Origin of the sequence: Tardiphaga robiniae, from assembly GCF_013359755.1 — a bacterium.
GTDB lineage: Bacteria > Pseudomonadota > Alphaproteobacteria > Rhizobiales > Xanthobacteraceae > Tardiphaga > Tardiphaga robiniae.
Map to the genome: position 1 here is coordinate 111513 of NZ_JABMCJ010000085.1, position 226183 is coordinate 337695.

214 protein-coding genes and 2 tRNA genes (2 of these 216 only partly in view) are annotated in these 226183 nt (G+C 61.7%); 120 read left to right on the top strand and 96 right to left on the bottom strand.

Annotated elements, in window-relative coordinates:
• Positions 1-451, top strand: partial view of a complex I subunit 5 family protein gene (locus HP556_RS16115; protein ID WP_246297765.1) — the 3' portion only. It extends 1073 nt beyond the left edge of the window; the window shows 451 of its 1524 coding nt (coding positions 1074-1524); its start codon lies beyond the left edge, outside the window; its stop codon occupies positions 449-451.
• A 131-nt stretch (positions 452-582) separates the two neighbouring features.
• A complete protein-coding gene (locus tag HP556_RS16120) occupies positions 583-2079 on the top strand; it encodes a proton-conducting transporter transmembrane domain-containing protein (RefSeq protein ID WP_175367733.1) in 1497 nt (498 codons plus the stop codon).
• Positions 2080-2120: 41 nt separating this feature from the next.
• Here HP556_RS16120 and HP556_RS16125 read toward each other — a convergent pair whose 3' ends face one another.
• Positions 2121-2654 (bottom strand): tellurite resistance TerB family protein, encoded by a 534-nt coding sequence (locus tag HP556_RS16125; protein ID WP_246297768.1) that lies wholly within the window; start codon positions 2652-2654, stop codon positions 2121-2123.
• A 244-nt stretch (positions 2655-2898) separates the two neighbouring features.
• On the opposite strand from HP556_RS16125, the gene HP556_RS16130 reads away from it, so the two are divergent.
• Positions 2899-3474, top strand: a complete 576-nt coding sequence (locus HP556_RS16130) for a DUF992 domain-containing protein (protein ID WP_338117579.1) — start codon at positions 2899-2901, stop codon at positions 3472-3474.
• 25 nt (positions 3475-3499) lie between these two features.
• On the opposite strand, the gene HP556_RS16135 is transcribed toward HP556_RS16130, so the two are convergent.
• Together HP556_RS16135 and HP556_RS16140 are read right to left on the bottom strand one after the other, a co-directional pair.
• The gene (locus tag HP556_RS16135) at positions 3500-4942 is read right to left on the bottom strand and encodes an alpha/beta hydrolase (RefSeq protein ID WP_175367734.1); all 1443 of its coding nucleotides are present in this window, start codon (positions 4940-4942) and stop codon (positions 3500-3502) included.
• Positions 4943-5149: 207 nt separating this feature from the next.
• Positions 5150-5431, bottom strand: a complete 282-nt coding sequence (locus tag HP556_RS16140; protein ID WP_175367735.1) for a DUF6894 family protein — start codon at positions 5429-5431, stop codon at positions 5150-5152.
• A gap of 547 nt (positions 5432-5978) precedes the next feature.
• Between HP556_RS16140 and HP556_RS16150 the strand changes: the two genes are divergently transcribed.
• A complete protein-coding gene (locus tag HP556_RS16150; RefSeq protein WP_089263548.1) occupies positions 5979-6197 on the top strand; it encodes a DUF3551 domain-containing protein in 219 nt (72 codons plus the stop codon).
• 870 nt (positions 6198-7067) lie between these two features.
• Here HP556_RS16150 and HP556_RS16155 read toward each other — a convergent pair.
• The 5 genes from HP556_RS16155 to HP556_RS16175 all read right to left on the bottom strand — a co-directional run bounded on the left by HP556_RS16155 (position 7068) and on the right by HP556_RS16175 (position 14515).
• The gene (locus HP556_RS16155) at positions 7068-8786 is read right to left on the bottom strand and encodes a bifunctional protein-serine/threonine kinase/phosphatase (RefSeq protein WP_175367736.1); all 1719 of its coding nucleotides are present in this window, start codon (positions 8784-8786) and stop codon (positions 7068-7070) included.
• Positions 8787-8857: 71 nt separating this feature from the next.
• On the bottom strand, positions 8858-9679 hold the full coding sequence (locus HP556_RS16160; RefSeq protein ID WP_175367737.1) for a formate/nitrite transporter family protein: 822 nt from the start codon (positions 9677-9679) through the stop codon (positions 8858-8860).
• A gap of 48 nt (positions 9680-9727) precedes the next feature.
• Complete coding sequence (gene nirD, locus HP556_RS16165; protein WP_374725601.1) at positions 9728-10072, bottom strand: nitrite reductase small subunit NirD; 345 nt, start codon at positions 10070-10072, stop codon at positions 9728-9730.
• 2 nt (positions 10073-10074) lie between these two features.
• Positions 10075-12552 carry a nitrite reductase large subunit NirB gene (gene nirB / locus HP556_RS16170; RefSeq protein WP_175367738.1) on the bottom strand — a complete coding sequence of 826 codons (2478 nt, stop codon included), beginning with the start codon at positions 12550-12552 and terminating at the stop codon, positions 10075-10077.
• Positions 12553-12964: 412 nt separating this feature from the next.
• The gene (locus HP556_RS16175) at positions 12965-14515 is read right to left on the bottom strand and encodes a methyltransferase domain-containing protein (RefSeq protein WP_175367739.1); all 1551 of its coding nucleotides are present in this window, start codon (positions 14513-14515) and stop codon (positions 12965-12967) included.
• Between the two features lie 234 nt (positions 14516-14749).
• Here HP556_RS16175 and HP556_RS16180 point away from each other — a divergent pair, with 234 nt between their 5' ends.
• The 3 genes from HP556_RS16180 to HP556_RS16190 all read left to right on the top strand — a co-directional run bounded on the left by HP556_RS16180 (position 14750) and on the right by HP556_RS16190 (position 17348).
• The gene (locus HP556_RS16180) at positions 14750-14986 is read left to right on the top strand and encodes a ribbon-helix-helix domain-containing protein (protein ID WP_089265762.1); all 237 of its coding nucleotides are present in this window, start codon (positions 14750-14752) and stop codon (positions 14984-14986) included.
• A 94-nt stretch (positions 14987-15080) separates the two neighbouring features.
• Positions 15081-16337: an aminopeptidase gene (locus HP556_RS16185; RefSeq protein ID WP_175367740.1), complete on the top strand. Its 1257-nt coding sequence runs from the start codon at positions 15081-15083 to the stop codon at positions 16335-16337.
• A gap of 48 nt (positions 16338-16385) precedes the next feature.
• A complete protein-coding gene (locus HP556_RS16190) occupies positions 16386-17348 on the top strand; it encodes a GlxA family transcriptional regulator (RefSeq protein WP_175367741.1) in 963 nt (320 codons plus the stop codon).
• A gap of 3 nt (positions 17349-17351) precedes the next feature.
• On the opposite strand, the gene HP556_RS16195 is transcribed toward HP556_RS16190, so the two are convergent.
• The gene (locus tag HP556_RS16195; protein ID WP_175367742.1) at positions 17352-18014 is read right to left on the bottom strand and encodes a helix-turn-helix domain-containing protein; all 663 of its coding nucleotides are present in this window, start codon (positions 18012-18014) and stop codon (positions 17352-17354) included.
• 134 nt (positions 18015-18148) lie between these two features.
• On the opposite strand from HP556_RS16195, the gene HP556_RS16200 reads away from it, so the two are divergent.
• The 5 genes from HP556_RS16200 to HP556_RS16220 all read left to right on the top strand — a co-directional run bounded on the left by HP556_RS16200 (position 18149) and on the right by HP556_RS16220 (position 23646).
• On the top strand, positions 18149-19042 hold the full coding sequence (locus HP556_RS16200; protein WP_175367743.1) for a class II glutamine amidotransferase: 894 nt from the start codon (positions 18149-18151) through the stop codon (positions 19040-19042).
• Positions 19042-19728: a GltB/FmdC/FwdC-like GXGXG domain-containing protein gene (locus tag HP556_RS16205; RefSeq protein ID WP_175367744.1), complete on the top strand. Its 687-nt coding sequence runs from the start codon at positions 19042-19044 to the stop codon at positions 19726-19728. The genes HP556_RS16200 and HP556_RS16205 overlap by 1 nt, the downstream gene beginning before the upstream one ends.
• Positions 19728-21059 (top strand): FMN-binding glutamate synthase family protein, encoded by a 1332-nt coding sequence (locus HP556_RS16210; RefSeq protein WP_093757228.1) that lies wholly within the window; start codon positions 19728-19730, stop codon positions 21057-21059. The genes HP556_RS16205 and HP556_RS16210 overlap by 1 nt, the downstream gene beginning before the upstream one ends.
• A 39-nt stretch (positions 21060-21098) precedes the next feature.
• Positions 21099-22403: a type III glutamate--ammonia ligase gene (gene glnT, locus HP556_RS16215; protein WP_175367745.1), complete on the top strand. Its 1305-nt coding sequence runs from the start codon at positions 21099-21101 to the stop codon at positions 22401-22403.
• Between the two features lie 91 nt (positions 22404-22494).
• Positions 22495-23646 (top strand): DUF3095 domain-containing protein, encoded by a 1152-nt coding sequence (locus HP556_RS16220; RefSeq protein WP_175367746.1) that lies wholly within the window; start codon positions 22495-22497, stop codon positions 23644-23646.
• A gap of 14 nt (positions 23647-23660) precedes the next feature.
• On the opposite strand, the gene HP556_RS16225 is transcribed toward HP556_RS16220, so the two are convergent.
• Positions 23661-24104 (bottom strand): DUF2147 domain-containing protein, encoded by a 444-nt coding sequence (locus HP556_RS16225; protein ID WP_092145969.1) that lies wholly within the window; start codon positions 24102-24104, stop codon positions 23661-23663.
• 144 nt (positions 24105-24248) lie between these two features.
• Positions 24249-24773, bottom strand: coding sequence for a GNAT family N-acetyltransferase (locus tag HP556_RS16230; RefSeq protein WP_175367747.1), 525 nt, complete (start codon positions 24771-24773; stop codon positions 24249-24251).
• 116 nt (positions 24774-24889) lie between these two features.
• Between HP556_RS16230 and HP556_RS16235 the strand changes: the two genes are divergently transcribed.
• The 11 genes from HP556_RS16235 to HP556_RS16285 all read left to right on the top strand — a co-directional run bounded on the left by HP556_RS16235 (position 24890) and on the right by HP556_RS16285 (position 33586).
• On the top strand, positions 24890-26131 hold the full coding sequence (locus tag HP556_RS16235) for an MFS transporter (RefSeq protein WP_120287214.1): 1242 nt from the start codon (positions 24890-24892) through the stop codon (positions 26129-26131).
• 106 nt (positions 26132-26237) lie between these two features.
• On the top strand, positions 26238-26837 hold the full coding sequence (locus HP556_RS16240) for a superoxide dismutase (protein ID WP_093757222.1): 600 nt from the start codon (positions 26238-26240) through the stop codon (positions 26835-26837).
• Between the two features lie 170 nt (positions 26838-27007).
• Complete coding sequence (crcB, locus tag HP556_RS16245) at positions 27008-27382, top strand: fluoride efflux transporter CrcB (protein WP_089265774.1); 375 nt, start codon at positions 27008-27010, stop codon at positions 27380-27382.
• A gap of 88 nt (positions 27383-27470) precedes the next feature.
• Entirely contained in the window at positions 27471-27689 is a 219-nt protein-coding gene (locus HP556_RS16250) for a hypothetical protein (RefSeq protein ID WP_175367888.1), read from the top strand.
• Positions 27686-28444, top strand: coding sequence for a metal ABC transporter ATP-binding protein (locus tag HP556_RS16255; protein WP_175367748.1), 759 nt, complete (start codon positions 27686-27688; stop codon positions 28442-28444). The genes HP556_RS16250 and HP556_RS16255 overlap by 4 nt, the downstream gene beginning before the upstream one ends.
• 5 nt (positions 28445-28449) lie before the next feature.
• Positions 28450-29319, top strand: coding sequence for a metal ABC transporter permease (locus HP556_RS16260; protein WP_089265777.1), 870 nt, complete (start codon positions 28450-28452; stop codon positions 29317-29319).
• 11 nt (positions 29320-29330) lie between these two features.
• A complete protein-coding gene (locus tag HP556_RS16265) occupies positions 29331-30212 on the top strand; it encodes a metal ABC transporter substrate-binding protein (RefSeq protein ID WP_175367749.1) in 882 nt (293 codons plus the stop codon).
• Positions 30213-30262: 50 nt separating this feature from the next.
• Positions 30263-31306, top strand: a complete 1044-nt coding sequence (locus HP556_RS16270) for a CobW family GTP-binding protein (RefSeq protein WP_068729004.1) — start codon at positions 30263-30265, stop codon at positions 31304-31306.
• The gene (locus HP556_RS16275) at positions 31306-32328 is read left to right on the top strand and encodes a WD40 repeat domain-containing protein (protein ID WP_420878672.1); all 1023 of its coding nucleotides are present in this window, start codon (positions 31306-31308) and stop codon (positions 32326-32328) included. The genes HP556_RS16270 and HP556_RS16275 overlap by 1 nt, the downstream gene beginning before the upstream one ends.
• Before the next feature lie 96 nt (positions 32329-32424).
• Positions 32425-33141, top strand: a complete 717-nt coding sequence (locus HP556_RS16280) for an MgtC/SapB family protein (protein ID WP_175367750.1) — start codon at positions 32425-32427, stop codon at positions 33139-33141.
• Between the two features lie 106 nt (positions 33142-33247).
• Positions 33248-33586, top strand: coding sequence for a superantigen-like protein SSL4 (locus tag HP556_RS16285; protein WP_175367751.1), 339 nt, complete (start codon positions 33248-33250; stop codon positions 33584-33586).
• Here HP556_RS16285 and HP556_RS16290 read toward each other — a convergent pair.
• On the bottom strand, positions 33573-33803 hold the full coding sequence (locus HP556_RS16290) for a hypothetical protein (protein WP_175367752.1): 231 nt from the start codon (positions 33801-33803) through the stop codon (positions 33573-33575). The two genes, HP556_RS16285 and HP556_RS16290, sit on opposite strands and share 14 nt — an antisense overlap.
• Positions 33804-33813: 10 nt before the next feature.
• On the opposite strand from HP556_RS16290, the gene HP556_RS16295 reads away from it, so the two are divergent.
• A complete protein-coding gene (locus HP556_RS16295; RefSeq protein ID WP_175367753.1) occupies positions 33814-34554 on the top strand; it encodes an acetoacetate decarboxylase in 741 nt (246 codons plus the stop codon).
• A gap of 121 nt (positions 34555-34675) precedes the next feature.
• Here HP556_RS16295 and HP556_RS16300 read toward each other — a convergent pair whose 3' ends face one another.
• From HP556_RS16300 to HP556_RS16330, 7 genes are all read right to left on the bottom strand, one after another.
• Entirely contained in the window at positions 34676-35005 is a 330-nt protein-coding gene (locus HP556_RS16300) for a GIY-YIG nuclease family protein (RefSeq protein ID WP_175367754.1), read from the bottom strand.
• 231 nt (positions 35006-35236) lie between these two features.
• Positions 35237-36682 carry a homospermidine synthase gene (locus tag HP556_RS16305; protein WP_175367755.1) on the bottom strand — a complete coding sequence of 482 codons (1446 nt, stop codon included), beginning with the start codon at positions 36680-36682 and terminating at the stop codon, positions 35237-35239.
• Between the two features lie 128 nt (positions 36683-36810).
• Entirely contained in the window at positions 36811-37215 is a 405-nt protein-coding gene (rnk, locus tag HP556_RS16310; RefSeq protein ID WP_089265783.1) for a nucleoside diphosphate kinase regulator, read from the bottom strand.
• A gap of 271 nt (positions 37216-37486) precedes the next feature.
• Complete coding sequence (locus tag HP556_RS16315) at positions 37487-37873, bottom strand: RidA family protein (protein ID WP_175367756.1); 387 nt, start codon at positions 37871-37873, stop codon at positions 37487-37489.
• Between the two features lie 54 nt (positions 37874-37927).
• On the bottom strand, positions 37928-38524 hold the full coding sequence (locus HP556_RS16320) for a GNAT family N-acetyltransferase (RefSeq protein ID WP_175367757.1): 597 nt from the start codon (positions 38522-38524) through the stop codon (positions 37928-37930).
• Between the two features lie 148 nt (positions 38525-38672).
• Positions 38673-39815 carry a type III PLP-dependent enzyme gene (locus HP556_RS16325; protein ID WP_115032950.1) on the bottom strand — a complete coding sequence of 381 codons (1143 nt, stop codon included), beginning with the start codon at positions 39813-39815 and terminating at the stop codon, positions 38673-38675.
• A gap of 874 nt (positions 39816-40689) precedes the next feature.
• Positions 40690-40941, bottom strand: coding sequence for a hypothetical protein (locus HP556_RS16330; RefSeq protein WP_068728984.1), 252 nt, complete (start codon positions 40939-40941; stop codon positions 40690-40692).
• 131 nt (positions 40942-41072) lie between these two features.
• Between HP556_RS16330 and HP556_RS16335 the strand changes: the two genes are divergently transcribed.
• The 6 genes from HP556_RS16335 (at position 41073) to HP556_RS16360 (ending at position 47897) form a co-directional block, all read left to right on the top strand.
• A complete protein-coding gene (locus tag HP556_RS16335; RefSeq protein WP_175367758.1) occupies positions 41073-43163 on the top strand; it encodes a M3 family metallopeptidase in 2091 nt (696 codons plus the stop codon).
• A 142-nt stretch (positions 43164-43305) separates the two neighbouring features.
• Positions 43306-43953, top strand: coding sequence for a DUF1007 family protein (locus tag HP556_RS16340; RefSeq protein WP_175367759.1), 648 nt, complete (start codon positions 43306-43308; stop codon positions 43951-43953).
• Positions 43953-45110, top strand: a complete 1158-nt coding sequence (locus HP556_RS16345; protein ID WP_175367890.1) for a nickel/cobalt transporter — start codon at positions 43953-43955, stop codon at positions 45108-45110. The genes HP556_RS16340 and HP556_RS16345 overlap by 1 nt, the downstream gene beginning before the upstream one ends.
• A 71-nt stretch (positions 45111-45181) precedes the next feature.
• Positions 45182-46219: a ferrochelatase gene (gene hemH, locus HP556_RS16350; RefSeq protein ID WP_175367760.1), complete on the top strand. Its 1038-nt coding sequence runs from the start codon at positions 45182-45184 to the stop codon at positions 46217-46219.
• 234 nt (positions 46220-46453) lie between these two features.
• Positions 46454-47443, top strand: a complete 990-nt coding sequence (locus tag HP556_RS16355) for an SPFH domain-containing protein (protein WP_175367761.1) — start codon at positions 46454-46456, stop codon at positions 47441-47443.
• A 10-nt stretch (positions 47444-47453) separates the two neighbouring features.
• Complete coding sequence (locus HP556_RS16360; protein ID WP_175367762.1) at positions 47454-47897, top strand: NfeD family protein; 444 nt, start codon at positions 47454-47456, stop codon at positions 47895-47897.
• On the opposite strand, the gene HP556_RS16365 is transcribed toward HP556_RS16360, so the two are convergent.
• Positions 47898-48239 carry a winged helix-turn-helix transcriptional regulator gene (locus HP556_RS16365; protein ID WP_115032956.1) on the bottom strand — a complete coding sequence of 114 codons (342 nt, stop codon included), beginning with the start codon at positions 48237-48239 and terminating at the stop codon, positions 47898-47900.
• Positions 48240-48325: 86 nt separating this feature from the next.
• Between HP556_RS16365 and HP556_RS16370 the strand changes: the two genes are divergently transcribed.
• Entirely contained in the window at positions 48326-48874 is a 549-nt protein-coding gene (locus tag HP556_RS16370) for a carboxymuconolactone decarboxylase family protein (RefSeq protein ID WP_175367763.1), read from the top strand.
• Positions 48875-48880: 6 nt separating this feature from the next.
• On the opposite strand, the gene HP556_RS16375 is transcribed toward HP556_RS16370, so the two are convergent.
• The gene (locus HP556_RS16375; RefSeq protein ID WP_420878675.1) at positions 48881-49858 is read right to left on the bottom strand and encodes a KpsF/GutQ family sugar-phosphate isomerase; all 978 of its coding nucleotides are present in this window, start codon (positions 49856-49858) and stop codon (positions 48881-48883) included.
• Between the two features lie 342 nt (positions 49859-50200).
• Here HP556_RS16375 and HP556_RS16380 point away from each other — a divergent pair, with 342 nt between their 5' ends.
• Positions 50201-51805 carry an outer membrane beta-barrel protein gene (locus HP556_RS16380; RefSeq protein WP_246297770.1) on the top strand — a complete coding sequence of 535 codons (1605 nt, stop codon included), beginning with the start codon at positions 50201-50203 and terminating at the stop codon, positions 51803-51805.
• Positions 51806-51838: 33 nt separating this feature from the next.
• Here HP556_RS16380 and HP556_RS16385 read toward each other — a convergent pair whose 3' ends face one another.
• The gene (locus HP556_RS16385) at positions 51839-52111 is read right to left on the bottom strand and encodes a hypothetical protein (protein WP_089266229.1); all 273 of its coding nucleotides are present in this window, start codon (positions 52109-52111) and stop codon (positions 51839-51841) included.
• A 199-nt stretch (positions 52112-52310) separates the two neighbouring features.
• Here HP556_RS16385 and HP556_RS16390 point away from each other — a divergent pair, with 199 nt between their 5' ends.
• Entirely contained in the window at positions 52311-53807 is a 1497-nt protein-coding gene (locus HP556_RS16390) for a sensor domain-containing diguanylate cyclase (protein WP_175367766.1), read from the top strand.
• Positions 53808-53810: 3 nt separating this feature from the next.
• Here HP556_RS16390 and HP556_RS16395 read toward each other — a convergent pair whose 3' ends face one another.
• The gene (locus HP556_RS16395) at positions 53811-54695 is read right to left on the bottom strand and encodes a UTP--glucose-1-phosphate uridylyltransferase (protein ID WP_068728967.1); all 885 of its coding nucleotides are present in this window, start codon (positions 54693-54695) and stop codon (positions 53811-53813) included.
• A 262-nt stretch (positions 54696-54957) separates the two neighbouring features.
• Between HP556_RS16395 and HP556_RS16400 the strand changes: the two genes are divergently transcribed.
• Positions 54958-56355, top strand: coding sequence for a lytic murein transglycosylase (locus HP556_RS16400; RefSeq protein ID WP_175367767.1), 1398 nt, complete (start codon positions 54958-54960; stop codon positions 56353-56355).
• A 94-nt stretch (positions 56356-56449) separates the two neighbouring features.
• Positions 56450-57415: a Bug family tripartite tricarboxylate transporter substrate binding protein gene (locus tag HP556_RS16405; RefSeq protein ID WP_115032964.1), complete on the top strand. Its 966-nt coding sequence runs from the start codon at positions 56450-56452 to the stop codon at positions 57413-57415.
• A gap of 52 nt (positions 57416-57467) precedes the next feature.
• On the opposite strand, the gene HP556_RS16410 is transcribed toward HP556_RS16405, so the two are convergent.
• On the bottom strand, positions 57468-58355 hold the full coding sequence (locus HP556_RS16410; RefSeq protein WP_175367768.1) for a TauD/TfdA dioxygenase family protein: 888 nt from the start codon (positions 58353-58355) through the stop codon (positions 57468-57470).
• Positions 58356-58472: 117 nt separating this feature from the next.
• Positions 58473-59252 (bottom strand): SDR family NAD(P)-dependent oxidoreductase, encoded by a 780-nt coding sequence (locus HP556_RS16415; RefSeq protein ID WP_175367769.1) that lies wholly within the window; start codon positions 59250-59252, stop codon positions 58473-58475.
• Positions 59253-59359: 107 nt separating this feature from the next.
• Here HP556_RS16415 and HP556_RS16420 point away from each other — a divergent pair, with 107 nt between their 5' ends.
• Together HP556_RS16420 and HP556_RS16425 are read left to right on the top strand one after the other, a co-directional pair.
• Entirely contained in the window at positions 59360-60094 is a 735-nt protein-coding gene (locus HP556_RS16420; RefSeq protein WP_175367770.1) for an SDR family NAD(P)-dependent oxidoreductase, read from the top strand.
• A gap of 82 nt (positions 60095-60176) precedes the next feature.
• Positions 60177-60539, top strand: coding sequence for a CsbD family protein (locus HP556_RS16425; RefSeq protein ID WP_175367771.1), 363 nt, complete (start codon positions 60177-60179; stop codon positions 60537-60539).
• Positions 60540-60696: 157 nt separating this feature from the next.
• Here the strand turns inward: HP556_RS16425 and HP556_RS16430 are convergent, their stop codons facing one another.
• Positions 60697-62397 carry an SGNH/GDSL hydrolase family protein gene (locus HP556_RS16430; protein ID WP_175367772.1) on the bottom strand — a complete coding sequence of 567 codons (1701 nt, stop codon included), beginning with the start codon at positions 62395-62397 and terminating at the stop codon, positions 60697-60699.
• Positions 62398-62628: 231 nt separating this feature from the next.
• Between HP556_RS16430 and HP556_RS16435 the strand changes: the two genes are divergently transcribed.
• Positions 62629-62883, top strand: coding sequence for a PepSY domain-containing protein (locus tag HP556_RS16435; RefSeq protein WP_093757199.1), 255 nt, complete (start codon positions 62629-62631; stop codon positions 62881-62883).
• 15 nt (positions 62884-62898) lie between these two features.
• On the opposite strand, the gene HP556_RS16440 is transcribed toward HP556_RS16435, so the two are convergent.
• The gene (locus tag HP556_RS16440) at positions 62899-63279 is read right to left on the bottom strand and encodes a DUF930 domain-containing protein (protein WP_120287194.1); all 381 of its coding nucleotides are present in this window, start codon (positions 63277-63279) and stop codon (positions 62899-62901) included.
• Between the two features lie 724 nt (positions 63280-64003).
• On the opposite strand from HP556_RS16440, the gene HP556_RS16445 reads away from it, so the two are divergent.
• The gene (locus tag HP556_RS16445; RefSeq protein WP_175367773.1) at positions 64004-64579 is read left to right on the top strand and encodes a P-loop NTPase family protein; all 576 of its coding nucleotides are present in this window, start codon (positions 64004-64006) and stop codon (positions 64577-64579) included.
• Positions 64580-64643: 64 nt separating this feature from the next.
• On the opposite strand, the gene HP556_RS16450 is transcribed toward HP556_RS16445, so the two are convergent.
• Together HP556_RS16450 and gltB are read right to left on the bottom strand one after the other, a co-directional pair.
• Complete coding sequence (locus HP556_RS16450) at positions 64644-66101, bottom strand: glutamate synthase subunit beta (RefSeq protein WP_175367774.1); 1458 nt, start codon at positions 66099-66101, stop codon at positions 64644-64646.
• A 147-nt stretch (positions 66102-66248) separates the two neighbouring features.
• Complete coding sequence (gene gltB / locus HP556_RS16455) at positions 66249-71006, bottom strand: glutamate synthase large subunit (protein ID WP_093757196.1); 4758 nt, start codon at positions 71004-71006, stop codon at positions 66249-66251.
• 547 nt (positions 71007-71553) lie between these two features.
• Between gltB and HP556_RS16460 the strand changes: the two genes are divergently transcribed.
• A complete protein-coding gene (locus HP556_RS16460; RefSeq protein WP_175367775.1) occupies positions 71554-72399 on the top strand; it encodes a hypothetical protein in 846 nt (281 codons plus the stop codon).
• Positions 72400-72498: 99 nt separating this feature from the next.
• Here HP556_RS16460 and HP556_RS16465 read toward each other — a convergent pair whose 3' ends face one another.
• Entirely contained in the window at positions 72499-72975 is a 477-nt protein-coding gene (locus HP556_RS16465) for an Hsp20 family protein (protein ID WP_068730352.1), read from the bottom strand.
• A gap of 199 nt (positions 72976-73174) precedes the next feature.
• Here HP556_RS16465 and HP556_RS16470 point away from each other — a divergent pair, with 199 nt between their 5' ends.
• Together HP556_RS16470 and HP556_RS16475 are read left to right on the top strand one after the other, a co-directional pair.
• The gene (locus HP556_RS16470) at positions 73175-74122 is read left to right on the top strand and encodes an alpha/beta fold hydrolase (protein ID WP_120287188.1); all 948 of its coding nucleotides are present in this window, start codon (positions 73175-73177) and stop codon (positions 74120-74122) included.
• A gap of 12 nt (positions 74123-74134) precedes the next feature.
• The gene (locus HP556_RS16475) at positions 74135-74773 is read left to right on the top strand and encodes a LysE family translocator (protein WP_120287187.1); all 639 of its coding nucleotides are present in this window, start codon (positions 74135-74137) and stop codon (positions 74771-74773) included.
• On the opposite strand, the gene HP556_RS16480 is transcribed toward HP556_RS16475, so the two are convergent.
• Complete coding sequence (locus HP556_RS16480) at positions 74774-75526, bottom strand: sulfite exporter TauE/SafE family protein (protein WP_120288012.1); 753 nt, start codon at positions 75524-75526, stop codon at positions 74774-74776.
• Positions 75527-75620: 94 nt separating this feature from the next.
• Between HP556_RS16480 and HP556_RS16485 the strand changes: the two genes are divergently transcribed.
• Positions 75621-76514, top strand: coding sequence for a LysR substrate-binding domain-containing protein (locus tag HP556_RS16485; protein ID WP_120287186.1), 894 nt, complete (start codon positions 75621-75623; stop codon positions 76512-76514).
• Positions 76515-76524: 10 nt separating this feature from the next.
• On the opposite strand, the gene hisN is transcribed toward HP556_RS16485, so the two are convergent.
• The 3 genes from hisN to HP556_RS16500 form a co-directional block, all read right to left on the bottom strand.
• Entirely contained in the window at positions 76525-77307 is a 783-nt protein-coding gene (gene hisN, locus HP556_RS16490; protein WP_120287185.1) for a histidinol-phosphatase, read from the bottom strand.
• Positions 77308-77926: 619 nt separating this feature from the next.
• Complete coding sequence (locus HP556_RS16495; RefSeq protein WP_175367776.1) at positions 77927-78091, bottom strand: Flp family type IVb pilin; 165 nt, start codon at positions 78089-78091, stop codon at positions 77927-77929.
• Positions 78092-78318: 227 nt separating this feature from the next.
• Positions 78319-79206, bottom strand: a complete 888-nt coding sequence (locus HP556_RS16500) for an N-formylglutamate amidohydrolase (protein ID WP_120287184.1) — start codon at positions 79204-79206, stop codon at positions 78319-78321.
• Positions 79207-79498: 292 nt separating this feature from the next.
• On the opposite strand from HP556_RS16500, the gene cpdR reads away from it, so the two are divergent.
• The 3 genes from cpdR (at position 79499) to HP556_RS16515 (ending at position 81049) form a co-directional block, all read left to right on the top strand.
• A complete protein-coding gene (gene cpdR, locus HP556_RS16505) occupies positions 79499-79858 on the top strand; it encodes a cell cycle two-component system response regulator CpdR (RefSeq protein WP_015669438.1) in 360 nt (119 codons plus the stop codon).
• A 128-nt stretch (positions 79859-79986) separates the two neighbouring features.
• Positions 79987-80061: transfer RNA gene (locus HP556_RS16510), tRNA-Val, on the top strand.
• Between the two features lie 166 nt (positions 80062-80227).
• A complete protein-coding gene (locus tag HP556_RS16515; RefSeq protein WP_089265824.1) occupies positions 80228-81049 on the top strand; it encodes a gamma-glutamyl-gamma-aminobutyrate hydrolase family protein in 822 nt (273 codons plus the stop codon).
• On the opposite strand, the gene HP556_RS16520 is transcribed toward HP556_RS16515, so the two are convergent.
• On the bottom strand, positions 81009-82427 hold the full coding sequence (locus HP556_RS16520; protein WP_175367777.1) for a DHA2 family efflux MFS transporter permease subunit: 1419 nt from the start codon (positions 82425-82427) through the stop codon (positions 81009-81011). The two genes, HP556_RS16515 and HP556_RS16520, sit on opposite strands and share 41 nt — an antisense overlap.
• A gap of 160 nt (positions 82428-82587) precedes the next feature.
• On the opposite strand from HP556_RS16520, the gene HP556_RS16525 reads away from it, so the two are divergent.
• The 10 genes from HP556_RS16525 to HP556_RS16570 all read left to right on the top strand — a co-directional run bounded on the left by HP556_RS16525 (position 82588) and on the right by HP556_RS16570 (position 98687).
• Complete coding sequence (locus HP556_RS16525; protein ID WP_089265826.1) at positions 82588-83505, top strand: amino acid ABC transporter substrate-binding protein; 918 nt, start codon at positions 82588-82590, stop codon at positions 83503-83505.
• Between the two features lie 248 nt (positions 83506-83753).
• The gene (locus tag HP556_RS16530) at positions 83754-84485 is read left to right on the top strand and encodes an amino acid ABC transporter permease (RefSeq protein WP_089265827.1); all 732 of its coding nucleotides are present in this window, start codon (positions 83754-83756) and stop codon (positions 84483-84485) included.
• Between the two features lie 3 nt (positions 84486-84488).
• Complete coding sequence (locus HP556_RS16535) at positions 84489-85181, top strand: amino acid ABC transporter permease (RefSeq protein ID WP_068728918.1); 693 nt, start codon at positions 84489-84491, stop codon at positions 85179-85181.
• A 51-nt stretch (positions 85182-85232) separates the two neighbouring features.
• Positions 85233-85964 (top strand): amino acid ABC transporter ATP-binding protein, encoded by a 732-nt coding sequence (locus tag HP556_RS16540; protein ID WP_089265828.1) that lies wholly within the window; start codon positions 85233-85235, stop codon positions 85962-85964.
• A 317-nt stretch (positions 85965-86281) separates the two neighbouring features.
• Positions 86282-88312, top strand: coding sequence for a methyl-accepting chemotaxis protein (locus HP556_RS16545; protein ID WP_175367778.1), 2031 nt, complete (start codon positions 86282-86284; stop codon positions 88310-88312).
• An 88-nt stretch (positions 88313-88400) separates the two neighbouring features.
• Positions 88401-90404 carry a methyl-accepting chemotaxis protein gene (locus HP556_RS16550; RefSeq protein WP_175367779.1) on the top strand — a complete coding sequence of 668 codons (2004 nt, stop codon included), beginning with the start codon at positions 88401-88403 and terminating at the stop codon, positions 90402-90404.
• Between the two features lie 282 nt (positions 90405-90686).
• Positions 90687-92687, top strand: coding sequence for a methyl-accepting chemotaxis protein (locus HP556_RS16555; protein ID WP_175367780.1), 2001 nt, complete (start codon positions 90687-90689; stop codon positions 92685-92687).
• Between the two features lie 528 nt (positions 92688-93215).
• On the top strand, positions 93216-94976 hold the full coding sequence (locus HP556_RS16560; protein ID WP_175367781.1) for a methyl-accepting chemotaxis protein: 1761 nt from the start codon (positions 93216-93218) through the stop codon (positions 94974-94976).
• 54 nt (positions 94977-95030) lie between these two features.
• Complete coding sequence (locus HP556_RS16565) at positions 95031-96722, top strand: methyl-accepting chemotaxis protein (RefSeq protein ID WP_175367782.1); 1692 nt, start codon at positions 95031-95033, stop codon at positions 96720-96722.
• Between the two features lie 285 nt (positions 96723-97007).
• The gene (locus HP556_RS16570; RefSeq protein WP_175367783.1) at positions 97008-98687 is read left to right on the top strand and encodes a methyl-accepting chemotaxis protein; all 1680 of its coding nucleotides are present in this window, start codon (positions 97008-97010) and stop codon (positions 98685-98687) included.
• A gap of 111 nt (positions 98688-98798) precedes the next feature.
• On the opposite strand, the gene HP556_RS16575 is transcribed toward HP556_RS16570, so the two are convergent.
• Positions 98799-100601, bottom strand: coding sequence for a carbamoyltransferase family protein (locus HP556_RS16575; protein WP_175367784.1), 1803 nt, complete (start codon positions 100599-100601; stop codon positions 98799-98801).
• Positions 100602-100991: 390 nt separating this feature from the next.
• Between HP556_RS16575 and HP556_RS16580 the strand changes: the two genes are divergently transcribed.
• The 5 genes from HP556_RS16580 to hemC all read left to right on the top strand — a co-directional run bounded on the left by HP556_RS16580 (position 100992) and on the right by hemC (position 105655).
• Positions 100992-101306: a hypothetical protein gene (locus tag HP556_RS16580; RefSeq protein ID WP_089265834.1), complete on the top strand. Its 315-nt coding sequence runs from the start codon at positions 100992-100994 to the stop codon at positions 101304-101306.
• A gap of 260 nt (positions 101307-101566) precedes the next feature.
• Positions 101567-102679: an NADH:flavin oxidoreductase/NADH oxidase gene (locus tag HP556_RS16585; RefSeq protein WP_175367785.1), complete on the top strand. Its 1113-nt coding sequence runs from the start codon at positions 101567-101569 to the stop codon at positions 102677-102679.
• A gap of 220 nt (positions 102680-102899) precedes the next feature.
• Positions 102900-103085, top strand: coding sequence for a DUF3311 domain-containing protein (locus tag HP556_RS16590; protein WP_092145849.1), 186 nt, complete (start codon positions 102900-102902; stop codon positions 103083-103085).
• Positions 103075-104562, top strand: coding sequence for a monocarboxylate uptake permease MctP (mctP, locus tag HP556_RS16595; protein WP_175367786.1), 1488 nt, complete (start codon positions 103075-103077; stop codon positions 104560-104562). The genes HP556_RS16590 and mctP overlap by 11 nt, the downstream gene beginning before the upstream one ends.
• Positions 104563-104671: 109 nt before the next feature.
• Positions 104672-105655 (top strand): hydroxymethylbilane synthase, encoded by a 984-nt coding sequence (hemC, locus tag HP556_RS16600; protein ID WP_175367787.1) that lies wholly within the window; start codon positions 104672-104674, stop codon positions 105653-105655.
• Positions 105656-105783: 128 nt separating this feature from the next.
• Here the strand turns inward: hemC and HP556_RS16605 are convergent, their stop codons facing one another.
• A complete protein-coding gene (locus HP556_RS16605; protein ID WP_175367788.1) occupies positions 105784-107883 on the bottom strand; it encodes a S9 family peptidase in 2100 nt (699 codons plus the stop codon).
• Positions 107884-107966: 83 nt separating this feature from the next.
• On the opposite strand from HP556_RS16605, the gene HP556_RS16610 reads away from it, so the two are divergent.
• Both HP556_RS16610 and HP556_RS16615 read left to right on the top strand, forming a co-directional pair.
• Entirely contained in the window at positions 107967-108572 is a 606-nt protein-coding gene (locus tag HP556_RS16610; RefSeq protein ID WP_175367789.1) for a nuclear transport factor 2 family protein, read from the top strand.
• Between the two features lie 149 nt (positions 108573-108721).
• Positions 108722-110260 carry a class I adenylate-forming enzyme family protein gene (locus HP556_RS16615; RefSeq protein ID WP_175367790.1) on the top strand — a complete coding sequence of 513 codons (1539 nt, stop codon included), beginning with the start codon at positions 108722-108724 and terminating at the stop codon, positions 110258-110260.
• Between the two features lie 214 nt (positions 110261-110474).
• Here HP556_RS16615 and HP556_RS16620 read toward each other — a convergent pair whose 3' ends face one another.
• From HP556_RS16620 to HP556_RS16630, 3 genes are all read right to left on the bottom strand, one after another.
• Entirely contained in the window at positions 110475-110702 is a 228-nt protein-coding gene (locus HP556_RS16620) for a SlyX family protein (RefSeq protein WP_089265841.1), read from the bottom strand.
• Complete coding sequence (trhO, locus tag HP556_RS16625) at positions 110695-111492, bottom strand: oxygen-dependent tRNA uridine(34) hydroxylase TrhO (RefSeq protein ID WP_175367791.1); 798 nt, start codon at positions 111490-111492, stop codon at positions 110695-110697. The genes HP556_RS16620 and trhO overlap by 8 nt, the downstream gene beginning before the upstream one ends.
• Positions 111493-111728: 236 nt before the next feature.
• Positions 111729-111944, bottom strand: a complete 216-nt coding sequence (locus HP556_RS16630) for a CsbD family protein (RefSeq protein ID WP_089265843.1) — start codon at positions 111942-111944, stop codon at positions 111729-111731.
• 165 nt (positions 111945-112109) lie between these two features.
• On the opposite strand from HP556_RS16630, the gene HP556_RS16635 reads away from it, so the two are divergent.
• Entirely contained in the window at positions 112110-112646 is a 537-nt protein-coding gene (locus tag HP556_RS16635; protein WP_089266238.1) for a cupin domain-containing protein, read from the top strand.
• A 45-nt stretch (positions 112647-112691) separates the two neighbouring features.
• On the opposite strand, the gene HP556_RS16640 is transcribed toward HP556_RS16635, so the two are convergent.
• The 11 genes from HP556_RS16640 to ygfZ all read right to left on the bottom strand — a co-directional run bounded on the left by HP556_RS16640 (position 112692) and on the right by ygfZ (position 126052).
• Positions 112692-114029 (bottom strand): amidase, encoded by a 1338-nt coding sequence (locus HP556_RS16640; protein ID WP_175367792.1) that lies wholly within the window; start codon positions 114027-114029, stop codon positions 112692-112694.
• 71 nt (positions 114030-114100) lie between these two features.
• The gene (locus HP556_RS16645; protein ID WP_120287165.1) at positions 114101-115069 is read right to left on the bottom strand and encodes an ABC transporter substrate-binding protein; all 969 of its coding nucleotides are present in this window, start codon (positions 115067-115069) and stop codon (positions 114101-114103) included.
• Between the two features lie 31 nt (positions 115070-115100).
• Positions 115101-115958, bottom strand: coding sequence for an ABC transporter permease (locus HP556_RS16650; RefSeq protein ID WP_210269211.1), 858 nt, complete (start codon positions 115956-115958; stop codon positions 115101-115103).
• Positions 115955-116737, bottom strand: coding sequence for an ABC transporter ATP-binding protein (locus tag HP556_RS16655; RefSeq protein ID WP_175367793.1), 783 nt, complete (start codon positions 116735-116737; stop codon positions 115955-115957). The genes HP556_RS16650 and HP556_RS16655 overlap by 4 nt, the downstream gene beginning before the upstream one ends.
• Positions 116738-116934: 197 nt before the next feature.
• Positions 116935-118626 (bottom strand): thiamine pyrophosphate-dependent enzyme, encoded by a 1692-nt coding sequence (locus HP556_RS16660; protein WP_175367794.1) that lies wholly within the window; start codon positions 118624-118626, stop codon positions 116935-116937.
• A 185-nt stretch (positions 118627-118811) separates the two neighbouring features.
• Positions 118812-120320: a flavin-containing monooxygenase gene (locus tag HP556_RS16665; protein WP_175367795.1), complete on the bottom strand. Its 1509-nt coding sequence runs from the start codon at positions 120318-120320 to the stop codon at positions 118812-118814.
• 143 nt (positions 120321-120463) lie between these two features.
• The gene (locus HP556_RS16670) at positions 120464-123154 is read right to left on the bottom strand and encodes a DUF2339 domain-containing protein (RefSeq protein ID WP_175367796.1); all 2691 of its coding nucleotides are present in this window, start codon (positions 123152-123154) and stop codon (positions 120464-120466) included.
• A gap of 137 nt (positions 123155-123291) precedes the next feature.
• Positions 123292-123798, bottom strand: a complete 507-nt coding sequence (locus HP556_RS16675; protein WP_089265850.1) for a tyrosine phosphatase family protein — start codon at positions 123796-123798, stop codon at positions 123292-123294.
• 75 nt (positions 123799-123873) lie between these two features.
• Positions 123874-124500 (bottom strand): YfbR-like 5'-deoxynucleotidase, encoded by a 627-nt coding sequence (locus HP556_RS16680; protein WP_093757166.1) that lies wholly within the window; start codon positions 124498-124500, stop codon positions 123874-123876.
• 27 nt (positions 124501-124527) lie between these two features.
• Entirely contained in the window at positions 124528-125154 is a 627-nt protein-coding gene (locus HP556_RS16685) for a DNA-3-methyladenine glycosylase I (RefSeq protein WP_175367797.1), read from the bottom strand.
• 13 nt (positions 125155-125167) lie between these two features.
• On the bottom strand, positions 125168-126052 hold the full coding sequence (ygfZ, locus tag HP556_RS16690) for a CAF17-like 4Fe-4S cluster assembly/insertion protein YgfZ (protein ID WP_175367798.1): 885 nt from the start codon (positions 126050-126052) through the stop codon (positions 125168-125170).
• Positions 126053-126202: 150 nt separating this feature from the next.
• Here ygfZ and HP556_RS16695 point away from each other — a divergent pair, with 150 nt between their 5' ends.
• The gene (locus tag HP556_RS16695; protein WP_175367799.1) at positions 126203-127537 is read left to right on the top strand and encodes a dihydroorotase; all 1335 of its coding nucleotides are present in this window, start codon (positions 126203-126205) and stop codon (positions 127535-127537) included.
• Between the two features lie 38 nt (positions 127538-127575).
• Here the strand turns inward: HP556_RS16695 and HP556_RS16700 are convergent, their stop codons facing one another.
• Positions 127576-127842 carry a hypothetical protein gene (locus HP556_RS16700; RefSeq protein WP_068730348.1) on the bottom strand — a complete coding sequence of 89 codons (267 nt, stop codon included), beginning with the start codon at positions 127840-127842 and terminating at the stop codon, positions 127576-127578.
• A 186-nt stretch (positions 127843-128028) separates the two neighbouring features.
• Between HP556_RS16700 and HP556_RS16705 the strand changes: the two genes are divergently transcribed.
• Together HP556_RS16705 and HP556_RS16710 are read left to right on the top strand one after the other, a co-directional pair.
• Positions 128029-129315 carry a DUF445 domain-containing protein gene (locus HP556_RS16705; protein ID WP_175367800.1) on the top strand — a complete coding sequence of 429 codons (1287 nt, stop codon included), beginning with the start codon at positions 128029-128031 and terminating at the stop codon, positions 129313-129315.
• A 187-nt stretch (positions 129316-129502) separates the two neighbouring features.
• On the top strand, positions 129503-130273 hold the full coding sequence (locus HP556_RS16710) for an esterase/lipase family protein (RefSeq protein WP_175367801.1): 771 nt from the start codon (positions 129503-129505) through the stop codon (positions 130271-130273).
• Positions 130274-130292: 19 nt separating this feature from the next.
• Here the strand turns inward: HP556_RS16710 and HP556_RS16715 are convergent, their stop codons facing one another.
• On the bottom strand, positions 130293-131516 hold the full coding sequence (locus HP556_RS16715) for an alpha/beta fold hydrolase (RefSeq protein WP_175367802.1): 1224 nt from the start codon (positions 131514-131516) through the stop codon (positions 130293-130295).
• A 345-nt stretch (positions 131517-131861) separates the two neighbouring features.
• Between HP556_RS16715 and HP556_RS16720 the strand changes: the two genes are divergently transcribed.
• The 3 genes from HP556_RS16720 to HP556_RS16730 all read left to right on the top strand — a co-directional run bounded on the left by HP556_RS16720 (position 131862) and on the right by HP556_RS16730 (position 134858).
• Positions 131862-132866 (top strand): TRAP transporter substrate-binding protein, encoded by a 1005-nt coding sequence (locus tag HP556_RS16720; RefSeq protein ID WP_093757160.1) that lies wholly within the window; start codon positions 131862-131864, stop codon positions 132864-132866.
• Between the two features lie 83 nt (positions 132867-132949).
• Entirely contained in the window at positions 132950-133525 is a 576-nt protein-coding gene (locus HP556_RS16725; protein WP_175367803.1) for a TRAP transporter small permease, read from the top strand.
• Between the two features lie 40 nt (positions 133526-133565).
• A complete protein-coding gene (locus tag HP556_RS16730; RefSeq protein WP_175367804.1) occupies positions 133566-134858 on the top strand; it encodes a TRAP transporter large permease in 1293 nt (430 codons plus the stop codon).
• Between the two features lies 1 nt (position 134859).
• Here the strand turns inward: HP556_RS16730 and HP556_RS16735 are convergent, their stop codons facing one another.
• The 3 genes from HP556_RS16735 to HP556_RS16745 form a co-directional block, all read right to left on the bottom strand.
• A complete protein-coding gene (locus HP556_RS16735; RefSeq protein WP_175367805.1) occupies positions 134860-135645 on the bottom strand; it encodes a FadR/GntR family transcriptional regulator in 786 nt (261 codons plus the stop codon).
• A 70-nt stretch (positions 135646-135715) separates the two neighbouring features.
• A complete protein-coding gene (locus HP556_RS16740) occupies positions 135716-136237 on the bottom strand; it encodes a hypothetical protein (protein WP_175367806.1) in 522 nt (173 codons plus the stop codon).
• Positions 136238-136668: 431 nt separating this feature from the next.
• Positions 136669-137166, bottom strand: a complete 498-nt coding sequence (locus HP556_RS16745; RefSeq protein WP_175367807.1) for a YbaK/EbsC family protein — start codon at positions 137164-137166, stop codon at positions 136669-136671.
• Between the two features lie 180 nt (positions 137167-137346).
• Between HP556_RS16745 and HP556_RS16750 the strand changes: the two genes are divergently transcribed.
• Entirely contained in the window at positions 137347-138063 is a 717-nt protein-coding gene (locus tag HP556_RS16750; protein WP_089265863.1) for a glycosyltransferase family 25 protein, read from the top strand.
• On the opposite strand, the gene HP556_RS16755 is transcribed toward HP556_RS16750, so the two are convergent.
• From HP556_RS16755 to HP556_RS16765, 3 genes are all read right to left on the bottom strand, one after another.
• Positions 138023-139300 (bottom strand): O-antigen ligase family protein, encoded by a 1278-nt coding sequence (locus tag HP556_RS16755; RefSeq protein ID WP_175367808.1) that lies wholly within the window; start codon positions 139298-139300, stop codon positions 138023-138025. The genes HP556_RS16750 and HP556_RS16755 overlap by 41 nt on opposite strands.
• A complete protein-coding gene (locus HP556_RS16760; protein WP_089265865.1) occupies positions 139297-140172 on the bottom strand; it encodes an amidohydrolase family protein in 876 nt (291 codons plus the stop codon). The genes HP556_RS16755 and HP556_RS16760 overlap by 4 nt, the downstream gene beginning before the upstream one ends.
• An 89-nt stretch (positions 140173-140261) precedes the next feature.
• Complete coding sequence (locus tag HP556_RS16765; RefSeq protein ID WP_089265866.1) at positions 140262-141032, bottom strand: IclR family transcriptional regulator domain-containing protein; 771 nt, start codon at positions 141030-141032, stop codon at positions 140262-140264.
• A 106-nt stretch (positions 141033-141138) separates the two neighbouring features.
• Here HP556_RS16765 and HP556_RS16770 point away from each other — a divergent pair, with 106 nt between their 5' ends.
• The 6 genes from HP556_RS16770 to HP556_RS16795 all read left to right on the top strand — a co-directional run bounded on the left by HP556_RS16770 (position 141139) and on the right by HP556_RS16795 (position 146758).
• The gene (locus HP556_RS16770; protein ID WP_089265867.1) at positions 141139-141615 is read left to right on the top strand and encodes a MaoC family dehydratase; all 477 of its coding nucleotides are present in this window, start codon (positions 141139-141141) and stop codon (positions 141613-141615) included.
• Positions 141616-141635: 20 nt separating this feature from the next.
• Positions 141636-142076: a MaoC family dehydratase gene (locus tag HP556_RS16775; RefSeq protein WP_068728848.1), complete on the top strand. Its 441-nt coding sequence runs from the start codon at positions 141636-141638 to the stop codon at positions 142074-142076.
• A 63-nt stretch (positions 142077-142139) separates the two neighbouring features.
• The gene (locus HP556_RS16780; protein WP_175367809.1) at positions 142140-143111 is read left to right on the top strand and encodes a Bug family tripartite tricarboxylate transporter substrate binding protein; all 972 of its coding nucleotides are present in this window, start codon (positions 142140-142142) and stop codon (positions 143109-143111) included.
• A 241-nt stretch (positions 143112-143352) separates the two neighbouring features.
• A complete protein-coding gene (gene ykgO, locus HP556_RS16785; protein ID WP_055038661.1) occupies positions 143353-143478 on the top strand; it encodes a type B 50S ribosomal protein L36 in 126 nt (41 codons plus the stop codon).
• A gap of 101 nt (positions 143479-143579) precedes the next feature.
• Positions 143580-144224, top strand: a complete 645-nt coding sequence (locus HP556_RS16790) for a tetratricopeptide repeat protein (protein WP_116663200.1) — start codon at positions 143580-143582, stop codon at positions 144222-144224.
• Between the two features lie 215 nt (positions 144225-144439).
• On the top strand, positions 144440-146758 hold the full coding sequence (locus HP556_RS16795; protein WP_175367810.1) for a mechanosensitive ion channel domain-containing protein: 2319 nt from the start codon (positions 144440-144442) through the stop codon (positions 146756-146758).
• 180 nt (positions 146759-146938) lie between these two features.
• On the opposite strand, the gene HP556_RS16800 is transcribed toward HP556_RS16795, so the two are convergent.
• Positions 146939-147121, bottom strand: a complete 183-nt coding sequence (locus tag HP556_RS16800) for a hypothetical protein (RefSeq protein ID WP_068728843.1) — start codon at positions 147119-147121, stop codon at positions 146939-146941.
• Positions 147122-147382: 261 nt separating this feature from the next.
• Here HP556_RS16800 and HP556_RS16805 point away from each other — a divergent pair, with 261 nt between their 5' ends.
• The 3 genes from HP556_RS16805 to HP556_RS16815 all read left to right on the top strand — a co-directional run bounded on the left by HP556_RS16805 (position 147383) and on the right by HP556_RS16815 (position 149550).
• Positions 147383-148045: a DUF3750 domain-containing protein gene (locus HP556_RS16805; protein ID WP_120288006.1), complete on the top strand. Its 663-nt coding sequence runs from the start codon at positions 147383-147385 to the stop codon at positions 148043-148045.
• Between the two features lie 74 nt (positions 148046-148119).
• The gene (locus tag HP556_RS16810; RefSeq protein ID WP_175367811.1) at positions 148120-149082 is read left to right on the top strand and encodes an alpha/beta fold hydrolase; all 963 of its coding nucleotides are present in this window, start codon (positions 148120-148122) and stop codon (positions 149080-149082) included.
• A gap of 42 nt (positions 149083-149124) precedes the next feature.
• Positions 149125-149550: an OsmC family protein gene (locus HP556_RS16815; protein WP_175367812.1), complete on the top strand. Its 426-nt coding sequence runs from the start codon at positions 149125-149127 to the stop codon at positions 149548-149550.
• 182 nt (positions 149551-149732) lie between these two features.
• Here the strand turns inward: HP556_RS16815 and pyk are convergent, their stop codons facing one another.
• Both pyk and HP556_RS16825 read right to left on the bottom strand, forming a co-directional pair.
• Positions 149733-151166 (bottom strand): pyruvate kinase, encoded by a 1434-nt coding sequence (pyk, locus tag HP556_RS16820; protein WP_089265874.1) that lies wholly within the window; start codon positions 151164-151166, stop codon positions 149733-149735.
• Entirely contained in the window at positions 151163-151771 is a 609-nt protein-coding gene (locus HP556_RS16825; protein WP_175367813.1) for a DUF1036 domain-containing protein, read from the bottom strand. Before HP556_RS16825 ends, pyk begins: the two co-directional genes overlap by 4 nt.
• A gap of 177 nt (positions 151772-151948) precedes the next feature.
• Here HP556_RS16825 and HP556_RS16830 point away from each other — a divergent pair, with 177 nt between their 5' ends.
• Together HP556_RS16830 and HP556_RS16835 are read left to right on the top strand one after the other, a co-directional pair.
• The gene (locus HP556_RS16830; protein ID WP_089265876.1) at positions 151949-152251 is read left to right on the top strand and encodes a DUF1244 domain-containing protein; all 303 of its coding nucleotides are present in this window, start codon (positions 151949-151951) and stop codon (positions 152249-152251) included.
• A 187-nt stretch (positions 152252-152438) separates the two neighbouring features.
• Entirely contained in the window at positions 152439-152714 is a 276-nt protein-coding gene (locus tag HP556_RS16835; protein WP_068728829.1) for a DUF2312 domain-containing protein, read from the top strand.
• Between the two features lie 172 nt (positions 152715-152886).
• On the opposite strand, the gene HP556_RS16840 is transcribed toward HP556_RS16835, so the two are convergent.
• The 5 genes from HP556_RS16840 to HP556_RS16860 form a co-directional block, all read right to left on the bottom strand.
• Positions 152887-154560: a peptidoglycan L,D-endopeptidase MepK gene (locus HP556_RS16840; protein WP_420878673.1), complete on the bottom strand. Its 1674-nt coding sequence runs from the start codon at positions 154558-154560 to the stop codon at positions 152887-152889.
• Positions 154561-154845: 285 nt separating this feature from the next.
• Positions 154846-157035, bottom strand: a complete 2190-nt coding sequence (locus HP556_RS16845; RefSeq protein WP_175367815.1) for a L,D-transpeptidase family protein — start codon at positions 157033-157035, stop codon at positions 154846-154848.
• Positions 157036-157349: 314 nt separating this feature from the next.
• The gene (locus tag HP556_RS16850) at positions 157350-158852 is read right to left on the bottom strand and encodes a sigma-54-dependent transcriptional regulator (protein WP_175367816.1); all 1503 of its coding nucleotides are present in this window, start codon (positions 158850-158852) and stop codon (positions 157350-157352) included.
• Positions 158853-158914: 62 nt separating this feature from the next.
• Positions 158915-159568: a TerC family protein gene (locus HP556_RS16855; RefSeq protein ID WP_175367817.1), complete on the bottom strand. Its 654-nt coding sequence runs from the start codon at positions 159566-159568 to the stop codon at positions 158915-158917.
• Between the two features lie 137 nt (positions 159569-159705).
• Entirely contained in the window at positions 159706-160047 is a 342-nt protein-coding gene (locus tag HP556_RS16860) for a hypothetical protein (protein ID WP_175367818.1), read from the bottom strand.
• A 110-nt stretch (positions 160048-160157) separates the two neighbouring features.
• On the opposite strand from HP556_RS16860, the gene HP556_RS16865 reads away from it, so the two are divergent.
• The 9 genes from HP556_RS16865 to HP556_RS16905 all read left to right on the top strand — a co-directional run bounded on the left by HP556_RS16865 (position 160158) and on the right by HP556_RS16905 (position 166794).
• Positions 160158-160487, top strand: a complete 330-nt coding sequence (locus HP556_RS16865; RefSeq protein ID WP_089265882.1) for a helix-turn-helix domain-containing protein — start codon at positions 160158-160160, stop codon at positions 160485-160487.
• Entirely contained in the window at positions 160484-160921 is a 438-nt protein-coding gene (locus HP556_RS16870; protein WP_089265883.1) for a hypothetical protein, read from the top strand. The genes HP556_RS16865 and HP556_RS16870 overlap by 4 nt, the downstream gene beginning before the upstream one ends.
• 25 nt (positions 160922-160946) lie before the next feature.
• Positions 160947-162857 carry a M3 family oligoendopeptidase gene (locus HP556_RS16875; RefSeq protein WP_175367819.1) on the top strand — a complete coding sequence of 637 codons (1911 nt, stop codon included), beginning with the start codon at positions 160947-160949 and terminating at the stop codon, positions 162855-162857.
• A gap of 73 nt (positions 162858-162930) precedes the next feature.
• On the top strand, positions 162931-163191 hold the full coding sequence (locus tag HP556_RS16880; protein WP_120287136.1) for an AbrB/MazE/SpoVT family DNA-binding domain-containing protein: 261 nt from the start codon (positions 162931-162933) through the stop codon (positions 163189-163191).
• Positions 163188-163580 (top strand): type II toxin-antitoxin system death-on-curing family toxin, encoded by a 393-nt coding sequence (locus HP556_RS16885; protein ID WP_175367820.1) that lies wholly within the window; start codon positions 163188-163190, stop codon positions 163578-163580. The genes HP556_RS16880 and HP556_RS16885 overlap by 4 nt, the downstream gene beginning before the upstream one ends.
• A gap of 108 nt (positions 163581-163688) precedes the next feature.
• Positions 163689-163841, top strand: coding sequence for an aa3-type cytochrome c oxidase subunit IV (locus HP556_RS16890; protein WP_089265886.1), 153 nt, complete (start codon positions 163689-163691; stop codon positions 163839-163841).
• Positions 163842-163923: 82 nt separating this feature from the next.
• A complete protein-coding gene (locus HP556_RS16895) occupies positions 163924-165054 on the top strand; it encodes a Re/Si-specific NAD(P)(+) transhydrogenase subunit alpha (protein WP_120287134.1) in 1131 nt (376 codons plus the stop codon).
• A gap of 11 nt (positions 165055-165065) precedes the next feature.
• Positions 165066-165380, top strand: coding sequence for a proton-translocating transhydrogenase family protein (locus tag HP556_RS16900; RefSeq protein ID WP_089265888.1), 315 nt, complete (start codon positions 165066-165068; stop codon positions 165378-165380).
• Positions 165381-165390: 10 nt separating this feature from the next.
• Positions 165391-166794 carry an NAD(P)(+) transhydrogenase (Re/Si-specific) subunit beta gene (locus HP556_RS16905; RefSeq protein WP_093757128.1) on the top strand — a complete coding sequence of 468 codons (1404 nt, stop codon included), beginning with the start codon at positions 165391-165393 and terminating at the stop codon, positions 166792-166794.
• 62 nt (positions 166795-166856) lie between these two features.
• Here the strand turns inward: HP556_RS16905 and HP556_RS16910 are convergent, their stop codons facing one another.
• Positions 166857-167249 carry a VOC family protein gene (locus HP556_RS16910; protein WP_089265890.1) on the bottom strand — a complete coding sequence of 131 codons (393 nt, stop codon included), beginning with the start codon at positions 167247-167249 and terminating at the stop codon, positions 166857-166859.
• Positions 167250-167421: 172 nt separating this feature from the next.
• Between HP556_RS16910 and HP556_RS16915 the strand changes: the two genes are divergently transcribed.
• The 3 genes from HP556_RS16915 to HP556_RS16925 all read left to right on the top strand — a co-directional run bounded on the left by HP556_RS16915 (position 167422) and on the right by HP556_RS16925 (position 169833).
• The gene (locus HP556_RS16915; protein WP_120288005.1) at positions 167422-168522 is read left to right on the top strand and encodes a calcium:cation antiporter; all 1101 of its coding nucleotides are present in this window, start codon (positions 167422-167424) and stop codon (positions 168520-168522) included.
• A 20-nt stretch (positions 168523-168542) separates the two neighbouring features.
• A complete protein-coding gene (locus HP556_RS16920; RefSeq protein ID WP_068730343.1) occupies positions 168543-168830 on the top strand; it encodes a cupin domain-containing protein in 288 nt (95 codons plus the stop codon).
• A 166-nt stretch (positions 168831-168996) separates the two neighbouring features.
• On the top strand, positions 168997-169833 hold the full coding sequence (locus tag HP556_RS16925; protein WP_338117580.1) for a hypothetical protein: 837 nt from the start codon (positions 168997-168999) through the stop codon (positions 169831-169833).
• Between the two features lie 84 nt (positions 169834-169917).
• Here the strand turns inward: HP556_RS16925 and HP556_RS16930 are convergent, their stop codons facing one another.
• Both HP556_RS16930 and rpsU read right to left on the bottom strand, forming a co-directional pair.
• The gene (locus tag HP556_RS16930) at positions 169918-170577 is read right to left on the bottom strand and encodes a tetratricopeptide repeat protein (RefSeq protein ID WP_175367821.1); all 660 of its coding nucleotides are present in this window, start codon (positions 170575-170577) and stop codon (positions 169918-169920) included.
• 170 nt (positions 170578-170747) lie between these two features.
• Positions 170748-171050, bottom strand: a complete 303-nt coding sequence (rpsU, locus tag HP556_RS16935) for a 30S ribosomal protein S21 (RefSeq protein ID WP_089265892.1) — start codon at positions 171048-171050, stop codon at positions 170748-170750.
• A gap of 283 nt (positions 171051-171333) precedes the next feature.
• Here rpsU and aqpZ point away from each other — a divergent pair, with 283 nt between their 5' ends.
• Positions 171334-172056 (top strand): aquaporin Z, encoded by a 723-nt coding sequence (gene aqpZ, locus HP556_RS16940; RefSeq protein ID WP_093757126.1) that lies wholly within the window; start codon positions 171334-171336, stop codon positions 172054-172056.
• 26 nt (positions 172057-172082) lie between these two features.
• Here the strand turns inward: aqpZ and HP556_RS16945 are convergent, their stop codons facing one another.
• The 3 genes from HP556_RS16945 to HP556_RS30490 are packed head-to-tail and all read right to left on the bottom strand — an operon-like array spanning position 172083 to position 173913.
• On the bottom strand, positions 172083-173168 hold the full coding sequence (locus tag HP556_RS16945) for a 5-(carboxyamino)imidazole ribonucleotide synthase (protein ID WP_309943157.1): 1086 nt from the start codon (positions 173166-173168) through the stop codon (positions 172083-172085).
• An 8-nt stretch (positions 173169-173176) separates the two neighbouring features.
• Complete coding sequence (purE, locus tag HP556_RS16950) at positions 173177-173665, bottom strand: 5-(carboxyamino)imidazole ribonucleotide mutase (RefSeq protein ID WP_068728790.1); 489 nt, start codon at positions 173663-173665, stop codon at positions 173177-173179.
• Complete coding sequence (locus tag HP556_RS30490; RefSeq protein ID WP_338117581.1) at positions 173662-173913, bottom strand: hypothetical protein; 252 nt, start codon at positions 173911-173913, stop codon at positions 173662-173664. Before HP556_RS30490 ends, purE begins: the two co-directional genes overlap by 4 nt.
• Before the next feature lies 1 nt (position 173914).
• On the opposite strand from HP556_RS30490, the gene HP556_RS16955 reads away from it, so the two are divergent.
• Positions 173915-174208 (top strand): hypothetical protein, encoded by a 294-nt coding sequence (locus HP556_RS16955; protein WP_338117582.1) that lies wholly within the window; start codon positions 173915-173917, stop codon positions 174206-174208.
• Between the two features lie 26 nt (positions 174209-174234).
• On the opposite strand, the gene HP556_RS16960 is transcribed toward HP556_RS16955, so the two are convergent.
• Positions 174235-174486 carry a hypothetical protein gene (locus tag HP556_RS16960; protein ID WP_089265896.1) on the bottom strand — a complete coding sequence of 84 codons (252 nt, stop codon included), beginning with the start codon at positions 174484-174486 and terminating at the stop codon, positions 174235-174237.
• A 424-nt stretch (positions 174487-174910) separates the two neighbouring features.
• Entirely contained in the window at positions 174911-175117 is a 207-nt protein-coding gene (locus HP556_RS16965) for a YdcH family protein (RefSeq protein ID WP_068728782.1), read from the bottom strand.
• A 249-nt stretch (positions 175118-175366) separates the two neighbouring features.
• Here HP556_RS16965 and HP556_RS16970 point away from each other — a divergent pair, with 249 nt between their 5' ends.
• A complete protein-coding gene (locus HP556_RS16970) occupies positions 175367-175552 on the top strand; it encodes a YdcH family protein (RefSeq protein ID WP_068728781.1) in 186 nt (61 codons plus the stop codon).
• Between the two features lie 168 nt (positions 175553-175720).
• Here HP556_RS16970 and HP556_RS16975 read toward each other — a convergent pair whose 3' ends face one another.
• Positions 175721-176824, bottom strand: a complete 1104-nt coding sequence (locus HP556_RS16975) for an NAD(P)/FAD-dependent oxidoreductase (protein ID WP_120287130.1) — start codon at positions 176822-176824, stop codon at positions 175721-175723.
• Between the two features lie 190 nt (positions 176825-177014).
• Here HP556_RS16975 and HP556_RS16980 point away from each other — a divergent pair, with 190 nt between their 5' ends.
• The 4 genes from HP556_RS16980 to HP556_RS16995 all read left to right on the top strand — a co-directional run bounded on the left by HP556_RS16980 (position 177015) and on the right by HP556_RS16995 (position 182639).
• On the top strand, positions 177015-179684 hold the full coding sequence (locus HP556_RS16980) for a sensor domain-containing protein (protein ID WP_120287129.1): 2670 nt from the start codon (positions 177015-177017) through the stop codon (positions 179682-179684).
• A 65-nt stretch (positions 179685-179749) separates the two neighbouring features.
• Positions 179750-180916, top strand: a complete 1167-nt coding sequence (locus tag HP556_RS16985) for an ABC transporter ATP-binding protein (RefSeq protein ID WP_175367824.1) — start codon at positions 179750-179752, stop codon at positions 180914-180916.
• Entirely contained in the window at positions 180913-181824 is a 912-nt protein-coding gene (locus tag HP556_RS16990) for an ABC transporter permease (RefSeq protein WP_175367825.1), read from the top strand. The genes HP556_RS16985 and HP556_RS16990 overlap by 4 nt, the downstream gene beginning before the upstream one ends.
• The gene (locus HP556_RS16995; protein WP_175367826.1) at positions 181824-182639 is read left to right on the top strand and encodes an ABC transporter permease; all 816 of its coding nucleotides are present in this window, start codon (positions 181824-181826) and stop codon (positions 182637-182639) included. The genes HP556_RS16990 and HP556_RS16995 overlap by 1 nt, the downstream gene beginning before the upstream one ends.
• A gap of 9 nt (positions 182640-182648) precedes the next feature.
• Here HP556_RS16995 and HP556_RS17000 read toward each other — a convergent pair whose 3' ends face one another.
• A complete protein-coding gene (locus HP556_RS17000) occupies positions 182649-184577 on the bottom strand; it encodes an AsmA family protein (RefSeq protein ID WP_175367827.1) in 1929 nt (642 codons plus the stop codon).
• 265 nt (positions 184578-184842) lie between these two features.
• On the opposite strand from HP556_RS17000, the gene HP556_RS17005 reads away from it, so the two are divergent.
• From HP556_RS17005 to HP556_RS17020, 4 genes are all read left to right on the top strand, one after another.
• Positions 184843-185547 carry a CoA transferase subunit A gene (locus HP556_RS17005; RefSeq protein ID WP_068728766.1) on the top strand — a complete coding sequence of 235 codons (705 nt, stop codon included), beginning with the start codon at positions 184843-184845 and terminating at the stop codon, positions 185545-185547.
• Between the two features lie 28 nt (positions 185548-185575).
• The gene (locus HP556_RS17010) at positions 185576-186226 is read left to right on the top strand and encodes a 3-oxoacid CoA-transferase subunit B (RefSeq protein WP_175367828.1); all 651 of its coding nucleotides are present in this window, start codon (positions 185576-185578) and stop codon (positions 186224-186226) included.
• Between the two features lie 145 nt (positions 186227-186371).
• Entirely contained in the window at positions 186372-187436 is a 1065-nt protein-coding gene (locus HP556_RS17015; protein WP_175367829.1) for an AI-2E family transporter, read from the top strand.
• 15 nt (positions 187437-187451) lie between these two features.
• On the top strand, positions 187452-187724 hold the full coding sequence (locus tag HP556_RS17020) for a colicin immunity domain-containing protein (protein WP_175367830.1): 273 nt from the start codon (positions 187452-187454) through the stop codon (positions 187722-187724).
• Positions 187725-187740: 16 nt separating this feature from the next.
• On the opposite strand, the gene HP556_RS17025 is transcribed toward HP556_RS17020, so the two are convergent.
• From HP556_RS17025 to HP556_RS17035, 3 genes are all read right to left on the bottom strand, one after another.
• The gene (locus tag HP556_RS17025; RefSeq protein ID WP_175367831.1) at positions 187741-189414 is read right to left on the bottom strand and encodes an ABC transporter permease; all 1674 of its coding nucleotides are present in this window, start codon (positions 189412-189414) and stop codon (positions 187741-187743) included.
• Between the two features lie 187 nt (positions 189415-189601).
• Positions 189602-190618 (bottom strand): Fe(3+) ABC transporter substrate-binding protein, encoded by a 1017-nt coding sequence (locus HP556_RS17030; protein WP_175367832.1) that lies wholly within the window; start codon positions 190616-190618, stop codon positions 189602-189604.
• Between the two features lie 166 nt (positions 190619-190784).
• Positions 190785-193085 carry a TonB-dependent receptor gene (locus HP556_RS17035; RefSeq protein WP_175367833.1) on the bottom strand — a complete coding sequence of 767 codons (2301 nt, stop codon included), beginning with the start codon at positions 193083-193085 and terminating at the stop codon, positions 190785-190787.
• Positions 193086-193451: 366 nt separating this feature from the next.
• Between HP556_RS17035 and HP556_RS17040 the strand changes: the two genes are divergently transcribed.
• Positions 193452-194117, top strand: a complete 666-nt coding sequence (locus HP556_RS17040; protein ID WP_175367893.1) for a response regulator transcription factor — start codon at positions 193452-193454, stop codon at positions 194115-194117.
• Entirely contained in the window at positions 194114-195448 is a 1335-nt protein-coding gene (locus tag HP556_RS17045; RefSeq protein WP_175367834.1) for an ATP-binding protein, read from the top strand. Before HP556_RS17040 ends, HP556_RS17045 begins: the two co-directional genes overlap by 4 nt.
• A 5-nt stretch (positions 195449-195453) precedes the next feature.
• Here the strand turns inward: HP556_RS17045 and HP556_RS17050 are convergent, their stop codons facing one another.
• Complete coding sequence (locus tag HP556_RS17050) at positions 195454-196161, bottom strand: Crp/Fnr family transcriptional regulator (RefSeq protein WP_175367835.1); 708 nt, start codon at positions 196159-196161, stop codon at positions 195454-195456.
• Positions 196162-196314: 153 nt separating this feature from the next.
• Between HP556_RS17050 and HP556_RS17055 the strand changes: the two genes are divergently transcribed.
• Complete coding sequence (locus tag HP556_RS17055; RefSeq protein ID WP_175367836.1) at positions 196315-196758, top strand: pseudoazurin; 444 nt, start codon at positions 196315-196317, stop codon at positions 196756-196758.
• 24 nt (positions 196759-196782) lie between these two features.
• A complete protein-coding gene (locus HP556_RS17060) occupies positions 196783-197991 on the top strand; it encodes an NnrS family protein (RefSeq protein ID WP_175367837.1) in 1209 nt (402 codons plus the stop codon).
• A 15-nt stretch (positions 197992-198006) separates the two neighbouring features.
• Here the strand turns inward: HP556_RS17060 and HP556_RS17065 are convergent, their stop codons facing one another.
• Complete coding sequence (locus HP556_RS17065; protein ID WP_175367838.1) at positions 198007-201267, bottom strand: PAS domain-containing protein; 3261 nt, start codon at positions 201265-201267, stop codon at positions 198007-198009.
• Between the two features lie 366 nt (positions 201268-201633).
• Between HP556_RS17065 and HP556_RS17070 the strand changes: the two genes are divergently transcribed.
• The 3 genes from HP556_RS17070 to HP556_RS17080 all read left to right on the top strand — a co-directional run bounded on the left by HP556_RS17070 (position 201634) and on the right by HP556_RS17080 (position 202938).
• On the top strand, positions 201634-202005 hold the full coding sequence (locus HP556_RS17070; protein WP_115033036.1) for a phasin: 372 nt from the start codon (positions 201634-201636) through the stop codon (positions 202003-202005).
• A gap of 270 nt (positions 202006-202275) precedes the next feature.
• A complete protein-coding gene (locus HP556_RS17075) occupies positions 202276-202710 on the top strand; it encodes a phasin (RefSeq protein ID WP_068728746.1) in 435 nt (144 codons plus the stop codon).
• Between the two features lie 151 nt (positions 202711-202861).
• Positions 202862-202938: transfer RNA gene (locus HP556_RS17080), tRNA-His, on the top strand.
• A gap of 14 nt (positions 202939-202952) precedes the next feature.
• Here the strand turns inward: HP556_RS17080 and HP556_RS17085 are convergent.
• Entirely contained in the window at positions 202953-203150 is a 198-nt protein-coding gene (locus HP556_RS17085) for a hypothetical protein (protein WP_175367839.1), read from the bottom strand.
• 51 nt (positions 203151-203201) lie between these two features.
• Here HP556_RS17085 and HP556_RS17090 point away from each other — a divergent pair, with 51 nt between their 5' ends.
• On the top strand, positions 203202-203432 hold the full coding sequence (locus tag HP556_RS17090) for a hypothetical protein (protein ID WP_089266247.1): 231 nt from the start codon (positions 203202-203204) through the stop codon (positions 203430-203432).
• A 20-nt stretch (positions 203433-203452) separates the two neighbouring features.
• Here the strand turns inward: HP556_RS17090 and HP556_RS17095 are convergent, their stop codons facing one another.
• Complete coding sequence (locus tag HP556_RS17095) at positions 203453-204100, bottom strand: SGNH/GDSL hydrolase family protein (RefSeq protein ID WP_175367840.1); 648 nt, start codon at positions 204098-204100, stop codon at positions 203453-203455.
• A 267-nt stretch (positions 204101-204367) separates the two neighbouring features.
• Here HP556_RS17095 and HP556_RS17100 point away from each other — a divergent pair, with 267 nt between their 5' ends.
• The 3 genes from HP556_RS17100 to HP556_RS17110 all read left to right on the top strand — a co-directional run bounded on the left by HP556_RS17100 (position 204368) and on the right by HP556_RS17110 (position 206055).
• Positions 204368-204619, top strand: a complete 252-nt coding sequence (locus HP556_RS17100) for a hypothetical protein (RefSeq protein ID WP_246297775.1) — start codon at positions 204368-204370, stop codon at positions 204617-204619.
• Between the two features lie 174 nt (positions 204620-204793).
• Positions 204794-205165 carry a hypothetical protein gene (locus HP556_RS17105; protein WP_210269213.1) on the top strand — a complete coding sequence of 124 codons (372 nt, stop codon included), beginning with the start codon at positions 204794-204796 and terminating at the stop codon, positions 205163-205165.
• A 209-nt stretch (positions 205166-205374) separates the two neighbouring features.
• Positions 205375-206055, top strand: coding sequence for a ParA family protein (locus tag HP556_RS17110; protein ID WP_068728738.1), 681 nt, complete (start codon positions 205375-205377; stop codon positions 206053-206055).
• Positions 206056-206148: 93 nt separating this feature from the next.
• Here HP556_RS17110 and HP556_RS17115 read toward each other — a convergent pair whose 3' ends face one another.
• Both HP556_RS17115 and HP556_RS17120 read right to left on the bottom strand, forming a co-directional pair.
• Positions 206149-208536 (bottom strand): EAL domain-containing protein, encoded by a 2388-nt coding sequence (locus tag HP556_RS17115; protein ID WP_175367841.1) that lies wholly within the window; start codon positions 208534-208536, stop codon positions 206149-206151.
• Between the two features lie 266 nt (positions 208537-208802).
• Entirely contained in the window at positions 208803-209078 is a 276-nt protein-coding gene (locus tag HP556_RS17120; protein ID WP_089266249.1) for a metal-sensitive transcriptional regulator, read from the bottom strand.
• Here HP556_RS17120 and HP556_RS17125 point away from each other — a divergent pair.
• Positions 209077-211512, top strand: a complete 2436-nt coding sequence (locus tag HP556_RS17125; protein ID WP_175367842.1) for a heavy metal translocating P-type ATPase — start codon at positions 209077-209079, stop codon at positions 211510-211512. The genes HP556_RS17120 and HP556_RS17125 overlap by 2 nt on opposite strands.
• Before the next feature lie 253 nt (positions 211513-211765).
• On the opposite strand, the gene HP556_RS17130 is transcribed toward HP556_RS17125, so the two are convergent.
• The gene (locus tag HP556_RS17130; RefSeq protein WP_089266250.1) at positions 211766-212659 is read right to left on the bottom strand and encodes a LysR family transcriptional regulator; all 894 of its coding nucleotides are present in this window, start codon (positions 212657-212659) and stop codon (positions 211766-211768) included.
• A gap of 32 nt (positions 212660-212691) precedes the next feature.
• Positions 212692-213657: a thioredoxin-disulfide reductase gene (trxB, locus tag HP556_RS17135; RefSeq protein WP_175367843.1), complete on the bottom strand. Its 966-nt coding sequence runs from the start codon at positions 213655-213657 to the stop codon at positions 212692-212694.
• 261 nt (positions 213658-213918) lie between these two features.
• Between trxB and HP556_RS17140 the strand changes: the two genes are divergently transcribed.
• On the top strand, positions 213919-214398 hold the full coding sequence (locus HP556_RS17140; protein ID WP_068730339.1) for an Lrp/AsnC family transcriptional regulator: 480 nt from the start codon (positions 213919-213921) through the stop codon (positions 214396-214398).
• A 144-nt stretch (positions 214399-214542) separates the two neighbouring features.
• On the opposite strand, the gene HP556_RS17145 is transcribed toward HP556_RS17140, so the two are convergent.
• The 4 genes from HP556_RS17145 to HP556_RS17160 form a co-directional block, all read right to left on the bottom strand.
• Positions 214543-214947 carry a DoxX family protein gene (locus HP556_RS17145; RefSeq protein ID WP_093757105.1) on the bottom strand — a complete coding sequence of 135 codons (405 nt, stop codon included), beginning with the start codon at positions 214945-214947 and terminating at the stop codon, positions 214543-214545.
• A gap of 202 nt (positions 214948-215149) precedes the next feature.
• Positions 215150-215626: a transcription elongation factor GreA gene (gene greA, locus HP556_RS17150; protein ID WP_068728727.1), complete on the bottom strand. Its 477-nt coding sequence runs from the start codon at positions 215624-215626 to the stop codon at positions 215150-215152.
• A gap of 197 nt (positions 215627-215823) precedes the next feature.
• Positions 215824-219288 carry a carbamoyl-phosphate synthase large subunit gene (gene carB / locus HP556_RS17155; protein WP_093757104.1) on the bottom strand — a complete coding sequence of 1155 codons (3465 nt, stop codon included), beginning with the start codon at positions 219286-219288 and terminating at the stop codon, positions 215824-215826.
• A 171-nt stretch (positions 219289-219459) separates the two neighbouring features.
• Positions 219460-220632, bottom strand: a complete 1173-nt coding sequence (locus HP556_RS17160) for an MFS transporter (RefSeq protein ID WP_175367844.1) — start codon at positions 220630-220632, stop codon at positions 219460-219462.
• A gap of 115 nt (positions 220633-220747) precedes the next feature.
• On the opposite strand from HP556_RS17160, the gene HP556_RS17165 reads away from it, so the two are divergent.
• Positions 220748-221113: an ArsR/SmtB family transcription factor gene (locus HP556_RS17165; protein ID WP_089265920.1), complete on the top strand. Its 366-nt coding sequence runs from the start codon at positions 220748-220750 to the stop codon at positions 221111-221113.
• A gap of 217 nt (positions 221114-221330) precedes the next feature.
• Here the strand turns inward: HP556_RS17165 and HP556_RS17170 are convergent, their stop codons facing one another.
• Positions 221331-222026: a class I SAM-dependent methyltransferase gene (locus HP556_RS17170; protein ID WP_175367845.1), complete on the bottom strand. Its 696-nt coding sequence runs from the start codon at positions 222024-222026 to the stop codon at positions 221331-221333.
• Positions 222027-222290: 264 nt separating this feature from the next.
• Between HP556_RS17170 and HP556_RS17175 the strand changes: the two genes are divergently transcribed.
• The gene (locus HP556_RS17175) at positions 222291-222782 is read left to right on the top strand and encodes a Dps family protein (RefSeq protein ID WP_089266251.1); all 492 of its coding nucleotides are present in this window, start codon (positions 222291-222293) and stop codon (positions 222780-222782) included.
• A 95-nt stretch (positions 222783-222877) separates the two neighbouring features.
• Here HP556_RS17175 and HP556_RS17180 read toward each other — a convergent pair whose 3' ends face one another.
• The 3 genes from HP556_RS17180 to mhpA form a co-directional block, all read right to left on the bottom strand.
• Positions 222878-223855 (bottom strand): Bug family tripartite tricarboxylate transporter substrate binding protein, encoded by a 978-nt coding sequence (locus HP556_RS17180; RefSeq protein WP_175367846.1) that lies wholly within the window; start codon positions 223853-223855, stop codon positions 222878-222880.
• A gap of 123 nt (positions 223856-223978) precedes the next feature.
• Positions 223979-224827, bottom strand: coding sequence for a fumarylacetoacetate hydrolase family protein (locus HP556_RS17185; protein ID WP_175367847.1), 849 nt, complete (start codon positions 224825-224827; stop codon positions 223979-223981).
• 73 nt (positions 224828-224900) lie between these two features.
• Positions 224901-226183, bottom strand: partial view of a bifunctional 3-(3-hydroxy-phenyl)propionate/3-hydroxycinnamic acid hydroxylase MhpA gene (gene mhpA, locus HP556_RS17190; RefSeq protein WP_338117584.1) — the 3' portion only. It continues 286 nt past the right edge of the window; the window shows 1283 of its 1569 coding nt (coding positions 287-1569); its start codon lies beyond the right edge, outside the window; the stop codon is at positions 224901-224903.

A 226183-nucleotide genomic window follows, 5' to 3' on the forward strand; every position in this document is an offset into this window, starting at 1 on the left:
CAAGGCAGCCATGTTCATGGCTGCCGGACTTGTCTATGCCGCCCTTGGACATGACCAGATCTCGGAGCTTGGCGGGATCGCACGTGCGCTTCCCATGACGATGTTCGCCTTCGGTCTTGGTGGCCTATGCCTGATCGGGTTGCCGCCAACGGGTGGCTTTCTGGCAAAGTGGCTGTTGCTGGAAGCGACGATCGCCACGGAACAATGGTGGTGGGCAATCGTGATCGTCGCAGGAGGGCTGCTCACGAGCGCCTATGTCTTCATCGTGCTGTCGCGGGCGATGGGCCCACCAAGCGCGCCGCTGATACTGCGCGCCGCGGTGCCGAAGTATCAGGAAGTGGCGGCGCTGGGGCTGGCGTTGCTCTCAGTATTGCTGGGGCTCGTGGCGCTCGGTCCGATCGATGTATTGCAAGTTGGTCGTCCGGAGGCACCGATGGCTTGGCTGCGATGATAGAGGCTTATCCCTTGCTGGCTTTCGCGTTGCTCTTTCCGCTCGGGATGCTGCTGGCTTGCCTCTGGCCAATGGCATTACTGCGAATGCCTTCATATCTGGCGTTTGCTCCGATTCCTGCATTTGTGGCCGTGCTCCTTGTCTCCGACGATTCCCCGCTTGTCGTCGGCCCGGCCCGCCTGCATTTGACTTTCGCCCTTGATCTCCCCGGGGCACTGCTACTCGGCGTTGCCGCGCTGCTATGGATCATGGCCGGGGCCTACGCATCACCATATCTGCAGGGCAGGCCGAATCGCGGGCGTTTTGCCGTGTGCTGGCTCACCGCACTGACGGGCTGCATCGGCGTCTTTATCGCTGCCGACATGGTGGGCTTCTATTTGTTTCTGGCCATGCTGACGCTTGGCGCCTGCGGCCTCATCATCCAGCACGAAACGGCCGATGCGTGGCGGGCCGGGGCACTCTATATCGGCCTTGGATTGCTGGCGGAGACACTGCTGCTCATCGCCTTCGTGCTGCTCGCGATGGACATTCCCGGCGATGGGCTGTTGATCGGCGATGCCGCTGCCGCACTGCCGACGTCGCCGCACCGCGACCTGATCATCGGCCTGTTGATCGCAGGCTTTGGCATGAAGGCAGGCCTTGTTCCATTTCACGTCTGGGTGCCACGGGCCTATGCGGCAGCGCCAGCGCCGGCGGCCGCAGTGCTGAGTGGTGCAGCCGTCAAGGCAAGCATCCTCGGAATGATCCGCTTTCTCCCCCTCGATACAGCACTGCCATATGCAGGAACGTTACTCGCAGCCGCCGGCTTGTTCGCGGCGCTCTACGGGGTGGTCATTGGAATGACGCAACGCAGGCCCAAGGTTGTGCTGGCCTATTCCAGCGTCAGCCAGATGGGATTCATCGTGGCCGTCATCGGTATGGGCATGATCGCCGGAGATGGTCGCGCTGCACTGGCGGCGATCTTCTATTCTGCGAACCACGTTCTGGTCAAAGGTGCGCTGTTTCTCTCCGTCGGTGTGATCGCCGCGACCGGTCGCCGATATCTATTGCCAATCCTTCTTCCTGTGGCGATCATCGCAGTCGGTCTCGGCGGTCTCCCGCTGACCGGCGGTGCCCTGGCAAAAATCGTGGTCGACGGACCGCTCGGGGATGGGGCCGCCAATACGGTTGCAACGCTGTCTGCCGTCGGCACGACGCTGCTGATGCTGCAGTTCGTGCGAGGCCTGGTGACGACGGCATCAACGGATTACGAGGCGACCGCTGCGCCGAGCCTGTTCTGGCCATGGCTGTCGACCGCTGCAGCGTCGCTCATCGTACCATGGGCGCTATTTCTCGCGGTCCCCGAAGGAATGTTGCCCAATCCTCTGGCGCCCGAACTGCTGTGGAAGGCCCTGTTTCCAGTTTTGCTGGGCGCCATATTGGCGGTAGTGCTGTGGCGCTGGGTGCGACGGCTGCCCCATATTCCCGAGGGAGACATAGTCGTCGTTCTGGACAGCTGCGTGAAGATCGCTCCGGCCTGGGGCAGGACCATCGAGCAAGCGGAGGGCACGCTTCGCCAATGGCATGTGGCGGGAATTTCACTGCTCGCACTAACGCTGGCTCTCGGAGTGGCGCTGTTGGCCCAGTGAGTATGCCGAAGATCGGCATCTCTAGGATGCACCTGATCGCGTCAGGCTGACATCGCGGCCAAATTCTTTATGCCAGCGACGACGTGCTGTCGAAGTTCGACACGCTGCCGGGACGATACACCCAGAAGGTCTGCCGCACGCCAGATCAGATTCTCTTCAAATTCGTTGACCCGCTGATCCGCGTAGACGGTCTCCCACATCAGTTGAACGATCCGTCGACGTCCATCGTCGTCGAGGAACTCATTGAGTTGCCGGGTAAAGCGATAAAGATCGACCGCGCTACGAGCGACTGCATCTGCATCAACGAGAAGCTGAACCGTAGCCGCGTCATCCAGCCCATAATGCGATCTGAAAATGGCATGCAATCTGACGCGCCTGATATCCGATAGCTCGCTATCGACGGTGGCGACGCGGATGAGCAATGCCGCGGTCACGATGAGAAGCTCTCTCTGCTCGACGTTTTTCCGTTGATTGGCGTCTTCCATCGCACGCGAGATGAACGCCTTGATTGATCCAAACATCACCCGACCATTCTCTTCAGAGACAACGACGACTGCGCTCTTGCGGCCGGCCATCCGGGCCCGCGATATCTGGGAAGTTTCAGGAGCGGTCGCCTGAGCTGAAGATGGCGTTTGTCCATCGGCGCCGCCACTTTCTTACCGAATTTTAAAGTTTCCGGATTCGGCCAAAAGCGAGGCAAAGCAGCCGTAGTTGTGGCGCTCCGGCCTCTGCGCATGGCCTGGAATTTTCCGCGGGGACAGGCGTTGCTGCGCGTACCTGAGTCCAGATCAATGTTCCCCGGCAATCTGGGTACTCATCATGACCTCTTCAGGGTTTTTCCCGATTAACTATTGCGTGCTGACGGCTAGCCTCGTCCGGCAGAAGCCTGGTTATTTTGTCGCGGTTTCGAGAGGGAAGCAGATGTTCAGCATTCGCATATTGACCGTGGCATGCGCCTTCCTGATCCCGCAGATGCTATCCACACCGGCTCACGCGCAACAGCTTTTCCGCGTCGGCGGACTGACATGCAGCACCGGCCCGAGAGTCGGGCTGGTTCTTGGCTCACGCCAGGAGATGCAATGTGTCTTCCTGTCGACCGTGGCTGCGCGGCAATATAGTTACAGGGGCACGATCAGGCGGGTTGGCCTCGATGTTGGCGTAACCCGAGGAGGGACACTGTTCTGGGGTGTCTTTGCGCGCAACAGTAATATCGGCCGCGGCACATTGAGAGGCAGCTATGTCGGGGCAAGCGGAAATGTTGCCATCGGCCTGGGTCTTGGCGCCAATGTCCTGGTCGGCGGATCACGCCGTACGATCACGCTGCAGCCGCTCTCTGTCGAGGGTCAGATTGGACTGAATTTGGCACTGGGCATATCCAATCTCGTTCTTCGATAGTCGGCATTTATCATCGGTCATCGCTTTACCGGGCGGGTTGAGCGGTCTTTGCGGGGGTGAGAATGCTCTCACCGATCCGGCCGACCATATAGGGGAAGAACGGGTTTGATGATGCCCGCATCAGCGAGTCGAGGCTGGCGATCAGTACATTGCGTTCGCCGCGCGGCGCCAGGGTACCGAGGTTCTCGCCAAAATCCTCGGACTTGTCCGGCTCCGCCCCATAGAGAGAATCGCTGACCGGAAATGGCAGCGCCACGTGTGACAGCGAATAGAAGCCCCGTGGATAGTTCAGGCCGAGCGGGCGGGAATGCTCGGCGACAGTGCCGGCCTCGGTCACACGCTCGATCACGTCGTCATTATTGTCGCCGGAATTGGTAATGACGGCGAGGCGGTAGCGTCGCGGCCCGGCGGGTACGATGCGTGCCAGCGCGGTATCGGTGCTGGTGCGGAGCAAGGGGCCGAATCTGGCGGTGCGGTTGACGTCGAACAGAACGAGTTCGCTCCCATTGGCCGGCAGATGGGCATAGAGGTCGGAGACGATGGCCCGCGTGCTGACAGTGAAATCCATCAGCGACTGGAATGTCAGGATAGGTGGAAACCGGTCCAGTCTGCCTTCACCCGCATAGCGCGCGAGTCTCCTTTGCAGAGCCCTGGTCAGAAGATGCGATTGACACGCGCCGTTCACCGGGAATGAATTGTATTTGAAGGGATTGAACTCGGGAACGATGTCGAGCCACGCGGCCTTGGCGAAGGCGGGCAGAATTGCCGGAAATCCCGCGAGGCCGGCAAAGCGTGCAAAACTGGTGATGCCGACCATCGGCGAGATCAGTATCAGGCGGTCGGGTCGCGACAGCTTTTCGTCGTCGATGGCATCCAGCGCATACATGATGGCCAGTGCACCGCCATTGGAAAATCCCACCAGATGCAGCGGCACAGACGAATCCACACGCTTCTTCACTTCCCGCACTGCGAGCCGCGTGGCGGCCATCCAGTCTTCCCACGCGATATCGGTCAGCGCGGCCGGAACCGTGCCATGCGCCGGCAGCCTTGGTACGATCGCCAGGAAGCCTTGATCGCGGTAGAAGCGCGCAATATGGCGCTGGCTGTAGGGGGAATCCGTCAGGCCATGAAGGAGCACGACCGCTCCGATCGGCTTCCCCTTCGGTTCCAGCACAAAGGAGCGGTTGAAATCCTGCACGAAATGCGGGGGATAGACCGGGCTGCCTTCGAAGTACCGATTGGGTGGCACACGTTCTGTCGCATCGAGCTTCTGCGATACCTCGCGCTGGACTTCGTCGAAAAGCTCCGCCTCAGCCGCCATGTATTGCGCCCAGTCGGCAGTATCCAGCTTGCTCGCATGGAGCTCATGCGGAACGTAGGTATGCCATGTCTCGAGTGGCAGGCCTCGCTGCGAATCGTAGATGCGGACAGCGAAGATCGTCATCAGCGCGATGCCGAAAAACGCCATCAGGATCCTTGCAAATCTGAAGATTCTGGCCCGCACGACCGAACCCCGTAAATGACGACGTGGTGCAGGATAGCCCGGAAAATTTGAAGCGCGACGGGAGATATAGGGGAAAGCACCTGAGCGGGTATCGGGCTTTACCCTGATAATCGGCAACTTCTTCGGCGATGTCCCGATCCGCCTATGCGACGGCAGCCATATGCGAAGCCGTCAGTTGGCCCGGCATCTGAATATCCGGTTGCCGTTCTCGTCGAGAACGAACACCAGATGGGCCCTGCAAAGCGCGCCGGCCTTGCTCAATTCCGTAGCAAGGGCGCGCGCCTGCGTGATCGCAAGCTTCGGATTTGAAAGGCGGCTTCCGACCTCATCGGGAAAAACTTTCGGCCCGTCCAGGATATGGAAAAAGTATCGCATCGCGCTCCAATAATTCGGAAGAGCCGCGTGTCCCAGTGAATAATTAGTAAGGCGCTGACACATGCGATGGCGCGTCATGTGCACCGACCAAGGGTTTTCCCCGATAGCCATGGTTCTGGATGTGCATTTCAAATCGGAACGCGTGCGGGGGCCACAGCATCAATTGTCAGGGAGTTACGCATGCGAAGGATCTCAGCCTTGCTCGTTCTACTCGCGCTGTCTGCAGTGGTTCCGCTGGCGGATGCGCTTGCCCAAAGCGCAGCAGGACGCGGCGCAGTGTCCGGTGCCATCATTGGCGGCGCCGTCGGCGGCCGACGCGGTGCGGCTATTGGTGCTGCCACCGGAGCGGCCGTGGGGAGTCACAGGCGGCATTGGCATAACCGGTATTACTGGCGCCATGGTCGTTGCTGGGTCCGCACATCGAGCGGAAGATCCCACCCGGTATCGCATCGCTATTGCAGGTGAGCGATACGATTGCACCGTTGCGGCTGCGATAGCCATTCCAGCGCATCACGATCTTTCGCTGTGATCGCAGGGGTGATTCCGCGGCTCGGATCAGGTCAACACCCGATATCGTGATGCAATCGCGTCATCCATTATTCCGACGATTGAAAAGGAGGATGCGATGCAGAACCTGAAGAAGCGTTTCTTATTGTCCCTGCTTGTTTCCACGATCGTGGCGAGCGCGAGCATGGTATTCGTCACCACGCAGAGCGAAGCCAAGGGGAGGGCGTGGTGCGCCAAATCACAGTCGCGGGGCACCGATTGTAGTTATGACACGATCGACCAATGCCGTGCAGCGGTCAGCGGAACAGGTGCCTCCTGTCGCAAGCGCGTCCGTTAAGGCGCCTTGTTTCGTTTTGAATCGGCAGCCGATTGATGTGCTGACTGGCATAGCCGGATTACAAATGGACGAATGGGCGGGCCGCTGATGGGGGCCGCCCAAACCTCCTACAGCGGCCTGCCGTTTTTCGCCTACTTGAATGCTTGTAGTACAATAAGCCAAGTCGAACTCGCCGCAGCGAAGACCGTGATCATGCCAGCGCGTGGAGTCGTGGTTCTCCGTTCTCCGGCGCAGGCGATGTGCCCCTCGCTCTGACCACACAGAACTAAGAAAATCGGCTGAGCTGCTGTTTCCGATGCCTCCACCGCTTTCCACCACATAAAATGCCATAACGGCCTCACTCGGCGGTTCGCTGGTCAACGTCAGTCTAAAGTCCGACTCCTTCAGCACTTCGGCCCAGGGGAGACTGACAGCGTCAACCACGCCGGGATTGCGTCAACTTGGTCAACCGTGACTTTCGACCTGGCAAACTGGGATAAGTCCGGGCTGCGGCGGCTGCGCGGGTACCCCCGGCTGTCGTTCGCTTCGTCAGCTTTAAGACCGGCACCTACAGCTCCCAGAATCGCCACCAGCGGAGGAATGTCGGGAAATCCCGGGAAGCACTGAGGCTAGACTTTGCTATTATTTCTAGTGGCTTAGGTAAAGCTGGAAGTCTCGGGATAAGCCTAGAAAACTGTGAAATTCATACTCATAACCTGAAGGTCATAGGTTCAAATCCTATCCCCGCAACCAAACATCTAATTGATATTTCAGAAAAAACGAAAAGCCGCCCTCTGGGCGGCTTTTCGTTTTTACGTCGTGGCGACGGATGCCTTTCAGGGAAAGAATGTGAGATTTCCGCAGTGATGCAGGCGCCAACTGGCGATGCCGTTAGCGCCTCGACAGCAATACGATGACAGTTATAGCGAGCAGCAGCGAGAGGCCCTTCCAGACCATGTTCGGATTGCGCTCCAGCAGCGGCACGGTCGGCGGATTGAGAAACTCCGCCTTCGGATTGCGCAGGTCGTAAACATATTCGGAGAGTTCGTCGTAGCGCTTCGCCGGGTCGGCGTGCACGGCCTTACGCAACACGCCGTCGATCCATTCCGGAATATCGCTGGCATTGTTGAGCAGCGATCGATAACGCAGCTTGCGGTGCTGCGCGGCGTTCGTAGCCTTCGCGACCTCCGCTCCGTAAGGCAGCGTCCCGGACAGCATCTGATAGGTGAGGGTCCCAAGCGCATAGAGGTCGGATTGCGATGTGGCGCGCTTGCCGAAAAACAACTCGGGTGCGGTGTATTGCGGCGTGCCGAGAATGTCGCTGTGCTTGCCGGGTGAATCAGCTTCGGCGACGCCGTTGACGCGGGTCGAACCAAAATCGATGATCTTCACCGTGCCCGTCTTGTCGATCATGATATTGTCTGGCCGAATGTCCTGATGGATCATCTCGATCCGATGGAACGCCTGCAAGCCGCGTGCGATCTGCTCGGTGATGCCGCGCACGGTTTCCAAATCCGGCTTCGGATTGTCGAGCATCCACTGCTTCAGCGTCTGGCCTTCGATGAATTCGGCGACGATGTAGAGGTAGTTGCGCTTGCGCGACTGTCGGCACGGCTTTAGCACATGCGGACTGTCGATGCGCCGCGCCACCCATTCCTCGATCATGAACCGCTTGAGATAGACCGGGTCGTCGCGCAGATCGATCGACGGAATTTTGATGACAACCTGTTCGCCGCTCTCCAGATCGATCGCGAGATAGATGTGGCTACGGCTGCTGCCATGAAGTTCGCGCACGATCCTGTAGCCGTCGAACACCGCGCGAGCTTCGAGCAGTGGCGGCAGCGGCAATTGCGGCATCAGAATGTCGCTGGCCTCACCATCCGGCACCGCATCTATCCGCACGATCTGTACGGTGAGGTTGTCCGGGCTGTTCTGTGCATAGGCCTCGTCGACGATCAGCTTCGCGGCAGCGTCGAGATCGCCTGCGTGATCGGCGATCGCCGAAGTGATGAAGCGCGCCCCGACGAAATCATAGACTCCGTCGGTGGCGAGGACGTAGACGTCGCCGGCATCGATCTGCAGCGCCTGATAGTCGATCTCGATTTGCGGGTTCACGCCAAGCGCGCGGGCGAGGTAGCTCTGCTCGGATGAGATCACCACGCGATGGTCGGTGGTGAGTTGCTCGAGCGCGCGGTCTGATACGCGATAGATGCGAGAATCGCCGACATGAAAGATGTGCGCTGCGCGTGCGCGTATCACCATTGCACTCAGCGTACAGACATAGCCGCGATCCTTGTCGTAATGGTAGCGGCCGCGCTGGGTCTGGGATTGCAGCCATGAATTGGTCGCAGCGATGACGCGTTGCGCCGATGTCTTCACCGACCAGGATTCGGATGTGCAGTAATAGTCGGTGAGAAACGATTTGACCGCAGATTCGCTGGCTTCGCCGCTGACCGCGCTGCTGCTGATGCCGTCGGCGATGACGACGGCAATGCCTTTGAGGCTCAACAGCGGCTCGGTCGGAATCAGGGCGCCGTGGAAATCCTGATTGGTGTCTTTGCGGCCCCTGTCCGAATGCTGGCCGATCGAAATCGTCAATTCACGCGGCATGGGTCACACTAATAAAATGACGCCCCAGCTGGAGAAGCCGGGGCGTCGGGTTGCGAGGATTGCGGGTCAGCCTAGCGGGCGAGACTAGCAACGCGCTTCGGAGCTGTCTTGATGTGTGTTGCATACAGCGTTAGGCCGGTGAAGGTAAGGCCGCCAATGAGGTTGCCGAGCACGGTCGGAATCTCGTTCCAGATGATGTAATCCATGATCGTGAACTTGCCGCCGAGCATCAGGCCGGCAGGGAACAGGAACATGTTGACGATCGAATGCTCGAACGTCATCGCGAAGAAGACCATGACCGGCATCCACATCGCGATGACTTTGCCGCTGACGGTTGTTGAGATCATCGCACCGACCACGCCGGTTGAGACCATCCAGTTGCAGAGCATGCCGCGGATGAACAGCGTCAGCATGCCGGCTGCGCCATACTGCGCATAGCCAAGCGTGCGGCCTTCGCCGATATGGCCGATCACCTGACCCACCTTGTCCGGCGGCGTCGAGAAGCCGAAGGTAAACACGATTGACATCATGATGGCCACGATGATCGCGCCCATGAAATTGCCGATGAAGACGAGCCCCCAATTGCGGAGCACGCCGCCGACAGTGACGCCGGGGCGCTTGTCAAGCAATGCCAGAGGCGTCAGCACGAAGACGCCGGTGAGCAGGTCGAAACCCAGCAGATAGAGCATGCAGAAACCGACCGGGAAGAGGATTGCGCCGATAATCGGATAGCCTGTTTGCACCGTGACGGTGACGGCGAACACCGCGGCGAGTGCCAGGATCGCGCCTGCCATGAAGGCGCGGATGATGGTGTCGCGCGTGGACATGAAGATCTTGGATTCGCCGGCATCCACCATCTTGGTCACGAATTCTGAAGGGACGAGATAGGCCATTACTTGAAAACTTTCTTTTGAGCTGGGTTCGGTTGACGTGGCGCGCGCCTATGGGGCGGCGGCGACGCTCATGTTGAGATAGATGCGGCCGTTCTCGAGCTTGACCGGGAAGCTGCGCGCGCAGCCTTTGTCAGCGCCCGAGGCTTCGCCATCATCGAGATTGATGATCCAGTTGTGCAGCGGGCAGGCGACCTTGCGACCGTGCACGATGCCTTCGCTAAGCGGACCCCCCTTGTGCGGGCAGCGATTTTCCAGCGCAAACACCTCGTCGCTGGCGGTGCGGAATACCGCGATCTCGCGCCGCGGAGTCTTCACCGTGCGCGCGCCGCGTTGCGGGATCGCGCGCAGTGGGCCGACGTCGAACCAGAAGTCGTTGGATGGGACCATTGTCATGTTCATTCTGCCGGGACGGCTATAATCGAGTTGAGTGTTGCGAGCGGCGTAAATTCATGCTGTTCGCGGCCGGCGGCGCGTTCGGCCCAGGGATCCCTGCGGACCGCGCGCTGTGATTTTTCGAAGCGCGCCAGCAGCGCGCGGCGGTTGTCGGCATCATCCATGATCGCCGCGCGTACCTTGTCGAGGCCGGCATTTTCGACCCACTTCCAGACGCGCTCGAGATAGCCCGCTTCCTCGCGGTACATCTGCATGAAGGCGGCGATGTACTCGATCGCCTCGTCCTCCGTATCGACATGGCCGAGCAGATCGGTCTGGCGGACATGCAGGCCCGCCGCACCGGCGATGTGGATGTCGTAACCGGACTCGACGCAGATCACGCCGATGTCCTTCACCGTGGATTCCGCGCAGTTGCGCGGGCAGCCCGAAACGCCGAGCTTTACCTTCGCAGGCGCCCATGAGCCGCACATGAAACGTTCGAGCTTGACGCCGAGACCGGTCGAGTCCTGTGTGCCGAAGCGGCACCATTCGGAGCCGACGCAGGTCTTCACCGTGCGCAGGCCCTTGGCATAGGCTGCGCCGGAGACGAGGCCCGCACTGTTGAGCTGCGCCCACACCGCGGGCAGGTCTTCCTTCCGCACGCCCAGCAGATCGATGCGTTGGCCGCCGGTGACTTTCACCGTCGGAATCTTGAAGCGGTCGGCGACGTCGGCGATGGCGCGCAATTCGTCAGGCGTGGTCAGGCCGCCCCACATGCGCGGTACGACGGAGAAGGTGCCGTCTTTCTGGATGTTGGCGTGGACGCGCTCGTTGATGTAGCGCGACTGCGCATCGTCGGCATATTCGCCCGGCCACGCGCAGAGTAGATAATAGTTCAGCGCGGGGCGGCAGGACGGACAGCCGCAGGAGGTTTTCCACGCCAGTTCCTGCATCACGGCCGGAACGGACTTCAACTCCTTCGAGAGGATGAAGCCGCGGACTTCGCTATGGGTGAGGTCAGTGCATTTGCACATCGGCTTGCGGCCGGCGGCGGAGTAGTTGTCGCCAAGCGTGGCCGCGAGCAGCGATTCCACCTTCGCCGTGCACTGGCCGCAGGAAGCCGATGCCTTGGTGCGGGCGCGCACATCGTCGAGGGTGGTGAGGCCGTGTGCGGTGATCGCCTGCGTGATCGCGCCCTTGCAGACGCCGTTGCAGCCGCAGATTTCGGCATCGTCGGACAGCGCTGCGACAGCAGCGACCGGATCGAGGGCAACGCCGCCCTGATAGGCCTGGCCGAGGATCAGCGCGTTGCGCATGGCGCCGATATCGGCGTTCTTTTTGAGGAGGTCGAAATACCACGAGCCGTCGGCCGTATCGCCATAGAGCACCGCGCCGATGATGCGGTCGTCGCGCAAGACGACACGCTTGTAGATGCCGCGGGCAGGATCGCGTAGCACGATCTCATCCTTGACGTCGCCTTCGGCGAAATCGCCGGCCGAGAACAGATCTACGCCGGTGACTTTCAGCTTGGTCGAAGTGGTCGAGCCGATATAGCCGTCCACGGTTTCGCCGGCGAGGGTCGCCGCGAGGGTCTTCGCCATGTCATACAGGGGCGCGACAAGGCCGTAGCACTGGCCGCGATGCTCGACGCACTCGCCGACCGCATAGATGTTGTCGTCGCTGGTCCGCAGATGATCGTCCACGACGATGCCGCGCTTGACGTTGAGGTCGGCTAGCTTGGCGAGTGCGGTGTTCGGGCGGATGCCGACCGCCATCACGACGAGATCGGCCGTCAGGGTCCGACCATCGTCGAGCCGGACTGACTCAACGCATGTGTCACCGAGGATGGCTGCCGTGTTGGCTCCGGTCAGCACCTCGATGCCGCGCGCCTCGATCGCCTTTTGCAACAGATAGGCGGCGTTGGGATCGAGTTGGCGCTCCATCAGTGTTGGCATCAGATGGACGACGGTCGTTGTCATGCCGCGCATGGCGAGGCCGGCTGCAGCCTCGAGGCCGAGCAAACCACCGCCGATGACGACAGCGTGGCCGCCCTTGCCGGCTGCATCGAGCATCAAGTTGACGTCGTCGAGATCGCGATAGGTGACGACGCCGGGCAGTTCCGCGCCGGGTACCGGAATGAGGATCGGCTTCGAGCCGGTTGCGATAATCAGCGTGTCATAAGCTTCGACCGCGCCGGACTGTGTGGTGACGGTTTTCGCAACGCGATCGATCGCGACGACGAGTTCGCCGCGCCTGAGATCAACCTTGTTGGTCGCGTACCACTCATCGGTGTGGATCAGAATGTCGTCATATGCCTTCTCGCCGGAGAGCACCGGCGACAGCATGATGCGGTCGTAATTAACACGCGGCTCCGCGCCGAACACCACCACATCGTAGCGGTCTGGTGCGCGTGCGAACAGCTCGTCCATGACGCGGCCGGCGGCCATGCCGTTGCCGAGGATGACGAGCTTCTGCTTCTTTGCGTTCGGTTGATCGAGCATGTGCAAACCTGTTTGGACCGCTGCCGATCGGAAACAGGAACTCGCTCACCAAGCCCGGTAGGGATGGAGTCACGATGACCGCTTCGCACCTGACAATCAGGAAGCGAGCTGTGTCCCTGCGCTTGAAACCAGCAGCGGTTTCAGCATCCGGCGGACGGCGGTCATCATTGACGTAGATATTATTAGCAAATGGCGTGCCAACGTACCCGTCGTCTAACATTCTGATTTTTCGACTATTTCTAAATGAGCTCGGCTGTCGCAGATCAGTCGTGCCATTAAAACGAGCGGCATTACTGATTTCCTAGGCAGATGATTAAATCTTGTGCGGTGCGCTGCAGGTTCGAGATGGCTCCCGATCTGTGCAGACAACAGGTTCGAAGGCGGACGCGCGCTTGGCGAAGATCTCGTCAATTTATTGGTGGTTTGTTGCGGTAGTGAGCTGGCCTTTCTCGGTGCTCGGCCCGGCACGGCGACGCAGCACGTAAAGCGTACCGAGGGCAGGGCGCCCGGCTTCGAGGCGCAGTTCGGAATTCTCCTTGCACACGATTTCGAAGTTCGTCGTGGCGCAGGCTTCGAAATATCTCTCGCTATGGGCGAACCGGCCTGACGAGAGCAACGTGAAGTCGCCGTGACCCGCGCGCTCGATGCTCGCTGCGAAGAGGCCGCCTGCAGGTAATACGCGCGCAATCAGGCCGATGAGTTCTTCCAGCCGGCCGAGATAGATCAGAAGATCGGCAGCGAAGACGAGATCGAAGCTGCGCGGGCTGTCCGCGAGATAGCTCACGACATCGGCCTTGATAAGGTCGTGATAGGCGTTCCGCCGTGTTGCGATGGCGAGCATCTTCTCCGACAGGTCGATGCCGGTCAGCCGCGCGCCGAACCGCCCGAGTGGCTCTGCAGCCAACCCCGTTCCGCAGCCGAGATCCAGAATGGTCGCAAGTGTCGGTCGGCAGGACGCAACCATATCGGCGAGTTGCTGCGGCACCTTGTAGCCAAGAATGTCCACAAGCTTGCTGTCGAAGCCTGCGGCGAATTCGTCGAAGTGCGCTTCGACATAGGCTGCCGGTGCGCGATCATGTGTCTGTCCACCGACGGCATCCATCAAGTAGCGTTGGACAGGATCGTCCGGCTGGCCTTCCAGTCGCAGGCGTCCGACCGTGGCAGCGGCTTCATTCATGCCATAGGCGCTGAACAACGCGAATGCGGTGCGCAAGACCTCGTCCATTGGTTCCGTCTCTTGTCCGGCAAGCGTCGGGTAGCGGGTGATGGCGCCCTGAATGTCGCCGTCCAGCATCGAGGCAAAGGTACGCGCACGGGCGTAGAGACGTAGTGTGACGCCTTCCAGCGGCACAAAGCCGTTTGCGGTTGCCAGGGCATCGGCGCTCTCGCCAAACCGGCCGGCCATGTAGAAGGCCTGTCCGAGGCAAAGATGCGTGACCGCGTCGATGCCGCCCCAGGATAGTGCACGTTGCAGGTGCACGATCGCCTGCTCGGGACGGTGGGAGCCGAGATACAGCACGCCCAGGCCGAGATGAGCGTCGCCAAGCGAGGCATCGCCGGACAGAGCGCGCAGATAGGCCGCTTCAGCATCATCGATACGCTGCAGCCGGTAGGCGAGGCTCGCATATTGCAGCCATGTCGTCGCGTGGTCCGGATCGATGGCGAGCGCGCGCAACGCACTTGCTTCCGCCAGTTCGTCGCGACCGCTCAATTGATAGTCCGTCGCGAGCTCACGCCAGGCGGTGACGTCCGTCGGCATCAGTGCAAGTGCAGCAAGAAGCGCGTCGATAGCGACGTCATGCTGGCCATGGTTGCGGTTGATCGTTGCAAACTGCCGCAGCACAGAACATGCGTTGTCGGATTGCTCCATCAGCAGCGCGAAGACGGCGTGCTCCTTCATCCAGCGATCGATCTGATCGGCGGCGTGCTGGGCGTCCGGAAGTGCGAGCGTAGTGGAATCCATCGAGTCAGTCAGGAAAGTCGAATCCGAAGTTGTGCACTATGCTGCTTCTGCTCAATGCGCGCCGCGAAAACAAGGTAGCGATTGTGCCGCAGAGGTTGTGTTTCTGATATCAGGTTGCGCGATGCGTAGTCGTCTAAGGTCGCATCATCTGATCTGTTGCCGCGGGTTCCAATCCGTATAAGCTGTCCTGAAAGAAAAACGACCACTGGGCGGAAATGAAATGGAGGAGGCGCGGTGAAATCACCCGTCGTAAAGCGATCGATCGTTGTCGCCGGACACAAGACAAGCGTCAGCCTCGAAGAGGCGTTCTGGACGGCGCTGAAGGAGATCGCCGGCATGCGCCGGATCACGATGTCGCAGCTCGTCGGCGAGATCGACAAGAACCGACAGCAGAATAACCTGTCCTCGGCGATCAGGCTTTACGCGCTGGCCCATTACCAGGCCCTCGTCCCGCAGTCCGGGCTGTCGTAGGCGTCCGGTAAGCCCTGCGGCGGACCGGCTGGCGGCAAGGCGCATCTGCGCCTACATTCGGTCCAGCCACTTCCACATCAGTCAGGGCCTCTGCATGACCGTTCACCAGCGCAATTTGTCCACCCCCATCGATCCCGTGAAGCTCGACCGTCTGGCCGAAGTCGCCGTGAAAGTTGGGCTGCAACTTGCGCCGGGGCAGGATCTGCTGCTGACCGGCCCCGCCGCGGCGCTGCCGCTGGTGCGCAAGATCGCTGAACATGCCTACAAGGCCGGCGCAGGCTTGGTAACGCCGTTTTTCTCCGATGAAGAGATGACGTTGGCGCGCTATCGCTACGGTCACGATGTGAGCTTCGATCGCGCCGCCGGCTGGCTCTATGAGGGCATGGCCAAAGCGCTCGGCAACAACACGGCGCGCCTCGCCATCGTCGGCGACAATCCGATGCTGCTGTCGAACGAAGATCCCGCCAAGGTCTCGCGCGCCAGCAAGGCGAATTCCATCGCTTATCAGCCGGCGCTGCAGAAGATCGCTGGCTTCGACATCAACTGGAATATCATCGCTTATCCCACGCTGTCCTGGGCCAAGCAGGTGTTTCCCGGTGACGAAGACGACGTCGCCGTGCAGAAGCTTGCGGACGCGATCTTCGCGGCGTCGCGCGTCGACAATGCCGATCCCATCGCCGCCTGGGCGAAGCACAATGCTGCGTTGCGTAGCCGCACCGAATGGCTGAACGGCCAGCGCTTCCATGCGCTGCATTTCACCGGGCCGGGCACCGATCTTGTGGTGGGTCTTGCCGACGGCCATGAATGGGAAGGCGGCGCGTCGACCGCCAAGAACGGCATCATCTGCAACGCCAATATCCCAACCGAGGAAGTCTTCACGACGCCGCATGCCGCGCGTGTCAACGGTCATGTCCGATCAACCAAGCCGTTATCTTACCAAGGTACGCTGATCGACGACATCGCGGTGCGCTTCGAGGACGGCAAGATCGTCGAGGCAAAGGCCTCGCGCGGCGAGGAAGTGCTCAACAAGGTGCTCGACACCGACGAAGGCTCGCGTCGGCTCGGTGAAGTGGCGCTGGTGCCGCATTCGTCGCCGATCTCGGCCAGCGGATTGTTGTTCTACAACACGCTGTTCGACGAGAACGCTGCCTGCCATATAGCGCTCGGCCAGTGCTATTCGAAGTGTTTCGTCAATGGCGGCAACCTCACGCCAGAGCAGATCGCGGCGCAGGGCGGCAACAAGAGCTTCATCCATATCGACTGGATGATCGGCTCCGGCGAGATCGACATCGATGGTGTCCACACCGACGGCCGTCGCGTGCCGGTGTTCCGCAAGGGCGAGTGGGCGTAACGCTGCAGCAATGATCTGAACGGGCGCGGAAACTGAGTCTTCAAATCTATGGCCCAGCCCCACCGCGTCGGCTTTCTTCTGATCGACGGCTTCGCGCTGATGTCCTTCGCCTCGGCGATCGAACCGCTGCGCGCCGCCAACGTGCTGGCCGGCAAGAAACTGTATCAGTGGCTGCAGATCTCGACCGGCGCCGACGCGATCTTGGCGTCGAACGGATTGTCGGTGGCGTCCGATCACACCATTGCTGACAGCGTGCGTTACGACACGGTGCTGGTTTGTGCCGGCGGCAATCCCGCTGGTTTCGATGATGCCAAGACGCTGGCGTGGCTACGTCGCCTCGCGCGCTCGGGCTGCGCCATCGGCGGCGTCTCCGGTGGGCCGTTCATTCTGGCCAAGGCCGGCATACTCGATGGCGTTCGCTGCACGATCCATTGGGAGCATCTCGATGCATTCATCGAGGCCTTTCCCGAGATCGAGCCGACGCGTACGCTGTTCGAGATCGATAGCAACCGGCTCACCTGCGCCGGTGGTGTCGCCGCGCTCGACATGATGCATGCCATCATCCGCCGCGATCACGGCCAGGCACTGGCAGCGAAAGTCAGTGACTGGTTTCTGCAAACCGCCGTGCGTCTCGGCGACGACAGCCAGCGCATTTCATTGCGCGAGCGTCTCGGCACCAGCAATCGCGCCGTGCTCTCGGCGATCACCGTGATGGAACGGCGTCTGGCCAGCCCTGCGCCGCGCGACGAGCTGGCAAAAACGGCCGGCGTGTCCGTGCGCCAGCTCGAGCGGCTGTTCACCGCACATCTCGGCGTAACCATTGAGCAGCATTACCTGACCCTGCGCCTCGGGAAAGCTCGTGCACTGCTGCAGCAGACCAGTATGCCGGTGGTCGAGGTCTCGGCCGAATGCGGCTTCGCCAGCGCCAGCCATTTCGCACGGACGTATCGGCGGGCCTTCGATGTGCCACCGTCGCAGGACCGGATGTCGGGGAAGAGCAAGGCGAAGTGAGGCCTAGCTCCGCCGCGGATAAATAATCACAGACAGATACGTCATAGGCGCCTTCACCAGTTCTTCCGGGCCGTGCCGCGCGGCTGCGTCGAAGAACAGCGTGTCGCCGGGCTCCATCAGATAGGTCTGATCGGCGTGGCGATAACGCACCTTGCCGGTCAGCATGTAGATCATCTCGACGCCGGCATGGCGGAAGTTGCTATAGGCCTCGGCATCCTCGTTCAGCGTGATCAGATAGGGCTCGACGCCGAGCTCGCCGTGGATCGACTGGCTAAGCAGTTGATAGTGATGGCCGGACTTGGTGCCGCGTCGCTCGATCTTGACGCCCGTACCGGCTTTCACGAAAGAGCAATCACGCTCTTCCTCGGTCTCGCGAAAGAATCTGGAGATCGGAACGTTGAGCGCCTTTGAGAGTGCATTCAGCGTGCCCAGTGATGCGGAGATGCTGCCGGTCTCGATCTTTGACAGCATGCCGGTCGAGATGCCCGCCGATGTGCTGAGCTCGGCCACCGTCAGCTCCAGCTCCTTGCGGAGCTGCCGCACTTCATTGCCGATCTTGGATTCCAGCGAGCCACCGACTTCCAGCGGCGCGTTCGAACCGGTGCGCAGCTCCTCCAGCTTTGAGCGCGCGGGCGATGATTTCGTTTTCTTCGGTTTCGCTTTCACGATGGCGTTTCCTGCAGCGTTGATTTCCCGACAATAGCAATATTTCTTGTCAGGAAAACTATTTTCTCTGTGGTTGACATGGCGGTTTTGTTTCGGGCAAGGTCCACGCGCATTCAACGAGCGAGACGCGAGCCATGTGCGGCATTGCCGGTCTGTTTCTGAAAGATCAAAAGCTGGCCCCCGAATTAGGCGGGTTGCTCTCCGGCATGCTGGAAGCGCTGAGCGATCGCGGCCCTGACTCTGCAGGCTTTGCTGTTTATGGCGACGGCGATGCCGGACAGATCAAGCTGACGCTGCGTGCCGCGCCGTCGTTTGATTTCGCTGCATTGGTGGCGTCGCTCGGCAAGGTCGCCGGTGCGCCGATTGCATATCAGGTGCACGACACCCACGCTGTCATCAGCATCCCCACCGATCGCGAGGCTGCCGTGGCATCTGCGCTCCTCGGCATGAAAGACGTCGACATGGTTGCACGGGGCCGGCGCATGGCCGTGTTCAAGGAAGTCGGTCTGCCCGCCGACGTGGCGAAGCGTTTCGGCCTGAACGCGATGACCGGCACCCATGCCGTGGGTCATACGCGCATGGCAACTGAGTCCGCCGTGACGACCAATGGCGCGCATCCCTTCACGACAGGTACCGACCAGTGCCTCGTGCATAACGGTTCGCTGTCGAACCACAATGATGTGCGCCGCGAGCTGATTCGCCAGGGCATGACGTTCCGGACGGAAAACGATTCCGAAGTCGCCGCGGGCTATATCTCATCGCAGATGGCCGCCGGTGCTTCGCTGCAGGATGCGATGACGTCGTCGCTGTCCGCGCTCGATGGCTTCTACACATTCGTCATCGGCACCGAGACCGGCTTCGGCGTGCTGCGCGATCCCATTGCCTGCAAGCCAGCCGTGATGGCCGAGACCGATCGCTGGGTCGCCTTCGGCACCGAATATCGTGCGCTGGTCGATCTGCCGGGCATCGATACGGCAAAGGTCTGGGAGCCCGAACCCGCCAAAGTCTATTTGTGGGAGCGTTGCTGATGCCCACGGTCGATCTCGCTTCGTCGCCGCTGCGCGAACTTAACGGCGCTCTGCACAGGCTGACACCCAGCACCAACGAGACACACTGGACCGTCACCAATCCGCGCGGCCAGCACAATATCGCGGTTGGTCTCGATTTCCCGGTCGAGATCGAGATCGACGGCCACGTCGGTTACTACTGCGCCGGCATGAACAAGCAGGCGCGCGTCACCGTGTGCGGCAATGCCGGACAGGGTGTCGCGGAGAACATGATGTCAGGCCGTGTGCATGTCACCGGCGACGCGTCGCAGGCGGCGGGCGCCAGCGGCAATGGTGGCCTGCTGGTGATCGACGGCAACGCGTCCGCGCGTTGCGGCATCTCCATGAAGGGCATCGATATCGTCGTGAAGGGCTCGGTCGGCCATCTCTCCGCCTTCATGGCGCAGGCCGGCAAGCTCGTGGTGCTCGGCGATGCCGGCGAGGCACTCGGCGATTCCATATATGAGGCGCAGCTCTTCGTGCGCGGCTCCGTCGCCAGCCTTGGTGCGGATTGCATCGAGAAGCCGCTCAAGGACGAACACAAGACCGAGTTGAAGCGGCTGCTCGATGAAGCCGGCGTCGAAGGCGTCAGCCCCGACGAGTTCAAGCGCTACGGCTCGGCGCGTAAGCTCTATCACTTCCACATCGATAACGTCGGATCATACTGATGAGCGCGCAAGACCGCTGGATCCATACGCCGCCGCGCAAGTCCGCGACCTTCGATGATGCAGCCATTGCGGAAATTCGCCGTGCGGCCGCGACCGGCATCTATGACATCCGCGGCGCCGGCGCCAAGCGCAAGCTGCCGCATTTCGACGACCTGCTGTTTCTCGGCGCCTCGATCAGCCGCTATCCGCTCGAGGGCTACCGTGAGAAATGCGCCACCGATGTCGTCATCGGCGCGCGTTTCGCCAAGAAGCCGATTCATCTGAAGATTCCGATTACCATCGCCGGCATGAGCTTTGGGGCACTGTCCGGTCCAGCCAAGGAAGCGCTTGGCCGCGGCGCATCGGCGGTCGGCACGTCGACCACCACGGGCGACGGCGGCATGACGCCGGAAGAGCGTGGTCATTCCGATCTGCTGGTCTATCAGGTACTGCCGTCGCGTTACGGCATGAACCCGGATGATCTGCGCAAGGCGGATGCGATCGAGGTTGTGGTCGGGCAAGGTGCCAAGCCCGGCGGCGGCGGCATGCTGCTCGGCCAGAAGATTACAGAGCGCGTTGCCGGCATGCGCCGTTTGCCGGTGGGAATCGATCAGCGCTCGGCGTGCCGGCATCCGGACTGGACCGGGCCCGACGATCTGGAGATCAAGATCCAGGAGCTGCGTGAGATCACCGACTGGCAGATCCCGATCTATGTGAAGGTTGGTGCCTCACGCCCGTATTACGATATCGCGCTCGCGGTGAAATCCGGCGCCGATGCCATCGTGCTCGACGGCATGCAGGGCGGGACGGCTGCGACGCAGGACGTCTTCATCGAGAATGTCGGCCTGCCCACCATGTGTGCGATCCCCCCGGCGGTGAAGGCGCTGCAGGATCTCGGCATGCATCGCAAGGTGCAGCTCATCGTGTCCGGCGGCATCCGTAATGGCGCTGATGTGGCCAAGTGTCTTGCGCTTGGCGCGGATGCGGTGGCGATCGGCACGGCCGCGCTGATCGCGCTCGGCGATAACGATCCGGCGCTGGAAGCCGAATACCAGAAGCTCGGTACCACCGCCGGCGCCTATGATGACTGGCATGAAGGCCGCGATCCCGCGGGCATCACCACGCAGGATCCTTTGCTGGCCGCGCGGCTCGATCCTGTGATCGCCGGCCGCAAGCTCGCAAACTATCTGTCCGTGATGACGCTGGAAGCGCAGACCATCGCACGCGCCTGCGGCAAGAGCCACGTCCACAATCTCGAACCGGAAGATCTGGTGGCACTGACAATGGAGTCGGCAGCCATGGCGAGGGTCCCTCTCGCTGGAACGAACTGGATTCCCGGCAGCAATATCTAACGAGCCGTTATGGCTGGATGATCTTCGGAGCGCGTGTCAATGACGACCTGGACCGAACTAGCCAAACAGCACGACCTCAAATATTTCCTCATTGCCTTTGTCGATCTGTTCGGCGGCATGCGCGCCAAGCTGGTGCCGGCCACGGCCATGGACGGCGTGGCAAAGTCCGGCGCGGGTTTCGCGGGATTTGCAGCCTGGTTCGATATGACGCCGGCCGATCCCGACGTGCTCGTGATGCCGGATATGGATACGCTGACGCTGCTGCCATGGAAGCCCGGCGTCGCCTGGGTTACGGGGGATCTCTATATGGGCGGCAAGTCCGTGGCGCAGAATCCGCGTCAGGTGCTGAAAGGCCTCATTGCGAAGGCGGCGGAGCAGGGTGTCGAACTCAAGACCGGCGTGGAATGCGAGTACTTCCTGATTTCGCCAGACGGTACCGCGATCTCAGATCCTGCCGATCAGCAGGCCAAACCGTGCTACGACCAGCAGGCACTGATGCGGCGCTACGAGATCGTCGCTGAAATCTGCGACGCGATGATCTCGCTCGGCTGGAAGCCCTATCAAAACGACCATGAAGACGCCAACGGCCAGTTCGAGATGAACTGGGAGTTCGATACCGCGCTGAAGACCGCCGATCGCCATGCCTTCTTCAAGTTCATGGTCAAGTCGATCGCCGAGAAACACGGCTACAAGGCGACCTTCATGCCGAAGCCGTTTGCCAATCTCACTGGCAACGGCTGCCACGTCCATGCGTCACTATGGTCGACCAAGGACGGCTCGAACGTGTTCGAGGACGAGAGCGGCGAGTTGGGTCTCTCGAAGACGGCCTATCACTTCATCGGCGGCCTCGTTCATTCGGCCGAAGCGGTTTGCGCTATCACCAATCCCACGGTGAATTCCTACAAGCGCATCAATGCGCCGCGCACGCTCTCCGGCGCGACATGGTCGCCGAACACGGTGACCTACGGCGGCAACAATCGCACGCATATGATCCGCATTCCCGATGCGGGCCGGTTCGAATTCCGTTTGCCCGATGGTGCGGTGAATCCCTATCTGCTGCCGGCGACCTTGCTCGCCGCTGGTCTCGACGGCATGGCCAACAGCCGCGATCCCGGCCCGCGCCTCGACATCAATATGTATACGGAAGGCGCGAAGGTACCGAAGGCAAAGCAGCTGCCGCTGAACCTGCTCGATGCATTGCGGGCGCTCGATGCATCCGACGTGTTGAAGGCGCAGCTCGGCGAGGCCGTGGTCGGATCGTATCTCAAGCTCAAACACAGCGACTGGAATGAGCACTGCCGTCAGCTCACCGAATGGGAGCGGCAGACGACTTTGGATTGCTGATACCGCACGTTCGTCGAAATTGCGTGCTATGAGTTCTGCCTCAGGAGCGTCATTGGGTTGACGCAACGTTGTCGCAGGATCATTTCGCACCATGACGACCGGCGTCAGCGCGTTTTACGACGGCATTTCAATATTTTACGGTTTCGACCGGGTGATGGACCCGGCTTTGTACATGCCGCTGCCGGATGACTGGATCATCGGCGTCGCCGATATCGTGGAATCCACCAAGGCCATCGCCGAACAGCGCTACAAGGCCGTCAACATGGCCGGCGCTGCCGTCATCGCAGCCGTGACCAATGCGCTGGACGGCCGCGAATTCCCGTTCGTGTTCGGCGGCGATGGCGCGAGCTTCGCAGTCTCACCGGACGATCTCGATCGCGCCCGCGGGGCATTGGCGGCGACGGCGACCTGGGTGAAGCACGATCTCGATCTCGTGATGCGGGTGGCCCTGGTGCCGATCAAAGACATCCGCGCGCAGGGGGTGGATGTGCGCGTGGCGCGCTTCGGGCCGTCGAAGAACGTATCCTATGCGATGTTTTCCGGTGGCGGATTGGGCTGGGCAGAGGCCGCGATGAAGCGCGGCGAATTCGCGGTGACGCCGGCACCTGTCGGGACCTATCCCGATCTCTCCGGGCTCTCATGTCGCTTCGAGGAAATTCCATCGGCACATGGTTTGATTCTGTCGGTGTTGGTGACGGCTGCAGCGGGAGCCGACCCATCCGCATTTCGTCGCGTTATCGAAGACATCATCGCACTGGTCGAACGCAGTCCTAATGCGGGCCGTCCCGTGCCTGCCGACGGCCCAGCGCTGAGGTGGCCGCCTGCAGGGCTGGGCTATGAGATTCTGGCCGGCCGAGGAGCGAACTCGCTGGCGCGTTTTCGCATACGGGTGCTCGTGCGAACCCTGTTCGTCTACGTCGTGATGCGCTTCGGCATCAGCGTCGGCGGGTTCGTGCCGAAGACCTATGTGCAGCAACTGGTCGAGAATTCAGATTTCCGCAAATATGACGACAGCCTGCGCATGATTCTGGATTGCACGCCCGATCTCGAACGCGCGCTGGAGCAGCGTCTTGTTGCGGCGGGCTCGGAAGGAACGGTGCGCTATGGTCTGCACCGCCAGGATGCTGCGATGATGACGTGTTTCACACCGTCAGCCATCCGCAGCGATCACGTACATTTCATCGACGGCGCGCGCGGTGGCTATGCCTCGGCGGCCACCGCATTGAAGGCTATGTCAGTTTGAAAGAGATCGCCTGATCAGCGGCCGACGCGGGTCCAGTTTTCGCCACCGCAGAATGCGCCGACGCAGCCTTCGACCTTCAGCGTGTTAGGGCCGACCAGCGCCACGTTGCTGGTATAGATCTTCCCGTCATCGGCATTGTAGATTCGGCCCGACCACGTGTTCGCTCCGGTTGGGCGCATATCGTAGAACAGGTGAATGCCGATCATCGAGCGCTTGGCCAGCGCGGGATCGGGATTCTTGTCGTCGATCGGCGGCTTGCCGGTCTGCGGATCGATCTTGTCACGCAGCGAGACGACGGTGCCGCACAGGATGGTGCCGCATTTGCTGACCCGCACCTGTGCATCGCCGGCCTGGGTCTGCCAGACACCCGTTGCTTCGCCGCCCGATTGGGCTTGCGCAGCGGAGCCTGCGAACACTGCACCCAGCAATGCGATCATAACAGTGAATCTGGCGGCCATGCGTGTCTCCTCGGATCAGGCGGTCTGCATAACAAGAAATGGGATTTGTGCAATGCCGCGGCGATGCGTTTGAGACTACTCAGCGTCTCAAATGATCATGATCGATTCAATTTGACGCAGCTTGCTCAGGTCAACCGATGGCGGTCACCACGGCAGCCCGCACAGGTCCATCTCGCCTTCATGCGGCGCTCGCTTCAGGTAGGACACCAGCGGGGTCATGACATCGAAGCGTACCCGCTCGCCGTGCTGTTCGGCATAGACCTCGCCGGTGAACGGCTTCCAGTTGCGGCGCGTGTAAAAATCCACATTGTGCGGTTCGCAGAACAGCAGCGCAAAATCGGTGGCGCGTTCGTCTTTTAGCGTATGCAATGCTGCGGTCAGGGCCACACTGGCCAGACCACGCCGGCGATAGTCCGGGTGTGTCACCATGCCGCCGATGCCGCCAATCCGCGTCTTGTGGCCTTTCCACATGCCTTCGCGCCGATACAGGCCGACATGGCAGACCGGCTGTCCGTCATCCTCGACGATCACCCGCAATTCGGGATAGGCGAAGATCACGTGTCCCCAGGGCAGTTTCTCGACCGCCTCCCGCGGCCATGCGAGGTCGAACAGCGGTTTGACGCTCGGCCATGAGGCATCGCCAGTCACAATCTCGATTTCGATGCTCATTTCGGTCGCCACCTCTGCGCTTTGTGCAGCCCTTATAGGTCGGTCCGAGGGTAGTAAACCTGTCGAATCCAGTGCTTATCTGAGAATAATATTCTAGGGATCAAGGAAACGTTGGAATGACTGAGGCGGAGCTCTCCAAATACCAGCGCTGGGCGATTTTGGCCGGCGCGGCGACGCTGCTCAGCCTGGCCATGGGCATGCGCCAGAGCTTCGGCCTGTTTCAACCCTCGATTCTGCGCGACACTGCCATCACCACGGCCGATTTCTCCCTGGCCACCGCTTTGCAGAACGTGATCTGGGGCATCTCGCAGCCCTTCATCGGTGCTATCGCCGATCGTTTCGGCACCCGTCACGTGATGATCATCGGCGTTTTGATCTATGCGGCCGGCCTCGTCTTCATGATGGTCGCGACCACGCCGCTGGTTTTCACCCTGGGCGCCGGCCTTTGCGTCGGCCTCGCACTGTCTTGCACGGCGTCGAGCATGACCATGACGGTAGCTTCGCGCAGCGTCTCCGCCGCCAAGCGCAGCGTCACCATGGGCGCGGTGTCGGCTGCAGGTTCGCTCGGTCTCGTCATCGCGTCGCCGCTGGCGCAGACGCTGATCTCGACGGCGGGCTGGCAAGTGGCGCTGATCGGCTTTCTCGGCCTCGCTGCGGTGATGCTCCCCGCTGCGCTGTTTGCTGGCCAGTCTGACAAGATCGAACGCGCACCGGCGGATGAGCTGCAGCAATCTTTGGGAGAAGTGGTGCAGTCCGCACTCGGTCATTCCGGTTATATCGTGCTGGCGTTGTCGTTCTTTGTCTGCGGCCTGCAGCTAGTATTCATCACCACGCATCTGCCGAATTATCTGGCGATCTGCGGCCTCGACGCGTCGCTTGGCGCCACCGCGCTGGCAATAGTCGGTCTGTTCAATGTGTTTGGCTCCTATGCCTTTGGCTGGCTTGGCGGCCGTTATCCGAAGCAGATTTTGCTCGGCGGAATTTACATCGTTCGCTCGTTGGCGCTCGCCACTTATTTCTATTTTCCGGCGACGCCGACCACGACCATGGTCTTCGCAGCCGTGCTGGGGTCGCTCTGGCTCGGCGTGGTCCCGCTGGTGAACGGCCTCGTCGCGCAGCTGTTCGGGTTGCGCTTCATGGCGACACTCACGGGCATCGCCTTCCTCAGCCATCAGGCAGGATCTTTCCTGGGCGCTTGGGGCGGCGGCATGATCTTCTCTCATCTCGGCAATTACGATCGTGCCTGGCAATTCGCCGTCGTGATCGGGATGATCGCCGGATGCTTCCAGATGCTGATGAATGTGAAGCCGCCAGTGCGGCGCGATGCCGTCTCCGCCGCAATGCCGAGCGCGGCCTGATCGCGAAGCGATCGGGGATCGCAAAGATGGGAGTGTCGGAGCCGGGCGGAACCTTCTATAAGGGTTCCCGTTAAGCCAACTCTCCCATTATTGCGGATCTTGACCCATGACCTTCACGCTTCCCAATCTGCCTTACGCCTATGACGCGCTCGCGCCGCATATGTCGAAGGAAACGCTGGAATTCCATCACGATAAGCACCATCAGGCTTACGTGACCAACGGCAATAACCTGCTGAAGGGCACCGAATTCGAAGGCAAATCGCTTGAAGAAATCGTGAAGGGCTCGTTCGGCAAGAATGCCGCGCTCTTCAACAATGCCGGCCAGCACTACAACCATCTCCACTTCTGGAACTGGATGAAGCCGAACGGCGGTGGCGACAAGCTACCCGGCCGTCTGGAGAAGAAGATCACCGAGGATCTCGGCGGTCTCGAGAAGTTCAAGACCGACTTCGCCGCTGCAGGCGTTGGCCAGTTCGGCTCCGGCTGGGCCTGGCTCTCGGTCAAGAACGGCAAGCTGGAAATCTCCAAGACCGCGAACGGCGAAAGCCCGTTGGTCCATGGCGCGACCCCGATCCTCGGCGTCGACGTCTGGGAGCACTCCTACTACATCGACTATCGCAACCGTCGTCCCGACTATCTCAAGGCGTTCGTCGATCATCTCGTGAACTGGGAATATGTCGACGAGCAGTTCGGCAAGGCGGTCTGATCGCTTTCGATCGGCGTTTAATGACGCGCGGGAAGGGCGGTGGCGCAAGCTGCCGCCTTTTTTCGTTGTCGTGACGTTTTCGTGTCTTGGTTGACCTGCTGCGACTTGCCGCCGCAGGCACGCTGCGGCAAAACGGAATGACGTGAGCCACTAAGCGCAGCGGGTATTAGATGAATTATGTTTTGGTTTTTGTCGGCGGCGGCCTTGGCGCCACCTTGCGCCATGTCATCAACATGACCTGCGCTCGCTGCATGGGAGCGGCGTTCCCGTGGGGCACCTTCATCATCAACATCACTGGCTCCACGGTGATGGGCCTGATCGCCGGCTATCTCGCTTACAAGGGTGAGGCCTCGCAGCCCTGGCGCCTGTTCCTGATGACCGGCATCCTCGGCGGCTACACGACGTTTTCGGCCTTTTCACTGGATACGGCAGTGCTCTATGAGCGCGGCGAATTGGGCCTCGCCCTGGCCTATGTGCTGGGGTCGGTGGTGCTGTCGATTGCCGGGCTTTTTGCCGGCCTGGCGCTGGTCCGCCACTTCGCCTGAGCCCTCCCGGGCTTGCGGTATGTTATAATATAACATAAATGACAGTCAGGCGCGTTGCGCCGGATATTCATTGGCCAGGCCCGATTTCATGGCGCATTCCCATTCTCACGGTGATGACCACTCCCATGGTCACGCCGACGGCCACGGTCATACCCACAGCCACAGCCATGGCCCGGCAAGCCCTCATCCGGCCCAGCCCGCGCCCTGGTCGATCCTGCGCATGACGTTGCCCGCACGGCTGGGGGCTGCGCTGGTGGTCTCCGCAGCGCTCTGGGCGGTGGTTCTGCTGGCGATGAGGCCATCATGACGGCACAGCTCGCTTTCCAGAACGTCACACTGGGCTATGACCGGCATCCGGCGGTGCATCACCTCAATGGCGAGATCGCCGCTGGCAGTTTGCTCGCGGTGGTCGGGCCGAACGGCGCCGGCAAATCCACGCTGTTTCGCGGCATCGTCGGCATCCTGAAGCCGCTGACGGGCGCGATCACACTTGGCGGCCTGAAGGCGCGCGACATCGCTTACCTGCCGCAGAGCGTCGATATCGACCGCACATTCCCTATTTCGGTGTTCGACTTCGTCGGCACAGGGCTTTGGCGCACGACCGGGATATTCGGCGGCCTTGGCAAGACCGCGCGTGCGCAAATAGGACAGGCGCTCGCCTCTGTCGGCCTCAATGGTTTCGAGAATCGCAATATCGGCACGCTGTCGGGCGGCCAGATGCAGCGGATGCTGTTTGCGCGGGTGTTGTTGCAGGACGCACGCGTTATCGTGCTCGACGAGCCGTTCAATGCGATCGATACCAAGACGTCGGCGGACCTGATTGCGCTGGTGCGCCACTGGCATGCCGAAAAGCGCACGGTGCTGGCGGCGCTGCACGATATGGAGATGGTGCGCTCGCATTTCCCGGAGACGCTGCTGCTGGCGCGCGGCTCCGTGGCCTGGGGATCGACCCAGCAGGTGCTGACGGCGGATAACCTGCTGGAGGCGCGGCGCATGTGCGAAGCCTTCGACGATGGCGCCGGCACCTGTGTTGTCGATGCCGCACACTCGCGGGCGGCCTGATCGACATGCTCTACGATGCGCTGATCGCGCCTTTCCTCGAATTTGAATTTATGCGCCGCGCATTGGCCGGCGTGGTTGCGCTGGCGCTCGGTGGCGCGCCGATCGGCGTCTTCCTGATGTTGCGGCGGATGAGCCTTGTCGGCGACGCGATGGCGCATGCCATCCTGCCAGGGGCTGCGATCGGCTTCCTGTTTTCCGGGCTCAATCTGTTCGCGATGACGTTTGGTGGCCTGATTGCAGGTTTTTCTGTTGCGCTGCTGGCAGGTCTGGTGTCGCGCGTCACCGTCATCAAGGAAGATGCGTCGCTGGCCGCGTTCTATCTCGTATCACTGGCAGTCGGCGTCACCATCGTTTCGATGCGCGGCACCAATATCGATCTGCTGCATGTGCTGTTTGGCAATATTCTCGCACTCGACGATCAGACACTGCTGGTGATCGCGTTCAACGCGACGATTACGCTGGTGGTGATGGCGGTGATCTATCGCCCGCTGGTCATCGAATGCGTCGATCCGGTGTTTCTGCGCACTGTCTCGCGCGCCGGTGCACCCGCGCATCTGGCGTTTCTGGCGCTGGTCGTCGTTAATCTCGTCAACGGCTTTCATGCGCTCGGTACGCTGCTCGCGGTGGGGCTGATGATCCTGCCGGCGGGCATCGCGCGGTTCTGGTCGCGCGATATCACGGGGATGATGATGATCTCCGTCGCGAGCGCGATGGTCTCCGGTTACTTCGGTCTGGTGCTGTCGTTCCAGACCAAGGTGCCGTCCGGTCCCGCGATCATTCTGGTCGCCGCAGTACTCTACGTATTTTCGGTTTTGTTCGGCAATGTCAGTGGCTTGGTAAGGCAGTTGTTCCCCGGCCGGCATCTTGAGGCGTAGGTGTGTCAGTCATGCGGAAATCCAGCATATTCGTCCTTTCTGCTGTCCTGTCGCTTGTCACGGCGATCGTCCCGGCGCGGGCGCAGGACAAGATCGATGTCGTCGCCAGCTTCTCTATCCTCGGTGACTTCGTGCGCAATGTCGGGGGCGAGCGAGTCGCTGTAACGACCCTGGTCGGCCCGAATGGGGATGCGCATGTCTACACACCGACGCCGCGTGACGCGAAAAAGATCGCCGATGCGAAGCTTGTGGTGGTCAATGGCCTCGGCTTCGAAGGCTGGCTGCCGCGGTTGGTGAAATCATCGGGTGGTAAGGCTGTCATCGTCACCGCAACCCAGGGCATCGCACCGCGCAAGCTCGACTCGCACGAGGATCCGCACGCCTGGCAATCGGTGGGCAATGCCAAGGTCTATGTCGCAAACATTCGCGATGCGCTGGCCAAGGCCGATCCGGCCGGGGCCGACATCTACAAGGCGAACGCCGAGGCCTATCTCGCGAAGCTGACTGCCCTCGACAGTGACGTGAAGGCGGCTGTGGCTTCCATCCCCGCGGCGCACCGCAAGGTGATCTCGACCCATGATGCCTTCGGCTATTTCGCGGCGGCCTATGGTATCGAATTCATCGCGCCGCAGGGCGTTTCGACGGATTCCGAGCCCAGCGCCAAGGATATCGCGGTCATCATCACTCAGCTCAAGATCTCGAAAATTCCGGCGGTTTTTCTGGAAAACATCGCCGATCCCCGGCTGATGCGCCGGATCGCCGCCGAGACCGGGGCAAAAATCGGCGGAACGCTGTATTCGGACAGTCTGACGGCCGAAAACGGCGATGCACCCACTTACATTGATATGGTCAGGCACAATATAAAGGCGCTGACGAGCGCGCTGACCAGTTAGCGCAGGGGCCCCCTGCTGCCGGCGCTGCACAAGACCCCGCCGGAGAGATCATGTCTGAAGCGACTGCCAACAAAATTCCCGTGACCGTGCTGACCGGCTATCTCGGCGCCGGCAAGACCACGCTGTTGAACCGCATCCTGTCGGAAAATCACGGAAAGAAATACGCTGTGATCGTCAACGAATTCGGCGAGATCGGCATCGACAACGATCTCATCATCGGCGCCGATGAAGAAGTGTTCGAGATGAACAACGGCTGCGTCTGCTGCACCGTGCGCGGCGACCTCGTGCGCATTCTCGACGGTCTCATGAAGCGCAAGGGCAAGTTCGACGCGATCATCGTGGAGACCACGGGTCTCGCCGATCCCGCGCCGGTGGCGCAGACCTTCTTCGTCGACGAAGACGTGCAGGCCCATGCACGGCTCGATGCCGTCGTGACCGTGGCCGATGCCAAATGGCTGAGCGACCGCCTTAAGGATGCGCCGGAAGCCAAGAACCAGATCGCCTTCGCCGACGTCATCGTGCTGAACAAGATCGATCTTGTGTCGAAGGCTGAGCTCGCCGAAGTCGAGGCGCGCATTCGCGCCATCAACCCCTATGCGAAGCTGCACAAGACCGAACGCGCGCAGGTGAAGCTGTCCGACGTCCTGGAGCGTGGCGCCTTCGATCTCGATCGTATTCTGGAGATCGAACCGGAATTCCTCAACGCGGACGACGGTCACGATCATCATGACCACGATCACGGCCATCATCACCATCATGATCACGGCCACGGTGGTCTGAAGCACTATCACGACGAGGATATGCACTCGATGTCGCTGCGTACCGACAAGGCGCTCGATGCATCGACCTTCATGCCGTGGCTGCAGGATCTGATGGCCAAGGAGGGCGGCAAGATTTTGCGCTCCAAAGGTATCCTGTCGTTCTCCGGCGACGACGACCGCTACGTGTTTCAGGGCGTGCACATGATGCTCGAAGGCGATCATCAGCGGCCGTGGAAGGACGGCGAGAAGCGCGAAAGCCGTCTTGTCTTTATCGGTCGCGATCTGCCCGAGCAGCTGATCCGCGACGGCTTCGAACGCTGCATCCCCGCCTGATGATGTCCGATTTCAATCCGCTGCAGGAGCAGGAATCCATCGTTTCGGTCACCGACCGCGTGTTGCCGGTGGCCATCGGTGCGTCGGTCACATCAGTGCATTTTCTCGGCGACAAGGCTGCCTTTGTCGGCGCCGAGGAGAAGGTGACGCTGGTCGATCCGGCAGGCGCGATGTCGCCGGTCGAGGTCGCGTTCGGTGGCATCCTGTGCTCGACCTCCGACGGCAAGCGCATCGTGATGGGCTGCGACGACGGCAAGGTCGTCGTGCTCGACCGCGACGGCACAGTCTCGACCTTTGCGACCGACGCCAAGAGGCGCTGGATCGACAGTGTAGCTTTGCATCCCGACGGCGCTGTTGCGTGGTCGGCGGGCAAGACGGCCTTCGTGCAGGCGCCGAAGGGCGAGGTGAAATTCTTCGAGGTGCCATCGACCGTTGGCGGCCTTGCATTCGCGCCCAAAGGGCTGCGGCTTGCGATAGCCCACTACAATGGCGTGACGCTGTGGTTTCCCAACATGGCCGGCAATGCCGAAGTGCTGGAATGGGCCGGTTCGCATCTCGGCGTGACCTTCAGCCCGGACAACAAGTTTCTGGTCACCGCGATGCATGAGCCGGCGCTACATGGCTGGCGTCTCGTCGACGGCAAGCACATGCGCATGACCGGCTATCCCGCACGCGTGCGCTCGATTTCCTGGAGCGCCGGCGGCAAGGGTCTCGCGACCTCGGGCGCCGATACGGTCATCATCTGGCCGTTTGCCAGCAAGGACGGCCCGATGGGCAAGGAGCCGGCGATGCTGGCGCCGCTCAAGGCCAAGGTCACCATGGTGGCCTGTCATCCCAAGCAGGACATTCTGGCCGCCGGTTACAGTGACGGCACTATCCTGATGGTTCGCATGACCGATGGCGCGGAAATTCTGGTGCGGGCCAACAAAGGGCAGCCCGTCAGCGCGCTGGCCTGGAATGCCAAGGGTACGCTGCTGGCTTTTGCCGATCAGGACGGCGACGCCGGGCTGCTGGAGCTGTAGCTCTTTCACCTCCCCTGTGGGGAGAGGGAGTTCACGACGGTTGGTGCGAGGCGGCATTGTCATCCGCCCGTCACTTCCTGTACGCATGCAGGCATCATGCGATTTTTGGCGACATTCCAGACTTACGACTTCCTCGACACGCTGCTCAGCCTGGCCACGGCCTTTGTGCTGGGCACGCTGATCGGTGCGGAGCGACAATATCGCCAGCGCACCGCGGGCCTGCGCACCAATGTGTTGGTGGCGCTCGGGGCGGCCGCTTTCGTCGATCTCGCAATGCAGCTGCACGGTGCCGATGGCGCGGTGCGCGTGATCGCCTATGTCGTCTCCGGCATTGGCTTTCTCGGCGCGGGCGTCATCATGAAGGAAGGCACCAATGTGCGCGGCCTCAATACGGCAGCGACGCTGTGGAGTTCGGCCGCGGTGGGCTCCTGCGCCGGCGCGGACATGATCGCACAGGCTATCGCGCTTACCGTTTTCGTGCTGGCCGGCAATACGCTGCTGCGGCCGCTGGTCAATGCGATCAACCGGGCGCCGCTGGACGCGAAGTCGTCCGAAGTGACCTATTACGTGCGGCTCACGGTCTCCCCCGAGGTGGTGCCCGAGATGCGCGAGCGCCTGCAGGAGGCGCTGGAAGCCGCAAAATATCCGGTCGGCGATGTCGATGTGATCGAGCAGAGCGACACCCAGCAGGAGATCGTGGCCACGCTGGTCTCGACGGCCGTCGATCCCAAGGAGCTGGATGCCGTGGCCGCCCGGCTCGAGGCGTATGCCGGCGTGCGCAACGCCACATGGGACGTCAGCACCAAGGACTAGTCGTCCAGAAGAAGTCCAGGGCGCCATAGGCGATCTGCGACTTTCCGGCTCGGGAACTTTGGCGGCCGGCTCCCGTTGTCACCGCACATTAACTGCGGTGGATGCCATGATCCCGACGACCCAGACGCGCGTGTTCCGGACGTATTTCACGATCGCGATCTTGGCGACCGCAGCAGGATTGGGCGCATCGACGTCGGCAATGGCGCGGCTCACGCTGACGCCACCATCCGCTCGATTTGCCCAGGCGACGCCGCCACTGCAGTCGACGCCTGGTGCCGAAAACAAGCCGTCGGCCCCCGCAGAACCCGCGACCACCGGCCAGCGCCCGCAGGAAACGCCGCCGCAGCCGGCGCGTCCGGATGCAGAAGCACGCGATGCCGGTGCCAAGCCGGCGCTGCCACCAGCGCCGGCTGAGAAGACCGCGCCGCCGATCACCACGAAATAGCGGAGCTTTCGAGGTCGCTGTCAAAGTCCCTCATGGTGAGGAGGCGCATTTGCGCCGTCTCGAACCATGAGGCCGGTTCTCCCAGTGTGCCGCCATCCTTCGAGACGCGCGCGAAGAGCGCGCTCCTCAGGATGAGGCCGGTGTTTGTTGACGCTGCCCGCACAATAGTCTCGCCAGTTTCATCGACCGCCTTCATACTCCCTGCCAACAGTTTCATAGGGGGCACCATGAAGATCGAAGATATCAGGCGTAACGCCTATTCGATGCCGCTGACCAATCCGTCGTTTCCGCGCGGGCCCTACAAATTCTACGACCGCGAATATTTCATCATCAGCTATCGCACCGACATGGACGCGCTGCAGGCCGTGGTGCCGGAGCCCCTGGAAATCATCGATAATATCGTGAAATATGAATTTATCCGCATGCCGGATTCCACCGGCTTCGGCGACTATACCGAGACCGGGCAGGCAATCCCTGTACGTCTCAACGGCGTCGAGGGCGTCTATATCCATTCGATGTATCTCGACGACGATGCGCCGATTGCCGGTGGCCGCGAGCTCTGGGGCTTCCCGAAGAAGCGCGCGACCCCGAAGATCGTGGTGGAGAGCGACGTGCTGGTCGGCACGCTGCATTACGGCTCCGTGCTCTGCGCGTCAGGCACTATGGGCTACAAGCACCGGCCGGTGGATCATGACACGGTGATGCATGCGCTGACGGTGCCAAACTTTATTCTGAAGATCATCCCGCATGTGGACGGCTCGCCGCGCATCTGCGAACTGGTGCGCTATCACCTGGAAGAGATCAATCTCAAGGAAGCCTGGACCGGGCCTGCCGCGCTTGGCCTGTTTCCACATGCGCTGGCGGATGTGGCGCGGTTGCCGGTGAAAGAGGTCGTGTCGGCATTGCACTTCAAGTGCGACCTGACGCTGGGATTGGGCGAAGTGGCGTTTGATTATCTGGCCAAATAGGAAGCGGGCGCCTCTGCCCGACCCTCATGGTGAGGAGGCGTTCTTGCGCCGTCTCGAACCATGAGGCCGAGGTGTCGAAGTGTGCGGCCATCCTTCGAGACGGCGCTGAAGAAGCGCCTCCTCAGGATGAGGGCTGAGCATGTTGTGGTTTCCGTAAGTGAGGTAACTTGCGTCGAGCAAGTTGCTTTAATATCGCGAAGTCGCCACGGATCAGCGCTTCTTTCTTCGCCCTGCTCCAGCGCTTGAGTTTACGCTCATTCTCGATCGCGTCGGTGATGCGCTCAAACCATTGCGAATACAACAGTTCGACAGGTCTGCGTGTAGACGTATAGCCGGGAAAGGTGCCGGCGTTGTGCTGGGCTATTCTGATGTCGAGCGAGGTGCGTGTGATGCCGATATAATAACTCCCGTCGGCACACCTCACGATATAGAGAAACGCACCGTCCAGCATGGATCGGCTCCATTCTCGGAGAAGTTGAAAGTTCCAATCTCGAGAATGGAGCAGTCGTTCGCACTGTCAAGCTGCTCTGCAGCCCAACCCTCACAGTGAGGAGGTGCTTCTTCAGTGTCGTCTCGAACCATGAGACCCCGGAGCTGCAGCTTGCGGCCATCCTTCGAGACAAAAATGGCGGCTGCGAGATGCAGCCGCCATTTGCTCCTCAGGATGAGGGCGGAGTGTTCGCTACCGCACCAGCACGTTCTTGAACTGCCACGGATCGCTCGTATCGATATCTTCCGGGAACAGGCCCGGGCGGCCTTCGAGCGGCGTCCAGTCGGTGTAGTAGCCCTTCACCGGGCCGAGATAGGGTGTCTGGATCTCCAGCAGCCGCTCGAAGTCGATCTCGTCGGCCTCGACGATGCCTTCGGTCGGGTGCTCCAGCGCCCACACCATGCCGCCGAGCACGGCCGAGGTCACCTGCAGGCCGGTGGCGTTCTGATAGGGCGCGAGTTCACGCGTCTCCTCGATGGAGAGCTGCGAGCCGAACCAGTAGGCATTGTTGTCGTGGCCGTAGAGCAGCACACCGAGTTCGTCGATACCGTCGACGATTTCGTTTTCGTCGAGGATGTGGTGCTTCGTCTGCATCTTGCCGGAGCCGAACATCTCGTGCAGCGACAGCACGGCATCGTCCGCCGGGTGATAGGCATAGTGGCAGGTCGGCCGGAACACCGCGGTGCCCGACGCGTCACGCACCGTGAAATAATCGGAGATCGAGATCGACTCGTTGTGGGTGACGAGGAAGCCGTATTGCGCGCCGCGCGTCGGGCACCAGGTGCGCACGCGCGTATTGGCGCCGGGCTGCATCAGGTAGATCGCAGCGCCGCAGCCGGCCTCATGGGTGTGTGCATTCTCCGGCATCCACTTTTCATGGGTGCCCCAGCCGAGTTCGGACGGCTGCACGCCTTCCGAGAGGAAGCCTTCGACCGACCAGGTGTTGACGAAGACCTCCGGCGGCTTCGGCGACTTGGAGCGTTGCGTGTCGCGCTCAGCGATGTGGACGCCCTTGATGCCGGCCTGCCGCATCAGGTCCGCCCATTCGGCCTTGGTCTTCGGCTGCGGGGCGTTGAGCTTCAGGTCGGAGGCGACATTCAGCAGCGCCTGCTTGACGAAGAAGGAGACCATGCCGGGATTGGCGCCGCAGCAGGAGACCGCCGTGGTCGAGCCGGGCTTGCGGGCCTTCTTGGCGGCCAGCGTCGTTTCGCGCAAAGCGTAGTTGGAGCGCGCTTCGGCGCCCTTCGATGCGTCGAAATAGAAGCCGAGCCAGGGCTCGTTGACCGTGTCGATGTAGAGCGCGCCGAGCTCGTTGCAGAGCTCCATGATATCGACCGAGCCGGTATCGACCGACAGGTTGACGCAAAAACCCTGGCCGCCGCCCTCAGTGAGGAGCGGCGTCAGCAGTTCGCGATAATTCTCCCTGGTCAGCCCCTGCTGGATGAAGCGCAGGCCATGCTTGTCGCACAGCGCCTTGCGGCCTTCATCCTTGGGGTCGAGCACGGTGATGCGCGACTTGTCGTAGTCGAGATGCCGCTCGATCATCGGCACCATGCCCTTGCCGATCGAGCCGAAGCCGACGATCACGATGGGGCCAGTGATCTTCGCGTAGATCGGCGAGGCGGGGGATGAGGACATCAGCTTCTAACTCCAGACAGGATCAAGATGAACGCGCTGCGTCGTGCGCGGTTGGGAAAGGACAGTGACGATGTGACATCAGAATGAAATTTCGGGAATGAAATCTCGATGCCGGTATTAAATGCAGCTCAGCGCCGTATGCCGACCGAGAGAACGGTCAGCGAACGTGGTTCCCCCGAGGGCGTCTCGAATGTAATGGACTGCCCCGCAGAAAGGCCGATAAGCGCGGCTCCGATCGGGGTCAATACCGAAATTCGCCCGGCGTCCACGTCGGCGGAGGTCGGATAGACGAGTGTGACGTGCTTTTCCTGCCCGCTGATATCGTCGCGGAACGTCACATCGGACTCCATGCCGACGATTCCGGGCAATGGATGAGTATCGGGCACGATCGTCGCGCGCTCAACTTCGCCGGCCAGAAAGTCGGCGGTCACGGGGGACTTCTCTGCAGCGGCCTCGGCCAGTACGCCGAGACGCTCACCGTCGCTGCGGCGGAGTGTGATGGGCGGCAGCTCAGTGCGAAGGGAATGGATCATGGGTTTCACAGCCAAATGACGCCCGGCGCGCAAAGCGCCCGAGCATGCCAAGAATGATGAGGATGTTGAAATCGAACAAGCCCGGACGGCACGCGCGCGTGCGCCCGGGTCACATTCCTGCTTGAAGGTGACCGGCGCGGAGCAGTAAGCGGTTGCGGGGCAGGTTCGTCATGATGGCCGAAACCTATGTATCCTGCAGTGAAAGTCAACCGGCGATGGCGCCGTTGCGAGCAGCGACGTCAAACGGGTGTGCCTGACGCGCGGTTGACGATCAGCTGCGCCGCTTGGCGGTGACTTCGATTTCGACTTTCATCTCGGGCTTGTAGAGCCCGGAGACCACGAGGAGCGTGGCAGCGGGCCTGATCTCGCCGAGATGGGCACCGGTCACCGCGAACACCTTGTCGGCGTCGCTGGCGTCCGTGATGTAGTAGATCGCACGCACGATATCGGCCATGGCAAAGCCGGCCTCCTTCAGCGCGGCTTCGATAGTCTTGAAGCAGTTCTGTGTCTGTGCCGTGATATCTGCCGGCAAGATCATGGTGGTGTAATCGTAGCCGGTGGTTCCGGACACGAAGCAGAAATCGCCGTCGACCACCGCACGGCTGTAGCCAGCGGTCTTTTCGAATGGCGATCCGGTGGAAATCAGTTTGCGCGTCATTACCAGGCTCTCCTGCAGAGGTGAGCTCCGCAATGCCGTGCCTTGGTGGTCAAATCAAGCTGCGTGGGCCAGATCGGCAGGCTCAGCAGCCTTGCGGACCCATTTACCGCTTCCGAAGATGATGCCGCGGGCGCCATCCAGCGCTCCGGGCTTCAGCTCGAGGCCGAGCAGGCGATCGCGCTCGAACGGCCCCGGCAGCGCCAGATCGGTCATTTTCCGGGGCATGAAGCCGAAGCGGGCGTAATAGGGCGCATCGCCGAGCAGCACGATGGCGCCATGGCCGCGCGCCGAGGCCTCGGCGATCGCGTGATTCATCAACGCGGCGCCAAGGCCAAGGTCGCGGGCACCCGGATCGACCGTCAGGGGGCCGAGCATCAGTGCAGCTCGGCCCCCGGCGTCGACATGCCAAAGCCTGATCGTGCCGACCAGCCTGCCTTGCACCACCGCCGAGAAGGCCAGGCCTTCGGCGGGCAGTCGTCCGTCACGCAGTCGCTGGCAGGTGCGGGCATGGCGCGAAGCGCCGAAGCACACATCCAGCAGAGATTCACGGGCGGCGACGTCGGAGCCACGTTCCGCACGGATCTCGTACGAAGGGGCTGCGATGGGCAAAGCAACAGTGTTGTTGGTGGCGGTCTCGTGCAGATCGGTCATGGCATGTCGGTCCCCACTCCGTTTTTCACACGGAGTGTTGTCATCCAGAATTGGAAGGTGACGGGATGAGAGCCGGCGGGCCGGCTCTCCGATTAGTCATATCCGGGGTGGATGCCGGATATAGTGAGCGAACTTAAATTTGCAACGCTCAGATATGGAAGGTGCGCAGCGGCGGGAAGCCGTTGAACGCCACTGCCGAGTAGGTCGACGTATAGGCGCCGGTGCCTTCGATCAGCAGCTTGTCGCCGATCTCGAGAGTCACGGGCAGCGGATACGGCAGCTTCTCATACATCACGTCGGCCGAATCGCAGGTCGGGCCGGCGAGCACGCAGGGCGTCATCTCGGCGCCGTCATGCGGCGTCTTGATGGCGTAACGGATCGACTCGTCCATGGTCTCGGCGAGACCGCCGAACTTGCCAATGTCCAGGTAAACCCAGCGCACGTCGTCCTCGTCGCTCTTCTTGGAGATCAGAACGACTTCGGTCTCGATGATGCCGGCATTGCCGACCATGCCGCGGCCCGGCTCGATGATGGTCTCCGGGATCGCGTTGCCGAAATGCTTGCGCAGCGCACGGAAGATCGAACGGCCGTACTGCACGACCGCCGGGACTTCCTTGAGGTACTTGGTCGGGAAGCCTCCGCCCATATTGACCATGGAGAGGTTGATCCCGCGCTCGGCGCAGTCACGGAACACCGACGAGGCCATCGCCAGCGCGCGGTCCCATGCCTTCACCTTGCGCTGCTGCGAGCCGACATGGAACGAAATGCCATAGGGCTCCAGGCCAAGACGCTTGGCGAGGTCCAGCACGTCGACAGCCATTTCCGGATCGCAGCCGAACTTGCGCGACAGCGGCCACTCGGCGCCGGCGCAATCGTAGAGAATGCGGCAGAACACGCGGGCGCCAGGAGCTGCACGCGCGATCTTCTCGACCTCGGCGGCGCAGTCGACCGAGAACAGGCCGATGCCGAGCGCGTGGGCGCGCGCGATATCGCGTTCCTTCTTGATGGTGTTGCCGAAGGAGATGCGGTCCGGCGTGGCGCCAGCGTCGAGCGCCATCTGGATTTCCTGCACCGACGCACAGTCGAAGCACGAGCCCATCGAGGCCAGCAGCGACAGCACTTCCGGCGCCGGGTTTGCCTTCACCGCGTAAAACACGCGGCTATCAGGCAAAGCCTTCGCAAAGCTCTGGAAGTTGTCGCGCACGACTTCGAGGTCGACGACGAGGCACGGCTCGACATCGGTGCCCTCGTTGCGGCGGGCGCGGAGGAATTCCTGAATACGTTCGGTCATAGCACTCTCCCAAACGGCCCCGCGAAAGGGTCACGTTCAAAAAATGATGACGGTTCAGCGCTTTCGGACCCAGACACGCGATGGAGGCGTGACAAAGCCAAAAGTACAGACCGTAAGTGCTGCCGTGGATTGGTTGGGGGTGACCCTACCGCACACCTGGCAATGAAGGACAAGCCTCTTCGGTATTCGCGCTGGCTGTTGGAAAGCCAGCAGAGACCAAAAAAGCCCGCTCCGTCGTTGCTTTAAGTCGCGTCCCCCGTTGAGAACGAGGTGCGCCGGTTCGCCTCCGGCTGCCAGTCACGGTTGCAAAGAACAAAGTCACCTTCAACGGCATCTCTGGAGAGAGATGCTGGCCTTTCGCAAAACTCCGCGAACGACCCTCGGCTTCTTCATCCCTTGGCGGCTGTCCGGCCTCTTGTCCGGATACCTACCGACTGACACACGACCACAGGCACGTGCGAAATTGGGCAAGACCGGAAATAGGTTCTTTGACCCTGGTACGCAACAATTTTTTTGGGCTGTGGGGCATTTTATTCAACGCCATCGCGCGGCGTTGCAAACGAGACGCACTCAGCGCGCTCAACATGAACGGATGTTAAGTTCGGTTAAGGAATTGGCGTAGTCTGGGGCTGGCGTGGAGTGCTGAACTACACCAGCGTCATGGTCCTGTAGTCGTCCTCTCGTGCGGCTCTCATCTCGCTCTCGGTGTCGTCCTCCGCGAGAGGGAGGATCCCGTAAACGCTACAGCTAGCGACGAATCACGAGCAGCCCGGGTGACTGGCGCTCGACTCAAGCACGCAGTTGGGCGCCCGGCCGGGCGACGACAGTTGAGTGTGAGGAAGCCGGAGAGTGGAGCTGCGCGGGCGCGCAGCGATCAGCCGCGACGGGTGAACGGCTCGATCCGTGCGGCGGTGCGCAGGAAGGCGACCATGATGGCGACGCCGCACAGGAACAGGCAGACCTGCAGGATGTGCTCGCCGGTGGTGGAGAGGCCGAACAGGATCGACAGCGCCCAGCCGCCCGCGAAGGCGGCGCCGAACACTTCCGCGCCGATCAGGATCGCCGCCGAGATGACGGTGATGACGCTGGGCCAGTAGATGCGGCGAGGGGCGGTGGAGGTGGTCATATTCTCAAGGTCCTGTTTCGAGCCGCAATCTCTCCGAAAAAGCCTGCTGCGGCAAGCACTAAAGGGCCCAAAAAAGCCCCATCGCGTGGTATAGATCGACGCATTCTATGGGCCTCAAAGCAGGATTTCTTATGTCAGAAACGTCGGTCTCGCCGGTTGCGTCGAAAGGTCTCGAAAATCCGCTTCTGAAAGCCTGGCAGACCCCGTTCGAGACCCCGCCGTTCGACGAGATCAAGCCCGAGCACTTCATGCCGGCCTTCGAACAGGCGTTTTTCGATCATTCGGCCGAGATTGCCGCGATCGTGAACGATCCGGCGGCGCCTGACTTTGCCAATACGATCACGGCGCTGGAGCGCTCCGGCAAGTTGCTCAGCCGTGTGGCGTCGGTGTTCTACGATCTGGTGTCGGCGCATTCCAATCCGGCGATCCTGGAGATCGACAAGGACGTGTCGTCGCGGATGGCGCGGCACTGGAATCCGATCATGATGAATGCCGTATTGTTCGGCCGCATCGTGGCGCTCCACGACAAACGCGCCGAGCTCGGCCTCACCACCGAGCAGATGCGTCTCCTGGAGCGGACCTATACCCGCTTCCACCGCTCCGGCGCCGGCCTCGACGAGGCCGCCAAGGCGCGGATGGCTGAGATCAACGAGCGTCTCGCGCATCTCGGCACCAGTTTCAGCCATCATCTGCTCGGCGACGAGCAGGAGTGGTTCATGGAGCTGGGCGAAGGCGATCTCGATGGGCTCGCCGAGAGCTTCGTCGCCTCGGCCAGGGCCTCGGCTGACGAGCGCGGCATGACTGGCAAGGCGATCATCACCACGTCGCGGTCCTCGATGGAGCCGTTCCTGAAAAGCGCGGCGCGGCGCGACCTGCGCGAGAGGGCCTACAAGGCCTTCATCCAGCGCGGCAACAATGGCAACGCCAACGACAACAACGAGACCATCGTCGAAATCCTGAAGCTGCGCGAGGAGACCGCGAAGATCCTGGGCTTCCCGACCTTCGCGGCCTATCGTCTGGAAGACTCCATGGCGAAGACGCCGGAGGCGGTGCGCGGTCTGCTGGAGCGGGTCTGGAAGCCGGCGCGTGCCCGCGCGCTGGCCGATCGCGATGCGCTGCAGGAGCTGATCGCGGAGGAGGGCGGCAACTTCAAGCTCGCCGCCTGGGATTGGCGCTATTACGCCGAAAAGCTGCGCCAGCGCCGCGCCAATTTCGATGATGCGGCGATCAAGCCGTATCTGACGCTCGACAACATGATCGCGGCGCAATTCGATACCGCGACGCGCTTGTTCGGGATCACCTTCGCCGAGCGCAAGGACGTGCCGGTCTGGCATCCCGACGTCCGCGTCTGGGAGGTCAAGGACGCCTCGGGCGCGCTCAAGGCGATCTTCTATGGCGACTATTTCGCCCGCCCGTCGAAGCGCTCCGGCGCCTGGATGACCTCCCTGCGCGACCAGCAGAAGCTCGACGGCGACGTCGCGCCGCTGGTGCTGAATATCTGCAACTTCGCCAAGGGCACCGACGGCCAGCCATCGCTGCTGTCGCCGGACGATGCGCGCACGCTGTTCCATGAATTCGGCCATGGCCTGCACGGGATGCTGTCCAACGTCACCTATCCCTCGCTGTCGGGGACGTCGGTGTTCACCGACTTCGTCGAACTGCCGTCGCAACTCTATGAACACTGGCAGGAGCAGCCGCAGGTGCTGCAGACTTTTGCCAAGCACTACCAGACCGGCGAGCCGCTGCCCGACGATCTGCTGAAGCGGTTCATCGCTGCCCGCAAGTTCAACCAGGGCTTTGCCACGGTGGAGTTTGTGTCGTCCGCGCTGATCGATCTTGAATTCCACACCCAGCCGGCGTCGGCCAGCGTGGACGTCGCGGCCTTCGAGAAGAAGGAGCTGGAGAAGATCGGCATGCCCGAGGAAATCGCGCTGCGACACCGGCCGACGCAATTCGGGCACATCTTCTCCGGCGATCATTATGCGTCTGGCTACTACAGCTACATGTGGTCCGAAGTGATGGATGCAGATGCCTTCGGCGCCTTCGAGGAAGCCGGCAACATCTTCGATCCCGCAGTGGCCAAGCGGCTGCATGACGACATCTATTCGTCGGGCGGTTCGGTCGATCCGGAGGCGGCCTATATCGCGTTCCGCGGCCGTGCCCCCGCGCCGGATGCGCTGCTGCGGCGGCGTGGTCTGCTGGAAAAGCCCGAGGCAGCGTGAGGCAGGTGTCGTGACCTCTCAATTTGTCATCCCCGCGAAGGCGGGGATCCATAACCTCCGAGCATGTGATGAAGCGATGCGGTTAGCCCCACGGATCAACAGTAAGACGGCGTGTATGGATCCCCGCCTTCGCGGGGATGACATGCGGAGGTTGTTGAGGTCGCTAGCGGGAATCTTCGCCCTGCTGTTCGCCTTCACAGCCGGCATCACCGTTGCCTCCGCCCATCCCCACGTCTTCGTCACGGCATCCAGCGAATTGATCTACGCGCCGGATGGCACCATCACCGGCGTGCGCCATGCCTGGGTATTCGACGACATGTTCTCGACCTATGCGTTGCAGGGCATCGAGAGCAAGACCAAGGGCGTCTATACCCGCGAGGAACTGGCGCCGCTGGCCCAGACCAATGTGGAGTCGCTGAAGGAATTCGCCTTCTTCACCTTCGCCAAGGTGGAGGGCAAGAAGCAGCGCTTCAACGATCCCGTCGACTATTATCTGGAGAAGCGTGACGCCGCGCTGGTGCTGCACTTCACGCTGCCGTTCAAGACACCGTTCAAGGCCAAGAAGATGGAACTCGAAATCTTCGATCCGAGCTTCTTCGTCGATTTCGGTCTGGAGAAGAAAGACCCCATCAAGCTGGCCGGCGCGCCGGCCTCCTGCACGATGGCGATCCAGCGCCCGTCGGACGGCGCCGCCAAGGCGCAGACCATGAACGAAGACACTTTCATGAATGGCGAGAACAGCAATTACGGCGCGATGTTCGCCAACAAGATCACGGTCGATTGCCCATGATGTTCGAGAAGAAGACGATGCGCTGCGTGCTGTTAGCCGGCGCCGTGCTGGCCGTCGCGTCAGTGATTGCCGACGGCGGGCTGCATAGTGTGTTGGCCCAGAATCCGTTCGGCGCGCCGAAGGGCGTGCCGGATTCGCAGGTCGGCGGCATCATCGGCTGGTTGCTCACCAAGCAGTCCGAATTCTACCGGGCGATGTCGGCGACCATCCGTGCCGCAAAGTCCGACGGCAGCGCCGTGTGGACGCTGCTGGCGATTTCCTTTGCCTATGGCATCTTCCACGCCGCCGGACCCGGGCACGGCAAGGCGGTGATCTCGTCCTATCTGGTCGCCAATGAAGAGACCGCCAAGCGCGGCATTGCGCTGTCCTTCGTCTCGGCGCTGATGCAGGCGCTGGTGGCGGTATTGATCGTCGGCATTGGTGCCTGGCTGCTGAATGTCACGGCCAAGACCATGTGCAGTACCGAGCGCTGGGTGGAGATCGCCAGCTATGGCCTGATTGCGGCGTTCGGCGCGCGTTTGGTCTGGAGCAAGGGGCGCGGGTTCTTCCGCGCCTTGCGACCGTCGCTGCCGGCCGCCGGCCCGCAGCTCGCGATGGCGCATGCCAGCGCGTCCGCGCATACGCACGATCACGGCCATGACCACCATCACCATGAGCACGCTCATGGCCACGCGCATGCTCATGCGCACGCCCATTCGGCCCATGCCGAGGCGACGGCTTCAGCACATGCGCACCATGACCACAGTCATCACGATCACGTTCATGACGAGCATTGCGGCCATTCCCATGGCCCGACGCCGGATCAGCTCGCTGGCCCCGGTGGCTGGGCGCGTGGATTATCGGCGGTGTTCACGGTAGGCATCCGGCCGTGTTCCGGCGCGATCCTCGTGCTGGTCTTCGCGCTGGCGCAGGGCATGTTCTGGGCAGGCATCGCTGCGACTTTCGTGATGGGCCTGGGAACCGCGATCACCGTGGCAACCATTGCCGTCATCGCCGTCTCCGCCAAGGGCCTCGCCGGCCGTCTGGCCGGTGGCCGCGATGGCAGTGGTGCGCTGGTGATGCGGGGGATTGAGTTCGGCGCGGCGGCGCTGGTGATGCTGTTCGGCGTTGGCCTGCTGCTGGGCTATGTCGCGGCCGAACGCGTCACCTGTTTCTGATCGCTGTTCTGCCCTGATGGACAGTCCGTCGTCTTGACAAGGTCCAGCCAAAGCGCGAAGCCACCGGCATCATGACAAATGTCGTTTCCCTTGAGCAGCCACCGGCCTCCACCCTGGAGATACCGGAACGCGTCGGCGTCTTGCTGGTCAATCTCGGAACTCCCGACACGGCGGATACCCGCGGCGTGCGCGTTTATCTCAGAGAGTTCCTGTCCGATCCGCGCGTGATCGAGAACCAGGGCCTGTTGTGGAAGCTGATCCTCAACGGCATCATCCTGACCACGCGGCCGCGCCGTAAGGCCAAGGATTATCTGAAGATCTGGAACACGGAGAAGAACGAGTCTCCGCTGAAGACGATCACCCGCGCGCAGTCCGACAAGCTGGCCGTGTCGCTGGATAGTCATACCCATCTCGTGGTGGACTGGGCGATGCGCTACGGCAATCCGTCGATCCGTTCCCGCATCGCTGAACTCACCGCAAAAGGCTGCGACCGCATTCTGGTGGTGCCGCTCTATCCGCAATATTCGGCGGCGACCTCTGCGACCGTCTGCGACGAAGTGTTCCGCGTGCTCGGCACCATGCGTGCGCAGCCGACCCTGCGGGTCACGCCGCCTTATTATGATGAGCCGGATTATATCGGCGCGCTGGCGATCTCGATCGAGAAGCATCTGGCGACGCTGTCATTCGTGCCGGAAATGATCGTGGCGTCGTTCCACGGCATGCCGCAGAAATACATCGACAAGGGCGACCCTTATCAGGCGCAATGCGTGGCCACGACCGAAGCGCTGCGCAAGCGGCTCGGACCGGATGCGCCGAAGCTGCTGCTGACCTTCCAGTCCCGTTTCGGCTTCGATGCCTGGCTTCAGCCCTATACGGACAAGACCATCGAGCAGCTCGCCAAGGACGGCGTGCGTCGTATTGCCGTGGTGATGCCGGGCTTCTCGGCCGACTGCCTGGAGACGCTGGAAGAAATCGCGCAGGAGAATTGCGAGATCTTCATGCATAATGGCGGCGAGCAATTCTCTGCGATCCCCTGCCTCAACGACAGCGACGAGGGCATGGACACGATCCGTCAGCTCGTGCTGCGCGAGCTGCAGGGCTGGATCTAAGGGCGCTCCAACCCATCCACGTCATTGCGAGCGCAGCGAAGCAATCCAGAAGCCACAAGCGAAGACTGGATTGCTTCGTCGCAAGGGCTCCTCGCAATGACGGCTGAGAGGTCCGTGGCTCGCGATCACGTCGGCGCTCTCGCTTTTCCCGATTTCGAACCTTAAAATCCTCCACGCCGACAAAACAACGAGGCGCCATATGTTGCGCGTCCATTTTGCCGCAGGGAGACTTTGATGTCCGGTTTCGACATTTTCGCCATCGCCGTTGTGTTGCTGATCATCTTCACGCTGTTTGCCGGCGTGAAGACCGTGCCGCAGGGCTATGACTGGACCATCGAGCGCTTCGGCAAATTCACACGCACGCTGTCGCCGGGCCTCAATCTCATCATCCCTTATTTCGACCGCGTCGGTCGCAAGATGAACATGATGGAGCAGGTGATCAGCATCCCCGAGCAGGAAGTGATCACCAAGGACAACGCCACCGTCACCGTGGACGGCGTCGCGTTCTTCCAAGTGTTCGACGCGGCCAAGGCAAGCTACGAAGTGTCCGACCTCAATCAGGCTATCATCGTGCTGACCATGACCAACATCCGCTCGGTGATGGGCTCGATGGATCTCGATCAGGTGCTGTCGCATCGCGACGAGATCAATGAGCGGCTGCTGCGTGTCGTCGATGCCGCGGTGTCGCCATGGGGCCTCAAGGTCAACCGCATCGAGATCAAGGACATCGTGCCGCCGGCGGACCTCGTCGAGGCGATGGGCCGGCAGATGAAGGCCGAACGCGTCAAGCGTGCCGATATTCTGCAGGCCGAGGGTCAGCGCCAGTCGGAAATTCTCCGTGCCGAAGGTGCCAAGCAGGGCCAGATCCTGCAGGCGGAAGGGCGCCGCGAGGCTGCGTTCCGTGACGCCGAGGCACGCGAGCGTTCCGCAGAGGCCGAAGCCAACGCAACGCGGGTGGTGTCGGAGGCGATTTCGAAGGGTGACGTTGCGGCGCTGAACTACTTTATCGCCGACAAATACATCAAGGCGTTCGGCCAGCTTGCGGAATCGCCGAACCAGAAGGTCATCATGCTGCCGGTGGAAGCCATGAGCATGCTGGGCTCGCTGGCCGGCATCGGCGAGATAGCCAAGGCGACCTTCGGCGAGAACTCGACCTCGGCCCAGGCTGCCGCGCGCCGCAGCGGATCAGTGCCGCCGGCTGGTACAACGCCGCCGCGCAGCTAGGGATTTCGCAATGGCCGAAATGTTTGTCACTTTGGGGAGCTGGAACTGGCTGATCTTCGGCGTGCTACTGATGGCGCTGGAGCTGCTGGCGCCCGGCGTTTTTATGTTCTGGCTCGGGCTGTCCGCATTCCTGGTCGGCGTGCTGTCCTTCATCGTCACGCCGTCCTGGCAGGTGCAGATCCTGCTGTTCGGATTGTTCGCCGTTGCCGCCGTTCCGCTGTGGCGGCGGATCGCGCGTCAGAAGCCCGGCGCCAATCCGAATCCGTTCCTCAACAAGCGCTCCGATGCGCTGGTCGGCCGTGTCTGCACGCTGGATCGGCCGATCGTGGACGGTGAGGGCATCGTACGCATCGACGATACGGTCTGGCGCGTCAGTGGCCCGGATACGCCGGCCGGGACGCGGGTAAAGATCGTGAAGGCGGATGGGGCCAGTCTGACGGTGGACGTGGCCTGATCAGTCAGCCGCCAGCGATTTGCTCCACCGCTCCGCAAAGTGATGCAGTGGCAGGAAGGTGTCCTGCAACTCCCGGCCTGTATCCGTCAGCCCATAGCCGTCCGGCTGCAGCGCGATCAGACCCGCGTCTCTGAGATCGCTCAGGCGTGCCTGGAGAACGGTAGGGGAGGCGTCGTCGCAAGCCTCGCGCAGCGCCCGCGAGGTCAGGGAGCGCTCACGCAACTCCCAGAGAATGCGCAGCGTCCAGCGCCGGCCCAGCAGGTCGAGCAGCGCCATGATCGGTCGGCCGGTCGTTGAGCCGCGCACACCGCGTCTGGGCGGCTTGGAAACGGACTTTGCCATCACATTACTTTCTTGCAGGACTCTCTTGCAGGGCGCTACAAAATATGTAGCATGTCGCTACGATTATTGTAGCGCAGGAGTTGGGCATGTCACGCATCGCGCCGCTGCAGCCGCCTTATGCTTCCGACATTCAGACGCAATTCGATGCGATCATGCGCGGGGCGCCGCCGCTGATGCTGTTTCGCGTGATCGCCGGTCATCCGAGGGCATGGAGCAAATTTCGTGCAGCTGGCCTGCTTGATCGCGGACCGCTGTCGCTGCGGGAGCGCGAGATTGTCATAGATCGCACCTGCGCACTGACCGGATGCGAATATGAATGGGGCGTCCATGTCGCGACCTTTGCAGACGCGGCGAAGCTGACGGAAGCGGAGGTGAGGGCGACCGTTGATGATGACGCACAAGCGACATGCTGGTCGTCAGCAGAGCAAGCTCTGATTGCGGCAGTCGATGCGCTGCATCACCGCGCCACGCTCAGCGATGAGGAGTTCAAGACGCTGGCCGCTCACTACGATGACGCGAAAGTCTTCGAGATCATCCTGCTGTGTGGATTCTATCGTACGGTGTCGTACATCGCGAACGGCTTGGCATTGCCACTCGAAGCGAATGCGGCAAGGTTCCTGCGAACTGCCAGCTAACGTGGCTTACGCCACGCCTGCCCGCAGCAGATCATGCAGATGCACGATGCCGACGGGTTTTCGCGCATCCGTCACCAGCAGTGCGGTGATCTTCGACGAGTTGAGGATTTCCAGCGCCTCGCCGGCGAGCAGGTCGCGGCTGATGGTCTTGGGATTCTTGGTCATGACTTCATCGACCGAGACCGTCATCAGGTCGGCGCGCATGTGACGGCGGAGATCGCCGTCGGTGACGATGCCGACCACATGGCCGTTGCCATCGGTGATGCCGACGCAGCCAAAGCCCTTCGAGGACATTTCCACCAGCGCATCGGACATCTTGGTGCCGAGCGGCTTGAGCGGCACGGCGTCGCCCGAATGCATGAGGTCGCGGGTGTATTTCAGCATTGCGCCGAGCTTGCCTCCGGGGTGCAGCACGCTGAAATCCACCGACGTAAAGCCACGGCCTTCCAGCAGCGCGATCGCCAGCGCGTCGCCCATCGCCAGCATCATCAGCGACGACGTCGTGGGCGCGAGATTATGCGGGCAGGCCTCGCGCGCCTTCGGCAGCGTCAGCGCGACATCGGCGGCCTCGGCCAGCGTCGAGGTGGCTTCGGAGGTGATCGCGACCACGGCGATCTTGAAGCGCTTGGCATAGGTGATGAGGTTCTTCATCTCCGGCTGCTCGCCGGACCACGACAGCGCCATGATGACGTCGTCGGGCGTGATCATGCCGAGATCGCCATGGCTGGCTTCGGCGGCATGGACGAAGAAGGCGGGCGTACCGGTCGATGCGAAGGTCGCGGCGATCTTGCGGCCAATATGGCCGGACTTGCCGAGGCCCGTGATGATCAGGCGGCCTTTGGCCTTGAGGATCAATTCAGCGGCCGCGACGAAGGCCGGGCCGAGGTCAGATTGCAGTGCGGTGGCCAGCGCAGTGACGCCGCTTGCTTCGGCCTCCAGCGTCCGCAGCGCCGAGGCAATCGCTTCAATGGCTTGATCGCTCATCGCTGCCGTCGTTTTCGTCGGAAGGCCGGGTGTCTTGGAGAGGGGCATCAATCGCATCCTGGGGCCGTAAATTGTCCGGCTGTGTCGCCGTCCTCTTAGCACGGCTGGGCCTGCCTGGCGAAACCCCGCCGATGCGATCTCAACGGGCCATTAACCATAAGCGTTTTAACTCCCTTAACCATGAGTTGTCGCGCGCGCCTCCGGCGTCGCTCTTGGTGGATTTTGTAAGCTTTTGATAGTGTTGGAGTTTTTCTGATCGTGAGGATGGGTCGAGTACGCGACCGCTGCAACCGCGCCTGGGCCAACGGCGCGGTTTCGGCATGTCTGTGCCTGAGCCTCCTCATGCCATCTCCGGCATTCTCGCAAGCATTGACGTCAGACCTGCTGGCGCCGGTCCCGGGCGGCTTCGTGTCACCGCAGAACCTGCCGACGCGCCGGACGACGGATGCGCCGCTTCAGCCAAATGGAACGCTGCAGAGCAGCCAGCTATCGCCGGATCGCCTGCCACAGTCGATCATCACACCACCCATACCCGCCGCATCGGGCGCCGCCGGCACCGGATTCGATGCGCTCAACCGCAAGCGCAAGCAGATCAAATATTATCCGGGCGCGAAGAAGCCGAAGCCGCCGGTGGGCCCCGGCAGCCCGCCGCCGCCGCTGGTGCCCGAAACGCGGCCGTCACCGCCATCGGCCAAGGCCGCCAAGCCTCCCGTCGCCCCATCGGTTGCCGGCACGGTGGTGGGTCAGCCGCCGCGCCGGCGATTGCCGATTGATCCCGATCCCTATGCCCCGACCGGCGTGCGCGTCGGCAGCTTTCTTGTGAAGTCAGCCGTGGAAATCTATGGCGGTTTCGACAACAATCCGGCGCGTTTCGTGCAGCCGAAGGGGTCGTCGTTCTACAAGGTCGCGCCGGAGCTGCTGGCCGCAACCGACTGGACGCGGCACTCGATCATCGTGGATCTGCGCGGATCCTTCACCGGCTATGAGAAGCAGTTTCCCGCAGCGCCATTCCAGACTTCGCCGGCACCCGAAAATGTCGATCGCGCCGAATTCAACGGCAAGATCGCCGGTCGTCTCGATGTCGCCCGCGACCTGCGCGTTAACAGCGAAATGCGTATGCGCGTCGGCGCGGATAATCCGGGCAGCCCGAACATTCAGGCCGGCTTGAAGGAGTTCCCGCTGTTCACGACGACTGGTGGGTCGCTCGGGGTCGAGAAGGACTTCAACCGCCTTCAGATCAAGGTCGATGGTCTCGTCGATCGCACTGTCTATCAGGATTCGAAACTGACCGACGGCACCCAGACCAACAACAATGACCGTAATTTCAATCAGTATGGCGGCGTCGGCCGCGCCACCTATGAAGTGCTGCCGGGTCTGAAGCCGTTCGCCGAAGTCCAAGGCGATGTGCGCGTGCACGACGATCGGGCGGATCGCTTCGGCTATCTCAGGGATTCCAGCGGCGGCTATATCAAGGCCGGCACGACGTTTGAATTCACGCGTCTGCTGACGGGCGAAGCCTCAATCGGTTATGCAGCGCGCAGCTATACGGATACGCGGCTGGAGGTTCTCAAGGGCCTGCTGACGTCAGCGTCGCTGATCTGGACGGCCACACCGCTGACGACCGCGAAATTCGTCTCGACCACGTCGATCGACGAGACGACCGTTCCCGGCGTTCCCGGCATTCTCACGCGCACCTATACGGTCGAGGTCAATCACGACTTCCGGCGCTGGCTGACGGCCACGGGCAAGTTCACTTACGTGACGCAGGATTATCAGGAAAACTTCCGCTTCGATAAGATCTACTCGCTGCAGGGTGATCTCGTTTACAAGCTGAACCGTGAAATCCAGCTCAAGGCGCAGGTGCGCCGCGATATCCTGGATTCAAACATCCTTGGCGCGAGTACGGCCTCGACCGTGGTGATGCTGGGCGTGAGACTGCAGCGGTAGCCGTCAAAATCGCTGGGCGCCACGTCGCTCGTCCTAATTCCACTTCCGCATGAACTTGGCCGTCTTCCGGCGAAATTTCACACCGGAGCCATCGGGCAATCGGATGGCGATGAAGCCGGCTGCGATACAGGCCTCACGCTGCGGCATGTGCTCATCGGGCGCGCGCTCGGTTTCCCACCACGAGGCCCGGTGCGACGCGCGCGGCAGCGCGTCGTCGATGATCTCCTCGATCGCATCCATGCTCAGCACGAATTCGTCCTTGGTCTGGCTGGCCAGGTAGGCGCGGAGCAGGTCGTAGTCAGGCACGGAATTGTCCTCGGTATAGTCTCGCAAACGTCATACGCGCCCGCGCGATCAGGCGCTACAGCGCGATTTCGGTAAATCGACATCGGAAGTGCGTCATCCGAGCATTTTCCGCAACCGTTCGTTAACGCCGTGTGGAACCCAAAGCCGGTACTTAAGCGCTCGGCAAGCATTCACGTGCGATCCGTGGGGTACGGAGCACATGATGAAGTCGGGGAATGCAAGCACGGGAATTCGACGCTGGCCGTTATCGGCCAAGCTGTTGATTCTGTCGTCGCTGGTCACGATCATTGGCTTTTCGGCCGTTTGCGGCACTGTGATGCTCGATATGCGCCGCGGCGAGGAAGCGCTCGCGCGACAGACTGCCGAGAACCTCGCCACCTCCATCGATTCTGATATAGGTCGAACTGTTGAACAATACGATCTGTCGTTGCGCGCTGTCATTTCCGGCATCAATACGCCCGAGATCGACAAGCTCAGCAAGGAAATGCGCCAGTTGATCCTGTTCGACAATGCGGCATCAGCGCGCCAGTTCGCATCCATTCAGGTGTTCGATGCGCATGGCGATCTTATCATCGATGCGGCATCGCTCGATCCTGCCAAGCAGAGCAGTGCCGACGAAGAGTTCTTCAAGGTACACAAGTTCGACGGCGAGCGCGGGCTCTATGTCAGCAAGCCGATGCTGCACCGGGGCGCGTATTCCGTCGTGCTGAGCCGCCGCATCACCGACGTCGATGGCAATTTTGCCGGCGTCGTCGCGGGTGCCATCCGGTTCGCCTATTTTCATGATCTGTTCGGCCGCTTGCGGCTGAACAAGGACGACAACATCACAGTGATCCGCCGCGACGGCGTCGTCATCATGCGTACGCCGTTCGATCTCGACGTGGTCGGCAGGGATCTGAGCAAGACCCCCGGCGTGATGCGGGCGCTGAGCCGGTCCAACGGGTCGTATTCGGGCGTCGGTGTCGTTGACCAGATCGAGCGCCTCTATGTGTGGCGCGACAGCGGTCGGCCGTTGCTCGTGATCGTCGGCCGGCCGTGGGCCGGCATCTACAGTCTGTGGTATCAGCAGGCGATCAAGATCGGCGGCATCATGCTGGCGCTGATTATCTTCATCACCGCGGTGACACTGTTCCTGGCGCGCGAAATAGGCCGCCGCGCGCACGCAGAGCACAAGCTCGAAGAACTGGCCACGACCGATGGTCTCACTGGACTGCGCAATCGCCGCAAATTCGATGCGGCGATGGAGCTGGAATGGCGCCGTGCCATCAGGCATTCACGGCCGATGGCACTGCTGTTGATCGACGCCGACCATTTCAAGGTTTTCAACGACAGCTTCGGTCATCAATCCGGAGACACCGCCCTGATCGCGATCGCGAATTGCATCGCAGGAGCGGCGAAGCGCGCCGGCGACTGTGCCGCGCGCTATGGCGGGGAAGAGTTCGCCGTGCTGCTACCCGGTGCGACCGTGCAGGATGCCTATGAGGTTGCCGAAACCATTCGGCGCCGCGTCGAGCAGGTGCCGGCCGATCCTGCGATGCTCACGGTCAGTGTCGGCGTCGCCAGCGTGAAGCCGCTGGTGACGATGGAGTGGACGGGATTGGTGGAGGCCGCCGACAAGGCGCTCTATGCGGCGAAGGCCGCAGGCCGCAATCAGTGTGTCATCGCAGGCGATGCGCATCAGGCGATTGCAGCCTAGCGCTTACTCTCCGAGGTAACGCAGCATTTCGGCGCGCAGACCTTCGCGCAGATCAGGGCGTTGCAGGCCGAACGCGATATTGGCGCGCAGGAAGCCCGACTTCGAACCGCAATCGTGCCGCTCGCCTTCGAATTCCACGCCGTAGAACGACTGGCTCTTGGCGAGGCCGATCATCGCATCGGTGAGCTGGATTTCGCCACCCGCGCCGCGCTCCTGGGTCTCCAAAATTTTGAATATCTCCGGCTGCAGGATGTAGCGGCCGGTAATCGAAAGGTTGGACGGCGCGGTGCCCTTCGGGGGTTTCTCGACCATGCCGTCGATGGTGAAAGCGGCTTCGTGAGTTGGGTGGCGCTCGCCGACACCGCAGATGCCGTATTGATGCGTCATGTCCATCGGGACTTCCTCGACGGCAACGAGGTTGGACTTTTCGCCAAGCGCTCCCGCGATATCGACCATCTGCTTCAGGCAGCCCGGGGAATTCAGCACCAGTTCGTCCGGCAGCACCACGGCGAAGGGCTCATTGCCGACGATATCGCGGGCACACCACACAGCATGGCCAAGCCCGAGCGGCGCCTGCTGGCGCGTGAAGCTCATTGCGCCGGCGGCAGGCTGGGACAGCGCCAGCTGTTCGATCTCGGCAGACTTGTTGCGGCTCTTGAGTGTCTCGTCGAGCTCGAACATGCGGTCGAAGTGATCTTCGATGATGCCCTTGTTGCGGCCGGTAACGAAGATGAAATGCTCGATGCCGGCCTCGCGGGCTTCGTCGACCACATATTGGATCAACGGCCGATCGACGATAGTCAGCATTTCCTTCGGCATCGCCTTGGTGGCGGGAAGGACGCGGGTGCCGAGGCCGGCGACCGGAAAAACGGCTTTGCGAATTTTCATCAGGGGACTTTGCAATGACCTTGGAGGGGAACGACGCAGGCAGGCCAACGAAGATTGCGCCTGCTGGTTCCGTTTGCAACCGGGAACAAAGGCGGATGTGTGGTGCCGGGCTACATGTCTGCAATTATCCTTTCTGCCGCGCGGCACGTCCGCCCAGCCAGGCAAAACTGGAATAGTGTTAAGCTGATGGAAACCCTCACCGGGCCTCCTGTCATGCCACAGTCATGACCAAATTCCGGTCAGATTCCCGAGATGGATAGTGATGAAATCTGCGAAGAAGATGGCGCGTAGCCTGACATGCGGTGTAGCTGCGCTCGGCGCAGTTTTGCTTACGGCAGCCCTGCCCGTGGCGGCGCAGGCGCAGAGCAAGAGCGGCCCTTTCAGCCTGTTCGACAATATCTTTAGCGGATCGTCGCAGACCCAGGACCCGCCGCCACAGGCGGCACTGCCCGGCGCGCCCGGAGCGCAGCCCTGGAGCGGCGAGGACGGCGCATCCGGCCATCCGCTGATGACTGCACAGGCAATCCGCGAGGCCGCTGGTAATTTCGATAACTGCATTGCCGGACTGTGGCCTGATGCCGCACGCCGCGGCATCTCGCAGGACAGCTATCAGCGTTTCACCGCCGGGCTGACGCCGGATCTGCGAATCATGGACCTGATGGATTCGCAGCCGGAATTCACCAAGGCGATCTGGGACTATCTCGACATCCTGGTGAACGACAACCGAATGGCCAAGGGCCGCGAGGTGCTGGCGCAGTACAAGACCATTTTCGATGCGGCCGAGAAGGCCTATGGCGTCGATCGCTACATCGTCGCGTCGATCTGGGGCATCGAGTCGAACTACTCGACGATGATCGGCGATCGCAGTGTGCTGCGCTCGACGGCGACGCTAGCCTGCGTCGGCCGCCGCCAGGCCTATTTCAAGGATGAGTTTCTGGTTGCTCTGGAAATCCTGCATCGCGGCGATCTGAGGCCTGAACAGATGCGCGGCTCTTGGGCTGGCGCATTCGGCCCGACCCAGTTCATGCCGACCGCGTTCAAGCGCTTCGCGGTGGACGGCGACGGTGACGGCCGCCGCGACGTGGTGGACAATCCGACCGATCTGATCTTCTCGACCGCCAACAACCTGAAAAAGGATGGCTGGCAGAGCGGTCAGACCTGGGGCTACGAGGTCGTCGTGCCACAAGGCTTCAACTACATGCTGGCCGACAAGGCCAAGGCGATGACGCTGCCGCAATGGGAGCAGCTTGGCCTCAAGCGGGCCAACAACCAGCCGTTTCCGCGCATGACGGAAAAGGCCTATCTACTCGCGCCCGCCGGTTCGCAGGGGCCGGGCTTCCTGATGCTGACGAATTTCCGCGTCATCATGAAATACAACCCGGCTGAAGCCTATGCGATGGCTATCGGCCATTTTGCCGATCGCCTGCGCGGCGGTCCGCCTTTCGTGCAGCCATGGCCGCGTCAGGAGCGCGTGCTATCCCGCGCAGAACGGCTTGAGCTGCAGCAGCTGCTGGCGCAGCGCGGCTTCTACAAGGGCACGCCGGACGGCCAGTTCGGCGGCCAGACCCGTGAAGCCTTGCGCAATTTCCAGGCCTCCGTCGGCGCGCCTGCTGATGGGTTTGCATCATCGGAGATGCTGGATCGGCTCCGGGTGAGATAAGCGCCCTGCGCAGAGGGCCATAGCGCATAACATTATACCGCAGTGCAGCATGCGTGTTAGGCTGCTCCCCTTGATGCATTCTTGGGGACTATCGATGTTGAACAGGCGCACGCTGCTGGCCGGGTTGTCGGCAAGCCTTCTTCCATTTCAGGCTAAAGCGGCGTGGCCGGAACGGTCCATCACCCTGCTGCACGGTTTCGCGCCGGGCGGCGGCACCGACGCAACCTCGCGTGTGCTCGCCGAAGGTCTGTCGAAAATTCTCGGCCAGACCGTGGTGGTCGAAACCAAGCCCGGCGCCGGCACGACGCTCGCCGGGGCGCAGCTCGCCCGCTCGGCGCCTGACGGCTACACGATCTCGCTGATCACCGCGACCTATGGCGCGTCGTCGGCCTTCTACAAGAGCCTGCCTTACAAGCCGGTCGATGACCTCAAGGGTATCTGCCAGGTCTCCGAAGCGCCCTACATGTTCTCGTGTAATGCGGACGCGCCCTTCAAGAATCTCGCCGAGTTGATCGCTTCTGCAAAGAAGCAGCCGGACAAGCCGCTCACTTACGGCACGCCCGGTGTCGGCTCGGGCCCGCATCTGATCGTCGAGCAGATCGGGCAGTTGGCCGGCGTGAAGTTTCAGCACATTCCGTTTCGCGGCGGCGCTCAGGCCGTTGTCGAAGTCCTCGCGGGGCGCATCGACTTCATGGTCGATCCGCCGATCTCGATGATCGAGCAGATCAAGGCCGGCAAGTTCCGCGCACTCGCGGTGACGACGGCTGAACGCTTCCCGTCTTTCCCCGATATTCCCACCGTGGCCGAAGCGGGCTTTCCCGGCTACGCCGCGCCGGGCTGGTACAGCCTCGTTGGCCCGGTCGGCCTTCCCGACGACGTCGTGGCAAAGTTGAACGCTGCGACGGTCACACTGCTCAAGGATGAGAGCGTGAAGGAGCGGCTGCTGTCGCTCGGTAGCCAGGCTAAGGCCTCGCAGCCGAAGGAGGTCATCGATCTCCTCGCCTCCGACGTGAAGCGCTGGAGCGAGGTGCTGGAGAAGGCAAAGATCGAGCGGATCTAGAACGCACACAGGCGTGCCGCATCGTGCGGCGCGCCTGTCTTTGAACGGCAGGTTATTCCGCCGCCTGCTGCGCCACCGTCGGCGCATTGCCGGCGACTGTGGCCCGGCGCATGTCGCGCGGCTGCGACTGGTCGTAGCGGCGGACGCGATGCATGGTCTGGCGATTGTCCCACATCACGAGATCATGCAGCGTCCATTTGTGGACATAGACGAATTGCGGCTGCGTGGCATGCTCATTGAGATCGTGCAGCAGCACGCGGGCTTCGGGCACCGACATGCCCTGGATCGCGCCGGCATGCGACGACAGATACAGCGACTTCCGGCCATGCACCGGATGCGTGCGCACCAGCCGTTGCAGCACCGGCTTGAACATCTCTTTTTCTTCGTCGGTGTAGTCGAGAAAGCCGAGCGCGCCGCGCGACGTCATCAGCGAGTGTTCGCAGATCATGTCCTCGATCTCGGCCTTGGCATCACCGTCGAGCGCATCATAGGCCGCGCGCATGTCGGCGAATTCGGTATTGCCACCCTTCGGGTTGACCACGCGCGCCGACAGTAGCGAGAATTTTGCGGGGATAGGCCGGAAGGAACTGTCGGAGTGCCACAGGCAGTTGCCGAGATTGAACAGGTGTGCCCGGCTGTCTTTCGGCAGCGGCTTGCCGTCCTTGCCGAGATTGGATACGTCGGCGAGACCCGATGTCAGCCGGTAGTCTTCCTTCTTGGTGACGGAGCCGCCTTTTCGATTCTCGCGCTCACCGAAATTCTGTGCGAAAGCGAGTTGCTGTTCGTCGGTGATATCCTGCGTGGGGAATATCAGAACAGCGTAGTTATCCATGCCGCGCTCGATGGCGGCGGCGTCATCGGGGCTGATGGGCCTCGTCAGGTCGACGCCGGTCACTTCGCCGACGAACAAGGGATGCAGTTTGCGGATCGTCACGGGCATTGCAGATTTCCTCCGTGTGGAATGGTTGACCCATTCGATTGCGGCTTCCAGCGATGCCGTGCCGCTTGAGAAAAATGCTACGCCCGCAAGGTGCGAAGTCAACCGGCGTGAATGCCGTCAGGCATTGCGTGCCATGAGGCCGCCGTCGACCGGGATCGCCGCGCCTGTGATATAGGACGCGGCCGGCAGGCACAGGCTTAGCGTCATATGCGCGACCTCTTCGGGATCGCCATAGCGGCGCAACACGGTGCGGCGCTTGGCAAAGATCAGTTTGTGCTCGTCGCTAATGCGTTCGGTGATCCCCGTCGTGATCGGTCCGGGACAGATACAGTTCACAGCGATGCCGTCGCGGCCGAGTTCCACTGCGAGCGAGCGCGTAAGCCCGGTGACGCCGGCTTTTGCTGCGGAATAGGGACTGTGCAGTGCGGTGGCGCCGAGCGCTTCGGTGGACGCGATATTAACGATCCGCGGCGAGGGCGATTTGCGCAAGTGAGGCAATGCGGCGCGGATGATGCGCTGGTGCGAGGTCAGCATCACCGCGATGGCGCGATCCCACGCGGCGTCATAGCCATCCTGGTCGATCGCGGTGGAAACTGAGATGCCGGCATTGTTGACGATGATATCGAGACTCCCGAAATGCGCGGCGACGTCGCTGACCACTGTGCGGATGCGATCGGGATCGGCAACGTCGAGCGTCCATGCGTGTGCGCTGCCGCCGCCTGATGTGATCGCATCCGACACTGCGGCAATCCCGTCCGCCGAAATATCCGTGACGGCAACATTGGCGCCTTCGTCGCCGAACACGCGCGCCGTCGCGCGGCCCATGCCGCTTGCAGCGCCGGTGACGAGAACTGTGAGGCCGCGCACCGAGCGGCTGAGTTGTTTGAAATCCGACAAGGCATCCTCCGAATTTTGCGCCTTCATGATGAGGCTTGATTGAAGGCTTGCACCGATCGCGGGCGCGGTCAAACATGCGTCGATAAAATCAAGAAGGATAATCAGGGATGAACGAACTCGATTTCAGCGGCCAACAGGTGCTTATCGTCGGCGGATCCAGCGGCATCGGCAACGGCATGGCGCAGGCGTTTCGTGCGCGCGGCGCACGCGTGCATGTGTGCGGTACGCGCGCCAAGGCCAGCGACTACACGATCGATGAAGGTTCCGATCTCGACGGCCTCGGCTACAGCCAGCTCGATGTTGGCAGCGCGTCGGCCATCGAGGCCTTCGATCCGAAGCTCGATCGGGTCGATGTGCTGATCCTTGCGCAGGGTGCTGTGATCTATCGCCGCGGCGAGTTCGAGATGGATGGCTTCCGCAAGGTGATGGAAGTCAATCTGATCAGCCTGATGGGCTGCGCGACGAAGTTTCATGCGCAGCTCAAGGCTAGCAAGGGCCGATTGATCATTGTCAGTTCCACCGCGGCCTATCATGCCACCAAGGGCAATCCCTCTTACAATGCGTCGAAGACCGGCGCGGTCGGCCTCACGCGCACATTGGCGCAGGCGTGGTCGGAAGACGGCATCCGTGTCAACGGTATCGCGCCGGGGCTCGTTGACACCAAGATGACAAAGGTCACGACAGCGAATCCGAAGCGGCTGGAAGGCGCGATTGCCAGGATCCCGCTGCAGCGCCTCGGCACGCCTGCCGATATGGCCGGCGCCGCATTGTTCCTTGCGTCGCCGCTGTCATCCTATGTTTGCGGTCATACGCTGGTCGTCGATGGCGGTTTGATCCTTTAAATTGACGGTGCCTGCATCGCGGCGGAACCAGTACTGGCTTCAGGCATTACACCGGCGAGAATTTCCTCACGGAGTAATGGACATGGACAAGGACCGTATTGCGGGCGCAGCCAAGGATGCAGCTGGCAAGGTTGAAGGTGTGATCGGCCGAGCCACGGGCGAAGAGCGGACTGAAGCCTCGGGCCGCGCGCGCGAAGCGACGGGCACCGTGCAGAACCTGTACGGCCAGGCCAAGGACGCCGTGCGTGACGCATCGGACGCCGCCACCAGCTATGCCAAGGATGCACTCGACAGCGACGTCTATCGCGACGGCACGCAGGCGATCACCGACAAGGTCCGCGACAATCCGCTGGGCTCGCTGCTGATCGCAGGCGGTATCGGCTTTGCGCTGGCGATGCTGATGACGCGTCCGCCGCGCCGTCGTCCGAACCGTTTCGGTTATTGATAGCAGATCGCGGCTGACATAACGGACGCTGCAGAAGCGTCAGCAGTCGCATCTGAGAAAACGTCCAAGAAAATATCCAGAAGCGAAAATCCCTCAGCCCGCAAAGGCTGAGGGATTTTTTTGACTCTGAAATTTCGCGTCGGAATTTTTCGCGCGATTAGCGCGTGAAGAAACCGGAGGGGGCGGAGGCGGCGGGGCCGACATTGGCGGGCGGGCGCGGGCCGGGTGCCTGGGCCGGGCGGGGGCGCTGGGGCGCCTGCTGGACGGGCGCGCGGCGCGGCGCATCGTCGAAGCCAAAGAAACTACCGAAGGATGACGGCGCTTCGGTGGCGATGACGGGCTTCGGCTTTTTCTTCGGTGCGGCCGGCGCTGCCATCACCGGAACGATGCCATCCGGTCCTGTCGTCGCAGCGCCGCTCGTGCCTGAGGTAGCAGGTGTGGCCGCCGCGACGGGAACATCGCCCTTGGCCTGTTCGCGGCCGATCTCGCGGCGCGGCCAGGCGAAGTCATCGGCGCGGCCGGCCGGTGCGGCGAGTGGCTCGCCTTTGACCAATACACGCGCGACCAGTGCATCGACACTCACCGGCTTCACGCCGGGGCCGCCGAGCAGTTGATCGGTGCCGACCGAGGAGGCGACCAATGGCACGATGGGGCCAGCCAGCGGACGCGGCGCTGGCGCGCCAGGCACGGCATTGAGGTCCGGCGTCGCAGGCTCGCTCGGCAGCGCGATCGGCGCGGAGCGGCCGGAGAGCAAACGGGTGATTTCGCGCTCGACGTAATGCGCCATCTTGCGGGCGCCGGCCTTGGTGAAATAGACGCCGTCGGCCGCACGCAGCCGGCGGATCTGGCCTTCGAAATCCGGGCCCTGCTGCAGGAAGCGGCCGGCTTCGTCGACAAAGCCGTCCCAGATATCGACGTAGGTGATGCCGGCCTTGGTCGCGGCGTCGCGATAGAGATTGTCGAGATAGAGCATGTCGGCGGTCGCCTTGGTGCCGCGCACTGCCGGCAGGCCGACCCACAGCACGGGTACGCCCTTCGCCTTCACGACATTGATCATCTCCTCGATCTTCTTCGAGTAGAGTTCGCCCCAGCGCTCGTCGCGGAAATCGACCATGCCGCCGGTGCGCGCGCCGCGCTCGGTCACGATCGAACCGGGATCGGGAATATCTGCATCGTCAGCTTCCGGCTCCGCCGGCTTGTCGCCGGGCTTCACTTCCGCGGCGCTGTCTTTCTTTTCGTCCTTCTTGGCGCCCTTCTTCTCGGCCGCCTTGTCGGGCTCGCGGATTGCGACGCGGTCATTGAGGCCGAGCATGACGACGATCGCATCGGGCTTCTCGGTGGCAAGAATGCCCTTGGCCGCCGCGGCCCAATCGGCGGGATCGCCCTTCGGCTGATAGCGCAGCAGGCCGGAGACGGTCTTGTGCTTGCGGATCACGCCCATGTCGGGCTGTTCGGCATAGGCGTCCTCGAGGCCGTAAGCGAGCCAGTCGGCCATGCTGTCGCCGAGCACCAGCACGTTGCGCTCGGCCGGTGCGTCGCGTTTTTCCGGCGATGGTGCGCGTGAATAGTCCTCGCGCGGAGCGGCCCGCTTCGGCGCCTGTTGTTGTTGGAACGGCGCGAAAAACGGGCTGTCATTGCCGCCGCCGAACCAGCCGAAGCCGCCACCGCCGCCTTGAGGCACATTGCGCTGCGGACGTGGAGGAGGTTGCTGCGGACCGCCGAAACCGAAGAACTGCGCGGAGGCCGGCGCCACGATGCCGATCAGGAGGCCCAGCGCCACGGCGAGCACCATCAGCGTGCCCTTTTCGGCACGCCAGTGATCGATCCGCCATCTCGGCAAGTTGGGCTTCTGTGACATGCGCCTCGACCGCAATCGCAGGGTCCGCAGACCCGGGTTCCCGCTCGACATACTACCGGATTCGGGCCGCAAGCGGGCAGCCGCGATCCCGCCATCAAGCGCCGCCCGGCGTTAACGTCAAGCAAATCCCGGAACTTTTAGCGGCAGGGTGAACAGCGAGGCCGCAGCCAAGGCCTGTGCCGAACAAAGCGGCAATCCCGGAGTTGTCGTGACAAATCAGGGAGGTTTGCCATGAAGTCACTGCTGCTCGCCGTTGCGCTCGTTTTCGCGCTGCCCTCATGGGCTTCCGCAGATACCCCGGGCAAGGACTGGATGACCGCACAGCAGGTCACCGAGAAGCTGCGCAGCTTGGGCTACACGGAGATCAGAGAGCTTGAGGCCGACGACGGCCATTGGGAAGCCGATGTCGTGAAGGACGGCCGGACCTTCGAGGTCCATGTCGATCCGCATAGCGGCGCGCTCACCAAGAACGAGCCCAAGCACTGACGCCGGCAGGCTAGTCTATTTCCATAGTCCCAAAGACTGCCATTTGGCGGGCGGAATGACCGTTCCCGTCTTGTAGGTGAAATCCAGCACCGTCTTGTGGTCCGGCGTCGCCTTGCAGGTGAAGGCGACCTGCATCCATTTGCCGCCCGCGCGATAGGCGCCGCCCTTGGCGATCATCGTATTGCCGAGATGCTGCGGCGGCATCAGCGCGTCGGATTTGGCGCGCTCGACGCGCGGGCCGCCCTTGCTGATCCGGCGCATCGCCTCGAAGTCGCAGACCTGTTCCAGCCGGGTCTTGGGATCGAGCTTGCCGAGGGCCGCCATGAAGCGGGCATCGCTGGCATGGGCCTGCGGGACAAGCGCCACAAGGCCGAGCGGAATAAGCAGGAATTTCATGCGGGAAGGGACAACACGTTTGGAAGGATGAACCGGCGGGATGACATCCGCTTAGCGTGTCCGGAGGTTGCTGGCTACCCACTCTGGGATGCGCAGCGCGCCCGGTCGCGCTGTGCGAGTCCCGGTCATGAATGGGGTCGACGCGCGCACGCGCCGTCTGTCCCGCGCCGCCGCGCAAGTTGGCCTTCCGGTGGTCCCCTTTGATGTGAGGAGGATAGAGCGCCGAAAGGCGCAACTTTGTCGTCAGTGGCGCGTCCCGTTGGTTGCCTGCGACAGCGACCTTCGGTGCGCGCACGCCTTTCGGCGCTCCATCGCGACTTTTTTGTTCCCGGGGCCGTGCTTCCGGGTACTGGGTACGGGCATCGTGCCCGTCATCCGGCCGGCTTTCGCCAGCCTTCACCCGCACCCGTCCAGCCGCAAGCGGCAGAGCCCCGTAGTGGGCCCGGACGGCTACCCAGGACCTCCCGAGTCCGTGCTTGCGAGGCACGTCCGCGGGCGCCGCACCCTGTCCCACCTCCAAAGACGCCCTCGAGAAGCGCCCCTCGTTGGACAGAGTGATAGGAATATCAGCCCTTATAGGAATCATGTCAATATCGAAATATGTCGTTAAAGTCATAGCCGCCATGAGTAAGAATGGCGAAGGTCCCTTGTCCCTCAAGCGTGGCGTACCCGCTCGTTATGCAAGAGCGGGAAAAGGGCATTGCTGCTCCGCGGAGTTCTTGCTTTGAAACGCATCTTGATCGTCGGCTGTCCAGGCGCGGGAAAGAGTACGGCAGCTCGTGCGCTGTCTGAAATCACTGGCCTGCCAGTCATTCATCTCGACCGTCATTATTGGCTGCCTGGTTGGCGCATGCCGGATAGCGACGTCTGGCGCACGACAGTCGAGGCGTTGGCGGCTGAACCGTACTGGGTCATGGATGGAAATTACAGTGGCACGCTTGTGTCGCGGCTGGCGCGGGCCGATACGCTGATCCATCTGGATTATTCAACCGGTCTTTGCCTGTGGCGCGTTTTACGTCGAGCGACTTTGGGCTGGGGACGGGTGCGTGCGGATACGGGGCCGGGATGCCCAGAGCGTTTCAATGCAGAGTTTCTGCGTTTTGTCGTCAACTACAGACGCGACCAGCGTGCGCGTGACATGGAGCGCATGGCGGACTTTGCCGGCGAGGTGCACCGGTTCTGGAATTTCGAGGTGGATCGGAATCTGGATGGCGTGATGGAGTCGATAATCGGAGCTCTGGGCTACCCCCACCCGGCTGGCCTTACGGCCGTCCACCCTCCCCACAAGGGGGAGGGATAAGAAAGGAGCCTCGACACTTTCGCGTCGAGGCTCTTGAAGCTCAGAGTTAGATCACTCGCGGCCCTCACCTCGGCAGCGTCGTCGTTCCCATCAGCGCCTGATCGATGGCGCGGGCGCACAACCGGCCCTCACGGATCGCCCAGACCACCAGCGACTGGCCGCGGCGCATGTCGCCGGCGGAGAACACCTTGGGCAGGGAGGTCGCGAAATCCGTCGTCGGGGCGCGGACGTTGCCGCGCTGGTCGAGATCGACGCCGAGGGTCTTCAGCATGCCTTCGTGGACGGGATGGACGAAGCCCATCGCCAGCAGAACGAGGTCGGCCTGCAACGAAAATTCCGAGCCGGGGATCGGCTTGAACTTGTCGTCGACCTGCACGCAGTTCAGCTTGGTGACCTTGCCGTCTACGCCTTCGAAGCTTTGCGTCAGCACGGCGAATTCGCGCTTGGCGCCTTCGGCTTGGCTCGACGAGGTCCGCATCTTCAGCGGCCAGTTCGGCCAGGTCAGGCCCTTGTTCTCCTGCTCGGGCGGCGCCGGCATGATTTCGAGCTGGGTCACCGACAGCGCGCCCTGACGCAGCGAGGTGCCGATGCAGTCGGAGCCGGTGTCGCCGCCGCCGATGACGACGACATGCTTGCCGCCGGCCAGGATCTCCTTGACGTCGCCGAGCGGCTCGTTGCCGACGCGGCGGTTCTGCTGCGGCAGGAAGTCCATCGCGAAATGGATGCCGTCGAATTCGCGGCCGGGGATCGGCAGGTCGCGGCCGTGCTCGGCGCCGCCGGTCAGCGCGATGGCTTCATATTCCTTGAGCAATTCGGCGGGGTCGATGGCGCCGGGTGATGTGCCGCCGACAGCCTTGCCGTAATGGAAGGTGACGCCTTCGCCTTCCATCTGCGCGACGCGGCGATCGATGATGTGCTTTTCCATCTTGAAGTCGGGAATGCCATAGCGCATCAACCCGCCGGCCTTGGCGAGTTTCTCATAGACATGGACGTCGTGGCCGGCGCGCGCGAGCTGCTGTGCGCAGGCCATGCCGGCGGGACCGGCGCCGATCACGGCGACCTTGCGGCCGGTCTTCACAGCGGAGACCTGCGGCTTCAGCCAGCCATTGTCCCATGCCTTGTCGACGATGGCGCATTCGATGGTCTTGATGGTGACCGGGTTGTCATCGATGTTCAGCGTGCACGAGGCTTCGCACGGTGCCGGACAGATGCGGCCGGTGAATTCCGGGAAGTTGTTGGTCGAGTGCAGGTTGCGCGAGGCTTCTTCCCAGTTGCCGCTATAGACGAGGTCGTTCCAGTCCGGGATCTGGTTGTTGACCGGGCAGCCGGGCGTGCCGGGCTGAACCGAGCCGGTGCCGTGGCAATAGGGAATGCCGCAATTCATGCAGCGCGCGGCCTGATCGCGGGTGTCTTTCTCACTGAGCGGAATGACGAACTCGTTATAGCCCTTCAGGCGCTCGGCAACCGGCGCATACTTGCGGTCGTGACGATCGATTTCCAGAAAACCCGTGATCTTGCCCATTACAACTGACGCCTCTGAACTCTTAAGTTCCAAATTCCGTCCTCATCCTGAGGAGCGGCCACTTGGCCGCGTCTCGAAGGATGCGTGATTTGTCCCTCATGGTTCGAGACGGCGCTGCGCGCCTCCTCACCATGAGGGCCTTTTTCCTTACGCGCCGATCGCGATCTGCGGTTCGGCCTCGGCGCTTTTCGCTTTCAACTCGCGCAGCGCGCGGCGGTACTCGACCGGCATCACCTTGCGGAATTTCGGCAGCCAGGTTTTCCAGTCCGCGAGGATCATCGCAGCCTTGGCCGAGCCGGCATATTTCGCGTGACGCGTGATCAGCACATGCAGGCGCTCGATGTCGCTATCGAGCAAGTTGGCGAATACGTCCACCTTGCCATGGGCTTCGAGATCGCCGGAGTGGTGATAGGTGTTCTCGGCGATCATCTCTTCCGAGAGAACCGGTTCGAGTTCGACCATCGCCATGTTGCACAGCTTCGGGAAGTCGCCGGTTTCGTCGAGCACGTAAGCCACGCCGCCGGACATGCCGGCCGCGAAGTTACGGCCGGTCTTGCCCAGCACCACGACGATGCCGCCGGTCATGTATTCGCAGCAGTGATCGCCGGCGCCTTCGACGACGGCCACGGCACCCGAGTTACGCACGGCGAAACGCTCGCCGGCGACGCCGCGGAAATAGCACTCGCCCTCGATCGCGCCATACATCACGGTGTTGCCGACGATGATCGACTCCTCCGGCACGATGGCGGAATGGGCGGGCGGGCGCACGATGATCTTGCCGCCCGAGAGACCCTTGCCGACATAGTCGTTGCCTTCGCCTTCGAGATCGAAGGTGATGCCCTTGCACAGCCAGGCGCCGAAGGCCTGACCGGCGGTGCCCTTCAGCGACACCTTGATGGTGTCGTCGGGCAGGCCGGCATGGCCGTAGATCTTGGCCACCGAGCCCGCCAGCATGGCGCCGGCCGAACGGTTGGTGCTGTTGATCTTGGTATCGATCTTCACCGGCGCGCCGCGATCGAGCGCGGGCTGCGCCTGCTTGATCAACTCGCGATCGAGCACGGCTTCCAGGTGATGGTCCTGATCTTCGGTGTGATAGATCTTCTGGCCGGGCAGTTCGGGCTGGCGCACGAACAGCTTGGAGAAGTCGAGACCCTTGGCCTTCCAGTGCGACACGAGGGCCGACTGGTCAAGCATCTGCACCTGGCCGACCATCTCGTCGAAGTTGCGATAGCCGAGCTGGGCCATGATCTCGCGGACTTCCTCGGCGACGAAGAAGAAGTAGTTGATGACGTGCTCGGGCTGGCCGGTGAAGCGCTTGCGCAGCACCGGGTCTTGCGTCGCGACGCCGACCGGGCAGGTGTTGAGATGGCACTTGCGCATCATGATGCAGCCGGCAGCAATCAAAGGCGCTGTGGCGAAGCCGAATTCGTCGGCGCCGAGGAGCGCGCCGATGACGACGTCGCGGCCGGTGCGGAAGCCGCCGTCGACCTGGACAATGATGCGGCTGCGCAGCCGTTCACGAACCAGGGTCTGATGGGTTTCGGCAAGACCGATTTCCCATGGCGAACCCGCATGCTTGATCGAGGTCAGCGGCGAAGCGCCGGTGCCGCCTTCGAAGCCGGCGATGGTCACATGGTCCGCGCGCGCCTTGGCGACGCCCGCGGCGACCGTGCCGACGCCGATTTCCGACACCAGCTTGACCGAGACCTGGCCCGTCGGATTGACGTTCTTGAGGTCGTAGATCAGCTGCGCGATGTCTTCGATCGAATAGATGTCGTGATGCGGCGGCGGCGAGATGAGACCGACGCCCGGGGTCGAGTGGCGGACGGCGGCAATCGTCGCGTCGACCTTATGGCCGGGCAACTGACCGCCTTCGCCGGGCTTCGCACCCTGCGCCATCTTGATCTGCATCATGTCGGAATTGACGAGATATTCCGTGGTAACGCCGAACCGTCCTGAGGCGACCTGCTTGATAGCAGAGCGCATGCTGTCGCCATTCGGCATCGGCTTGTAGCGATCCGACTCCTCGCCGCCTTCGCCGGTGTTCGACTTGCCGCCGATCCGGTTCATGGCGATGGCCAGCGTGGTATGCGCCTCGCGCGAGATCGAGCCGTAGGACATGGCGCCCGTCGCAAAGCGCTTGACGATGTCCGCAGCGGATTCGACTTCCTCGAGCGGCACAGGCTTGCGCTTCTCGTCTTCGGCCGTCTTGATCTTGAACAGACCGCGCAGCGTCAGCAGACGCTCGGACTGTTCGTTGAGGATCTTGGCGAAGGCCTTGTAGCGATCCTGCGAGTTGCCGCGCACCGCATGCTGCAGCAGCGATACCGACTCGGCGTTCCAGGCGTGATCCTCACCACGGCTTCGATAGGCGTATTCACCGCCGACATCGAGGGCGGTCTTGTAGATCTGGATCTCGCCGAACGCCTCGTTGTGGCGACGCACGGTTTCCTCGGCAATTTCGGCGAGGCCGACGCCTTCGATCTTAGTGTGGGTGCCCGTGAAGTACTTGGTGACGAATTCCTGACGCAGGCCGACAGCGTCGAAGATCTGCGCGCCGCAATAGGACTGGTAGGTCGAGATGCCCATCTTCGACATGACCTTGAGCAGGCCCTTGCCGATCGACTTGATGAAGCGCTTGACGATTTCGTAGTCGTCGAGCTGCACCGGCAGCCGGTCCTTCATGGCGATGATGGATTCGAAGGCCAGATACGGGTTGATCGCTTCGGCGCCATAGCCGGCGAGGCAGGCGAAGTGATGCACTTCGCGCGGTTCGCCGGATTCGACGACCAGGCCGACCGAGGTGCGCAGGCCGGTGCGGATCAGGTGGTGATGCACCGAGGCGCAAGCCAGCAGCGACGGGATCGGAATGCGATCCGAGCCGGCCATGCGATCGGACAGGATGATGATGTTGACGCCTTCGCGCACCGCAGCTTCGGCGCGGGCGCACAGTTCATCCAGCACCTGCTCCATGCCTGCCGCGCCGAAACCGGCATGGAAGGTGGTGTCGAGGGTACGCGAGACAAAGTGCGACTCGGCGACATCGGTGATCGAGCGGATCTTTTCGAGATCCTGGTCGGTCAGGATCGGCTGGCGCACTTCGAGACGCTTGGTGGTGGCGACGCCCTGCAGGTCGAACAGGTTCGGCCGCGGTCCGATGATCGAGACGAGGCTCATGACGAGCTCTTCACGGATCGGATCGATCGGCGGGTTGGTGACCTGCGCGAAGTTCTGCTTGAAATAGGTGAACAGCGGCTTCGGCTTGCTCGACAGCGCCGAGATCGGCGTGTCGGTGCCCATGGAGCCCGACGCTTCCTCGCCCTGCGACGCCATCGGCGTCAGCAGGATGGTGACGTCTTCCTGGGTGTAGCCGAAGGCCTGCTGGCGATCGAGCAGCGGCAGGTTGGAGCGCTGGCCCTTGGCCGCCGCGTCCGGGAGCTCTTCCAGAACGATCTGGGTGTGTTCGAGCCACTCGCTATAGGGATGGCTTGCGGCCAGCGTCGCCTTGATCTCGTCGTCAGGGATCAGACGGCCCTGGACAAGGTCGACCAGCAGCATCTTGCCGGGCTGCAGACGCCACTTAGTGATGATGTCTTCTTCCGGAATCGCCAGCACGCCCATTTCGGACGCCATCACGATGCGGTCGTCCTTGGTGACGAGATAACGTGCGGGGCGCAGACCGTTACGGTCCAGCGTCGCGCCGATCTGTCGACCGTCGGTGAAGGCGAGCGCGGCAGGGCCGTCCCACGGCTCCATCATCGCGGCGTGATATTCGTAGAAGGCGCGGCGCTGCTCATCCATCAGGGGATTGCCGGCCCAGGCTTCCGGAATCATCATCATCACGGCGTGGGGCAGCGAGTAGCCACCCTGTACCAGGAATTCGAGCGCGTTGTCGAAACAGGCGGTGTCCGACTGGCCTTCATAGGAGATCGGCCACAGACGGCTGATGTCCTTGCCGTACAGTTCGGACTCGATGGACGCCTGACGCGCCGCCATCCAGTTGACGTTGCCGCGCAGCGTGTTGATTTCGCCGTTATGCGCGACCATGCGGTACGGATGCGCCAGCGACCAGGTCGGGAAGGTGTTGGTCGAGAAGCGCTGATGCACCAGTGCCAGCGCGCTTTCGAAATCCTCTTCGTGCAGGTCGGCATAGTAGCTGCCGAGCTGGTCGGCGAGGAACATGCCCTTGTAGATGATCGTGCGGCACGACATCGAGCACGGATAGTAGCCGGCAAGGCCGCGCTCGCGGCGCTGATAGATCGCCTGCGAGATCGACTTGCGGAGAATGTACAGACGACGTTCGAATTCGTCCTCGTCGGCGATCTTGGCTTTGCCGATGCCGATGAAGACTTGCATGTTGGCAGGCTCGGTCGGCTTCACGCTTTCGCCGAGCGATGCGTTGTCGGTCGGGACGTCGCGCCAGCCGAGCAGCTTCAGGCCTTCGGCCTTAATCTGGTCGCCGATGATGCCCTGAATGACTTTCCGCCACGCGGTATCACGCGGCATGAACAGCGCGCCGATGGCGTATTGGCCAGGCTCCGGCAGGCTGAAGCCGAGTTCCGCAGTCTTGCGGACGAAGAACTTATGCGGGATCTGCACCAGAATACCGGCGCCGTCGCCAAAGCGCGGATCTGCGCCGGTGGCGCCGCGGTGCTCGAGGTTGCACAGGATGCTGATCGCGTCAGACACAATCTGATGCGACTTGCGGCCCTTGATGTTGGCAATGAAGCCGACGCCACAGGCGTCCTTTTCCTGCGACGGGTCATAGAGGCCCAGCGCCGGCGGACGGTAGGTATGGAGTTCCGGTTTGATGGCGGTGTCTTTCACGTTAGCCGATTTGATAGCCGGGGCCGCCGAATGCGTGCCGGTTTCGATCAACTGGCGCTCGTGCTCTGATCCGCTCATCTTCGTCCTCTCAACCCCCGTCGGGGTTCTGCCACCCTTGTCGGCGCACCTTTGACGCTCGCGGAACCCGTTCGGGCTACCGCTCGCGCGTCTTGCGAGCCTCGTTTTCAGAATTCAGACTGGTGGTGCCCATCGTCCCCGGCGGCCACCCCATATCTCGCCTTAAAGGCATTTCGTCTCAGCAGGCGTGTTTTTTAGTCGCGACGCCTGCTTATGTTGCAAACCCTGTGCCGGATTTGCCACCAAAAATTGCGACAGTGATGCTGTCCTAACCAGGACTTTGCCAAATTTTTATCTAGCACACAAGCGCGCTTGAGTCCGTCGTCGCATAGCAACAACGCATGCCAAATTGTCCAAGCTGGCGTGGACACATTCAGCCCGGAGGTGCCGCGTTCCGGCCAAAGGCTGGCCCAAGGGCTGCCGGATTCAGCGGTGAGGTTGCGCAGTGCTCGTTAACGCCTGTGGCAGCGGTGCTGGCAGGCGAGCGAAGCGTGAGGTTCAGGAAGTTGAACACTCTCCGGGCGCGGGGGCGTCGAAGGAGCATGCAATGAAGGTACTTGTGGGATGTCTGGCCTCGGCCGGTCTGTTGCTGGCGAGTGGTGCTGCACAGGCGCAGGCGCTGCCGCCGATGCGCGGCGACGTTGCCGTTGTGGCGCAGGTCTCCGATGTCGGCGGTCCCTATGCGGCTATGCCGCCCGTGGAATATGCGGAGCCGCGCCCCTATGGCGTGTTGCGCCGTGGCTATGATCTGGCGGTGCTGCCGCTGCGTGAGGTCTATTCGATCCTGCGCGAGGCCGGCTTCTCCGCCCTCGGCATGCCGCAGCAACGCGGCCTCATCTACACGGTCGCGGCGATCGATCTCGACGGCGAGGACGGCCGGTTGGTGATCGATGCGCGCAGCGGACGCATTCTGCGCTTCATTCCGGCCTATCGCATGGGCGACCGGATGAGCGAGGAGATCGACACGCGCTATGGCCCGCAAGGCGCAGTGCCGACCCTGCCGCAATATCGCCGCCCGCCGTTTACAGCCGGGACGGCAACGCCCGCGCCGAAGGTTGCCAGCCGCACGACGAGCGTGCCGCTGCCGAAGCGGCCGCCGGCGCGCGCGGTTGCGGCACCGGCCAAGCCTGTTACGCCAGCCGAGACCAAGCCGGTCGCAGTCAAACCACCTGAAACGCCGCCGGCCGCTGCGCCCGTGCAGCAATCGGCCGTGACGGAGCAGAAGCCCGCCGAGACGAAGGCGCCGGAAACGACCGGGGCTGCTCCGGCAACACCGGCAGTGCCCGAGAAGAAGGACGCTGTTGCTCCGACAGTCGCTGCGCCGGCGACAGAAGCAAAGCCTGCGACACCGCCGGCTGCGGAAACGCCGCCTCCTGCCCAGGGGCTGGAATAGTCCGGGCCGGATCAAGAAAAAACGCCCCGGATTGCTCCGGGGCGTTCGTTCAACAACTACACTTACTTCAGGTCACATACTTCAAGTACAAAGTCGCGGTTACGCGGCGACTTTCTCGGCCGAGCCGTCAACCACCTGCGGTGCGCTGACCGCGCTGGTGGAAATCGGAATGCTGCGGGGTTTCTTGGCTTCCGGGATCTCACGGACGAGGTCCACATGAAGCAGGCCGTTCTCGAGCGAGGCGTTCTTCACCTGTACGAAATCGGCAAGCTGGAAGGCGCGTTCAAAGGCACGGGCGGCGATGCCGCGATAGAGCACTTCGGCCTTGCTGCCATTCTCGTTGGCAGCCTTCTCGCCCTTGATCGTCAGCGTGTTTTCCTTCGCGACGATGGAAAGCTCGTTCTGCGCAAAGCCGGAAACGGCAACGCTGATACGGTATTCGTTCTCGCCGGTGCGCTCGATATTGTAGGGCGGATAGCCCGGCGCTGCGTCACCTGTGCTCTGATCGAGCAGATTGAACAGGCGGTCGAAACCGACGGTGGAACGATAAAACGGGGTGAGATCATAGCTACGCATTGGATAGTCCTCCATTGAGCGACTGTTGCAATAACCCGCCCGCCATAAGGGCCGGGCTTTCGTGTCATGCAGCCTAGAGAGGCCTGCATGAAGCTGATATGGGAGGGGTCTGGCGGCTCGCAAGGGGGGCCGAAAGATTCGCGCCGACCTGTCTCCCGCCCTTGAAATCCCGCGTTTTTCGCCTAACCGGTCCCCCGCCATGACGCTCGTCTCCATTCCCGCCAACCCCGTTCCCGAGGGGGCCGTGTCCGGCACCATCAAGACGCCGGACGGCGCTGAGCTACGTTTCGCGCGCTGGGCGCCGACGACCGGGCGCAAGGGCACGGTCTGCGTGTTCAGCGGGCGCGGCGAATATATCGAGAAGTATTTCGAGACCGTGCGCGACCTGCGCGACCGCGGCTTTGCAGTGGCCATGATCGACTGGCGCGGGCAGGGCCATTCGTCGCGGCAGTTGCGCGATGGCCGCAAGGGCTATGTGCGCAGCTTCTCGGATTTCGAGATCGACGTCGAAAGTTTCGTGCAGCAGGTGGTGATGCCGGATTGCCCTCCGCCCTATTTCGCGCTGGCGCATTCGATGGGCGGCGCGGTGATGCTGCGTGTGGCGCATTCCGGCAAGCGCTGGTTCGATCGCATGGTGCTGTCGGCGCCGATGATCGATCTGCCGGGCCGTTCGACCTCGCTGCCGGCGCGGCTGCTGTTGCGTGTCATGCGCTGGACCGGGCAGGGCGGCAACTACATTCCCGGCGGCAATGGTGAGCTGGTCGGGACCTCGTCATTCCCCAACAACAAGCTGACCAGCGATCCTGTGCGCTATGCGCGCAACGCGGCAATCCTCGAAGAGGACGCGACGCTCGGCATCGGCTCGCCGACGGTGGCCTGGGCCGATACGGCGATCCGTGGGATGCATGGCTTTCGCGAGGCCAGCTATCCCGTGAAGATCCGTCAGCCGATCCTGATGCTGGCGGCCAGCAACGACCAGGTCGTGTCGACGCCGGCCATCGAGGAATTCGCCTATCACCTGCGTGCCGGGTCGCATCTGGTGATCGCCGGCTCCCGTCACGAGATCCTGCAGGAGCAAGATCGCTATCGCCAGCAATTCTGGGCGGCGTTCGATGCATTCGTGCCGGGGACGCCGCTGTTCAAATAACGGACACATCCTATGCTTGGTATTCACGGCCTCTGGCTTTTCATCCTGTCCGGCATCCTGCTCAACATCACGCCGGGGCCGGACACGGCCTATATCGTCGGGCGCAGCGTGCAGATGGGCTGGCGTGGCGGTGTCGCGGCGGCGCTGGGGATCAGTGCGGGATGCCTCGTCCATGTGTTCGCCGCGGCGGTCGGATTGTCGGCGCTGCTGGCGGCCTCGTCCTATGCCTTCACAGCGGTGAAATGGATCGGTGCGGCCTATCTGCTTTACACCGGCGTGCAGATGCTGCGTGCGCGGGCATCGACAGTTGCAACGAACGACGCTGCGGAAAAGCCGCTGCTGTCGCTTCGGCAGGTGTTCTGGCAGGGCGCCTTCACCAACGCGCTGAACCCGAAGGTGGCGCTGTTCTTTCTCGCCTTCCTGCCGCAATTCGTCGACGTGGATGCGCCCAGCAAGGCGTTGGCTTTCATCGTACTTGGGCTGATCTTCATCAGCACGGGCACGATCTGGGGGCTCGGCACGGCCATTGTCGCGGCCAAAGCCGCCAGCCGCGTCCGGCGATCCAGTCAGGCAATGATGTGGATCAACCGCGCCCTCGGCGGCGTCTTCATCTATCTCGGCATCCGCGTGGCGATGCTGGAGACGCGTTAGTTACTTCAGAATTTCCCACGTCTCGACGCCGGCCAGATAGACGCCGAGCAGCATCATCGCGATCAGGAACCAGCGGCGGAATTGGTCGGGATGCATCCGCATACGCACCATCTGGCCGATGAACATGCCGGCAAAGGCCATCACCATGGCAACGAGGCCCGACAGCGCTATGGAGGCATTCAGCAGACCGGCGCTGGAGAGGTTGAAGGCCTGTGCGAGAGTACAGACGGTGAAATAGACACCGAGCGCCTGGATCAGCTCGTCCTTTTCCATGCCAATCGACTGCATGAAGGGCATCGACGGGATCACCTGCACGCCGGTGGCGGCAGCGACGACACCGGTGACAAGGCCGACGACGCCGCCGACCCACCCTTCGTTCTGTTTTGCGACGCTTAGCTGGAATTTCACGAGGCTGATGGCACCATAGATCACCAGCAGGATGCCGAGCACGACGGTGCCGTAGCGCGCATAGGGGCCGGTCATCAGCCCGCCGCTGCTCCAGATACCGAAAGCGGTGCCGAGCATCAGCGGCCACAGCCGGCGGATGATGTCGCGCAAATAGCCGCCGACGAAAGTCTGCCAGATATTGGTGACGATCGCGGGGGCGATGACGATGGCCAGCGCCTGCACCGGCGGCATGGCGACGGCGAGCAGGCCCATCGAAACGGTCGGGAGGCCGAGGCCGATGACCCCTTTGACGAAGCCGGCGAGCGCGAAGACTGCAGCGATCAGAATGAGTGAGGAATCGAACATGATGCAGGCACATTGACCGATCGGCTGCACAGGCACAATCTGGAGGTTACGGAGAAAGCCTTCGTCTTTAACGAAGGCTGGCGCGGAGAACACCATGCATGCCGACCTTGTCGATCTCAGGCTGTTCGTCGCGGTGGCCGAGGCGCGCAGTATCACCGCGGGTGCTGCCGCTGCCAATCTGGCGCTGGCTTCGGCTAGTGCGAGAATCAAGGGGCTGGAGGCGACGATCGGCGTGCCATTGCTGAAACGGGGCCGGCGCGGCGTTACGCTGACGGCGGCTGGCGAGAGCCTGCTCGGCCATGCCCGCATCGTCATGCAGAATGTCGAGACCATGCGCGGCGACATGGCGGCCTATGCCAATGGCATGAAGGCCAGTGTGTCGATGCTGGCCAATACGGTGGGCCTGTCCGAACATCTGCCGAAGGCGCTTGCGAGTTTCCTACGCGAGCACCCCAATGTCAGCCTCGAGGTCGAGGAGCGCGAGAGCGCCGATATCGCCCAGGCGATCGCCGCCGGCATCGCCGATTTCGGCTTCGCTGCCGAGCATACGCTGCCGGACAGTCTGGAACGCTTCACCTTCAACGAAGACCGGCTGATGCTGGTGACGGCGCCGCGCAGCGATCTCGCCGGCCGGCGACATATCGATTTCCATGAGATCATCGACCGCGACTTCATCGGCCTCACCAACGCGACCGCGCTGCAGAACCACATCGGCAAATATGCGGCGAAGCTGGGCGCGCGACTGCGCTACCGAGCGCAGATGCGGGATTTCGATGCGATGTGTCAGATGGCGGCGGCGGGGGTCGGCATTGCGATTGTGCCGGAAGTCGCCGCACGGCGCTGCGCGCGGTCGACGGCGCTGGCGCTGATCCGCATTCGCGATCCCTGGGCGAACCGCAGACTGGCGATCTGCTTTCGCAGCCTGAAGACGTTATCCCGTCCCGCGCAGCAGATGATCGAGCATCTGCGGGCTGCAGCGCGGGCGTAGCAGTGCCCGATCAGGCGTTGAGGATCTTCAGCGCCGCCTCATGCACGCGCGGGTCGCCGGCGGCGACGATGCGGCCACCGTTCTGCGCGGGCTTGCCCTCCCACGTTGTCACCACGCCGCCGGCGCCGGTGATGATCGGGATCAGGGCTGCGATATCGTAGGGCTTCAGCTCGGTCTCGATGACGAGGTCGAGATGACCAGCGGCGAGCATGCAATAGGAATAGCAATCGCCGCCGTAGCGCGTCAGCCGCACGCCTTTTTCGACGTCGTGAAATTTTGCGCGATCGGCGTCGCCCATCAGCCGCGGGCTGGTGGTGAACAGCGTGGCGTCCTTCAGAGATGCGCAGCGGCGCACGGCAAGCTTGCGGGTGGTGTTGTTGGGGCCCTGGTAGCGCGCCGAGCCGCTGTCGCCGCTGAAGCGCTCGCCGATATAGGGCTGGTGCATCATGCCATAGACCGGTGTGCCCCGATGCAGCAGCGCGATCAGCGTGCCCCAGATCGGGAAGCCGGAGATGAAGGATTTGGTGCCGTCGATCGGGTCGAGCACCCAGACATATTCGGCGTCTTCGCGTTCGGTACCGAATTCCTCGCCAACAATGCCGTGCTGGGGGAAGTTGGCCTTGATCAGCCGGCGCATCACCGCTTCGGCAGCGCGGTCGGCTTCCGTGACCGGGTCGAAATCGGTGCTGTTCTTGTTGTCGATACTCAGCGAGGTGCGAAAGAACGGCAGGATGGTCTCGCCCGACGAGGTCGCAAGACGACCAATGAAGGCGTTGAAGTCGATGACCGTCACGGAGAGGTCCTTTGTTGCGGCTGCTGGATGGGGACGTGTCGCTTCCTATACAGCGCAGGGCAACGACTCGCATCTGCGGTGATCGAAATCTCTCTGCGATTCCCCTAAGCCACAGCACTGAATCGGATTGCGATTTCCCTAAGATTCCTGATGTCCGGCATCAGAAATTGGTCAATGAAATGAATATATGATCATTTCTTAAATAGGTCAAAGCTACTGTCATTTCTATATCGCGTTGATTTTGCTTGTAGAAATTATGACGCCTATGCCTGAATGGTGCGATCACCATGCGAAATTTGCATGGAAATTTGCCCGAAAACTCTTGCACTTGGTGCGTCGCGGCTGCATATTGTTGCGGTGCGGTAGCGCTTGCGCTATCGCTGCCCTCCTTGGGCGTTTCCTCCCTAGACTTGGACCGCTTGCTATCGCAAGCGGTCCTTTTTTCTTGTCGGAGGAGTTTTGCATCACGGCGTGCCGACGTGGCTGCCGGCGATTGTCTTTATGTCGCCTGGCCTGTTCGTCGCCTGGCACCCCGACAGCCTCGGGCCCATTGCGACGTCAGTCATCAAGCAAGACTTATTCGGCTGAGAACCTCAAGCCGGTGTCCACGTCGTGGCGGTTACTTCAGCGACCCGTTGATCTCGGTGAACTTGCCGTTGAGGTTGGTGCCGAGGCCGTTGACGACGGCGATGATGGCCAGCGAGATGCCGGCGGCGATTAGCCCGTATTCGATCGCAGTCGCTCCCGATTCGTCCGACCAGAATTTCTTGATCATGTTCTTCATGTTCTCTCCTGCCATTTTACGCGGTTCCAATCCGCGGAACCACGCTGGTGGGGATAACCTAAAGTTGCATTAATCCCGGTGGTAAAACTCTGCCCCATCTCTAAATCCAGCGAAAATTGACAATTTGTCGCACGAAATAAGCGCTGCCGTGACCCGGCGGTCACGGTTCCAAATACCCCACCTGATTGAGTGAAGGTTCGAACCCCGGCGAGCCGTTCGGCCCCAGCCTATTCGGCGGCGGCCTGGAACGGGCCGAGGCTGTCCAGCGGGATCTTCGCCAGCGCATCGGCCAGGACGGTAAAATCGGCAGCAATCTGATCGAAGCGCGCGGTTCGCTCACGGCGGCGTTCGTCCATATAGATAGCCCGGTTCAGCTCGATCTGGATGGCGTGCAGCCCACTGGCCGGGTTGCCGTAATGCTCGGTAATGAAGCCGCCGGCATAGGGCTTGTTACGGCCCAGCGAATAGCCGAGGCCGCCGAATGTGTCTTCGACCACCTCGGCCAGGATAGTGGCGCAGCTGGTGCCATATCGGTCGCCGACGACCACGTCCGGGCGGCGCGGCTCCTCGCGGGAAATTCCGATCGAGGGCATCGAGTGGCAATCCACCAGGATCACCGTGCCGAATGTCTGGTGCGCCTTGTTGATCAGGCGGCGCAGGGCGCGATGGTACGGCTTGTACAACGCCTCGATCCGGGTGAGGGCGTCATCGACGTCCAGCCGCTCGCGGTAGATCTCCTGGCCGTCGCCGACCACCCGGGGAATCGTGCCAAGACCGCCGGCGACCCGCATCGAGCGGGTATTGGCAAAGCTGGGCAGCCGGCCGTTGAACATCCGCGGATCGAGCTCATAGGGCTCGCGATTGACGTCCACATAGGAGCGCGGGAAATGCACCCGGACCACCGGGAAGCCGCGATCGCTCAATCCCGCGATCAATTCGTCCATGAACGAATCTTCCGAGCGGCGCAGTGCCGTCACGTCAATGCGGGACGCGCTGAGGAATTCCGCCGGATAGACCGAGCCGGAATGCGGGGAATTGAAAATGATCGGGGCGCGCCAGTTGGCCGGCTCGACGATCTCGAAGGGAGGCGACAGCTCACCGTCAAACTGGGTCATCGTCGCGCATCGTCCCTGCAGCCGCGTTCTTCGGTTTGCCCAGTCTGGCAGAAAACCGGCGCTTTGTGAGGCTGCATTGTCGATAACGGAAACAAGTCTGCCAAGTTAAAAACCTTCCGCAGGCGCGGCGATCGCGAGAAACGCGCTCATTTGTTGTGTTTCACGACGTTCTGGCGCACCATCTTGAGACGCTTATGCACAGTCTGCGCTGATCACCTTCACCCGAAATTTACCAGACCTCGGGCTTAGTGGGCGAACAGGTCCTCTCATTCGGGTTCGACGTCCAACCGCCATGCACAAAATCCTTCTCGCAGAAGACGACAACGACATGCGCCGCTTCCTGGTGAAGGCGTTGGAAAACGCCGGTTTTCAGGTGTCGCACCACGATAACGGGATGTCAGCCTATCAGAGACTCCGCGAGGAACCCTTTGAAATGCTTCTAACGGACATCGTGATGCCGGAGATGGACGGGATCGAACTGGCGCGCCGCGCCAGCGAACTCGATCCCGACATCAAGATCATGTTCATCACCGGTTTCGCCGCCGTGGCGCTGAATTCCGACTCGGAAGCGCCGAAAAACGCCAAGGTGCTGTCCAAGCCGGTCCACCTGCGCGAATTGGTCAGCGAAGTGAACAAGATGCTGGCGGCCTGAGGGCAGCCCGCTTTCCTGGATTTCTTTCTTGGATTTCCTGCAAATCAGGCAAGGATTGGTACTCCGCCGTCCTTGCTTGTCCGGGTTTGACCCGTTATAGACCCCACACCCGTAACGACCGGTTCTTAGGGCGCGTAGCTCAGCGGGAGAGCACTTCCTTGACATGGAAGGGGTCACAGGTTCGATCCCTGTCGCGCCCACCACGCACCTCACACTTTCGAAGACTGCCGGATTGGCGCCTTTTCAGGCGTCGGGAGACGTTTCTTTCCCTAATGCTCCGATTAGTGACAGTTTTATTTCGGAACCAGTCGTGTTCATGCCGTGACTCGGCTATAGCTCAATAGTCCAGCACTTTTCGACCGGAAGCTGATGCCAACGAAGACCCGGCCGGTAATCGGCGTGATCGGCAACGCGTATCGCATTGAGAACAGGTTCTCCGTCCAGGCGGTCGGAGAAAACAACCTTCGTGCGGTCGCTGAAGTGGCCAATGCCCTGCCGATGATGTTTGCCGGCACCCCCGACATTACCGATATCGGCCAGGTGCTCGATCTGGTCGATGGCATCCTGCTCACCGGCGCTCGGGCCAATGTCCACCCGACCCGGTTCGGAATGGAAGCCCATGCCCGTCACGAGCCCTATGACAATGGCCGCGATGCGGTGGCTCTGGCCATGATCGAAGCTTGTGTCGCGCGCGGGGTCCCGATCTTCGGCATCTGTCGCGGATTGCAAGAGATGAACGTTGCGTTCGGCGGTTCGCTGCATCCCGAGATCCGCGAGATTCCTGGCCGCATCAATCATCGCATGCCGCGGCTCGAGAGCGGCGAGATCCATCCCGATCCGGCGGTCGTATTTGCCGATCGCCACGACGTGCATCTGACCAGCAACGGCACCTTCGCCAGCCTGCTGGGGCGCGAGACCATCACGGTCAATTCCCTGCATGGTCAGGGCATCGATATCCCTGGCGAGCGAGTGGTGATCGAGGGTATTGCCGAGGACGGCACCATCGAGGCCATCCGCATTGCCGATGCGCCGAGCTTCGCGCTCGGTGTGCAATGGCACGCCGAATATGATCCGCAGATCAATCCGATCAACCGCACGCTGTTTCAGGCGTTCGGCGAGGCGGTGGCCGCTCGCAGGCAGCGTGGGGCCTTCACGGCTGCGGCCGCGCCGCTATCAGCAGGAATGCGCTGAGCGCGGCTGCGACACAAAGCACAGCACCCGCGACCGTCGCTGCGGCAAATGCGGTGATCAGCGCCGGCCCCTTTGCCGCCATGACCGATCCGATCAGCGCCGTGACCACAAGGCCGCCTGTGCGTGCGACCGCGCTGTTGAAGCCCGATGCTGACCCGGTGTGACGCGCATCGACGGACATCAGCACGGCCGTCGTCAGAGGTGCGACAGCGCCGGCCATGCCGATGGCGATGACGACCATGGCGGGGAAGACGCTGGTCCAGTAGCTGGTGTCGGGACTGATTCGGAGCGCCAGCAGAAAACCCATCGCCACAATCACCGGTCCCAGCGTCAGCATGATCCTCGGGCCGGTTCTGGCTGCGAGCGAGCCAGCAAGCGGTGATGTCAAAGAGATGACAAGCGGCAAGGGCAGCAGCGCGGCACCGGCCTGTGTCGCGGTGTAGCCGGCTGCTTCGATCAGGAGAAAAGGCATCAGGACGAACAGCCCGCCGAGTGCGCCGTACAACAAGAAGGTCAGCAGCGTCAGGCCGACGAAGCTGGCGGACCCGAACAGTGCAAGCGGCATCATCGCGCGTTCGCCCTTACGGCCTTCGATCCACACGAACACAAGCAAGAGCAGGAGTCCTGCGACGAGCGCGCCAAGCGTGAAACCCGTCCAATCATGTGACGTAGCTTCGGTCAGACTCCAGGTCGTCAGGCCAAGTCCCACAGTCGCGAGGATGGCGCCGAGACTATCGAGCGGCTCGTCGCTGTCGTGTCGATCGCGGGGGATGCCTAGCCAGGCAAGCGCCATTGCGGCCAATGCGATCGGCACATTGATGAGAAAGATGAGATGCCAGCTGCCGATGTCGATCAGCCATCCGCCCAACACCGGTCCGAGCGCGCCGGCGGCAGCGCCGCTGGCAGCCCAGATGCCGATAGCGCGGCCCTTTGCTTCGCCGGAAAACGTCTGGCCGAGGATCGCCAGGCTGTTCGGCATCAGCATCGCCGCGCTGATACCCTGCAGAAAACGCGCAGCCAACAGCCAACGGAGGCTGGGCGCCACAGCGCAAGCCAGCGAGGCCAGCGCAAACAGGCCAACGCCCCAGATCAGAAGTCTGCGGCGGCCGAAACGGTCGCCTGCTGCACCGCCGAGCAAAAGAAGTGCACTAAGCGGCAACAGATAGGCATTGATCACCCATTGCAGGTCGAAGGCATCGGCCTGAAAACTCGCTGCAATGGCAGGAAGTCCGACATTCACCACCGATCCGTCGATGAAGGCCAGGCTGGAGGCCAGAATCGTGGTGGCAATTACCAGGCCGGGATGGCTGATATCATCAATCTTTTCTGTGGCGCCGGCGGCGCCTGCGTCACAAAGCGCATGCAGGGCGTTACTCATGACCGGGTTGTAGGGGAACGGGAGCTCAGAACAAACCGTTGTCCTCCGATCGGGCAATTCCGTTTTGGCCCCGATTGTGCAAGCATCCCGGGCGGTCGTGCCGGGGCGCTCGGTAAGAGAGTCGTCGGCGTGAGATCGGACTGTGTTGAGGAGAGGGACTATGAAACGATTTTTTCTGTTGGGGACCATGATCGCCGCGGCGGTCTGCACGACGCAGGCGGGCGCTCAGGAGCTCACCGGCACGCTCAAGAAGATCAAGGACACCGGCGCCATCACCATCGGCTTCCGCGATTCCTCGGTGCCGTTCTCTTATTTGGATGACAATCAGAAGCCCGTCGGTTTCGCCATGGACATCTGCTACAAGATCGTCGATGCGGTGAAGAAAGAGCTGAAGAACGACAAGATCGAGGTGAAGCTCAATCCGGTGACCTCGGCGACACGTATTCCGCTGATTGCCAACGGCACCGTCGACCTCGAATGCGGCTCGACCACCAATAATGCCGATCGCCAGAAGCAGGTCGCGTTCACCAATACGCACTTTCTGACGGCCAGCCGCTTCGTCTCGAAGAAGGCCGCCAAGCTCGACAAGATCGACGATCTGAAGGGCAAGTCGGTGGTCTCGACCTCCGGCACCACCAACATCAAGCAGCTCACCGAAGCCAATGCCGCGCGTAATCTCGGCATCAACGTCATTCCCGCCAAGGATCACGCCGAGGCATTCCTGATGGTCGAGACCGACCGTGCTGTGGCCTTCGTGATGGATGACATCCTGCTTGCCAGCCTTGCTGCCGGTGCGCGCGATCCGAGCGCCTATGTGATCTCCAAGGACGCGTTCTCGAAAGCTGAGCCCTACGGCATCATGCTCCGCAAGGACGATGCGCCGTTCAAGAAGGTTGTCGATGCGGCCACTGCCGAGCTCTACAAGAGCCCGGAAGGCGCCAAGATCTATGACAAGTGGTTCACGCAGAAGATCCCGCCCAAGGGTCTCAATCTGAACGTTCCGATGGGAGCCGAGCAGAAGAAAGCGTTCGCCAGCCCGTCGGATTCGCCTGATCCCGACGCCTACGCAGCCAACTAACTCTTGCTTACCTCTCCCCGCTTGCGGGGAGAGGTCGTCTTACATGCGCGTAGCGCGTGTAAGACGGGTGAGGGGGAGGCAGCGAGTAAAACACTGGCTCCCCCTCACCCGTCTCGAACGACCCTCGGTCGTTCGATCCACCCTCTCCCCGCAGGCGGGGCGAGGGAAGAAGCAATGGCCCGGCCATTGCATGGGTTTCTGCCTGAGGTTGCCAGGTTTTCGCGTGGACGGCGCGTGGGGGTGAATGCGTGAACTATAACTGGAATTGGGGAATCTTCTGGGATCAGACGCCTGATGCGACGGGGACCTATTTTGGCTCGCTGATGAGCGGCCTTCAGGTCACGATCCTGCTCGCACTCTGCGCCTGGTTCATCGCGTTCGTGATGGGCTCTCTGATCGGCATCATGCGGACCCTGCCTGCGCGCTGGGCGGTGTTTGTCGGCAATGCCTATATCGAGATGTTCCGCAACATTCCGCTGCTGGTGCAGCTGTTCATCTGGTTCTTCGTCATTCCCGAACTCTTGCCCGGCGATCTCGGCATCTGGATCAAGCAACTGCGCAATGGGCCGTTCATTGCGGCGATGCTCGGGCTTGGCTTCTATATGTCCTCGCGTGTCGCCGCACAGATCACCGCCGGCATCAATGCACTGCCAAAGGGCCAGCGCATGGCCGGCACGGCCATCGGCCTCACCACCTGGCAGACCTATCGCTACATCCTGCTTCCGCTGGCCTATCGCATCATCTTTCCGCCGCTGACCTCCGAATTTCTCAACACCATCAAGAACACGGCGCCCGCACTCACCATCGGTGTGCTTGAACTGACGGCACGGGCGCGGTCCATGCAGGAATTCTCGTTCCAGGTGTTCGAGGCCTTCTCGGCTGCGGCCGCCATCTACCTCGTCCTCAGTGCCGTTGTGACGATCGGAATGCGCATTCTCGAAAAGCGCCTGGCGATCCCCGGCTTCAACGAGGGGAAATAAGCGATGTTCAGCAATTTCGATTACGACGTCATCTGGCGCAGCCTGCCTTACCTGTTTCAGCAGGGCATGGCGTTCACCCTCACGCTGACGGCAATTGCGACGGTCTTCGGTCTCATCCTGGGCACCTTGATCGCGATGATGCGGCTGTCGTCCAGCGCCGTGCTGTCGGGTTTTGCGGTGAGTTACGTCAATCTGATGCGCTCGCTGCCGCTCGTGCTGGTGATCTTCCTGTTCTACTTCCTGATGCCCTATGTCGGACAGTGGATCATCCGCTCCGATCAGCCCGTGCAGGTCGGTGCCTACGCCTCGACTATCGTGACCTTCACGCTGTTCGAGGCAGCTTACTTCTCGGAGATCATGCGTGCCGGTATCCAGTCGGTGCCGCGGGGGCAGGTGATGGCGGGCTACGCTATCGGGCTCAACTATCGCGAGGTGATGCGCCATGTCGTGCTGCCGCAGGCATTCCGCAACATGCTGCCGGTGATCTTCACCCAGACCATCGTGCTGTTCCAGGACACATCGCTGGTCTACGTGCTGTCGATCACGGATTTTCTGGGTGCAGCGTCCAAGGTCGCACAGCGCGACGGTCGTCTCACCGAAATGTATCTGTTCGCGGCGCTGGTCTACTTCCTGATCTGCTTCACCGCCTCGTTCTTCGTGAAGCGCTTGCAGAAGCGCATCAGCATCATCCGCTAGCCACTTTCGCTTTCAGTCTTTGCCTCCAACTATCGGTCGCTCATCATGCCCATGATCACCATTGAAAAAGTCAGCAAGTGGTACAATCCGCAGTTCCAGGTGTTGAAGAACTGCACGACAGCTGTCGAGAAAGGCGAGGTGGTCGTCGTCTGCGGTCCCTCGGGGTCTGGTAAGTCGACGCTGATCAAGACCGTGAATGCGCTGGAGCCCGTGCAGCAGGGCACTATCATGGTCGATGGACTGAATGTGACGACGATGAAGAAGGACCTGCCGAAGCTACGCTCACGCGTCGGCATGGTGTTTCAGCACTTCGAACTGTTTCCGCATCTGAAGATCGTCGAGAACCTGTGTCTCGGCCAGACCATCGTGCTCGGCCGCTCGGAAGATGCGGCGAAGGCCAAGGCGATGAAGATGCTGGAGCGCGTCGGCCTCACGGCGCATGCGCAAAAATATCCCGGCCAGCTCTCCGGCGGCCAGCAGCAGCGCGTTGCCATCGCGCGCGCGCTGGTGATGGATCCGATCTGCATGCTGTTCGACGAACCGACCTCGGCGCTCGATCCCGAAATGATCAACGAGGTGCTCGACGTCATGGTCGAACTCGCCAAGGAGGGCATGACCATGATGGTGGTGACCCACGAAATGGGCTTCGCCAAGAAGGTCGCCAACCGCGTCATCTTCATGGATGCCGGTGAGATCGTCGAAGACGCGCAGAAGGATGACTTTTTCGGTCATCCGCGCAGCGATCGCGCGCAGCACTTCCTGTCGAAGATCCTCGCGCACTGACGCAGGGAGCGGGCGCATACAGCATCGCGCAAGTGCCTCAAGTTTATGCAGATTCTTGAATGCTGCATGACGGGGCAATTAACGAATGTGTCAGAAATGGAGTGGTATCCTTCAACCGTGAGGGCGAGGGCCTGTTGGTCCGCTGATTGAACTCCACCGGAGCGATCGGGTCTTTGTCCTCACGGACAATTCCACGACGCCACGTTCTCAGCCTCTGCCCAATGCTTCTCTGACCGTCTTCCAACGACCCGAGCCGAGGCTGCGCGAGCCATGCTTGCGCGCGTCCTGACTTGGCCCTTCTCCGGAAAGTGCATCGCATGATCAAGATCAACAGTGTCGGCAACAAATTGGGTCTTGCCGGTCTCGTTGGCATCTTGCTCTCGGCGGGCGTTGTCGCAAACCAGATGAGGACCGAGAGCGCGATCTCGGAGGTTAATCGTCTGGCCGATGTGCAGCAGAAAATCGCCGATAGCGCGATGGAGGCCGACGGCCAGATGCGCGCCATGCAGGTGGCCAGTCAAGGCCTGCGCATGGCCATCACGACACCCGAGATTGACAAGAACGCGGCCGAGATCAGGGCCGCCAAGGCTGCGCAGGACCGCATCATCGATGCCGCGTCCGCCCTGGCGACCAGGCAGGAATACAAGGACAATTTCGCGAAGATTAAATCGCTGACGTCAACCTATCTCGCCGCTGCCGACGAGATCGTCGGTCTGCAGAAGAAACTGCTCGAGCTCTATCGCAACCGCAACGTCGCCGTGATCGACTGGAACCGGCATCTCGACCAGCTGCGCCTCACCACTGCCGTGACCGAGGCGACGAACTGGCCTGAAGTCGATGGACAGCTCAAGATCGCGGACAATGCCATCAACGCTGTGCAGGCAGCCGCATGGCGTTATGCGTCGATGAATGAAGTCACGCAGAAGGGCCAGATCATCACCAAGGCCAAGATCCTCACCGATGCGCTGGCCAAGGCCAGCGTGTTCGAAGACAGCGAGCTCGTGCAGAGCGGCCTGATCCAGCTCGGCACCGACATGAAGAAGTTCATGACGGCCACCGATGAAGCGATCGGCAGTAACGACCAGAAGACCGATATCGTCCGCACCAAGATCACGCCCGCCGCTGCCGCGGCATCTCAACTGGTCGCGCAATCGGTCTCGTCGGCCAAGGCTGCGGTTGGAGAGGCCCGGGCGCAGGCCGCCGAGGAAATGGCACGATCCGGCCAGGTCAATCTCGCGCTCGGCCTCGCGGTCGTGCTGGTGCTGATCTGCACCATGGTATTCTCCTTTGTCGGCGTTGCCCGTCCGATGACGCGCCTGAACGGCGCCATGGGCAAGATGGCGGCCGGCGATCTCGATGTCGTGATTCCCGGCGCCAAGCGCGGCGACGAAATCGGCGACATCGCCAAGACCGTCACGGTCATTCGTGCAAATGCCGAACAGAAGGCGCGCGATGAAGCTGCGGCGCGCCTCGACCAGGACAATCTGGCCGCGGCGTCGCGCAAGCGCGAAATGGTCGAGCTCGCCGGGACGTTCGAACGCGCCGTCGGCAATATCGTCGACAATGTCTCCTCGGCGTCGAACAGACTCGAGGAGTCCGCGGGCGCGCTGACGGCAACGGCTGAACAGGCCAAGGAGCTGACCGCTGCAGTCGTTGCTGCGTCGGACGAAGCATCCACCAATGTTCAGGCGGTTGCGTCGTCGACCGAAGAGATGTCGTCATCGGTCAACGAGATCAGCCGGCAGGTCCAGGAATCTGCGAATATCGCCAACTCCGCCGTGGCGCAGGCGCGCAAGACCAATGACCGCGTGGCGGAGCTTGCCAAGGCTGCGGCCCGGATCGGCGATGTCGTCGAGCTCATCAATACCATTGCCGGCCAGACCAACCTGCTGGCGCTCAACGCCACCATCGAAGCGGCACGCGCCGGCGATGCGGGCCGCGGCTTTGCGGTGGTTGCGTCCGAGGTGAAGGCGCTGGCCGAACAAACCGCCAAGGCGACGGGCGACATCAGCCACCAGATCAACGGCATCCAGGCGGCGACCCAGGAATCCGTCGGCGCCATCAAGGAGATCGGTGACACCATCGGCCGCATGTCCGAGATCGCCTCGACCATCGCCTCTGCCGTCGAGCAGCAGGGCGCGGCAACCCAGGAAATCTCGCGCAATGTTCAGCAGGCAGCGCAGGGCACGATGCAGGTGACGTCGAACATCACCGATGTACAGCGCGGCGCCAGCGCGACCGGATCAGCTTCGACGCAAGTGCTGTCCGCGGCGCAGTCGCTGTCCGGCGAAAGCGCGCGGCTCAAGCTCGAAGTCGGCAAGTTCCTGGACTCCGTCCGGGCCGCATAAATTCATGCTTCTCCCATGATGGGGGAAGCCACAACGAAGACGGCGCCCGTCGCCGAAGCCAGATCAAGTCCTACCTAGGAAGCCAATGATGTCGCTGTTCAATCTCCGTATCCGCGGTCGCCTCTATGGCGGTTTCGGCGCGCTGGTTCTGTTTGGTCTCGCCAGTTCGGGATTTGCCGTCTGGCAGATGACGGAAGTTGGAACGCAGGTCGACTCCCTGAACATTCTTTCGGCCAACACGATCCGGGCCTCGGAGATCGCCTCCGAACTGCACGCGATCCGCGGTGCCGTGTTGCGCTATTCATTCGATCAGGATGAAGCCGCGCTTGCGGATGCCGACAAGCGTCTCGCCGGGGTCACCGCCAGCCTGGACACGGTGATCAAGACCAGTCGTTCGGAGGAACGCCGCGCCGCCTACCGAACCATCGAGAAGGACGTTGCCGACGTGAAGGCGCAGCGCCAGGCGCTTGGCGAGGCCATCAAGCAGATGGTCGCCGGCCGGGAAGTGCTGCAGGAAGCCGGCGACAAGCTGTCATCCAGCCTGCGTAAGCTGGTGATCAGCACGCGCAACACCATGTATGGCCAGGGTTCGACCAAGCTCGAATCCGACACGCTGATGGTGCAGATCGCGAATTGGCGCTTCTTCGTCAGCCGCGACGAGAAGCATATCGAATCTTTCAAGGATCACGTCCGCATCGCGGAGCAGCAGATCGGCGAAATGGAAAAGATGCAGATGCCGCCGACGCTCAGCGCGTTGTTCGGCACCATCCGCAGCAACCTGAAGAGCTACGCCGCCCAGTTCGAGAAGGCTGCCGCCAGCCTGCAGACGGCAGACGGCATCTTCAACAAGTCGATCAGCCCGACCGTCGTGAAAGCGATCGGGAAGGTCGAGACCATCAAATCCGACATCCAGCAGGTTCAGTCGCAGACCGTCGCCGCAACCAGCAACCGCATGTCGACGACTAGCATGCTGCAGCAGATCGTGGCCGGCGTCGCTACTGTGGTCGGTCTAGCGATTGCCTTCCTGATCGCGCGCGGCATTATTGGCCCTCTGTCGGGCCTGACGGCTGGCATGAAGCGGCTCGCCGACGGGGATTTCAGCGTGGTGTTGCCGGGTCTCGCCCGCAAGGACGAGGTCGGCGACATGGCACGCGCAGTCGAGACCTTCAAGGTACGGGCCGAGGAGAAGGCACGCGCCGAGGCCGAAGCCAAGCTGACGCAGGACCAGCAGGCAGCGATTCAGCGACGCCGGGACATGATCCGTCTCGCGGACGATTTCGAGGGCGCCGTCGGCAGCATCGTCGAGAACGTGTCATCGGCCTCGAGCCAGCTCGAAGAATCGGCGGGCGGACTGACTGCGACCGCCGAGCAATCCCGACAGCTCACCGCCATGGTGGCCGCAGCCTCCGACGAAGCCTCGACCAATGTGCAGGCGGTGGCGTCATCCACCGAGGAGATGTCGTCCTCGGTCAACGAGATCAGCCGTCAGGTTCAGGAGTCGGCCAATATCGCCAACTCCGCGGTGGCACAGGCCCGCAAGACCAATGACCGCGTGGCTGAGCTTGCCAAGGCCGCCGCGCGGATCGGCGATGTTGTCGAGCTGATCAACACGATTGCCGGCCAGACCAATCTGCTGGCGCTCAATGCCACCATTGAAGCGGCGCGCGCCGGCGATGCAGGTCGCGGCTTCGCGGTTGTTGCATCGGAAGTGAAGGCGCTCGCCGAACAGACGGCCAGGGCAACCGGCGACATCAGTCACCAGATCTCCGGCATCCAGGCCGCGACCGAAGAGTCGGTCGGCGCCATCAAGGAAATCGGCGACACCATCGGCCGCATGTCGGAGATCGCGTCGACCATCGCATCTGCCGTCGAGCAGCAGGGCGCGGCGACGCAGGAGATTTCGCGCAACGTTCAACAGGCGGCGCAAGGTACAATGCAGGTGAGCTCGAACATTCTGGACGTGCAGCGCGGCGCGAGTAACACAGGTTCGGCGTCGTCGCAGGTCTTGTCCGCTGCGCAATCGCTGTCCGGCGAAAGCGCGCGGTTGAAGCGCGAAGTCGGCAAGTTTCTGGACTCCGTTCGCGCGGCATAGGACAAAACGTTACACGATCACGCGCGTTCGCCCGACGAGTAAGATACAACTCGCAAACAGCCCGGATGCGTCATCGCATCCGGGCTGTTTGTTTTAGTGGGTCAAACGATGACACGCGCGACAAAAAGTCATTCTACTTTAAAGCGTTTGCGCGGCTGAAATTAACCCGAAGTTCTCGCAACCTGACGATGATCGGATTCGAGATTGCCTCTTGCGTTGCGGGTGCGATTCGCGACGTGCAAGGTCGGCTATCAGTGGTTTCTCCCAAGAAGGGCACGTTGCATGTCGCTATTCAATCTCCGCATCCGTGGCAGGCTGTATGGGGGCTTCGGTGCGCTCGTCTTGTTCGGGTTGGGCATGGCGGGTTTCGCCGTATGGAAGCTCACGGAAATTCGTGACGACGTCTCGGCGATGAATGCCCAGTCCGCCAATGCGATGCGCTCGATGGAGATTTCGGCGGAACTCCAGGCGCTTCGCCGCGCGATGCTGCGCTATACGTTCGATCAGGACGAGGCGTCATTCGCTGAAGCCGAAAAGCTGCTGACTCAGGTCGGTGGTGTGCTGGAGGAGACGATCAAAGCGAGCTCGGAGGAGCGTCGCGGAGTCTATCGCGAAGTCGAAAAGACGATCGCCGATTTGAAGAGCAAGCGAGTCGATCTCGGTAACACCGTCAAGGAGATGCTCGCCAGCCGCAGGGCGCTGCTTGCTGAGGGTGAAAAGCTTCAGGCCGACTTGAAGAAGCTCGTGCTCGCGACGCGTAGCTCGCCATTCGCACAAGGGGCGACCACCCTGCAATCCGAAACTCTGTCGGTTCAGATGGCGAACTGGCGGTTCTTTGCAGGTCGCGACCAGGACAATGTGACGTTGTTTGCCAACAGCATGAAGAACGCGCAGCAACAGATCGCGGAAATGGAAAAATTTGATATGGCGCCGAGTCTTTCAGCGCTGTTCGAATCGATCAAGAAAGGCCTGGTCAGCTATTCCAGCGGGTTCGATAAGGCGTCGGCCAATCTGATGAAGATGGATCAGCTCTATTACAATACGATCACGCCGATGGTGGTCAGCGCCATCCGCAAGACCGACGGCATCAAGGCAGCGATCCAGCAGGAGGTCGTGAGCGCGACGACAGCCAATGAGCAGCGCATTTCCGGCACGATCACGCTGCAGCAGATCGTGGCGGCTGCGGCGACCATCACTGGTCTGCTGATTGCGTTCCTGATCGCGCGCGGAATCATCGGGCCGCTGTTGGGTCTGACGGCGGGCATGAAGCAGCTCGCTGAGGGCAATTTCGGCGTGGTGCTGCCGGGGCTTGGCCGCAAGGACGAGGTCGGCGACATGGCGCAGGCTGTCGAGACCTTTAAGGTCAAGGCGGAAGAGAAAGCCCAGGCGGAAGCCGAGGCACGGATCACGCAGGATCAGGCGGCGGCCTTGCAACGCAAGCAGGACATGATCCGGCTCGCCGACGATTTCGAAGGTACAGTCGGTGAAATAGTCGAGGCGGTGTCGTCCGCGTCGACCGAATTGGAAGCCTCGGCCAGCACGCTGACGTCGACAGCGGATCGGTCGCAGCAGCTCACCACGGTCGTCGCGACGGCGTCGGAAGAAGCCTCCACCAACGTGCAGTCGGTGGCGTCCGCCACCGAGGAGATGGCGTCGTCCATCACCGAGATCGGCCGTCAGGTCCAGGAATCCGCACGTATTGCCAATGAGGCCGTGGACCAGGCTCAGAAGACCAATGATCGCGTCGGCGAGTTGTCGAAAGCTGCCGGCCGCATTGGCGCGGTGGTCGAACTGATCAATACCATTGCGGGGCAGACCAACCTGCTGGCGCTCAATGCCACCATCGAGGCGGCACGTGCCGGCGATGCCGGCCGCGGCTTCGCAGTGGTCGCGTCCGAGGTGAAGGCGCTCGCCGAGCAGACCGCGAAGGCTACCGGCGAGATCAGCCAGCAGATCGCGAGTATCCAGACTGCGACCGATGATTCCGTATCGGCGATCCGCGACATCGGTACGACGATCGGCAAGATGTCGGAGATTGCGTCCACGATCGCTTCGGCTGTTGAAGAGCAGGGCGCGGCGACGCAGGAGATTTCCCGTAACGTGCAGCAGGCTGCGCAAGGCACGATGCAGGTCTCGTCCAACATCATCGACGTGCAGCGCGGCGCGAGTGAGACCGGCGGCGCGTCGTCTCAGGTGCTGTCGGCAGCGCAGTCGCTCTCGTCAGATAGCAACCGTCTGAAGCATGAAGTCAGTCGCTTCCTGAACTCGGTCCGCGCGGCCTGAGTTCTCCAACATCGCAATTCACCGGCTTGAGTAGCGGTGCGTTCTCCGCGCACTGCCATTCAAGCTGCTATACGCTCCCAGAGAACTCTGGGTCTCGAAATATCCCGTGCAGGGAATCGCATGATGAGATTGCAATTTTAGATTGTTAATTCAGAACCGCTGATGCCTGAACTCGAACGCCATCACTGTCTGAAAAGTCCGAATTGCTCGACGACCATTGCGGTACCGGCTTAATTTGAGTGATTGCATCATCGGCGCGTTAACGTTTGTGTCAGAAGCGCGGTGGTAGGTTCCTGCCCATGAGCAGGTGATTTGATCGATCATCGAACGTATCGCCTGCTCATATGAGCCGATGACGCTTCTCGTTCAGGATCGGCTCACGCCAAGCTTCGCGTGCCCGTCGGATTGCCGCCGGGCTGCGCCAAAAATGACAACCGCTTAGCATTCGACCATTTCACGCGACGCCGGACTCCGTCCGGCGAAGGACGACCCGACTCATTTTCTGCCGCTTCATTCCTAGGGACTGTCATGGCCTTCATCCAGAATCTGCGCATCGGCACCAAGCTCGCGATTGCGTCCGGGCTCGGCATTATTCTCCTCGGTGTCATGATCTATATGCAGACGATGGGAAGCGCAGGCGTTCGCCAGTCATATCAGACGGCCGGCGTCTATCAGGGCATTGCGCAGAACGCTGCCGAGGCCAAGGCCTCGTTTCGCGGCATGCAGATCGGCGTGCGTGACTTCCTCGGGGCAACGAAAGTGGCCGATGTCCAGAAGGCCGCCGACTATTTCACGGCGCGTACTACCGCTGGCCTTAAATTTTCGGCTCAGATGCTCAAGCTTGCGACCGCACCGGACGAGCGCGAGCGCATCGGCAAATTCCTCGACATGATGACGACCCTCGGTAAGGGCGGCGACAAGATCGGTGTAATCCGCACAGATATCTTGAATCTGCAGGCGACGCGCAACGAAGCTGGCGAATTGTCTGCGGATGCCTCCGCGCGCATCACCGCACTGGGTGCGGAGATCGTGAAGCTCCGCACCGACGTGCTGCTACCCATGAGTGCAGAACTCGACAAGCTGGCCGATACGATCGTCAATCTGGCTAAGGAGAAGGTAGAGCAGCAGACGAATGCTGCGGCGAACGAGGCCGCTGCGACCGAGCGAGACTCGCTGATTCTCGGTGGTGTGGTCGCCCTGATGCTGATCGGAACCTGCGTGTTCTCGGTGTTCACCATCGGGCGTCCGATGCGCGCGCTCAGCCGTTCGATGGAAGAACTCGCCGAGGGCAATTTCGGCGTGGTGTTGCCGGGCTTGGGCCGCAAGGACGAGATCGGCGACGTCGCTGGCGCCGTGGAGAAGTTCAAGGTCAAGGCACTGGAGCGCGCCCGCGCCGAAGCCGACGCTCAAAAGCAGCAGGAGCAGATCGCCGCCGAGCAGCGCAAGCGCGAGATGATCAAGCTGGCGAACGATTTTGAGGGTGCGGTCGGCGAGATCGTCGAAGCAGTGTCATCGGCATCGACCGAACTCGAAGCGTCGGCGGGCACGCTGACGTCGTCTGCCGAGCGTTCGCAGCATTTGACCACCATGGTGGCAGCCGCTTCGGAAGAGGCTTCGACGAACGTACAATCCGTGGCATCGGCGACCGAGGAAATGGCGTCATCAGTAAACGAGATCAGCCGCCAGGTTCAGGAATCTGCGCGTATCGCCAGCGAGGCCGTACAGCAGGCCCAGAAGACCAACGACCGTGTCGGCGAGCTATCCAAGGCGGCCAGCCGTATCGGCGACGTGGTCGAGCTGATCAATAGCATCGCGGGGCAGACCAACCTTCTGGCGCTCAATGCGACCATCGAAGCCGCCCGCGCCGGTGAAGCGGGCCGTGGCTTCGCCGTGGTGGCGGCCGAGGTGAAGACGCTCGCGGAACAGACCGCCAAGGCGACCGGCGAGATCAGCACGCAGATCGGCAGCATCCAGTCCGCCACGGACGAATCGGTCAGTGCCATCCGCGAGATCGGCGTCACCATCGGCCGGATGTCGGAAATTTCATCCACGATTGCTTCGGCCGTCGAAGAGCAGGGAGCCGCCACCCAGGAGATTTCCCGCAACGTGCAGCAAGCCGCGCATGGCACCCAGCAGGTCTCGTCCAACATTACGGATGTGCAGCGCGGCGCCAGCGAGACCGGGTCGGCCTCGTCGCAGGTTCTTTCGGCAGCACAGTCGCTGTCGTCGGACTGCGCGCGGCTAAAGGTCGAAGTCGCGCGGTTCCTCAACTCTGTTCGCGCGGCCTAGGCCATGCGGGATCAGAACTGATCATTCTATCGAGCGATAACAGGACGTCCAGCCATGCTCTCGAACATCTCTATCAAAGCCAAAATCACTATCGTTATCGCTTTTCTGTTAATCGCAATGACGGGGATGGGGGCGCTTGCTGTCAGCAAGATGCAGACAATTAACGCCAATGCGTCGGACATCCAGAAGAACTGGCTTCCAAGCGTCCGTGTGCTCGGCGGGCTGCGGGCGACGACCATCGATTACCGCAATCTGGTGCGCGCACACATCCTGGCAGCCAATGCTGACCAGATGCAGAAGACCGAGGCTGGTATCGACACCATCGTCAAGCGGGCCGCCGATGAGCGGACTGCCTATGACAAGTTGGTATCGAGCCCCGAAGAGCGCGCAATCTTCAACGACTGGAGCAAGGAGTGGGACAACTACGTATCACGCAGTCAGGAAGTCTTCGCACTCGACCGCAAGAATCTCGGCAAAGACAGTCAGGAAGCCCATGAGCTCAATCTGAATGTCATCAACCCGCTCGGATCCAAAGCCGATTTTGCCCTGCGCAAGGCCATCGAATTCAACGACAAGGGCGCGGCGGCATCGGGACAGAAGGCCGATGACAGCTATGGTTCGGCGCTGATGACGGTGATCGCGATCATTGCAGCGACCGCGGTCATCGGCATCGGTGTCGGCATTTATCTGGTCAAGGACGTGTCGTCGGGTATCGCTTCGATCGTGCAGCCGATGCAGGCGCTGAGCGCTGGCGATCTGACGGCGCATGTAGCGCATCAGGGCGAGAAGACCGAGATCGGCGCGATGGCCGACACGCTTCAGGTGTTCAAGCAGGCGCTGATCGACAAGCGCGCGGCAGATGAAGCTGCCTCCGCCGACGCCGAAGCCAAGATCGAACGCGGTCGCCGCGTTGACAACATCACCCGCGAATTCGAATCGATGATCGGCGAAATCGTCGAGACGGTGTCGTCGGCATCGACCGAACTCGAGGCCTCCGCAAGCACGCTGACCGCGACGGCCGAACGTTCCCAGGACCTCGCCACCACAGTGGCGGCAGCGTCCGAAGAAGCTTCCACCAACGTCCAGTCGGTGGCATCGGCCACTGAAGAAATGGCCTCGTCGGTCAACGAGATCAGCCGACAGGTGCAGGAGTCGGCGAGCATCGCCAATCAGGCGGTCGACCAGGCGCGGCGTACCAATGATCGCGTCAGCGAACTCGCCAGCGCTGCAGCGCGCATCGGCGATGTGGTCGAGCTCATCAACAATATCGCCGGCCAGACAAATCTGCTGGCGCTCAACGCAACCATCGAAGCAGCGCGCGCCGGCGAAGCCGGTCGCGGTTTCGCGGTCGTGGCTTCCGAAGTGAAGGCCCTCGCTGAGCAGACTGCCAAGGCGACTGGCGAGATCTCGACGCAGATTTCCGGTATCCAGGCGGCGACGCAGGAATCGGTCGGCGCCATCAAGGAAATCGGCGACACCATCGGCCGGATGTCCGAGATTGCCTCGACCATCGCATCGGCGGTGGAAGAGCAGGGTGCCGCGACGCAGGAGATTTCGCGTAACGTCCAGCAGGCGGCACAGGGTACCATGCAGGTCTCGTCGAACATCACTGACGTGCAGCGTGGAGCGTCCGAGACCGGCTCTGCGTCGTCGCAGGTGCTTTCGGCCGCGCGGTCGCTGTCATCGGACAGCACACGTCTCAAGAATGAAGTGGGCAAGTTCTTGAACTCGGTGCGCGCTGCCTGACGGGCTTGAACACAAGTGTACAGCGTAAAAAGCCGGCGCGTGAGCGTCGGCTTTCCTACGCGATAGTGTTGTTATGCGTGTGCGCTACACTCATTCGAGAAGTCATGCACAAGAAGCAGTCATGATGCACCGCTCCTTAACTTTATCCGGACAATCTCGATCACGAGATCGTTGAAAGCTATCGACGCTCGGCCGGCAGCTCCAATGCATGCCGTGTCTTCAAACCCAGAAAATGCCATTCGTGCAGTTGCGCGCCAACGGTCAAAAACCGAGGGACCATCACCTATGTTTGCCAGCCTGTCCATCCGCACCAAGATCACTCTTGTCGTCTCGTTCCTGCTGCTCGCCATGTCTGCAATGGGCGCGCTGGCCATCAAGCAGATGTACACCATCAACGGAGCGACATCCGACATCGTCACGAGCTGGCTGCCGAGCGTGCGCGCTCTGGGTGAAGTCCGCGCTGCAACGATCAGCTATCGTTCGGTGGTTCGTGGACATCTGCTTGCGACCGATGCCGCAGATACGAAGGTCCAGGACGACACGCTGGTGCGTTACGCCGAGATGCTCGACAAGGCGCGCAAGAGCTATGAGCCGATGATTTCGTCGCCCGAGGAGCGCGCGATGTATAGCGAATTCAGCAAGCTCTGGAGCGAATACATCGCGGCGTTGCAGCCGGTTCTTGCGTTGTCGCGCAAGAACGCTCGTGATGAAGCGCGAGATATGAACGTGAAGGTCAACCAGATTGGCTTCAAAGCGGACGAAGCCCTGCAGAAGGATGTCGAGCTCAACAACAAGGGAGCTTTGACAGCCGGAGAACTGGCGACGGACAGCTTTGGGGTCGCCATCAAGATGGTGATCGGTTCGCTCTTGTTTGCGATTGTTGTCGGCATCGGTGCGGCTATCTTGCTGGTGCGCGATGTCTCCGCCGGCATTACGTCGATCGTGCTGCCGATGCAGGCGCTTGGCACAGGAGATCTGACAGCAAATGTTCCGCATCAGGGCGAGAAAACCGAAATCGGTACGATGGCGGATTCGCTTCAGGTATTCAAACAGGCGCTGATCGACAAGCGCGCGGCGGATGAAGCCGCGGCGGCCGATGCAGAAGCCAAGATCGAGCGCGGTCGCCGCGTCGACAGCATCACCCGCAACTTCGAATCGATGATTGGTGAGATCGTCGAGACGGTGTCGTCGGCATCGACCGAACTGGAAGCCTCGGCAGGTACGCTGACCGCCACGGCGGAGCGCTCGCAGGAATTGACCACGACGGTTGCTGCAGCCTCCGAAGAGGCATCGGCCAATGTGCAGTCAGTGGCATCGGCAACCGAAGAAATGGCCTCGTCGGTCAACGAGATCAGCCGACAGGTGCAGGAGTCGGCTGCGATCGCAGGGCAGGCGGTCGATCAGGCACGCAAGACCAATGATCGCGTCGGCGAGCTCGCCAGCGCTGCGTCGCGCATCGGCGATGTGGTCGAGCTGATCAACAACATCGCAGGCCAGACGAACCTGTTGGCGCTCAACGCCACCATCGAAGCGGCGCGTGCCGGCGAAGCCGGCCGCGGCTTCGCCGTCGTCGCCTCCGAGGTGAAGGCGCTCGCTGAGCAGACTGCCAAGGCGACTGGCGAGATCTCGACGCAGATCTCCGGTATCCAGGCGGCGACCCAGGAATCGGTCGGCGCCATCAAGGAGATTGGCGACACCATCGGCCGCATGTCCGAGATTGCTTCGACCATCGCTTCCGCGGTGGAAGAGCAGGGTGCCGCGACGCAGGAGATTTCCCGCAACGTTCAGCAGGCGGCACAGGGCACGATGCAGGTCTCATCGAACATCGTTGATGTGCAGCGTGGTGCAACAGAGACTGGATCTGCCTCGACCCAGGTTCTCGCTGCCGCGCAATCACTGTCCTCGGACAGCACGCGACTGAAGGATGAAGTCAGCAAGTTCCTCAACGCCGTGCGCGCGGCCTGATCATGGCTTGTAAGGTGGGCGAGGGCGCTTTTGCGCCGTGCCCACCGCAGCGCGTTCGATGATGGTGGTGGGCACGCTGCGCTTTTGCCCACCCTACGGATGTTGGGCGTTCTATCTCGTACTCGCCGACACCAGTCCCGCGATGTCCATATAGGTGCGCACCAGCGGGGCGACGAAACGATGCGCCGATGTCTTGGACACCAGCCTATCGTGGAGGATCAGATGATCGATGCCGGTATTGATGAAACACGCCATGGCGTCGCGCGGAGTCTCGACGATCGGCTCGCCCTTCACGTTGAACGAGGTATTGAGCAATACCGGCACGCCGGTGAGCGCATCGAATTCCTTCAGCAGCCGATAGAGCACCGGATTGGTATCCTCCGTGACGGTCTGGATGCGCGCCGTTCCATCGATATGCACGATGGCCGGAATCTTCTCGCGCCATTCGGGGCGCACCGGGGCGGCGATCAGCATAAACGGCGAATCCTGATCGCCTTCGAAAATCTCTCTGGCGCGCTCGGCGAGCACAATCGGCGCGAACGGACGGAACGGCTGACGGTGCTTCACGCGTGAGTTGAGGATGTCCTTCATCTCCGGCCGGCGCGGATCGGCGATGATGCTGCGATTGCCGAGCGCGCGGGGGCCGTATTCCGAGCGGCCCTGAAACCAGCCGATCACTTTCTGGTCGGCGAGCAGCCTGGCCGTATCGCGGCAGATATTGTCGCTGCGTACCGCACTGGTCTGCGCCTTGACCAGCGTGCGCTGGGTCGCTGCCTCGACGTCGCGATCTGTATAGGCACGGCCGGTGTAAGAGTGGGTCATTACATAAGAGCGCGGCTGCTTCTGTACCTCCAGCAGGCCGTAATAGGCGCAGCCGATCGCGATGCCGTTGTCGCCGGCGGCGGGCTGGATCCAGACATTCTCGAAGCCGGCTTCGCGGGCGATGCGGCCATTGGCGACGCAGTTCAGCGCGACGCCGCCGGCAATGCAGAGGTTCTTCGCGCCGGTCGTCTCGCGCAGCCAGCGCGCGCGGGCGAGCAGCACCTTCTCGGTGTCGTCTTGGACTCGCCAGGCGATATCCTCCCAATGCCGCATCGACGGATGGGTGTCCCACTTGCCATCGCTGTCGGCGATATAGGGCTGGTTGTATTCGGGGGTCCAGCGCGGCGCGCTGAGGACATTGTCGGTGATATCCATCAGCGGCTTGACCTGGTCGCGGCGGCCATAGGGCGCCAGCCCCATCAGCTCGCCGCATTTGTTCCAGTCGCCGAACACATAGGTCGAGGTCCGGCTATAAAGCGCCCCGAGGCCTGGCATGTTGTAGAATTCATCGCTGAGGAAGCCGCGGTCCGGCTCCATCCAGACTTTCTTGAGGCAATCGAGCTGCGTGCCCTTGAACGTGTAGTAGCTCTCGGATTCCCGGGCGAGCTTTGAGCCCGGCTCGCCGTCCGGATAGGTCTCCATAACGTCGGAGCGATAGCTGCCGACGCCGTCGACGATCATGATCGCGCCCTCCTCGAAGGGGCAGACGGCAAACGCGCTATAGGCGTGCGCCAGATGATGCGAGATCGTTTTGACCTTGCCGGTGCGCGCCCGAAACAGCGGGTGGACGCTGGCGTCCTGCCGTTCATATTCGGGCAGGAAGCCCGGCATGTTCTGATAGATCAGGCGGTCTTCCATCTCCGGAACCGGCAGGATGTAGCAATTGCTCACCACCAGCTCGACGTCGTCCAGCGTGATGCCTTCGGCGTCGAGGACGTAGTCGATCACTTCCTTGTAGAACCCCGTCGCGTGTTTCTCGCGGGTAATCCGCTCCTTCTCGATCGCATAGGCCAGCGCGCCGTTGCGCAGCAGGCAGGCGCTGACGTCGTGATCGTAGGTGTTGAGACCGAGGATGTAGCTGGGTTTGGACATGAATCAGCTTCTGACAATTCGCGGGAAGGGACGAATGATGGGATCGAGCTGCTAATGCAGACGCGGCGGGTGGGGCTGACCGCATATTCGCAGTTGCGAGGTGCAGCGATCAGCATAGTGCGAGGCAATATGAAGAGAAGATGAACGCAGGAGGTCAAAAGCGAGGTGACCGCGTGAAGGTGCGCATTCGTTCGTAGTGACAGCGTTGCCGGCAACTTGACCGGCGTTCGAGCTTGACCCTATTGTAAAGTTGTTCGTGCGTGCACGCCTTGTGATGGCCATATTACTATTCTGGTTTCAGCACCTGTGTGAATCAAGAATTGCTCACTGAACGATTCGAGGCCGGAAGCATTCTAAAGCCGTGCTTCTGCAGAATGGGAGTTCCTAAGAATGGCTCAAACCAAAACGACGCGCCACAATATCGTGACCCGCTGCCTGGCAGCGATGGCGCTTGTGTCTGTCTACTGTGTTGGTCTGATCGGCGCATCCACGGTGTTGCTCACCACGAGCAGCACCTCGGCCGAGGCCCGTGGCGGTGGTCGCGGTCGTGGCGGCGGCGGTTGGGGCCGTGGACGCGGTGGCGGCTTCTATCGTGGCGGCGGTCGTGGCTATGGTCGCGGCTATGGCTTCTACGGTGGACCGCGCTTTGTGGCGCCGGGCTGCTATTTCAGCCGTCGCTGGGGCCGGGTGGTCTGCCCGTACTAAGTCATAAGCGCCACGGCGCTGAATGAACGAGATAGAGAGGCGCGCCGGGTAACCGGGGCGCCTTTTGCTTTCCAGGCTCGCCTTTCTCCAGGAAACGGGCCTCTCCTTCGGGAATGATTTGTCGAAAGCTACCCTCCTTGCACAATGCTGAGGTCGCTTTTGGCATGCCATCTTGTGTTTTCTCATCCAAATTCCAATGTCGGCATGGCAAGCTTGCGCGCCCGCGCATGGCAATTCGGTCCTCCCACCCTGGAACCTTCATGAGTGCCCTGTTCTCTCCCTTCAAGCTGCGCGACCTCACGCTGCCAAACCGCATCGTCATTGCGCCGATGTGCCAGTATTCTGCCGAAGATGGCCGGGCGACCGACTGGCACATGATCCATCTCGGCAATATGGCCCTGTCGGGCGCCGCAATGCTGGTGATCGAAGCGACCGCCGTGGAAGCCATCGGCCGCATCACACCCGGCGATCTCGGCCTCTATAATGACGCGACCGAAGCCGCGTTGAAGCCGGTGCTGGCGGCAATCCGCAAGCATTCGAACATTGCCGTTGGCATGCAGATCGCCCACGCAGGCCGTAAGGCGTCGAGCCACGCCCCATGGGATGGCGGCCAGCAGGTCCCGCTCGACAAAGGCGGCTGGGTCGCCCAGGCGCCCTCGGCCATTCCGCAGAAACCCGGCGAACTGGCGCCGCAGGCGATCGACGTTGCCGGCCTCAAGCGCATCCGCGATGCCTTCGTGGCCACGGCGAAGCGCGCCGAGCGGCTCGGCATCGATGCGCTCGAGATCCACGGTGCACATGGCTATCTGCTGCACGAGTTTCTTTCACCGATCTCCAACCAGCGCACGGACAATTATGGTGGTTCGCTGGAGAACCGGATCCGGTTTCCACTCGAAGTGTTCGACGCGGTACGCGCGGCTTTTCCCGCGCACAAGCCTGTGGGCGTCCGCGTATCGGCCTCGGACTGGGTCGAGGGCGGCTGGGATATCGAGCAGACCATCGTCTTCGCCAGTGAGCTGAAGAAGCGCGGCGTCGACTGGATGGATGTTTCGTCCGGCGGTGTCTCGCCGCAGCAGAAGATCGCGCTCGGGCCGGGTTATCAGGTGCCGTTCGCCGAAGCCGTGAAAGCGGCGACGGGACTGCCGACGATTGCGGTGGGGTTGATCACCGAAGTGCAACAGGCTGAAGACATCGTGGCCTCCGGCAAGGCCGATCTGGTCGCCATCGCACGTGGCATTCTCTACGACCCGCGCTGGCCGTGGCACGCGGCGGCGCAGCTCGGCGGTCAGGTACAGGCGCCGCCGCAATACTGGCGCTCGCAGCCATCGACGCAAAAGGCGCTGTTCGGCGATACGACGTTCGGCGGCCGCTGAGCCACTTCAAGGCACCTCGCTTTCAACACCCACACATTGTCCCGCAAGCCCGGCGCGATGTGTGGGTGTTTGTCGTTGCGGCGCGTCCACTCCGCGAATGGCAGCCCTGCGGCAGCATCGTGTTTACATGACAGAATGTCGCACCTACACAGCGCAAAATTCTGCGGCGTAAAATAATCGCGGCATCCGGCGCTGCCCGCCTATCGAGAGGAGCCCCGCCATGGCCCGCCATTTCTTATGGCTTTTGCTGATCCCCTTCGTCGGCCTGCTCTGGGTCCCGTTCTACAATTTTCATGATCCGGTGCTGTTCGGCTTTCCGTTCTTCTACTGGTACCAGCTCGCCTGGGTGCCGATGACCGCCTTTCTGACCTGGCTCGCTTACCGGACCTACCCCAATGAAGACTGAGCTCGATATTCCCGCCGTTGCGGTCTTTCTGTTCTTCTTCGCGCTCGTCACCGTGATGGGCTTCGTCGCCTCGAAGTGGCGCCGCCCGAAAACGCTGGCCAGTCTCGACGAATGGGGCCTTGGTGGCCGCCAGTTCGGCACCTGGATAACCTGGTTTCTGGTCAGCGGCGATTTCTATACCGCCTATACGGTGATTGCCGTGCCGGCACTGGTCTATTCGGTCGGTGCTTACGGCTTCTTCGCGCTGCCTTACACGATCCTGGTCTATCCCATCGTGTTCATGGTGATGCCGAGGCTGTGGCAGGTCGCCAAGGACAACGGCTATGTCACTGCCGCCGACGTTGTGCATGGCCGCTATGGTTCACGCATGCTGGAAGCAGCAGTCGCCATCACCGGTGTCGTCGCCACCATGCCCTATATCGCGCTGCAGCTGATCGGTATGGCCACGGCTGTGAAGGCGCTTGGCTTCGAAGGCGAATTGCCGCTGATCGCGGCCTTTGTCGTGCTCGCGCTCTACACCTACTCTTCGGGCCTGCGCGCGCCGGCATTGATCGCCTTCGTCAAGGACATCATGATCTATATCGCCGTCATCGCGGCAGTGTCAGTGATCCCCGGCAAGCTCGGCGGCTATGCCGCAGTGTTCGACGCCGCCGATCAGGCATTCAAGGCCAAGGGCTCCGGTAGCATCCTGCTGCAGCCCAGCCAGTACGTCGCCTATGCCACCCTGGCACTGGGTTCGGCGCTTGCAGCCTTCATGTATCCGCATACGCTGACCGGTATCTTCGCCAGCAAGAGCGCCACGACCATCCGCAAGAACGCCGTACTGTTGCCGGCCTATACACTGATGCTCGGCCTGCTGGCGCTGCTCGGCTATATGGGCCACGCCGCCAAGTTGAAGCTCGCCAGCAATAATGACGTGGTACCGGCGCTGTTCCAGACGCTGTTTCCGAGCTGGTTCGCAGGCTTCGCTTTTGCGGCGATTGCCATCGGCGCGCTGGTCCCGGCAGCGGTGATGAGCATTGGGGCTGCCAATCTCTTTACCCGCAATTTCTGGAAGGCCTATGTCAATCCGCAGGTCGATACGGCGGGCGAAGCCGCGGTGGCAAAGATCGCGTCGCTGGTGGTGAAGGTCGGTGCGCTGCTGGTGATCATCTATCTGCCGACGCAGTTCGCGCTCGACCTGCAGCTTCTCGGAGGCCTGTGGATCCTGCAGACGCTGCCGGCCTTGATCTTCGGCCTGTTCACCCGCTGGTTCACCGCACCGGCCTTGCTGGCCGGCTGGGTCGTCGGCCTGTTTGGCGGCACATATCTGGCGTGGACGGACGGCCTCAAGCCGCTGCACTTGCTGTCGATCGGCAGCTTCCAGGCGATGGTCTATGTCGGGCTGATTGCGCTCGTCGTTAATATCGCGGTCGCAATGCTGGTCAATCTCGTGGTGCCGAAGCCGGTGGTAACGGCCGAGGCGGCGAGCACCTAAAGGCCTCATTGTAAAGCCGCGCGCGCATTGTTTCCGGCGCGCGCTGGCTTTATTGTCCGCGCGAATGCCCGCCATCCCTGTGCGGGACCGCCGGATGGAGCTTGCCTGAGTGACTGAATCGATGCGCATCGGCACGCGCAAAAGCACCATGGCGCTGGCCCAGACCGAAGAGATTGCGCGCCGCCTTGCGGTGGTCGCGCCGGAACTGGCCGTCGAGATCGTGAAATTCGAGCCGGTCGGCGACCGCGACCAGACCAGCAATCTCCTGAAGCATGGCGGCAAGGGCGGGGCTTTCGTCGGGGAGATTCGCGCGGCCGTGCTCAAGGGCACGCTGCATGCGGCGATGCATTCGCTGAAGGACATGCCGGGCAACGAGGACACGCCAGGCCTCGTGATTGGTGCAACGCTGGTGCGCGATCCTCCGACCGATGCGCTGGTGCTGCGCGAAGGCGTCAGCCTCGACGATCTCAAGCGCACGCATGGCAAGGGCTTCAAGATCGGCACCAATGCCGTACGCCGTGCCGCCTATATCCGCCGGCTGTTTCCCGAGATCGAGGTGATCCACTTCCGCGGTGCTGCCGATACGCGCGTGCGCAAACTCGACAATGGCGAGATGCAGCGGCTGCCTGATGGTGGCGAGGTCGGTCCCGCCGACGCGCTGATCATGGCGCGTTCAGGCCTCGAGCGTGTTGGATTGGCGAGCCGCATCGCACGTGATTTCACGCCGCAGGAAATGTTGCCGGCCGTGGGACAGGGCATCGTCGCAGTCGAATGCGCGGCGCATGACTGGGCCTCGCGGCGTCATCTGTCGTTGATCGACGACCCTGCGGCACATCTGTCCTGCGATGCCGAGCGCGAGGTGCTTTGGGTGCTGAACGGCCACTGCAATTCGCCGATCGCGGGTTATTCGGTGATCTCGGGACACGAGATGTCGCTGACCGCATCGGTGCTGGATGAAGCCGGCGGGCGGTTCATTGAGGTAACGCGCATAGGGCCGGCGGATCGTCCGCGCGAACTGGGGCGGGCCGTCGGGCTGGAGCTGCTCGACAAGGGCGCCGGCGCGCTGATCGAGGCCAATCGGCCGGAGCACTAGGCCGTTTGATACGACACTTTGCCCTCTCCACGTCATGCCCGGGCTTGACCCGGGCATCCATGTTTTGATGTACGACAGTGAAGTTGGATGGCCGGGTCAGGCCCGGCCATGACGGAGCGTGTTGGCAACTACACCTCCGCCATCCCCACCGACCACAGTGCAAACGCATAGACGATCGCGATCTCATCCAGCCGGTTGAAACGCCCGGACGCGCCGCCATGGCCGGCGCCCATGTTGGTGCGTAACAGCACCGGGCCTCCACCCGTCATCGTCGCGCGCAGCCGTGCGATCCATTTCGCCGGCTCCCAATAGGTGACACGTGGATCGGTGAGGCCGCCCATTGCCAGGATTTTCGGATAGTTCCTCGCCGCGACCTGATCGTAAGGTGAGTAGGACAGGATCGTCTTGAAATCCGCTTCGCTCTCGATCGGGTTGCCCCATTCGGGCCATTCCGGCGGCGTCAGCGGCAGCGTGTCGTCGAGCATGGTGTTGAGCACATCGACGAATGGCACTTCGGCAACGATGCCGGAGAATAGCTCGCCGGAGCGATTGGCGACGGCGCCCATCAGCATGCCGCCGGCGCTGCCGCCATGGCCAACGATGCGCTTCTCCGAAGTGTATTTCGCGTCGATCAGCGCGCGCGCAGCCGCGGCGAAATCGTCGAACGAGTTCGTCTTCTTGTCGCGCTTGCCGTCGAGATACCAGCCCCAGCCCTTGTCGGCGCCGCCGCGGATATGCGCGATGGCATAGACGAAACCGCGATCGACCAGCGACAGCCGGTTGGCGGAGAACGACGCAGGCATCGCCATGCCGTAGGAACCATAGCCATAGAGCAGCAGCGAAGCCTTGCCGTCCCGTGCCAGGTCCTTGCGATGCAGGATCGACACCGGAACCTCGGCGCCGTCATGGGCCTTGGCCATGATGCGCGTGGTGACATAGTCAGCGGGGTTGTGGCCGGACGGGATCTCCTGACGCTTCCGCAAGGTGCGTTCGCGCGTCGCCATGTCGTAGTCATAGACTTCGGATGGCGTCGTCATCGACGAATAGGCAAACCTCAGCGTGGTCGTATCGAATTCGTAGCCCCCCATGGTGTCGAGCGAATAGGCAGCCTCGTCGAAAGCGATGGCGTGCTCTTCCTTGGTGGTGAGATCGCGGATCACGATCGAGGGCAGCGCGTTGGCACGCTCCAGGCGGACCAGATGATTGGCCGTGAGATCCATGTCGAGGATATAGATGCCCTCGCGATAGGGGACCAAGTCTTTCCAGTTCGCGCGCGCGGGCGCCGCCAGCGGTGCGGTGACGATCTTGAAATCGATGGCGCCATCGGCATTGGTCAGGATGAACAGCTCATCGCCGCGATCGGCCAGCGAATACTGCACACCGTCTTCACGCTTTGCGACGAGGCGCGGGGGTGCGTTTGGCGTGTTGAGATCGATCAGTTGCTGCTCGGAGGTCTCATGATCGCCGCCCGCGATGACGCAGAAGCGGCCGCTGGCGCTTTCATGGATGTGGGTGAACCAGCCGGAATCCTGCTCCTCGAAGATCAGCCTGTCGTCGGCCTGTTTGGTGCCGAGCTTGTGCAGCCAGATCTGCATCGGACGATGATTGTCGTCGAGCTTCACATAGAAGAAGGACTTGCAGTCGAGCGTCCACACCACGCCGCCATCGGTCTCCTCGACCACGTCGTCGAGATCGTTGCCGGTGGCCCAGTCACGCACGCGGATGGTGAAATATTCCGAGCCCTTGACGTCGGCACTCCAGGCTTCCAGCGCGTGGTCGGGCGAATGGCGGGCGCCGCCGAACTTGAAATATTTGTGGTCGGCGGCCAGCTTGTCGCCGTCGAGGATGATCGTTGCCTCGCCGCCGTCCCGTGGCATGCGGCCGAATAATTCATGCTGGCCGCCCTCGCGGAATTTCCGCAAATAAGCATAAGGGCCATCCGGCGACGGCACGCTGGAATCGTCCTCCTTGATGCGGCCACGCATTTCCGCGACCAGCCTTGCCTGCAGCGCCGCCGTGCCGCCGAGCAGGCTGTCGGTATAGGCGTTCTCGGCGTCGAGATAGGTGCGGATCTCCGGCTCCAGCACGCTGGGGTCGCGCAGTACCTCCTGCCATTTGGCATCCTTCAGCCAGGCGTAATCATCGCTGACGGTGATGCCATGCGTCGTGAAGGAATGCGGATGACGCGGCGCAACCGGCGCGGGCATGGAGGATGTCTGCTTTGTCATGAACGCTCTTTTCGCGGAAGCCTGATCGGATATGATTACGGAACACGCGCGCATCGGCGCCTGCCCCGCATATTGGATATTCCATGGATATAGAGATTATCGACCGCCTTGCCATCCGCGATCTCATTGAAAACTGGGTGGTCTGGCGCGACGCCGGCGACTGGGACCGCTTCCGCACCGTCTGGTTCGACGATGGCCGCATGGTGGCCACCTGGACCCAGGGCACGGCCGACGAGTTCATCGCCATGAGCAAGGCCGGCTGGGCCAAGGGCGTCTCGATCATGCATTTCCTCGGCGCGCAGTCGATCGATCTCGCAGGCACCCGCGCAATTTCGCAGACCAAGATGACCATCGCCCAGCGCGCGCTGGTGCACGGCGTCAATGTCGACGTGATGCTGACCGGGCGGTTCTACGACTTTCTCGAAAAGCGCGACGGCAAATGGGGCATGGTGCTGCGCCAGCCGATTTATGAAAAGGACCGCATGGATCCCGTCGTGCCCGGCGCGCCGCTGAAGCTCGATGCGGATTTGCTCGCGAGCTTCCCCGAGGGCTATCGCCATCTCGCTTATCTGCAGAGCCAAATCGGTTATCAGATCAAGCCTGATATGCCCGGCTTGCGCGGCGACGCGGTGGAGGCGCTTTATGCCAGCGGCAAGAAGTGGCTGAACGGCGAAAAGCTGGATCGGTAGCCGCCTTACCCTCAGCCGTCATTGCGAGGAGCCTCTTGGCGACGAAGCAATCCAGTCTTTCCTTGTCGCTTTCTGGATTGCTTTGTCGCTCCGCTCCTCGCAATGACGTGGATAGTTGATAAAGAACAAAAAAGACTGGGAGAAACAACATGCCCGACTTCATCACCCTCGATGCACTGGTCCGTGACACCGCCGCGTCCAAGCCGACCAAGATCGCCGTGATCGATGCCGATCGCCAGATCGATTACGCCGCCTTCGATGCGCTGATCGACCGTATCGCTGCGTCACTGCAGGCCAGTGGCCTCAAGCCGCGCGACGCGATCTCCATCTGTGCGCTGTCGTCGATCGAATATGCAGCGGTGTTTCTTGGTGCGTTGCGCGTCGGTGTGGCGGTCGCTCCGCTGGCGCCGTCATCGACACCCACGGATTTCGCCGCAATGGTGAAGGATGCAGCGGCAAAAATCCTGTTCATGGATGACGCGACGGCGGCCTCCTTTGCGGATGCTGCGATCGATCCGTCGGTCCAGCGCATTGCGCTTGACGGCGGCAAGGCCGGAAAGCCGTTCGCGCAATGGCTGGCGCCGGAAGGCGTGAAGCCCACGCCGGTGGCGATCGATCCGGAATGGGTCTTCAACATTATCTATTCTTCGGGCACGACTGGTACGCCGAAGGGCATCATCCACACTTGCTTGATGCGCTGGCGGCAATATGGTCAGCTCGATCCGCTCGGCTACGGGCCGGATGCGGTCACCGTGCTGTCGACGCCGCTCTATTCCAACACCACGTTGGTCTGTTTCAATCCGACACTCGCCGGTGGCGGCACCCTGGTGCTGATGAAGAAGTTTGATGCGCGCGGCTTCCTTGAACTCAGCGCCAGACATCGGGCGACCCATGCGATGCTGGTGCCGGTGCAGTATCGCCGCATCATGTCCGTGCCGGATTTCGACAGCTTCGATCTAAAGTCTTTCCTGATGAAATTCTCGACCTCGGCGCCATTCGGCGGCGCGCTGAAGGCCGACGTGTTGAAACGCTGGCCTGGCGGGCTGACCGAATATTACGGGATGACCGAAGGCGGCGGCACCTGCGTGCTGCTGGCGCATGAACATCCGACCAAGTTGCACACCGTCGGCCAGCCAGCGCCAGATCATGAGATCCGCCTGATTGACGAGGACGGCAATTTCGTTGCCCAAGGCGAAATTGGCGAAGTGGTCGGGCATTCGCCCGTCATCATGCAGGGCTATCTCAACCAGCCCGGCAAGACCGCCGAGACGTTCTGGCACGACGCTTCCGGAAAGCGCTATGTCCGCACCGGCGATGTCGGGCGCTTTGACGAAGACGGCTTTCTGCAGCTGATGGACCGCAAGAAGGACATGATCATTTCCGGCGGTTTCAACATCTATCCGAGCGATCTCGAAGCCGTGCTGACGAAACACGACGACGTGCTCGAAGCCGCTGTTGTGGCCATGCCGTCGGAAGAGTGGGGTGAGACACCGGTCGCCTTCGTGGTGATGAAGGCGGGTGCCTCGGTCGATGCGCCGGGACTGAAGGCTTGGACGAATGAGCGTGTCGGCAAGTTCCAGCGACTCAACGATGTCGTGCTGGTCGATGTGTTGCCGCGCAGCGCCATCGGCAAGGTGCTGAAGCGCGAGTTGCGAGACCGCAAGCTGGCGGCGGATTTGTCGGCGTAGCGCGCCGCTTTCCCTCCCTCAAGCGCGGCGTAGCCGCGCGCAGTGGGGAGGGGGTGCATCGAGAGCGAAGCGATCGATGTGACGGGTGGGGTGCAACAAGCGTAGCTCTGTATGTGGCGCGACCCCCACCCGACCGGCCTGGCGGCCGGCCACCCTCCCCACGCAAGAGCGGGGGAGGGACTCCGCGGCCACTGCACTTGACTACCAATAATCTTCAATAATGCGGTGGAGGTTCATTCCGCGGCGCACCGCTATTGCTTTCGGCCTCCTGCAGCCGCTCGCCGAGCGTGGCAACCTGCCGCGTCAGCATGTCGATCTGTTTCCACTGGGCGGTGATCGTCGTATTCAGCGTCTCGATCGTGTCGTCCTGATAGGCGACGCGAGTTTCGAGTGCGTCGATACGTTCGCGCAAGCCTGTCAGGTCTTTTGCGGTCTCACTCATCGGATGCGCTCTCCCGCAGCATCGCAAAATCTTCCGAATTGATCGGCAAGTCAGGCTTGACCGACTGGCTCTCGACAAGGCCATGACCGAGCGCGACGCGCTGGTCGAACACGAAACATTCTCCGCGCCAGCGGCTCTCGGCCTCGGGGATCTCCTCGAGATATTTCAGGATGCCGCCCTTGAGATGATAGACGTCGGCGAAACCGCGCGAGAGCAGATAAGAACTCGCCTTCTCGCAGCGGATGCCCCCGGTGCAGAACATCGCGATTTTCGTGTGCTTGGCGGGATCCAGCGTACGCGCCACGAAATCCTTGAACTGGCCGAAGCTTGCGATCTCCGGATCGACCGCCCCCTCGAACGTGCCCATCGCCACTTCGAACGCGTTGCGCGTATCGAGCACCAGCGTGTTCTCGTCGGCTATGAGATCGTTCCAGTCGGCGGCGTCCACATAGGTGCCAACCGTCTTGGTCGGATCCGTCTGGGGATCGCCGAGGGTGACGATCTCCTTTTTCAACCGCACCTTCATGTGCAGGAACGGCATCAGGCTGGCGCGGGAGAATTTCAACTCCAGATGGTTCAGTCGGCCGCTGAACATCACGCCGGTCTCAAGTTCGTGCACCAGCGCATCGATGGCCGCGTCTGTCCCGGCCACGGTGCCGTTGATGCCTTCCTCGGCGAGCAGGATCGAGCCTTTGATGCCGAGATTGACGCAATAGGCGCGCAGCGGCTCGCGCAATTGCCGGAAATCCGGCAGCGCGGCGAATTGATAGAGGGCGGCGACCTTGAACATGGCGGGGGTTTACCAGCCGGACCCGCGAGGGGGAAGTCCGGGAACTGGCCGAAATCGTTGCTATCAGGGCTTTGGGCCGGATGCTCCCCTGCGCTGGTATTGACCTATGTCATTCCGGCGGGTTGGCATAACGAGCTGACGGACAGCAAAAGAAGCCGGCCCCTTACGGGACCGGCTTCTTTTGCAGCGTCACCTGCGACCGACGGAGGAGTCAAAACTCCGCCGGTTGGAATTGGTTAAAGTTTGCGGTTCGCAAAATCCGACGCCTTGTCGGCGGCGTCCTTGGCAGCCTGCTTGGCATCGCCGACGGCCTTCTGCGCGTGGCCCTTGCCTTCCTGGATCAGGCCTTCGCCCTGCAGGCGGTCAGAGCCGGTCGCTTCACCGATGCCCTGCTTGGCCTTGCCGATGGCTTCGTTTGCGGTTCCCTTGATCTTGTCTGCGGTGGCACCCATGGGATACTCCTGTCATGTAGCAGACGCAGTTCCGAGACCATTCTCGATACGCGCTGCTTGAGCTTCGCAGAGACAATTGCCAGCTCAATTGAATGTTCCTCACTCTCGGGGGCGTGATGCCGCATGCGGTGGCAGCATTTCTTCGGAACCCAAGAAGGCATTGAAATGTCCGGTCACGGCCACGATCACACTCATCCGCACGATCACGCGCATGATCATTCTCACGACCATGATCCAGATCGCTGGAAGCACGACGGCATTCGCGTCATTCCCGCCGACAATCTCGATACCAACGTGCCATCGACCAAAGGCATGGACCGTGCGGCGGCTATCAATTTCGCGCGCGTCGGCGCGCAGAAACTTTGGGCCGGCACCGTGTCGATCCAGCCGGATGCCAAGACCGGTGCGCATCATCACGGCCATCTCGAAAGCGTCATCTATGTGGTAAAGGGTAAGGCTCGGATGCGCTGGGGCGATCGCCTGCAGTTTACCGCGGAGGCCGGTCCTGGCGATTTCATCTTCGTTCCGCCTTACGTGCCGCATCAGGAAATCAATGCGAGTGCCGACGAAGTGCTGGAATGCGTGCTGGTGCGCAGCGACGGCGAGGCGGTCGCTATCAATATCGATATCGAGCCGGTGGAGAAGCCGGAGACGGTGTTGTGGGTCGATCCTACGCATCCCGATGGGGCGGTGAAGAAGTAAACATCAAGCTGAGGCCCTCGCCCGAGATTGGACGAGGGCCCTTTGCTATTTGATCTCGGGCAATCCCGGCGAGAACGCCAGCGCACTCTCGATCCACTTCGCTACGCGCAGCGTGCGCAGATCGTTCAGATAGGGGCCGACCACCTGCAGGCCGAGTGGCAGATGGTTCTTGCCGAACCCGGCCGGCAGCGACAGCGCGGGCACGCCGATCAGGGTCCATGGCGCGCAATATTCGGCATCGCCGGTATAGCTCAGCCCTTCCGGTGCTTCGCCATAGGCCGGCAGCGTCAGCACCGCATCGTAATTCGTCATCTGCGCGGTGAAATCCGCTCGCAGCTTCATCTGCAACGCCTTGGCCTTGAGATAGGCTGCCGCGCTGATGGCGCTGCCGGTTTCCACCAGTTTCTTCAGGTGATCGCTGGTCTTGTCAGGGTAGCGTGCGACGAGATCGCCAAAGATCACCGCCCCTTCGGCGGCCAGAATGATGTTGATCGCGTCCCAGTTGCTGCGATCCAGTTCGGGCAGTTCAAGTTCCTCGATCGACGCGCCGGCGCTGCGCAGTCGCGCGACAGAGGCCTCGAACACCTGTTGCTGTTCGCTCTCGGCCTTGGCGAATTTGGCAAAGCGCACCACTGCGAGACGTGGTGACGGCAGCGGCGGTACACCGCGCTCGACGGAGATTTCGAAACCCGGCACCGGCGCGCCATGCGGATCGCTGTCGCTGGTGCCTGCGATCAGTGAAAGCGCATAGGCGACGTCATCGACCTTGCGCGCGAAGAAGCCGATGTGGTCGAGCGACTGGCTGAGGTGGTGCGCGCCGCTGCGGGGGATAGCGCCGAAGCTCGGCTTGAAGCCGACGACGCCATTGAAGGCGGCGGGGCGGACGATGGAGCCCAGCGTCTGCGTGCCCAGCGCCAGGGGCACGATGCCGGCAGCGACGGAGGCTGCCGAGCCGGAGGACGAGCCACCCGGTGTGTGCTTGCTGTTCCATGGATTGGTGGTCGGGCCGGGATGGCGCCAGGCGAATTCGGTGGAGACGGTCTTTCCGAAGATGGTGGCGCCGAGATTGCGCAGACGTTCGACGACCCATGCATCGGCCGACGGCACGTGATCGGCATAGACGGCCGAGCCATTGGTGGTCGGCATGTCGGTGGTGGCGATGATATCCTTGACGGCGACGGGAATGCCGGAGAGCGGCCCTGGCTTGCGCACAGTGTCGGTGGGGAGGACCTCAAAGGCCTTCAGTATGGGCTCGGCAGCCTTGGCCTGTGCGAGCCGCTCCGATGCGTAGTGATCTGCCGCAGATGTGTTGCCCTTGAACAGCCGCAGCAGGTCCAGAACCCCCGCGCCAGATGTTGCAGTGCGCGCGGTTGCATTCGTCATGTCGTGTCGTCCTGAACGTTTCTTCTGGGATCGAGAGAGGCGCGCAACCGCGAGGCTGCGCGCCTTCGATATTACTTCATCGCCAGTGCGGGCTCGATATATTTCTTCACGACAAACTTGTCATAGTCGGGCTGGGCCGCGAGATTGCCGAGCGCGATCTGGGTGTCCATGGAGATCTTCAGCGAGGGTGCAGAAATATCGACGCTGTCCGGATAGACGCCGTCGGCCAGCATACGCTTGACGGCGGATTCAATCACGGCCGGATCCAGCGTTGGAAATTCCTTCTGCGCAATGGCCACGGTCTTGGCAGGATCTTTCTTCATGAAGCGCATCGCCATTTCCATACCGTTGGTGACGCGCTGCGCCAGATCCGGATTGACGTCGTTGCGTGCGGTCACCGACGAAAATGCATAGGCGCCGTAGCTCTTCGGGAAGCCGTAGACCACCTTCATTCCCTTGGCGACAACCTGATCGAGGCCGGGTTCATACATCACGGCGACGTCAGCCTGCTTGGCGAGGAACGGACCCGGTTCGCTGCCGATCGCGACGGGGATCATCTCCACATCGGTCTTGCCGTCCATGCCGTTCTCTTTCAGTAGCTTCAGGAACAGCGAGGTGCTGGTGGTCGGCATGGTGCCAACGACCACCTTCTGGCCCTTCAGGCTCTTGACGTCAGTGAATTTGAAATCCGGCGCGGTGGCGATCCACACCGCGGCGCCGTTAACGACGTTGGCGATGATGCCGACCGGCGCGCCCTTGGAGGCCGCAATGGCTGTCCATTCCGGCCCGTGGATCGAGAACTGCGCGCTGCCGGAGATCACTGCCGAGAGTGCGACCGTGGGCGAGCCTGCGGTTTCCTTGGTGAGGTCGAGGCCCTGCGCGGTGAAGAAGCCTTCATTGATGGCGACATAGAGCGGCAAATACAGCATCGACTGGAAGGCCTGCGACAACACCACCTTCTTGTTCTGCGCCATCGCTGGCGTGGCGAGCAAGACTCCAGCCAGCGCGACCGCGCCGGTGATACGCTTCAACAATGACATAGAACGTCTCCGTTATGGTGGAAAGGGGGGATTAAACCTGGACCTGATGCGAGGTGGTCGCCTGCTTCCACGGCAGCGAAGTGCGCTCGATGATGTCGATGACGTAATAGAGCACGAAGCCGAGGATCATCAGCGTGAATAGCCCAACCCAGACCGAATTTAGGTCATACAGGCTGGAGGCGAGGAAGATCATGTGGCCGAGGCCGCGCTGCGACGAGATGAATTCGCCGACAACGGCGCCAACCAGGCCGAAACCGATATTGATGCGGAAGGTGGCGATGATCGACGGCAGTGTGGATGGCACCACAGCCTTCCAGAACACCTGATGCTTGTCGGCACCCATGGAGATCATCAGCGACTGCAGATCGACGTCGGCATCCTTAGCCGCCTGATAAGCGGCGATCAGCGCTACCAATGCAGTGAGTGAAACGGCGAGTGCGACCTTCGATATCAGGCCGGTGCCGAACCACAGCACCACGATGGGCGCGAGCGCGATCTTCGGCACGGAATTGATGGCAACGATGAAGGGCTCGACCAGCTTCGCGACGAACACCGAATACCACAGCGCCAGACCGAACAGCGATCCGAAGATGGTGCCGATGATGAAGCCCAAAATGGCCTCGAACAGCGTGTACCAGGAATCCGACAGCAGTTCGCCGCTCAGGATCAGTTTGTAGAACGTGGCGAAGATGCCAGATGGCGAGCCCATCAAAAATGCCGAGATATAGCCGGCATGCACGCCGGCCTCCCATAGCGCGAAGAACACTGCGACGGCGAGCAATTGCAGCACGGCGCGGCCGAGCGTGGTGTCGAAGGTCGATCGCTTCTTGCGGGAATTGCGCGGTGCGGTCTTCTTGCGCGCGGATGTGCCGGACATCACGAGGCTCATGACGTTGTCTCCGTCTGGATATCGAGTTCGGCGCAAAGCGTCTTGAAATAGGTCGAGAATTTCACGTCGTTGCGCGCGGTGATGGGTGAGGTTGCCTCGATGTCGATCTCATGCACGACCTTCACCCGTGCCGGGCGGCCGGAGAGCACCACGACGCGCTTCGACAGTGCGACAGCCTCGTCGATGTCGTGAGTCACAAGGATGACAGTCTTGTTGTAGGTCTGTACGGCATCCTTCAACACGCCTTCGAGATACAGCCTCGTCTGATAATCCAACGCCGAGAACGGCTCGTCGAGCAGCAGGATGTCGGGATCCATGATCAGCGTGCGGATCAGCGCCACGCGCTGGCGCATGCCACCGGACAGGGTCTTGGGATAGGCGTTCTCGAAGCCGGCGAGGCCGAACTGCTTGAGATACTCGCGCGCTTTCTCCTCGGCCTCCTTCTGGTCGACGCCGCGGGTCTCCAGCCCGAGCAGCACATTGCCCATCACTGTGCGCCACGGAAACAGCAGGTCTTTCTGCATCATGTAGCCGACGCGGCCGCGCAGGCTTTCGATTTCCTTGCCGCGATAGGTGATAGTGCCGCCATCGGGCTCCAGCAGGCCGGCGATGATGTTGAAGATGGTCGTCTTGCCGCAGCCGCTGGGACCAATAATGCTGACGAAATCGCGTTCGTTGATGGTGAAAGAGAGATCGTCGAGCACATTGACGTCGCCGCCCTTGCCGGCAAACGACTTGCTGATGTTCTGGACGGTGAGTTGAACTTGTTTCGGTGGCATGATGCGGTTTCCTGGGTACCGCACATACGCAAGCTGCGTGCCATCTTGGACGCAAAAAAGCCTCAAGCAATCGCGCAGGTTTTCTGCGGATAGCTTGAGGCTTGAAGTGTTTTGCCCCGGCTTTGGGCAGGCTGGAATTATTCTCGGCGATAAATTGAGCAGGCGTGGCGAAGTGTATTTTTGGCGAACACTTTGCGTTAGCCCGTTACGGCCATCACTGCTTCCCTGATCTTCGCCAGCGCGTAGTTGCCGACCATGGCGACGTCCACATGCGGCAGGTTCGGGAGCTCGTCGGGCGCCACTACGCAATCGACGATGGCGGGCCCGTCACAGGCCAGCACGTCGGCGATGGCCTTCTTCAGATCACCAGGCTGCTTGGCCGTAAAGCCCTGCGCGCCGCAGGCACGCGCCAGTGCGGCGAAATCGGGATTGGGGAATTCGATGGCTTCGCGGAAGGGCGCCAGGCCGATGCTTTCGGCTTCCAGCGTGATCAGGCCGAGGGCGGAATTGTTATAGACGATGACCTTGATAGGCAGCTTGTGCTGCACAGCTGTCATGAATTCGCCCATCAGCATGTTGAAGCCGCCGTCGCCGGTGAGCACGATCACCTGCTTGCTGCGATCGAGGATCTGCACGCCGTTGCCCTGGCCGACGGACGTGCCGACCGCGGCATTGTTGAACGAGCCGATGATGCGCTGGGTGCCGTTCTGGCGGATCCAGTTCGCCGACCACAGGGTGTTCAATCCGGTGTCGAACACGAAGATTGCATCGGGCCGTGCCAGATCGCTGGCGATGCGCGCGACGGCCTGCGGGTGGATCCTGTTCTTGCTGCGCGCAGGATCGGCCTGCTTGTCGAGCATCTCATCCCACTTCTTGCGGGCGTGACTGGTCGTCTCGAAGAACTGGCCGTCGGTCTTGGTCTGCACCCTGTCCAGCAGCATCTTCAACGCGGGGCGTGCCGAGCCGATGACGCCGAGGCTCGTCGGCGTGCGCCTGCCGAGTGCTTCGGCGCGCACATCGATCTGGATGACATTGCCCTTGCGCGGCAGGAAGTTGGAATAGGGATAGTCGGTGCCCACCATGACGAGCAGGTCGCAATCATGCACGGCATTGTAGACGGCCTTGGTGCCGATCATGCCGAGCCCGCCCATCCATCTGATGTCATCGAACGCCATGATCTCCTTGCCGCGCACCGAATGCACCAGTGGCGCCTTCAGCTTATCGCTGAGCGCACGCAGGAGTTCGGCGCTGCCGATGGCGCCATGGCCGCACATGATGACAACGCTGCTGGCTTCGTCGATGCGGCGGGCGGCTTCCTGTATGGCGGCATCATTCGGGAGGATCTCGCCGCGTGGCACCAGCGTGGCAAGGCTCGCTGTCGCCCCTTCGGCTTTCGACGACAGCACGTCGACAGGCAGCGTCAGATGCGCGACGCCAGGCCCTGCATAGGCGGTGGAGATGGCCTGATGGATCACGCCGGGCGCCTGCGCGGCGGTGGTGATGGTCTGGGTGTAGAGTGCGACGTCGCGAAACAGCAGGTCCGGCTCGGTGGTCTGGAAGAAGTCGACGCCTTTGGCTGCCCGCGCCATTTCGCCCGAGAGTGCCAGCACCGGGGCGTGATCGCGCGCCGCTTCATAGAGACCGGCGACGAGATGCGTGCTGCCGGGCCCGGTGGAGCCGGCGCAAACGCCGAGCTTGCCGGTGAGCTTGGCCTGGCCTGCGGCGGCCAGCGCCGCGCCTTCCTCATGCCGTACCCCGACCCACTCGATCTTGCTGCGCCGGACCGAGTCCGCCAGCGGATTAAGCGAGTCGGCGATCAAGCCGAAAATCTGCTGTACGCCAATCGTCTCAAGCACATGGACAATCTCATCCGCGACAGTTTTCGACATGGGAGCTCCGATTTCTAGAATTGGCTCTCCGCCGGGAGGCGGGCTGATGCAGCTATGCGGTCGGTCCAATTGTGATTGGAACCGAATGGTCGCACTGCAGCAATAGCTGAACCGCGAAACGGTTTCATGATGGTCAATTAAGTTTGCGCAATGCTTGGAGAAATGCGCGATGTGTTGAACGTTTGTTACGTGTATCGGAAGATCGGGTCGCCATAGTCGATGGCCGGAAATACGTTCTTGTCGCTCCAGTAGTCCTGGTTGTGCTGCCACTCCTGCTTGTCGCCGCGCTTCGGCAACAGGTGCATGCCGCGCATGATGTAGCCCGGGTTGAAATCCTCGGGGTCAATCCATGGCAGCAGCGGCATGTCGCTGTCCTCCGGCCGCAGCATCGGCGTCACCATGGTCGTGCCGGTCTCTTCCATGTGCTTCAGCAGCCCGCAGACGAAGTCGGCGACGAGATCGACACGCAATGTCCAGCTGGCACGGAGATAGCCGAAGATCCACACCATGTTCGGCACGCCGGTGAACATCATGCCGCGATAGGTCACAGTGTCGGAGAAATTCAGCGGTGCGTCATCGATGGAGAAGGCGATATCGCCGAGCATGTTGAGATTGAAGCCGGTGGCGGTGACGACGACGTCGGCGTCGATCGTCTTGCCTGATTTCAGCGTGATGCCGTGTTCGGTGAAGGTCTCGATCTCATCGGTGACGACGGTCGCCTTGCCGGCCTTGATGCTCTGGAACAGATCACCATCCGGAATGAAGGCGATACGCTGCCGCCATGGTCGGTAGCGCGGCGTGAAATGTGTGGCGATGTCATAGTCCTTGCCGAGATAGGCCTGCACGCCCTTCAGCAGTTCCTCTTTCACCACCTCCGGCTCGCTGTTCGTCCGCTTGGTGAAGGCCTGCTGATCGAACAGGATCTTGCGGCGGACGATCTCGTGGACCCATTCCTCGTCGACATCCAGCTCGCGCAGCGTCTCTGCCAGCGCGTTGGCATTGCGGCCGGTGATGAAGAAGGTCGGCGAGCGCTGCAGCATGGTGACTTCGGCACATTTATCGGCAATGGCCGGCACCAGCGTCGCGGCAGTCGCGCCGGAGCCGATCACGACAACCTTCTTGCCGGTGACGTCGAGATCTTCCGGCCAGGTCTGCGGATGCACCAGGCGGCCCTTCAACCGGCCCATGCCCGGCCATTGCGGCGTGTAGCCCTGATTGTGGTTGTAATAGCCCTGACACATCCAGAGAAAACGCGTGGTGAAGTTCAGCGTCTCGCCGGTGTCGTGACGGATGACGGTGAGCGTCCAGAGCCTGTCGGCATTCGACCAGTTGGCAGACAATATCTTGTGGCGATAGCGGATATGCGTGTCGAGGCCGTTCTCGGCGATCACATCGCCCATATAGCGCAGGATTTCCGCGGCGGTGGCGATCGGCGCCGAAGTCCAGGGTTTGAAGCGATAGCCGAACGTGTGCAGGTCGCTGTCGGAGCGAATGCCGGGATAGCGATGGGTATGCCATGTCCCGCCAAAGCTCTCCTGCGTTTCCAGAATCAGAAAACGCGTATCCGGATTCTGCTTGGTGAGATGATAGGCGGCGCCGATGCCGGAGATCCCAGCACCGACGACGATGACATCGACATGTTCGGCTGCGTTTTCGACGGACGAATCTGTGGCGATTTTTCCCTGGGCGTTCATGGGCTCCCGATCTTTTTTTGCTCTCGCGCTTGGTGCGCAGATGCTGTTATGCGGCGATCCCCGGTTTAAGGCCGGAGATCGCCGCGATCGGTATCATTGACGATCGCAGGGAATGCGCAAGCGGGAATTGCGCTGGAGAGGCGTCAGCTTTCTGCTGCAGGGGCCGCCGCGGGTGACTGTGCGCGTCTCGAGAACAGGATGCGCTGATACAGCCAGCCAATAGCCACCAGCACGAGGCCGAGGCACATGAAGGACAGTGCGCGGTAGACGCCCGTCAGCGACGACATATCGACCAGGAACGCCTTGAGGATCGTCAATGCGATGACCACGGCGGAGGCGAGCCGCGCGCGCTGCGAGTTGAACAGGATGCCGATGCCGAGCAGCACGACGCCAAAGCCCAGCCACGCGATCGACAGCGTATATTGCTCGGCATCGGTGATCGAGGCGTTGTAGAAAATCGGACCGTGATAGATGCGGCGGATTTCTAGTGTCACATACATCAGGGCTAGCACAAGCGCACCACCGGCGATGGTGTTGCCATAAGCCGGCTTGCGACGGCCGGCGACGGCGTAGGACAGCAGCAGAGCGAGCACCGCGGGCAGGGCATAGCCGAGCAGCAGCAGGTTGAAGATCACGCCGCCGACATCGATGCGCCAGATGCCGGGATTGGTGAGGAACAGTAACCCGCCGAGACTTGCGACGCCGGCGAACAGCGTCAGCAATCCGGCACTGACGCTGTGCACGATGCTGCGGCTCCGTTCCCACAGGCGTTCCAACCCGATTGCCATGGCCAGCGCGACGCAGACCTGCAGCGCGACTTCGGTGAGGCTCGAGGAGGACCGATAGACATCGCCGCCGTTTACGAAGTGGCGGATCTCCATGAAGGCCAGCAGCACCGTGAACAGGATGGCAGCGGATTCCACCATGCGCAGCGGCGCATCGTCGCCGCGCCGGCGCATCAGGATGCTGGCGGCCCAGAACGATGCGGCGGGCACGCCGTAGCCCCACAGCAGCCAGTTGAAGATCGGCGTGGTGCCGACGAGATCGCCGACAACGCGGGGTTCCCAGCCCATCCGGGCGACGACAATGCCGGCGAGGATGGCTGCGAGCCAGCGCAGGAACGGGATCGGCCGTTGCATGGAGATCCAGGCGGTGCCCAGCGCCATCAGCGACAGCGCGATGGTGAGCCAGCCTTTCTCCAGTGCAAAGGTCAGCCCCAGCGCCAGCGCGCCGAGCGTCCCGGTGGCGAACAGCGCGGTGGAGATCGTGAGACCCGGACGTGGCTCGCGCTTGCCGAGCAGTTCGGTGGCGGCCGCGAAGGCTGCGCCGATGATGATGGCGAGAATGGCGAAGGGGATCGAGCGATCGAGATGCGCGATGCGGGCATAGAGCGCGATCAGCAGCGCCAGCGGCGTGAATACCGCGGCGCCCGACCAGATCACCGGAATAACGGCGCTAACGGATCGGCCCTGTGCGAGGAAGCCGAGCACGCCGAAGCCGAGAGCGAAAACCGCCGCGGAGGCGAGATGCAACGACACCGAGCTTTCCACCGGGCTGGCGCCGATGCCCGCCAGTGGCCCGCCGGGCAGCACCAGCATGTCCAAATTGCCCTGGATGGCCCACTCCAGGAAGACCACGGCGACGAAGCCTGCGGCTATGGCAACCGCCGCGGTGGCCGCTTGTGCGTACCATGCGACGAACAGCGTGCCAGCGACGATCAGCGCGAAGGTCACCATGGCGATGTCGGCATGGAAGCTGGAGAGCACCACCAGCGTCGCGCTGAGCAGGCTTGCACTGAGCGCGCCCGACGAGATGCCTTCGATGCGGCCTTCTTCGGCCGGCGGACCATACAGGAAGCCGCAGACGACCAGCAGTGAGGCCAAGATGAAGCCGGCCAGGACATGGAACGCATGGGGCGCGAGTGCCGGTGTGCCGGCGTCGAGGCCCGGCAGGGTCCACAGCGTCGCGAAGACGATGGTGGTCAGCGCCAACCAGCGCCACAGCCGGATACGCGCGAGGCTGAAGGCAGCCGCCATGACGATGGCGAGATAGATATACAGCGCCCAGTAGTCCGGCTTGCCGGACGACACCAAAACCGGCGTGACGAAGGCTGCGGCAATGCCGAGGCCCGCGAGCGCCGGGCCGTGCAGCAATGCCGCGGCCATGGTGCACATGGCGACGATGCCGAGCAGGGCGAAGGCTGTGCCGGGGACGAGGAAGTTATACAGCGCATAGGCCGCATAGACTGTCGCAAAGGCGACGGCGGTGCCGGCCGCTGTGAGGATCGCCGGAATATTGGCGATGGGCAGCGGTGCGATTGCCGAGAGGCTTTCCTTGCGGCGGGCGAATTCGCCGACGGCGAGCAATGCCAGGGCGAACAGGCCGCCGAGCAGCACGCGCACTTCGGGGCCGAGCAGGCCGGCCTCGATGGAATAGCGCACCATGAAGAAGCCGCCGAGTGCCAGCGTGAGGCCGCCGACCCAGACCACCCAGCGCGTGCCGATGCGTTCCTCGAAGCCGGGGCCAGCCGTAGGGGCTTCCACAGGCGCGGCGGGTTCGGGCGCAGTGTGAGCAGGGACATCCGGCTGGATCGGGGGGGCGGCCTCGCGGATTGCCTCGGTCGATGTCTCTGAGAGCGCAGGCGCGGATGCAATGTCCGGTGCGGTCGCTGTGAGGTCCGGTGTTGCTGCGGCAGTCGTGGTCGCCACACGCGGTGTCGCCTCATAGGCGTCGAGTCGGGCGCGCAGCACCTTCACCTCATTGCGCGCCTTACGCGCGAAGATGAAGGCAACGATAGCAATCACCAGCGTGACGAAACCGAAATCATCGAACATCGACTATCAAACCTTCAGAGAGCAGGACGCGCGCCAATCATGCCCCGGAACGACGTCCGGGGACATGGCAACTCTATGTGTTGTCGTGGAGAACTTTAGTTCACGCGATCCGTGTATTTGGCGTGCAATTGCTGGAATTAATCCAGATCGAGGCGAAACGGCTTGCCGATCACGGTCAGATTGCCGGGGCCCATCTCGTCGAGCGCGCGGACCATACGGCCGCCGCGGCCCAGCGCCTTGTCGGCGAGAGTCACGAGCAGGCGGTTGGGGGAGGCGATCGGCGAGGCGGCGCGGATTCGCAGCGCGATGTCGCGCTCGTCGCGGTCCGGATTGAGCATGCAGGCGGCGGCAAAGGCGCTGGCGGTGGAACGCGAGATGCCGGCATAGCAATGGATCACCAGCGGCGAGGCGCGATCCCAGCCGCGGACGAAGTCCAGCACCTGCGTGATGTGACCTTCGTTGGGCGCGACAAAGCCGTCCATCGCCTCGGTGATGTCGTCGACCTGCACCCTGAGATGATTGGCCTCGCTGATCGACGGCGGCCGCTGCACCTGCGCGACATTGGCCATGATGGTGAGCACGTGGCTCGCGGCCGTGTCCTTCACGGTGGGATGCAGATCGGCGAGCGAGCAGACGTGGATCATCGGGGAACCTTTTGTTGAGCGTCGTTATAACGCTCCGTTCTCTCCACGTCATGCCCGGGCATGACGGAGTTTAAATTACGCCAGGAGCGCCTCAAACCTTGCCAGAAACCGCTTCTCAGCCTTCCCCGCCGACCACGGCGTCAGGTAATCTTCCACCATAGCTTCCGAGAGGCCGGGATCCTTGCCGAACAGACGCTTTGCCTCGGCCTCCTTGAATCCCGCAAGCCGGGTCGCTTCCAGATAGGCGGCGCCCATATCGGCGGCCTTGATCTGTTTGGTGATCCCGGGCTCCAGCGCCGGCGGCAGGCCGAAGCGGATGTGGATGGCGCCGAGCAGGCGATTCTCGATCACCTTGTAATCGCCGCCGATCACCGCCTTGAACGGCGAGATCATGTCGCCGATGACATATTCCGGCGCGTCATGCAGCAGGGCTGCGAGCCGCACGCGCTCGTCGGCGCGCGGCATCTGCTCGCGCAATACGGCTTCCACGAGAAGCGTGTGCTGTGCCACCGAGAAAATATGCGCGCCGTGGGTCTGCCCGTTCCAGCGCGCGACGCGCGCGAGCCCGTGGGCAATATCGGCAATTTCGATATCCAGCGGCGAGGGATCGAGCAGATCAAGCCGCCGGCCCGACAGCATGCGTTGCCAGGCGCGTGTGGCGACGTCGCGGGAAAATCTTTGGTCGAATTTCGATTTGGTCATCGGTTTTTGGTCTTGAGTTTCTTGCTGCTACTTCGCCTTGAGGCGCGGCTTGCGCTTCAGGCCCATGCAGGCCTCGTGGCAAAAGCAGGTCACGAGATGATCGTTGACCATGCCTGTGGCCTCCATAAAGGCATAGACGATGGTCGGGCCGACGAATTTGAAGCCGCGCCCCTGCAGGTCTTTCGAGATCTTGGTCGATAGCGGTGTCGAGGCAGGCACGCTGCCATGGGTCTTGAAATTGTTGACCAGCGGTTTGCCATCGACGAAGTCCCACAGATATTTCGAGAAGCCGGCGCCTTCTTCCATGATTTTCAGATAGCCTTTGGCGCTGAGGATCGCGCCTTCTATCTTGGCGCGGTTGCGCACGATGCCGGCATCATTCATCAGCGCGTGAACTTTCTTCTCGCTGTAGCGCGCGATCTTCTCCGGCTGGAAATCATCGAATGCTTTGCGGAAATTGTCGCGCTTGCGCAGGATGGTGATCCAGGAGAGGCCGGCCTGGAAGCCATCGAGGATCAGCTTTTCATAGAGCGCGCGGTCGTCATATTCCGGGACGCCCCATTCGGTGTCGTGATAGGCGACATAGAATGGATCTTCACCCGGCCACGGGCAGCGCGTCTTGCCGTCGGCATGCGCGATCGCGGGTTTGCTCATGCCGAAATCTTTTTCATGCGGGGGTCTTCTTCGTGGCCAGTGCGCGCACCGTAGCGGCGTCGGCCAGATGAATGGCGATGTCGCCAGCCAGGAAAGCGGCATCGGCATCGAGCGCATCACTGGCGCGGTCGGTGCGGATCATGGCGAGGCCACGGCCATCGGCAGACGAACCCATGGTGCCGATCGGCTTGTCCGCGGCGCGGATTTCGGTGCCGGCGGCCGGCGCCGCGCCATCCAGCGTGACGCCGACGATGCGCGTGCGGGCGGTGCCGCGATGCTGCATGCGGGAGACGACCTCCTGGCCGATGTAACATCCCTTGTCGAAATCGACGCCGGCGAGCTTGTCCATATTGGCTTCGTGCGGGAACGCATCGCCATAGGCGAAATCAGCTCCGCCGCGTGGCACGCCGAGCCTGATGCGGTGCGCTTCATAGGCTGATGCATCGACCAGTTCGGCACCGACCAGCGCGGCCGTCTTCGGGACGAGATCGGGCGGCACGAGGATGCGATAGCCAAGCTCCGCATTGCGCGGATCGGCGAAGGTCAGGTCTGGCTTCATGCCGGGCTCGCCATCCCACACCGCAAGCACGCCGAGCGCGTCGGAGAGATTCTCTACCGTCACCTTGGCGCGCAGCTTGTAGAAGCCGAGCTTGGTGGCCAGCGGTTGTGCCAGTTCGCGCGGGCAGTCGATCAGGAGCCCACCGCCATGGCCGGCCGGTGCTTCGGTGATGAGGAAGTCGGCGATGATCTTGCCCTGCGGCGTCAGCAGCGCGCCGAACCGGGCGATGCCAGGCGCCACCACCTCGATCTCGGAAGTCACGAGGTTGTTGAGGAAACCGCGGGCGTCGTCGCCGGCGATTTTCACCACACCCCGATCGGGGAGAAACGCTGCTTTCATTGGGAAAATCTCGAAAAATCCAATAAACGAGCCAGGAACCGAGGGTGAATCACGGCTGGCGGATATGACAGCTAAAGTTAAGCCGCTAAGATGCCGACAACAAGGCCCGCGCTCATCCTGCGCGCCATTCACAGGCTGTGACGAGACCAGATGACCCAGACATTCGATACGATTTTGAAGAACGGCACCGTCGTCAATCAGGACGGCGAGGGTGTGCGCGATATCGGCATTCGCAATGGCCGAATCGCGGCCATCGGATCGCTCGGTGCGGCCTCGGCCGCTGAAGTGATCGACTGCAAGGGGCTGCACATCCTGCCGGGTGTGATCGATACCCAGGTGCATTTCCGCGAGCCGGGCCTCGAACAGAAGGAAGACCTGGAGACCGGATCACGCAGCGCCGTGATGGGCGGCGTCACCGGCGTGTTCGAAATGCCGAATACCAATCCGCTGACCATCGACGAGGCGACCTTCACCGACAAGGTGAAGCGGGGTCATCATCGCATGCATTGCGATTACGCCTTCTTCATCGGAGGCACCCGCGAGAACGTGCAGGACCTGGCGGAGCTCGAACGCGCGCCCGGCTGCGCCGGCGTGAAAGTATTCATTGGCTCATCGACCGGTGCACTGCTGGTCGAGGATGACGACAGCCTGCGCCGCATCTTCCAGGTCATCAAGCGCCGCGCCGCCTTCCATGCCGAGGACGAATATCGCCTCAATGAGCGCAAGAACCTGCGCATCGAAGGCGACACCCGTTCGCATCCGGTGTGGCGCGACGAGACTGCGGCGCTGATGGCGACGCAGCGGCTGGTCAACCTTGCGCGCGAGACCGGCAAGCGCATTCATGTTCTGCATATCTCGACGAAAGAAGAGATCGACTATTTGCGCGACCACAAGGACGTCGCGTCTTGCGAAGCGACGCCGCATCATCTGACCATGGCGGCGCCGGAATGCTATGAGCGCCTCGGCACGCTGGCGCAGATGAACCCGCCGGTGCGCGATGCCAGCCATCGCGACGGCATCTGGAATGGCATCAGTCAGGGCATCATCGATGTGCTCGGTTCTGATCACGCGCCGCACACGCTTGAGGAAAAGAAGAAAGTCTATCCGGCGTCGCCCTCGGGAATGACCGGCGTGCAGACGCTGGTGCCGATCATGCTGGATCACGTCAATGCCGGCCGCTTGTCGCTGGCGCGCTTCGTCGATCTGTCGAGCGCCGGTCCGGCACGGCTGTACAACATCGCCATGAAAGGCCGCATCGCGGCGGGCTATGATGCCGACTTCACCATCGTGGATCTCAAGCGCACCGAGACCATCACCAATGACTGGGTAGCCTCGAAAGCCGGCTGGACGCCCTATGACGGTGTGAAGGTCACCGGCTGGCCCGTCGGCACCTTCGTGCGCGGCCGCCGCGTGATGTGGCAGGGCGAGCTGGTCACGCCGTCGCAGGGCGAGACGGTGAAATTCCTGGAAACGCTGAAGGCTTGAACTCTTCACCCTCCCCCTTCAGGGGAGGGTAAGAAATCTTACTGCCGTGCCAGTGTCAGCGAGAACTCGCCATTGCGCACGCGGCCCGGAAGACCCTCGACAAACTTCGCTACGGCGTCTTCGCCATAGGTGCCGACGAGCTCGGCAAAGGCCGCGAACAGGCTGGCCTGCGCGAGGCAATCGCCATCGACGCCGTCATGCCGTGCTTCCGCCCAGGCTTCGTTGAGATAGCTCAGCGCGGCCTGCTTCTGTTCCTGATCCGGTAGCGGATCGCGGGCGGGGCGGTACGACAATGATTCGCTCATGAAATTCCCAAAACGGTCTTCGGCGCTCATCAAAGCGAAGCGCGCCTCGCAAGTTCGAATCGAGATTTACCACGCGGAGCAGGTTCCGCGAGCGACATCTTTAAGAAAGGTTAACGACAGTGACTCACATTGTCCGACATTATGTTAACAGCGGGAACCGGCCATCTTGACCGGTTGAGGAAGCCTATGGACGCAAACAGTTTTTCGTCTTTCGCGAGTCCCGGCGACGCTGCGCGCGCAGCAGAGTTGCGCCGCGTCAAGGCGATCGCGGCGCTGGTGCTGGCGAGCTGTCTGGTGGTGTTCATAACGGCAAAAATCCTGCTGCCGATTCATCCCGCGTTCGGATTCGTTGCGGCCTTCGCGGAAGCGGCGACCATTGGCGGATTGGCGGACTGGTACGCCGTTGTCGCGCTGTTCCGTCGGCCGCTGGGTCTGCCGATTCCGCACACCGCGATCATCCAGGCGAATCAAAATCGCATCGCCGACAAGCTGGGTGAATTCATCGAGGTGCATTTCCTCGAAGCCGGGCCGGTCGAGGCCAAATTACGTGAGGTGGATTTTGCGAGTTTCGTTGCAGACTGGCTGAGCGACAAAAAGCGTAGCGCGGATCTCGCGCGTTTCTTGCTGCGGCTGTTGCCGGAGGCGATGTCGGCGACGGAAACGTCTGGTCTCAAAACCTTCATCACGCGCCGCGTGATGACCCAGCTGCAGTCGGTTGATCTCGCGCCCATCGCTGCCGGCACCATGCGCGGCTTCATCAGGGATGGTCGCCATCAGGGCCTGCTCGATAACCTGCTCGGCGCCATGCATGGCGCGCTGACCGAGCCGGACACGCTGGCTGTCATCAAGAACAAGATTCGCGACGAGCTGCCGACGTTGCTCAAACTCTATCGCGCCGATGCGTTCCTGCTGAAGCGCATCGTCGCGTCGGCCACGACCTTCTTTGACGATGTACGCAAGGATCCAGCGCATCCGTTCCGTGGTGAGTTCGACCGCATGCTGCTCTCCTTCGTCGATCGGCTGGAGACCGAGCCCGGCTTCACCGGCCGCATCGATGGGTTGAAGCGCGATCTGCTGGCGCGCCCTGAGCTTGCCGAACTTGGGCGTAATCTCTGGAACAATGCGCGCAGCTTCATCGAGCGCAGTGCATCAGGTGAAAGCAATGTACTGGCACATCATCTCGCCAATGTATTCGTCGAGGCCGGTGCAGCGCTGCGCGCAGATGCCGAGATGCGCGGCGAGATCAACCAGGGCATCGTCGTGGTGCTGCGCACGTTCATCGCCGATCAGAAAAGCGGCGTGTCGAGTTTTATCGCCGATCAGGTGAAGGGCTGGGACATGCAGCAGCTGATCGGTGTCGTCGAAGTCAATATAGGCCGCGATCTGCAATATATCCGCTTCAACGGTTCGCTGATCGGCGGGCTCGCCGGGCTGGCGCTCTACACGATCGAATATCTGTTGCGACTGCTGTGAGAGCAGTTCCGCATTGCGGAAGTGAGGCGCCGGAGGGGGGTATCGGGATGCGCTTGAACTGCCACAAACCCGACCTTAACTTGAGTAAACTGATAGTTGCTTCGGTGCGTTGTGTGATTCCCTCCCTGTGAGGCTGCTTTCAAATCCATCGATATGACCGGCCAACGCGCCGGCGAGAGGAAATCAGATGTCGGCTACGGCCCAGGCGCAGCGTCCCCCATCGAAAACCCTGATGTTTCTTGAAGGCCGTGCGGTTCACGAATTCGGCGCCTTTCTCGGCGTGCTGCCGCTGTTGAATCTCGCGCCGCGTGGCGATGGTCATCCGGTACTGGTACTGCCGGGCCTTGTGGCTTCGGATGTTTCGACAGGTCCGCTCCGCACGTTCCTCAAGGGCCGCGGCTATGCCGTCAGCGGCTGGAAGCAGGGCCGCAATCTCGGCCTGCGTGACGGCGTGCAGGGCAGCATGGTCGAATTGCTGAAAGAGATGAACGAGAACCACGGCCGCAAGGTGAGTCTGGTCGGCTGGAGTCTCGGCGGCCTTTACGCACGCCAGCTTGCCAAGATGATGCCGGACCGCGTCCGCTCGGTGATCACGCTGGGTAGCCCGTTTGCCGGCCATCCGAAATCCACCAATGCCTGGCGTGTCTATGAATTCGCCAGCGGCAAACGCGCCGACGACACCGACGACGATTTCGGTGGTTCGCTTGCCGATACGCCGCCGGTCCCGACCACCGCGATCTACAGCCGCACCGACGGTGTCTGTGCCTGGCAGGGCTGCATGGAGAAGTCATCGGCGATGTCCGAGAGCATCGAGGTCGAGAGCAGCCATTGCGGGATGGGGCATCACCCCGCTGTCGTCTATGCAGTGGCGGAGCGTCTCGCGCAGAAGGAAGGCGCGTGGGCGCCGTTCGATCGCTCGGGCTGGCGCAGCCTAGTCTATCCGGACCCTAGCAGGTAAAGGCGCGTCAGCGACACGCTTACTCTGCTGCTGTCGTCACGATCCTGATCTCAGATGTCAGTGTCCGGTGTACCGGGCACTTGTCAGCGATCTCCATGAGCTTTGCGCGCTGCTCCGCATCGAGCTTGCCGTCGATCGTGATGACGCGTTCAATCTGGTCCAGCATGCCGTCCTTGGTCTCGCATTCCTCGCAATCCCTGGCGTAGATCTTCTTGTGGTTCAGCGTCACCGTGACGTGGTCCATCGGCAATGCCTTGCGTTCGGCATAGAGCCGCATGGTCATCGCGGTGCAGGCGCCGAGCGCGCTGAGCAGCAGATCATACGGACCGGGTCCGGTGTCCTCGCCGCCGGCGGCGATCGGCTCGTCGGCGAGTATCTGATGCGGGCCGACAGTGATGACCTGCTGGAATTTGCTGGCGCGCGTCTCGCTCACCACCACCTTGCGCGGCTCTTCAGGCAGGCTCGCTACGGGCGTGACGGCGACCGCATTGAGATAGCGTCCGGCCCAGGCGGCGATGACATCGGCGACATAGATCGCGTCATGCTTTTGCGTGAGCAGATGATCGGCGCCGGCCAGCGAGACGAAGCTCTTGGGATGTTTGGCAGCGACGAAAATCTTCGTGGCGTTGTCGATGCCCACTGTGTCGTCGGTGGGCGCATGCATGATCAGCAGCGCCTTGTGCAGCCTGGTCACCTTTGTGATCAGATTGTGCTCGGCGATATCGTCGAGGAATTCACGCTTGATGCTGAACGGCCGGCCGGCGAGCTTGACCTCGACCTCGCCTTTTTCGCGGATCGCGTCGACATGTTCGGCGAACATGTCGGTGACATGCGCGGGATCGGAGGGCGCCGCGATGGTGACAACGGCCTTGGCTTCCGGCACCTGTTCAGCGGCGGCGAGGATCGCTGCGCCGCCGAGGCTGTGGCCGATCAGGATTGCCGGTGTCTGGCGTATTTCCCGCAAATGGTCGGCGGCCTTTACGAGATCGGCGATATTCGACGAGAACGTGCTATTGGCGAAATCGCCCTCGCTGGAGCCGAGGCCAGTGAAGTCGAAGCGCAGCACGGCGATGCCCTTGAGCGTCAGCGCCGCGGAGATACGCCGAGCCGCGAGCACATCCTTGCCGCAAGTGAAGCAATGCGCGAACAGCGCATATGCATGGACAGCGCCATCGGGCAGGTCCAGCGCCGCCGCCAGCATATGGCCGGCCGCGCCGGGGAATTGAAAGCGTTCAGTTGGCACGGTGGGCTCCTGTCGTGACAGATGTCTCTTTCTACACCGATTCCACCCAATCAATCAGTGGGTACCCAACATCCGTGCGAGAATGAGGCCGAGCTGCTCTCTTCGCGCCGCACCTCGGGTTGAACTTTAGTTCTGCGCGGCCGCTCGAGCACGCGCTTGCCGGCCTCCGATGTCGGTGCTAGATGTCGGGTCATCGTACAACTTTTGGGGTGCGCTGCCGCTACAAGCTGATGGACGGCGGGCCGGCACGCTCCTAGAATTGTGACAAGATCGACCCCGCAAAGGGGCGAACCAGAATAATGGCCAACGCGCCGCATCGGGAAATTCACAGGGAGGATTTCGTCCATGAAGAGAAGAGATGTCGTCAAAGGCGGACTGGCCGCGCTCGCGGTTGGCGCTACCGGTCTCGGGCGGTTTACGCCTGCGCAGGCGCAGACCAAGATGGTCCTCAAGGCCTCTGACGTCCACCCGCTCGGCTACCCCACGGTCGAATCCGTGGTGCGCATGGGCAAGAAGCTGGATGCCGCCACAAGCGGCCGGCTCACCATCCAGATGTTTCCGTCCATGCAGCTCGGCGGCGAGAAGGAAGCCATCGAGCAGGCCCAGGTCGGCGCTCTGCAGATCGCGCGCATTTCCGTCGGCGCCGTCGGCCCGGTGGTCGATGACGTCAACGTCTTCAACATGCCGTTCGTGTTTCGCGATTCCAAGCACATGGAAGCGGTCCTCGATGGCGAGATTGGCACCGAGCTGCTGAACAAGATCACGGCCAATGAAAAAACCGGCCTGGTCGCGCTTGGCTGGATGAATGCCGGCTCGCGCAACATCTATAACAGCAAGCGCCCGATCAAGACGCTCGCTGATCTCAAGGGTCTCAAGATCCGGATGATCGGCAATCCGTTGTTTATCGACACCATGAATGCGCTCGGCGGCAATGGTGTCGCCATGGGCTTCGATCAGGTGTTTAGCGCCATGCAGACCGGCGTCGTCGATGGGGCCGAGAACAACCTGCCATCCTTCGTGGCGCAGAACCACTTCCAGGTCGCCAAGTATTTCTCGATGACAGAGCATCTGATCATTCCGGAATTGCTGGTGTTCTCGAAGGCGTCATGGGCGAAGCTCACGCCGGACGATCAGGCGCTGCTGAAGAAATTCGGCCGCGAAGCGCAGCTCGAACAGCGCGTGCTCTGGTACGAGGCGGAGAAGACCGCACTGGACAAGATGAAGGAAGTCGGCACCGACATCGTCACGTCCATCGACAAGCAGCCGTTCCGCGATGCCGTGAAGCCGGTGTGGGACAAATACGGCGCGAAATACGCCGAGATGACCAAGCGCATTGCTGCGGTGAGCTAGCGGCATGTTCTCAATGTGTCGTCCCCGCCTTCGCGGGGACGACAGGATAGGCCTGCGCTTCCGTCGCGTTACCTGAGGTCTTCATGTCTGACGTTATTTCCAAACTGCCGGCTGCATCCAGTCATCACGCCGATACGGCCAGCCATGGTGCGGCTTACGCGTTCCGCCGCGCCATGAACGCACTATACTGGTCCGGCGCCGTGTTTTCTTGCCTGGCGCTTGTGCTGATCTCCGCGATTATTCCTTGGGCTGTTTACACCCGCTACATTTTGAACAGCGCGGCGTCGTGGCCGGAGCCGCTGGCGGTGTTGCTGACGATAGCGGTGACTTTCATTGGCGCCGCCAACTGCTATCGCCAGCGCATCCACATGAACATGACGGTAGGTACCAACCTGCTGCCGCCTCACGCGCGTGTCGTGGCTGCTTTCATCAGCGAGTTGCTGATGGCTGCGGTGGCACTGTTCATGGTGATCTGGGGCATGAAGCTGGTGATGACCACTTGGGGCAATTCGGTGGATGAATTTCCCTGGTTGTCTGTCGGGATCACCTACATGCCGATCCCCGTTTCCGGCGCGATGATGTTTCTCTTTGTCGTCGAACGCCTGACCATCGGTCCGCCGCCACAGGATGGCAGCGACGCACACATACCTCTCGACTAGCTTCGCCGATCAGCTCCAGCCAGAATAAAGAAAATCCGACATGGACATCGCCGTTCTTCTGCTCAGCATGTGTCTGTTCTTCGCCGTCGGCATGCCGATCGCCTTTGCCCTGGCGCTTTCCGCGCTGGTCGGCGCACTGTGGATCGATCTGCCCGTTGCAGCTGTGATGCAGCAACTCTCCAGCGGCGTCGGCAAGGTGTCGATGCTGACCGTGCCGTTCTTCGTGCTGGCCGGCGCCATCATGGCAGAAGGCGGCATGGCCCGAAGGCTGGTTGATTTTGCAGCCGTCGTGGTCGGCTTCACGCGCATCCGCGGCGGCCTCTCCCAGGTCAATATTCTGGCTACGACCATCATGTCCGGGATCTCCGGCTCGTCGGTCGCGGATACGTCGGCGATTGGCTCGGTGATGATCCCGCAGATGGCGGCGAAGGGGTATCCACGGGTGTTCGCCACCAATGTGACCATCTCCGCCTCGGTCCAGGCGATCCTGGTGCCGCCGAGCCACAATGCGGTGATCTATTCGCTGGCGACCGGCGGCGTGGTCTCGATCACCAGCCTGTTCCTGGCAGGTATCGTGCCCGGGCTATTGCTTGGCTTCGCGATCATGTTGTTGTGTCTCTACTTTGCCTATCGCGATGGTCATCCGAAGGGCGAGCCGGTGCCAGTGAAGCAGGCGCTGAAGATGCTGGGGGATGCCACCTGGGGAATCGTCACGCTGGTAATTGTGCTCGGTGGCATTCTCACAGGCGTGTTCACGCCGATCGAGGCTGGCGCTGTGGCGTGCGTCTGGGCCTTCTTCGTCACGATGTTTATCTATCGCGACTACAAATGGTCCGAGCTGCCGATGCTGACCTACCGGACGCTCCAGACGGTGGCGATGGTGTTGACGCTGGTCGCGACCGCGTCATGCTTCGGCTATGTCGCCGCCATGATGCAGATGCCGGCGCATATGACGGAGTTCTTCGTCGCCATCTCGTCGAATAAATACGTGCTGCTGATGTGGCTCAATATCATGCTGCTGATCCTCGGCACGGCGCTCGATCTCGCGCCGCTGCTGCTGATCTGCACGCCGATCCTGCTGCCGGTGGTGAAGAGTTTCGGGATCGACCCCGTGCATTTCGGCATCGTGATGCTTCTCAATCTCGGCATCGGCCTACTGACGCCGCCGGTCGGTACCACGCTGTTCGTGGGCTGCGCCATCGGCAAGGTCTCGGTGGACGAGGTGATGCGTGGCATCTGGCCGTTTTACTGGGTGATGTTCGCCGTGTTGATGCTGGTGACTTACGTACCGTGGTTCTCGATGGCGCTGCCGCACGCATTCGGCTTCAGGTGAGCTACTGGACCGGATCGACTGACAACTGCTTGTAGCGTTCCTTGCCGTTCAGCAAATGCCGGCGCATCGCATCGCGAGCCTTGCGCGGCGAACGGGCGCTGATCGCATTGACGATGACTTGATGCTCCTTCTCGATGCTCTCGAGATAGCGCTTCTGCAATTCGGCCTTGCCATCGAAGGTGCGGATGCTCTGTCGCGGGATGATGAGACCGCCGAGGAATTCCAGAAAGCCGACGAAGCGCGCATTCTGCGTCGCGACGGCAATGGCGAAGTGGAAGTCGAAATCCTCCTTCACCGCACGGTCGCCATTGGCGATGGCGCGGCTGAAGGTAGCTGCGGCCTTGGCAATGGCTCGGATCTGGGCAGCGGTGGCGCGCTCGCTGGCTATAGCCGCGGCCTCCATCTCGACGGCCGTGCGCAGTTCAAGAATTTCGATCACGCTGCCAAGCGAGCCCAGGCCGTCGGGGTCGATGGCATAAGGTTGCTGATCGGGCTCACTGTTGACGAAGGCACCGGCGCCCTGCCGAGTGGTTACAAGGCCCCGGGCGCGGAGTGCGGCAATCGCCTCGCGAACGACCGTGCGGCTGACGCCCATGGCCGCCATCATGGCCTGCTCGGTCGGCAGGCGCGCGCCTGCGGGCAAGCGGCCTTCGATGATCTGGGCAGCGATGCGCTCGACGACTTCCTCAGTACGGCGGCGCACGGGATTGAGCGGTCGCAGCAAAGGCGTGCCTGCGGCCCCATTGGTTGTCTTGCGCTTGGTGCGTGGCTTAGCTTGTCCGGTCATCGTACAACCGGGCTATCATCGCCGATGTCGCTGCGCAAGCTTGCGGCACGCGTCATTGCGCTGCACGCTCTTACATTGTTTCGAGTTCGGGCAGCTTGAGATCGCATTCGACCCAGGCGCCGTTAATGGTGAAGCGCTGGAACGGCGAGTCGGGCACCGGTGCCTGCAATGGGGCGAGGAACTGCGCGTCGGCGGGGCTGCGGAGGTGAAACTGGATATGGCTGGCGGAAAGGGCGTTGCGCGACAGCCAGATCATGCCGGAAAACAGCTCGATCAGCAGTTGTCCGTATTTATCGAGACCGGCACTCCCGAAGTCGTAGGTCGGCGACACGGTCATGAAACGGCAACGCAGCACGGGACCTTCGAATTTGGGCATCAGAAGTTTGCTGACCTGACAGAAGGCCTGCGGAACGGTGCCGTCGTAGAGACCGTACAACCCACCCTTGCCGCCCTGCATGACAGGGTCCAGCGCCGCGAAAATACCCTGGGTGTAAGTGGAGAAGTCTTCCTCGGCTGCCTCGGCAGCCTTCCGCCACTGCGACTTCAGTGAAGCCCAGCTTCTGTCGGCGTCGGTGATCGGCACGAGCCGCATCTCGAGGTCCCCCCGCCGATTTACACACGGCCGGATGCAACCCTAGCTATATACCCTCAAGATTTTGATAACGCGGGAACTTGGCGCCAGCGGCGTTTGCGCGCCAGCGGACGTCTACAGAGCGCGTTCAGGCGCCAGCGGACTGTAGTCCGGCTGCAGCTGCGGCCACGATCGACGCCACGACCTGCTTCCAGGTCTTCGACGACTGCGGGCGATGAGACGAGGCTTTGAAGCGCATGGTCTTGTCCGGTTTGGCCGCACATATTGCTGCGCAGCCGAGCGTCCTCAGGGACGACACCCGGAAAATCGTGCCTTGCGCGGGGGAAGTCGATCCCCCGGCAAAAATAGCAATACCCGCGCTGCTCTCGTGCCGGACGGCGGTTGGCTTGTTCTCTGCCGGCAATGAACGGCAGTGAATTATTCTCGCTGCCTCAACCCATCGCGGGAGCTTGCTCCTGCACTGCCGCCGGCTCCTGGCAAACATCGACCCAGCTGGCCCCGGTCAGTTCGGCCATCCGTGCCGGGGACATCCGCACCGAACTGTTGACCGAGCCCGCCGCCGGCCACACCTCGGCGAATTCCTTCAGCGACACGTCGCAGTAGACTTGTAATGGCGTTGCCAGGCCGAACGGGCAGACGCCGCCGACCGGATGGCCGGTGAGGGCAACGACCTCGTCGGCCCCCAGCATGCGGGGCTTGCCGCCAAGTGCATCGCGTGCCTTCTTATTGTCGAGCCGCGCTGTACCCTTGGTCACCACCAGCACCACCCGGTCGCCGACCCGCACCGACAGCGTCTTGGCGATTTGGCCGGGTTCGACGCCCAATGCCTCGGCGGCGAGAAGGACCGTGGCCGAGCTTTTGTCGGTGACCGTGACGGATAATTCGGGGGCGTTGGCGGTGAGAAAGGCGCGGACGGACTCAAGGCTCATGATGCGGTCTCGGTGACATACCGCCACGCCCTCTCACATGTCGCCGACAAAGTGAAGTCAGATCCGTGCATTGGGGAACTGGGACGGCGCTGCCGCGCCATTCCCTCACGCCGGTTTTGACCTTATACGGGCTCTTGTCTGGCTGACCGTGCCGGGCGATGTTCTGGAGCCTACCTCTCGATGCTGCCGGCCTATGTGATCCATGCCAAGTCGTTGCCCGAGCGCACGGAGCATATCCAGCGCGAGCTCGACCGTGCGGGCATCAAGTTCGAGTGGGTGCTGGATTTCGATGCCGACGAGATCACCTCCGATGTCGATCGGGCTTATTTCGCCGAAGGCGCCGACCTCACGCTGCGGCAAAAATCCTGCGCGCTGAAACATGTGGTCGCCATGCAGCGCATCCGCGAGCGCGGCCAGGATCTGGCGCTGATCTTCGAGGATGACGCATTGCTGGTGCCGGATTTCTGCGACCAGTTGAAGCGCGTGCTCGATGAAGCCGAAAAGTGGCCGCGGCCGCGCATTCTGCATCTTGGCGCCGCGACCAATTTTTACACCCCGGCGTCGGAGTTGCGCCCGGGGCAGATCGTCTATCCCGGCAATCGCGTGCGCAATATGGAAGCCTATGTGCTGGGCGCGCCCGAGGCTTCGGCACGACTTGACTGGATCGCGCGGCATCCGATGCATGAGCCTATCGACATCGCCTTTAACACCGGCGATCCCGCCATGGGCATCCCGTTCCTGTGGCCGGAACCGCCGCTGGCCGAACAAGGCTCGCTCAACGGCGTGTTCAAGAGCTCACTCGATCGCAAGGGGCATGCGCAATTGCAGTTGCGCATACAGTTTGCCGTGCAGAAGTTCAGGCGGCGTTATTTGAAGCGGTGGCTGAAGCTGAAGTAGTTGGCGGCTTCCGGTCGGTCATTCCGGATGGAGCATTGCGCACCAACGCGCCGAGCAATCCCACTGCCAGACAGTACAGCATCCCCTGCGTCACCGCCGAGATGTGGCTGTTGAATAAAGAGCCAATCACGTTCTGCAACACGACCGCCTGGCCGAGGATGCTTGCATAATCGCGCGCGAGAAAAAGCCGTGCATGCGCGATCCACATGGCCCACAGCAGCAGCCCGCCGATCAGGCCGACCTGCAGCATGGTATGAAGCGTTTGATTGTGCGGATCGGGCGTGGCCTGGCCATAGGGCGACGGCTTCGTCGCCTCCATGCTCTGATACAGCGGCTTGATGCTCCCCGTGCCGTGACCGGCGATGGGCGAGGCCTTCACGAAGCCGACTGCCTTGCTCCAGAAATCCAGCCGCGATGCAGTCGAGATTGTTTCGCCGCCTGCGGTCTGGCCGCTATTGGCGTTGATGTCCGAGTTGATCTCTGCGATCCGGCGCTGGGCTTGTGGCGAGGTCAGCAATGCGATGCCGATCACGATCATGGCTGCGACCGCGACCATGGCGGAGCGTCGCCAGCCGCCGGCGTGGATGACGAATAAACCGAGTAATGCGGCGGCCATGATTGCGCCCGTCTTCGACACATAGATCAGGAAAATGTCGGCAAAGAACAGAAGCGCGAGCACGATCATCGCGATGGCGCGGCGGGTGTCCTGGACCCAGATGCGCATCGCGCCGATCGCCAGAGCGAAGGCACAAAGTGCGAAGCAGCCGGATTGAACCGCGTTGTCCTTGAAGGGCACGCCGGGCGCCTTGAACCAGCCCCACGGTCCCGTGGGCCACAGGAACGCAGCCCATGACAGGGCGAGAAGACAAATACAGGCGGCAAGAAAGCCATAAGCGATTTGTAACGCTTGTTTCGGCGTAAATGCCGTTGCCATCACCAATGGAATCAACAGCAGCTTGGCGTAGGGACCAACCCATCTGATCGCGCCGCTGAGCGGCTGCATCGACCAGAGTACGCCGACCAGGATCAGCGCGAACAGCGCGACCGGCAGATAGGCCGCCGGCCTCCGCAACGTGGCGATGAAACGATCGCGGTCGAGTGTCAGCAGCGCGAGCACTGCAAAGATCGACACCGCGATAGCCTGACCGCTGGTTGAGAACGGCAGCGAGAAGCCGGTGGCAATGGCAGCGATCTGCCGGGCATCCGCAAGTTTGCGCGGCAGATCGTTGTTCGTCATATGCCCAGGAGTTTCCGTGCGTTGTTCTTCAGGACCTTCGGACGCACCTCGTCGCGAATGTCGAGCTTGGCGAAATCGGCCATCCAGCGATCCGGCATGATCACCGGCCAGTCGGAGCCGAACAGCATCTTATCCTGCAGGATCGAATTGATGTAGCGCACCAGGATCGGCGGGAAGTATTTCGGCGACCAGCCGGACAGGTCGATATACACGTTGGGCTTGTGGGTCGCGACCGACAGCGCCTCTTCCTGCCAGGGGAAGGAGGGATGCGCCAGAATGATCTTCATGTCGGGAAAGTCGACCGCAACGTCGTCCATATACATCGGGTTGGAATATTTCAGCCGCATCCCCATGCCGCCTGGCATGCCGGAGCCGACGCCTGTCTGGCCGGTGTGGAACAGCGCGATAGCGCCGCCTTCCTGGATCGCCTCATAGAGCGGATAGGCCATGCGGTCGTTGGCGTAAAAGCCCTGCATGGTCGGGTGGAACTTGAAACCCTTGACACCGTATTCGGAGATCAGCTTGCGTGCCTCGCGCACGCCAAGCTTGCCCTTGTGCGGATCGATCGACGCGAACGGGATCAGCACGTCGGCGTTTTCTTTGGCGATCTCCAGCATCTCGTAGTTGTTGTAGCGGCGGAAGCCGGTCTCGCGCTCGGCGTCGACCGGGAAGATCACCGCGGCAATCTTCTTGTCGCGGTAATAGGCGGCTGTTTCCTGCACTGTCGGCGGATGCTTATGCGGCGACTTGAAATACTCGGCCATGCGGGCCTGGAAATCATCATAGCCGTCGTCGGCGTGGCAGCCGCATGGCTCTTCCGCATGTGTGTGGATGTCGATGGCGACAAGGTCGTCCGGATTGAGCAATTTCATGTCCCGCGTCTCCCGCACTTTCATCATTATCGTTGGCGGTTGCTCTAGCAAACCGGCCTGCTGAATGAAAGGCGCGGAACGCTGCCGACCTAGCCGGTGGAGAAGGACTGTGTCCGGATATCCTGCGCGGTGCGGCGGAGCGGGATCAGGTATTTCTCCTTTGCCGTCGCCTCGTCCATTGTGCCCGAAATGGCATTCACGCTGATCGCCGCGACGACCCGGCCGCCGTGGTCGCGGACGGGGACGGCGATGCCGCAGATGGCTGGATCGAGTTCACCATCGACCCAGCCATAGCCTTTGGCCTCGACGCGTTCGAGCTCGCGTTCCAGCAGCACGGGATCGGTGATGGTGCGTGGGGTGATATGTTTGAATTCGGTGGTGGCGAGATAGTGCGCGCGCTGGTCCGGCGGCAGGGCTGCGAGCAGGACCCGGCCGAGCGACACCACGTGGGCGGGCAGGCGGCTTCCGACGGCGAGATTGGCCGAGAGAATGCGCTGCGCCGGCAATCGCAGCGCATAGACGATCTCGGTCTCGTCCAGCACGGCCAGCGAGCAGGATTCGCCGATTTCGTTGCGCAGGTCTTCCAAAGCGCGTTGCGCATAGCCCCAGTAAGGCAGTGCATTGAGGTAGGAAAGGCCAAGCCCCAGCGCCCGCGGGCGTAGGCTGAAATAGCGGCCATCGGCTTCGCAATATTTCATCACGATCAGCGTCGCCAGCATCCGGCGCGCCGTCGCGCGGCTGAGGCCCGCGATCGCGGCGACTTCCGAGAGCGTGTGCCGACCTGGTGGGCGACCCAGCGCTTCGACGGCCGCAAAACCACGGGCGATCGCCCGAACGAAACCGTCACTGTCTTTAGCCATGCACCATCCTGCCAGTTCGGACTTGTCAGTCTCGGGAAACCGCGCCTATAGTTGTTCGTAAGGCGGCCATAAAGTTCGCCTGGTGAACGTTAGTGGAGAAGGCGCTATGGCGCAAGCGGAAGTTTTTGAAACCGATTTCTGGAAGGACGCGAACCTGCGCAAGGTCTGGGACGAGATCGTCCCGGGTGAGCCACGCAAGACGCTGCCTTATGTCCTGACGAGGGAGGCGATCCAGCTTTATTGCCGCTCGGTTGGCGAGAACCACCCATTGTATTTCGACGAGGCTTACGCGAAGGCGTCGCCCTATGGCGGTCTGATCGCGCCGCCATCGATCCACATTCTGCTGATGTTCTCCTGCACGCCGGCCGACGACTGGATGCGCACACCTGGGACCGTCAACGCTGGCCAGTCCTGGAGCTACAACGTCCCGGCACGGCCCGGAGATACCATCACCCTGCAGGCCCGCGCGCTCGACAAGTTCATCAAGCGCGAGCGGCTGTTCGTGGTCCACGACAACGTGTTCTTCAACCAGCGTGGCGACGTCATCTGTTCTGGCCGCGGCCAGACCATCCGCCCGATGTGAGCGTGGCAAGGAGATCAACCATGACAACCAGCTTTGACAAACTCTCCACCGGCGACACCATCGACGGTCCGAGCTTCGCAGTGTCGCGCGAGTCGATCCGGCTCTTCTGCGACGGATCACTCGACTACAATCCGCTGCATCTCGACGACAACTATATGAAGAACTCGTTCGGCAAGACCAATTTCGGCGGCATCATCATGCATGGCATGAATAATTTCGGGCTGATCACCCGCATGCTGACCGACTGGGCCTATCCCGCAGGTGCAATCCATCGCCGTCTCGAAACGCGATGGGTCAAGCCGGTGAAGCCCGGCGACACGATCCAGCCGGTTGGCATCATCAAGGCCAAGCAGACCACCGAGAAATCGCGCTGGGTGCTGATCGACGTGCTGGTGAAGAACCAGAACGACGAGAAGGTCGCTGTTGGCGAGGCGATGGTTGAATTTCCGCTGACAGCCTAGTGGCTCAATGCAACGGCGTGCGGCATAGTCCGCACGCCGGATAAAAACAGGCAAGGGATCGAAATGAAGAAGCTCACGAGGCTCGCCCTGTCGTGTCTGGCGATGACTTTTGTCATGTTGTCAGGCGCGCTGGCGCAGAATTTTCCAGTCAGTCAGATCAAGATCATCGTGCCGTTCCCGGCAGGTGGCACGACGGACATCCTCGCGCGGTTCGTCGCGCAATATCTAGGCGAGAAGCTCGGCGTCGCCACCATCGTCGAGAACCGGCCCGGTGCATCGGGCACGATCGGTTCGGAAGTTGTCGTGAAGTCGCCCGCCGATGGCAGCGTGTTGTTGGTCACGGCCACGCACCACGTGATCAATCCGAGTCTACGCAAGAGTCTGCCTTACGAGACACAGAAGGACTTCTCGCCGATCGCCCTGATCGCGACGGCGCCAAATGCGCTTGTTGTGACCAGGGACTTTCCGGCGAAGTCGGTCGCCGAGTTGATCGAGTTGGCGAAGAAGCAGCCCGGCAAGCTGTCCTTCGGATCGGCCGGCGTCGGCGGCGCCAATCATCTGTCGGGCGAATTGTTCAAGCAGATGGCTGGAATCAATATCGAACACATCCCTTACAAGGGCGCCGCGCCGGCGATGAACGACCTGATCGGCGGCCATATTCCGATCATGTTCGATACGTTGCCGACTGTTCTGCCTGCTGCCGAGGCGGGCAACATCCGTGTGCTCGCGGTCACCAGCCTGACCCGAGCGGCCTCGCTCCCCAATGCCCCCACCCTCGATGAGGCCGGCGTAAAGGGGTTCGAGGCGACCGCCTGGTTCGGCATGTATATGCCGCAGGCCAATGGCAGCCCGGCCTATACGAAGCTGGTCGCGGCCATGAAGGAGATCCTGGCGGCACCCGCGACCCGCGAGAAATTCGCCACCCAGGGTGTCGAGCCGGGCAAGCTGGCGGGAGCTGAATTCACGGCTTTCGTCGATTCGGAGATCAAGAAGTGGGGCGCAGTGGTGAAAACCGCGAATGTCCCGCAAGAGTGATCCGCACGTGTTTGAAGGGTCCGGTGGCTGTTCCCGGACCCTCAAGCCACCAAAATACCTGCAAATATCGATCCGATGGTCGTCAGATGCCCGGATCGGATTGACAGTCTGGCGCCCGATGGCTTAGAAACCGCGGGTCCCGGGCGACTTGGTCGCCAGCGGGTTCAAGCTCATTTTCGCTGATTTCGGCCTGCTGCGCACGGCCTTTGACGTCAGTATCGCAAGCTATCAGGATTGACCGATGAAAGTCCGTAACTCGTTGAAATCGCTGCGTGGTCGTCACCGCGACAACCGCCTGGTCCGCCGCAAGGGCCGCGTCTACGTGATCAACAAGACCCAGCGCCGTTTCAAGGCTCGCCAGGGTTGAGTTGCTGAGCGGCCGGCATTTTGCCGGCTGGCCTCACGACATCACAGGTGTTTGACGCGCTGCTGCTTTGCAGCGCGTTTTTTCGTGTCTAGACTTGCAGCATGGCATTGAGAATCCCGGCCGCAGGTTTTGGAATTCTGCTGAGCGCGTTTCTGGGCGCAGCACCCGTCTATGCGCAGGTGCGAGATCCGCAGGTCGTGACCCCGGATGCGCCGAAGAAGATTCCCGAGCCACCCGCCAAACTGCCGAAGGTCAATGCCGACAAGACGCGCGGCCTTGATTTTCTGTTTGGTGCGCTGAAAGCGGCGCCGGACGAAGCCAGTGCCAAACACGTCGAAGGCCGGATCTGGGCCCTGTGGTCGCAGACCACGAGCGACACGACGGCGCTGCTGATGACCCGCGCCAAGACGGCGCTGGACGCCAAGCAGGTCGATCTGTCGCTGCAGTTGTTGAGCGCGGTGGTGAAGCTGCGCCCGGATTACGTCGAGGGCTGGAATCGGCGCGCGACGCTGTATTACCTGCAGAACGATTACACCCGGTCGCTGCAGGATATCGAGCAAGTGCTGATACGCGAACCCCGGCATTTCGGTGCTCTGGCAGGGCTCGGCATGATCATGCAGGAGCTGGGCGACGACAAGCGTGCGCTTGATGCGTTCCGCAAGGCGCTTGCGGTCAATCCGCATCTCGAAAAGGTGCCGGAGCTGGTCAAGACCCTGACCGAAAAGGTCGAAGGCCGCGATATCTGAGATTCCCTGAAAGTTGGGGCGCTTGCGGGACATCGCGGGAACATCGCCCTGCTTTGATGCATCCCTGCTGCCCGCGATGGAAAAACAAGACATCGTCGCCGGGGAATCAAACTTCTGACACAGGAAACGGGCGAAAAGGGCGTTTTCCGAGCCACAGGAAGGGACACCTTTTGGCGCCGAAGTCATTTCCGCTATTCGCTTTGCTATGTGTGTTGATGGCCGCACCGATGGCTGCTGTGACCGGCCCTGCGCTGGCGCAGAAAGCCGATGCGCCGCCGGCGCCTGCAGTTTCGACGCTGTCCCCCGATCAGGCCAAGGCTGCGCTCGACACATTGCAGGACGACGTCAAGCGCAAGGAGATGATCGATACGCTGCGCGCGATCGCCGCGGCGACACCCGCATCGCCGGAGAAGAAGCCTGCCATTCCGCTCGACGCCGACAGTCTTGGCGCGCAATTGCTGGTGACGATTTCCGATCAGCTCGGCGATATTACGCGCGAGGTCTCGACAGCCGTGCAATCGGTCACGCGCTTTCCGGCGCTATGGTACTGGCTGCAGCGCAGCGCCAACGATCCCGCCACCTATCATCTCCTGTTCGACATCGCCTGGAAGCTTGTTGTCGTATTCGGCGGTGCGCTGGCAGCGGAATGGCTCATGGTCTGGCTGCTGCGCAAGCCGCAGGCCGCGCTCGAGGCGCGCATTCCTTTCGTCGCCCGTGCGCCGTCCTCGCTCATCGAACGTGCCGATCCACCGTCGTCCACGGCCGACTTCACCGAGGCGCCCGATCTCAACAAACGCCGGCGCAGCCTGACCCGGGCGTGGCAATCGCTGCTGCGGCTTCCCTATGTGGTCGGGCGTCTTCTCCTCGAATTGTTTCCGATTTTCGTCTTTACCGGCACAGTATCGCTGCTGCTCGGCACCCAGATCGGCGATGCCGGGATCACGCGCCTCGCGATCCTTGCGATCGTAAACAGCTATGTGGTGGCGCGCGCCATCATCTGTGCGATGCGCGCGTTGTTCGGGCCGCTCGCTCTGTTCAGGGTGAAGGAGGAGACCGCAGCCTATCTCGAAATCTGGACGCGTCGCATCGTCGGCGTCGGCGCCACCGGCATCGCAATCGCCAATGTTGCCCTGATGATGGGTCTCTATCGCTCGGCGCATTTCGCGCTGATCAAGCTCGTGATGCTGGTCGTGCATCTGTTTGTTGTCGTCATCGTCCTGCAGTGCCGGAAGCCCGTTGCCGATGCGCTCCGCGCGCCGATCGGCGCTACGGGCTTCCTGAGCGCGATGCGCAATCGCCTCGCCAGTCTCTGGCATGTGCTGGCGATCGTCGTCGTGATGGCGGCTTGGACCATCTGGGCGCTCAATATCCAGAACGGTTATTCATTGCTGCTGCGATACATCGTCGGCACGGTCATTGTCGCGCTGGTGGCCCGGCTCGTCTCGATGATTGCGCTGAGCCTCATTGATCGCGGTTTCCGCATCAAACCGGAAATCTTGCAGCGCTTTCCGGGTCTTGAGACGCGTGCCAATCGTTATCTGCCACTGTTGCGCAAGGTCGTCGCAACGATCATCGCGGTGATCGGCCTCGTTGCCTTGCTGGAAGTGTGGGGCGTCAATGCCATTGTCTGGTTCTATGGCGGCCAGATCGGCAGTCGGGTCGTCTCGGCTGTCATCACCGTCGGCATCGCTGCCATTGTCGCTGCGGTTGTGTGGGAAGGTAGCAATGCGCTGATGGAGCGTCAGCTCGCGGCGCTGACGCGCGATGCTCATTTCGCCCGCGCGGCCCGTCTGCGCACGTTCCAGCCGATGCTGCGTACGACATTGCTCGGCGTAATCATCGCGGTGGTTGCGCTCACCGCGCTGAGCGAGATCGGTGTCAATGTTGCGCCGCTGCTCGCTGGTGCCGGCATCCTCGGTATCGCTATCGGCTTCGGTTCGCAGAAGCTGGTGCAGGACGTGATTACCGGCCTGTTTCTGCTGCTGGAAAGCACCGTGCAGGTTGGTGACAACGTTACGGTGTCGGGCCTGTCGGGTGTCGTGGAGAACGTCTCGATCCGTACCATTCGACTGCGTGCCGGCGATGGTTCGGTTCACATCATTCCCTTCAGCGCGGTGACCACCATCACCAATGCCAGCCGCGGTGCAGGCAACGCGGCCGTCAGCGTCAGCGTCGCTTACAAGGAAGATACCGACCGCGCCGGCCAGTTGCTGAAGGACATCGTCGAGCAGATGCGCAATGAGGCAGCTTTCAAGCCGCTGATCCGCAGCGATCTCGAATTGTGGGGCGTCGATAAGGTCGATGGTTCGATGGCGACGATCGTCGGGCAGATCCGGTGTACCGATTCCGGCCGCTGGGCGGTGCAGCGCGAATTCAATCGCCGCATGAAAATCCGCTTCCAGGAAGAAGGTATCGAGATCGCGTCACCCGGACAGACCGTCCTGATGCAGTTGCCGCCGCCGACCACTGAAGCTGCAGAGGACAATGACGCAGATAACCAGCAGAGCAAGTCAGCGCAGCGCCGCGCGGGCTAGTGATTGTCGCGACTTTTCGAGGATGCGGCAGCTCCGGATTAGCCAAAGTTGCGGCTACGCGGGGGCGCAGTGGCACGAGTTCAAGACGCGCGCGCCTTCAACCATTCGACAATGTCCGAAAGTGGAAGACATAGACGAGCCGTAAGACACGAAGGATCCAGAATAGGTGCGTCTGTCGATCTAGTGCAGGACGTTATTGCCGGGCCGGATAGCACCGAACTGGGGTGAAGCGGCATAGAGTTGCTGCAATTCCGCTTCCAGTTGTTCGTTGACCATCAGCAAAGCCTTGAGCGCGCCGCGCAAGTCGCCATTGCAGGTAGAAATGATTTCGTCGATCACAGCATCGGTTGGGCGGGCCGTCATGGAACTATCTCCAGTTCAGATCATGGCGTCAGTCCGCCGCCTGATCGTGGCGATAACCGGGCGGGAACGAATGCGTTCCTGTGGATAGTGTGGACAGTTCTTGCTGGCCATTCGTCGCGGCCGCCGTGGCAAAGCCGCCAAACGCCCCCCATATCCACAACATTACTTCCCTCCACGGGCCTTTCCTCGGTGAGAAAATTTGTGATTGTCCTGCTCGCGCTTCTCGTCGTTCCCATTGTTGTGTCGGCAGCCAGATATTGGATGGGTGATCGCTCGGTAGATTGGCAGAGCGCGGATCGTTCAAGCGCCGGCCTGTTGCCACCGCCCGCCACGCATCCCGAGGCACTTGTGCGCGTCTTCGCGGCGCGGACCGTGCGCTGGCGCGGTATCTTTGCGGTCCATAGCTGGATCGTGTTCAAGGAACAGGGCGCGTCGCGTTATACTCGCTACGATTATACGGCGTGGGGCGAGCCGATCCGCCTGAATGGATTTGCCGCAGACGGCCGCTGGTTCGGCGACGTGCCGACCGCTATCGCCTCCGCCGACGGCGATGCCGCCACCGCCATGATCCCGAAAATCCAGGCGGCCATCGCGAGTTACTCCTGGCGCTCTTATGGCGACTATCGGGCTTGGCCGGGGCCGAACTCCAACACCTTCGTCGCGGCAGTTTTGGCCGCCGTGCCCGAATTGCAGGTGGCATTGCCGCCCACCGCCATCGGGAAGGATTTCCCCTATGCCGGCAATGCCTTTGGCTGGACACCTTCCGGCACCGGCGTGCGCGCCACATTGGGCGGCTATCTCGGTGTTACCGCAGGCTGGGTCGAAGGGGTCGAGCTCAATCTGCTGGGTGCCGTATTCGGCCTCGACATCCGCCGGCCCGCGATCAAACTGCCGGGCATTGGTCGTCTTGGCGTCAGTGCGTAAATGACGCGCGGCGCGAAACCCTCAGGGTACCGTCGCGTAGCTGAACCGTGCACAAAATTCCTCGGATATCGGCGATGATATCGGTCACTGTGGTGGCCGTGCTATGCGTGCTGGCCGTGGCCACGCAGGTCGGCGTGCTGGTATTCGAGCGTAAATATCGGCCAACGGGTGAGCTTGTCGACGTCACGGGTGGCCGTCTGCATGTGGTGCAGATCGGACCACGCGACGCATCAGGCCCGCCGATTGTCCTCATCCACGGTGCCACGTCGAGCATGGAGACCATGCGGCTGCCGCTCGGCAATATGCTGGCAGAAAAACACCGCGTTATCCTGATCGACCGTCCCGGCTTTGGCTGGAGCACGCGTGACGATTTGTCGAACTATTCTCCGGCGATGCAGGCGAGGATGATCGATGAAGCGCTTGAAAAACTCGGCGTCGATCAGGCGATCGTTGTGGTGCATTCGCTTGCCGGCGCACTCGGCGCGCTGATGGCACTGGACTATCCGCAGCGTTTCGCAGGACTGGTCATGCTGGCGGGTGTCACTCATCCCTGGCCCGGTGGCGTTGGCATCTATAACGAGGTCGTCACCACTCCGGCCATAGGCAAGCTGCTGGCCTATACGATCACGCTGCCGCTCGGCTATTTCTTGACGGACATGGCCGGACGCGCAGTGTTTGCGCCGCAGCCGATGCCGGAAGGCTATATCGCGCAGACCGCGACGCAACTTGTACTGCGGCCGCGCAACTTCCTTGCCAATGCCTGGGATCTAGTAACGTTGAAATCTGCCGTCATGGCGCAGGCATCGCGCTATGCCGATATCAAAGCTCCGACCGTCGTGATCGCAGGCTCTGCCGACACCATCGTATCGCCGGAGATTCATTCGCGTCATTTCGCGAAAACCGTGCCGGGCGCCAAACTAATCGTGCTGCCGAACGTTGGTCATATGGTGCAAAACGCTGCACCTGATCTTATCATGAGGGAGATCGAGGGCATGATCTCGGCCGCTGACACAAAACCGAAGGCCGCCTTGCGCTAACCTCCCGTTCGATCGACTTCAACCCAAATTGAGGAGAATTGCATGACCACGACTTTCGGTTCGGCCAAATGGCAGGGCGGCATCAAGGACGGCAAGGGATCGATTTCCACCAAGAGCGGCGCGCTCAGTGACTATCCGTATGGTTTCGCCAGCCGCTTCGAAGGCAAGCCTGGCTCCAATCCTGAAGAGCTGATCGGTGCGGCCCATGCCGCCTGTTTTACCATGGCGCTGTCGCTGATCCTTGGCGAAGCAGGGTTCAAAGCCGACAATATGGAAACCAAGGCGGATGTGACGCTGGAGAAGCAGGGTGACGGCTTCGCGATTACCAAAGTGCACCTCACGCTGTCGGCCTCTATTCCCGGCGCCGACAAGGCGAAGTTCGACGAACTCACCGCCATGGCAAAGGCCGGCTGCCCGGTGTCGAAGGTGCTGAACGCAGAAATCACGCTCGACGCGACACTGGTGTAGTTCTCAGGGTCTTGGCACCTGCCGCGCACTCCCTCGCCCCGCTCTTGCGGGGAGAGGTGGGGTGAGGGGCTCTTCGATCCGTGAGTGAAGTGCGTATGGTGGGCTTTGTGCGATGCCTCTCACCCGCCGCTAGACGCGGCGACCTCTCCCCGCAAAGCGCGGGGAGAGGTTAAGCAAGTGAACTACATATCCGCGTCGTTTGGCCCGACATAAGCGATGCGGACCATGTTGGTCGCACCTGGTGTGCCGAGTGGCACGCCAGCGACAATGATGACCCGCTGGCCGGCTTTAGCGAAGCCGTCACGGAAGGCGATGCGTCCGGCGCGATCGACCATGTCGTCGAGGTCCTTCGCATCCTCCGCCACCACGCAGTGTACACCCCACACGACCGAGAGCTTGCGACCGGCGGCGAGGTTCGGCGTGATCGCTACCACCGGCGGCTTCGGCCGCTCACGGGCGACGCGCACGGCGGTGGATCCTGAGCTGGTCCAGCAAATGATCGCAGACAGGTCCAGCGTTTCTGCGATCTGTCGTGCGGCGTCCGCAATGGCATCACCGACGGTCGGCTCGGGTTCGGGGCGCTGGGCCATCAGTACGGTGCGATAGGTCGGATCGCGCTCTACTTCCTCGCCGATGCGGTTCATCGTTGAGACGGCTTCGACCGGGAATTTGCCAGCGGCGGATTCGGCCGACAGCATGACGGCGTCCGCGCCTTCATAGATGGCCGTTGCCACGTCGGAGACTTCGGCGCGTGTCGGCACCGGACTCTGGATCATCGACTCCAGCATCTGCGTAGCGACCACCACCGGTTTGCCGGCGCGGCGCGCCATGCGCGTCATGCGCTTTTGTAGACTTGGTACCCGTTCCAGCGGCAGTTCGACGCCGAGATCGCCGCGTGCCACCATCAGCGCGTCGGACGCTTCCAGAATGGAATCGAGACGGTCGATGGCCTGCGGCTTCTCGATCTTCGACATGATGGATGCGCGGCCGCGCACCAGTCGTTTGGCCTCATGCACGTCCTCGGCGCGCTGCACGAAGGACAGGGCTATCCAGTCGATGCCGGTCTCGAGTGCGGCTTCCAGATCTAGGCGGTCCTTCGGCGTCATGGCCGACACCGGCAGGTCTGTATCGGGCAGGCTGACGCCCTTGCGGTCGGAGATGCGGCCGCCGACCACCACGCGCGTCACCGCGCGGTCGTTCGATGTCTCCTCGGCAATCAGCCGCAGCTTGCCGTCGTCGATCAGCAGCGCATGGCCCGGGCGAAGTGCAGCGAGAATTTCCGGATGTGGCAGGTGCACGCGGGTGGCGTCGCCGGGCGCGGGATCGGAATCCAGCACGAAACTCTCGCCGTTCTTGAGCTGCACACCGCCTTCGGCAAAGGCGCCGACGCGCAGCTTCGGGCCCTGCAGATCGACCAGAATGCCGATCGGGCGCCCGTAGCTGCTTTCGACATTGCGGATGGTCTTCACCAGCTCGCGCATCTTGTCATGCGGCGTGTGGCTCATATTGATGCGGAACACGTCGGCACCAGCCTCGAACAGCTTGCGGATCATCGCGCTGTCGGACGAGGCAGGGCCGAGCGTGGCCAGAATCTTGATGCGGCGTTGACGTCTCATTGTTTGCCTCCCGGCGGTACTGATGGCGGCAGGGTCGTTGACCCGCCCGGGGGCGCGCCACCTGGCGTGTTGGGCAGACCGGGGAAGCCCGCGCCGGGTGCGCCCGGAGGCGGTCCGGTTGGGCCCGGAATGCCCGGCAGCTTCGGCGGTTGTTCGTTGGTCTCGGTCAGTTGCACCGTCCAGGCGCGCTGTTCGCCGGTGTCGACCTCGAAGAAGCCGGTCCGGTCAAAGCCGCGTGCGAGGCAGTTTTCGGTGCCCTTGATGGTGAATTCTTTGTCGCGGGAGCACATGAAGGCCTGACCCGACCACTCACCACCCCGATCGTAATCGAGTGCGTAGATATAATAATACCGCGCAACCAGGGTTCCGCGCAGCAAGGTCTCGCAGGCTCGCGACGAGACATTCCACCAGCCCTCGGTGGTCCAGCCTTCGGCATCCTTGTAGCCCAGCGCGATCCCGACCCGGCTCGAGGTGTTGTTGCATAGCCGGAAATCAGCCGCCGCGGGGGTCGCCCACAGGCACGACAGGGCCAGCGCCAGCACTGGCAACAGGCCGGCGAGGGGGACGCGTCGAAAGGGGCGGGAATGGGAATCTTTTGCGGTCATGCGGCGAAGCTATCTCAATTCGTTGACGATTTCGCTTGACCCGGCGGGCCTGTCAACGGTCGCGGAACCAATTCTGTCCCGCCAGGCGGTTTGCGTTGTGATATGGCAAAATCTGTGACAGCGCCCATGTTACATGAAGACGACAGGCCGGTATCGGGTGCAACAGCGAGACCATTCATGGCGATTGACGACAAGATCCAGACCGAACTCGAGGCCGCCGCCTTTCGCCGGCTGGTTGACCATTTGCGCGGTCGCACCGATGTGCAGAATATCGACCTGATGAATCTGGCCGGCTTCTGTCGGAACTGCCTGTCAAACTGGCTGAAGGACGCTGCCGACGCCAAGGGCGTGGCGATGACCAAGGATGAGAGCCGCGAAGCGATTTACGGCATGCCTTACGAGACCTGGAAATCGCTGCATCAGGCCGAGGCCAAACCCGAACAAATTGAGGCCATGAAGAAAGTGCACAGCGGGCACTGACGATTTCTCGTCTTTTTGAGGCATGAAATCAAAGCTGTGGGGGCGCTGTGGATGACCGCGAAGGCGCCTTGACGCAAGGCGCCGTGGTCTTGAGTGTCATTTCCTTAAGATTAATGCGGGCATAACGCTGCGCACTAAACCCACCCCATATCCGCTTAAAGCAACATCAGTTCACCAGGAGTTTTCGATGGCCACCTCTGCTGCGTCCGTGCTGGACGATCAGGCGACACATTCTTTCGCCAAGGATCAGCTCAAGGCTATCGTCGAGCGTATCGAGCGCCTTGAAGAAGAAAAGAAGACGATCTCCGACGACATCAAGGACGTCTATGGCGAAGCCAAGGGCAACGGCTACGACGTGAAGGCGCTGCGCACCATCATCCGCATGCGCAAGCAGGACGCCAACGAGCGTGCCGAGCAGGAGACGATCCTCGAGACCTATCTGCAGGCCTTGGGAATGCTGTAAGGCGCTTAGCGCGCCAATACTCAGCCAAACACTCAGGTGTCATACGCGGGCAAAAGCGCGAAGCGCGTCTTCGCGCTAAACGACCCGCGTATCCATCTAGCCACAAAAATAGCGATGGATGGCCGGGTCAAGCCCGGCCATGACACCATTGTAGTCTGAGAAATTCGCGCGCTTAACGCAGCGACGCCGTGCGCATCACAAATGCTGTCGTCGCAAGCGAGGCCGTTGCCGAGCCGGTGAAGCGGTCGCAGACCAGACCGAGCTGCGGATCATCCGAGAAAGTCATCGCCACCACCGCCTGCGGCTTGACGAAGTGCGCGCGCAGGATGGTCATGTCGCCGTCGCCCATCACTGAGGCTGACATCGACGTGGTGGCGCTCGGCGCGAGGATCATTGCGCGCATCCAGACATGGTTGTCGGGAATGACTGCTGCGGTCAGGCGGGTCGCTACGGTGACGGTGCTGTTCTGGCCTTGAGCGCCCTTCGCGACGACGGTCGTGATGTTATTCACCGCCATCGGGTTCTTGGCCACGGAGGCCGGACGCATGCTACGTGGGATCGGCGCGCTCGCGGCAACGACATTGGCGCGATCGACCGGGGAGTTAGCCGGCGGCGCATAGGCCATCGCCTTGGCGAAGCTGGACTCGGTGGCGGCCGGCTGCGGATCGACCACATTGGCCAAGGCCTGCCGTGCGGTGATCGCGGCGACCTGCTGCGGCGTGGCCTGTTTCGGCGCCGGCATATCATCCCAGAAGCCGCGGGCATTGATAATATCGGCCGGCGTCTGCGGCCGGTTGTCGGTCTTGGCTGCGGGCGCCGGAATCGGTGCCTTCGGGCGCGGTACCGGAACGGTCTCGGTGTCGGCCGATGCGAGCTGATAGGTTGCTGCTGCGGCCGGCTTGGAGCGCGGCATCGGAATGGGGTCCGAAGACTTCGCCTCAGCCAGCTTCGTTTCAGCCAACTTCGTTTCGGCCTGCTTCGTATCGACCGGTTTCGCAGGCATCGCGGCGGCCATCATGCCCACAGGCGACGGCTTGGCGGGTGCGATCGCGGCTACTGCGCTCTCGTCTTCGTCGTCATTCGACTTGCCACCACGGAACAGCGAGGCGAACAGGCCCGGCTTGCTCTTGGCAAAAGCTGCACTGTCGCCATCGCCGCGCTTCTCGATCTCAGCCATCGCCAGCTGATAGCCAGCCAATGGACGGCCGTCGGTGGGGAGATGCACGGTGCGGCCGTCGGGGAAGACGCGCGCCAGCTGGTCATGCGTCATGCGCGGCCAGTGACGGATGCTGCCAGTGTCGAGATGCACGAAAGGCGAGCCGGAGGTCGGATAGAAGCCAACGCCGCCGCGCTGCAGGCGCAAACCGGCAAAGCGGATCTTTTCCAGCGCCACGCCGGGAATGAAGAAATCCATCGCGTGGCCGAGCATATGCTGGCTGGCGCGAGCGACGCCGGACGAGCGGCGGCGGAGCATGGCGTTGGTGGCGGGGGAGCGATAGGCGGAGATAATCTGGATCGGCGCCTTGCCGTCGACGTCGCGGTAGACCTCCCAGAGGATGTCGAACAGGCGACGATCCATGTTGGTCTGGTCCTGGCTGCGCCAGTCGCGGAGGAAGTAGTTGATCTTCTTCATCCCGTCGTCGTCATAGCGGCCGTTGCGCTTGAACGTGACGGTGAGGTCTTCGCCTGAATGGGTGTGGTGGAACGAGAGGGTGCGGGTTTCGTCGAGAGCGGTGGCGTTATGGACGGAGCTGGCGCCTGCCATCAGCAGAACTGACGCGAGGCCGGCATGAAAGCCAGCGCGCGATGTTCGCAATCTCGTTTTGCGTGCGAAACCGCTCAGCACGTATGAACCCACCCAAGTCGACAACTCTCTCGCTACCCCATGCGGCGACAGAGAGTGAACGTACTCTTAAAACGGGAGGGTTAACCGAGATTTACAACCCATCCCCCCAAGCGGGCTTTTCAGCCAGCCATTAAACTTAACCCATTGAGTATGGCGAAAAATAGCCCGCTGCCGGGTTCCAGATGGACGATGGTTAATCTGGATAAAGAGCGAAACGTAAAAAGGGCTCCACCGGAAGGTGAAGCCCTTGATAAGTCTTTCGAATTTTGAGGACTGGCGTCGCGCTTAGCGGGTCACCGTCCGGCGTGGTTTCTGACCGGGCGCAACTGGCTGTGGTGCCGGGGCACCGCCGCCAAACAGGCGCTCGAAGAAGGACAGGCCGCCGTTGCTGGCCATGCGCGAGCCGTTGTCGTTGAAGGCCACGCCCTGCGGAATATCCGCGCGCGGGCGCGAATAGCTCGGCTGGGCCCGGGCAACGACCTGTTCCAGATCCTTGTTCTTGCCGCCGCGGAGCAACTGCATCATCTGCGCGTCGCGTCCGTAGATATCCTTGCGCAGCTGCAGCTTGCCAGCGTCATCGACGAAGGCTGTCTGGTACGTGATGTTCACCGGGATCGGCGTCGGGAATTTCAGATCGATCTCGCTGCGGCCATACATGCCGCGAACCTTCTCCGGCGTGTAGTGCTCGTTCGGCATCGTGATGTTCAGCAGCGTCGCGGCGTATTGATCCGGATTCTGCACGCGCATGCAGCCGTGGCTGAAGGCGCGCTCGTCGCGACCGAATAGGTTCTTGTCCGGTGTATCGTGCTGATAGACGAGGAACTTGTTCGGGAAGTTGAAGCGGATGCGGCCCAGCGCGTTGGCTTCACCGGGGGGCTGCGCAATGTGGATGCTGCCGTCGGAATTGCGCGTCAGCTTCAGGCCCATGCGGTCAAGCACCGTCGGGTCCTGCTGCAGAGCGGGCAGGTATTCGTTGTAGATGATGGACGGCGGCACGTTCCAGGTCGGGTTGACCGTGATGTACTTCATCGTTTCCGTCATCAGCGGCGTAGCGTGATTGCCCGGCTTGCCGACGACGACGCGTGTGGTCCAGACCTGCGCGCCGTTCTGCATCACTTTCAGCGTATAGTCCGGGATGTTCAGCATCACATAGGCATTGCCGACTGCGGACGCGCCGAGCTGGCGTGGCAGCCAGCGCCAACGCTCCATGTTGACCAGCACCGTATCGATGTGGCGGTCGCGCTTCGGCGAGTTCATCGCGCGCACGGTGGCCTCGTCCAGCACGCCGGTGGCCTTCAGATCGTTGCTTGCCTGATACTTGCGAACGGCTTCGGCGACGGCAGCGTCGTATTTGGTCTCGGCCGGACTCTCGACATTGAGGCGCGCGCGCAGCAACGGCACGCGCGGGTCGTCCATCACGGTCGGGTTCGGATTTTTCTTCGTGGCCTTGGCGAAACGCAGAGCCGGGCCCTCGCCGATCGGCTGTACTGGCGTTGCGGTTTCGCCGCGCAGTTCAGCGAGCTTCTTCTTCAGCTCCTGATAGCCCTTGTGCGGCGGGTTGTAGGCGTCGAGGGCTGCCGAAGCGTTCTTCGCGGTCGAGATATTGGCGAGCACTTCCGCCGGATCTGTCGGATGCTCCGGATACATGATGTCGCCAGTCACCTGCGACCAGTGCATGCGGCCGCTCTGTGCCTGGCGGGCATAGTCGAGCATGCTGGCGGTGAGCTTCAGCTCCGCCTCGGCGAGCGCATCGGGCGTATTCGCCGCGGTGAAATCCGGCACCGGATAGTCGGCGGCGTCGAGGCCGTCAGAAGCGGCGTCCTTGAGGCGCGCAATGACGCCCTTGGCGGCAGGGGTCGTTGCGCCGCCCTGGGTCCAGATCGGTGCGAAGTCACGTGCGGTGTAGAACTTCTCGACCGCGGCGCGCTCGCCCTTACGGTCGAAATAGCGCGTGGACTTGGCGCCGAACATATCGCGCAGTTTCTCGGCGACCGGCTGATCGCTGGACGCAACGGTGGTCGCGGGCTTGGCGATGTCCTTGGCGACATCCTTCGGCGGTTCGGCTGCGGGCGCAGGAGGTGCCACAGCAGTCGCGGCCGGCGGTGTCGCAGCGGCGGGCGCGGTTACAGCCTCGCTCGGCTTCACATCCGCAGGCGCTTGCGCCGCCTCGGTTGCCTTTGGCGTATCGGTCGAGGTCGAGCCGATGGTTTTCTCGGACGTCCGGGTCGCGTCCGGCACGGACGCGGTGGTCTCGGCCTTTGGTGCATCGGCCTTGAAGTCGGCAGCGGTCGGCGGGGCAACATTGGCGGGTTCGGGGCGCGGCACCGCCGCATCGATGGCGAGTTCGGAGACACTGTCGCGGGGCGCTGCGCTCTGGGCAGCAGCTGCGGCGCCAGCGGAAACCGTCAGGAATGTCGCGGCCACGGCCATCAGCACGCGGTCGAATCCCGAGCGGCCCTTGGAATAGTCTCGCATTCTCGCACCTCGTTAGGTGAGCTGTTCCGGCATGGAACAGTTCTAGTCTGACATCATCAGCTTCGGTTGAAGCAGTCGCGCTGTTTTGCCTGCTCGCTCCGATTCAGAGCGCTTCCTGTGCAGACGATACACGCGCCCGGCACAAGCGCTAGCGCTTGTCGGACAAGTCACAACAAACTGACCTCAACCTCCCCGGTTTGCAACGCATACCGAGGTTTCACCGATGCTTTTGACTTTGTGTGTCACCAGACCGCAACGGTTCAAGTTCCATAGCGATCGCAACAACATGTTCAATCGCGTGGGAGGCGAGAAGTTCAGTTCGACGGTGCGGAATCCGCAATCGATGAATCTTTCTCCGCTGCCTCATCGAGCTTGCGGTAGAGCGTCGACCGGCCGATTTTGAGGCGCCGTGCGACTTCCGACATCTGGCCGCGATAATGCGCAATGGCAAAGCGGATGATCTCGGATTCGAGCTCTTCCAGTGCCCTTACCTCGTTCTCGGCTGTCAGCATGGACAGGCTTCCGGCGGCGAGCGATATCGGGGCTGCGTCGATGCCCGGTACCATGGTCGGCGCCATCGTGTGGAAGACGGGGTCTACAATCAGCGGCGCGACCGCCGATGCCACGATCGATGGAGCGTACGCGGTCGTTTGCGGGAAGTCGGCCAGTCCGAGTTGATCGCCTTCGCTCATCACCACTGCGCGGTAGACGGCATTTTCCAGCTGCCGGATATTGCCCGGCCAGTCGAGTTGCGTGAGCATCGTCATGGCGTCGGCAGCGATGCTGGTAATCGGCCTGTTCTCCTCGGCGCAGAAACGCGCCAGGAAATGCCGCAGCAAATACGGAATGTCCTCGCGGCGCGCCCGGAGCGGCGGCGCCGTGAGCGGCAGCACATGCAGGCGATAGAACAGATCTTCGCGGAATTGCCCGGCTTTGACGAGATCGAGCAGCTTGCGGTTGGTGGCCGAGATGATGCGGACATCGACCTTGACCGGCTTGCGCCCGCCCACGGCCTCGACCGAACCTTCCTGAAGCGCGCGCAACAGCTTCACTTGCGCCGATAGCGGCAGTTCGCCGACTTCGTCGAGAAACAGCGTGCCGCCGTGAGCCTCGACAAATTTGCCGAGATGCCGGTCGGTGGCGCCGGTAAAGGCGCCCTTCTCGTGGCCGAACAGGATCGACTCCACGAGGTTGTCGGGAATGGCGCCGCAATTCACGGCCACGAACGGCTTGCTGCTGCGTTCGCCCGAGCCGTGGATGGCGCGCGCGATCAATTCCTTGCCGACGCCGGACTCGCCTTCGATCAGCACGGGAATCGTGGAGGTCGCCGCCTTGCGTGCGGTGCGCAGCACGGCGTCCATATCGGCATTGCGGGTGACGATGTCGGCAAAAGTGAGCTTGCCTTCGCGGCTGTGCCTGATGCGCTGCAATTCGCCTTTCAACGCACTGGTATTGAGCGCATTGCGCAGGCTTACCTGCAGACGTTCGACGCCGACAGGTTTGACGACGAAATCATGCGCGCCGGCGCGCATGGCGGACACAACATTCTCGATACCGCCATGGGCGGTCTGGACGATGACGGGGATGCTGAGGCCGCTCTCGCGGATCTTGTCGAGCACGCCCATGCCGTCGAGACCGGGCATCATCAGGTCGAGGACCAGAGCATCGATGGCGGCCGCTTCGGGATCAATCAGCCGGGCCATGGCAGCGTCGCCGCTATCGACCGTGATGGCCTCATAGCCGCAGCGCTGCACCATGTTTTCGAGGAGGCGGCGCTGGACGGCGTCGTCATCTGCGATGAGGATTCGTTCGGCCATGGCAACTCCAGAGCGGGTATGTCCCGATTTGAGCCACCATGGCGATCAAAGCCTTAATGCTTTCATAACACCGGGGCGAGGTAAGCCGTCGCATAGGGCCAGACTTCGCGGGCACCGCGATAGATCATGTCACCCGCCACATAGAGAATGATGGCGAGGCCGACATAGGCGATCCAGCGGTGCTTCTGCAGCAGCTTGGCGATGAAGGAGGCGGCGAGACCCATCAGCGCGATCGACAGCACCAGGCCGAAGATCAGGATGCTCGGGTGTTCACGCGCAGCACCGGCGACCGCGAGCACGTTGTCCAGCGACATCGACACATCGGCGACGGTGATCTGCCAGATCGCCTGGCCAAGCGTCTTGCGCGGGCCGTTGGCCGTGCCGTCGGCATTAAGCTGGTTCTCGAGCGCGTTGAGATCGTGCTCATGTCCGGCGCGCAATTCGCGCCACATCTTCCAGCACACCCACAGCAAGAGGATGCCGCCAGCCAGAAGCAGGCCGATGATCTGCAGCAGTTGAACGGTGATGCTGGCGAAGCCGATACGCAGGATGGTGGCGGCGATGATGCCGATCAGGATGGCTTTGCCGCGCTGTTCCTTGGGAAGGCCGGCGGCCGCAAGGCCGATCACGATGGCATTGTCGCCGGCGAGAACCAGATCGATCATCACGACCTGGAAAAGTGCAGTCATAGCTTCAGCGGTGAAGAAGTCTGTCATGTGGGCCACTCCGTATGAACGTCCAGTCCGACATCACAGTTCGGGTGAACTGCCAGAGGGGCCCGGGCCAGGACGTGCTTGTTAAAAGTCGTACTTTGCAAAACATGCGGGTTTGATCCCGCGCTTGATCCGATCCGTTACTCGGGTTGATCGGAGAGGGTGACGAGCCGAACCATCTGGTCGGGCTCAATGAAGATGCTGATTCCGACCCCGATGAAGGTCAGGACGCCGGCGACATCGAACCAGGTCGCGCGCCGCGCGAAGTTCCGCGGAATCAGCGCGCCACCGGCCATCAATGCTGCAAGTGCGAATAGCAGGGTGGCGACCATCGGCGCCAGCGCATCGAGCGAGACAAATGCGCGCAAGGCCAGTGCCGCGGTCAGCGCCAGCAAAAGGGTTGCGGCAAACAGCTCCTTGACCCGGTGAGGGGCAGGAGGCGCATACTTGCGGCCAATGCTGTTGCGATCCGTAAAGGCCATCGTTGTCCTGTCGGGTATCGTTTCATCCCGTCCGCAACGTTCTTGCAGCTCGATAGTCGTGCTACAGGAAGTCGTCAGATCTTTAATTCATACTGGATAGTTTCGTAATCATGAAACGTGGCGAAAATCAAGAGGATTTCGCTGGAGTGCAGCGCGGCAAAGCCTTGCCGGAAGCGCGGCAGTTGCGAAAACAGGCTGGGGATTGGCTGAAGGCGCGGCGAGCGGAAGCCGGGTTGTCGCAGGTCGATCTCGCCGCAAAACTTGGTCTCAAATATTACACGTTCATCTCGCAGGTTGAGAACGGCTTCAGTCGGGTGCCCACCGAAACGATGGAAGCATGGGCCATTCAGCTCGGTCTGGAGCCGGCCGCCTTCGCAAAACATTTGCTGGTCTATTACGAGCCGGAATTGCACCGGCTGCTGTTTGGAGCACCCAAATGAACGTCATCGCATTTCAGCGCAAACCGCTGCAGGGCGCGTGGAGCGAGACCGAGCTCGCAACGCTTGCCGACACGATCAATCTCGGGCATCGCGGCCGCGAATGGGAGACTGGCATCACTGAGAACGGCGATGCGCAGCTCTATCTGCTGGGACCGCAGCCGGAGCAGGCCTGCGAATTGTGCGTATCGCGCGTGGATGGCCAGTACATTCTCGAAGACGGCACCGGGCGCCTGTTGTTCGAGCATCGCAGCCTGCCGCTGGTGGCGGCGCATGCCCGCACTGCGCTGCGCGGGACGCGATGGTGGCTTGTCGCACGGATTGTCATGGTGTGGTGTACGATTCGCCATATGCTTCATGACGAGATCGAACCCTTGATGACCGAGGGCGAAGAACTGCTTGTCCATTTCGCTCCGCAGCTCGCTGCTTTCGTGTGACGGCTGCATCCAACCGAAAGTATTCATGACGAAATCTGCGACTGCTCGGACTGCCAAGCCTTCTCGAAAGACCGCTTCTCGCAAAACTGTTTCGCGCAAATCCGCTCCGGCCAAAAAAGTGGTGAGCAAGCTGGCGTCGAAATCATCGGCCAAATCGCCGGGGGGCAAGCTGCCGGAATGGAATCTTGCGGATCTCTACACGGCGATCGACGCGCCGGAGATTGCCGGGGATCTCGACAAGATCGACGCCGAATGCGCGGCATTCGAAGCTGATTACAAGGGCAAGCTCGCGGAAGAGACGGCCAAGCCCGGCGGTGGTGTGTGGCTCGCGGGCGCTGTTCGCCGTTATGAGGCGATTGACGATCTCGCCGGCCGGCTCGGCTCCTATGCCGGTCTCGTCCATGCCGGCGACAGCGTCGATCCTGCGATTTCGAAATTCTACGGCGACGTCTCCGAGCGCATCACTGCAGCGTCGGTGCATCTCCTCTTCTTCGGCCTCGAACTCAATCGTGTCGACGATGCCGTGATCGAGCAGGCGATGCAGACGCCCGAGCTTGGCCACTACCGGCCGTGGATCGAAGACAGCCGCAAGGACAAGCCCTATCAGCTCGAAGACCGCGTCGAGCAGCTGTTTCACGAAAAGTCCCAGACCGGTTATGGCGCCTTCAACCGCCTGTTTGATCAGACAATCGCGGGGCTTCGCTTCAAGCTCGGCGGCAAGGAGTTGGCGATCGAGCCAACGTTGACCATGCTGCAGGACCGCGCGCCGGCCAAGCGCAAGGCGGCCGGGCAAGCGCTAGCGAAAACCTTCAAGGTCAATGAGCGCACCTTCGCGCTGATCACCAATACGCTGGCCAAGGACAAGGAAATCTCCGACCGCTGGCGCGGTTTCCAGGACATTGCGGATTCCCGCCATCTCAACAATCGCGTCGAGCGCGAAGTGGTCGATGCACTGGTGTCGTCAGTGCGCGCGGCCTATCCGCGGCTGTCGCATCGCTATTATCAGTTGAAGGCGCGCTGGTTCGGCAAGAAGAAGCTCGCCCATTGGGACCGCAACGCGCCGCTGCCATTCGCACCGACCGGCACGATTCCATGGTCGGATGCGCAGGACATGGTGCTGACCGCCTATGGCGCGTTTTCACCCGACATGGCCAATATCGCCAAGCGCTTCTTCACCGATCGCTGGATCGATGCGCCGGTGCGCCCGGGCAAGGCGCCCGGAGCGTTCTCACATCCGACCACGCCGTCGGCGCATCCCTATGTGTTGATGAACTATCAGGGCAAGCCGCGCGACGTGATGACGCTCGCCCACGAACTCGGCCATGGCGTGCATCAGGTGCTCGCCGCCCGCAACGGTGCGCTGATGGCGCCGACGCCGTTGACGCTGGCCGAAACCGCCAGCGTGTTCGGTGAAATGCTGACCTTCAAGCGGCTGCTGTCGCAGACCAAGAGCGCCAAGCAGCGTCAGGCGCTGCTCGCCGGCAAGGTCGAGGACATGATCAATACGGTGGTCCGGCAGATCGCGTTCTATTCATTCGAGCGCGCTGTTCACACCGAGCGTCGCCACGGCGAACTCACGGCGCAGCGGCTCGGCGAACTCTGGCTCAGCGTGCAGACCGAAAGCCTCGGGCCCGCGATCGAGATCAAGCCGGGTTACGAGAACTTCTGGATGTACATCCCGCACTTCATCCATTCGCCATTCTACGTCTACGCCTATGCCTTCGGCGATTGCCTCGTGAACTCGCTCTACGCGGTCTACGAGAACGCCCAGGAAGGTTTTGCAGAGCGCTATCTCGCTATGCTCGCCGCCGGCGGCACCAAGCACTATTCCGAACTGCTGAAGCCCTTTGGTCTCGACGCCAAGGACCCGGCGTTCTGGGATGGCGGCCTCTCGGTCATCTCAGGGATGATCGATGAGCTGGAAGCGATGGGGTAGGGTGGGCGTAAAACATTTGTTGAACGTACGCGAGCTTTCTGTTATACATTCCGTACAACAGGGAGTTGGACCTATGAATGGAGCTGCCCGGAATCCCGAATTCGAGGCAACGGCGCTTCAAATTCGTAAAATTGGTAATTCGGTGGGAGTGATTTTGCCGAAGGAATTGCTCGCGCGCCTCAATTTGAAGGAGGGCGACAAATTCTATCCGGTTGAACAGCCAGACGGAAGCTTGCGGCTGTCTCCCTTCAATCCGAAGCATGCGCGGACGATGGAAATCGCCCGCAAGGTGATGCACGAATACAGGGATACATTCGCCGCGCTGGCCAAATGAACGCGACATTCGAGCCATTGTGGCTTGATGTCGATGAAGTAATCGACATGCACGCGGAACAGCTTGCTATGTTTGGTGGTCCCGAAGGTGTTCGGGACCACGGCCTCCTTGAGTCGGCAGTGCTACGGCCGATCAATCAATGGCATTACGGCGAGACTGATATGGCGGCGCTTGCTGCAGCTTATGGATACGGTCTCGCCAAAAATCATGCGTTCGTTGATGGCAACAAACGCATCGCCTTTCATGCGATGATGGTGTTCTTGCGCATGAATGATATCTCGTTCGCCCCAGATCCCGGCCAAGCTACAGAGATCATCCTTGCCCTTGCTGCCGGCGAAGTCAGCGAGCAATCGCTCACGCGCTGGATTCGGGACAACTGGCCCGCCTAATGCACTGCGGTATGTAAAGATTGCCGTGGTATGCCAGCAACCGTTGCTCTCCATATCCAATTGCGCTAATTCCGTGGCAACATACGAAATACGAGGCGGGAGACCCTGATGTCCGATCACAGTGAAGTCGCTTACACCACGGCCGATGGCAACGACTATCCGGCGCATGAGCAGACCTATGAGGGCTTTCTCATGCTGGTGAAGTGGGGCACCATCGGCGTCATCGCCATCGTGGCCCTGATGGGCATCTTCCTCACCTGATCTATCGCCGATTGCGCCGCCCGACACGGGTGGCGTCCTGTCCTATTTGCTCACGCGCGTGCCTTGCGCCGCCGGAGGCCCCATGAAGATTGCCGTTGCCAAGGAAATCGATCCGTCCGAACCGCGCGTGGCGATCTCGCCCGACACGGTGAAGAAGTTCAAGGCGCTCGGCGTCGATGTGGCGATTGAGCCTGGCGCCGGCATCAAGTCCGGCCTGCCGGATTCGGAATACACGGCCGTTGGCGCCACCATCAGCGCCGATGCGGTGAAGGATGCCGACATCGTCATCAAGGTGAAGCGTCCCGAGGTGTCCGAACTCGCCGGTTACAAGCGCGGTGCGCTGGTGATCGCGATCATGGACCCCTATGGCAACGACGCCGCACTGAAGGCAATGGCCGATGCCGGCGTGTCGGCCTTCGCGATGGAGTTGATGCCGCGCATCACCCGTGCGCAGGTGATGGACGTGCTGTCGAGCCAGGCCAATCTCGCCGGCTACCGCGCCGTCATCGAGGCCGCCGAAAGCTTCGGCCGCGCTTTTCCGATGATGATGACAGCCGCCGGCACCATTCCGGCCGCCAAGGTATTCGTGATGGGCGTCGGCGTTGCCGGCCTGCAGGCGATCGCGACCGCGCGCCGCCTCGGCGCCGTGGTCACCGCGACGGATGTGCGCCCGGCCACGAAAGAACAGGTCGAAAGCCTTGGCGCGAAATTCCTGGCCGTGGAAGACGACGAGTTCAAGAACGCGCAGACTGCTGGCGGCTACGCCAAGGAAATGTCCAAGGAATATCAGGCCAAGCAGGCCGCGCTCACTGCCGAGCACATCAAGAAGCAGGACATCATTATCACCACCGCGCTGATCCCGGGCCGGCCCGCGCCGCGTCTGGTCACCGCCGAGATGGTGGCGTCCATGAAGCCCGGTTCGGTGCTGGTCGATCTTGCGGTCGAACGCGGCGGCAATGTCGAAGGCGCCAAGCCCGGCGAAGTCGCTGACGTCAACGGCATCAAGATCGTTGGTTATACCAATGTCGCCGGCCGCGTCGCCGCCTCGGCGTCGAGCCTCTATGCGCGCAATCTGTTCTCGTTCATCGAAACGTTGGTCAACAAAGAGACCAAGGCGCTCGCGGTGAACTGGGACGACGAACTGGTCAAGGCAACGGCTTTGACCAAGGACGGCGCCGTCATTCATCCGAACTTTCAGCCGAAGACCGCTTAAGGAGCGCTGCCATGGATCATGCCTCGCTGGTCAGCCCGTTCGTCTTTCAGCTCTCGATCTTCGTGCTTGCCGTGTTCGTCGGCTATTTCGTGGTGTGGTCGGTGACGCCCGCGCTGCATACGCCGCTGATGTCGGTGACCAACGCGATCTCCTCGGTGATCGTGGTCGGCGCGCTGCTCGCGGTCGGCGTCAACATGGTCGGCAGTGGCGGCGCCTTGGCGCGGGGCTTCGGCTTCGTCGCGCTGATCTTTGCATGCGTCAATATTTTCGGCGGCTTCCTGGTCACGCAGCGCATGCTTGCGATGTACCAGAAGAAAAAGAAGTAAGGGCAGCCCGATGAACGCCAATCTCGCCGCACTGCTCTATCTCGTCGCGGGCATCCTCTTCATCCTGTCGCTGCGCGGGCTGTCCAGCCCGGCGTCCAGCCGGCAGGGTAATTTCCTCGGTATGGCCGGCATGGTCATCGCCGTGGGCACCACGCTGGCCGCGCATCCGCCGGCCGATGGGCTCGGCTGGGTCCTGGTGATCCTCGGTATCGCCATCGGTGGCGGCATCGGCGCGGTCATCGCCAAGCGCGTGCCGATGACCTCGATGCCCGAACTGGTCGCGGCCTTCCACTCGCTGGTCGGCATGGCCGCGGTGCTGGTTGCCGCCGGCGCGTTCTATGCGCCGGAAGCCTTCGGCATTCTCGATCCGGTGACCAAGAAGATCGTCGGCGCCAGCCTCGTCGAAATGTCGCTCGGCGTCGCCATCGGCGCGCTGACCTTCACCGGCTCGGTGATAGCGTTCGCCAAGCTCTCCGGCCGCATGAGCGGCTCGCCGATCATCCTGCCGGCGCGTCACATCATCAATATCGCGCTCGGCCTGGCGCTGGTGTTCTTCATCTTCGGTCTGGTCCGCTCGGGCAGCGCCGTGGATTTCTGGCTCATCACCGTCATCGCACTGGTGCTCGGCGCTCTGCTGATCATCCCGATCGGCGGCGCCGACATGCCGGTCGTGATCTCGATGCTGAACTCCTATTCCGGCTGGGCAGCTGCGGGCATCGGCTTTACGCTGGGCAATTCGGCGCTGATCATCACCGGTGCGCTGGTCGGCTCGTCCGGCGCGATCCTGTCCTACATCATGTGCCACGCGATGAACCGCTCCTTCATCTCGGTCATCCTCGGCGGCTTCGGCGGCGAGACCGCTGCAGCCGGTGGTGGCTCGGGTGAGCAGAAGCCGGCCAAGCTCGGCTCGGCGGACGACGCGGCATTCATCATGAAGAACGCGCAGAAGGTCATCATCGTGCCCGGCTACGGCATGGCGGTGGCGCAGGCGCAACACGCGCTGCGTGAGATGGCCGATACGCTGAAGAAGGAAGGCGTCGAGGTGAAATACGCCATTCATCCGGTGGCAGGCCGCATGCCCGGCCACATGAACGTGCTGCTGGCGGAAGCCAACGTGCCTTATGATGAGGTGTTCGAACTCGAGGACATCAATTCGGAATTCGCACAGGCTGACATCGCCTTCGTGATCGGCGCCAACGACGTCACCAATCCGGCAGCGGAAGACGACAAGACCTCGCCGATCTACGGCATGCCGGTGCTGCAGGTTTGGAAGGCCGGCACCGTGATGTTCATCAAGCGCTCGCTGGCGTCCGGCTATGCCGGCATCGACAACCCGCTGTTCTATCGGGACAACACGATGATGCTGCTAGGTGACGCGAAGAAGGTCACCGAGAACATCGTCAAGGCGATGTAACTCGCTCCTACGGACTTCGTTAAAACGCCCGGCTACAAGCCGGGCGTCTTCCGTTTGGAACGTCAGCTCGCAGCGTCTTCCTTTGGCAAGCGATACAGCGCGCACAGCTTGTTGCCGTCGGGGTCGCGCAGATAGGCCAGATAAAGCTTCACGCCACCTTCGCGGATGCCCGGCGGTTCTTCGCAGGTGGTGGCGCCATTGGCGATGCCGGCGGCGTGCCAGGCATCGGCTTCTTCCTGCGATTTGGCGAGAAAGCCGATGGTGCCGCCATTGGCAGCGCAAGCAGGCTCGCCATTGATCGGCTTCGACACCGAGAAAGTACCGGTCTTGGTCCGCCAGAAAACCCGGTGGCGATCGACGGCGCCGGGCGGGACGCCCAGCGTGCCGAGCAGCTTGTCATAAAACGACTTCGCGGCTTCGAGGTCGTTGGTGCCGATCATGACATGTGAAAACATCTCGCTTCCTCTCCCACTTTCTTGCAAACTCACCTTCAGGTGATACGCAACTATACGCATCATATGCAGTTTGGCGAGACGGCATGATCCCGCCGCGCAATCGGTTTTGTGGGTCTGCAATAGCGGCGTGTCGCTTGCTGCCGAACCCGTTTTCAATCAGGACACTTGCTTGATGTCAGCACATCCCATGCCCAGATCGTCCTGGATTTTCCCCACGTTGGCCGTTCTGCTTTTTATCGCGACGTCAATTCCTTCGCTCGGGATCGGATTCACGGAGACGACTGCTGGCATTGTGTTCGCGGTTGTTCTGCTGGTCATCCTGTTCGGCACGGTGTTCGCCGCCGTGCATCATGCCGAAGTCATCGCACACAAGATCGGCGAACCGTTCGGCACGCTGTTGCTGACACTGGCCGTGACTATCATCGAGGTGGCGCTGATCGCCTCCATCATGCTGGGTGACAAGGCCGTCCCGACGCTGGCGCGCGATACTGTCTTCGCGGTGGTGATGATCGTTTGCAACGGTTTGGTCGGCATCTGCATCCTCGTTGGAGGGTTGCGTTACCGAGAGCAGGATTTTCAGGTCACGGGGTCGAATATTTATCTCAGCGTACTGATTGTGATGGCGACCATCACGCTGATCCTGCCGAATTACACCCTGACCACTCCGGGACCGTTCTACTCGAACGCACAGCTCGCTTTTGTCAGCGTCGCCACCATCATGCTCTATGCGGTGTTTCTCTACACACAGACCATCCGACATCAGGATTACTTCGTTGCAGACGGAAGTGGCGAAGGTGCCGCAGGCGGGCATGTTTCCAACCGTCTGCTGGTCGTCAGCGCCGTTTTGCTGCTGGTCTCGTTGCTGGCGGTGGTGCTGCTGGCGAAGAAATTCTCGCTGGTGGTGGACGCCGGTATCGAACGGATCGGTGCACCGGAAGCTTTCGCCGGCATTCTCGTGGCGCTGCTGATCTTGCTGCCGGAAAGCGTCGCCGCTATTTCTGCGGCGCGTGGCAACGATCTGCAGAAGAGCATCAACCTCGCACTCGGTTCATCGCTCGCCACCATCGGACTGACGATACCTGCGGTTGCGGTGGCGGCCTATGCGTTGAACAAGGAACTGGTGCTCGGTCTCAGTGCGCAGAAGATGGTGCTGCTGGTGATGACGTTCGTGCTGAGCATGCTGACCTTTGGCACCGGACGCACAAACATCCTGTTCGGGCTGGTTCACTTGGTGGTGTTTGCGGTATTCATCTTCATGGTGTTTGTGCCGTGACCACTTTGGAGAATGAGACAATGCTCGCTGCCCAGTCCGATGTTCAGCAGGACACGCCCGAAGTTCGCGTCACCGAATGGCGACTCGCGCCTGGCGCGGCGACTGGTCACCACACCCATGGGATGGACTATGTGATCGTGCCGATCACCACGAGCGTGATGACCATCGTTGCGCCGGACGGCACCCGATCGCAGGCGCCGATCACGACCGGCAAATCCTATTTCCGCAAGGCAGGCGTCGAGCATGACGTTCTGAATGAAACCGACAAGGAAATCGTGTTTCTCGAGGTCGAGGTTAAGAAAGCTTAACCTTGTCTGCCTCCAGCGGCTGCCGGTTCATTGTGTTTAGCCTGCTGAGGACCACCTGAAACAATTCAATGCGACGGATTGGAACTTTGCCTTCGATCCGTCGCGATTGATCCCTGAATCAGCCTCAAATTCCTAGCATGAAGCAGCTTGGGGAAGAGGCCGGTTCATGCTGCACAAGTATCTCTCGAAGTTCACCATCGATATCTTGCCGTCGATTCTGGCGACGATCGTGGGTGCCTATATCGTCAATCACTACATCATCCCGAAGGCGAGCCCGGATCGCCCCGCTGCGGCTGTTGCATCGACGCCTGCGGAGCCGAAGCCTGACACCAACGCAGCGACAGCTAAGCCCGCCGAGAATTCTGCCGACCTCGCCAATCTGCCCGAATCGGTCCCGGCCAAGGCCGGCGACAAGCCGGTGGTCGAGAAGGCCAGCATCGAAAAGCCCGAGGCGGCCACGACACCCGAGTCGCGCCGCCATCAGCCGGCATTGCGCGAGAAGGCAGCGGTCAAACCCGCGCCGGCTCCGGCCGCGCCTGCGCCCGTCCTTGCCACCGTGGGCACTGCGCCGGCGGCGAATGCCAGCGCGGATGAACGCCGCGACGCCAACGATCTCGCCCGTGCGGCCATCGAGCGCCTGAACCGCAGCGAGCCGCGACCCCAGGAAGCTGCTCGTACGCCTGAGACCCCGCGCCCTCCGGAGGCGCCGCGGGTGCAGGAAGCCGCACGGACTGTTCCCCCTCCGTCGATGCAGCAGCTGCCGCCGCCGATCGTGGTGGCGACGCCAAGCGTCGAGAAGCTCGATCCTATGCCCTCGCAGGCCGAACGCCCCGAAGTACGTCGCATTCGTCCGCCCGGTGACATCCCGACGCCGCAGCCGATGGATCTGCAAGCGGATGCTGCTGGCACACCGCGATCTGAGCGCACCAACGTGGCCGAAGATGTGCTGTCTGCGGCAAAGTCGGTGTTCAATTCGGTGATCCCGCGCCCGTTCGAGCGGTAAGGGAACGGTGGATTTTCCGCGCGCCGCTCTCACGCATGCAGGGCGACGTCGTATTGGTATCAGCCTGACTCCTGCCAGCTTTAGCTAGCCCGCGCGTCCACCCGTGCGGGCGAGGCCGTTCCGCGCGGCATCGTCCTTCGGGCGCAGCGCGACCGCGCGGCTGTAGGAGTCTGCGGCCTTGGCCCTGTCGCCAAGCTTCTCATAGGTCGCGCCGCGGGTCAGCCAGACCTGCGCATTGCCCGGTGCCACCTGCGAAGCCTCGTCGAGATCCGCTGCGGCTTCCTGGTTTTTGCCGAGGGCGAGATAGCATTGCGCGCGGCCGAGCAGGGGATCGGCCTGCTGCGGCGTCAGGCCGTTGGCCGACGTAAAATCCGCGATGGCAAATTCATATTTCTTCTCGGACTGATAGAGCAGCCCGCGTTGGTAGAAGGTCTGCGCACTGTGCGGATCGAGGTCGAGTGCCTGATTGAAGGCCAGCAGCGCGTCATCGGGTTTGCCGGATTGTGCGAGCGCCTGCGCGCGTGCAGCGTGGATCTGTGCATCCTGCGGATTGGTCTTGCCGGCATTCGCGGGCGGCGGAGGCGCCAGAGCCGTCGTCTTCGGTTCGTCCTTGTCAGACCCTGGTGTTAGTGACGACAGGTTGAACGAGCATCCGGTGCCGCACAGACCCGTAACGATAAGGGCAATCGCGGTAAGACCGCGGGCGCCGAAGCGGGACGGGGACTTGCGGACGGGACATTCCATGCAGGGCCAATCTCACGCAGCGACCAATGACCTATTGGTAGCGCGACATCGGGCAAAATGCACCCGATCAAGACCAGCGCGCCAAAGAAGTAGTTCGCGCAAAAAGCAACTGCGCAAAAAAATAACGCGGGCTTTGGCCCGCGTTATCAAACTCGGTGGATGAAGTGCGCTTAGCGCGCCGGACGCGGAGCGCCTGCGCCGCCAGCGCCGGGACGGCCGCCACGATCGGCGCCAGGACCCGCGCCGAACACCGGCTTCGGCTTCATCGGCAGCAGGCCTTCGCGCTGCAGCTTCTTGCGAGCCAGCTTGCGTGCGCGACGCACAGCCTCAGCCTTCTCGCGAGCCTTCTTCTCAGAGGGCTTCTCGTAGTGACCGCGGAGCTTCATCTCGCGGAAAATACCCTCGCGCTGCATCTTCTTCTTCAGCGCCTTGAGAGCCTGATCGACGTTATTATCGCGAACGAGAACCTGCACGCGGCATCCTCTTTTCAATTGATCGGATTTGAATTTCGGTAAAGTGAAGGGCCGACAAAGGCCATGCCCTTAACCTCAAGGGCGCCGATGTACCAGATGAAATGGCGAATGTCCACCTTGCGGCGCCGTCATTTTAACCTTCTGGGCCGGGAAAATAACGTATTTTTTCCGAATTTTCCCGGGTGGGGATAGGGCAGGTTCCCTGTCTCGACAGGTATTGGAGCACGGACGCATAATTCCCGTGGCGACTCAGCCGGGACGCCGATTACGACCGGAGAGCATCATGAATGGGAAAAAATACGCGGCCGAGCTGATCGGCACCTTTTGGCTCACATTTGCAGGCTGCGGCAGTGCCGTAATAGCGGCGGCATTTCCGCAGGTCGGTATCGGTCTCGTCGGCGTCTCGCTGGCCTTCGGCCTCAGCGTCGTGACCATGGCCTATGCCATCGGCCACGTTTCGGGCTGCCATCTCAATCCTGCGGTCACCGTGGGCCTTGCGGCGGGTGGACGTTTCCCCGCCGGCCAGATTCTCCCTTATGTGATTGCGCAGGTCGTCGGTGCGGTTGCAGGTGCGGCCGTGTTGTATGTCATCGCCAGCGGCGCTGCCGGTTTCGACCTTGCCAAGGGCTTTGCGTCGAACGGCTACGGCGATCATTCGCCCGGCAAATACAGCATGGTCGCGGGCTTCATCATGGAAGTGGTGATGACCATGATGTTCCTGTTCATCATCATGGGCTCCACACACGGCAAGGCCCCTGCGGGCTTCGCGCCGCTGGCAATCGGGCTTGCGCTGGTGATGATCCACCTCGTCAGCATTCCAGTCACCAACACGTCGGTGAATCCGGCGCGCAGCACTGGGCCGGCATTGTTTGTCGGCGGCTGGGCACTGCAGCAGTTGTGGCTGTTCTGGGTGGCACCGCTGGTTGGCGGTGTTCTCGGCGGCGCGATCTATCGCTGGCTGAGTGACGAGCCCACTGGTGTGGTGGAAGGCAAGGCGACCGCCTGACGAATGAGGCGGTGAAGCCGGCGCCGTTACGTCGCCGGCTTCACTTCAACCACGTGGCCCATCTTGCGGCCGGGCTTCGGCGCGCCCTTGCCATAGAGATGCACGGTGGCGCCGGGGACGGTAAGCCACTTGCCGTAGTCGAGAATGTCGTCGCCGATCAGGTTGATCATGGTGACCTGGCCGTGGCGGACGGGTTTGGCGAGCGGCCAGCCGGCGATGGCGCGGATGTGCTGTTCGAATTGCGACACCGAGGCGCCATCGAGCGTCCAGTGGCCGGAATTATGCACGCGCGGCGCAATTTCGTTCACGACAAGCGTCGCGCTGTCCTTACCGGGCACGACAAACAGTTCGACGGCAAAGACGCCGACATAGCCCAGCGCAGTGCCGATCTTCTCGGCGATCTCGCGTGCCTTCGCGGCAAGCGCGTCGGAGATGCGTGCGGGCGCATAGGAGAATTTCAGGATGTGATCGCGGTGCTCGTTCTCGGTGACGTCGAAACATTCGACTTGACCGTCGGCGCCGCGTGCAGCGATGACCGAGACCTCGCGTTCGAACGGCACGAAGGCTTCAAGGATCGCGGAATTGGTGCCGAGGTCCTTCCAGACCTGATCGAGATCGTCACCCTCGCGGATGATTGCCTGGCCCTTGCCGTCATAACCGAAGCGACGTGTCTTGATGACAGCTGGCAGACCGATCTTCTTGACCGCGGCATGAAGCTCGCCAGCATTCGCAACACCTGCGTAACCGGCCGTGCCGATACCCAGTGACGTTACAAAATCCTTCTCGGCCAGACGATCCTGCGTGGTCTGCAGGATTGTCTGTGCGGGCAGAACCGGGCGCCGCGCGTCGAGGATCATCGCGGTGGCGGCCGGCACGTTCTCGAATTCGTAGGTGATGACGTCGCAATCACTGGCGAACAGTTCGAGCGCCTCGACATCCGCATATTCAGCACATGTCGCGTTCTGCACCACATCGAAAGCCGGCGAATCCGGATCCGGTGAAAAAACCTGACAGCGGAGGCCGAGGCGTGCTGCGGACATCGCCAACATGCGACCGAGCTGGCCGCCACCGAGAATGCCGATCGTATCGCCCGGCTTGAGAACCTTCGTCACCACAGCGCTCACGCCGCACCTTCCGGCTTTTCAGCCACGGCATCGGTCTGCGCCTTGCGCCAGGCGGCGAGCTTTGTCGCCAGTGCCGTGTCGTGCAGCGCCAGCACGCTCGCTGCGAGCAGTGCCGCATTGATCGCGCCGGGCTTGCCGATGGCCAGCGTGCCGACGGGCACGCCGCCCGGCATCTGTACGATCGAATAAAGCGAGTCGACGCCGGACAGCGCCTTGGATTCCACGGGCACGCCGAACACCGGGAGCTCCGTCAACGCCGCGGCCATGCCGGGCAAATGTGCAGCGCCGCCGGCACCGGCGATGATGATCTGGAAGCCCGCTGCCTTGGCGCCCTTGGCGAATGCGACCAGCCGGTCCGGCGTGCGGTGGGCCGAGACGATGCGCGCCTCATGGGATACGCCGAGCGCGGTCAGCGTTTCGGCGGCGTGGCGCATGGTTTCCCAGTCCGACTGGCTTCCCATAATAATGGCGACGGGCGCGGTCATTCCGTATTTTCTTTCGCGAATCCAGAAAGATAGGCTGGAAATACAATGTCGTCCCCTTGCGTGGCAAGGAGCGTGGCAAACATGATCTCGTCTTGGTGAAGACTGGCAAGCCTTGTAACAAATCCCATGCAAAAGAAAACCCGAACGCCTGCTGCAAAGTCAGTCAAACGTTCCATGAAGCCGGCAGTTCGGGGTTCCAAGGCGTTGGTGTCGCTGCCGAAAAGCCGCGCGTCGGCGGCAGCGCTCACGATGCGGCGGCTGGAAGCGCAACTCACACAGGCGGAGGCGAAGATTGCCGAATTGCGAGCTTCGGCGGAAACCGACTTCCTGCTCGACATTCTCAACCGCCGTGGCTTTGTCCGCGAGCTGACCCGCGCCGTGGCGATCGACCAGCTCACTTTCGTCTTCCGCGACATCAACGTGTCGGCTGGCGCCTCTGCAGGCGTCGCACTGCTGGGTCCCGATGTCGATGGCGAAGCCGCGTTGGTTCAGGCCGACAGGGCGATGTATGTGCGCAAGACCGCGCGACGCGCGAAAGTGTAGTTAGTCGATTGTCGGCGTTGGCGCCCTTACAGCGCGCTGAGGTCGTTTGGCACTTCGCCAAAGGCGCGGATCACCTGGGCGTCGCCGAACTCGCCGATCATCGGATCGCCGGTACGGCTGAAGGCCAGTGCGCCGATCGAACCTGGCGCACGGGACAATAGTTCGGCGCGGCGGATGGCGCCGGATGCGCTCTGACATTCCTCGGCGGCACCGGCGGCCGGCGAACCAGAGTCGTCGTGTAGGAAGGGCAGTGCGACATAATAGGTGATATCGGCCATGGTGCCCTCACGAGTCGATTGATCTCGGCACAAGAATGTTCTTATTTTGTTCTTATTGTCAAGTTTCGACAGCGCCTCGTTTGCAGTCGCCCCATTCCGCTCCTATTAGGCCGCAATAGCTGGCTTGCGCGTTGCGAGCGTCACGTCGGCTAGCGCGAGCGCCATGGCGATCAATTCGCGGAGCCCAGCAGTTTTCACCGCGCCACAATGCGATGCTGGCCAGAATTAAGTCTGGCTGTCGTGCCTACGATGCCGCGCGAAAAGAGCGGCGGCCGTCGCGAAGCAAGGTTTTGACGACGGGCGAGTTCAACGCCCAGCCTGCTGCATTCACGCGAGTTAAAGGAAGCCGATCCATCGATCATCGCGCGTTGAGTTCGCAGTCCTGGCCGTTCTTCAACCCACAGCCACAGCGTGACGCATTGTCTCAGGCAATAATATCCGGGGTGATCTGATCTTCGATGAAGGAGATCCGGTCTTTCAGCTGAAGCTTCCTCTTCTTCAACCGCTGCAGTCGCAAAAGATCGGGTGCCGGTGAATGTTGCAAGGCATCGATAGCGGCGTCGAGGTCGCGATGTTCCTGCTGCAATCGGGCGAGTTCTAACGGGAGTTCGCGATCTTCGTCGTCGTTCATGTTTCTAGCTGACTGGATTCGCAAGTCATTTGCGAGGAATTTCTAGGATGACTATCGCCGGTGCAGGCGCACCACGCAAGCCGTCCGGTTCCATGTTTTTGCGGCGCGATCAGGTCACGATTCGTTTCACACGATACCTGAAACTCAAAATACACTTTTCAATACCCATCGACAGATGTCCACCGTCATGTAGAATTCATCGTCCAACCGAACGTATCCTGAGGTTCAATCCTACCGAGGAGTTTTCGAATGGCACTACAGGCGCATCTCGTCGAACTGGAACGCAAGCACAAAGTTCTCGAAAGCGAATTGCACGAAGCGCTCGTGCACCTGTCTACCGACGATCTCCGCATCGTCGAACTCAAGCGTCGAAAACTGATGGTCAGGGACGAAATCCAGCGTCTCAAAAATGGGGCCAGCGAAACGGTGCACTGATCAACGGCTGCACTGATCAGCGAACGATAAATCACAGCATCGACATCGCCGTCTACGTCACTGCTTTCGCGTAGGTGCGATGACGTCTTCCCCTCATCCCGCGATAGGTTTGCGACGAAGCTCCAGTATTCGGTTGGCCTGGATCGCTTCGCCTGCAACCTTTCGCGTTCAATGTCCCGCCATCTCAGCCACGTAGTCCGCGATGGCCAGCGATGATGTCAGCCCCGGTGACTCGATGCCGAAGAGGTTGATAAGGCCCGGCACGCCATGGGTCTGGGCACCCTGGATCATGAAGTCCTGCACCGCGACTGCGGGCGGCACGATCTTCGGCCGCATTCCGGAATAGCTTGGCATCAATGCGCCGTCCGGCAGACTCGGCCAGTAGCGCCTGATGGCCGGATAGAACCTCTCTCCGCGTGCCGGATCGACCGTGTAGTCGATATGATCCACCCACTCGACGTCAGGGCCGAAACGCGCCTGGCCGGCCAGATCGAGCGTGAGATGCACGCCGAGGCCGCCCGGTTCCGGCACGGGATAGATCAGCCGCGAGAACGGTGCTTTCGCATTGCAGCTGAAGTAGCAGCCCTTCGCCAGATAAGCGGGCGGTATGAGGTCGAGCGGCATGCCGTCGAGCATGCGAGCGATCGCGGTTGCGGACAGGCCTGCTGAATTGATCAGCATGTCGCAGGCTAGTGTCATCGGAGCTTCGCCGCCGACATCCAGTTCGAAACCGTCGGCGGTGACCCGGCCACGTTCCAGGGGCGCGAGGAATGCGAAGGCCGCGCCCGCGGCTTCCGCTTCACCGCGCAGCGACAACATGTAGCTGTGGCTGTCGACGATCCCCGTGGAGGGGGACAACAGCGCGGCTTCGCAAGCCAGTGCCGGCTCCAGCGCCCGTGCCTCTGTCCCGGATAATTGCTTGAGGTCAGCGACGCCATTGGCTTCGGCATGCGCTTTGATCGACGCCAGTTTGGCTATCTCCTCCGGACGTGTGGCGACGATCAGTTTCCCGGAGTTGCGATGTGGGATGCCGCGATCGCGGCAATAATCATAGAGCGCCTGTTTTCCAGCGACGCAGAGCCGTGCCATCAGGCTTCCGGCCGGATAATAGATGCCGGCATGGATGACCTCGCTGTTGCGCGACGAGGTCACGGTACCGATCGCGTCCGCGGCCTCTAGCACGATGACCTCGCGTCCCGCTTCCGCCAGTCGCCGGGCGATCGCAAGACCCACGACGCCGGCGCCCACCACCACGCATTCAACCTTGTCCATGTCGCGTCCGATAGTTTGCTGCGCCGGTCAGCTGCGGTTCGACCTTGCGCATGTGGCGCATTAGTAAAACATTAAGCATCACAGCTAATTACCACCAAATTTCGCCGCATTCTGCAGGTGCGACGATACGCATTTACCTGATCCACATACCTGTAACCAAACACTCACGCTGCGAATACGCGGGTGTGTAATGACTGGCAAGATCGGGCGATCAGACAGCAAGGCGGCAGTGTCCGTCATCGCAGTCGCGTGCCTTCTCGGCAGCATTGCCGGAGCCCACGCAGAATCTCCGGCGGTTCATTATATCAGTGAACTCGACCCGCAAATGATCTGGCAGATCCTCATCGGTGGATTTGTCGCGCTGGCATTTCTCGCCGCCATTGTGCTGTGGGTCGCCTCGGCACTGCGCAATGTGCGTCGCGAGCAGCATCGTCGCAATGCGTTTGTCGGTTCTGCCCTCAATCATCTCGGCCAAGGCATCGTGATGCTCGACGACCAGAAGCGGGTCGTGTTTTGCAACGATCGCTATCTTGAGATCTACGACCTGACGCGCGCCGACATCACCAAGGATATTACCGGTCCAGAATTGCGTGAGTTACGCCGCCAGCGTGGCAAGCTCGATCTGGCCACCCAGAGCTTCTACGAGCAGACTGTTTCCGCCGGCGAGTACATTGCCGAAATGCCCGGCGGGCAATCCGTTCACGTCAAGTTCAGCCGGCTTCCCAATGGCGGCGCCATTGGCATTCATGAGGACTGCACCGAGCAGCGTTTCCTGCAGCGCGAGCTTGCGACCACCAAGCAATTCCTCGAATCTGTCCTTGATCACGTCCCGATCTGCGTCGCGGCCAAGACCATTGACGATGGCCGCTATATCTTCGCCAACCGGGCTTTCGAGACCTTCTCTCGGCTCTCGCGCGATAAGATCGTTGGCAAGCGACCGGATCAGATATTCTCCGCACAGTCTGCGAAAGCGATTGCCGAAGCCGATGCCCTAGCAGTGGAAACGCGCAGTCAGTGTCGCAGCGAGTTCAATGTGGAGATTGGTTCAGACCTCCGCACGCTGGATAGCAATCGCGTGATTGCCTTTAACGAACGCAATGAGCCGGCATTTCTGATTGCGCTGTTCGAGGATGTGACCGACCGCAAGTCGCTGTCCAAGGAACTGGAGAACGCCAAGAAATTCCTTGAGACCGTGCTCGACAACATTCCTGTGTCGCTGATGGTGCAACAGATCAGCACCGGTCGTTATCTGTTCGCCAACCGCGGCGCAGAGGTCATTTTGGGTCGCAAGCGCGAAGACGCTATCGGTCTGACCGTTCCCGAAATGCTTCGCCCGGAAGAAGCGAAGCTGATCGTCAGCCGGGATCAGGCCGCGATCAGGGGCCGAACACCGATTGCGGAAGAGCATCCGATCAGCACGCGCGACGGATTGCGGCTGTTCCTGACCCGGCGGGTCACCGTGCTCGACGAAGCAGGCGAGCCGCAATATCTGATCAAGACCCACGAAGATGTCACCGACCGTCGCCAGACCGAGGCGCGGATGGCGCATATGGCCTATCACGACGGCCTGACCGATCTGCCGAACCGCCCGGCCTTCTTGCAGGCTCTGTCGCAGATGATCGATGCCTGCGGCGAGACCTCTGAGGAATTCGCGGTGCTGTCGATCGATCTCGACGGCCTGAAGGAGGTCAACGATGTCTTCGGTCACGCCATCGGTGACAAGCTGCTGATCGAAGTGTCGCGTCGTGTCGATGCAGCCGTGGGCGGCGGAGTTGTGGCGCGGCTCGGCGGTGACGAGTTCGGCGTGATCATCGACGGCGCGCAGCCCGCGGCTGGGCTGTTGATCGCAGAGCGGATCTCCGCGGCCCTTGCGGAGGAATTCCCGATCGAGGGCAAATCGGTGCGGACGGGCGTCACCACGGGCATCTCGCTGTTCCCGCGCGACGGCCATGACCCGGCCGCGTTGCTGGCGAATTCCGGCGCGGCGCTGTTCCGTGCCAAGTCGCAGTCGCGCGGTTCGATCAGCATCTTCGAGCCGCAAATGGACCAGCAACTGCGCGATCGCCGCGTGCTGCATCAGGACCTCTCGGCCGCGATCCGCAATGGCGAATTGTCGCTGCACTACCAACCCCAGGCTCGCGCTGGCCAGACCGTCGTCGATGCCGACATTACGGGCTTCGAGGCACTGGCGCGGTGGATTCATCCGACGCGCGGTTTCGTGCCGCCCGGAGACTTCATTCCGCTGGCCGAAGAAAGTGGCCTGATCGTCGAGATGGGCGAGTGGATCCTGCGCCAGGCCTGCCTTGAGGCTGCCTCGTGGCCGGTCCCGCTGCAGATCGCGGTCAATCTGTCGCCCGCGCAGTTCATGCATGGTGATCTTGTCGGCCTCGTGCATTCGATCCTGCTCGAAACCGGCCTGCAGCCCGGTCGCCTTGAGCTGGAAATCACCGAGGGTGTGCTGATCGAGGATTTCGATCGCGGCGTCGCATTGCTGCGGCGGTTGAAGGCGCTCGGCGTGCGCATCTCGATGGACGACTTCGGCTCCGGCTATTCGTCGCTGACCTATCTGCAGGCATTCCCGTTCGACAAGATCAAGATCGACCGCGCTTTCGTGATCAATCTGGGGCTCAATCCGCAGTCCGCTGCCATCGTGCGCGCGGTCATCGGGCTGGGCCATGGCCTCGACGTCGCGATCGTTGCGGAAGGCGTCGAGACCCACGAGCAACTCTGCTTCCTCGCCAGCGAAGGCTGCGACGGCGTACAAGGCTACTTCATCGGGCGTCCTGCCCCGATTGCGCAATATGCTGCGCTGGTCGGACGGATTGCCGCCGCTGCGCCCGCCGCGCGCATGGTCGGTTGAGCGACAGGCCGTTGCGAAGTGCTGATGCTGTTGAGCCCGCGGCGTTCCGCGGCTAGCTTGCGGTTATGACGAATCTCACTGCGACAGTCGCGGATCCGGCGGCCAGCGATGCGCCGGTCATCGCCTATCCCACGCCCTTGCTGCGGATCGACGGTGTCACCAAGAAATTCGGCGCGCATAGCGCAGTCAACGATCTCTCTTTGGACATCAAGGCCGGTGAATTCTTCGCGCTGCTTGGCCCGAGCGGCTGTGGCAAGACCACGTTACTGCGCATGCTGGCTGGTTTCGAAGCGCCGGACACGGGCAAGATCGAGTTGAACGGCGAGGATATCGCCGCGGTCTTGCCGCATCAGCGGCCCGTCAACATGATGTTCCAAAACTACGCGCTGTTTCCGCATCTCAACGTGCGCGACAATATCGGTTTCGGTCTCAAGAGCGCTGGCCTGACGCGTCTCGGCATCGATACGCGGGTTGCCGAGATGGTGGCGCTGGTCAAGCTCCAGGGACTGGAGAAACGCCGGCCGGATCAATTGTCGGGTGGCCAGAAACAACGCGTGGCGCTCGCCCGGGCGCTGGCGCGGCATCCGCAATTGTTGCTGCTCGATGAGCCGCTGGCAGCTCTCGACAAGAAGCTGCGCGAGGAAACCCAGGTCGAGTTGATGGCGCTGCAGCGCCAGCTTGGGACCACCTTCGTGATCGTCACCCACGATCAGGAGGAGGCGATGACCATGGCCGACCGCATCGGCGTCATGAATGAAGGTCGCCTGCAACAGGTCGCGACACCGCGACAGCTCTATGAGGCGCCGGCATCGCGCTGGATCGCGGAGTTCGTCGGCGACATCAACATCATCGAGGGTGGCATCACGCACCGCGACAGTCATCGCCTGACCATTGCAGGCCGCGATGTAGGAACCCTGTTTGCGATCGAGCCGCGACAGCCTGTCGGCGATGCGGTCATCTGCGTTGCGATCCGCCCGGAGAAGATCCGGTTGTCGCGTCGCGGGCCTGCAACGGACCTCATCAATAGCGGCGCCATGAACAGCCTTGAGGGTGTCATTTCCGACGTCGGCTATCTCGGCGGTCGCTCGCTCTACAAAGTGAAGCTCGACCGTGGAGCCACATTGCGGGTCGCTCTCGCCAATACGGCGCGGCTCGATGTCGATGCCTATTCGATCGGCGAGCGCGTTGCGGCATGGTTCGCCCCCGATGATTGCGTGGTGCTGGTTCAATGAGCCGCAATCGCATCTTTACGGCACCGGCGCGGCTGGCTGCGATCCCGCCCTATGTCTGGATGGTGCTGTTCTTTCTGGTACCCTTCGGCTTCGTGCTGAAGATCAGCCTGTCGCAGACAGCGATTGCGCAGCCGCCTTATCTGCCGGTGTTCGGGCTGTCCGAGGGGACCGATGGACTAAAGGCGTCGTTTACCGCGCTGTCGCTGGATAATTTCCGGCTGCTCGTTTCCGACAATCTCTATCTTGCGTCCTATCTGCGCAGTGTCCTCGTCGCGGTGGTGTCGACCCTGATCTTGCTCGCGGTCGGTTATCCCATCGCCTATGGCATGGCGCGGTTGCCGCGGCGCTGGCAGGGCGTCGCAATGATGCTGGTGATCGTGCCGTTCTGGACCTCGTTCCTGATCCGCATCTATGCCTGGATCAACATCCTGCAGCATGACGGTTTGCTCAATAAGGTCCTTCTTGCGCTGCACATCGTGTCGATGCCGGTTGTCTGGCTGTCCACAGACAGCGCGATGTATCTCGGCATCGTCTATTCCTATCTGCCTTTCATGATCCTGCCGCTCTATGCCACGCTGGCGAAGCAGGACCCGTCGCTGATCGAGGCCGCCGCCGATCTCGGCGTCTCGCGCATCGACGCCTTCTGGCTGGTGACGGTTCCTTTGTCCCTGCGCGGCGTCGGCGCCGGTGCACTGCTGTGCTTCATTCCGATCATGGGCGAATTCGTCATACCCGATCTACTCGCCGGATCGAATTCATTGATGATCGGCCAGACGCTGTGGCTCGAATTCTTCACCAACAAGGATTGGCCGGTCGCCTCTGCCACTGCCATCGTGTTGCTCGGACTGCTGTTGATCCCGTTACTGGTCTATGACCGGCTGCAGCGCCGGCAATTGGAGGCGCGCTGATGGCCGTGCATCCGCTCCGCCTGTCGCGCTTTAACGTCACGTCGCTGGTGCTTGGCCTGGCGTTTCTCTATCTGCCGATCGTCATTCTGGTCATCTATTCGTTCAACGCGTCTCGCCTCGTGACCGTGTGGGGCGGCTGGTCGACGCGCTGGTACACCGAATTCTTCAATGACCGCGCGATGCTCGATGCTGCCTGGATGAGCCTTCGCGTGGGGGTCGTGTCAGCAACGCTGGCAACGCTGCTCGGCACTTTGGCCGCGATAGCGTTGACGCGTGGTGCGGGGTTTCGCGGTCGCATGCTGATGTCCGGGATGCTCTACGCGCCGCTGGTGATGCCCGAGGTGATCACCGGCCTGTCACTGCTGCTGCTGTTCGTGGCGCTGGATGCCGGGCGCGGCTTTGTCACGGTGACCATCGCCCACACCACACTCACCATGTGCTTCGTCGCCGTCGTGGTGCAATCGCGCCTCGCGGGGATTGATCGCAGCCTCGAGGAAGCGGCGATGGATCTTGGCCGCGATCCGCTCCGCGCATTTATAGCCGTTACGTTGCCGCTGATCTGGCCGGCCATTGCCGCCGGCTGGATGCTGGCCTTCACGCTGTCGCTGGACGATCTCGTCATCGCGAGTTTTACGACCGGGCCGGGTTCGGCGACGCTACCGATCAGGATCTATTCGGAAGTGCGTCTTGGCGTGAAACCGGAGATCAACGCCATCTGCACGCTGATCGTCGGGTTCATCGCCGTCGTTATCGTGCTGGCATCGCTGGTGTCTAAACTGTCGAGCGCCCGGGGCGAAAGCGCCGCGCCGTTGTAAGGCAAAAAGTTAGTTCGCCTTTGGTGCTGCATCCGCAGGTGCTGCCGCCGCAGGTGCATCGGCGGGCTTATCCGGTTCTGCTACCGGCGCCTGTTTGGGCACGCCCGTAAAGCGCTCGATCACCGAGCGTACGGCGTCGCGGGTCTTGCGATCCTTCACTGCATCCAGCAAAGGCGCCGCGCCCGGCGAACGACGGATCAGGCTTTCTGGATCTGGGAAGATCAGCGGATCGTCCCACGGGCCCTGGATCACGAAAGGCAGCTCGAAGCCGCCGGTGCCATTTGCCGCCGGGTTGAGACTGGCGATGCCCTTGAAGTCATATTCGCGCGCCGGCACCGACGCGGTACCGGTCAGCGTCAGTTTCGCAGCGGGACCATCGATACGGATATCCTGTGCGGTAGCGATGCCGTCGTTGAATTTCACGGACATGTTGAGCGTGTTGAACGGCGTCGAACCCGAGCGGAAATTGCCGGCGCCGGACAGCGGACGTCGCTCCAGCCTTTTCAAAAGCTGTTCGACGTTGAAGCCGCTGATCGCCCCGTCGTGGCCCGTCAGCGTTGCGTTACCGTCAAGCGATTGTGCGAGGCCGAAGGGCGATGAGCCCGAGGCCTCCAGCATCATGCTGAGATTGCCGCGGCCGGTGAGCTTGTTGACGCCGAACAGATCGCTGGCACAGGCCTGCAGGTCGACATCGCTGAACTGGAACTGGGCCTTCACATCGGCCACGGCATCGGAATGGGCGACATTGAACGAACCACGGACGATGCCGCCATACATCTGCGCTTCACCCACCGACAGCGCCAGTGTGCCGCCGCGCAGGTTGGCGCCGAGCGCGGTGCGGCCGAGCACTGAGGAGCCAACTGTGACCTTGGCGGCCGACAGGCGCATATCGAGATCCGTGGTGGACAGCGCGTTCAGATCGAACAACTGCCGGTTCCAGTCACGGGCGCCGGAGGCCAGCAGCCGCACGGTAGACACATAGGGCGTGAAGTCGAGTGCGCCGGCAGCCAGGGTGGCCTGCAGCGTCTGACGGCCGGTGTTGCTGTAGGTCATGACGCCTTCGGCGCTGTTGCCGTCGAGCTCGACATTGACATTGGTCAGCGCGATCGACGGACCGACCAGGCTGGCGCGCGCCTTCAGGGCAAAGCGGCCGAAACCGCCGGAGCCGGGCGGTGCCTGACCGACCCAGCGCAGCGCATTGCGCAGCGACAGGCTGTCAGCAGTCAGCGTGCCTTCCATGACCAGACTGGCCTTGTTGGCGACGGTGCCGTCGAATGCCAGCTTGATCGGCGCACCGGCGATGCGGGCCTTTACACCGGAGCGCTCGCCGGACAGTGCGGCAATGAAGTCGCTGACGCTGAGGCTGCCGTCGATGCGTTCGCCGCGCCAGTCGAACTGGCCGGTTGCAGCGAATGAGCGCGAGATCGATGGCCAGGCCAGTGAGAGGTCGATGTCGCCGAGACGCTCGGTGTTATGCGGATCCTGATAATGCAGCACGCCGTCCTGAATCCGGATCTCGGAGAAGGATAGTGGCTGTTCAGCGCCCGGCCTCATGGTGCGGGCGATGGACTCGATGAATGGCGTCCAGTTGCTTTCGCCGGAGGCCTCGCGGATCACGCGGATACGTGGCCGCAGCATCATCATGTCGGCGATCTCGAAGCGCTGCAGCAGCAGCGGCAACAACCGCAGATTGGCCGTCAACACGTCGACCGTCAAAGCGGGATCGATCGACCCGCCGCCTTTCAGACCAACATCGTGAAACGAGACATAGCTACCCGGAAAGACCGAGACATCCACCGCGCCGTTGACGACGAAATCCAGCCCGGTCACGGCGCGGATCTGGGCCTCCACGGCATGACGCAACGTATCGCGGTTGAGCAGCCACGACATGGCGAACAGCCCGATCACTGCAACACCCAGGAGCGCCGCAATCGGCATCCCCAGGCGTCTTATTCCTTGGGCACTCGTCAATGAACTATCCGGGTTGGTTGGTGGTCACACATAGCGGGGCGGCATCCACGTGCGCCCACGTCCAAGGTCCTCAATTTGAAGGGTTTTCTTGACGCTTTCAAGGCCATAGCGGGGGTGATGGGGTCGCAGTCCCCCGCGATTGACCTGCCGCGGAGTTTCCGCCTAATAATCCACGACATAGCCGCCCGCGCCCGCTGGGTTCTCAGCGCATTCCTGCATCAGGTCGATTCCCATGAACAAGGTCTACCCCGACGCCAAATCGGCACTCGACGGCATTCTCAAGGACGGCATGATGATCATGTCCGGCGGCTTCGGCCTCTGCGGCATTGCCGAGGACCTGTCGGACGCTTTGCGCGATTCCGGGGTCAAGGACCTCACCGTGGTGTCCAATAACGCTGGCGTTGACGGCATCGGCCTGTCGCGCCTGCTGGAAACCCGCCAGATCAAGAAGATGATCTCGTCCTATGTCGGCGAGAACAAGCTGTTCGCCCAGCAGTATCTGGCCGGCGAACTGGAACTCGAATTCTCCCCGCAGGGCACGCTGGCCGAGCGTATCCGTGCCGGCGGCGCCGGCATTCCTGGCTTTTACACCAAGACCGGCGTCGGCACGCTGATCTCGGAAGGCAAGCCGACCATGGAATTCAATGGCGAGACCTACATGCTCGAGCGTGGTCTGTTCGCCGACATTGCCATCGTGCACGCCTGGAAGGGCGATACCGCCGGCAACCTCGTCTATCGCAAGACCGCCCGCAACTTTAACCCGATGATGGCGACCGCCGCCAAGATCACCATTGCCGAAGTCGAGCATCTGGTGCCGGCCGGCGAGATCGACCCGGATCACATTCACACCCCCGGCATTTTTGTGAAGCGCATTGTCGAGGTCGGTACCGGCAAGAAGCGGATCGAAAAAGTCACCTCGCGTCAGCGTCCCGCGTAACCGCCAAAAGCAAAAACAGGAGAGAACGATGGCTTGGACCCGTGATCAAATGGCAGCGCGCGCGGCTAAAGAACTGCGCGACGGATATTACGTCAATCTCGGCATCGGTATTCCGACGCTGGTGTCGAACTACATTCCCGAAGGCGTGGACGTTCAGCTGCAGAGCGAGAACGGCATGCTCGGCATGGGCCCTTTCCCCTATGAGGGCGAGGAAGATCCGGACCTCATCAATGCCGGCAAGCAGACCGTCACCGAACTGCCGGAGACCAGCTATTTCTCGTCGGCGGATTCGTTCGGCATGGTCCGTGGCGGCCATATCGATCTGTCGATCCTCGGCGCCATGCAGGTCGCCCAGAATGGCGATCTCGCCAACTGGATGATCCCAGGCAAGATGGTGAAGGGCATGGGCGGCGCGATGGACCTCGTCGCCGGCGTCAAGCGCGTCGTCGTGGTGATGGAGCACTCCGCCAAGGATGGCGCCAAGCTGCTGAAGAGCTGCAATCTGCCACTCACCGGTGAGCGCGTCGTCGACATGGTCGTCACCGATCTCGCGGTGTTCACCATCGACAAGCATGGCAATGACGGCATGGCCCTCATCGAACTCGCCGATGGCGTGACGCTCGATGAGGTGAAGGCCAATACCGAAGCTGAATTCCGGGTCGCGCTGACCAACACCTGAACGATTGCGCATTCCGAACGTTGACATGATGCCCGGCCTCGTGCCGGGCATTCGTGTTAGTATCTGCCCTCTCATCTCTTTAGTTGAGCATGATCTTTCGGAAAACTGGTTTCCACTTTTCCGGGTCATGCTCTAGGAAGCCGACATGCGCGCCAGTCTCGAAGACCGTTTCTTCCTGCTTCTGATCGTCGTGGTCACGTTGGCCTTCGGCTGGATCATGAGCTCGTTCTACAGCGCGATCCTGTGGGGCGTGGTCATCGCGATCATGTTCGCGCCGATGCATCGGCGACTGGAGCGCCGGATGCCGAAGCATCCAAACTCGGCCGCCTTGCTCACCGTGGGATTGATCGTGCTGATCGTGATCTTGCCGCTGACATTGGTTGGCGCATCGCTGGCGCAGGAAGCGGCTGTCGTTGTCGGCAAGATGAAGTCGGGTCAGTTCAATCTCGGCACGTTTCTGCAGCAGATACTCGATGCCGTCCCGCAATGGGCGAGGGGACTGCTGGATCGCTTCGGCGTTGCCAATCTTGGCGGCATGCAGGACAAGCTGACTGAGGGCCTCGTCAAAGGCAGTCAGTACTTTGCATCGCAGGCGCTGAACATCGGTCAGAGCACGTTCGACTTCATCATCAATCTCGGCATCATGCTCTATCTGCTGTTCTTTCTGTTCAAGGACGGCGAAGCGTTGTCGCAGCGTGTGAAGAATGCCATTCCGCTGCGGCCCGAGCTGCGCGATGATCTGATGGAGAAGTTCACGGTGGTGATCCGCGCCACGGTGAAGGGCGGCATTCTGGTGGCGCTGGCACAGGGCGCGCTCGGCGGGTTGATCTTCTGGATCCTTGGCATCAATGCCGCGTTGCTGTGGGCCGTGCTGATGGCGTTTCTGTCGCTGTTGCCCGCGGTGGGGGCTGGCCTCGTCTGGATGCCGGTCGCGCTCTATCTGCTGGCTACGGGCTCGGTCGTTCAGGGTGTGATCCTGATCGCCTATGGATTTCTCGTCATTGGCTTAGTCGACAACATCCTGCGCCCGATGCTGGTCGGTAAGGATACCAAGCTGCCAGACTATCTGGTGCTGATCGCGACGCTCGGAGGTATCGACGCCCTCGGTCTGAACGGTTTCGTTGTCGGTCCCGTGATTGCGGCGATGTTCGTGGCGGCCTGGGCGATCTTCGCAGAGTCTAGAAAGAGTGTGGACAGAGAAGTCGCTTAATCTCGGAGAAGAGCAATGAGCGACGTTTCTCGTGGGTACAGGGACATTATTGAAGCCTATCTCAGTGAGAAAATGGCCATAGGCGATCTCGTTGATGTTTACCTGAGAAAGTTCAAGAGCGACTACCGCAAGATTCCGGATGAGGAATTTTACGTGCTCGATGAAATTTTTGCTTGCCTCGATTGCTTAACAACAGACGTGGATCTGATTGCAGAAAAACCGGATTTCTACCTCAATGAAAATCAACTGAAGGATCACCTAGTCAAAGCTCTCGCGCGGCTTTCGTAAATACCGCAGTCTGGACTTACACTGGCCCGCTAGGCACGTCGGCGAAGCGGGTCAGCCACACGACGGGACCGATGCTCGCAGCGACGATCAGCAGTGCGGCGAGTGCGCCCTCTTCGAAGCTGCCCCTACTGGCATATTGATAGATCGAAGTCGCCAGCGTTTCGACATTGAGCGGTCGCAGTAACAGCGTTGCCGGCAATTCCTTCAGGCAATCCACGAAGACGACGATGACGGCGCCGAACAGTGCCGGACGCAATAGCGGCAGTTGAATCACGCGCAGTGTGGTGATTGCCGGTGCGCCGGCGGCGCGGGCGCTGTCGTCGTAATCGACGGGGATGTGCTCGAAGCCGGCCTTGATGAAACCGGTCGGCACCGCCAGGAACCGGATCACATAGGCGATCACCACGGCGGCGCCAGAGCCGACCATGACAAGCCCGGGCGAAGCGAGACTGAGCCATCCGGCGAGCTTGCTGAATCCATTGTCGATGAACAGCACCGGCGTCAGCAGACCCAGCGCCAGCACCGTTCCGGGCAGCGCATAGCCGGTCTGGGCGACAGCGACCGACAGGTTAGTCAGCCGCGAAGCACGCCAGCGCTGAGCGACGATCACCACGAGCCCGAGAAGCAGCGCGGCTCCCGTGGCAATTGCGGCCAGCGCAATGGTGTGGCCGGCATCGCGCCAAACCGTCGTTTCCATCGACAGCAGACCGCGGCGCAGGCTTTCACGCAGCAGATAGAGCAAGGGCACGGCGAAGCCGAGCAGGGCAGGGATGAGACAGGCGGTGAAAGCAAGCCATCCGCGTGCACCCGTCAAAGGCGTGCGCGGTGCCAACCGCGGATTCTCCGAAGAGAATTCCACGCTGCCTTCGCGGCGGCCGAAGCGCTCGATGGCGATCAGCACCGCGACGATGGCGAGCATGAACAATGACAGCTGCGCAGCACCTGCAAGGCTGCCGCGGTTGAGCCAGGTCGTGAAAACCGATACGGTGAGCGTGCGAATGCCCAGATATTCGCTGGCGCCGATATCGTTCAGCGTTTCCAGCGATACCAGTGCGAGGCCCACAGCGAGGGCGGGGCGCGCCATCGGTAGCGAGACACGGCGGAACGTCGTCCAGCGATCCGCACCGAGTATCTTCGCGGCTTCAGCAAAATCGGCGCTGCGATGCTGGAACATCGCGCGGGCCGAGAGATAGACGTAAGGATACAACACGATGCCGATCACGAAGATGGCGCCGGGCAACGAACGCAGGCTCGGCAGCCACCCGATCGCGCCGGGCAACGACATTGCCGTTGCCAGCGCGCGATGGACGAGACCCAGTGGCTCGAACAGGTCCACATAGACGTAAGCGGCGAGATAGGTCGGAATCGCCAGCGGCAGCGGCAAGAGCCAGAGCATGAGCGTGCGGCCGGGGAAATCGTGCGCCGAGACCAGCCATGCGGTGCCGGCGCCGACTGTGAGCGTAACGATACCGACGCCGATCAGGAGGGCTGCGGTGTCGCGCAGCGCTTGCGGTAATACATAGGCAATCAGATGCTGCCAAAGCTCAGGCTCCGGCTGCAGCGCCAGCAATGCGATGCTGATCACGGGCGCTGCCACGAGGAGTGCGGTGGCAACTGCGACGAGAATCGCGAGCGCTTCGGTGCGGGAAGGCCTCACGGGCGTGCATGCCCACGTGGGCACTCTCCGCATGTCATCCCCGCGAAGGCGGGGATCCATACCCCAAGGAGAAGTAAGTCAGAAATTGCCGTAGCCACAGCGCCCTACCGAGAGTTCGGTGCGTATGGGTCCCCGCCCCGTGTGCGCTGCAGGCACACAGGGCGGGGACAACATACTGATAGGCTGTGCATCATCGCAGCCTACGGAGCAATAGCCGGGCTCAATTATCAAACCCGACCTTGTCCACCAGCGTCGACGCGGCTTTGCGGTTGGCGGCAATCTTGGCGATGGGCATCGGATCGGCATTGAGCTTGCCGTAGCCCGCGATGGTCGGATTGATCGTGATGCCGGCGCGCACGGGATATTCGTAATTGGCGTCGGCATAGACCTGCTGGGCATGCTCGCCGGCGAGCCATTCGATCAGCTTCATGGCATTGGCCTTGTTCGGCGCATGTTTGGCAAGCAGCACGCCGGACAGGTTCACATGGGTGCCGCCGCCTTCGAAGGTCGGCAGGATCACCTTGGTGGCTTCCGCCCACGGCTTCTTGTCGGGATCGGCATTCATCATCAGCGCCCAGTAATAGGTGTTGCCGATACCGAGATCGCATTTGCCGGCTGCAACGTCCCGCGCGGTCTCGCGGTCGCCGCCCGAGGGCTTCTGCGCCAGATTGGCCTTGACGCCGCGCAGCCATTCTTCGGCCTTGGCTTCGCCGTGCTTGGCGACATAGGCGGCGAACAGCCCGTTATTGTAGATGTGTTGGCCGGAGCGGATGCAGATCTTGCCCTTCCACTTCGGATCGGCCAGTTCCTCATAGGTGATGGCGTCCTGCTTGACGCGATCCTTCGACGCATAGACCACGCGGGCGCGCATCGAGATGCCGGCCCAGTGGCCGTCGGGATCACGATATTGCGCCGGCACGACCTTCTCGATCACCTCGGATTTCATCGGCTGCGTCACGCCCGCCTGCACGGCTTCGTCGATCCGGCCGATATCCACGGTGAGCAGTACGTCCGCCGGGCTGTTGACGCCTTCGGCCTTCATGCGTTGCTCGAGGCCCGAGCTCGCGGAGATCACATTGACCTTCACGCCGGTGTCCTTGGTGAAGGCCTCGAAGATCGGCTGCACCAGCTTGGTCTCACGATAGGTATAGACATTGACCTCTTCGGCCGCCTGTAGCGCGGATGCACCGAGGGCAGCGAAGACGACGGCAGTGGCAAGGGCGTGATGCTTCATCATGAAATGGCTCCGGCAAGGGGCATATCTGCAATGTCAGGTGGAATAGCGCAGTGGGCGTTCGAATGTCAGTGACTGAACGTCGCGTGACAAAAGATTAGATTGATTCCAGATTCGAAGGTGGGCCGCAGATAAGCAACGGCTTACCTGCGGCCCGAGATGAGAGATCTTAGAAGTTAGCCGTCACCGAAGCCCGGAACGCACGCGGCGAGCCCGGCGTGATGTTGTTGGCCGCATCGGCGGTGGCGTAGTAGCTGGTATCGAACAGGTTCTCGATATTCAGCTGGGCACGCCACGTCTTGTCGAGCCGGAAATAGACAGCAGCATCGACGCGCGTGAAAGCCTTCAGCTTCACAGTATCATCCGACGTGGCGAAGAAGTCGTCGTAATGGATGACGCCAAGGCCGGCACCCCACATCTCGTTGAACTGATATTTGTTCCACATGGTGAAGGTGTTGAGTGGCACCAGGCCGACGCGGTTGCCCGGGACGATCGTGGCGGAGCTGGCATCGATGATGCGCGCATCGGTGTAAGCGTAGCCGCCGGTGACCTGCCACTGGTCGGTGACATAGCCGGTCAGGCTAAGTTCGGCACCCTTGGTGTTGGTCTTACCGAAGGCTTTAACTTGACCGTTCTCGATGAAACGCTGATTTTCGCGATCGAGATCATAGATTGCGGCTGAGGCCTGCAGGCGCGGATGGATATCCCATTTCACGCCGACTTCATTGTTGATGAATTTCTCCGGCACGGTGACCGCGAGGCTCGGCGTTAGAGAACTAAACTGGTCGCCGGCGCTCGGCAGATACGAAATGCTGTAGCTGCCATAGACAGAGACATTGTCAACCGGCTTGATGATCACGCCGGCGCGGGGCGAGACAAGGTTGTCGACACGGCTCTCCAAAGTGCCGCCCGAGTTGAGGTTCTGCGAGGTGAGGTCGAAACGATCGTAACGAACGCCGCCGATGAACTGCAGGTAGCGGCTGACCTCGATCTGGTCCTGAATATAGACCGATGCGACGTCGAGCGTCGCATAAGCGTTGGTGTCGGTAGCCGCGTGCGGGAATGACCACGGCTCGAAAATCGGCGGGTTGGACGCCGAGACAAGTCGGGTAGGGCTGCCGTTGAACTGGCCGGTGTTGCGGAGGCTGAACGTGTTCTGCCGTCCGAATTCGGTACCGAAGACAATCGTGTGCAGCACGGGGCCGGTATTGGTCTTGTAAGTCCAGTCGGTCTGATTGAACAGATTTTCGCGCTGGGCCAGGTTATTATAAGCCGAGATGGACGCCTGGCCCGAGGAGTCCACGAAGTACGTCGTGGTCGGGAATACGTTCTGGTAGAACTTGTCGTAATTGGCGTAGCGCGACGAATTCTTGACCGAGAGACCGTTGTTGAAGTCGTGGTCGATCACGGCGTTCGCGATGTGGACGTCCTGCTTCGAATAACTCTGGTCCGGATTGCCGAAGAAGGTCGAGGCATTGGTTGCGAATGGCACGGTCGGACGTGCGTTCGTGGGCGCCGGCACCGTGCCTTGCGCCGGGATACCGCGATCCGCGGTGCGATCGTCATGCAGATATTCGTAGCTGAGCTTGACCTTGGTGTCCTCGCCGCGGATCGTCACAGTCGGGTTGATGCCGTAGCGCTCAAGATTGACGAAGTCGCGATAGCTGCCAGAGTTTTCATACATTGCGTTGATGCGCGCCGCGACATTTTCATTTACGGCGCCGCCGGTATCGATGGTGACGCGCTTGTTGTCGAACGAGCCACCCTGAACTGTCACTTCGCGGATCGGAACGCCGTCGGCTTCCTTCTGCACGCGATTGATGACGCCGCCGCCGCCGCCGCGGCCGAAGATCATGGCATTCGGTCCCTTCAGGACCTCGATGCGCTGGGTGTTGTAGAGATCGCGGAAATACTGCACGTCGTCGCGGATTCCGTCGATAAAGAAGTCGGCATTGGTGCGCTGGCCGCGGATGACCACGTCGTCGCGATTGCCTTCGCCCTGATGCGGCACGACGCCCGGCACGTAGCGAACCGCTTCGCCGATGCTGCGGAAATCCTGATCCCGGATGAATTCCTTCGTCAGCACCGTGACCGATTGTGGCACGTTGAGGAGCGCGGTGTTGGTTTTGGTGCCGCTCGAAATATTGCGGGTGATGTAGCCGACCTGGCCGGACTGTGCGTCCTGGGGGTTGACGCTGAGCGGCTGGCGAACCGGCTGCGGCGCAACGGGGCGGGTACGGGCGACACGGCCGGATGCGGCGCGCTGCGGCTGGGCGCGGCGTACGCGCGGTGCGCTGGGAGCGTCGACCTGCACCGGCGGCAATGTCGATGCGCCGGAATTCGCATTCTGTGCAATCGCCGGCTCTGCGATACAAAATCCCGCCGCGATGATGGCCGCCGCGCTCGTCGAAATCAGAAAAGCTTTGCGCGCCGCCGTGCCGCGCTCCCCGATAGAAGTCCTGGAAGTCATTACTACGCCCCTGAAATATTCTCCGCTCATGCAAATGCCGGCGGTCCTTGTGCTTCCTCGGAAACACTTGGACACATCTGCAATTCGGAGTATTAGGCGCGAATTAGATGGCGTTTAGAATAAATCGAACTTCGCGGGATATGCCCAAGGTGTGTGATCTACGCACCAATGGCGTCTAGATAATTTGTAATCGTTCTAAACGAGGAGCGGCGGCTAGCCTGCGCCAAACGATTGGTCACTGGACAAGCGCTGCGATGCGCGTAAGCGCCGCAGTCACCGACACTTGGGATAAGGGAATATCGGGATGCCTCCGATGTTGTCTGACTGACTGGCTTTCCGAATGTCCCGCAGGCACGAGATTGAATGATGCGTGTTCTACTGATCGAAGACGATGCCATGTTCGGCAAGGCGCTGGTGCGCGGCCTGAGCGAGAATGGCATGAGTGTCGACTGGGCGCGCAATGGCCGCGATGGCTTCGCCGCGATGGACCGGTCGGAATATGCGGTAGCACTGATCGATATCGGTCTTCCCAAGATGTCCGGTCTGGACGTGCTCAAGGCGAAAAGGAAAGCCGGTATGACGACGCCGGCCCTTATCATCACCGCGCGGGACGGCGTGTCCGACATGGTGGCGGGTCTCGATCTCGGCGCAGACGATTACATCGTCAAACCGTTTGAATTGCCGGTACTGCTCGCGCGAATCCGTGCAGTCACGCGCCGCGCCAATGGTCGCGTGATATCGCTCATGACGTCTGCGGAGATCACGCTGGATCCATCGACGCAGGTGGCGACGTTCCGCGATATCAAACATCTGCTGTCGGTGCGCGAATTTGCGGTACTGCAGGCTTTGATGGAACGCCCCGGGCAAATCCTGTCGCGCAGCCAGATCGAGAGCCGGATTTACGGCTGGGGCGAGGAAGTCCAGAGCAACGCGGTCGACGTGCTGATCCACGGACTGCGCAAGAAATTTGACAAGGACATTGTCCGCAATGTCCGCGGTGCGGGCTGGATGGTCACCAAGGAGGGCGCATGACGTCGTTGCGAAAGACCGTGATGACTTACGTCACGGGACTGCTCATCTTCGTCGGCGTTGCAGCGGCCATCACGTCGTATTATTTTGTCAAACACGAGGTGAACAGCTTTCAGGACAACGCTCTTCACGAGGTTGCACTTACGGCGGGTATGGTGTTCCGACATGATATTGAGCCGCGGATTGATGCCGAATTGGAAGATCAGCTGGTAATCCAGATCTGGGATCAGTCGAAACAGCCCATTCATCGTTCAGGCCCTTCGGTTGATATCCCGTTTCAGTCGGAACTCGGCTATGCCGATGTGACCGCAGGTGGAGAGCGCTGGCGCGTGTTCAGGTCGCGTGATGCGACGCATGCGATCCAGGTTGCGCAGCGCTGGAGTGCACGTGAGGAAGTTGCCGCCTATGCGGCCGCGGGCGCTGCGGTGCCGTTGATCGCCGCCATTCCGATCGCATGGCTGATGATCTGGTGGGCCGTGAAGCGCGTATTGTCCGGGCTTGGGACACTATCGGCTGATATCGGCCAGCGCAGTGCCGATGCGAAGGACGCGCTAAGTCTGAAAGGCGTTCCGGTCGAAGTCGCTCCGCTGGTGACAGCCATGAATTCGCTGATCGAGCGACATCAGACCGCGCTGGAGACCCAGCGTCGCTTCGTGTCTGACGCGGCACATGAATTGCGGACTCCGCTCGCGGCGCTTCAGATCCAGATCGATAATCTGCGGGCACGGGAGCTCAATGGGCCTGAGCGTGAAATAGCGCAGGATCTGCTCGACGGGATTCGAAGGGCCTCTTATTCGGTCAACCAGTTGATGACCATGGTTCGCGCCGATGCCGGCATCGAAAGCGAAGCCGAGATTGTCGATGCGGAGGCCTTCGTGCGGCTGGTGGTGTCCGGTTTCGTGTCCATCGCCGAAGCAAAGGGCGTCTCACTCGCGATCGAGCCGGGGACGCGTGATGAATTGAATGTTCGTGCCGCCGATCTCCGGCTGATCGTCTCGAACCTGCTCGACAATGCGGTGCGTTACACGCGCGCCGGCGGCGCGGTCAGCATTAAGGCTGACCGCCGAGGCACGGATCTCGTCATCGAGGTGATCGACAGCGGATGCGGAATACCGGAATCCGCCGTGCCGTATCTCTACGACCGCTTCTTCCGTGCGGCGCCGATGGATATCGATGGCACGGGGCTCGGACTGGCGATTGCCCGGACGGCGGCGGATCGTAACGGCTTCAGCCTCGATATCGCAAACCGCGACGATGCTCAGGGCGTCAGGGCTGCCGTCTCGATCCCACTCGGAGAAGTGCCGAACGAAGTCAGGCAGTTCGAAGCCGCGTAACCACGCTATGCGTCATCACCTGGAACGGCATCAGCGAGCGCACGCAATGTCTCGGGTTCGCGCAGCACGATGCGCTGCCGGCTGCTTTCGATCAGCCCGCGCTGTTCCCAGGTGCTGAGCGTGCGGCTCACGGTGAAGACCGTGGCGCCGGTCATTTCAGCGATATCCTGACGGCTCAACTGGAAATCGATCTCGATGCCTTGCGCGGTCTTGCGGCCTGATTGGTTCACCAGTCGCAGCAGGGCGTGAGCAACGCGCTGCTCGACCTGCTGGGTCGACATCTCGACCACGCGCGTATGCGCTTCCTGCAACCGGCTACCGACGGTCTTGAGCGTATTGGCGGCGAGAGCAGGATAGTCGGCAACCAGCCGCGTCCAGATCGTGGTAGGCCACACCAGAACCACGCTGTCATCCACCGCCGTTGCCGTCGCCGGATAAGTCGTAAGCCCCATCGCCTGACCGATCCCGAAGATCTCACCGGTCGCGACATAGCGCACAATCACCTGTTCGCCGGCGGGCGTCATCTTGGTCGCGCGGATATGGCCATGGAGCAGCAGATAGAACGAATGGACGTCCTCGCCCTGCTCGAAAATCACCTTGTTCTTCGGGACGCGGATCGAATGCGCCTCGCGCAGGATCGCCTCGCAGGCTGCGGTGTCGAGACTCTCGAACAGCGGCAGATGCGCGACCATGGAGCTGTCGACTGCCGACATGCGTTCTCCGTCAAATTCCCGTTCCGGCCACTTCTAGACCGTGAATGCCGGCCCCGATCAAGCGGAAGTTTGCGCTGGCGCAATGTCGCTGCCCGGCCATGCGCCTAATTTGGCGCATCCGGCTGAAATGACCGGAGTTTACGGAGAAATATGATGCGCAAGGCTCTTATGCTTGCAACCGCCACCGTCCTTTTCGCTCTGACAGGCGCCGCTGGCGCTGCGGAAGTCGAGGTCAAAATGCTCAACAAGGGCGCCGACGGGACCGCAATGGTGTTCGAGCCCGCACTGGTCAATGTGCAGCCCGGCGATACCGTGAAATTCGTGTCGACCGACAAGGCGCACAGCGTTGAATCGGTTAAAGGCATGCTACCCGCCGACGCGACGCCCTTCGTTGGCAAGATGAGCCAGGACCTCGTGGTGACCTTCGACAAGCCCGGCGTCTACGGCGTGAAATGCGCGCCACATTACGGCATGGGCATGGTGGGACTGGTGGTGGTCGGTGCGCCAACCAATGCGGCCGAAGCCAAGGCAGTGACCCATCCCGGCAAGGCCAAGACAATGTTCGCGACGCTGTTCGAGAAAGTCGCTGCGAAGTAACACGCCCCAAACGGGAGAGTAACGATGACGCTTCTTCGTGTTCGCTCCATCGCCGATTGGCCGTTGCTCTCGGCCGGCTTCCGCCCCTTTTTCCTGCTCGGTGCGTGTTATGCCGGTCTGGCCATTCTGATCTGGATGCCGGCCTTCCATGGCCGGCTGGCGCTGGCCAGCGGCTTTGCGCCGCGCGACTGGCACATTCACGAGATGCTGTTCGGCTTCATGTCGGCCGTTGTCACCGGCTTCTTGTTCACGGCGATTCCGAATTGGACGGGGCGGCTGCCGATCCGTGGTTTGCCGTTGCTCGGGCTGGTCGTCCTCTGGATCGCGGGACGGATTTGCCTGACGTTTTCGGCCTATACCGGCTGGCTCGTGGCGATGCTGGTCGATGTGAGCTTCCTGACGCTGGTCGCCGCCGCTGCAACCCGCGAGATCGCCGCGGGCCGCAACTGGCGCAATCTGCCGGTGGTCGGCATCGTCGCCTTCCTGCTGGTCGGTAACATCGCCTTTCATGTCGAAGCTCATCTTGCTGGCGCCGCAGACGTCAGCATCCGGATCGGCGTCGCGGTCGTGGTGTTGCTGATCTCGCTGATCGGCGGGCGGATCGTTCCGAGCTTCACCCGCAACTGGCTGGTGCGCGAGAATCCCGGTCGGCTTCCAGTGCCGTTCGCGCGTTTCGATATGATTGTCATTGCCATCAGCGCCGCCGCGCTGCTGCTGTGGATCGCGCGCCCCTTTGGCGCATTAACGGGAGTGGCTCTCGCACTGGTCGGCTTGCTGCACATCATGCGTCTTGCGCGCTGGGCCGGCGATCGCACCTCGCGCGAGGGACTGCTGCTGATCCTGCATATTGGTTACGCTTTCGTGCCGCTGGGTTTTCTGCTGAATGCCGCAGCGGCAGCAGGATGGGTCGCGCCCAGCGCCGGCCTGCATGCATGGATGGCAGGTGCGGCCGGCGTCATGACGCTGGCTGTCATGAGCCGGGCAACACTCGGTCATACCGGCCAGGCACTGCATGCCTCACGTACGACGCTGATGATCTATGCCGCCGTCATCGTGGCGGCACTGGCGCGGATCGGCGCCGTGATCGCGCCGGCTTACAGTCCGCCACTGCTCCATGTTGCAGCATTGACGTGGGTCGCGGCCTTTATCGGCTTCGCCGTCTCATTCGGCCCGCTGCTGATCGGTTATCGGAAGCCGCGCCGTTCCGACGCGGCGATGGCGCTCAGTCGCTAAATCGGAGACGGCCACTCAGGCCTTCATCGCCGCATTCGAAAATGCCACCTCGATCAGCGTGCCCGAGCTTGGCGCGGTCTTGATCTGGAAGCGCGCGTTGTTGGCTTCGACGAGGGCTTTGGTCAGCGACAGGCTGACACCCGAGCTCTCCGAAGAATCAGCCGGCGTTGAACTCCGGAACGGCTCCATCGCGGCAGCGAGTTCGTTGTCGTTGAGGCCGTGACCGGTGTCGCGGACGCGCAGCACGATCTCACCGAAGTCCGACAATGCGGTTGAGACGATCACCTGACCGCCGGCATTGGCGAGGTGGATCGAATTGCCGATCAGATTCAGCGTGATCTGCCGCAGCGCACGGGCGTCGGCAACGACCGTCGGCAGCAGATGCGCCAGCGAGGTACGGATGATGATGCGGCCGCGATTGGCCTGCGGCTGCATCACCGCGACGCATTGCTCCACCATCTCGTTGAGGTTCTGCGTGGTGAAAGCGAGGTCGATCTTGCCGGTCTCGATGCGTGACAGATCGAGCAGATCGTTGACGATCGCGATGACGCGTTCACCCGAGGCCCGAATGTCTTTCATGTATTCGACATAGCGCTCGTTGCCGAGTGGGCCGAAGCGCTGGTCGACCATCACTTCCGCGAAGCCGATGATGGCATTCAGCGGCGTACGGACCTCGTGGCTGATCCGCGCCAGCACATCCGCCTTGGCCGTTGCCGCACGATCGGCCTGGCGGCGCGCATTCAGCAGTTCGGTTTCGGTCTTCTTCGTCTGCGTCAGGTCGCGGAACACGGCAAAGAAGTTCGGTCCCTCCGTGCGCGTGCGGCCGATGGTCATCGACAGCGACACGAGGCCGCCGGCGCGCACCTGGCCCAGGGCCTCACGGCCATGATCCATCAGGCTGGCCACGCCGGATTCCTTGACGCTTGCGAGATAGTCCTGCACCACGCGGCGGCTTTCTGCAGCAAACAGGTCGGTCAGATTCCGCTGCGTCAGTAATTCGCCGCTATAGCCGAACAGCGCCTCGGCGCTGCGGTTGCAGGAATTGATATTGCCTTCGGCGTCGAACATGATGACGCCTTCGGCCGTGGTATCGAGGATCGTGGCCAGATCTTCGGCATCGATATGGCCCGCGGGCAATGGCGCGTCCGCAACGGGCGCAGCGATCGTAACAGGGGCGGCGACAGGCTCTGCCTTGGGCGGAGAGAAAATCAGCACATGCGCCGGTTCGTTGTCCCATGAAATCGTGTACAGGCGCGCTTCGGCAGGCACTGTGTTGCCGGACTGGTCACCGCCCGAAATCGTGACGGCGGTGCCGTCATCCGAGGTACTGGCCGCAGACGAAACATCAGCTCCGACATAGAGCGCATCGAGGCCACCTGCTTCTTCCAGTGCGTTCAGGCTTGGATAGTTCATCCGGGCGAGGAAGGCGGGATTGGCGAATAGCAGGCGATCGAGGCGATAGATCAGGACGCCGACCGGCATCAGGTCAAGCAGCACCTTGTCGCGCATCATCTCGCCGCGCGGTGCAGCCGGTGGCGTTGTCAGCCAGGCAGCCTGTGACGCCGCTTCAGTTGGCTGAGACAAGGTCTGAGCAGCCGTCGGTGCATCGTCCGTCTCGCTGTCCGCTTCGGGTGTGTTCGTGCTCGTGATCAGTCCCGTTTCCGACTCAAGCCGCGCCGACAATTGCCGCGCAAGTTCGTTGAAGGCGCTGTTCTCGACAGGCGTCAGTGCCGGCGATCTGGGATCGCCTGGTCGAAATGGCACGACGTTCTCGGGTGGTTGCACGGTGCTGTCCGGTGTGGTTGGCGGTGGTGTCTGTTCTGGTATCGGGTTGGTGGTGAGGGCGATCGGTTCATCGAGACTGTCGCCGACAGGGCCGGCCTGCGCGACATCGGCGGATAATGGTCGGGGCGGTGGATCGCCGATGTGATCATGTCGACGTTGCTCGGCGAGCCGGGTCATTCCATCGAGGTCGCGGCAAACACCGAAACCGCGATAGCCGGTGAAATTGCGCTCGCGATCGAACAGCGGCAGGCCAGAGAGTTCGACAGGCAGGCGGCCACCGCCATCCACCGGCCAGAGCAGCGTGATGCCACTCCATGTCTGCTGCGTGGCCATCGCCTTGACGACGTGGCTGTCGGGATCGAGGTTGAATTCGACTGTGAGATCGTTCCACTTGTGGCCAAAGCCTGCCGCTGTGCGCGGGCCGATCAGGTGGATGAACTCGTCAGAGTTCAGTGTGAAGCGCTTCTCCGCATCGATCTGCCATACGAAACGGAGCGGCGTCGTGCGCGGCTCGATCTCTGGCAGCGCAACGGACGCAGGTTGGTCGGCAACGGCTTCGACGGCGGGCGACTGCGCATCAGTCTCAGTCGGTGCGTCGGCATGTGCGATGGTTTCGGCGATCACCTCTTCGAGATGTACGTCGCGATCGATCTCGGTTTTTTCCGGCTCGATCGGAGCGTCGATGTCGATGGCGTTTTCGCTCGGGTCTTTTGCCCCGGGGGCTTGGTCGAATTCGACGAAGAGGTCGCTCGGCTCTGCAAGGGCGCTCTGTGGTTCAACGCTGCCTTCCGGCTCTGCCGGAGCCTCGAGTTCTTCTTCGCTCGGCGCCGGATGCACAGCGCCCGGCGCGATCAGCGCCACCAGTCCGACATCGGCGCCACTGCCCACGCGCTGCAGTACCATGCGGCCAAAGCCGATAGGCGTTTCGATGCGGCCGTCCTTTAGCGCGCCGTCGCGCGCATGATCGAGGCCGGCATCGGAGAGATTGCGAAAACCAAGCAGCGCCCGAGCCATTTCGTTGGCGCCGACGAACAGGCCGTCGCGTGCAAAGGCGGCGATTGGAGTGTCGATCCCCTCGACGAGATTTTGCAGCCGTTCGACCAGCGGCATGCCGCGGCCACCGAGCGGTTCCGCTGCGACAACGAGAATGCCGCTGCCGCCATCGGGAAATTCAAGTTGCGAACAGGCGCAGGTCATCAAGCTGCCCAGCGCCGCGCCGAAGCCGCGCAGGCGCTCCAGCCGCATTGCGCCACTGGCCGGCAGCCGTGAGCCGAGCTGGGCTATCTGGCGGCGATGGGTATCGGCGGGGCCGAAAGTCCTGGCAAACAGGTCCGCTGCATTACGGGCGCCGAACAGTCGCGCGCCGACCGGATTGGCCCACAGCACGCGGGTGCCGTCGCGCGACCACAGCCAGACCGGCTGGTTGCTGGTGGCATGTACGGCCAGCCGTGCATCGCCAACGCCCCGCAACTGAAAATCCGCATTGTTCATCGGCACTTCATGACTGACTCGTTGGGCGCCCGTCCGGTATCCGCGTCACAGATTGCGGGCCAAACGATGACATCCTTAATAATTCGTTAGTATCGCCCGCGCGGACGCGCAGGTCCACGTCCCCCGCCCATTCCAGCAGGCCAAAGCAGCAATAACGTTAATCCGCTCCGAGGGTTCGGCATTCTGCCGAACGGAGGGGCTGGGCCATGCGTTGGCAGTTGCAAAACAAAAACAAAGGTCCACGATGGGATCGGACGAGGACGGGACGCCGCGTCACATCGGCGATGCCAAGCTCGGCTAGATTGCAGTGGGCGACACGGGAGACGGGGCCGTGGACGGCTTCGTCAATGCAAAATGGAGCGGGACATGACCGACCAATTCGAAATTCCGAAGGAAATGCGCGCAATGGCCGAAGCCAGCTTCGACCAGGCCAAGCAGGCATTCGAGAAGTTTCTGGCCAGCGCCCAGAGCACGGCGTCGTCGATCGAAAACCGCGGTGAGACCGTGCGCGCCGGCGCCAAGGATGTCAGCACCAAGGCCATCGCCTATGCCGAGAAGAACGTCGCCGCGTCGCTGGATTATGCCCAGCAGTTGCTGCACGCCAAGGATCTCGGCGACGTCATGCGGCTCCACAGCGAATACGTGCAGTCGCAGATGAAGTCGCTGGCAGAGCAGGCCAGCGAAATGGGCCAGATCATGAGCCGCGCTGCCATGGACGCCGCCAAGCCCAAGAGCTGACCGGCTCCCTGCGCTCTCCGCTATGCAATCGGCGATTGATGTTTAGCGAGTTCCATGACGTGGGCGCGCATTCGATCCGGGTCTCATGCGATTCTGCGGTGCAATATTCTGTTGCGCCGCACAATTCCGACATGATATTGCGGTAACCACAATGACGCATCGCCGATGGCGATGCCGCTCTGTTTCCCGCCAGCTGATGAAAGGCACCGGTGCCTTCCGCAGCCTCCACGGGTTTATTGATTTCACCCCCCACCACGAAGGATGCACGCTATGGCCGAATCGACCGATCCGTTCTCATCTTCCGTTATCCCGTTCCAGGTGCCGGAGCAGGTCCGCGCATTCGCCGAAAAGGGCGTCTCGCAGGCGCGCGAGGGTTATGCCAAGTTCAAGGACGCTGCCGAGACCCATAACAGCACGGTTGAAGCTGTGTTCGGCACGGCCACCAAGGGCGCTGCCGAATATTCGGCCAAGCTGCTCGACATTGCCAAGACCAACACCAATGCGGGTTTCGACTTCGCCCAGTCGCTGATCGGCGTGAAGTCGCCGTCGCAGGCGATGGAGCTGTGGACCGCTTTTGCGCGCAGCCAGGTTGAAACCTTCACCGGTCAGACCAAGCAGCTCGCCGAACTCGGCCAGAAGATCGCCACCGAGACCGCCGAACCGATCAAGACCGGCGCTTCGAAGCTGTTCCAGCCGGCCGCCTGAGCCGATCGCACCGCCAAATAATCGAAAGCCCGGGCCGCAAGCCCGGGCTTTTGTTTGCGCCAAAAATCATCATCGCGGCCTTGCCAAAGTGATGCGTTGCACCTAGTTTCCCGCCTGTTCGGGACCCCCTGATTTTGGGGCCGGTCAGGATGCAGTTGTAGCTCAGTTGGTTAGAGCGCCTGTTTGTGGAGCAGGAGGTCGGTGGTTCGAGACCACCCAACTGTACCATACAAATCAATCATTTAGCCGATTCGAGCCTGGCCGTTGCTTTGGGCTGCGGCAATGTCTGACTGCTTGGGTCGGGCCGGTAATGCCGGCGCGCCGGTCAGATCATTCAGCGTGCCCACGATCTGCTCGGGGCTGTAGGGCTTGGGCACCAACAGGCCGCCTCCAGCAACTCGACGTCCCAAATGGCCGCGTGCTTCCACCAGGCCGGTCATGGAACTCGATTGCCATCGTTCCGTTGGCTTCCCAACGACAGGGAGGCAATCATGATCGACGCTGATATCAGCAATACCGCTATTGCGATGATGTGCGACATCGCGCGCGCCTCTGGGCCCGATCTCAATGCCGAAAAACGTGCCGTGCTTGATGGGTTGATTGCTCAAGGGCTTGTCGAGGTAATCGATCAAGCCAAGCCGGCAGCGGGGCCGAAATTTAGGATCACGTTGAAAGGGCAGCAGCTCCTTGATGAGCGCGGCGTTGGCGTCAACGAGGCCTGATGCGGGTTTCTGCGTTGCTGCTACTTGCCTTTGCAGAGGACCTCGTTGACCCCGCCGAGAACCGCCTTGGTCCAGATGGCATAGCCGGCATCATTCAGGTGAATGCCATCGGTTGTGTATTTCGCTGGCATGGACGGGATGGTGACAAGGCTCGCGCCAGCATCGCCCGCGATGGTTGGCAGCAACGCGTTGTAGCTGTCGATCGCCCGGTCGTTGATGCGCGCGCTATCGGATTTGCCGGCTTCAACAGGTGTCACCGTCGCGATGGCCATTCGTGGAGCCGTGGATTTTAGCGTCGCGAGCAAAGCGAGATAGTTGGTCCTGTATGAGTCCGCGTTCACAGGGACCGCAGCATCGTTGAGTCCGAGGGAGACGACGACCATGGCGGCCTGCTTCCCGCCAAGTGCTTTTGTCAGCATGGCATCGAGACCGCTCGATGTCGTCGATCCGTCGATTCCGGCATTGACGATGGGCCGACCGCATACGGCACGGGGGAAGGTTGCGCGTTTGACGATACTGTCGCCGAGGATGATGACGGGATCATCGACCTGTTTCAATGCTGCCCTGATCAGAAGTGGGCGCGGCGGCGTCGCGTCATTTCCTTTGGGCCATGCCGTCCAGCCGCACAGTCCCACGAAGCCGATAATGCCAATACGGGTCCAGTTCATGATCGTGGACCGCCCGCGCAGGTTCGGAGTATCGCTTTTGTCTCACTGTTCATCTTGGACCGTCTCTCGCACGAGGTCGCGACGGGGCAACGGCGCCGCGATGTCCGGGAGAAACTACAGGGCCGGCGCGAAGGCAAGCCCGATCCCCGTCACGTCCACCTTGCCAAGCTGGCAATCGTCTCCGACACTCCCACGATAACGTGCAACCAGGGGGGACTAATGTCGGTACGTCCAGGGATTTTGAGCGGGTCGCTTGCCATGTCACTCATGATCGGCGCGTCGTTCTTGGCGACGCCGTCGCAAGCCTATACCGACGATCAGCAACAGCTCTGCACCGGCGATGCCTTTCGGCTCTGCAGTGCAGCCATTCCTGATGTGGATCGCGTGACGGCCTGCATGATCCAGAAGCGGGCGCAATTGAGCCCGGGCTGCGCGCAATTCTTTCGGGCAACGCCGGTCAGCGCGCGCAAACCCGCGGTCAAGTCGCGAAGGGCGAAAAAACCGACTCGCCCGAGCTGATCAGGCTTCGCTTTCACGTGAATGGAAGTTTAGGCAGCGTGCAGAACGGCGTGATCTCGCCGAGTCTCTGCACCGTGACGCCATCGATCGTGGCAAAAAAGTGAACCCGTGACAAACTGACACGTTGGGTATCACGACACGAAACAACATCTCCAAACCAGGAGGAGCGTCATTTTGAGCAGCGAAACCAATATCGACTACAAGGCCGAACTCAATCGGCATTTGGCCTGGTTCGAAACCAAACTTCCGCCCCGACCGGCTCGATTTGTAGGTTGGTTGCGCAAGCCCTCATCGAAGCTCGTGCGATTCCCGCTTGGCATTTTGCTGATTATCGGCGGAATTTTCAGCATTCTTCCTGTACTCGGCCTCTGGATGCTGCCGCTCGGACTCATCCTCATCGCGCAGGATATTCCGCCGCTGGAAAAACCGGTGGCGCAGTTTCTTGGTTGGCTTGAGCGAAAGTGGATCGAACGTCAGCGCGCGAAGGGCATTTCTATCGAAGGTCCGGACTCAACTCGTTCCAACGGCGCTGATAGCAAGATTTGAGCGCCTGACTTGATACCAGAGTGCGACAAAGTGGCGACAAGCGTACTACACCTGACTCATTTCGGGCCTGTTGCGCCGCACTGTGTGACTCAAAAACCAACATTCCAAACAAATCAGGCACATATCCTTGAATTACGCGTAAATATGACTTTAACGAATCAGCAGACTGATTCATTTTCGCCTCCTGGGGTCAATCTGGAGGCCAACATATGAACGTCATAGTTTTCGCATCGCGTAAAGGCGGCTCGGGGAAGAGTACCCTGGCTGCACATCTTGCTGCTCAAGTTCATAAATCAACGAAGCCTTGCTTGCTCATCGACGCGGATCCGCAGGGTTCGTTGACGCTGTGGCACAAGCTGCGGGGAACAAATGAACCGCCGCTGAAGATCGCAAATCGCAGCGTGACCGAAATGGTTGCCGCCGCGAAGCGTGACGGTTTTGAATGGGTGTTCATCGACACGCCGCCGAATACATCGGCTGTGGTCGACGATGCCATCAAGAACGCAACCATGGTGATCATTCCTGCGCGTCCCGGCGTGTTCGACGTCGATGCGGTGCAGGCGACGATCCAGAGCTGCCGTTCGGCCCGTAAGCCCTATGCGGTTGTCATCAACGGTGCGCCGGCACGCCGTGACGATTCCGAAAGCCGTATCGTGACGATCGCCCGCGAAGCGCTCGCCAAGTTCAAGGCTCCGGTGTGGTCCGGTCAGATCACCAACCGTGCAGATCTCCTGCTCGCGCTTGGCAACGGCGAAGGCGCCCGCGAATATCAGGCAGAAGGTCGCGCAGCCAGCGAGATCGGGAAGCTGTGGGCGGCGATCGAACGTTCGATCAAGGCTATTCGTGGCAACGGATCGGCGACCGGCGCGATGCACAAGCAGGCGGCCTGATAGCCGTTCTGCTCTTTTGACCCCAGAAAAAGCGCGCGAGACCTTCGCGCGTTTTTTGTCGTTGGTATGACCGCGACGGTGGGGTGTTCACGCCTATGCTGAAATGGCGATATCTCCGGCGGGTGAAGTCACCCCTTGGGTGACTTCACGGAAGTTGTCTATGTCAGCCGGACGGCCGAGCAGATAGCCCTGCGCCTCGTCGCATTTCTCGTCGCGCAGGAATGCGAATTCCGCTTCGGTTTCCACGCCTTCGGCGAGCACCGGTAGCCCAAGCCCGCGGCCGAGGCCGAGGACGGCGCGCACGATTGCTGCTGCCTGGCTGTTGGTGTTCACCGACCTGATGAATGATCCGTCGATCTTGATCTTGTCGAAAGGGAATGCGCGCAGGTTCGACAGCGACGAGTAGCCGGTGCCGAAGTCATCCATGGCGATGTGAACGCCGAGCGCCTTGATCCGGCGAAGTGTCAACAATGCGCGATCGAAGTCGCGGATCAGCGCAGTCTCGGTGATCTCCAGTTCGAGCCGATGCGGGGGCAGGCCAGTTTCCAGCAAGACCTCATGGACGGTTGCGACAAAGCTATCGTGGTGGATCTGAACCGCCGAGACATTGACCGCGATGGTCAACGGATGCTTCCACGTCGCCGCTTCACGGCAGGCGGCGCGCAGCACCCATTCGCCGATGCCGAGAATGGCACCGGTGTCTTCCGCAATCGGAATGAAGATGTCGGGGCGAATATTGCCGCGGATGGGATGGTTCCAGCGCAGCAGTGCCTCGAAGCCGATCACGCGGCCCGACTCCATGGTGCCCTGGGGCTGATAGACCACTTTCAGCTGATTGGCATCGATGGCGTTGCGCAGATCGTGTTCGAGCAGCCGGCGGTCGCGCACGGCTTCCCCCATTGCAGGTTCGAAGAAGCGCCAGGTCGCGCGACCTTCGGATTTGGCGCGGTAGAGCGCGGTGTCGGCGCAAGCCAGCAACGTGTCGCGATCACTGGAGTCGTCGGGGCAGAGTGCGATGCCGACACTGGCGGTGACGCTGCCGAGTTCGAAGGTGGCATCCTTGCTTCGGAATGCTTCCAGTATCCTGTCGGCGAACTGACTCGCAGCTGCGGGCGAAGTCAGGTTCGGCAAGAGAATGGCGAACTCGTCGCCGCCAAGACGCGCCATCATCTCGCCTTCGCCAAGCAGGGCGGTGATGCGCGCCGTTACGCTCTTGAGGACCTTGTCGCCGGCGGCGTGGCCGAACAGGTCATTAACCTGTTTGAACTGATCGAGATCCAAAGCGAGTACGGCGAGCGGGCGGTCCTTGGATAGTGTCGCAATCTCCTGATCGATTCGATCATGGAACGTGCCGCGATTAGGCAGTCCGGTCAGGGAGTCGTAGTGGGCGAGATAGCGGATGTGCTGCTCGGCCTGCTTGCGTTCGCGGAGGTCGCGTACGGCGATGACCTGATGTGGCTTCCCCGCAAAGTCGATTCCACGCAGGATCAATTCAACCGGAATCGTCTGGCCGTCGCGCTGCCGCAGGCTCGCTTCCACCGATTTGTCAGGCTGGCTAATGATCTGCGTTCGCGTATCGCTATCGGGGAAGCAGTCTTGCAGACGCCCGCCAATCAGCAATTCAGCGGACGATCCCGCCAGCGCGGCGAAGGACGTGTTGACCGTGACGATCGTGTCGCCGTCGCACACCAGCAGGCCTTCGACGGCAGCATTGGCGAGTCCGCGCATGCGGTCGGCTTCGAGATCGGAGCGGCGGTGATCACGGATATCCAGCACGATGCCAGCCAGCGCCAGGCCAATGATGGCGAAGCTGATCAATGAGACGCCAAGTGCGAGCCATCCGGCGGGGATGGTCAGCGGCGAGACGGCGATGGTCGGATCCGGGGTGATCGTGACCGCGCTCATCGCCGTGAAATGGTGACTGCAGATCGCGAGCGTCAGCAGCAGCGCGCCGCTGATCTTCCAGCGCAGGGTGGTGCCATGCAACCCTACCGGAAGCGCGATCGCGCCGAGCACGGCTCCCAATACGATCGAGACGATGACGAGCGTCGTATCCCAGTTGATGCGCGCCTGAAGTTCGAAGGCGGCCATGCCGGTGTAATGCATCGCCGCGATGCCGCCCGCGACGACGGCGCCGCCGATCCAGAGGCCGGCACGAAAATTCGGGATCAACGATACGGCGAGGCCGGCGCCGGTCAGCAGCAGCGCGGCGATCAGCGAGACGACCGTAAGTACGATATTATAGCCGCTCGGCATCCCCGGCGAGAACGCCAGCATCGCTACGAAATGCGTGGCCCAGATGCCGAAGCCCGTGGAGATCGCGGATACCGCGAGCCAGACGAGGCGCATCTGGCCCGTGGCGCTTCGCGCATGACGGAGCAGGTTGATAGCAGCGAGGGACGCGATCGCGCAGATGATGGCCGCAAGTCCGACGAGCCTGAAATCATGGGCATTGGCGATGCAGTTATAGATCGTAAGCATGTACAGATACCGCGAGCGGGATTACCGCAATTGCGCGGGACGTTAGATATAAGTACGTAAAGACACGTAAATACCGGCGATCGGCGCTATTAGATCGCCCCGTGTGCTATCGCTGCGCATGCTTATCCAACCGTAAATTTTGCGGATATTCGCCGGCTCTTGATGACCTAAAGGTGTAGTCGCATTTCAGCGCCACCCTCGCCGGGCAAAAACCGTAACGACTGATCAACCGTCTTCCAACATCGTGCCCGCACGTCGCATTCGCGTCACCGGTCGACGCGGCTGACCACGTCCATCAACTCGGCAATCTTGCGGCGTTGATCGGCCTTGTCGCCTGACGAGATCGCGTGCTCAACGCAATGAGCGACATGGTCGCGCAGGATCTCTTCCTCGACGCGTCGCAACGCTGCGCGGGCCGCGGCGATCTGCGTAACCACATCGATGCAATAGCGGTCGGCCTCGACCATGCCGGCCAAGCCGCGGACCTGGCCTTCGATCCGTTTGAGGCGTTTTAAACAGGACGTCTTGATCTCGCTGCGCATGAGGTCCATATACCCCCATAGGGTATATGTTGCAAGAGGCGAGGTCACGGTGGCAGAGACGACTCATACGCATACGGGGCACGATGCCCACGCCGGTCACACGCATGGCGCGTGCTGTTCGCATGGTCACCATCACGACGAGGCTGCGCCGGCCAAAGTGCTCGATCCGGTCTGCGGCATGACCGTCGATCCCGCGACTGCCAAGAACCGTCTGATCTATCAGGGCCACGAATATTTCTTCTGTGGTGCGCGCTGCCGCGAGCGGTTCAATGCGGATCCCGAGAGTTTCCTGAAGCCGAAGGAGCCCGCGCCGCCGGCGCCGGCCGGCACCATCTATACTTGCCCGATGCATCCGGAAATTCGCCAGGAAGGGCCGGGCAGCTGTCCGATCTGCGGCATGGCGCTGGAGCCGGAGCAGGTCTCGCTCGACGACAAGCCCGATCCCGAACTGATCGACATGACCCGGCGCTTCTGGATCGCGCTGGCACTGACATTGCCGGTGTTCGTGCTGGAGATGGGTGCGCATCTCGGCCTGATGCAACTGGTATCGCAGACCACATCGAATTGGATCTCACTCGTGCTGGCGACACCCGTGGTGCTGTGGGCCGGCGCACCGTTCTTCGAACGTGGATGGCGCTCGGTGGTAACGCGCAATCTCAACATGTTCACGCTGATCGCCATGGGCACCGGTGTGGCGTGGATCTACAGCGTCGTGGCCACCTTCGCGCCCGGTCTGTTTCCCGACACGTTCCGTGACCATCACGGTGCAGTGGCGGTCTATTTCGAAGCCGCTGCTGTCATCACCGTGCTCGTGCTGCTCGGACAAGTGCTTGAGCTGCGTGCGCGCAATCAGACATCAGGTGCGATCCGCGCGCTGCTCGGTCTTGCACCGAAGACCGCGCGGCGCATCGGCAAGGACGGTGATGAGGACGTCGCCCTCGATACCATCGCCATCGGCGATTTGTTGCGGGTGCGGCCGGGCGAGAAAATTCCGGTCGACGGCGTCGTTACCGAGGGGCGTTCGTCGGTGGATGAATCCATGGTGACCGGCGAGTCCATGCCGGTGAGCAAGGCCGAAGGCGCGCGCGTCATCGGCGGCACAGTCAACCAGAGCGGCGGCCTCGTACTGCGGGCCGACAAGATCGGCCGCGATACGATGTTGTCGCGCATTGTCGACATGGTCGCGAAGGCTCAGCGCTCGCGTGCGCCGATCCAGCGTCTCGCGGATCGTGTCGCCGGCTGGTTCGTGCCGGCCGTGCTGGCTGCAGCGGTGATTGCATTCATCGCCTGGGCGACATTCGGGCCGGAGCCGCGGTTTTCGTTTGCGCTTGTTGCTGCGGTCACCGTGCTGATCATCGCGTGCCCCTGTGCGCTCGGTCTCGCCACGCCCATGTCGATCATGGTCGGCGTCGGTCGCGGCGCCCATGCCGGCATTCTGGTGCGTGACGCGCAGGCGCTGGAGCGCCTGGAAAGCATCGACACCATTGTGATCGACAAGACCGGTACGCTCACGGAAGGCAAGCCGAAACTGGTGAGCATCACGCCGGCGGAAGGGTTCAACGAAAGCGACATTCTGCAACTTGCTGCAAGTATCGAACGCTCCAGCGAGCATCCGTTGGCGCAAGCCATCGTCAATGAAGCAAAGCAACGCAATGTGGTGCTGAGCGATGCCAGTGACTTCGCCTCGCCGTCCGGCAAAGGCGCGTCGGGTGTGGTCAATGGCAAACGCGTTGCGCTGGGCAATGCGATGCTGATGAACGAATTGAAAGTGGACACAACGCGCTCCGACGGCGTCGCCGAACTGGCGCGGCAGAACGGTGCGACTGCCATCTTCGTTGCTATTGATGGCAGCGTCGCCGGTGCGATGGCGATTGCCGATCCCGTAAAGCCATCGGCGCAGGACACCTTGAAGAAGCTGCGCGCCGACGGCCTGCGGATCGTCATGCTCACCGGCGACAATGCGACGACGGCTAAAGCCGTGGCAAAGACACTGGGTATCGATGAGGTCGAGGCGGGTGTGTTGCCGGAGCGCAAGAGTGACGTGGTCACACGTCTGCGCGGCGAAGGCCGCCGGGTCGCCATGGTTGGCGATGGCGTCAACGATGCACCTGCGCTGGCTGCTGCGGATGTCGGCATCGCCATGGGGACCGGCACCGATGTCGCGATCGAGAGTGCTGGCGTGACGTTGCTGACCGGCGATCTGATGGGGCTGGTGCGCGCGCGCGAACTATCAAAGGCTGTGATGAGCAATATCCGTCAGAATCTGATTTTCGCCTTCATCTACAATGCGGCCGGCGTGCCGATTGCGGCCGGTGTGCTGTATCCGATCTTCGGCATCCTGCTGTCGCCGATGCTCGGCGCTGCAGCGATGGCGCTGTCCTCGGTGAGCGTGATCGGGAATGCGCTCCGGCTGGCGAAAGTGAAGCTGGACTGACAGTTCGCGGGCGCAAAAAAAAGCCGGACTCAAACGAGTCCGGCTCTGAGGTATTGGCCTCGAGAGGCCGACACAATCACCTTCCAAGAGGGATTACTGAGACTTCGCACCACTGGAGGAGGGGGACAAATGCGCAGCGCAAAATCTCAGCGTCTGAGAAGTATGATCCCTGAAGGTGGCATGCAGCAACGCATCACTTGGCATGTCTGACATGCTGGGAAGCGTGGGCATATCTGCCCTGAAATATTGCGGGTTAGGACGGCCAGCGCTGCGCCTTGCTGACGATGAAGTCGCGGAACACCTGCACACGGGCGACCGTCTTCAACTCTTCGGGATAGACAAAATAAGTGTCGAGTTGAATCGAGTCCGACTCACTGAAGAGCTGAACCAGACGATCGTTTTCTTCGACCAGGTAGTCCGGCAATGCTGCAATGCCCAAGCCCTGCTGGCAGGCGCGCATCAGGCCCAGAATATTGTTGACCTTGAAGTAGGGTTCGCGCGGGCCGGAGCCGTTGCGCCCGGCATCGATCAGCCAGCTGCGGTTTTGCAGGTGCGGTGACACCTGGGCGTCGCTGAGCATGATGATGCGGTGCCCGTCGAGTTCGTCGAGGGTGCGCGGGGTGCCGAAATGCTTGATATATTCCGGCGAGCAATAAGCGTGGAATCCCATGGCGAACAGCTTGCGCTGGATTAGGTCCGGCTGGGTCGGCTTACGGGTGCGGATGGCCACATCGGCTTCGCGCATCGACAGGTCGAGTTCTTCGTCGGTGACGATCAGCGAAATGCGGATTTCCGGATAAAGCGCGGTGAACTCGCCAAGGCGCGGGATCAGCCAGTTGATGCCGACGCCCGGGGTTGTGGTCACCTTGAGGTCGCCGCTCGGCCGCTCGCGGCTGTCGGTCAGCTTTGCGCGGGCCGCCTGGAGTTGCATGAACACGTCATGAGCGGTGCGGAACAGCAGGTCGCCCTGTTCGGTGAGGATCAGACCGCGGGCGTGGCGGTGGAACAGCGAGACCGCCAGCTCCTGCTCGAGCGCGCTCACCTGTCGTGAGACTGCCGACTGCGACAGGCCCAGTTGCTCGCCTGCATGCGTGAAGCTCCCCGCTTCCGCCGCCGCGTGAAACACCTTCAGCTTGTCCCAGTCCATATCTGTAAATCCGTCGCGGGTTCGTTTGATCATCATTCGGCCGCTGCGCGGTCATGAGCATGCGCGGCAAGATAGCGTTCGGCTTCGAGGGCGGCCATGCAGCCCATGCCGGCGGCAGTGACCGCCTGCCGATAGGTTTCATCCGCCACGTCGCCGGCGGCGAACACGCCGGGCATCGAGGTTGCGGTGGAATTTGGAGCCACTTCGACATAGCCCGAGGGCTTCAACTTTATCTGGCCCTTGATGAGTTCGGTCGCGGGCGCGTGGCCGATGGCAATGAAGACGCCGTCGGCTGGCACCTGAGTGATGGTGCCGGTCTTGACGTTCTTCAGGCGCACATGGGTGACCTTGGCCGGGCCTTCGGTGCCGCAGATCTCGTCGAGCGCCGAGTCCCAGACCACCTTGATCTTCGGGTGCTTGAACAGTCGCTCCTGCAGGATGCGCTCGGCGCGGAAATGGTCGCGGCGATGCACGATGGTGACCTGCGAGGCGAAATTGGTCAGGAACAAAGCTTCCTCGACGGCCGTGTTGCCGCCGCCGACCACGATCACTTCCTTGTTGCGATAGAAGAATCCGTCGCAGGTGGCACAGGCGGATACGCCGCCGCCCTGGAATTTCTCTTCCGACGGGATACCGAGCCAGCGCGCCTGTGCGCCGGTGGCCAGGATCACGGTTTCGGCCAGATAGACGTCGCCGCTGTCGCAGGTCAGGCGAAACGGACGCTGGCTCAGATCCATGTCACTGACCAGATCGGTGACGATCTTGGTGCCGACATGATGAGCCTGCTTCTCCATCTGCTCCATCAGCCAGGGACCCTGAATGACGTCGGCGAAGCCCGGATAGTTCTCGACATCCGTCGTGATGGTCAGCTGGCCGCCGGGCTGAATCCCCTGGATCAGGACGGGCTCGAGCATCGCGCGTGCGGCGTAGATAGCGGCAGTGTAGCCAGCCGGGCCTGAGCCGATGATGACGACTTTGGCATGGATGGGGGCGGCCATGGTCGAGTCCCTTTCTGAAGGGAAATTGGTCATTGCTGAGGCGAAATGTGCCGGCGAACACGTCGCTGCGGCGTCGAAAGTCTTGTCTGCTAGTGTAGAATATCTGGCGAGCCATGCAAGAATTGCAATTCGTCCCGGCAATTTTTCCCCCGGAGACACTTAATTTCTGCGATGCACGCGCAATAAAATTGCGCAAGTTGCGGCTCCTGCGCTAAGAGAGTTCAAACGGTTTGTTTGAATACCAGCCAGGATCCGCGCCGCGTGCCGAAAAGCCTAGACGACATCGACCTCAAAATTCTCAGCGAAATCCAGGCCGACGGCCGAATCACCAATGTGGAACTCGCCAAGCGCGTTGGCATCTCGCCGCCGCCCTGCCTGCGGCGGGTCCGGACGCTGGAAGAGGCTGGCTATATCCAGGGCTACCGCGGGTTGCTGGATCCCCGATTGCTCGGTTTCGACGTTACCGTGTTCGCCTCGGTCCACCTGTCGAGCCAGGCGGATGCCGATCTCAAGGCGTTCGAGGATTTCGTCCGCAAGGAGCCTTTGGTGCGGGAGTGCTGGATGCTGTCGGGCGAGATCGACTTCATCCTGAAATGCGTGGCGCCCGACATGGCGACCTTTCAGGATTTCGTCGGCCATCTCACAGCCGCACCGCATGTCCGCAATGTCCGCACGTCTCTGGTTCTGCAGAATTCGAAATACGCAGCCGCCGTGCCGCTCGAGCTGAGGGCCGCGGATTAGCAGTACTTTCTAAGAGCGAAGGGCGCTGACCGTGAAGTCAGCGCCCTTTCTTTGTGTAGGATGGGTAGAGCGAAGCGAAACCCATCACCTGAATGTGTGCACCGATGGGTTTCGCGAAGACGCTCTACCCATCCTACCGTTCAATCAGCTCTTCTTGCGCAGTATCGCGTCGAGGCTGATCGGGCCCCCGCCTGACGTCGCAAGATAGAGGCAGGAGAAGCAGAACAGGATGGCAGCGGTGCCGCCGTTCAGCAGCGGCAGGAAAACCGGATCCGCGCCTTTAAACATGTGACCGAGGAAGTAAGCGAAAGCCATTTCGCCGGCGAGGATGAACGCAACTGGGCGCGTGAACAGGCCGAGCAGCAGCAGCGCACCGCCGACGAGTTCAAGCGTTGCCGCGACCTGGATCAACGGCGGGATATTCGCGAAATAGGGCAGAACCGGAAATTTGAAGATCTTGGCGATGCCATACTGCAGCAACAGCAGGCCGGTGATGAAGCGGAAAAGACTTAGTGCAGCAGGCTGAAATTTAGCGAAGGCTTGGTCCATGTCATTAGTCCCCCTGTGATGACCATCGTTTCTAGCATTACTGCAATGCAAAATGCTGGTCACTCTCGTGTGAAAACACGTGAGCTGTGGAAGTATTCCAGAAGTTTCCGTGAGTGGCGATGGCTGGATACCGCAATCAGGGGACAATAAAAAAAGCCGCGCATCATGCGCGGCTTTCTTGTTTCGCGTTGAGCGCTGTCGATCAGCGCCACTCGACCTTGGTGATCTCATAGGCCTTGGCCCCGCCGGGAGCGACGACTTCGACCGATGCGCCTTTGCTCTTGCCGATCAGCGCACGCGCCAGTGGCGAGGTAATCGAGATGCGACCTTTCTTGGCATCGGCCTCGGGCTCGCCGACGATCTGCCAGACCGCCTTCTTCTCGGTGTCCTCATCGATCAGCGTCACGGTCGCGCCGAACTTGATGGTATCGCCGGACAGCTTCGAGATATCGATGATATCGGCGCGGGCGAGCTTGTCTTCGATATCGCTGATGCGGCCTTCATTATGCGACTGCTCTTCCTTGGCGGCGTGATACTCGGCATTTTCCGAGAGGTCGCCATGGGAGCGCGCTTCGGCGATCTGTTCGATGATCCGCGGACGGTGCACCGACTGACGTTCCTTCAGCTCGACCTCCAGCGCAGCGTAGCCACCTGCTGTCATCGGGACCTTCTCAACCATTCTCTTCGTCCTCTAACGTCATGCGGAACGCGGCGGCGCGCGCATGAAACCATTCGTTCTGCAAGATGTCGGCTTGGCTGCGCTTGCAGCCAGTTCAGACGCCGGCTTCGAGTGCCGAAACAAAACAAAGACGCGACCGGTGAGTTCCGGTCGTGCCTTGCCTAGCTGATCTCGTCGGACCTGCAGTCCGCCCGAATTCAGGCTTCGGAAAAGTAACTCTGCAATGTGCGGACCTCAAGGTCCCCGCCCAGATAGGCCCGGACGCCCTGTGCAGCCGCCACGGCACCCGAAAGAGTGGTGTAATACGGTACTTTATGCAAGAGGGCAGCCCGCCGCAGCGAGCGGCTGTCGGCCAGGGCCTGCGGCCCGTCGGTGGTGTTCAGAACCAGCTGAATCTCGCCATTGGTGATGGCATCGACGATGTGCGGCCGGCCTTCCAGCACCTTGTTGATCTTCTCGGCCGGGACGCCGTTGTCGACCAGGAAGCGCTGGGTCCCTGACGTCGCGAGCACCTTGAAGCCGTTCGACGAGAGCAGCTTCACTGCATCGAGAATGCGCGTCTTGTCGCTTTCGCGCACGGACACGAACACAGTGCCACTGCGCGGCACGCGGGTGCCGCCGCCGAGCTGGCTCTTGGCGAAGGCGATTTCGAACGAGCGATCGATGCCCATCACTTCGCCGGTGGAGCGCATCTCCGGGCCGAGCACCGTATCGACGCCGGGGAAGCGCGCGAACGGGAAGACCGATTCCTTGACGCCGACATGGTCGAGCTTGCGCTTCTTCAGATTGAAGTCGGCGAGCTTCTCGCCGGCCATGATACGCGCGGCGATCTTGGCCACCGGCATGCCCATCACCTTGGCAACGAAAGGCACCGTGCGCGACGCGCGCGGATTGACTTCTAGCACGTAGATGTCGCGATCCTTGACCGCGAACTGCACGTTCATCAGTCCTACCACGTCGAGGCCGAGCGCCATGTCGCGGGTCTGGCGTTCGAGTTCGGCGATCATGTCGTCGTCGAGCGAATGCGGCGGCAGCGAGCAGGCCGAGTCGCCGGAGTGAATGCCAGCTTCCTCGATATGCTCCATGATGCCGACGATGAAGGTATCCTTGCCATCGCACAGGCAGTCGACGTCGACTTCGATGGCATCCGACAGGTAGCGATCGAACAGCAGCGGATTGGTACCGAGCACCGTATTGATCTGGCCGGTCTTGTCGTTCGGATAGCGCGCCTTGACGTCGCCAGGCACCAGCTCCGGCAGCGTGCCGAGCAGGTAATCGCCGAGCTGGCTTTCCTCGCGGATGATCTGCATCGCGCGGCCGCCGAGCACGTAGGACGGACGCACCACCAGCGGCAGGCCGAGATCGGCTGCGACGAGGCGGGCCTGTTCGACCGAATAGGCGATGCCGTTCTTCGGCTGCTTGAGCTTGAGCTTGTCGAGGATGCGCTTGAAGCGATCGCGATCTTCGGCAAGATCGATGGCATCCGGCGAGGTACCGAGGATCGGCACGTCGGCGGCTTCCAGCGCGCGCGCGAGCTTCAGCGGGGTCTGGCCGCCGAACTGCACGATCACGCCATGCAGCGTGCCGTTCTGACGTTCGGTGTCGATGATCTCGAGCACATCTTCGGCAGTCAGCGGTTCGAAATACAGGCGATCCGCCGTGTCGTAGTCGGTCGACACGGTCTCCGGATTGCAGTTGACCATGATGGTTTCGTAGCCGGCGTCGGCGAGCGCGAAGCAGGCGTGACAGCAGCAATAGTCGAACTCGATGCCCTGGCCGATACGGTTCGGGCCGCCGCCAAGAATGATGACCTTGTTCTTGTCCGACGGCTGACTCTCGTCGGCGAAGCTGCCGGCGAAGGACGACTCATAGGTCGAATACATGTAAGCGGTCGGCGAGGCGAATTCGGCGGCGCAGGTGTCGATGCGCTTGAACACCGGGCGCACATCGAGCGAGCGGCGCAGGGCCTTGACGTCGGCCTCGGTCTTGCCGGCGAGCACGGCGAGGCGCGCGTCGGAGAAGCCCATGGCCTTCAGCGTCCGCATGCCGAAGGCGTTGGCGGGCAGGCCATTGGCTTTCACCTTGGCTTCCATTTCGACAATGCCGCGCATCTCGGCGAGGAACCACGGATCGATCTTGCAGGAGTTGAAGATTTCCTCGTCGGTCCAGCCCAGACGCATGGCCTGGCCAACCTGCAACAGACGGTCCGGCGTCGGCGTGCCGAGTGCAGCGCGGATGGCGTTCTTGTCGTCGCCGCGGCCGAGATCCTCGATCTCGATTTCGTCGAGACCGGTCAGGCCGGTTTCAAGTCCGCGCAGCGCCTTCTGCAAGCTTTCCTGGAATGTGCGGCCGATGGCCATCACTTCGCCGACCGACTTCATCGACGTCGTCAGCGTGCGCGATGCGCCGGGGAATTTCTCGAAGGCGAAACGGGGAATCTTGGTGACGACATAGTCGATGGTCGGCTCGAACGACGCAGGCGTTGCGCCGCCGGTGATGTCGTTGGCGATTTCGTCCAGCGTATAGCCGACAGCGAGCTTCGCTGCGACCTTGGCGATCGGGAAGCCGGTGGCCTTCGAGGCCAGCGCCGATGAGCGCGACACGCGCGGATTCATTTCGATCACGACCATGCGGCCGTCGGCAGGATTGACGCCGAACTGCACGTTGGAGCCGCCGGTCTCGACGCCGATCTCGCGCAACACCGCCAGCGAGGCGTCGCGCATGATCTGATATTCTTTATCGGTCAACGTCAGCGCCGGCGCGACGGTGATGGAGTCGCCGGTATGCACGCCCATCGGATCGAGATTCTCGATCGAGCAGATGATGATGCAGTTGTCCTTCTTGTCGCGGACGACTTCCATCTCGTACTCTTTCCAGCCGAGCACTGACTCTTCGATCAGCACTTCGTTGGTCGGAGACGCGTCGAGGCCGCGCTCGATGATGTCGAGGAATTCTTCGCGGTTATAGGCAATGCCGCCGCCGGTGCCGCCCATGGTGAAGGACGGGCGGATGATCGCGGGCAAACCAATTTCAGACAGCGCCATCAGCGCCTGGCCGAGGGCATGCTCCTGATAACGCTTGCGGCGGTCGCCTTCATGCAGCACCCACTGCCGCTCGTGCTCGGCCAGTGCGTCGCCCGTCAGCTTGGCTTTTTCGGCCTGATGCTGCTCGCGATACTGCTTCTTCAGTGCGGATGCGTTGGCGAGCCGCGACTTCGGCGTCTCCAGGCCAATCTTCGTCATCGCCTCGCGAAACAGCTGGCGGTCTTCGGCCTTGTCGATGGCCTCGGCGGTGGCGCCGATCATCTCGACGTCAAACTTCTCCAGCGTGCCCTGCTGGCGCAGCGACAGCGCGCAGTTCAGCGCGGTCTGGCCGCCCATGGTCGGCAGCAGCGCAAAACCCTTGGAGCGGTCGCCGCGCTCCTTCTCAATGATCTTGGCGACGATCTCGGGTGTGATCGGCTCGATATAGGTCGCGTCCGCCAGTTCCGGGTCCGTCATGATCGTGGCCGGATTGGAATTGACCAGAACGATCCGGTAGCCCTCTTCCTTGAGCGTCTTGACGGCTTGTGTGCCCGAATAGTCGAACTCGCAGGCCTGGCCGATCACGATAGGACCGGCGCCGATGATCAGGATGGTGGATATGTCGGTGCGTTTTGGCATTTAAACTCGCGGTGGTGACAAATCGGCACAAAAAAAGGGCGCGCATACGCGCGTCCCTCGGGCCCGGGCGCCAAACCAGCCATTGACCCCTCAGGGAGCCATAGGCCGATCCTCGCGCGCGGCTGTCTTTAGACCACTATAACGGGGCGGGGAAGGCTTTTGAAGGTGCCATCAACCGGCAATTTGGGCCGGTTTCGGGCGCTTCAGAAGGTGTCCGGCGAGGACGAGCGCGAGGGCTGCCGCCTCGGCGCAGCCGCCGATCCAGCCGAGGTGGTTGGAGCTCAATGTCGACAGCACCACGCCGCCCAACGCGCTGCCGGCGGCAAAGCCGATATACATGGCCGAGGCGTTCAGCGAGAGCGCGATGACCGAGGCTTCCGGCGTGACGCGCACGAGATGTGCGACCTGTCCGGGATAGAACATCCAGCCGGCAATGCCCTGGGTAAAAATGAAGACCAGAAACAGCACGCCCGCAGTGGCGGGCGGCGCGAATGTCAGGGCCACCGATTGCAGCGTCAGTGACAGCATCATGCCGATCAGGCCCAGCGTCGAGGTCCGGAGCGGCCCGATACGGTCGGACATCGCGCCGCCCAGGGTATTTCCGATGGCCGCAGCGACGCCAAAGACCAGCAGTGCCAGACTGATTCCGTTGGCGTCAAAGCCGAGCCGATGCAGCGGCACAGCCAGATAGGTGAATGAGGTAAAGCCCCCGAGGCCCCACATGCAGGTTACGGCAAGGGTTTTCAGCACTTCGGGATGGCGCGCAACGGCGAGCCTCTGACCGAGGGTGGCAGCAGTGCGCGGCAAACCGCGGGGCAATCCCAGCAGCAGCCCGGCCAATGCGACGGCGCCGAGCGCTGCGACCATCACGAACGTCGACCGCCAGCCAAAATGACTGCCGACCCAGGTTCCGAGCGGCACGCCCAGAACCGTCGCCACCGTCAGGCCGGAGATCACCAGCGACGCGGCGCGGCCACGGCGTTCCGGTGCAGCGATCGCGATTGCGACGGCCATGGCGGTCGGCATGCACAGTCCGGCGCCCACGGCCATCAGCATGCGCGACAGCAGGAGCGTGCCGAATGTGGTCGCAACGGCCGCCAAAAGATTTCCGACGATGAAACAGACCAGCGCCAGCGAGACGACGGTGCGGCGGTCAAAATTGCTGAACAGCACAGCCAGGATCGGCGAGCCGATGGCATAGGTGATGGCGTAAACGGTGACCAATTGTCCCGTGACCGCCAACGTGACATTCAGGTCCGCTGCCATGATTGGAAGAAGACCAGCAATTACAAATGCTTCGGTCCCAATCGCAAATGCCGCCAGGGCCAGCCAGAAGACGCTCATCGCCAAATCCTTAGTTCAATTCTCGTTGAACTATCGATGCGGCAATGCAAAATGTCAAATGGTTCAAGAAATATTGAACATTGCGACAGCCGGGCGGAATCAGTATTGAGGAGTCATGAGCCGAATTCTCCCGCATCCCACGCGCGAACAGATCGAATTGCCTGGCGTGATGGATTGCCTGAGCGATCCGATCCGGCTGGCGATCGTCTATAATCTGGCCAAACGCGAGAAAGAGGTCGGAGAATTGCGCTGCGGCGATTTTTACGGCCTCAGCGGCAAGTCCAATCTCGCCTATCATTTTGCGAAACTGCGCGAGGCCGGCCTGATGGAAACGCGCGCGGTGGGGACGGCGAGGTTGATGAAACTGCGCCGCGAAGATCTCGAGAGCAGGTTTCCGGGTTTGCTGGATGCGGTGCTCGCATCGGCCGAGCGCGATGCCGAACGCCTGCAGCTTCCGGTGCTGGAATTCACCGAAGCCTGACAGCGCCGACGCGCGGGTCGCCGACGCACTGGTGAATGTCTGAAAGGTTGGAGGCCCAGCCTGGACTTGAACCAGGATAAAGAGCGATGCATCGCCCCCGCGTAGACATTTCCGCCACCGGGCCGAGCACAATGTTACCGATCACGGGGTAGCGATCCACCTCAAGTTTTGTAAACCTTCTGTTAACCTTAATCGTCCGTTTGCCCTAGCCGATACCTCAGAATGCGTGATGGGCGACAAAGGTCATGCGCGAGGAATTATGGCCGATATTGACCGGCGCCCGCGACGCCCGGAAACCGGCCACGGTCAGCTTGGCCAGCATCTCCGCCTCGCTGTAGCGCTGCAGGCCGACCTTGGTGCGCAACTGGCGGTAGTCCGAGAGGGCCGTGCGCACGAGGCCCATGAAAGCATCCCAGAGAAAGCCGTGTTCCCGGGCAAGCTTCAACAACGCCATGACGTCGGTCGCCATGCCGACATCGGGCTGCAGGATGTCGCCGACCACCAGCTTGCCGCCAGGCGCCAGCAGCCGCTTGATGATCGCAAAGGCATCGTCGAGTTCGGGGCCTGTCATGTACTGAGCCACCGAATTCATGACAGCCAGGTCGATCGACTGCGCCGTCATGTTGCGCAACTCTTCCAGCGACCGGACCCGGATTTTGGTGTTGGGCGCGAAGCGGGCGACCAGTCGGCCGCGAACGCCAGGCGCGGGCTCTGCCAGGATCAGCTTGCTGCAGGCATTGGCCACTTTGGCGGCCGAGAGTGCTTCGCCGCAGGCGTAGTCGAGCACGACGGCATCCTGAGAGGCGATGTAGCCAATGATATCGCGGGCGATGATCTCAAAATGCACGTCACGATGCAGCTTGCTCGCATAAATCGTATGCGTGGAATCGTAATAATCGATCCAATCTTCCATCGTCTGCCCGGCCCGATTGTTGTTCCCGTGTCGGGAACCCCTATATTTGTGATGCGTTGAAACGGTCTAGAGCGTTTTCAGGCGCGTGGGAAACCGCCTTTCCTTCAAGAACCGCAGTTTTCGGAAATTTGCAGTGCTTTCCGTCAAGACCACTCCGATTTTTCCTGAAATCTTCCGCCCTGACGACAACCCTCCAGCCATCAAATCATCCGACACGGGAAGGTAAGTAACGTGAGCACCAAGACATCGAAAATCGCTGCCGAAATGAATACCCCGACTGACCTCTCAGCCGACGCCGTGGAGAAGGTGGCCAAGGCGCTGAACGGGTTGCTCGCCGACGCTTTCGCGCTTTACCTGAAGACCAAGAATTTTCACTGGCATCTCAGCGGGCGCCATTTCCGCGACTATCACCTGATGCTCGACGAGCAGTCCGACCAGATTTTTGCGACGACAGATCCGTTGGCGGAACGCGTGCGCAAGATCGGCGGTCGCACGCTGCGTTCGATCGGCGAAGTCGCCAAGCTGCAGACCATCAAGGACAATGACGAGGCCTATGTGCCGCCGGTGGAGATGCTGCGCGAGCTGATGAACGACAACAAGAAGATGGCAGCGGCGATGCGCAAGGCTCACGAGGTCTGCGACGACGCCAAGGACATCGCCAGCGCCAGTCTGCTTGAAAACTACATCGACGACACCGAGCGCCGCACCTGGTTCCTGTTCGAAGCGTCGCAGCAGGAAGGCGGCAACGAGGCGTAAGCTTCGTTCCCGATTGAATATGTCAAAGCGCCCGCTTCACAGCGGGCGTTTTCATGTGGAGATGCCGTTGTTCGGCACCAAGCGCAGGGCCGCGGTTATTCAGGCTGAATGCCGAGTTCCTGAATCGTCTTGCCTGTGGCGACGAGCTCGGCGTCGAAAAAGCGCTTCGCGCCCGCAGGCGTGACGACGTCGCCGGAGGCGACGTCGAAGCCGAGCACGGGCGCGCGCTCCTGCACGTCCGGCGATTTCAGGGCCTGCGCAATCTCGGCACTGAGTTTGTCGACGATCTCGGCAGGTGTCCCGGTCGGGGCCATCATCATGAACCAGCCTTGCAGATCCGCGCCCTTCAACGTCTCGGCGATCGCGGGTACATCCGGCAATGAATCGACGCGCTTGTTACCGGCAATGGCGAGTGCTCGCAGCGTACCGGCCTTGATGAAGGACTCAGCCACCGATGCGGACTGGATCGTCACCTGGGTGCGTCCGGTCAGGCTGTCCTGGATCGCGTTGGTGATGGTGTTGTAAGGGACCAGGACGAAACTGGTGCCCGCCTGCTTGTTGATGGTTTGTGCGATCAGGCCGGAAATGTTGCGCGCGCCGTCGACCGCCATGCTCAGGGAGCCGGGAGCGGATTTTTCAAGCGCGATCAATTCCGCCAGCGTTTTGGCTTTTACTTCGGGATTGACGAGCAGGACGTGGTTGCTCCGCGCCACCATCGCCACCGGCACGAAATCCTTCACGGGGTCGTAGGGCAGCTTCTTGAACGTGTAGGGATTGGTAACCAGCGCCGCCGATGTCGCGAACAGGAAAGTGTAGCCGTCAGGCGCGGCGCGCGCGACCGTCTGTGCGCCGACGAGGTTCGCGGCGCCCGGGCGGTTCTCAACGATGAACTGTTGTCCGAGTGCGCGGGACAGTTTCTCGGCGACGATGCGGCACAGCACATCCGGGCTGTTGCCCGCCGCCTGCGGCACCACGATCGTCACCGGCTTTTGCGGCCATGATTGCGCATAGGCGGGCAGCGCGAGGCAAAGAATGCTGCCGGTCAACAAGATACGACGGGACAATGTGAGCATGGACTTCCTCCTGAAATGGATGGCCTGCGATTTCTGATCGCTTGTTGGGGCGCGCTTTCGAACGAGCGGGTCTTTGTCGTGAGAAGCAGCCCGCGGCGCTGGCGGTGCGGGCTGCCGCTTGCATCAGGTCTCGTCGGCCACGCCGTTGCGCAGCACGCCGAGCCGGTCGATCTCGACCTCGACGATATCGCCCGGCTTCAGCCAAAGTGGAGGCGTACGCTTGGCGCCCACGCCGCCCGGCGTGCCGGTGGCGATCACGTCGCCCGGCTCAAGGCGGGTAAAGGACGAGCAGTATTCGATCTGACGCGGGATATCGAAGATCATCTGATCGATGGTGGCGTCCTGCACGACCTGGCCATTGACGCGGGTCTGCAGTCGCAACGGCGCAACATCGCCGAGTTCGTCCGGCGTCATCATCCAGGGACCGAAGCCGCCAGTCTCCGGAAAATTCTTGCCGGGCGTGAACTGATGGGTGTGACGCTGGAAATCGCGCACGCTGCCTTCGTTGTAGCAGGCATAGCCGGCGATATGGCTCCATGCATCGGCTTGCGTGATGTGTCGTCCCGGCTTGCCGATGATGATCGCGAGTTCGCCTTCGAAGTCGAGGTGGGTCGAGACCTTCGGCCGGATGATATTGGTGAGATGACCAGTCTGGCTGTTGGCAAAGCGGCCGAACACCGTGGGATTGTCGACTTCGGCGCGTCCGGTTTCCTTGCGGTGCATTTCATAGTTCAGGCCGATGCAGAGAATCTTGTCCGGATTTGGAATGACCGGCAACCAGGTGATCTCGGCGGTCGGGACGCGCTTGGCGTTGCCGGCTGCATCACGCACCACGGACAGCGCGTCGGCTGCAATGACGGATTTGAGATCGGGATAGCGCGCTCCAAGAACCGCGCCGATGTCGAGCGCCTCGTCGCCCTCGATCACACCCCAGGTCTTGCTGATGCCGATCTGAAAACTTGCCAATTTCATCGTAATGTCCTCGTTCTGGAAGCTCTGTGTCCGTGGGGAATGCTGGTGTGGTGACGCTGTGCGGCCGGCGTGATCATCGGAGCCGCTCCGCAAGATCGGTGAGCAGCGCGTCGAGTGCGCTGGTCTCGCTGGCGACGCCGAAGACGTAGTGGTCGGGCCGGACGATTGCGGCGCGACAGTCGTGACGGTCGAACCAGGCAGCGAGAACGCCATCTTCTTCAGTAAGTACGTCATCGGCGGAGGGGCCGATGCGAATTGGCCTGATGTCCAGCTGAGTCATGATCGCTTGCAGGTCGGGGCTGAGCTCCAGTTCACTGCGTGTATCGAGGACGAGCCGCCATCCGGTGCCGGCGACGCTATCGAGACGGCGCCGTCCTTCTGCAGTCCTGATCCAGGGCTGTGGGAACAGCGTGCCATGAGCAGCATGAAGCGGGAACGCCAATAAACCAGTCTGCAATGGCGGCACGATTTCCTGACGGGTGATGGTGCGGGGGTGGCCGCCACCCTCCGCAAGAATGCGCTCGTCGCGTGCTGCTGCGGCGTCGGGATCGCGTTCGCAGATCACATGACCGATGGCTTTGATGCGGGAAGTAAGCTGGCGCACATGCTCGCCGCGCTCCTCGCCGTAGCTGTCGAGCAATTTTGCATTGGATTGTCCGCGGAGTACGCGGTCGAGCTTCCAGACGAGGTTGCCGACATCGCGGATGCCCTGGCACATGCCCTGGCCGATGAACGGCGGCTGCTGATGCGCGGCATCGCCCGCAAGGAAGATGCGGCCGCGTCGCCATTCCTGCGCGACGAGCGCATGAAACCGGTAGCTCGCAGCACGCCACAGCCTGGCATCATCGGGCGTAATCCAGCGCGCGAGCAGCCGCCAGACCTGCGCGGCTGTTTCCATCTCGCGCGGATCTTCGCCGGGCAGCAGCATGATTTCGAAGCGACGATGATTGCCGGGGCCGATGATGAAGGTCGTGGGCCGCGACGGATCGCAGAATTGCGCCGCGGTCTGCGGCAGCTTGCTGAGGGAGGCGTCGCTGACCTGGAGATCGACGACAAGCCAGGGCTCATCGAAGACGAGATCCTCGAATGCGATGCCAAGCTGTTGCCGAGTGCCGCTCGATGCGCCGTCGCAAGCGATGACGTAGTCGGCGGTGACGGCGCGCGTTGTGCCGCGGTCGTTCCGCAAATGCAGTGTCACACGATCGGTCGATTGTTCGAAGCCGAGCAGTTCGGTGCCCAGCTCGACCTCGACGCTGTCATAGGCCGCGGCATGTTCGCGCAAGGCAGCTTCGACCGGTGGCTGCGTGAACACCATGCTGGGCGTGTAACCGAGCGGATAGGGCTCCGCAACCATGT

Bases quoted from the DNA above. Each gene is read 5' to 3' on its own strand.
- HP556_RS16125 (WP_246297768.1), bottom strand. From the start codon at position 2,654: ATGGCCGGCCGCAAGAGCGCAGTCGTCGTTGTCTCTGAAGAGAATGGT.
- HP556_RS16130 (WP_338117579.1), top strand. From the start codon at position 2,899: ATGACCTCTTCAGGGTTTTTCCCGATTAACTATTGCGTGCTGACGGCT.
- HP556_RS16135 (WP_175367734.1), bottom strand. From the start codon at position 4,942: ATGGCGTTTTTCGGCATCGCGCTGATGACGATCTTCGCTGTCCGCATC.
- HP556_RS16140 (WP_175367735.1), bottom strand. From the start codon at position 5,431: ATGACGCGCCATCGCATGTGTCAGCGCCTTACTAATTATTCACTGGGA.
- HP556_RS16150 (WP_089263548.1), top strand. From the start codon at position 5,979: ATGCAGAACCTGAAGAAGCGTTTCTTATTGTCCCTGCTTGTTTCCACG.
- HP556_RS16155 (WP_175367736.1), bottom strand. From the start codon at position 8,786: ATGCCGCGTGAATTGACGATTTCGATCGGCCAGCATTCGGACAGGGGC.
- HP556_RS16160 (WP_175367737.1), bottom strand. From the start codon at position 9,679: ATGGCCTATCTCGTCCCTTCAGAATTCGTGACCAAGATGGTGGATGCC.
- nirD (WP_374725601.1), bottom strand. From the start codon at position 10,072: ATGACAATGGTCCCATCCAACGACTTCTGGTTCGACGTCGGCCCACTG.
- nirB (WP_175367738.1), bottom strand. From the start codon at position 12,552: ATGCTCGATCAACCGAACGCAAAGAAGCAGAAGCTCGTCATCCTCGGC.
- HP556_RS16175 (WP_175367739.1), bottom strand. From the start codon at position 14,515: ATGGATTCCACTACGCTCGCACTTCCGGACGCCCAGCACGCCGCCGAT.
- HP556_RS16185 (WP_175367740.1), top strand. From the start codon at position 15,081: ATGACCGTTCACCAGCGCAATTTGTCCACCCCCATCGATCCCGTGAAG.
- HP556_RS16190 (WP_175367741.1), top strand. From the start codon at position 16,386: ATGGCCCAGCCCCACCGCGTCGGCTTTCTTCTGATCGACGGCTTCGCG.
- HP556_RS16200 (WP_175367743.1), top strand. From the start codon at position 18,149: ATGTGCGGCATTGCCGGTCTGTTTCTGAAAGATCAAAAGCTGGCCCCC.
- HP556_RS16205 (WP_175367744.1), top strand. From the start codon at position 19,042: ATGCCCACGGTCGATCTCGCTTCGTCGCCGCTGCGCGAACTTAACGGC.
- HP556_RS16210 (WP_093757228.1), top strand. From the start codon at position 19,728: ATGAGCGCGCAAGACCGCTGGATCCATACGCCGCCGCGCAAGTCCGCG.
- glnT (WP_175367745.1), top strand. From the start codon at position 21,099: ATGACGACCTGGACCGAACTAGCCAAACAGCACGACCTCAAATATTTC.
- HP556_RS16220 (WP_175367746.1), top strand. From the start codon at position 22,495: ATGACGACCGGCGTCAGCGCGTTTTACGACGGCATTTCAATATTTTAC.
- HP556_RS16225 (WP_092145969.1), bottom strand. From the start codon at position 24,104: ATGGCCGCCAGATTCACTGTTATGATCGCATTGCTGGGTGCAGTGTTC.
- HP556_RS16230 (WP_175367747.1), bottom strand. From the start codon at position 24,773: ATGAGCATCGAAATCGAGATTGTGACTGGCGATGCCTCATGGCCGAGC.
- HP556_RS16235 (WP_120287214.1), top strand. From the start codon at position 24,890: ATGACTGAGGCGGAGCTCTCCAAATACCAGCGCTGGGCGATTTTGGCC.
- HP556_RS16240 (WP_093757222.1), top strand. From the start codon at position 26,238: ATGACCTTCACGCTTCCCAATCTGCCTTACGCCTATGACGCGCTCGCG.
- crcB (WP_089265774.1), top strand. From the start codon at position 27,008: ATGAATTATGTTTTGGTTTTTGTCGGCGGCGGCCTTGGCGCCACCTTG.
- HP556_RS16250 (WP_175367888.1), top strand. From the start codon at position 27,471: ATGGCGCATTCCCATTCTCACGGTGATGACCACTCCCATGGTCACGCC.
- HP556_RS16255 (WP_175367748.1), top strand. From the start codon at position 27,686: ATGACGGCACAGCTCGCTTTCCAGAACGTCACACTGGGCTATGACCGG.
- HP556_RS16260 (WP_089265777.1), top strand. From the start codon at position 28,450: ATGCTCTACGATGCGCTGATCGCGCCTTTCCTCGAATTTGAATTTATG.
- HP556_RS16265 (WP_175367749.1), top strand. From the start codon at position 29,331: ATGCGGAAATCCAGCATATTCGTCCTTTCTGCTGTCCTGTCGCTTGTC.
- HP556_RS16270 (WP_068729004.1), top strand. From the start codon at position 30,263: ATGTCTGAAGCGACTGCCAACAAAATTCCCGTGACCGTGCTGACCGGC.
- HP556_RS16275 (WP_420878672.1), top strand. From the start codon at position 31,306: ATGATGTCCGATTTCAATCCGCTGCAGGAGCAGGAATCCATCGTTTCG.
- HP556_RS16280 (WP_175367750.1), top strand. From the start codon at position 32,425: ATGCGATTTTTGGCGACATTCCAGACTTACGACTTCCTCGACACGCTG.
- HP556_RS16285 (WP_175367751.1), top strand. From the start codon at position 33,248: ATGATCCCGACGACCCAGACGCGCGTGTTCCGGACGTATTTCACGATC.
- HP556_RS16290 (WP_175367752.1), bottom strand. From the start codon at position 33,803: ATGAAACTGTTGGCAGGGAGTATGAAGGCGGTCGATGAAACTGGCGAG.
- HP556_RS16295 (WP_175367753.1), top strand. From the start codon at position 33,814: ATGAAGATCGAAGATATCAGGCGTAACGCCTATTCGATGCCGCTGACC.
- HP556_RS16300 (WP_175367754.1), bottom strand. From the start codon at position 35,005: ATGCTGGACGGTGCGTTTCTCTATATCGTGAGGTGTGCCGACGGGAGT.
- HP556_RS16305 (WP_175367755.1), bottom strand. From the start codon at position 36,682: ATGTCCTCATCCCCCGCCTCGCCGATCTACGCGAAGATCACTGGCCCC.
- rnk (WP_089265783.1), bottom strand. From the start codon at position 37,215: ATGATCCATTCCCTTCGCACTGAGCTGCCGCCCATCACACTCCGCCGC.
- HP556_RS16315 (WP_175367756.1), bottom strand. From the start codon at position 37,873: ATGACGCGCAAACTGATTTCCACCGGATCGCCATTCGAAAAGACCGCT.
- HP556_RS16320 (WP_175367757.1), bottom strand. From the start codon at position 38,524: ATGACCGATCTGCACGAGACCGCCACCAACAACACTGTTGCTTTGCCC.
- HP556_RS16325 (WP_115032950.1), bottom strand. From the start codon at position 39,815: ATGACCGAACGTATTCAGGAATTCCTCCGCGCCCGCCGCAACGAGGGC.
- HP556_RS16330 (WP_068728984.1), bottom strand. From the start codon at position 40,941: ATGACCACCTCCACCGCCCCTCGCCGCATCTACTGGCCCAGCGTCATC.
- HP556_RS16335 (WP_175367758.1), top strand. From the start codon at position 41,073: ATGTCAGAAACGTCGGTCTCGCCGGTTGCGTCGAAAGGTCTCGAAAAT.
- HP556_RS16340 (WP_175367759.1), top strand. From the start codon at position 43,306: ATGCGGAGGTTGTTGAGGTCGCTAGCGGGAATCTTCGCCCTGCTGTTC.
- HP556_RS16345 (WP_175367890.1), top strand. From the start codon at position 43,953: ATGTTCGAGAAGAAGACGATGCGCTGCGTGCTGTTAGCCGGCGCCGTG.
- hemH (WP_175367760.1), top strand. From the start codon at position 45,182: ATGACAAATGTCGTTTCCCTTGAGCAGCCACCGGCCTCCACCCTGGAG.
- HP556_RS16355 (WP_175367761.1), top strand. From the start codon at position 46,454: ATGTCCGGTTTCGACATTTTCGCCATCGCCGTTGTGTTGCTGATCATC.
- HP556_RS16360 (WP_175367762.1), top strand. From the start codon at position 47,454: ATGGCCGAAATGTTTGTCACTTTGGGGAGCTGGAACTGGCTGATCTTC.
- HP556_RS16365 (WP_115032956.1), bottom strand. From the start codon at position 48,239: ATGGCAAAGTCCGTTTCCAAGCCGCCCAGACGCGGTGTGCGCGGCTCA.
- HP556_RS16370 (WP_175367763.1), top strand. From the start codon at position 48,326: ATGTCACGCATCGCGCCGCTGCAGCCGCCTTATGCTTCCGACATTCAG.
- HP556_RS16375 (WP_420878675.1), bottom strand. From the start codon at position 49,858: ATGAGCGATCAAGCCATTGAAGCGATTGCCTCGGCGCTGCGGACGCTG.
- HP556_RS16380 (WP_246297770.1), top strand. From the start codon at position 50,201: ATGCCATCTCCGGCATTCTCGCAAGCATTGACGTCAGACCTGCTGGCG.
- HP556_RS16390 (WP_175367766.1), top strand. From the start codon at position 52,311: ATGATGAAGTCGGGGAATGCAAGCACGGGAATTCGACGCTGGCCGTTA.
- HP556_RS16395 (WP_068728967.1), bottom strand. From the start codon at position 54,695: ATGAAAATTCGCAAAGCCGTTTTTCCGGTCGCCGGCCTCGGCACCCGC.
- HP556_RS16400 (WP_175367767.1), top strand. From the start codon at position 54,958: ATGAAATCTGCGAAGAAGATGGCGCGTAGCCTGACATGCGGTGTAGCT.
- HP556_RS16405 (WP_115032964.1), top strand. From the start codon at position 56,450: ATGTTGAACAGGCGCACGCTGCTGGCCGGGTTGTCGGCAAGCCTTCTT.
- HP556_RS16410 (WP_175367768.1), bottom strand. From the start codon at position 58,355: ATGCCCGTGACGATCCGCAAACTGCATCCCTTGTTCGTCGGCGAAGTG.
- HP556_RS16420 (WP_175367770.1), top strand. From the start codon at position 59,360: ATGAACGAACTCGATTTCAGCGGCCAACAGGTGCTTATCGTCGGCGGA.
- HP556_RS16425 (WP_175367771.1), top strand. From the start codon at position 60,177: ATGGACAAGGACCGTATTGCGGGCGCAGCCAAGGATGCAGCTGGCAAG.
- HP556_RS16430 (WP_175367772.1), bottom strand. From the start codon at position 62,397: ATGTCACAGAAGCCCAACTTGCCGAGATGGCGGATCGATCACTGGCGT.
- HP556_RS16435 (WP_093757199.1), top strand. From the start codon at position 62,629: ATGAAGTCACTGCTGCTCGCCGTTGCGCTCGTTTTCGCGCTGCCCTCA.
- HP556_RS16440 (WP_120287194.1), bottom strand. From the start codon at position 63,279: ATGAAATTCCTGCTTATTCCGCTCGGCCTTGTGGCGCTTGTCCCGCAG.
- HP556_RS16450 (WP_175367774.1), bottom strand. From the start codon at position 66,101: ATGGGCAAGATCACGGGTTTTCTGGAAATCGATCGTCACGACCGCAAG.
- gltB (WP_093757196.1), bottom strand. From the start codon at position 71,006: ATGAGCGGATCAGAGCACGAGCGCCAGTTGATCGAAACCGGCACGCAT.
- HP556_RS16460 (WP_175367775.1), top strand. From the start codon at position 71,554: ATGAAGGTACTTGTGGGATGTCTGGCCTCGGCCGGTCTGTTGCTGGCG.
- HP556_RS16465 (WP_068730352.1), bottom strand. From the start codon at position 72,975: ATGCGTAGCTATGATCTCACCCCGTTTTATCGTTCCACCGTCGGTTTC.
- HP556_RS16470 (WP_120287188.1), top strand. From the start codon at position 73,175: ATGACGCTCGTCTCCATTCCCGCCAACCCCGTTCCCGAGGGGGCCGTG.
- HP556_RS16475 (WP_120287187.1), top strand. From the start codon at position 74,135: ATGCTTGGTATTCACGGCCTCTGGCTTTTCATCCTGTCCGGCATCCTG.
- HP556_RS16480 (WP_120288012.1), bottom strand. From the start codon at position 75,526: ATGTTCGATTCCTCACTCATTCTGATCGCTGCAGTCTTCGCGCTCGCC.
- HP556_RS16485 (WP_120287186.1), top strand. From the start codon at position 75,621: ATGCATGCCGACCTTGTCGATCTCAGGCTGTTCGTCGCGGTGGCCGAG.
- HP556_RS16495 (WP_175367776.1), bottom strand. From the start codon at position 78,091: ATGAAGAACATGATCAAGAAATTCTGGTCGGACGAATCGGGAGCGACT.
- HP556_RS16500 (WP_120287184.1), bottom strand. From the start codon at position 79,206: ATGACCCAGTTTGACGGTGAGCTGTCGCCTCCCTTCGAGATCGTCGAG.
- cpdR (WP_015669438.1), top strand. From the start codon at position 79,499: ATGCACAAAATCCTTCTCGCAGAAGACGACAACGACATGCGCCGCTTC.
- HP556_RS16515 (WP_089265824.1), top strand. From the start codon at position 80,228: ATGCCAACGAAGACCCGGCCGGTAATCGGCGTGATCGGCAACGCGTAT.
- HP556_RS16520 (WP_175367777.1), bottom strand. From the start codon at position 82,427: ATGAGTAACGCCCTGCATGCGCTTTGTGACGCAGGCGCCGCCGGCGCC.
- HP556_RS16525 (WP_089265826.1), top strand. From the start codon at position 82,588: ATGAAACGATTTTTTCTGTTGGGGACCATGATCGCCGCGGCGGTCTGC.
- HP556_RS16535 (WP_068728918.1), top strand. From the start codon at position 84,489: ATGTTCAGCAATTTCGATTACGACGTCATCTGGCGCAGCCTGCCTTAC.
- HP556_RS16540 (WP_089265828.1), top strand. From the start codon at position 85,233: ATGATCACCATTGAAAAAGTCAGCAAGTGGTACAATCCGCAGTTCCAG.
- HP556_RS16545 (WP_175367778.1), top strand. From the start codon at position 86,282: ATGATCAAGATCAACAGTGTCGGCAACAAATTGGGTCTTGCCGGTCTC.
- HP556_RS16550 (WP_175367779.1), top strand. From the start codon at position 88,401: ATGTCGCTGTTCAATCTCCGTATCCGCGGTCGCCTCTATGGCGGTTTC.
- HP556_RS16555 (WP_175367780.1), top strand. From the start codon at position 90,687: ATGTCGCTATTCAATCTCCGCATCCGTGGCAGGCTGTATGGGGGCTTC.
- HP556_RS16560 (WP_175367781.1), top strand. From the start codon at position 93,216: ATGGCCTTCATCCAGAATCTGCGCATCGGCACCAAGCTCGCGATTGCG.
- HP556_RS16565 (WP_175367782.1), top strand. From the start codon at position 95,031: ATGCTCTCGAACATCTCTATCAAAGCCAAAATCACTATCGTTATCGCT.
- HP556_RS16570 (WP_175367783.1), top strand. From the start codon at position 97,008: ATGTTTGCCAGCCTGTCCATCCGCACCAAGATCACTCTTGTCGTCTCG.
- HP556_RS16575 (WP_175367784.1), bottom strand. From the start codon at position 100,601: ATGTCCAAACCCAGCTACATCCTCGGTCTCAACACCTACGATCACGAC.
- HP556_RS16580 (WP_089265834.1), top strand. From the start codon at position 100,992: ATGGCTCAAACCAAAACGACGCGCCACAATATCGTGACCCGCTGCCTG.
- HP556_RS16585 (WP_175367785.1), top strand. From the start codon at position 101,567: ATGAGTGCCCTGTTCTCTCCCTTCAAGCTGCGCGACCTCACGCTGCCA.
- HP556_RS16590 (WP_092145849.1), top strand. From the start codon at position 102,900: ATGGCCCGCCATTTCTTATGGCTTTTGCTGATCCCCTTCGTCGGCCTG.
- mctP (WP_175367786.1), top strand. From the start codon at position 103,075: ATGAAGACTGAGCTCGATATTCCCGCCGTTGCGGTCTTTCTGTTCTTC.
- HP556_RS16605 (WP_175367788.1), bottom strand. From the start codon at position 107,883: ATGACAAAGCAGACATCCTCCATGCCCGCGCCGGTTGCGCCGCGTCAT.
- HP556_RS16610 (WP_175367789.1), top strand. From the start codon at position 107,967: ATGGATATAGAGATTATCGACCGCCTTGCCATCCGCGATCTCATTGAA.
- HP556_RS16615 (WP_175367790.1), top strand. From the start codon at position 108,722: ATGCCCGACTTCATCACCCTCGATGCACTGGTCCGTGACACCGCCGCG.
- HP556_RS16620 (WP_089265841.1), bottom strand. From the start codon at position 110,702: ATGAGTGAGACCGCAAAAGACCTGACAGGCTTGCGCGAACGTATCGAC.
- trhO (WP_175367791.1), bottom strand. From the start codon at position 111,492: ATGTTCAAGGTCGCCGCCCTCTATCAATTCGCCGCGCTGCCGGATTTC.
- HP556_RS16630 (WP_089265843.1), bottom strand. From the start codon at position 111,944: ATGGGTGCCACCGCAGACAAGATCAAGGGAACCGCAAACGAAGCCATC.
- HP556_RS16635 (WP_089266238.1), top strand. From the start codon at position 112,110: ATGTCCGGTCACGGCCACGATCACACTCATCCGCACGATCACGCGCAT.
- HP556_RS16640 (WP_175367792.1), bottom strand. From the start codon at position 114,029: ATGACGAATGCAACCGCGCGCACTGCAACATCTGGCGCGGGGGTTCTG.
- HP556_RS16645 (WP_120287165.1), bottom strand. From the start codon at position 115,069: ATGTCATTGTTGAAGCGTATCACCGGCGCGGTCGCGCTGGCTGGAGTC.
- HP556_RS16650 (WP_210269211.1), bottom strand. From the start codon at position 115,958: ATGAGCCTCGTGATGTCCGGCACATCCGCGCGCAAGAAGACCGCACCG.
- HP556_RS16655 (WP_175367793.1), bottom strand. From the start codon at position 116,737: ATGCCACCGAAACAAGTTCAACTCACCGTCCAGAACATCAGCAAGTCG.
- HP556_RS16660 (WP_175367794.1), bottom strand. From the start codon at position 118,626: ATGTCGAAAACTGTCGCGGATGAGATTGTCCATGTGCTTGAGACGATT.
- HP556_RS16665 (WP_175367795.1), bottom strand. From the start codon at position 120,320: ATGAACGCCCAGGGAAAAATCGCCACAGATTCGTCCGTCGAAAACGCA.
- HP556_RS16670 (WP_175367796.1), bottom strand. From the start codon at position 123,154: ATGTTCGATGATTTCGGTTTCGTCACGCTGGTGATTGCTATCGTTGCC.
- HP556_RS16675 (WP_089265850.1), bottom strand. From the start codon at position 123,798: ATGATCCACGTCTGCTCGCTCGCCGATCTGCATCCCACCGTGAAGGAC.
- HP556_RS16680 (WP_093757166.1), bottom strand. From the start codon at position 124,500: ATGACCAAATCGAAATTCGACCAAAGATTTTCCCGCGACGTCGCCACA.
- HP556_RS16685 (WP_175367797.1), bottom strand. From the start codon at position 125,154: ATGAGCAAACCCGCGATCGCGCATGCCGACGGCAAGACGCGCTGCCCG.
- ygfZ (WP_175367798.1), bottom strand. From the start codon at position 126,052: ATGAAAGCAGCGTTTCTCCCCGATCGGGGTGTGGTGAAAATCGCCGGC.
- HP556_RS16695 (WP_175367799.1), top strand. From the start codon at position 126,203: ATGACCCAGACATTCGATACGATTTTGAAGAACGGCACCGTCGTCAAT.
- HP556_RS16700 (WP_068730348.1), bottom strand. From the start codon at position 127,842: ATGAGCGAATCATTGTCGTACCGCCCCGCCCGCGATCCGCTACCGGAT.
- HP556_RS16705 (WP_175367800.1), top strand. From the start codon at position 128,029: ATGGACGCAAACAGTTTTTCGTCTTTCGCGAGTCCCGGCGACGCTGCG.
- HP556_RS16710 (WP_175367801.1), top strand. From the start codon at position 129,503: ATGTCGGCTACGGCCCAGGCGCAGCGTCCCCCATCGAAAACCCTGATG.
- HP556_RS16720 (WP_093757160.1), top strand. From the start codon at position 131,862: ATGAAGAGAAGAGATGTCGTCAAAGGCGGACTGGCCGCGCTCGCGGTT.
- HP556_RS16725 (WP_175367803.1), top strand. From the start codon at position 132,950: ATGTCTGACGTTATTTCCAAACTGCCGGCTGCATCCAGTCATCACGCC.
- HP556_RS16730 (WP_175367804.1), top strand. From the start codon at position 133,566: ATGGACATCGCCGTTCTTCTGCTCAGCATGTGTCTGTTCTTCGCCGTC.
- HP556_RS16735 (WP_175367805.1), bottom strand. From the start codon at position 135,645: ATGACCGGACAAGCTAAGCCACGCACCAAGCGCAAGACAACCAATGGG.
- HP556_RS16740 (WP_175367806.1), bottom strand. From the start codon at position 136,237: ATGCGGCTCGTGCCGATCACCGACGCCGACAGAAGCTGGGCTTCACTG.
- HP556_RS16745 (WP_175367807.1), bottom strand. From the start codon at position 137,166: ATGAGCCTTGAGTCCGTCCGCGCCTTTCTCACCGCCAACGCCCCCGAA.
- HP556_RS16750 (WP_089265863.1), top strand. From the start codon at position 137,347: ATGCTGCCGGCCTATGTGATCCATGCCAAGTCGTTGCCCGAGCGCACG.
- HP556_RS16755 (WP_175367808.1), bottom strand. From the start codon at position 139,300: ATGACGAACAACGATCTGCCGCGCAAACTTGCGGATGCCCGGCAGATC.
- HP556_RS16760 (WP_089265865.1), bottom strand. From the start codon at position 140,172: ATGAAATTGCTCAATCCGGACGACCTTGTCGCCATCGACATCCACACA.
- HP556_RS16765 (WP_089265866.1), bottom strand. From the start codon at position 141,032: ATGGCTAAAGACAGTGACGGTTTCGTTCGGGCGATCGCCCGTGGTTTT.
- HP556_RS16770 (WP_089265867.1), top strand. From the start codon at position 141,139: ATGGCGCAAGCGGAAGTTTTTGAAACCGATTTCTGGAAGGACGCGAAC.
- HP556_RS16775 (WP_068728848.1), top strand. From the start codon at position 141,636: ATGACAACCAGCTTTGACAAACTCTCCACCGGCGACACCATCGACGGT.
- HP556_RS16780 (WP_175367809.1), top strand. From the start codon at position 142,140: ATGAAGAAGCTCACGAGGCTCGCCCTGTCGTGTCTGGCGATGACTTTT.
- ykgO (WP_055038661.1), top strand. From the start codon at position 143,353: ATGAAAGTCCGTAACTCGTTGAAATCGCTGCGTGGTCGTCACCGCGAC.
- HP556_RS16790 (WP_116663200.1), top strand. From the start codon at position 143,580: ATGGCATTGAGAATCCCGGCCGCAGGTTTTGGAATTCTGCTGAGCGCG.
- HP556_RS16795 (WP_175367810.1), top strand. From the start codon at position 144,440: ATGGCCGCACCGATGGCTGCTGTGACCGGCCCTGCGCTGGCGCAGAAA.
- HP556_RS16800 (WP_068728843.1), bottom strand. From the start codon at position 147,121: ATGACGGCCCGCCCAACCGATGCTGTGATCGACGAAATCATTTCTACC.
- HP556_RS16805 (WP_120288006.1), top strand. From the start codon at position 147,383: ATGGGTGATCGCTCGGTAGATTGGCAGAGCGCGGATCGTTCAAGCGCC.
- HP556_RS16810 (WP_175367811.1), top strand. From the start codon at position 148,120: ATGATATCGGTCACTGTGGTGGCCGTGCTATGCGTGCTGGCCGTGGCC.
- HP556_RS16815 (WP_175367812.1), top strand. From the start codon at position 149,125: ATGACCACGACTTTCGGTTCGGCCAAATGGCAGGGCGGCATCAAGGAC.
- pyk (WP_089265874.1), bottom strand. From the start codon at position 151,166: ATGAGACGTCAACGCCGCATCAAGATTCTGGCCACGCTCGGCCCTGCC.
- HP556_RS16825 (WP_175367813.1), bottom strand. From the start codon at position 151,771: ATGACCGCAAAAGATTCCCATTCCCGCCCCTTTCGACGCGTCCCCCTC.
- HP556_RS16830 (WP_089265876.1), top strand. From the start codon at position 151,949: ATGGCGATTGACGACAAGATCCAGACCGAACTCGAGGCCGCCGCCTTT.
- HP556_RS16835 (WP_068728829.1), top strand. From the start codon at position 152,439: ATGGCCACCTCTGCTGCGTCCGTGCTGGACGATCAGGCGACACATTCT.
- HP556_RS16845 (WP_175367815.1), bottom strand. From the start codon at position 157,035: ATGCGAGACTATTCCAAGGGCCGCTCGGGATTCGACCGCGTGCTGATG.
- HP556_RS16850 (WP_175367816.1), bottom strand. From the start codon at position 158,852: ATGGCCGAACGAATCCTCATCGCAGATGACGACGCCGTCCAGCGCCGC.
- HP556_RS16855 (WP_175367817.1), bottom strand. From the start codon at position 159,568: ATGACAGACTTCTTCACCGCTGAAGCTATGACTGCACTTTTCCAGGTC.
- HP556_RS16860 (WP_175367818.1), bottom strand. From the start codon at position 160,047: ATGGCCTTTACGGATCGCAACAGCATTGGCCGCAAGTATGCGCCTCCT.
- HP556_RS16865 (WP_089265882.1), top strand. From the start codon at position 160,158: ATGAAACGTGGCGAAAATCAAGAGGATTTCGCTGGAGTGCAGCGCGGC.
- HP556_RS16870 (WP_089265883.1), top strand. From the start codon at position 160,484: ATGAACGTCATCGCATTTCAGCGCAAACCGCTGCAGGGCGCGTGGAGC.
- HP556_RS16875 (WP_175367819.1), top strand. From the start codon at position 160,947: ATGACGAAATCTGCGACTGCTCGGACTGCCAAGCCTTCTCGAAAGACC.
- HP556_RS16880 (WP_120287136.1), top strand. From the start codon at position 162,931: ATGAATGGAGCTGCCCGGAATCCCGAATTCGAGGCAACGGCGCTTCAA.
- HP556_RS16885 (WP_175367820.1), top strand. From the start codon at position 163,188: ATGAACGCGACATTCGAGCCATTGTGGCTTGATGTCGATGAAGTAATC.
- HP556_RS16890 (WP_089265886.1), top strand. From the start codon at position 163,689: ATGTCCGATCACAGTGAAGTCGCTTACACCACGGCCGATGGCAACGAC.
- HP556_RS16895 (WP_120287134.1), top strand. From the start codon at position 163,924: ATGAAGATTGCCGTTGCCAAGGAAATCGATCCGTCCGAACCGCGCGTG.
- HP556_RS16900 (WP_089265888.1), top strand. From the start codon at position 165,066: ATGGATCATGCCTCGCTGGTCAGCCCGTTCGTCTTTCAGCTCTCGATC.
- HP556_RS16905 (WP_093757128.1), top strand. From the start codon at position 165,391: ATGAACGCCAATCTCGCCGCACTGCTCTATCTCGTCGCGGGCATCCTC.
- HP556_RS16910 (WP_089265890.1), bottom strand. From the start codon at position 167,249: ATGTTTTCACATGTCATGATCGGCACCAACGACCTCGAAGCCGCGAAG.
- HP556_RS16915 (WP_120288005.1), top strand. From the start codon at position 167,422: ATGTCAGCACATCCCATGCCCAGATCGTCCTGGATTTTCCCCACGTTG.
- HP556_RS16920 (WP_068730343.1), top strand. From the start codon at position 168,543: ATGCTCGCTGCCCAGTCCGATGTTCAGCAGGACACGCCCGAAGTTCGC.
- HP556_RS16925 (WP_338117580.1), top strand. From the start codon at position 168,997: ATGCTGCACAAGTATCTCTCGAAGTTCACCATCGATATCTTGCCGTCG.
- HP556_RS16930 (WP_175367821.1), bottom strand. From the start codon at position 170,577: ATGGAATGTCCCGTCCGCAAGTCCCCGTCCCGCTTCGGCGCCCGCGGT.
- aqpZ (WP_093757126.1), top strand. From the start codon at position 171,334: ATGAATGGGAAAAAATACGCGGCCGAGCTGATCGGCACCTTTTGGCTC.
- purE (WP_068728790.1), bottom strand. From the start codon at position 173,665: ATGACCGCGCCCGTCGCCATTATTATGGGAAGCCAGTCGGACTGGGAA.
- HP556_RS16955 (WP_338117582.1), top strand. From the start codon at position 173,915: ATGCGGCGGCTGGAAGCGCAACTCACACAGGCGGAGGCGAAGATTGCC.
- HP556_RS16960 (WP_089265896.1), bottom strand. From the start codon at position 174,486: ATGGCCGATATCACCTATTATGTCGCACTGCCCTTCCTACACGACGAC.
- HP556_RS16965 (WP_068728782.1), bottom strand. From the start codon at position 175,117: ATGAACGACGACGAAGATCGCGAACTCCCGTTAGAACTCGCCCGATTG.
- HP556_RS16970 (WP_068728781.1), top strand. From the start codon at position 175,367: ATGGCACTACAGGCGCATCTCGTCGAACTGGAACGCAAGCACAAAGTT.
- HP556_RS16975 (WP_120287130.1), bottom strand. From the start codon at position 176,824: ATGGACAAGGTTGAATGCGTGGTGGTGGGCGCCGGCGTCGTGGGTCTT.
- HP556_RS16980 (WP_120287129.1), top strand. From the start codon at position 177,015: ATGACTGGCAAGATCGGGCGATCAGACAGCAAGGCGGCAGTGTCCGTC.
- HP556_RS16985 (WP_175367824.1), top strand. From the start codon at position 179,750: ATGACGAATCTCACTGCGACAGTCGCGGATCCGGCGGCCAGCGATGCG.
- HP556_RS16990 (WP_175367825.1), top strand. From the start codon at position 180,913: ATGAGCCGCAATCGCATCTTTACGGCACCGGCGCGGCTGGCTGCGATC.
- HP556_RS16995 (WP_175367826.1), top strand. From the start codon at position 181,824: ATGGCCGTGCATCCGCTCCGCCTGTCGCGCTTTAACGTCACGTCGCTG.
- HP556_RS17000 (WP_175367827.1), bottom strand. From the start codon at position 184,577: ATGCCGATTGCGGCGCTCCTGGGTGTTGCAGTGATCGGGCTGTTCGCC.
- HP556_RS17005 (WP_068728766.1), top strand. From the start codon at position 184,843: ATGAACAAGGTCTACCCCGACGCCAAATCGGCACTCGACGGCATTCTC.
- HP556_RS17010 (WP_175367828.1), top strand. From the start codon at position 185,576: ATGGCTTGGACCCGTGATCAAATGGCAGCGCGCGCGGCTAAAGAACTG.
- HP556_RS17015 (WP_175367829.1), top strand. From the start codon at position 186,372: ATGCGCGCCAGTCTCGAAGACCGTTTCTTCCTGCTTCTGATCGTCGTG.
- HP556_RS17020 (WP_175367830.1), top strand. From the start codon at position 187,452: ATGAGCGACGTTTCTCGTGGGTACAGGGACATTATTGAAGCCTATCTC.
- HP556_RS17025 (WP_175367831.1), bottom strand. From the start codon at position 189,414: ATGCGGAGAGTGCCCACGTGGGCATGCACGCCCGTGAGGCCTTCCCGC.
- HP556_RS17030 (WP_175367832.1), bottom strand. From the start codon at position 190,618: ATGATGAAGCATCACGCCCTTGCCACTGCCGTCGTCTTCGCTGCCCTC.
- HP556_RS17035 (WP_175367833.1), bottom strand. From the start codon at position 193,085: ATGACTTCCAGGACTTCTATCGGGGAGCGCGGCACGGCGGCGCGCAAA.
- HP556_RS17040 (WP_175367893.1), top strand. From the start codon at position 193,452: ATGCGTGTTCTACTGATCGAAGACGATGCCATGTTCGGCAAGGCGCTG.
- HP556_RS17045 (WP_175367834.1), top strand. From the start codon at position 194,114: ATGACGTCGTTGCGAAAGACCGTGATGACTTACGTCACGGGACTGCTC.
- HP556_RS17050 (WP_175367835.1), bottom strand. From the start codon at position 196,161: ATGTCGGCAGTCGACAGCTCCATGGTCGCGCATCTGCCGCTGTTCGAG.
- HP556_RS17055 (WP_175367836.1), top strand. From the start codon at position 196,315: ATGCGCAAGGCTCTTATGCTTGCAACCGCCACCGTCCTTTTCGCTCTG.
- HP556_RS17060 (WP_175367837.1), top strand. From the start codon at position 196,783: ATGACGCTTCTTCGTGTTCGCTCCATCGCCGATTGGCCGTTGCTCTCG.
- HP556_RS17065 (WP_175367838.1), bottom strand. From the start codon at position 201,267: ATGAACAATGCGGATTTTCAGTTGCGGGGCGTTGGCGATGCACGGCTG.
- HP556_RS17070 (WP_115033036.1), top strand. From the start codon at position 201,634: ATGACCGACCAATTCGAAATTCCGAAGGAAATGCGCGCAATGGCCGAA.
- HP556_RS17075 (WP_068728746.1), top strand. From the start codon at position 202,276: ATGGCCGAATCGACCGATCCGTTCTCATCTTCCGTTATCCCGTTCCAG.
- HP556_RS17085 (WP_175367839.1), bottom strand. From the start codon at position 203,150: ATGACCGGCCTGGTGGAAGCACGCGGCCATTTGGGACGTCGAGTTGCT.
- HP556_RS17090 (WP_089266247.1), top strand. From the start codon at position 203,202: ATGATCGACGCTGATATCAGCAATACCGCTATTGCGATGATGTGCGAC.
- HP556_RS17095 (WP_175367840.1), bottom strand. From the start codon at position 204,100: ATGAACTGGACCCGTATTGGCATTATCGGCTTCGTGGGACTGTGCGGC.
- HP556_RS17100 (WP_246297775.1), top strand. From the start codon at position 204,368: ATGATCGGCGCGTCGTTCTTGGCGACGCCGTCGCAAGCCTATACCGAC.
- HP556_RS17110 (WP_068728738.1), top strand. From the start codon at position 205,375: ATGAACGTCATAGTTTTCGCATCGCGTAAAGGCGGCTCGGGGAAGAGT.
- HP556_RS17115 (WP_175367841.1), bottom strand. From the start codon at position 208,536: ATGCTTACGATCTATAACTGCATCGCCAATGCCCATGATTTCAGGCTC.
- HP556_RS17125 (WP_175367842.1), top strand. From the start codon at position 209,077: ATGAGGTCCATATACCCCCATAGGGTATATGTTGCAAGAGGCGAGGTC.
- HP556_RS17120 (WP_089266249.1), bottom strand. From the start codon at position 209,078: ATGCGCAGCGAGATCAAGACGTCCTGTTTAAAACGCCTCAAACGGATC.
- HP556_RS17130 (WP_089266250.1), bottom strand. From the start codon at position 212,659: ATGGACTGGGACAAGCTGAAGGTGTTTCACGCGGCGGCGGAAGCGGGG.
- trxB (WP_175367843.1), bottom strand. From the start codon at position 213,657: ATGGCCGCCCCCATCCATGCCAAAGTCGTCATCATCGGCTCAGGCCCG.
- HP556_RS17145 (WP_093757105.1), bottom strand. From the start codon at position 214,947: ATGGACCAAGCCTTCGCTAAATTTCAGCCTGCTGCACTAAGTCTTTTC.
- greA (WP_068728727.1), bottom strand. From the start codon at position 215,626: ATGGTTGAGAAGGTCCCGATGACAGCAGGTGGCTACGCTGCGCTGGAG.
- carB (WP_093757104.1), bottom strand. From the start codon at position 219,288: ATGCCAAAACGCACCGACATATCCACCATCCTGATCATCGGCGCCGGT.
- HP556_RS17160 (WP_175367844.1), bottom strand. From the start codon at position 220,632: ATGAGCGTCTTCTGGCTGGCCCTGGCGGCATTTGCGATTGGGACCGAA.
- HP556_RS17165 (WP_089265920.1), top strand. From the start codon at position 220,748: ATGAGCCGAATTCTCCCGCATCCCACGCGCGAACAGATCGAATTGCCT.
- HP556_RS17170 (WP_175367845.1), bottom strand. From the start codon at position 222,026: ATGGAAGATTGGATCGATTATTACGATTCCACGCATACGATTTATGCG.
- HP556_RS17175 (WP_089266251.1), top strand. From the start codon at position 222,291: ATGAATACCCCGACTGACCTCTCAGCCGACGCCGTGGAGAAGGTGGCC.
- HP556_RS17180 (WP_175367846.1), bottom strand. From the start codon at position 223,855: ATGCTCACATTGTCCCGTCGTATCTTGTTGACCGGCAGCATTCTTTGC.
- HP556_RS17185 (WP_175367847.1), bottom strand. From the start codon at position 224,827: ATGAAATTGGCAAGTTTTCAGATCGGCATCAGCAAGACCTGGGGTGTG.